Raw genomic sequence first — 230,686 nt, forward strand, 5'->3', positions numbered from 1 at the left:
CCTTTTCAGTCCCGGGAACGCCGCACAGACAGCCGGCGGAGGGCCATTCGGCAGCTGCGGAGTTTGAGTAAATGAGGTAAAAGATGAGTGCCATGAGAATTTCGACAAAAGGAAGATATGCGGTACGTGTTATGCTGGATTTGGCGGTAAATAACACCGGAGAATATATTAAAGTAAAACAGATAGCTGATCGCCAGGGAATTTCGGAAAAATACCTGGAGCAGATTATAGCCATCCTGAATAAGGCCGGTTTTGTGAAAAGTACAAGAGGCGCCCAGGGAGGCTATCGTCTTTCCCGGGATCCGGCGGAATATACGGTGGGCCAGATACTCCGTCTGACCGAAGGTTCCCTGAACCCGGTTCCCTGCCTGGACAGCTGCGGGGGCGAGGTGGACTGCCTGCGCTATGATACGTGCGAAACGGTGGAGGTATGGAAACAACTGGCGGATGCCATAAACGGCGTGGTGGATCATGTGACCATTGCGGATTTGGCTGAAAAACATGCAAAACGCATGGAAAGCATGACTTACATGATTTAGTCCTGTCCGGGCTGCAGCAAGCGTTCCGCAAAACGCAGGGGAAGCTGTCCGGCCGTCCGGCGGAGGGCATATACGGAATCCAGGAGGGAATCCGTCTGTACCAGCTCCGGTGCTGTACAGGTGATAAGCCCTGCACACAGCTGCAGGGAAAGCGGTTTTTCTCCAAAAAGGATAGGAACGGAAGGGGCGCTGCGGATTACCGCAAGCACCTTTTCTTTTATCGCTTCATGGGATCCATTCCCTGCGGCGAATAAAAAAGAATCTTCATCATAAATAGCCAGGAATGCTCCTTCGTCATCGCAGGGAAGCTGCTGCCGGATGGAATCGGCGGCAGCGCGCAGGATCCCGTCGCAGGCGAGACAGCCGGCCTTCATACGTATTTCTTCCAGGCCGTTAATCCCGATAAGGGCCAGATGGAAGGTGTAGGGCTGGCTGGCGGTATTCATAGCCATATGGAGCAGATGCTCTTCAATATAATGGGGCTGATAAGCCAGGGTGACGGGATCCGTCACCATCTTGTGGTTCAGCAGATGGATTCCTTCTTCGATTTCCTCCGGGGTCTCCCTGCCGTCCAGGATAAAGGCCGAGATATCGGTTCCCATTTCCAGAATCAGTTTTGTGTTCTCCAGGAGGACATATCTGCAGATTATTTGAAATACCCGGTTTCCCACACACTCAAATTTAGTACAGGCCTGCCCGGAGCGCAGCGTACGGGCGGAAATACAGTTTGCGCACTGGTGTTTCCGGTTCCACACCTGATAACAGGGGGCTTCAGGGGAAAAAACCAGACGCCCGTCTTGCCGGACAACGTTCACCACCCGGCAGGCTACCGGATCCACAAGACGCACGATAGGAAAGGTGTTCTCTAAAACAGACATTTCATTCTGTAATTCCGAAAAAGTATATTCATATTTCATATGAAAGCAGCCCCTTTCCCATAAAAGCAGGTTTATCTTACGAAGAATAACACTATAAATTCCAGAGTAGCATATTTTGTAATAAATGGCAATCCGTTGAGAGTTACCAAATAGAGATTGTGTAACTTTTTTGCAACAGTTCAGACGGTTCAACCCTTCGGCGGATTGGAAAGAGTTGACATACCTGCTGAGTATTTGTAATATGAAGGTAATGCCTAAGATTGTTGATGCATACGGAAAGTATAGGGAATAAGAATGGAAAATAAAGTCCTGCTGTCCACTATGGATAATAAACAGATAACGGAAGTGTTTCAGGCACTGAACCAGACAAGTGATGATTATTTTTACATCCTGGATTTTGTGGAGGACAGCTGTACCATATGCAGCAGGGCACTGCAGCGGTTCCATTTGTCCACGGATTGTATCTGTCCGGCCTCCCTTGGACTGCAGGAAGTGGTGGTGAAGGAGGATTTCCCTGTGCTGCGCAAAGAGCTGGAGCTGCTGCAGACCGGGAAGAAGAATTTCCACGATATGGAATACCGGTGGTACGGCCGTGATATGGAGGAGGTCTGGATCCACTGCAGGGGAACCATAGTTTATGGAAAAGAAGGAAATATCCGGCTGCTTGTGGGAAGTGTGGCGGAATCGGGCAAAGGGGAAAAAAGAGACCGTCTTACGGGCCTGTATGAAGAAAGCCGGCTCGCCCTGGATGCGGAACGAATGCTTCTGAAGGAAGAAGGAAACGGCTTTCTGATGCTGATAGGCGTGGATGATTTCAGGGAAATTAATGAAAAATACGGAATAGAGACAGGAAATGCGCTGCTGAAGGAGCTGGCGTCCATCATACGGGAATGCATGGAACCGGGAATGATGCTGTACCGTTTGGTAGCCGATGAGTTCGTGCTTTTCTGCCAGACTGACACGACCTCAGATAAGGTGCGGGCGTTGTTTGAAAAGATAAGGAAGAATATTTTCCGCCATATTGAAGAAGAGGATTACCGGAATTTTTATACCGTTTCTGCCGGACTCCTGGAAGCGCCCTATCCCTCCGGAACCTATGGGGAACTGGTGAAATATCTGGAGTTTGCCATGAGCGAAGCGAAACGCCGGGGAAAAAACGGTCTGGTGGAATTCAGCAAAAATGATTATGACGCCTACGTGAATAAGCTGGAAATCAAAGAAGAGCTTCGCAAGGCGATTTTTAATAAGTATGAAGGCTTTACCCTTTATTATCAGCCCATCGTGGATGCCAACAGCTATGAAATCAAAGGGGCTGAGGCCCTTTTGCGCTGGAACAGCAGCAAATACGGCGCCATGTCGCCGGGGGTGTTCATTCCCGTCATGGAGGACAGCGGCCTGATTATACCCATGGGATCCCATGTCATGAAAGAAGCGGTGGAATGCTGCTGCAGGCTGAAGAAGCACATCCCTTCCTTCCATATGAATATCAACCTGTCCTATGTACAGCTGAAAAAGACGGATGTGCTTCAGGAACTCCGGACACATCTGGGAATGCTGGAGGTATGCCCGGAGAATATCATGCTGGAAATTACCGAGAGCGGTTATATCGAAACGGATCTGGCTTTCCGGATGGCTATGGAGGATATCCGGGGACAGAAAATGAAGCTGGCGATTGATGATTTCGGCACGGGTTATTCGAACCTGCGTTACCTGAAGGATCTGCGGGCGGATATGATTAAAATAGACCGTTCCTTCGGGGTCAGGGCGATGGAAAGCAATTACGATTACACGCTGCTTGGGCATATCATAGAAATGGCCCACAGCATCGGCCTGGGTGTCTGCCTGGAAGGGGTGGAAACGGAGGAGGAGCTGGTAAAGCTCCAGAAGCTTGGTCCGGATTTCATACAGGGCTATCTGTTCGGCAGGCCTGTTCCGGAAAAGGAGTTTGTGGAAAAATACCTGGAAGCAGGAAGAAATACCGTGATGGAGAATTAAGATGAAGAAAATCTGCAGGACTTTGACAGAAAAATGGTATTGGCTGTTGTTTGCGGCCGTAATACTGGGAGAGGCGGCCGTATTCCTTTTTTTCGGGGAAGGAAGCTATATTGCCACCCACGATAATCTGGATCTGTTTATGGGACATTTCCAGGCAATGAAATACGCGGATGCTTTTTTTGCCCATGATGTGACAGTGCCTGTCCTGGGGGGGATTTCACGGGATTATCTCAGCTCTGAGTTTTCCCTGTATAACATTCTTTTCTGGCTCTTTCCCCCGTTTGCCGCGTATATGTGCGGGTATTTCCTGAAGATTCTGATTGCCGCGGGTTCCGTGATGCTGCTGGCGAAGGATATCTATCGGGATGCGTACAAAAAGTATGAACCGGCGGCGGTGATTATCGGCTTGATTTACGGACTTTTGCCTTTATTCCCGGCCTATGGGATTGCATTTGCGTCCATTCCCCTTGCGATACTCCTGCTTCGCCGGATTTACAGAGGGCAGAGCAGGTGGGATTATCTGTTCCTTTTCCTGTATCCGCTGCTTTCTTATTTTTCCTACTTTGGTTTCTTTATCCTTGCCTATCTGGTACTGGCTGTTATTATCCTTGCGGTGAGAGATTACCGGAAGCTGAAAAAAGGAGCCGGTTCGGCCAGTCTGAAGCAGGCGGTGAGCTGGAGACTTGTAACAGCCCTGTTTCTTCTGGCGGCGGGTTACATCTTGTTTGAGTACAGGCTGTTTGGGGAAATGCTGTTTTCCGATGTGGTTACCATGCGTTCCACTATGGCGGATGATAATTTTACCGCCGGCCAAATTGCGGCAACCATATGGGATGTTTTTTATCAGGCCATCTTCCACGCCCAGCCTTCCCATACGAAATTTGTCCTTCCCCTGTGCCTGCTGTTCCTTGGATTCCGCGTGATCGGTTTCCTCCGGGAGAAGAAGCCGGGCAGGATTCTCACGGACAGCTTCTGCCTGGTGATATATTTTATTATAGGGAACTGCCTGATCTACGGCTTTTATTACTGGGGCGGGTTCCGGGGGCTGTTTGAGACGCTGGTTCCGCCGCTTAAGGGGTTCCAGTTTAACCGGACCGTGTTTTTTAACCCGTTCCTCTGGTATGCGGCCCTGTTTTTTATCATCAAGTATCTGTATGATAAACGTAAAAAATGGCTGGGCAACCTGATCGCCTTTATCGCGCTGGCGGTGGTGGTCCTCACACCGGCGGTTTATAACGATTTTTATGATACCTGTTATTACAATGCATACCGGCTGATTAAGCAGATGCCGGTGGAGACCCTGAATTACAGGGAATTTTATTCGGAAAAGCTGTTTGAACAAATAAAGACCGATATCGGTTATAACGGGGAATACAGCGCCGCCTACGGAATGCATCCGGCTGTGCTTTCCTATAACGGTATCGCTACGCTGGACGGCTATCTGGGCTTTTATCCCCAGGAATATAAAGACAGCTTCGGTGCCATGATCACACCCGCCACGGAGCGTGTGGAGGAATGGGACATCTATTTCTGGGACTGGGGAGCCAGGGCCTATCTGTTTTCCGGATCCGGGGAGAATACCTGGAACGCGGTAAGGACGATGAATGTGGCGGATGACAGGCTTTATATTGACGGGGATATGTTCCGCAGCCTGGGAGGCAAATATCTGTTTTCCCGAATTAAAATCAGCAACGAAAAGGAACTGGGATTCACGCTGAAGGGGACCTATACCCAGGAAGAATCCCCCTATACCATATATGTATATGAAACCGGAGAAACTGCCGGCTGAACGTTATGGTGACGGTCGGCAAGCCGTATAAAGATAAACGTCCGGTTTGACAAGAAAGTCCGGGGATGATATGATGGTAAAGGCCTGCGGCAGGCATGGATTGTGCCGTATGCGGGATACTTTGCATAAACGTTCCAAACGGCAGTCCGGCAGATGTGCCGTTCTGCGATGATGGATAAATCCGTACGGTGTACGTAACGGTTCAGACGTATCGGGACTGTTCGAGGTGTACTGAATAAGAGAAGGAGACAATATAACATGCCAATCAGAATCCATAATTTCGCCGGTAAATTCGGCTGGAATATGAGAAAATACTTTCCCAAGCTGTCCAGTGAAGGGTATCTTACCTTCCAGTTCATGACCCGGGGAAAATCCCAGAAGGACTATATTGAATATTTTATGGGCAGTGATCCCGTGCCCCATCCCAATGTGGTAAACCTGGAAACGATCAACCGCTGCAACAGCACCTGCGAGTTCTGTACAGCCAATAAGAATGCGGAAAAACGTCCCTATGCCAGAATGGAAGAGAGCCTGTATTACAGCATTATCGATCAGCTCAGGGACTGGGGATACAAGGGGCATCTGACCTTGTACGGGAACAATGAGCCGTGGCTGGATACCCGGATTGTGGAATTCCATAAATATGCCAGGGAACAGCTGCCGGAGAGCTTTATCTTCATGTCCACCAACGGACTGCTTCTGGATGTGGATAAGGTGAAGGAAATCGTTCCGTATGTCAATCAGCTTATTATCAACAACTACTGCCTTGACATGAAGCTGCATGATAATGTCAGGGTGATTTATGAATATGTAAAGGCCCATCCGGAAGAATTTAAGGATGTGGATATCCTGATTCAGATGCGTTACCTGAAGGAGGTCCTGACCAACCGTGCCGGCAGCGCGCCCAATAAGGCCGCTACGGAAAAGGTAATCAAGGAAACTTGTCTGATGCCCTATACCGATATGTGGATCACTCCCGGCGGAAAGCTGGGTATCTGCTGCTGTGATAATTTTGAAGTGACGGATGTGGGCGATTTGACAACAATGCCCTTAAAGGATGCCTGGAACAGCCCGGCCTATCAGAAGCTGAGAAATGCGGTTAAGGACGGAAGGCAGAACTATCCCTTCTGTAAACACTGTGATTTTATTGATGCGGGGCTTCGTATGGAAATCGTGAACGATGTCCTGAAAAAGCGGAAAAAAGGCAGTTGAGGCAGCAAATTAAGCATAACCTGTGATGCAGATAAAAAGATTCCGGCTATAAACGGATACCATTCGTTTATGGCCGGAATCTTTTGTTATGCATTAATTCTGTTCCGCTGTGGATTCCAGATATTCCTTATCCGTATTGACATTCCAGATATTGCTTCTGTCCTGCACGCCGTGCAGGATATTATGCACGGTTTCAAAAGAGGTAACCATGGAATGGTCGATGTTGTTATAACGGTGCTGGCCGTTACGGCCGACACAGTAAAGGTTATCGATGGTATCCAGGTAATCCCGGAGGCGGTCAATATCCTTGTAGGTATCAAAATAAGCAGGGTACGCCTTTTTGACCTTCTCCATATGGGTGTCGATTACCTGGGAGGTATTGTCAATCAGGCCCATCTTTACCATTTCTTTTACGGCAAAATCGGAAAATTCCTTTTCCGTCATCCGCCACAGGGAGTCCCCTTCGTCACAGAAATATTCCAGGCCCACCCAGACCGTGTTTTCCAAATCCTTTACCATATAGGGAGACCAGTTGTTATAAATCTGGAAACGGCCCATCTGAACCGTTCTGTCATGTACATAAATCCAATCGTCAGGAACGATGTTGGCAATCGTTTTTATCTTTGTCTTATTCACCAGATTCAGTCTGGGAACCAGGACGCCAAGAGTCATATAATCCCTGTAGGGAAGGCCGGAAGCGATAGCTGCTTCTTTGGCCGGCACATCGTTCATGCCTCCCACAAGATCCTTGATTGGCATGGAGGAAATAAAGATATCCCCCTCCATGGTGTGTTCTTTTCCTTCCTTAATATAAGTAAGGGAGGTGATATGGTTGTCAGCATCCTTGTGCAGCCTGGTAACACGGCAGCCGCGGAGTATCTGCCCGCCGTTTTTAATAATTTCCTCGCCGGTTACATCCCACAGCTCACCCGGCCCCAGCTTGGGATAACTGAATTCTTCAATCAGCGAGGTTTCCACATGGCCCTTTTTCCCGCCGGGAAGGAGTTTCTTGAACATATCCATAACTATCGCCATGACGGAAAGGCCCTTGGCACGCTGCGCCCCCCAGTCAGGTGCGATTTCTTTGGGGCTGCGCCCCCACAGATTTTCCGTATATTTTTCAAAAAACATGGAATAAAGCTTCCTGCCGAACCGGTTGATATAAAAATCCTCCAGGGAATTTTCCTGCCTTTTATGAAGCACCGAAGCCAGATAGCTGAAACCGGCCTGGAGGGTGGTCAGAAAGCCCATATTTTTAAACGTTTCCCATTTCAGGGAAATCGGGTAATCAAAAAACTTCTTTTCAAAATAGATACGCGATACCCGGTTCCTGGTGAGCATCACCCGATCCGTTTTCTCCGGATCCGGCCCTCCTGCGGCAAGGGGAGGCGTCCGCTTCAGAATAATATCATCATAGGCAGGGGCGCCCTGGGGAGGAAGCATTGCATGCCACCAGGCGTTTACCTTGGGATCCTTGGAAAAGAAACGATGGCCGCCCATATCCATACGGTTGCCATTATAGTTCACTGTTTTGGAAATCCCTCCCAGTAAATCACTTTCCTCAAAAACAATGACCTCGATTTCCTCCGGCGGATTTTCTGCCTGAACATAAGGATGGTCCGCAGAGCGTGACATCCGTTGTTTGCTGCCCTTTAATAATTCATAGGCTGCGGTCAAACCTGCAGGACCGCCGCCTATAATCAAAGCTTTCTTCATATGAATAAGGTTCCTTTCTATGGTACGCATAAAATTTGCGTGCCTGTTTCAGGTAGTCATTGTTTTTATCTTAACATATTCTAAGTACTAATTCAAATAGGAATACATTGGGGATGCAGATAAAAAAGTTTGGCGTCACCCGCCCCAGCTTCCCTGTGCGGGCTGGGTTTCTTTTCCTGCCAGGTAATCCATGCTGCAGCCGAATGCGGCGGAAATTTTCAGAATGCTTTTTAAGGATGGATTTGCTGTTTTGCCGTTTGCTATTTTTTTGATCGTTTCATAGGGGACGCCGGATTTATCCGACAGGATCTTCAGGGACCAGTTGTGGCTGGAAAGCTGGGTGGATATCCGGCTCATTAATATTTCCGCCATATCGGGGTTATAAGTTTCCGTATCATAGTAATCCATTTTTCTTCCTCCGTGAATATGCATTTTTGGGGAAATGCAGTCCTTCGTAGATAAGAAAGTCAGCATTTTATCGTTATTGCAATCATCTTTTTATTCCGGCATGTGCCATAAAAGACACGCTAAGAATAAAATTTTTCTAAAATTGTGCCATAAATTACCTTTACAAATAAAAATAATCTGATAAAATAGAGTGGTAACTGTTAATTGTTAATACAATTTTGTGGGGAATGATACGAGAGGAGAGAGCATATGAGTTGTATGTGGGTATCGGTGGCTGACTGTAATCAGTCGCACATTTTTCAACTTACCCAATTACTGAGACAGGACAAGGATCTTCAAATCATTTTATCTTATGGAGATCCACATACGGACAATCGGGGGAATTGTTCATCACAAATACGTATTGAACGTTTGCTTTCCAGAATCGGAATACCGTCCCATCTGAAAGGCTATCAATATCTGAAAACGGCTCTTGCGATCTGCATGGAGGATATGGAAGAGTTGGACGGTATTACGAAGAAGCTGTATCCTGCGGTTGCAAGAAAGCATAAGACAACGGGAGAAACCGTGGAGCATGCCGTCAGACATGCTATTGAGTCTGCCTGGAAACGGGGAAATCAAAAGGAGCAGAAAAGTCTGTTCGGCTATTGCCAGTCAGAAGGCAAAAGACCTACCAATTCGGAATTCATTGCGAGAATGGCAGATTTTCTTCTGCATGACACCACATCCTTTCTTTCTTAATAAAGGAAGAGGTGGAGGATGGATGGGTGCAAAAAAGGAGATTATCTGGGATATAGAAAAAGAACGAAAAGGCGTCAGGAATCGGCAACCAGACGCTTTTTTTATTGCTAAGAAATATGAAAATGAACATTGTTTATTTGGCAGTTATGCATATTGTGGTTTGATTTTCCCGGTGGTATACTAAATTGACATGGGCAATATGACAAGCAATAATTAATTGATAGGGCATATTGACGATAGGAAGGCAGGAGGTAAGATATGGAAAAAGCCGTAGATGAAGTGATCAGCAGGCTGGCGGAGATCGAAGATACCGCCAACCGGATGAATGAAGCGGTGGAAGTGAGAAAAAAAGAGATTTCTGCCGAAATGGAAGCGAAGACAAGGGAATTTGACGAAGCCCTTGCCGCGGATACCCGGAAAAAACAGGAGGAGCTGCAGGAAAGGCTCATGAAGGAAAAAGAGGAAGCCCTGGCCGGTCTGAAAGAAGAAACCGGAAGGCTTCTGGAGAAGCTGCAGCAAAAATATGATAACGAGCATGGAAAGCTGAGCGACCGGCTTCTGAAAGAAATGGTTCGCAGCTGAAAGGACGAGGTGTTATGAGTTTATTCCGTTACAGCGGACTCTCCACGAAGGTGAAGGCCATGAGGGGCCGGCTGCTTTCCCAGGAGCAGTTCCGGGAAATGAGTGACCTGCACAGCGTACCCGAGGTCCTTTCCTACCTGAAAAAGCTTCCTTCCTACGGGAAGGTGCTGGCAGATAAGGATGAAACACATCTGCACAGAGGGGCGGCGGAGGCGCTGATAAAGCAGTCTCTCTATTATGATTTTGGCAAATTGTACAGATTTGCGGATTTGGAGCAAAGAGTATTTTTAGGAGATTATTTCATGAGGTATGAAGTGATTTTCCTGAAAAATGTGCTGCGGTATCTGTTTGACAGCCAGGAGGACCGGACAGACATCGATCTGTCGGCCTACCAGGCTGTTTTTGAGCGTCATTCTTCCATGGATCCCCATGTGCTGATGGGGGCGGAAACCGTGGAGGGCCTCATAGGGCTGCTGCAGGATACGCCGTACGGAAAGGCGCTGGCGGTGGTGAATAAAGCCGGAGGGGCCAATCTGTTTGCTTATGAAACGGCTCTGGATATGCTTTTCTTCAAACAGCTGTGGCTGGATGTGAAAAAGCATCTGAAGAAGCAGGATCTGCAGGTCATACAGCGTTCTGCCGGACTGGAGGCGGATACGCTGAATATCCAGTGGATATACCGGGCTAAAAAATATTACTGTATGGCGCCCGCGGATATTTATGCATTTCTGATTCCCATTCATTACCGGCTCTCCACCGAACAGGTCAAGCAGCTGGTGGAGGCCGAAAATGCCAAGGAATATATGGATGTCCTGCAGCAGACCAGCTATGGCAGGCACCTTGAGGAATCGTCGTACGTACAGCTGGAAAAAATCTGCGGCAGGCTGATGGATAAGGTCCATCAGGCAAACCTTCGGACGGCAGGCTATTCCGCCGCCTGCCTGGACACCTATTTGTACGAAAAGGAACAAGAGGTGAATAAGGTGATTAAGGTAATCGAATGTGTCCGTTATGGTCTGCCCGCAGAGCGGATTAAAGAATATCTGGCGTCGGCTCCCGTTCAGGCAAAGGATGAATGGGATAAGACGTCTGCATAGGAGGTGTGAGCAGTGATAGAAAAAATGAAATTTATCAGTATTATCGGACCCAAGGAAGAGATAGACAGAGTGACCTCCGAATATCTGTACCGGTACGAAATACAGCTGGAGAATACGTTATCCGAATTAAAAGACCTGAAGAATATCACTCCCTGTGCGGACAGTAATCCCTATCGGGACATCAAGGCAAAGGCAGAGGAGCTGGCTGGCCGTCTGACGGACGGGACGCAGGACGGCGGGACGGCCGGCAGGATGGAGATTGAACCGGCCGTTTCCCTGGTTGAAGGGCTGTGGAAGGAGCTGGAGACGTGCAGACAGGCGAAAAGCGGCCTGGAGGCCGAACGCAGGAAAGTGGCGGATCTGCTGACGAATATACGGCCTTTCCAGGATCTGCATTATGATGTGGCATCTATCCTCCATTTCAAACATATCAAGTTCCGTTTCGGGAAAATTCCGGTGGAATCCTATTCCAAGCTGAAGGAATACCTCATGGACGATATCTGTTCCATATTTGATGAGTGCGGAAGGGATGAGAACTATATATGGGGTGTTTATTTTGTGCCTGCCGCCGAAGAGGAAAAGGTGGACGCCGTTTATGCGTCCCTCCATTTTGAAAGAACCTTCATCGATGATGATTATGAGGGGACCGTGGAGGAGGCTTATGATAAGCTGAACGCCCGGAAAACGGAGCTGGACGGGAAGCTCCGGGAGCTTGAGGATACCTTCCTTAACCGGCTGGAGGAGCGCAAAAGCCAGATCCTGGCCGCGGCAAAACGGATCGGGGAGAGCGCCGAGTACTTTGATGTGCGCCGTCTGGCGGCCTTTACCAGGGCAAAGGATACGGTGTTTTTTATTCTCTGCGGCTGGATGACGCAGGCGGATGCGGAGAAGTTTGAAAAGGAAATCGAAGGGGATGCGGATATTTTCTGTATGATTGAGGACGGAAAAGGAACAAGCCTGGAAAACCGGTTCCGCAAGCCTCCCACCAAGCTGAAAAACCCGGGGATTTTCAAGCCCTTTGAAATGTTCATCCGGATGTACGGCCTTCCGGATTACCAGGAATTCGATCCCACGATTTTCGTGGCTGTAACCTATTCCATCATTTTCGGAGCCATGTTCGGGGATGTGGGACAGGGGCTGTGCCTGTTCGCGGGCGGTATGCTCCTGTATAAGTTTAAAAAGCTCAACCTGGCGGCTATCGTAGGAAGCTGCGGTATCTTTTCCACGCTGTTCGGTTTCTGTTTCGGCAGCGTATTCGGATTTGAGGATGTGATAGAGCCTCTCTGGCTGCGGCCTACAGAGGCGATGACAACGCTTCCGTTTATCGGCAACCTGAACACGGTATTTGTGGTTGCGGTGGGATTGGGTATGGGACTGGTGCTGTTAATGATGGTATTCCACATCATCAACAGCCTGCGTGCGAAGGATTTGGGAGAAGCGCTGTTTGACACTAACGGTGTGGCCGGGCTGGTGTTTTACGGGGCTGTGGCCGCGGTGGTGGTGCTGTTCATGACAGGGCACTCCCTTCCCGCAGGAATCGTCCTTGTGGTGATGTTTGCGGTCCCTCTGCTGGTGATAGCCTGCAAGGAACCCCTTACCAACAAGCTGAACAAGAAGAAGGAGCTGATAGAAGGCGGCAAAGGGATGTTTGCGGTGCAGGCATTTTTTGAAATGTTTGAAGTGCTTCTCAGTTACTTTTCCAACACCCTGTCCTTTGTGCGTATCGGAGCCTTTGCGGTGAGCCATGCGGCTATGATGCAGGTTGTGCTCATGCTGGCCGGGGCGGAAAACGGGGGGACCCCCAACATCATCGTCATTATTATAGGCAACCTGGTTGTCTGCGGGATGGAAGGACTTATCGTGGGGATACAGGGACTGCGGCTTCAGTATTATGAATTCTTCAGCCGGTTCTATAAAGGGGACGGCAGGGAGTTCAAGCCATATGCAAAGACGGCAAAGAGCAATTAAAAGTACAAACATAGAAAAGAAAAGGACTAATAGGAGGTCATTTATCATGGCAAAAATTTTATTATTTACAGCATTAATTTTAAGCATTGTGGTACCTTTCCGGATGTATTTTAAAGGGGAAAAATCCAAAAGAAGATATAAAATATCCCTGGCAGTCAATGCCGTTGCCTTTTTCGGCCTCATGCTGGGAACCGGCCTTGTGATGTTCGGCGGCCAGGCATCCGCTGCGGATGCGGCAAATGCGGCGGCAGCAACAGCTGCCGCGGGCGGTATGGCAACCGGTTTGGGCTATCTGGCTGCGGGCCTTTCCATCGGCCTTTCCTGCGTGGGCGGCGGTATCGCCGTTGCCAGTGCGGCAAGTGCGGCGCTGGGAGCTATCAGCGAAGATTCCTCCATCCTTGGCAAGTCCCTGATCTTTGTAGGTCTTGCCGAAGGTGTCTGCCTCTACGGTCTGATCATCGCCTTCATGATCCTTGGTAAACTGTAATGAAAATGTATCTTATCAGCGATAACATTGATTCCTACACCGGCATGAGACTTGCCGGCGTAGAGGGGGCGGTGGTCCATGAAAAGCAGGAGCTGAAGGCAGAAATCGACAAGGTGCTTGCCGATAAGGAAATCGGGATCCTGCTGCTCACGGAAAAATTCGGAAGGGATTTTCCGGATGTCGTCAACAATGTGAAGCTGAATTATAAAGTGCCGCTGGTGGTTGAGATACCTGACAGACATGGTACCGGCCGGAGATCGGATTTTATTACGGCATATGTGAACGAAGCTATCGGTATCAAGCTGTAACTGTGAAGAAACGGAACAGTTCAGGTTATAATAGGAGGTTCTTTATGACAACAGAGGAAAAGTTAAAGCATTTCCTGGATGTGACGACGGAAAGCACCAACGCGAAGAATGCGAAGGTTCTTACTGATTATACAAATGCGCTGGAAAAAGCGCTGGAAGAGCATAAGGAAGAGAGCACGAGAAAAGCAGCTCTGCAGCTGAAGCTTTCCGAGGACAGCTTCAAAAAGAAGCAGAACGCCGAAATTGCCAGGGCACAGCTGCAGATCCGGGAAAAGGCGGGCGAGCTTTCCGAGGAACTGAAGGCAAAGCTATTTACTGAGGTAAGGGATAAGCTGGAGAACTATATGGATACCAGGGAGTACCAGGATTATCTGGTGGCTGAGATCCGCAAGGCGAAGGAATTCGCCGGAGGGGATGAGGTGCTTATTTATATTGATCCGGCGGATTCCGGCAAGCTCAATTCCCTGGCGTCCATGACCAATACGACGGTTGAAGTGAGCAAATATGGTTTTGGCGGGGGTATCCGCGCATTAATCCGCTCCAGGAATATACTGATAGATCAGTCCTTTGAAACAAAGCTGAAGGAAGCGGAAGGAGCTTTTGTTTTTCAGGTATAGGGCTTGGCAGGCCGTAACTTATGACAGAAAGAGAGAGATCTTGTTATGGAAAAAACAGGAAAGATATATGGAATTAACGGGCCTGTAATTACGGTAAAAGGTGATGTGGGATTTTCCATGGGAGAGATGGTCTACGCCGGCGAAGAGAAGCTGATCGGAGAAGTCATTTCCCTGACAAAGGAATTTACCACCATTCAGGTTTACGAGGAAACCTCCGGAATGAAGCCCGGGGAAACGATTACAGGAACCGGGGCCACCTTGTCCGTAACGCTGGCGCCGGGAATCCTGAACAACATATTTGACGGTATTGAGAGGCCGCTGGAAGAGGTGGCAAAGATCTCCGGTGACTTTATCAGCAGGGGCTTTGCCGTGGATGCGCTGGATACCCATAAGGAATGGGATACCAGGGTGCTGGTGAAGAAAGGGGATAAGGTCAGCGGAGGCACCATCCTGGCCGAAGTACCGGAAACCCCCGCTATTGTGCATAAGGTTATGGTACCGCCCGGAATGCAAGGGTATATCATCAGTGCGGCACAGGACGGAAAATATACCATCAGTGATACGCTCGCGGTGCTGCAGAAGGCGGACGGTACGGAAACTGCGCTGACGATGGTGCATAAATGGCCTATCAGACGCCCCCGTCCCACGGCAAGAAGGTTCCCGGTTTCCCAGCCCCTGGTAACCGGCCAGAGGATACTGGATACCCTGTTCCCCATCGCCAAAGGGGGGACGGCGGCGATTCCCGGAGGGTTCGGAACGGGGAAAACGATGACCCAGCACTCCATTGCCAAATGGTCCGATGCGGATATTATCATATATATCGGCTGCGGGGAACGCGGCAATGAGATGACGGAGGTATTAGAGGATTTCTCCAAGCTGATCGACCCCAAATCGGGAAATCCCCTGATGGACAGGACGGTGCTGATTGCGAATACCTCTAACATGCCGGTGGCGGCCCGTGAGGCAAGTGTATACACCGGAGTTACCCTGGCGGAATACTACAGGGACATGGGCTACCATGTGGCGATTATGGCCGATTCCACCTCCCGTTGGGCAGAGGCTCTGCGTGAGCTTTCCGGACGTCTGGAGGAAATGCCTGCCGAGGAAGGCTTCCCTGCCTATCTTGCCAGCCGTTTGTCCGCGTTTTACGAACGGGCCGGCATGGTGCAGAATCTGAACGGCACGGAGGGAAGCGTATCCATCATCGGTGCGGTATCCCCCCAGGGCGGCGATTTTTCCGAACCGGTTACCCAGAATACCAAGCGCTTTGTCCGCTGCTTCTGGGGACTGGACAAGGGCCTGGCCCATGAGAGGCATTTTCCTGCTATCAGCTGGCTGTCCAGCTACAGCGAATACCTGCCGGATCTGGCAGGCTGGTATGCGGATCATGTGGGGAGCGATTTCATAGACAACAGAAACCAGCTGGTATCCATACTGACCCAGGAAAGCGGGCTTATGGAAATCGTCAAGCTCATCGGCGGCGATGTGCTGCCCGACGATCAGAAGCTGACGCTGGAAATCGCCAGGGTTATCCGTCTGGGCTTCCTGCAGCAGAATGCATTCCACCCGGAGGATACCTGTGTGCCCCTGGCGAAGCAGAAGCTGATGATGGAGACTATCCTTTACCTGTACCAGAAGTCCAAAGTGCTCATTTCCATGGGGATGCCCATGTCGGTGCTGCGGGAGGATCCCATATTTGACAAGGTGATTTCCATCAAGTATGATGTGGAAAACAGCCGTCTGGATAAATTTGAAGATTATAAGAAGGCAATTGATAAGTTTTACGATGATGTCATTGCCAGAAATGCATAAAGGAGGCGCATTATGGCAATAGAATATTTGGGCTTGCACAGTGTGAACGGCCCGTTTGTAGTATTGGAAGGCGTCCAGGGCGCATCCTTTGACGAGGTGGTGGAAATCACCATGGACAATGGCGCGGATCGCTTGCTGGGCCGTGTGGTGGAAATCAATGAGGATAAAGCGGTGGTGCAGGTGTTTGAAAAGACGGAAAACCTGTCCCTGCAGAACACCCACACCCGGTTTACCGGGCATCCCATGGAAATCGGGCTTTCCGAAAGCCTGCTGGGAAGAACCTTCAACGGTATCGGCGAACCCATCGATAATCTGGGGGAAATCGTGGCGGAGAAAAAGGCGGATGTGAACGGCAAACCCCTGAACCCGGTGAGAAGGGAATATCCCCGTAACTATATCCGTACCGGCGTTTCCGCCATTGACGGGCTGACAACGCTGATCCGGGGGCAGAAGCTCCCTATTTTCTCCGGAAACGGCCTTCCCCATGACCAGCTGGCTGCGCAGATTGTGCGCCAGGCATCCCTGGGAGATAATTCCGAGGAGAAGTTCGCTATTGTTTTTGCCGCCATGGGCGTAAAATATGACGTGGCGGAATATTTTAAAAGCACCTTTGAGGAAAGCGGCGTATCCGATCATGTGGTCATGTTCCTGAACCTGGCGAACGACCCGGTGGTGGAAAGGCTGATCACCCCCAAGGTGGCTCTTACCGTGGCGGAATATCTGGCATTTGAAAAGAGCATGCACATCCTGGTTATCCTGACGGATATGACATCCTTTGCCGAGGCCATGCGTGAGGTATCCTCCAGCAAGGGGGAAATCCCGTCCCGTAAGGGGTATCCGGGTTATCTCTACAGTGAGCTGGCGACCATTTATGAACGGGCCGGCATTGTGGAAGGCGTGGACGGTTCGGTGACCCAGATCCCCATACTTACCATGCCCAACGACGATATCACCCATCCCATCCCGGATCTGACCGGATATATTACGGAGGGACAGATCGTCCTGGACCGGGAGCTGAACGGGAAATCCGTGTACCCTCCCATCAATGTGCTTCCTTCTTTGTCCCGTCTGATGAAGGACGGTATCGGAGAGGGCTATACCAGGGCGGATCACGCAGACGCCGCCAACCAGCTTTTTGCCTCCTATGCCAAGGTGGGGGACGCCAGGGCGCTGGCAAGCGTTATCGGTGAAGATGAGCTTTCCCCTCTGGATAAAAAGTATCTGGAATTCGGGAAAGCCTTTGAGGCACGTTTCGTAGGCCAGGGGCAGGAGGAAAACCGGACAATCCGGGAGACCCTGGATATCGGCTGGGAGCTTCTGCATATGCTTCCCAGGGAGGAGCTGGACCGTGTCAATACCAAGGTACTGGATCAGTATTATCCCGCCGGGGAGAAGGCGTAAAGGAAAGGGTGTGAGCACATGGCAGAGAAAAACATATTTCCTACCAAAGGCAACCTGATCATGGTAAAGAATTCCCTGGAGCTGGCAAAACAGGGCTATGAGCTGATGGATAAAAAAAGGAATATCCTCATACGGGAGCTGATGAACCTGAATGAGGAAGCAAAGGCCATCCAGTCGGAAATCAACGAGACCTTTACCAATGCCTATGAAGCCCTTCAGCAGGCGAATATCGAAGTGGGAATCCATTACGTGCAGGAAATATCCCACGCGGTGCCGATAGAAACTTCCGTCCGCATTAAAACAAGAAGCATTATGGGAACGGAGATCCCCAAGGTGGAATATACGCCGGATGAGGCCGGTCCCAGCTATGGCTTCTACAGCACGAGGGAGTCCGTGGACAGGGCCAGGGAAGGCTTTTTGAAGGTGAAGGAGCTGACAATCAAGCTGTCTATGGTGGAAAACGCCGCATACCGGCTGGCAATGAACATCCGCAAGACACAGAAACGTGCCAATGCGCTGAAGAACATCACCATCCCTACCTACACGGCGCTGGTTAAAGATATCAGCAATGCCCTGGAGGAAAAGGAACGGGAAGAATTCACCAGGCTGAAGGTGATAAAACGTAACATGAATAAGAAAAAAGCGCAGGAGGCCGGATGAAAGAGATCAGAAGAATCCCCTTGGAGGGACTGCATAATACCAGAGATTTAGGCGGTTTTGAAACGGCGGACGGAAAGAAAATACGCCCCCGCAGGCTGCTTCGCAGCGGGCAGCTGGCCGGTATGACCGAAACGGATAAACAGATCCTCACACAAGAGTACGGCCTGCGCACAGATGTGGACTTCCGCACCGGACAAGAACGCGGCGAGGCCCCGGATCCCGAACTCCCCGGGGTGGCCTATGTGGTAAATCCCATTCTCAGCGATCAGGCGATCGGAATCACCCGGGAACAATCCGCCGAAAAGGACATGATGAAAATGCTGGTACAGCAGATGAGCAGCAGCGAGAAGGCGGCGGAGGAATATATGGCAGGCCTGTACCGCAATCTGGTCATGGATCCCTTTTCCAGACAGCAGTACCGGAAGTTTTTTGACATCCTCCTGGCACAGGAGGAAGGCGCCGTCCTGTGGCACTGCAGCGCCGGGAAGGATCGTGTGGGCGTGGGCACCGCCCTGCTCCTGTCCGCTCTGAATGTGCCCAGAGAGACTATTCTGGCAGATTACATGATGGTGAATACCTTTACTGCGGATGTGGTGGAGGGCCATCTGGAAAAGCTGAAGGAACGTCTTCAGAACCCGCAGCTCATTGACTGCCTCAGGGAATTGATGCAGGTGCAGGAAAGCTATCTTATCCGTGTGTTCCAGGCCATTGAAGAAACGTATGGCACAATGGATGCGTTTCTGGAAAAGGAAATGGGACTGGATGAAGAGAGAAGGGAACGGCTCCGGGAGATGTATCTGGAAAGTTAACGGCATGTGGTTGTTTTGTGATATCCTGTTTTTATAATACCTGGTTTATCCGATTGTAGTGCATTCGGGATAAGCCAGGTTTTTTATAACGAAAGAAAAACAGTGGTTGCTGCAGATTAAGTATTTAAGCACATTAACGGAACCCGTACATATACCTCTGTCCCTTTGCCCGGCCGGCTTTCAAAATACAGATGGTAGCCGGAACCATAATAAAGCTGGAGCCGGGAATTCACATTTTGGATTCCATATCCGTGGCCTTCATCGGGAGTCTGCAGATTTTTGTTCAGAAGCTCCAGCTGACGGGAATCCATCCCTATGCCATTATCAGCGATTATCAGGCACAGAAGCCCTTCCTCCTCGTGCCAGGAGCGGATGGAGATGGTACCCCCCATGTCATCTTTTTCAAAAAGGCCATGCTGTATGGCGTTTTCCACGAGGGGCTGAAGGATCATCTTAATAATCGGCTGGTTCAGGAAACGCTTCTCAATATGGCATTCGTATTGGATGGTATCCTGAAAACGCAGATTCTGGAGACGGATATAAGCCTCTACCTGCGCCAGCTCATCTTTCAGCCGGATCTGTTCCTGACCGTTGCTTAAGCTGACCCGGTAGAAGGTGGCGAGGGAGTTCACTGCGGTATCTATTTCCTTTACCATATTTTCTTCCGCAAACCAGTGAATCAGATCCAGGGTATTATAGAGAAAATGCGGGTTGATCTGTGCCTGCAGGACACGGAGTTCCGCATTTTTGATTTCTTTTCCGTTTTCGTACTGGCTTTCTATCAGGATTTCCATTTCCCCGATCATATAATTGTAGGTATCCATCAGTTCATCAATTTCGTCCCATGTGTTTTTTGGTTTGCCCTGAGGCAGAGGGGTGAGCTTGCCGGTACGTACCTCACGCATTTTGCTGTTTACGTGAGATAACCGGTTGGTGATGTTGTTGGCGGTCGTATTTGCAAAGAAAAAGCTGGCGGCTACCAGTATAAGTCCCAGCACCAGCATAATATTTCTCAGAACCGTGATATCCTTCACAACGTTTTGGTAAGGAATGAGGGTGGTGAGGGAGAGAGTATAGGAATCCATGGGATCGGTTTTCATCAGATACCGGATATTTTGTATGGTTACCTTGTTCCATTCATGGGGATGATAGCCGCGTGCGGGGGCAACAGCCAGGCTTTCTTCATACAGGGAAAGCTGGCTGTTGTCAGAACAGGCAATCATATTCTCCCCGTCTGCCGTTACAAAATTGACGACTCCGTCCATATTGGTATTGCTTACAGAGGTGTCCAGATAAGAGCGGGGGATATCCAAAACCACAAGTGCCAAAGGATTAGGGTAGTAGGAGGTATCCACAATGACCCTGGCTAGGGAAAAGCTGTCTTTCCCATAGGAGGAGAACAGGTTTTCTTCCGGAGATATGAGATAAAAGGAAGTCCTGTCTTTTTTATAACCATCCATAATTGCCCGGAACCATTCTTCTTCTGTGACATCGCTGTAATTAAAATACCGGCTTTGGTTATTAAAATAAGAAAAACTGTCGTTAAAATAAATACGGATATCGCAGACGGTGTTAGTATTTTCAATACGGGTGGGAATACAGGAAAAAAGCACACTTTCAAAATTCAGTTTATCCGTTTTCTGCCGGTTAATGTTGTAATCCGTAAAATCCTGCCCGAGTAGGGACTGCACGCTCCCGGAAAAGGAATAGGAAAGCGTGAGCGCATCATATTTGTTTATAAAGCTCTGCAGGGAATTTTCCGTCTGCCGGATGGTATCACTGGCAGACTGGAGAAGGCGCTTTTCCATCAGCATGGCGCTGGCAAAATAGGTTGCCGCCGAGAGCAGGAAAAGCAGGGTGACACTGGGAATGAGATAAGAAATTAAAATTTTAGTTTTTAATTTATGGGAATATTGAAAACGTGAAAACCAATTCATACTTTATCCTTCCACATGTAAATCCCGGTAAACAGAGGGAGAACAGCCGGCAATTTTCTTAAAGGTTTTGGCAAAATAATTTTGATTCGCAAATCCTACAGAATCGGAAACCTCAGCGATTTTCTGATCCGTATTTACAAGAAGTTCCTTGGCTTTCCAGATACGGTATTCGTTAATATAATGATTGATTGTCAAACCGGTTTCCTGTTTAAACAGATAACTTAAATAAGATATGGAAAGGCTCAGCTTATCACTCAGAAACTGGATGTCCAAATCCGGATTGCGGTAATTGTCAATGACAAGCTGTTTGATTAGAGAAGAAACAGAAGTTCCGCCGGGACTTTTCAGGGCCTTAAAGGAAAGGGAGAGATAATTCCGTGTAAAAGTAAGAAGATCATCCAGGGTATTGGCGGAATGGATCAGTTCCCACAGGTAATTTTCCGTTTCCAGTGCATCGGTGCCGGCTTTATTTTTGGTATAACTGACCAGCCAGGAAAGAAGCCGGTAAAAATTTTCCTTTGTGTTACTGATGAGTGTTCCCGGATGGGAACGGAATCCCTGCTCCAGTTCTTCCAGCAGCGCAAATGATTTATCCGTATCTTTATCATGTACAGCCTGTTTCATGGCATCCAGTAATTCCTGGGAAAGACTGTAGCTGTCGGAGGGCATTTCCTCGGCAAAAGAGAGGGAATTGCTTCCGGCATAGAATAAGGTCTGCAGATTGATGGCGGCGGCATTGTAGGAAAGGTATATTTCCTCCGGGGAAGCCACCAGCGGTCCGATGCTGATGAAATGGGGGAATTCGGCTATTTTTTCCGATATTTCCTTCATTAGGTTTTCCCAAAAGACTTTAGAAAAGGCAGAAACCATCCGGTCAGGTGTGGAGAGCAGATGAATCACCAGATTATTTTCCCGGTAATCAGTGATCAGAAAAGGAAGATGCTTATCCCGTATCGTTTCCGAGATAATTTCCTGGCATTGTTCCAGCATATTATGAAAGCCAAGTTTTTCATTTGAAGAATCAGGGCCGGGAAGAAAACGGAAAATAACAGTCAGGCTGTCCCGGAAGTCTTCATAGGATTGGCCGCTTTCGGACAGCAACACGGGCAGCTGGCCGTTGGACACCGGCCTGGCAAGCAGAAATCGGGCAAGACGCTTCCTGTTTGCCTCTTTTACAAAATAGCGGGAATACCGGAGCTCGTTGCAGTAGGACACCGCCTGGTTAAGCGCTTCCTGAAGAGCCTGGGTTTCCACAGGCTTGTCTATGTACTGTAAGGCTTGCATACTGATGGCAGAACGTAAATATTCTTTATCGGAATAACCGCTTAAAAAAATAATGACACAGTCCGGATAGAGATTCCGTATTTCCTGGCACATGTGAATCCCATCCATTCGGGGCATCCGTACATCAGAAAGGACAATATCCACCGATGTATATTGGGCAATTGCCAGTCCTTCTTTTCCATCCCGGGCTTCCAGAATTGTGGAAATGCCGCTGGGATCAATGTCTATTTTCTTAATAATTCCTTTTCGTGTAAAAAGTTCGTCGTCGGCAACAAGAAGTGTATACATATTTTTAACGTTTCCCCTTTCCCTTTAATTCCCGCAGAAATAAATCGGACGGATGTGCGTCCACGTCCTATCTATATTCTTATTTTACTTCATAATAAATGAATTTCAAACGGAAATGCGCTGGAAAAAACAGAATCAAAAGAATTTACCAACTATCAGAGGATAGTGCTAAAACATAGGTAAAAATGTTGCAGGGTTTAAAGGATTGTTCGATTGTGGCACAACGTAAGAGTTTGTTAAAATAAAACCAGTGAAAGAAACATAAGTGTGCAGAGCACGCAGAGGGGAGTTACATGTGAAACAGACGGGTTTATTTCAAAAAATGGGGAAAAACAGGATTATGCTGCTTATGTTGGCGCCCGCAATTGCCTATACGGTAATTTTCAGCTATATTCCCATGACGGGAATTGTCCTGGCATTTAAAAAGTATAACTATCAGGACGGGATTTATAGAAGTCCCTGGGTGGGGCTGAAGAATTTCGATTATATGATCGTTTCTGATAAGCTCTGGTCCCTGACCCGCAATACCCTCCTTTACAATATCGCGTTTATTGTACTGGGCATCGTTTTTGAAGTTGGTTTTGCTGTTATGCTTAGTGAAATCAACAACCGGATTTTTAAGAAGGTATCCCAGACGGTAATGTTTCTTCCCTATTTTATATCCTGGGTTGTGGTATCAACAGTAATGCTGAATATATTCGGTGATAACGGGGTGCTGAATAATGTGCTGGCATCCATCGGCGGAGAACCATACAGCATATACAGCCATGTGAAAACCTGGCCTGTTGTCATGGTGTGTGTCCGACTGTGGAAGCAGACCGGCTATGGAACCGTGGTTTATCTGGCGGCGATTGCGGGAATCAGTACGGAAATGTACGAAGCGGCGGAAATTGACGGCGCTGATGTCTGGAAAAAGATTACCTGCATTACGATTCCCAGCCTGAAGCCTACTATATTTATAATGGCCCTTCTGGCAATCGGAAATATTTTCCGGGGGGATTTCGGAATGTTTTATCAGCTGGTCAAAAACAATCAGCTTCTCCTGGAAACCTCCGATGTCATTGATACCTTTGTATACCGGACAATGATTACTACCAATGATTACGGCATGTCTGCGGCGGCGGGTCTCTATCAGTCGGTATTGTGCTTTATCACAATATGTACGGCGAATTTCATTGTTAAGAAAATCGATCCCGATTATACCCTGTTTTAGGAGGAGCGGCCATGAAAAGAAAAAGTACCGATAGAGTTATTTTTGCTATGGTTTCCTATACATTGACTGCCTTTTTTGCCCTTGCCTGTGTCATTCCCTTTTATCTGATTATTGTAGGTTCCTTTACCAGTGAACATTCCATCCTTACGGAAGGCTACAGCTTTCTTGTTACAGCCGAACGGTTTTCCCTGGCTGGATATCATACGGCTTTAAAGAATCCGCTGGAAATTCTTCGGGCATATGGAGTGACCATATTTGTTACAGTTGCGGGGACGGTGCTTTCTATCATTCTGATGACCATGACAGGCTATGTACTGGCGAGAAAGGATTTTCCCTGGAAAAACGGCTTTTCCTTCTTCTTCTTTTTTACAACATTATTTAATGGAGGGCTTGTACCCTGGTATCTGCTGTGTACACAGACCTTCCTGTTCAATAATAAACTGTATGCTTTGATTATACCCGGACTTTTTTCAGTCTGGAATATGATTATCGCTAAAAGTTTCATGAAAGGTATCCCCTATGAAATGGTGGAAGCAGCCAAGATGGACGGGGCCGGGGACTTTTGTATTTATTTACGGATCATGCTGCCTATGGCAAAGCCATTGATTGCTACGCTGGGGCTGTTCACCGCATTGGCGTACTGGAATGACTGGTATAACTGTATGCTGTTTATCAACGACAACCGGCTCTGGAATCTGCAGTATACGCTGCAGAATATACTGAACAGCTCCGAGGCACTGAAACGGATTGCAGCTCTGACCGGACAACAGGTTCAACAGCTGCCCAGCGAATCCATGAAAATGGCTATGACGGTAATCGCTACAGGCCCGATTGTTCTGCTGTATCCTTTCCTGCAGAAGTATTTTGTAAAAGGACTTACAATCGGCGCGGTGAAAGGCTGAGCCGAAACAAAAGAATTTACGGTTGCTGCAGTGTTCGGTGAAGTATAGAATGCAAATAATTGGCCTAATTATTTACATATAAATTAAAATGGAGGTAGGATATGAAAAAAACAAGAAAAAAAGCACTGGCAGTGATTCTGAGTGCGGCAATGCTGTTCTCTCTTGCAGGCTGCGGAAGTAGTCCCGCAGCAGGAGGCGGAAGCATACCTACAGCAGAAGGCGATTCGGAAAGCACCCAGGCGGGCACGGAAGTTGATGCCCCGGCGGCGTCTGGGTCCGGAATAAGCGAGGACAGCCCTTATGTGGACAAAGGACTGGACTTATCAGAACCGGTTACTGTAATTATGTACGCCATTGGGGACAGACCGGAGGATATGGATATGGTTTTGGAGGAGTTGAATACCAAATATCTGAATCCCTGGCTGAACACAACACTGGAAATGCAGTTTTTAAACTGGAGTGATTATACCACTAAATATTCCCTGGTATTAGCTGGAAGTGAGCCGGTTGATCTGATGTATACCTCATCCTGGTGCTACTATAACGACGAAGCGGCAAAAGGGGCCTTCCGTGAACTGGATCCGGAATGGTTGAAAACATATATGCCGATCAGTTATCCGCAGCAGCCGGCGGAAAGCTGGGATCAGATATCCATCAACGGAAAAATTTTAGCCGTTCCCAAATCAAACGCAGCCTTTAACGGTTATAACTTTATCGCAGTCCGTTCGGATCTGATGGAACAATACGGAATGGATACCATTGACAGCTGGGACAGCATGAAGGAATATCTGTATGCTGCTGCTGCGGATAAAGGAAGCGGTATATCCGCCAGCGGACAGACGGCAAACAGAGAAGAATTTGTAAAACTCTGGAACCAGAAGGAAGGGCTGAATACGCTGGCCACCGGTTTTGATTATCTGTATTATCATCATAATTCAGTGAAAGCACCGGATTTTGATACCGATGTCATCTATAAATATACATCTGACAGCTTCAGGGACTATTGCCTGGAAATGGCTGATATGGCGGCACAGGGAGTGTGGTCCGCCAACGCAATCAATGATACAAACGAAGCCAGGGCGGCGTTTGAAAATGGAACCTCTGCAAGCTTTGTATGGAATGAAACTATTTATGACGCAGGAAAGGCTTTGGAAGAAGCTGGTCTTGGAACATATGAGGCCTATGATGTCACACCCGATGTTGCAAGAGCCCGCGGAAGCTATGCGGATGATGCGGTGGCTATAACAACAAGCTCCAAAAATCCGGAAAGAGCCGGTCTGGTTCTGGATTGTCTGAAAGGATTTTCCGAAGTAAATAATCTGATTCTTGGGGGGATTGAAGGGGTGCATTGGACACTGAATGAAGACGGAACCAGAGGTCTCACGGATGAATCCGGAAAATATGCATGGAATTCCTGGGCATGGGGAATCCAAAGGGGAGATCAGCCGGACGAAGAAGGAATGGATCCCCGAAAACTTTCTTTCCGGGATAAATGTGAAGCGAAGGAGTTTGTTCCTGAAACCGCCGGCTTTACTTTTGATAAAGGTCCTGTAGAAACCGAGCTTTCCGTTATTAACGCTATCCGTGATGAATATCTGACCAGCTTCTTCCTCGGGGTATTCGGGGATCAGACAGAAGCTAAATGTAATGAATTTAAAGAAAAGCTGGAGGCGGCAGGGCTTGATAAGGTAACAGCAGAAATGAAGACCCAATATGAAGCATACTGTGAGAAAAAAGGCTACTGAAAAGACTGCGGAAACAGATGTCCGAATGCTGAGGTAAAAAGGGCGGAAAGGCTCCCGCATGGAGAAAGTCCATGCGAGAGCCTTTGCGGCAGAAAGAGGACACGAAGGAGAGGGTATGGAAAAAAAGGTTGAAATCGTGTATGCTTATGATGTGTAGGATGTTTATTAGGAAATACTGGATATCGGCTTTCCCTGGATAAGGATGGAAATACTCCGGAAGGACCGAAAGCCAGAGAAAAGAAAGGGGAGGTTTATGGATAACATAATCAAAGTAACATGGCAGGAAAACGAGAGAATAAAACTGCCTTTGTGTGGAAAAGACAGCCGGGGGAACCTGTATGAGGTGGATAACCTGAGCTTTATGAAGAACGGGAAGCGTTTTCTCCCTGTCATGGGAGAATTTCACTATTCCCGCTATGAGCCTGCGGATTGGGAGGAAGAGCTCCTGAAAATGAAGGCAGGAGGTATCCGCATTGTGGCCACCTATGTTTTCTGGATACACCATGAGGAACGAAAAGGCGAATGGGATTTCACGGGCTGCAGGGATCTGCGGCGGTTCCTCGATGTATGCAAAAAAGCAGGCCTGCAGGTATGGCTGCGTATCGGCCCCTGGGCTCATGGGGAATGCAGGAACGGCGGTTTTCCCGACTGGCTGGTTAAGGAATGCGGGGACAGGCTGCGCAGCAATGCTCCGGTATATCTGCAGGAGGTGGAACGGTTCTACCGGAAAATAGGGGAACAGGCGGCAGGCCGGATGGCGAAAGACGGAGGGCCTGTCATCGGCGTTCAGCTGGAAAATGAGTATGGACACTGCGGCGGCGGGCCGTCATCCACAGAGGAATGTATGGCACATATGCGTACTCTGAAGAAAATGGCATTGGATGCTTCCCTGGAGGTTCCTTATTATACTTCCACCGGCTGGGGAGGAGGTATTGTGGTGGACGGGGAAACCCTTCCTGTACTGGGAGGCTATGTGGATGCTCCCTGGGCGGAGCATGTGGAGGAAATGCCGGCCAGCGCCAATTTTGTCTTTTCCTCCTACAAGCAGGATGAAAACATCGGTTCCGATCTAAAGCGGCAGGAAAGCAGAAATTTTACATTTTCAATTGAAAAAAACCCTTACCTAACGGCAGAGCTGGGAGGCGGTCTGCAGGTGACCTCCCACAGAAGGACGTACCCCTATCCGGAGGATATTGAGGCCCAGGCTTTGTGTATGCTGGGAAGCGGGGCCAATCTGCTGGGATATTATATGTATCACGGCGGTATTAACCCGGAAGGAAAGGATACGACTCTTCAGGAGTCCAGGGCTACCGGCTATAACAACGATCTTCCGGTAAAAAGCTACGATTTCCAGACCTGTATCAGGGAGTCGGGTGAAGTGAAGGAAAGCTATGGCCGGCTCCGAAGGCTTCACCTGTTCCTGGAGGACTTCGGTGAGGAACTGGCGGGAAGCCTTACTTATTTTCCGGAAAAAAGGCCGGGATCCCCGGAGGATATGCATACCCTGCGTACCACGGCCCGTATAAACCAGGATACGGGTACAGGATTTCTCTTTGTCAATAACCATCAGAGAAAGCGTGTCATGGAAGAGCGTGTCAACGCGGCGGTTAAGCTGGTGATGCCGGATGGAGAGCTTATACTGGATTCACTGCATATACAATCCGGGGCCTGCGGAATCATTCCTTTCCGGCTTTCCTGCGGGACCGGTTTCCTGGAAAAAACAAATGCGTTTCTGCTGTGCCGTCTTGGCAGCCGGTATTTCTTTTATACGGATGGAGAACCGGTTTATCAGTGGAAGGATCAGGAAGGGGATGTGGTAACGCTCACTTCGGGGCAGGCCAGCCGGGCCTGCAGAATCGGGGATACTCTTTATATTCCGGAACACGCGGACAGCTGCCTTATTGAGAGGGAGGGAAGAATATGCCTTCTGACCGTCCATGAGGAGGAAAAAGTGCTATGTTATGGTAGTACGGGAGAACCGGAGGAAAAGAGCTTCCGGACCGGGCCGGTAAAGGTGGCGGTGGGGACAGAACTTTTGGAAAGCGGAGGACTTGCCGGCGGGGAACAGGAATATTGTGAATATCAGGTCAGCCTGGGAGCCGTCCCTGTGGATAACATTCATCAGCTGTATCTGGAAGCGGATTATGCCGGTGACAGGGCAGAGGTTTACCTGGACGGAAAGCTGGCGGATGACTGGTTTACGACGGGTGAAACCTGGCATATCGCCCTGAAACGGTTTGGGTATCCGGCCAGTCTGGTTATCCGCATTTACTCCAGTGACCATCCGATTCCTAATCCTTATGGAAACCGGGTGTATTATGACCTTCCCGTAGAGGAGGGGTGTGTGCTTAAGGGAGTGAAGGCGATTCCCGAGTATACGATGGAAATATCACGGCGTATGATGTGATTCCTCTATTTGTGGCTAGAATGAAATCAAGTCATTCCCTATTTGCATTCTTTTTGGTTATGGATGCGGGAGACGGGAGTGAAAGCAAAAAAAATGGCAGAGAGGTTCCCCTGCATAGGGCCTTTCTGTCATTTTGGCCTGAAAAAGCGTTCTAATGAGATAAGGATAATGAGACGGAAGTGCCGGAAGGGACGCAGGAGGGGACGACGCAGAACGCAAGGCGCCGTCTGGACGGTTGCCTTGACGGTACATATTAAAAAATATTGTGTAATAAAGTGTTGCATATTTAATTTGATAGTGATAAGATTAAGCAAATAATCATTCTGACTTCCTGTCTGTGATATCAATTGTTCGGTAGTGTTATTTCTGAAAATATTCCCATTTGTTTGCCTGTTTTCTTGTGTTTTTCACCTGCCCCTTATGTTTTTACCTGTACCGTTTAGCCGCAAGCCCTTTTTTCGATAATGGCAAAAGTGTTGTCTTTTGTTATTGTATCTATTCTATTCCCTGTTTTTCTGTTTACTTCCGTTCATCTAATCCTGCATCCTTCCTCTAGTCGTTTCCTTTATTTCACCATCAGCCTGTTGCCGGTTATTGTGATCGGACCGGCGGACTTAAGTAACTATTTAACCGATGCACTTTTTTAAAACAGTGCGTATACGTACATAAGTACAGATAAGGAGAACAAATGAAAAAAGTAGTACCAAAGGTATTTGATAAGAAAAAGAAAAGAGTGCGGCTATTTATGATTGCCGTCATGCTGCTAATAAGCTTTCTTTGCTTTTGCCGTATGTACAGAGGTTACCATACGGAAAATGCCGATATGAAGACCTTTCTGGCGGACAGCGGGCTGAAAGCGGAATTATCATATCTGCCGAACGAGGATAAGGTGCAGGCCGGCAATAGCATGTCCGCCGCAGAAAATATCCTTTTTAATCAGATGCAAAAGGATTTAGAATCGATAACTGTATATTTGGAGGGCTTGGAAGAAGCCGTTGAGAAAAATAAGGAAGAAATACTCCGCTTGGAAATCAACCAGGGGGAAGGTGAAAACGAACTGCAGAATAATGAAGATTCCACGGATCAAAACCTGTCAGGTGAAGTCAAAAAACTTATGGAGCATTTGGACCAGGTTAGCGATAAGATAACCAACACCCAAAATGACATAAAAGAAGCGTTGGAAGATAGCAATAGTACAAATTCCTCATGGAGAGAGGCTGTTCTTGAAAAATTTGCTGATATTACTATCAATCTGGCGGATATCAATGTATCTGTTGATACGGCGCATTCCGAACTGAAAAAATTAATTGAGGCTGTAAAGACGGAGGGAAAGGAAAATCATAAGGAGCTGCTTACTGTTTTAGAAGAGCTTAATACCTCCTTTTCCGATGAGAATACCTCGAACCTTGGGGCGCTTCTGCTATCCCTGCAGACACAGACCGATACTTTAAAAACGCAATATGAGAGTATAGATACTAATTTAAGCAATGGATTCGGGCAGTTAACGGACAATGTGACAATCGTTAACCAGGGGATTACCGATACAAAAACAGAGGTCTTGGAGGGATTACAGAAAATAGATACAAATATGGGCCGGAACCATACTTCTGCTGCAATGGCGATCGCAGACAGCAGGGAAGCAATTATAGAGAGGATTGCTTCTATGGAGTCAAAAACGGAGAACCGTTTAGATAATCTGGACAGCGCAATCCAATCGGTTTTTCAATCTGTGAGTGACGGTAAAAAACGGCTGGCGACTGCGTTGCTCACTAAAAATGTTACAGTTGCCGATGATGCCGCATTTGTGGAAATGCAGCAGGCGATCCTTGCAATACCCCAAAAGATAGTAATCGGAGTCGAGCAGGTACCGGGAGAAATAGAGTATACCTATCATTATCATACGGGAGATACAGACAATGGGGGCGGCTGCTATACGGTTCGGCTCTATCATCAGCATTCGGCGGCTTGCTATACAAAAGCAACGTGTCAGCCATATTGTTTGGGATTGACACATGCATCCCGGAATGATCATTGGGATGTGCATGAAAATTCCCGTTTCATGCATCCGGATTGCGGTATGGGAATTATTTACAGAAGTCCGAAACATTTTGTAGGGGATCCCTGCAATTGCGATAAGTTATCTTCCCATACGTATGATAGATTGTCATGCGGAAAGACGAATGCAACACCAGAGGGTTGGGCGGCCGGATGCGGCTTTGTTGACGGACAGATTATCGAGGTCCGTATTATATACAATACGGATGCTTCCAAAACACAGACGGTAGATGCCATAACACAATCCAAAGAATATATACCGCAGATTTATGATGATGATACGACGGATCCCGGTCAGGCACCGGAAGAAAATAAGAAGGAAGCAGAAGGGGAATCGACCGAGTTACCTATGGAAACAGAGCGGGAAGCAACGGAGCCGCCTATGGAAACAGAACGGGAAGCAACGGAACCGTTCGGGGAAACAGAACGGGAAGCAGCAGAGCCGCCCATGGAAACGGAGCGGGAAGAAACAGAGCCGCCTATGGAAACAGAGCGGGATTCAATGCAGGTCTCCTGAGGGGACTTTAAGCGGTTTTGTCAGGGGCATACGAATTCCTTCTGCATCAATTCAATAAAACGCTTCAGCGCCGGATGCGTACTGCGGTTCTTGTAATAAAGCCCGAAGTGCAGAGGCGGCGTGTTTTCCATAGGAATATAGGAAAGCCCCGGAGCCCGCTGGCCCTGTATATCGGGTACCAGGGAAAACCCCAGACCGGCCCTGGCAAGTATGAGGATTGCAGAAAGATTATCACAAAAATAAATGTTTTCCAGGGAACGCTGGCCGATAAGGGGCGCAATGACTGCGGAAATCACAGGATGCGTCTGGCGGGGGTCACAGGCCAGGATACTCAGATCTTTTAAATCCCGGCAGGATAGGCTTTTCCGGGAGGCAAGCGGATGTTCCGGAGAGAGAATACAGGCGACAGGCGTTTGGGCAAGCAGGGCAAAGGCGCCTGTTTTTTTGGATGAGGCCCGGCGAACCGCAGTGTTTTCCTCCCTCTCCTCTGTAAAGCCGAACAGCACATGAAGCGCTTCTTCCTGCAGCTGGTTCTGCATGATAGGCAGAGGCCCCATTTTAATCAGCGGGTGAAGCCGGGGAAATTCTTCTGTGAGCCTGCGCAGTACAGGAGGGAGCAGGTTCTGTTCGGGAATGCCGGGACAGCCGATGGAAAATTCGGAAATATGTCCGGGATCACTGCTTGAAATCCGGGCCTTGGCCGCCCGTGTCCGTCCCAGGATATCCTTGGCATCACTGATAAAAGCAAAGCCGGCCGGTGTCAATTCCACAGAACGTGTGGTACGCACAAAAAGCCGGGTATTCAGCTCCGCTTCCAGGGATTGGATCTGGTGGCTGACTGCGGGCTGGGTAATATGCAGCTGCTCCGCCGCCCGTGCAAAATTAAGACAGTCCGATACGGCAAGAAAACATTCCAGTTGTATAGTATTCATAATAGCCCTTTCTTTTGGTATTTATAAAACATATTAATTAAATATATTTATTAATAATAACATTTTTCGATTTCACTTTCCAGAGGTTTTGTAGTAAAACTAGTAAATAAAGTTAACTAGTTAATATTTAAGACTTGATGTTTCCGGAAGGATTTCCGACACAGTTAGCCGGAAAATTACAGGAAAGGAATGGAAATGGAAAATAAAATGGATGATAATGTTTTGCGGCTGCTGAAAAAGCTGAGCCTGATGGTTTCCGTAAGAGAGGATCAGATTTTTGCAGAAAATGATTTGACGGCGGCCCAAAGCGATGTACTCAAGATCCTTCTGGATCAGGAAGGAAAGAAAGAAATCTTTTCCGTGGATATTCATAGGAAGCTGGGAATTTCCAAATCGGCTGTTTCCATGCTGCTGAAAAAACTGAGACAGAAAGGCTATATCGACCTGCAGTCTACTACCGGGGACGACCGCATGAAACAAATCCTGTTAACCCCCAGAGCCCGTCAGGTGAAGGAGGAGCTGGATAAAAAGATGGATCTATTCCAGAAATATTTATACCAGGGCTTTTCCGGAAGCGAATATGAACAGCTGGGCCAGTTGGTCGGCAGGATGCTTGCAAATCTGAAATCCGACGAGGAGGCGGCAGGGCAGGAACAGAAAATTAAGGAGGAAGTAATACTATGATTGCAACATTGCTCGGTCAGGTAAAACAATATCAAAAAGACTCGATACTGACCCCCTTTTTTACGGCGGTGGAAGTGCTGATGGAGGTGCTCATTCCTTTTGTCACCGCCCAGATAATTGATAAGGGAATTGAAGCGGGAAATATAGAAAATGTATATTCTTACGGCTTACTGATGCTGGTTCTTGCCGCGTTTTCCCTGGTTTCCGGTATTCTTGCGGGTACCTTTGCAGCCAGGGCTTCCTCCGGCTTTGCCTGTAACCTCCGGGACGGGATGTATGAAAACATACAGACATTCTCTTTTTCCAACATAGATAAATACAGCACGGCAGGTCTGGTCACCAGGATGACCACGGATGTCACGAATGTACAGAACTCCTACCAGATGATACTCCGTATAGCAGTCAGGGCGCCTTTGATGCTGATCTGCAGTATGCTCATGTGCTTTGCCATCAATGCGAGGCTGAGCCTGTTATTTGTAGGGGCTATGGTGGTACTGTCCGCCGTGCTTTTGTTTATCATGAGCCATGCCACGCGGATATTTGATGTGGTATTCAAAAAATACGATGACTTAAATGCCAGCGTCCAGGAAAATGTATCCGCCATCCGTGTAGTGAAGGCTTTTGTAAGAGAAGATTATGAAAACGATAAATTCACCCGGGCTGCACAGAACCTGTACCGGCTTTTCACAAAAGCGGAAGGTATCCTGGCCTTTAACAATCCGGCCATGATGCTGGTGGTCTATGGATGCATTCTTCTGCTTTCCTGGTTTGGTGCCAGATTTGTGGTAGCGGGAAATCTTACCACCGGCCAGCTGACATCCATGTTCAGCTATGTAATGAGCATATTGATGTCCCTTATGATGCTGTCTATGATTTTTGTCATGGTAACCATGAGTGCGGCCAGCGGCAGGCGGATTGCCCAGGTGCTGACAGAGGTTCCGGATATGAAAAATGCACAGAATCCGGTCATGGATATTCCCGACGGAAGGATCGACTTTGACCATGTGAGCTTCGCGTATAAGGCGGGTAGAAAGCAGGAAGGGGAAGAAAGGGAAGAAACCCTGACGGACATCGACCTGCATATCCGATCCGGGGAAACGATAGGAATTATCGGCGGCACCGGCTGCGGTAAATCCAGCCTTGTTAACCTGGTAAGCCGTTTATACGATGTAACAGAAGGCGCTGTCCGGGTTGGCGGGCGGAATGTGAAGGAATATGACTGTGAGGCGTTAAGAAACCAGGTGTCGGTGGTCCTGCAGAAAAACGTACTGTTCTCCGGTACCATATTGGAAAACCTGAGATGGGGGAATGAAAATGCCACCCTGGAGGAATGCCGGGAAGCCTGCCGGCAGGCCTGTGCCGATGAATTCATAAACCGGTTCCCGGACGGTTATGAGACTTATATCGAACAGGGAGGCAGCAATGTTTCCGGCGGACAGAAGCAGCGGCTTTGTATAGCCAGAGCGCTGTTGAAAAAGCCCGGGATACTGATTCTGGACGATTCCACAAGCGCGGTGGACACGGCAACGGATGCGAAGATCAGAAGCGCTTTTGCAGAAAAAATACCGGGAACCACCAAGCTGATCATTGCCCAGCGGATTTCGTCCGTCCAGGATGCGGATCGGATTGTAGTGCTGGACAACGGAAAGCTGAACGGCTTCGGAAGCCATGAAGAACTTCTCCAATCCAACGCTATTTATCAGGAGATTTATGAAGGGCAGACACGGGGCGGAGGCGATTTCGATCAGCAGCCCGGAACCGGCGTCGAAGATACAGGAAAGGCAGGTGCTGTTAATGGCTGACAGAATGAAAAAGGTAATGCAGGGAGCTATGGGCCCTGAGAAAGGCGATAAATTACAGAATCCGGGCAAGACCCTGCTGCGGCTTCTGGGCATTATGATAAAAGGGTACGGAATACAGGCAGGGATTGTTTTTATCTGCATTATAGGGGCCGCCCTGTGTACCCTGAAAGGCACCTTATTTATGCAGACGCTTATTGACGAGTATATCCTTCCGTTAACCAGTACCCCAAATCCTGATTTTGCTCCCTTGCTGCAGGCTCTGGGATCCATGGCCGCCATATATGCGGCGGGAATAGTCTGTTCTTATGGCTATAACCGGATTATGGTAAATGTCAGCCAGGGAACGATGCGCAACCTGCGTATCCGGCTTTTCACCCATATGGAATCCCTGCCTGTTAAGTATTTTGATACCCATGCCCATGGAGATATTATGTCCGTTTATACCAATGATGTGGATACCCTCCGGCAGCTTATGGGACAGAGCATACCCCAGGTTATCAATTCAGCGGTCACGGTGGTTATGACTCTTGTCAGTATGATTCTCCTGAATATCCCCCTGACATTGGTAACCCTGTTTACGGTGGGTATCATGCTGTTTGTTACAAGCAGGCTAAGCGGTTTGTCCGGACAGTATTTTGTTAAACAGCAGTCGGATCTGGGACGCGTGAACGGTTATATTGAAGAAATGATGGAAGGGCAGAAGGTAGTGAAGGTGTTCTGTCATGAGAAACGGAGCCTGGAACAGTTCCGGGAAATCAACGGGGAACTGAAAAACAGCGCGGATCTGGCAAACCGGATATCGAATATCATGATGCCGGTAAATGCCAACCTGGGGAATATCAGCTATGTGCTTTGCGCTATCCTGGGGGCAGTCCTGGCGCTGAACGGTTACGTGGGTCTGACTTTGGGAACCCTGGTTTCGTTTCTTACCCTGAATAAAAACTTTACCCAGCCTATCACCCAGATAAGCCAGCAGATGAACAGCATTGTAATGGCTATGGCAGGGGCGGGACGCGTTTTTGCCCTGCTGGATGAAGCCCCGGAAACCGACGACGGTTATGTGGAGCTGGTAAATGCGCGCCGGCTGCCGGATGGTTCCGTGACAGAAGCCCATGAACGGACCGGTATATGGGCATGGAAGCATCCGCATAAGGCGGAGGGAACGATAACCTACACGAAACTGGAAGGGGATGTAACCTTTCATGATGTGGATTTCGGCTACGAGGAAGAGAAAATTGTCCTCCACAACATTAAAATGTTTGCCGCACCGGGGCAGAAGCTGGCTTTTGTGGGAAGCACAGGAGCCGGAAAAACTACAATTACCAATCTGATTAACCGTTTTTATGATATCCAGGATGGAAAAATCCGCTATGATAACATCAACATCAATAAAATAAAAAAAGCCGATCTGCGCCGTTCCCTTGGCATAGTCCTTCAGGATACCCATCTATTTACAGGAACGGTAATGGATAATATCCGGTATGGACGTCTGGAGGCGACCGACGAAGAATGCCGGGCGGCGGCAAAACTGGCCAATGCGGATGGCTTTATCCGGCGGCTTCCGGAAGGCTACCAGACCGTCCTCACCGGGGACGGAGGCAGCCTGAGCCAGGGACAGAGGCAGCTTCTGGCCATTGCCCGGGCCGCGGTGGCGGATCCGCCGGTGCTGATTCTGGACGAAGCCACTTCCTCCATTGATACCAGAACGGAAAAGCTTGTGCAGAAGGGAATGGATGAACTGATGAAGGGAAGAACCACCTTTGTCATCGCCCACAGGCTGTCCACGATCCGGAATGCCGACTGTATCATGGTTATGGAACAGGGGAGGATTATTGAACGGGGTAACCATGAGCAGCTGATGGAGGAAAAGGGGAAATATTATCAGCTTTATACGGGAATTTCAGGAGGCAAGAAGATATCATAAAGGCAGGGCTTGCAAAACAGAAGAAAAGGAAGTAAGGTAATAAGGCGGGAAGCAACAGTCAAATATCCTGCCAGCATGGATACTTGGCTTGTTGCCCGCGGGAATAATAATAAAGGAGCCTGAAACCAATGAATTCTTCTTCCTCACAAACACATATGAACAAAACGGGCGTGGTGTTTATCTGCGCCCTTATTTGCTGTTTTCTCTGGGGCAGCGCTTTTCCTTGTATCAAGCTTGGATATGAGCTGTTTGCAATCGGTGCCTCGGACAGCGCTTCCCAGATTGTTTTTGCCGGGACACGGTTCACCCTTGCCGGTATTCTTGTCATTCTGTTCGGCAGTTTCCTTGGCAGAAAGCCGCTGGTTCCTGCCAGGACAAGCCTGCATATGGTGCTTAAGCTGGCTGTGGTACAGACGGTGGGACAATATATTTTCTTCTATATCGGGCTGGCCCATACCTCCGGGGTGAAGTCTTCTGTCATCGGCGCATCCAATGTATTCCTATCCATACTGGTGGCTGTAGTCATCTTTCGTATGGAAAAGCTCACGGCTAAAAAAGTACTTGGCTGCGCGGCAGGTTTTGCAGGTGTAGTGCTCATTAACGTCAGCGGTCAAAGCCTGGATATGAATGTTTCTTTCCTGGGAGAAGGGTTTATTTTCCTTTCTGCGGTGAGCTATGCTTTTTCATCGGCCCTGATTAAGCGGTATTCGGACAAAGAAAATCCGGTAACGCTGAGCGGCTGGCAGTTTTTAGTGGGCGGGATCGCACTTGCCTGCTTCGGCCTGGCCGCAGGCGGCAGAATCCGCTTTGACGGAGCAGGACCGGCGGGGTTGGGGCTGCTGCTGTATATGGCTTTTATTTCCGCAGCCGCCTATACGCTGTGGGGGATTCTCCTGAAATATAACCCGGTGGCGAGGGTGGCGGTGTTCGGGTTCATGAACCCGGTATTCGGTGTTCTGCTTTCCGCCCTGTTTCTCGGGGAAAGCAGCCAGGCCTTCGGTCTGACCGGTGTGGCGGCGTTGCTTCTCGTCTGTGTGGGTATTATGATTGTGAACGGGCCGGCAGGTGCGGGAAAGGAGAGGAGAGAGGATGAATTGGAAAGCGTTTGAAAAAACAGAAGCCTATATGCTTTCCTGTATGGAAGACAGCGCCCATGATAAGGAGCATATTTACCGTGTGTTATATACGGCGCTGGATATTGCATCCGGGGAGAAGGACGTGGATTATGAGATCTTAATCACAGCCTGCCTCCTGCACGATATCGGGCGCAAAGAGCAGTTTGAAAATCCCGCTCTGTGCCATGCGGCTGTGGGCGGAGATAAGGCTTTTGGTTTTCTTCTGGAGAATGGCTGGACGAAGGAACGGGCCGGCAGAGTGAAAGAGGCGATAGCCGCACACCGGTTCCGTTCGGATAAACCGCCTGTTTCGGCCGAAGCCAGAATCGTATTTGATGCGGATAAACTGGATGTGACAGGCGCTATAGGGATAGCGCGGACCTTGCTTTATGCCGGTGAGACGGGCTGTCCTCTCTATACGAAGAACAGCGACGGGACTGTGGATGACGGTTCCGGAGACGGGGAGGATTGTTTTTTCAGGGAATATAAGCGCAAGCTGGAGACGCTGTATGACCGGTTCTTTACAAGGCGTGGGGCGGAACTGGCGGCGGGAAGGAAGGCGGCCGCAGAAGCTTTTTATACCAGCATGCGAAAGGAGACAGAGGAAACCTACCGGCTGGGGAAGGAATGGATGGAGAAGCTGGCGGAGTAAAGGAAACTTTTCCGGAAGAAGGCCTTTAGTAAACCGGAACAACATTAATAATTTCATTATCCTCCACATCAAACTGCCACACGGAATGACCCGGAAGCCGGTGTTCGGTGAGGTAATAGTGGCCGTCAAAGGCGGTAATATAATAAGGAGTCCCGCCGCCGATAAAATACGAATAAATATCCTCGTAATCCCCGTCAGCCAGGGAACGCAGATCTTTTGTCCGTATAAAAGTGGCGTAATCCTGATTGAAATCCGCATCTGTGGAAACGGTGATATAATAATAATCCTCTATTTTAATGAGCTGGACCATCCCGGCAATTTCCGGGGGAACCGGATATTCCTCCAGTATTTTTAAATCTGAAAGCCTTGCCCGGATAATGGTGGAATTACCGGATACGAAATAGATCGCATCCCCCATAATGGTGAAGGAGCGGACATAAATCCCGTTCAGTTTATCAATGGAACGGATATCCTTTAATACCATGCGGGTGGAATCTTTTTCCCGGGCGAACACATAGAGTTCTCCGGTCATGGAGCTGAGGGCATAAAAACAGCGGGTTTTTTCATCATAAACGATATAATGCGGCCTTATGCCGATATCGGAAAAGGTCTGGGTATGGATAAAGCGGCCGTTCTCTTGCTCGAATATCAGGATGCGGTTGTTCTCCGTATCATCAGCCAGCCAGACTTCTCCGTCACCGGCGACGGTATGTCCCCGGTTGATTTCATCTGTCATAATCTCCCATTCATTTAACGGACGTGTCAGGGAATCGCTGTAAATGATCTCATCATGATAGCAGTCCACCAGGAAATAGGTATCCTGCAGTTTTGTAATATAGGTGGGGACGCTCAGGTCAAAGTAAGGATTGACCCGGGGGTCCTTTTCTTCCTTGGAGGCTTCGTTTACTTCGGAAAGCTGGAGGAAGGCTTCCCGGGTGCGGGTGCGTCGGATATAAAACAGTATTCCGGCAGCCGACAGAAAAATAAGCAGGAAAACGATGCAGACAGAAAGAATAGTCGTCGTCTTTTTCTTCATGGTAATCCAGGCCTTTCATGAAACTGTGAAGGTACGGAACAGTTAAAGTATAACACAAGATGGACAGGGCGCAAAGAGGGACCGGCTGGGTGTAGATAAAAAAGCAGGCGCCGCCCGGGGACTCTGTCGTTCCCATATTTTATAGGCCTGTCCCTTCCGGAATCGGAAGCCGGACAATGGCAATGGTGCCTTCCGGCGTATTATGTTCAAAGGAAAGCCCATAGCGGGGGCCATACAGCAGTGTGAGACGGGAAGATACATTGTGTATGCCGTAGCCATGCCCGTTTTTCCCTTGAACAGCGCCTCCGTTTGGCATAGTGAGGGGAGAGTTTTTCATGCCAATCCCATCATCGGTTATGCGGATGATAATAGTTTTGCCGTTTTCCTTTTCTATCCTTATGGAAAGATGCCCGGGTATTTTCTTACTTTCCTGCAGCCCATGGGTAATTGCATTTTCTACCAGGGGTTGAAGGGTAGTTTTCGGTATCAGGTATTCCATCAGGTCATTGTCGAATTCCTCTTCATAAATAAATGTGTCGGGAAAGCGCAGCTTTTGAAGACGGATATAGGAACGTACGTGTTCCGCTTCCTCTCTCAGCGGGATAAATTCTTTTCCGTTGCTCAGGCTGAGCCGGTAAAAGGTGGCCAAAGAGGATACGGCGTCTTCAATCTGGGTAAGCATCCCTTCTTCGGCAAACCATTGAATCATATCCAGTGTGTTGTAAAGGAAATGGGGATTGATCTGTGCCTGCAGGATTTTAAGCTCCGCTGTTTTTGTTTCCTGGCCGAGAAGATATTCCTTTTCAATCAGCTCCTGCATGGCGTGTATCATGTAATTATAGGTGCTTGTCAATTCTCCGATTTCGTCCTTTCCCTGAATGAAAGAAGCGGGCAGAGGAATCAGTTCGCCTTTTTTTACATGCCTCATCCGGGAGGTAAGGCGTATGATCCTTCCGGACATGGTTTTCGATAATACAGTGGATAAAAAGAGGCAGAAAACCAGAAGAATTCCTCCGATAAGAAAAGTAAAATTGCGGTGTAGGTAATATTCGCTTAACAGACTGCTGGCGGGAAGCATCGTTATCAGTGTCAGCGGGTAGGACTGGAGTGACTGGCGGATGACAAAATAATCGATTCCTTCCAATTGGAACTTTTTCCAGGAGTCCAGTGTGTTTTTGTCCGGAACGGGGACGGATCCGGTCAATTCTTCATACAGAGGTTCCGTGCCCTCTGCGGATAATGCGATCAGGTTTCCTGTTTCTTCAGATACCAGGAAGGTCAGGGCATTGTCAAAATTATTGGGGCTTATGGCTTCATTCAGATAGCCGCCTGAAAAATCGAGCCGTATCACTGCAAGCGGGGAAGGATAATAATTTTTATCGGGAATGACACGGGCTATTGACAGAAAAACCTCCTCTTTATATTCCGCAAGTTCTTTGGAAGAAAGAATATAGAATGAAGTCCGATCCTTATGATAAGAAGAATACACGCGGGTAAACCAGTCTTCCGTTTTAATAGAGGAATACGTGGAATAACGGGTTTCATTATTGAAATAGGGAAAGGAATCATCAAAGAAAACACGGATATCGCAATCGGTAACCGAATTTCTTATTTGTATGGGAATACAGGAATACATGGCCTTCTCAAATTCACTTCTGTCCTTACGGATTCCGCTGTAATCGTAATCAGGGCCGGGGTGGGAAAAAATGTCCGTGACGGTTTCCATCATGGAAAAGCTGTATGTCATATTATCATATTTCTGAATGATATTTTCCAGGGACAATGTGATTTTCTCAGAAGTGGCTTCTGCGGAATTAAGCAGCTTCCGTTCCAGGATCCGTGCGGAGTTGGTATAAAGCAGCGCCGTAAGCAGAAGGATAGCAAGAACAGAAAGTGTGAGATGGGAAATAAGAAGCTTATACTCCATCTTCAGATCATACAGGTAAGCAGATTTCAGCTTGTTGAATAATTTCATAACAATACCCTTTTCTAAGAAATACAGCCTCTGTATGCAGAGGGTGTCATTCCTGTATATTTCTTAAACAGCTTCGTAAAATAATTCTGATCGGTAAAACCGCAGCAGCCTGCGATATCGGATATTTTCTGATCACTCTTAAGAAGCAGGGAGGAAGCCATATCAATCCGGTAGGATATAATATACTGGTTAATTGTTGTTCCGGTTTCCTGCTTGAAAAGCTGGCTGATATAAGACTGCGATAACTTCAGGCGTTCACTCAAAAACTGCAGGCCAAGCCCGGGGTTCCCGTAATTTTCTTCAATGAGCTTCTTCAGTTTCCCGGAGACGGACAGCCGGGACTCATTAGTCCTTATAAAATCAAAGTAAGACTGATACAGGTTCACGGCAATGGTATGCAGCTCCCGTAGTGTGGCGGCGGAGGAAATAACGTCCCAAAGCTGCTGATTGCTTGCAGACGGAAAGGTAAAATGGTGGATGAGGCAATGCTGGAACAACTGGGAAAGAATCCCATAGTAATTTTCTCTTACCACACTGATCAGGCCGGCAGGATGCTGCTGGTAAGATTCATACAAGGACTGCAGAAGTAAGAAGCAGGTGTCGGGATCATTCTGCTTTACCGAACCCAGAAGCCCGCGGCGGAAACTTTCATCCGGGACAAACTCCGGGGATACGGAAGGGCCGGCAAAGGAAACGGAGTTCATGCCGAGGAAGAAGTTTTGCTGCAGACTGATAACAGCAGACTGATAGGAATGATAGATCTCCTGTATATTTTCGGCGATAACCCCTACGGCTATAAAGTAAGATGTATTCTTCAGTAAATAGGAGGCTCTTTGGAACAGTGATTGAAAAAAGGATTCTGTAAGGGAAGAAACCAGCTGTTCCTTATCCGACAGCAGATGGATGACAAGTATATTATCATGATGATCTCCTGAAATATAACGAAGTCCGCTGTGCGTGAGTAAGCCGCCTAATTTATCGGTAAGACCGGAAGGAATCCCGTCACCGGAAAGGATCTGTATCAGAATCGTCCGGGAATCCGCAAAATGGAGAAGAGAAAGGGAACAGTCTTGCAAAAGAGAAGATAACTGGCCTGCGTCCGGCTTGGGTACACAAAGCAGCCGGACCAGCCGGGCTTCCTTTATTTTGGAGGCAAAAGCAGAATTCTGCAGGTTACTGCAGTAGGAGACCGCTTCCTTTACGGCAGCAATGGCCTGTTCCGGTGAAACCGGTTTATCTATATACGAAAGGGCATGGAGTGAGATTGCGGAACGGAGGTATTCCTTATCCGAATAGCCGCTTAAAAAGAGAATGACACAGTCAGGATACAGTTCCCTGATAGCGGCTGCCATTTCTATGCCGTCCATCCGGGGCATACGGATATCGGAGATAAGGATATCTATTTTCACATGTCCCGCAATTTCATATCCCTGTTCCCCGTCTCCTGCTTCCAGGACACGTGCAATACCCAGGGCCTTCCAATCGATTTTATCCAGCAGTTTTTTTCTGACATGATATTCGTCATCTACCAGTAACAGATTCATAAATCGCTCTCCGTTTATACGTAACCGTTCAGACAAGTCTGAACGGTTGCGTTTATACTACATTAGTTTCCGTCTTTACTATAAACAGATTGTAACATAAGGAAAACGGGGTTTCCATAAACTTAGAGGCGAGTGGAAGAATTTACTAGAAGTCAAAGAATTTACTACTATTTTCATGGATTCTTCCAGCAGACGGGAGAATTTACTATTGAGGATACGGAGAAGAAATACATATAATGACGCTGTAGAGAATAACAAATGCCGCCCGGCGTACATACGTCGTGTGGAGAATACAGGGGAAGAATAATGAAGAAAAGAGGATTCTGGATACAGGTACGGAAAAACAGGACATTGCTGTATATGCTCCTGCCGGCTTTGCTTTATGTGGTAATTTTCAGCTATATTCCTATGTTCGGGATAATGATAGCGTTTAAAAATTATAACTATAATGACGGGATTCTGGGAAGCCCGTGGTGCGGGCTGCAGAACTTTGCCTACCTGAAAATATCCGGTAAGCTGTGGGCGCTGACACGAAATACCCTTCTGTATAATCTGGCTTTTATTGTTTTCGGTGTGATTTTTGAAGTCGGCTTTGCAATAATGCTGAGCGAAATTACGAAAAAAACATTCAAAAAGGCGGCCCAGGCATTTATGTTTCTTCCGTATTTTATTTCCTGGGTAGTGGTTTCCACTGTAATGCTCAATATATTTGGACAGAACGGGGTTTTGAGCAATATCCTCAGCACGTTTGGCATGGAGGATTTCAGTATTTACCAGCAGGTAAAGCAGTGGCCCGTAGTAATGGTCGGTATCAGATTGTGGAAGCAGACCGGATACGGAACGGTGGTATATCTGGCAGCTATTGCGGGATTGAACCAGGAAATATATGAAGCCGCCTCTATAGACGGCGCCAATATCTGGAAGAAAATACGATATATAACGATCCCTGGCCTGAAGCCCACTATTTTTATCATGTTCCTTTTGGCGGTCGGGAATATATTCCGCGGAGACTTCGGTATGTTCTATCAGCTTGTGGGAAATAACCAGCTTCTTCTGGAGACATCGGATGTGATTGATACCTTTGTTTACCGCTCGCTGATTACCACCCCCAATATCGGAATGTCGGCGGCAGCAGGTTTTTATCAGTCTGTACTCTGCTTCGTCACAATTGTTGCGGTGAACGGGTTTGTCAAGAGGATTGATCCGGATTATACACTGTTTTAATGACTGGGAGGACATTATGAAAATAAAAAAAGGGAAAGACGAAAGAATTTTTCTGGGTATTGCCTATGTGATGACAGCATTATTTGCAATCGTATGTCTGCTGCCGTTTTACCTGATATTGGTTGGTTCCTTTACCAAAGAGAGCACGATACTGACGGAAGGCTACAGCTTCTTCCTGACAGCCCGGAATTTTTCCATGGAAGCTTATAAGATGGCTTTTAAGAGTCCGGACACAATTGTACAGGCTTATGGCATCACTTTATTTGTTACGGTAACGGGAACGGTAATTGCGGTGGGATTGTCGGCTATGACAGGTTACGTGCTGGCAAGGCCGGATTTTCCCTGGAGAAATAAGATTTCATTTTTCTTTTTCTTTACCACCCTGTTCAGCGGAGGGCTTGTACCGTGGTATTTAATGTGTTCCAAGTTTTTTAAATTCAACAACCATATCTATTCACTCATTCTGCCGTGTTTGTTTTCCGTTTGGAACATGATTATAGCAAAAAGCTTTATGAAAGGCATTCCGTTTGAACTGACAGAGGCAGCCAAGGTGGACGGGGCGGGAGACTTCCATATTTTCTGGAGGATTATACTGCCGACGGCAAAACCGCTGATTGCCACATTAGGGCTTTTTACCGCTCTTACCTACTGGAACGACTGGTATAACTGCATGCTGTTTATGAGTACGGGAGGAACCTGGAATCTGCAGTATACGCTTCAGAATATTCTCAACAGCTCGGAGGCGCTTAAGAGAATTGCCTCCATGACAGGAATGCAGGTGGGACAGGTGCCAACGGAAGGGCTGAAATTGTCCATGACAATAATTGCAACCGGACCTATCATCCTGTTGTATCCGTTCCTTCAGAAGTATTTTGTAAAAGGAATGACAATAGGGGCCGTAAAGGGCTGAAGAAAACACAAATAAAGAAATCCGTGGCTGTAAAAAAGGAACAGTTACGAGAACTTTATTCATAAATTTAAGGAGGGATATCATGAAAAACAAATGGATGAAAAAGCTGTCTGTACTGGTTGCCGTTGTAATGGCTGCGGGGTTGTGCGCCTGTTCAGGTGCCGCGGATACCGGACAGGAAGGATCCGGTGCGGCGCCGGTACAGGAGACCGCGCAGGAGCAGGCCCGGGATGAGGAAGTTTCACCGGAAAGCCCTTACTATGGAAAGGGCTATGATTTGGCGGAAACAGAAACTATTGTCTTGTATGTGCTGGGGGATGAACCAAAGGATATGGAAAAGGTGCTGGAGGAAGCAAACAGTAAATATCTCCTGCCGAACCTGAATTCGAACCTGGAAATTAAATTCCTGAACTGGAGCGATTACCAGACGAAGTATTCCCTGGTACTGGCAGGAGGGGAAAACGTGGATTTAATCTATACCGCTTCCTGGTGCTACTATAACGAAGAAGCCGCCAAGGGCGCCTTCAAGGAAATGGATATGGATTTTGTGCAGACCTATCTTCCCTATAGCTTTGAACAGCAGCCGGAGGTAAGCTGGGAGCAGGCTAAGATAGGTGATAAATTATTTGCGGTGCCGAAGGGGAATGCATCCTTCAGTAATTATGATTTTATTGTGGCAAGAAAGGATTTGATAGATAAATATCAGCTGACGGAACCGGAGGATTGGGACAGCTTTAAAGTGTTCCTGAAGGAGCTGGCTAAGGTACAGAGTGAAACAGGTGTGGTTGCCCTGAATACCAACGCCAACAGAAACCAGACATTAGAGCCGTATTTACAGGCAAAGGGTTACGATTACTTTACCGAAGGCTTTGACTATTTTTATAATGCAGGCAATAAGGAGGAGCTTCCTGCGTGGGATTCGGTGCTTTATCTTTATACCTCGGATCTGTATCTGGACTATGCGGAAGAAATGGCGGAGCTGGCAGCAGACGGTGTTTGGTCTAAGGATGCGATTAATGATACCAACGATGCAACCGCTTATTTTGAAAATGGGACATCAGGATGCATAGGCTGGAACTTCTCGGCGGTTGATGCCGGTGAAAAGCTGGAAAAGGCCGGCCTGGGAACCTTCAGTGTATATGATGTATCTCCGGATATCCATATGGCAAGGAGCCGTTACAACGGAGATATGATCGCCATTGCCACCAACTCCAAGCATCCGGAGAGAGCGGCTCTTGTTCTTGATTATATGAAAAGCGATGTGGATTTGAACCGTACCCTTTTGGGGGGAATCCGGGGGGAACACTGGGATCTGAACGAGGATGGACAGAGAATGGTATTGGAGGCTGCCGGGAATTACAGCTGGAACAGCTGGGGCTGGGCGCTGAACCGTGCAGATGAGCCGGTTATGGCAGGAACCGATGAAAGAAGGCTGGCGATTAGTGACAGCATTGATTCCAGGGAACTGTTTGCGGAAGTAGCAGGGTTTACTTTTGACTCTTCTTCCGTTGCCGCAGAGCTTTCCGTTGTCAATTCGATTGTGGATGAGTATGAATACAGCTTTTCCCTTGGTATTTACGGCGACAATACGGAAGCAAAATTCAATGAATTTAAAGGAAAACTGGAAGCAGCCGGACTGGATAAGGTGACGGAAGCTATGAAAACACAGTATGAGGCCTTTGCAGCAAAGAATCAGTAAACAGAGAAAAAGGGCGCCCGATGGTGCCCTTTTTTAAATACCGGATAAAGAATGGAGAGTACGTATGAGCGAGCAACAGCCGGATAGGGAAAAGGATGATAATGCATGGGGGGAAAGAAAGGAAAACTCCCAATTTCTGGCGCCGTTTCAAGATCAGGAAATCACAGACATTGCGCTGCATTTTAAATGGACAAAAACGAAGGGCAGCAAGGCCGCCGCATATGTGCTGGAACTGGCGGATAATCAGGAATTTAGGGACGCAGCAAAGCTGGAAGCCGCCATTTTGCCTGATTCTGATGTGGGGTACTATTTTCCCCGGACAGAGGAACTGCCCCGACATGAAGGGATTTGGCATGCCAGAGTGAGAGAAACGGGAAGCGATAAATGGTCATGTCCTGTAAGCTTCCGTGTCAATAAAAAACATGGTAAAAATCCGGTAAAAAGGGAAATTAACCGGGAAAATCCATGGTTCACTATTTTTGATTACAGTGAGCATGAGCCTGCCGAGGTATGGGATCTGCTTCCGGAGGACCTGAAGCCGTATACCGGAATGGGATTAATCGCATCCTATAAGGCCAGGGCCGATAAAGTGACGGCGTATATGCTGGAGGAGGATGCGAAGGGGTATTTATGGCATTTGGGAGCACTGGGACCTCATGAGACACAGTTTGGTAAATATACGATAACCAGCCTTTCGGAAATCGAATATGTGATGCAGTACAGCCGCAATCTGGTGAGTACAGGCTTTGTGGAGCAGTATCTGGGGACAAAAGAGGAAAGCTATTGGAGAAACGAATATTTCTTCCGGCTGCTTGCCTTGTGTGCAAAGTATGGAATTACGTTTATCTATGCGGATGGAAACCGAAATAACCTGGAGCTTGCCGCCATGATAAAAAGACCGTTTTTCATGGACAAAATGAGAGAATATGCAGATTATTTTATTTTTTCGTATAAACAAAATCATGCCCATGCGGCATATTCCTGCTTTGGAGCCGTGCTTGGGGCATGGATTGACGGCGCCTGCGGCCAGATCGGGGTACAGCCGGAAAACTGGTACTGGAATGATGCCGGTTTCCGGGATGTACCGGGCGAGTGTCATGGATATCTGCAGGGAAATGAACAGCAGATATCCTTAGGGTTTACGGTGGAAATGCTTCTTACCGGATTGTCGCTGGGCGCGGTAAATTATTCCTGTGAAGGGGAAAGCTGGCTGATAGAATGCGGCCCTTATAATCAGCTTGTCTGGTCTGCCCAGGGACTTGCCGTGATCGCTTTTTTCAGGGCCGTTATCCTGCAAAAGCTGATTCCTGAGAAAACGGAGGTACTGAATAAAATACATATGGCGGTTGATTATAATGGCCATATGCCGGAAGAACTGGGAGATGCGTGGACGGGAGGGATTTTCCGGGAAATATTTATGCCGGTTTATCAGATCAGGAATAACATGGAGCTGATACCGAAGGAATCCAGATTTTATTATCTGCCTTTCGTAACAGACCGGCCGGATGCTTTTCGAGGTATGGGGAAGCTTTACGCGGGTGCGGCAGGAAGCGGGGAGGCTTATGAGACACTATGCCGTGCCTATCCGGTCGAAGCGGACGGAAATGCATACTATGCCCTGTTCAGGGATCTTATGATTATTATGCATTCCCGTGAAAATGAAGAGGAGGCCCAGTGGTTTTCCATACCCGGAAAGGACTGTTTCCTGCTGCATATACGCGGGGCTTTGGCGCTTTGGCAGTATCTGATTATTAAAAATAAAAAAGACAGCTGTTTTCTTCACGTAAACAGTGAAAAAGGAAAGAATATATGCTTCAGTCTGCGGTTGGCCCGGGAACCTTTCCGTATCGCAAATTCAGACAGGGTGAGCTTTCAATGGGCTGCCGGATGGCTGGAGATCACTGTAAAAGGAGATGGGATCCCCGTGGAAATTGCCGTTGCAGACAGGGCGGAAGCGCTGCCGGCGTTAGCCCCTCCGTATAAGAACCGGAAAAATAAGGAGTGCAGGCTTCTGTCCGAACTTCCCTGGTACCATTCGGAAACTTCACAAAATTGTCCTGTGCAGAAGGATATATGTGCAAATACAGCATATGGCAGGCTCCCTTTGGTGGTGGATCATCTGCGGTACAGTCATGGCCTGAGTATGGGGAACCGTACCAGAATTGTATGGAAGCTTGGCGGAAAATACCAACGGTTGTCATTCCGGTATGGATTTGATATTGACGCCTGGACACCGAAGATCTTGGACAGGGAACATATTATATGGGATCGGGAGGAGAAAACAATAAATATGCGGCTGCAGCTGTCAGGAGACGGCAGGACATTGTTTTGCTCCCCGAAGCTGACCGATACAGGCGGTACCTATACAGGAGAAGCGGATCTGACAGGGGTTGATATGTTGGAACTGACAACGGAAGGCGAGCTGTTTTCCGAAGATCCCTGTGCGCGGGTTTATCTGGATATTTTGAATCCGGTGCTTATCTGAGAGAAAAGAGATCCGCCGGACCGGTGAAAAACATGGCAGAAACGAGGTTAATATGATAAAATAAATTATAAACGCAGACTACACAGGTGACAAAGGGCCCTCCGCCCGCTGCCGGAGCGGCGCTCCCGGGACTGAAAAGGAATTTTACAGATGAGGAAAGGGAAAGCAATGAAAAAGTTTCTGAAGGAATTTGAAAAATTCATCATGCGCGGCAACGTGATCGATATGGCTGTCGGCGTCATTGTGGGTGCCGCCTTCCAGGGAATTGTGAATTCCCTGGTAAACGATGTGATTTCGCCTCTGCTGGGGCTGATTGCCAATACGGATTTAAGCTACCTTGTGCTCACTGTCAGAGGTGTGGATATTAAATACGGATCCTTTCTGACAGCGGTAATCAATTTTCTTATCATGGCCTTTGTGATCTTCCTGCTGGTAAAGGGCATCAATAAAATTGCAGAGCTTGGAAACAGGAAGGACAAAGAGAAAAAGGAGGAAGAGCCGGCAAAGCCTTCCACAAAAATCTGTCCCTATTGTAAAAGCGAGATACCGGCTGATGCAGTGAAATGCTGTCACTGTACCTCCGATTTGGAGGAACCGGTTTCTGAATAAATAACCTGCTGCAGACAGAGGGCATCTAATCGGACGGCCTGAAGTTCCATCCGGAAAAGTGCGGAAAGAAAAGGAGGGATTTGGTATGAAGAAAAAAGTAACGGTTACCATCGGACGTGAGTATGGAAGCGGCGGACGGGAAGTGGGTGAAAAGCTTGCGGAAAAGCTTGGCTTTACTTTCCTGGACAAAAACATCCTGAATGAAATTTCAGGGAAAAGCGGCATCAGTGTGGAAGAATTGATGGAAAACGATGAAAAGCCCTCCAGCCCTTTCCGGGAATCCTTTATTCCTTATGATTTTGACGCGGATACCCTGAGTGAGCGGCTGTTTGACATGCAGGCGGATTTGATACTGAATAAGACCCGGGAGGAATCCTGTGTGGTGGTGGGGCGCTGCGCCGATGTAATCCTGGAGTATCAGGATGATGTGGTGAATGTGTTTATTTATGCGGATATGGAAGATAAGATCAAACGGATTATGAAGCTGTATTCCCTGGAGGACAAGCAGAAGGCAGCGAAGCTGATTAAGAAAACAGAGAAAATCCGCAGGAATTATTACCAGTATTACACGGATGAGATCTGGGGGGATAAGAGGAATAAGGCTCTGATGATCAATACCTCGGCCTGTGGGGTAGAGGGGGCGGTGGAGATGATTACGGCTTATCTGAAGATGAAGGGGTATGTGGAGTAAGAGAACTCTAATACAGGAGGCTGTCCTGAAAGATTTTCAGGACAGCCTTTTTTCAGAATACAATTAATCCGGTAAAAAAGTTATGGCATTGACGGAATGAGGAAGAAAGGTTATACGGCAGGAATTATTTTCAATGGAGGATTCCTGCGTAATCGTTTTCACTTTATCCGGATTCTGAGAATTATCAGCGTGTAAATCCGCGTGCCAGAGTGTGGAAATTAAAATGCGTTTATAGGTACGGCTGCAATCGTTTAATTCCAGTACGGCTTCCAGTTCCCGATCGAAGCTTATGTTGGTTACAAAGGCAGTAACAGAGTCATCCGCCGCACTTGTAGCAGCTATATCGAGAAGCGGAATCTGTCGTTTCTTTTTCTTAACTGTGCCGTATTTGGGCCATCGGCGATCCGTGGGCATATCCAGGGGGATATTTTCTATATCGCACCAGCTTTCCACCAGCTTTTCACCCAGATGCTCAGCGTATAGCTTCATCATGTAAAATTCAGGCTGAATCAGCATTCCATTCTCCGTCACCTGAATGGGACCATTTCCACCGACAAAGAAGGTATAGTTTGCCATTTCTACATACTTAGAATCTCTGATAAATGAATTCAGGATGGTAGAGGACCAGAGGGCCATTTCCAGAGTGAATTCACTGCCGTCCCTTTCTCCCATAGGATTCCATTCGTCCCATACAACTTTAACGGGGATTTCTGAATCATCGGCAGCATTTTCTATTGCATGGCGCATCAGCATAGTGCGTTCATGGAAAAATTCACCCATTGTCATGCGTGTACGGTAATCGGAATTGGCGTAAGCACAGTCATTGCCGATGGGGTAATAATGCGCGGAAATATAATCAATATATTCCCCGGCTTCCGGTGCATATGGTACCTGCTGTATGGTAAGCCTTTCCGCAACTTTATAATTCCAGACGGGATCTGTTTCAAGTCCCACTGCCGTCAGTTTTATGGAAGGATCCACCCGCTTCATAGCATAGGCGAAATGAACTGCTTTTTTTGCATAATCTTCTGCATTTAGAGAGCCAAACTGCCATTGCGCATACATTTCATTGCCAAGACACCAGTATTTTACATGAAAAGGTTCTTGATAGCCATGGGATATACGAAGGTCTGCATAGTAAGTTCCTCCGGAACCGTTGCAGTATTCTACCCAATTCATGGCTTCTTCAGGGGTTCCGCTTCCCATATTTACGCCAATAACAGGCTCCGCACCGGCTTTCCGGCATAGATTGACAAATTCGGCGGTACCATGTCCGTTGTCTTCGATTCCACCCCAGGCAAAATTAATTTTCTTGGGACGCAGCTGTTTTTCACCAACAGCATCCATCCAATGATAATGAGAACTAAAATTGCCTGCCCAGCGGATCTGGGAAACCCCGGCTTCCTTCATTTTTTCAATAACATCATTACGCATTCCATCCGCATCGGACAGAGGGCTATCGGGCATATAGATACCGCCCGGTATATTTCCCTTAAACTGTTCAACAAAATGGCCTAATAAAAAGGGACTTATTTTGTTTTTAATATGCTCCGGGTAAATTGTTATACGGTTCATTAGATTGCTCCTTTAGTGAGTGATCCCCACGGATTTCAGGGCTGTTTCGATTTCTGTTTCCATATTGGTTAAGGCTTCTTCTGCTGTTATGCTGCCCTTATACATGGATTGTGTATAAGTATCGATGATGGAACTACCCTGTGAGCCCAGGTAGGGAAGGCAGATATCGCCCCAGCAGGTTTTATCACAGGCAAGACTGTCTGTGATTGCGGTATAATAGCCCACATCTTCTCCTGCATCCATAAGTCGTTTCATGTTATTTCCCCGTGCGGGAGCCACACCATTGTCAATTCGTGTCATTTCACCATCTTCCGACGTGACAAATTCGATAAATTTCCAGGCGAGTTCCTGTTTTTGAGAAAGTGCGTTGATTCCAAGACTCCATCCGGAAATTACAGGGCTTTTTCCGGGGGTAACGCAGCAGCCTATTTTACCTGTCATATCACCTGAATTGATGGAGGGATAAGCGCTGCTCCAGTTTTCACACATGAAAACTTCGCCGGATGCCATCATGGCGTTTACTTCATCAAAACCGTATTCATTCCAGTTAGCGGGACCGAAGGAAAGAAGGGTTTTGTTATAGTTCATGGCGTCAATACCGGCCTGACTGTTGAATTGTGAAGTCCAGTTATCACCAAACATCGATCCTCCAAAACTACCGAGGCGGGACATCCAGGACCACATGGCGGCATTGGTCACACCCTGTGATAAAAATCCATATGTAGTGGGGGAATCCGGATTATCTTTTTTTGAAAAATAAGCGGCAATTTCTTTCAATTCATCAGTTGTATTCGGAACGGTAAGGTCTTTTCCGGTTTTTACCTTATAATCTGCCTGAATTTCAGGATCTTCCAACAGATCCTTACGGTAAAAGCCCATCATTTCACATATTTGATAAGGAACTGCAAAAACACCATTGGAATCACTGGTTCTATCGATGAGAGCTGTGGAAAATCCATCCCAATTATAATCCGGTGAGCCATACTGTGTGGAGAGTTCGGTAAGATTTGCCAGCTGGCCTACGCTGTTAAATGTATCCATGTAGGCACTTACAAAACAGGTTACATCCATTTCTTCATCTCCCGCCAGGGCCAGTGCAATTTTAGAGTTCAACTCATCGAAGCTGTAAATGTACAGGTTAACTGTGGCACCACTCAATTTCTGAAAAGCGTCAATAGATTCCTGAAGCGGATCTGAAAATTCACCTGTACAGCAGAAAACAGTGAGCGTCTGACCGGCGTACTGCCCCTGTAAGCTGTCTCCGGGATTGAGATTCAGTTGATATCCGAAAGCTTCAGCATTAGCAGCATCCTCAGAAGGAGGTGCGGCAGGTTCGCTCGGAGCATCAGCAGAATTCTCTGACTGTACCGGGCTTTCCCGGACAGGTGATTCAGTCTGCGGGCTTGTGCAGGCGGTGAGCAGCCCCGTAAGCATAGCGGCTGCCGTTAATGTTGCGAGTAAGGTTTTCTTTTTCATTTGTACCCCTTTCCGCGCATGAAGCGCTTGAAACCATGTTATCCTTTGACCGCACCGCTGACAAAACCTTTTACCAGATAATTCTGGGCAAAAATGGTAATGATTACGGTGGGAACAATACAAAGCATACCTGCAGCGGCCATACGTGCATAAGGTGTTTCCAGAGTATTGGCCGCCCAATATTTAATCCCCACTGCCATTGTCCGGTTTTCATCTTTGTTGATTAATACCATGGCGAGTGTGAGTTCATTCCATGCGAAAAAGAAAGTCTGCAGAACAACAACAACAATGCTGTTAGCGATCAGCGGAAGTCCGATTCGAAAAAAAAGCTGGAACTCGTTTGCACCGTCCACTACTGCCGCTTCATAAATACTATCCGGAATATTCCGGTAAAAACCCATACAAAGCCAGGTTGCAAGGGGCAGGGAAAGAGCGGTATAGCATAAAGTCAGTGCAGGAAGGGAATTGATCCATCCCAATTGTTTAAAAAGAAGATAAAAAGGAATGGTCATTACCATAACCGGAATCATACGAAGCATCAGAACAGCTCCTGAAAGGCGCTGGCTGCTTTTCCCGGAAAGCCTTTGCAGCCCGTAAGCACAGGTGGAAGAAAACAAAACGACAAGAGTGGTAGTGCAAATAGAAACAAAAAAACTGTTTTTGAAGAAAGTAAAAGCACCGCTAGTGCCAAAAACTTCACGAAAATTTTCCAGCGTCCAGGTATGAGGAAACAGCGGGGGCATATTGGTGAAAATATCGGTCCGTTCCTTAAAAGACATTGTAAATGTCCAGAATATGGGAAAAAGGAATAGTACGGCAGCTGCCAGAAGACATAATTTAAATAAAAATTCACTTATTTTATTTTTCATGGGATACCTCCTACATATCGGTGGGCACAAACTTATTTGTAATTTTTAAAAACAAAAAGGTAATTATAATGATTAGGGAAAAAAGCAGAAAAGCCGCCGCCGATGCCTCACCCACCTTCAAATACTTAAAGCCGGTTTCATAAATGAAATAAGCGATTGTCTGGGTACTTCTGGAAGGACCGCCTTCTGTCAGTGCGTAAGAAATATCAAACATACGCAGAGCGTCCATAAGACGGATTGAAACGACCAGCACAACAAAGCTTGCTATACACGGAAGGGTAACATGAAAAAATGTTTGCAGCTTATTGGCTCCTTCCAACTGGGCGGATTCTAAAAGTTCGGCTGGAACTGTGGTGAGGGCTGCGAGAAGTATAATCATAACATAAGGGGTACCCCACCAGAATTCTACGGTCAGGACTGCAAATCTGGCCCAGAAAGTATCGCCGAAAAAGCTGATGGCAGACATTTGCAATCGGTTGAGCGTAGAATTGATCAGGCCGTAGTTGGGAGCAAAAATAATGTACCATATATTAGCGACAATCAGCGGACAAAGCATCATGGGCAGGATAAAGGCTGTTTTGGCCAGTCGACCGGCCAGACCTTTGACCGTGGGAGAGTTCAGTGCCAGTGCGAGCAGCATGGCAAGAACAATTGTACCGGAAACGGCAATAAAGACAAACTCCAGTGTCCAGGAAAAAGACTGTATGAAATCAGGGTTAGCAAGAACGTTTTTGTAATTTGTAAGCCCGCAGAATACTCTGGTAGATGCGGGCATTGCTATATTGTAATTTTGAAAACTGATTTTAAATCCATACAAAATCGGAATTACAATAAATAAAAAAAGCAACAGGAATGTGGGAAGAATAAAAAGAATGGAGATGAGCTTCCTTTTTTGTGTTATTGATTTCTTTGTTTTTTTCATGACAACCTCCCTCGTAAATGGTAAATAATGGATGCGTACACGTGTACGCAGATAAATAAAAATAATATTATAACTTGCAAACGACAGTTGAATTCTGCCGTTTGCTTATAATGATGTTCCGTCGATAATCTGATATGGTACATAAATTGTCTGCATTTTGTGATTATTTTCAATCATATTAAGCAACAGTCCAATTGCTTCATTTCCGATCTGTTCCACATTATTTTCGACAGATGCGAGCGAGATAGGAAGCATCTGCATCAAATCAAGATGATCGAAACCCATAATTCCATAATCCTTACCGGCAAAAAACCCTTTTTTCTGCAAATTAAGTATAATATACCCTGCGTAGATATCCCCGGAACATAAAAAGGCTGGTTTATCTCCGGATACCTTGGCAGCTGCAGTAATTTGTGCCGTTTGTTCTATATAATCCTGATCGGCAAGAACGGAAAAATCCATATTATAGTTCTTAGATGCGGTTTGTGCGCCTTTTAATCGTTCCCTGTGTCCGCCATAGAAATCCGCCTCTTTCCCTTCAAAACCCGGAAAAACAAAGTATAAGGAATGATATCCTTTTTCAGCGATAAATCCGGCAGCGCTCCCGGCTGCTTCAAATTCATTGTTTCCCACAAAAGATAAGCCTTCCAGTTTGTCTCCTCCGATGATAACTACAGGAAAAGGAAGCTTTTTCAGATAATTATAATGGTTTTTTTCCTGGCTTGCAGGATCGAGCAGGAGTCCATCGATCCTGTGGCCGGCTAGTTGGGTGACAATATTCTCCTCCAGAATCTTACTGTTGTCATGCAGGGTAATATTCAGCAGATATCCGTTATCACGTGCTACCCGTTCCATCGCATCGATGACGCTGGGGAAGAACATATTTTTTAAATCACACAGTACAATACCTATAGTCATGGATCTTCCTTTCACCAGACTGCGTGCGAGAAGATCAGGCTGATATTCCAGTTCTTTAGCCATATTTAAGATGCGGGATTTAGTTTCCTCGCTGATGCGGCCTGTTCCGGATAACGCTCTGGTTACAGTTGTTCTGGAGACTCCACAGGCTTTGGCGAGATCTTTTGTCGTTATATTCATAAGATATAATTCCTATATTTTTCTATTGGTTAATATGTATACAAATAAAATGTTTAGTAAATTTTATGTGGTTATTAAAATTTGCGTTCTCGTGTACGCACTTATTGTATATTAGATATTATGTTTTGTCAAGTGGTAAGGATTAAAATAAAAATGGAAAGTTACCATTCACGGCTCCTATACCTGCTGCCCTGTGATTTTCGGCTAAAAACGCAGCAGTACTAACGCTGTAAGCTGTAAAGGACACAGCGTATGGGCTGGCGTTTTCAGACGCCCTTCCAGGAATCCTTGCAGCGCCGCCGCCCCTAGGGAAAACCGGGCAGGCAAAACCACAGGGCAGCAGGCATAGGAGCCATGAATGGTTACATGTAAAAAGGGAAAAAGACGAAACAGTTCAGATCGGTCTGGACAGAAAATGCGCAGACCGGTTCACCTAAGCCGGTAAAAAAGCCGTTTCATCCGTCCGCATCCGCAAAGATAGTGTTTTTCCAGAATATGGACATACTGCTCCATTTCCCGCACCTGCGTCCCGGAAGCAGATACACCCCCGAACCGGATGCTTTGGTACTGGTAAATAATATGGGAAAACGTTTGCTCCGGCGTATCCAGGACACTGCCCGCCCGCTGTCCATAGGAAGAAAGGGTCTCTCCTTTTTCCAGCCGTATCCCCTGCAGTTCTCCCAGGTACAATACTTTCTTCATCCCTTCTTCCAGCTTTTTCTCAGCGTCAAGACGGCGGTAGGAGCAAAGCCGCAGGCGGTTCCTGCAAAAGAAAAAGGAAGCCAGGAGCAGAAGCAGCAGGGCCAGAAGAAGGAGAACTTCTCCCGCATGCCGCAAGAGCGATGCTCCATGGAGGGACATATAAGAAGCAGCGGGAGAGGGCTGGCCAACACTTTCGGTTTCCGGTATCATATCTGTTTCCCCGGGACAAGACAGGACGGGAGCGGAGGCGGCAGGGACGGAAGGCTGGCTCCAGGCAGCGGCTGCTGCCTCATAATAACGGGGCGTGGATTCAAACGGCACCCATCCCACATTTTCGATATAGCATTCGGCCCAGGCATGGGCATTATCCCCTGTCAGATAGACCTGACGGCCTTCCGTCACGCGTGTACCCGTGGTTACAAACCCTTCTATATAACGCGTGGGGATACCGCAGCAGCGGCCAAGTACGGCCATCGCTGTTGCAAAATAGGTACAGTAGCCTTCCGGATTGTCGAAGAGGAAATAGTCGGTAAAATCCTGCCCTTCGGGGCATACAGCAGGGGAAGTCGTATAAGTGAGTTTACTCAGCCAGGCTTCCAGCGCCTTCAGCTTGTCGTAATCGGTGGCGGCTCCCCGGGTAATTTCCTCCGCAAGGGTATAGACTCTCTGTGGAACCGTATCAGGCAGAGCGGTGTAATGCTGGTAAATATAAGCCTCCCGTTTCTGCAGGGTTTCATCCGAAACCGGTTGACGGACCCAGGCCTGCTGACGGAGAACCCGCTGCATCAGCGGACTGCCCCAATCCACGTCCAGGCAGAGAAGGGTATAACGGTAGCCGACTCCCTGGGCCTTGGGCAGGAGGAGGCTGTCGTAGCCGGTATCCGGGGGATCTCCTTTGGTAAAAACAAATTTGCTTGTATAGGGGGCTAAAAAGAGTGTCTCTGTTTTCAGCCCTTCAAATCGAATTTCAAAACGGCAGGTCCGTATCAGCGCGGCCTGTTCTTCTGAAGTCAGATTGCTTTGAGACAGGGCGGATTCCAACTGCCTGCAGTGAAGAAGGTATTCTTCCCCGGGATAGCTTTTGTCTGTAGCCCTCTGCTCCCAGCCCTGCCCATTATAGCAGTCATGGATGGTTCCGGTAAGATAGAGCGGAGATTTGGTTTTACTGCCCGTTACGGAAAGCTGGTTGGAGGGAGCGGGTAAAAGGCTGCCCTCCAGCCCGCCGTCACCGCTGTAGCCGGTAAAGGAAAGGCCGTAGGTATCCTGGCTGCCTGAAAAAAGGTAGCTGGTATGGACCAGCAGGGCATTTGTTTTTTCTTCCAGTACGGAGGCGAGGGTACGCAGGGTATCCCAGCGGACGGGCCTGTCATCTGTCGGAAACAGGGCGAGCAGGACGGCGGCGGCCAGAAATACCGGTGTCAGATATCGTACATTTTCATCCGGAGGGGCGAAGAATAAGGACAACCCGCCTTTCAGGGAAACCGGAGAAGCTTCCCTGCCACGGCTGATAAAACAGGCAGCCGTCTCCGCCAGGAAAAGAAGGAGACAGAACAGGAACAAGATAACGCCCTCTTTGGAAAAAGGAATTTTCCAAATCGCATATATTACAAGAATGCATGCCTGGAATAACAAAACCAGCCCTTTCAGCCAGAGCCGCCGGGAGGAGAGATACGCAGTCGCTCCGCACAGAAGGATCAGAAGTCCGCTGATCAGGAAAAGCAGATACAATTCCCGTCCGGCTGCCGGGGCGGCGGGAAGGGAAAGGGATCCCTGAGCCGGCTTCTTTTTATCCGGAAGGGATACCAGAAGACCTGCCAGCAGGGAAAATACAGCCAGGCCTCCCCATACCGGAAGGCGCAGCTTTTTTTCTTCCGACCAGGTAATGAGAAGGAGACAGAGCACAGAAAGCAAAAGGAAGCCTGCGGGGGAGAAAAGGAGGTCCGTTCTGACGTTTTCCAGGCCCGGCAGCACAGGCAGGGCCATAGCGGCATCCGTTCCTTCGGCGGCGGCTGTGAGGGTCCCGGCGGAAAGTCCCCAAAAGCTTTTCAGGATAAGCAGGCTTTCGGTACAAAGGCAGGAAGAAGCGGCCAGGGCATATATTCTTTTTATATGGTTTGATCGTAGTTTCATAAAGAAAGCTCTCCCACATTGACAAGCAGGACTTCATTTCCTGCCAGCTGATTTTCCGCCACACTGCGGGCCAGGGCATCCGTAACGAAAGCAGTCACCAGAATATAGGCATTGGGACCGCCGGACGAGGAAAGGAAACTGTCCCATACTTTTTCCAGAGGATAAGGGGATTCGAAGGAAAGCTCCGCGCATTTGTCATAAAACGGCTCAAACCCGGTACTTTCATCCACCAGAATTTCCCGGAGGGAATCCTCCATAAATAAAATACGGATGGGAATATTCTTGAGATAATAATCATGGACGAAGGACAAAGCCGCTTCGATGATATTATCTTCCATGGAACGCTTTGCTTCCATGGAATGCTTCGCTTCCATGCCTTCTCCCTGCGGGGTCAAATCCATAAAAAGGATCGTTTCAAACAGTTCCTCCGGCATCTGTTTGCGGACCAGAAGTTCTCCGGCCCGTGCGGAGTTTTTCCAGTGAATGTACTTTCTGGAATCTCCGGGAAGATAGGATCGTAGTTCATAGTCGGGCAGATCCTGGAGCCGGGATACCGGGAACAGGGAGGTTTTGGGATCCTGTTCCTGTAGGACGATTTTCAACTGTTCCAAAGGAATGATTCGGGGCCTTGCTGTCAGCCGGATTTGGGACATCATGGGGTAACGGATGGTAAAAAGTCCCAGGAAATCCGTGACCTCCACGCTTTTTACCCCTACGGGATAGGTTCCCCTGTATTTGCAGTACATCTTGGTATCCACCCGGATTTCCTCATGGGGAAGCAGGGATATGACACCCGGATCCGCCGGTTTCATACGAACCATATCGGAAAAAAAGTGAAGCCTGATATGGGTAAAGGGAAGAAAATCTTCGTTTGCCAGCAAAAGACGATAAGGGACTTCCTGCGCTTTCACGACAACGCGGGAAACATCCTGTACGATTTTAAACCGATAGAACACATACAGGGAATAGAAAAAAGCCAGCACCGGCAGCAAAAGGGCGAAATAAAAAAGCAGATAGGAAATATTCCCGCCCCGGCAGCTTACCAGAATTGTGGCGCCGATGAGGAAAAAAAGATAAAGGAGCTTGCCCCAGCGGTTTTTCAGCCGTTTTTCCTTCTTTTTCTTTCCTTTCATAATACAGGTACTTTTGCCGCACGCATGGCTTCCTGCAGCACATCCTTTTCTTTTTTCCCTTCCAGACGCGCCTGGGCAGAAAGAATCAGTCGGTGGAGCAGCACCGGTGGTGCCAGGGCTGCCACATCCTCAGGCGTGGTGAAGCTGCGGCCTTCCAGATAGGCCCGGCTTCTGGCGGCCCGCACCAGGGCAATAGCTGCCCTCGGGCTGGCGCCCAGGGTAAGATATCTGCTTTTTCTCGTATTCCGTGCGATTTCCACGGCATAGCTCATAATATCGTCATGCACCCGGACTTCCCGGAGTTCTTTTTTCATATCGGCAACCGCTTCCTTTGTGGTAACGGGAGAAAGCTGTTTTACCGCCTCCCCGTTCAGGGCGCGGCGGACGATATCGGCTTCTTCCTTTTCTTTTTCGGGATATCCCATGGAAACCTTCATCAGAAAACGATCCAGCTGGGCTTCCGGCAGCCGGTAGGTACCCAGCTGTTCAACCGGGTTCTGGGTGGCGATGACCATAAAAAGTTCCGGAAGCGGATATGTTTTCCCGTCTGCGGTAATCTGCCTTTCCTCCATGGCTTCCAGCAGGCTGGCCTGTGTCTTGGGGGAAGTCCGGTTGATTTCATCAGCCAGCAGAATATCGTTCATGACCGCTCCGGGCATAAAACGGAATTCACCGGTCTGCATCTGATAAACAGACATGCCGGTCACATCACCCGGAAGGGTATCGGGAGTGAACTGGATGCGGGCAAAGCTGCAGCGGATGGATTGGGCCAGTGCCTTTCCCAGGGTGGTTTTCCCCACCCCCGGTACATCCTCCAGAAGAAGATGGCCGTCGGAAAGCAGGGTGATGAGAGCAAGCTCTATCACCTCCCGTTTTCCTATAATAACGGTTTCCATGTTGGAAATGATTTGCTGCAGGACCTGGGACTGTGGCATGAGGAAATCCTCCTTTTCCGAGAGTATATGGTAATAGGGTGACGGACAATATGTATTCTGCGCCGAACAGATACTCTACTTATACCATAGCAGGGACGGGGTCCGATGTAAATGGATAAAGAGGGGAAATGTTGGATAGGATTGGGGATACTGCCGGAAATATTCTGTTGTGGATATGTATGGTATAAGCCGTATCCGTACTCTGTGATGTCTTTGAGATAAGTTTCGTTTGTAGAAAATTGAACTGTGGAATCCAAAGGAACTCAGTGGAGAAATATCTCCGGGCGCTTAAGGAAAGCTTTATTGTCTATCAGGCAAAAGATATCATGTAAAAGGAAATATATTGGTATGAGATATATGCTACTTAGTTCCCGTTCCATCGATGTGGGCCATATACTTGAGAATGTGCTATACCTGGAACTTCTTCGCAGGGGTTATGAGGTTTATGTGGGAAAAATTGATGATTTGGAAGATGATTTTGTAACCATGGAACCTAAAAAGACAGGTTATTATCAGGTCGCGGCTTCCGTAAAGGATGGAACAATTTAAAAAGAGAACTGGCGCCGCTTCAAAAAATCACAGGGCGGCAGACACAAAGGGCCGTGAACATAACGTTTCCTTGCCATTTTTAACCTCTGCTGTAAAAAAGACTCCTAAATTCACCCGATATCTGTTATGATAAAGAAAACGGGCAGCAGGTATGTGAGGGAACCTCTTCACCGCCGTAAAGTCAAATACCCTGCGGGAATAGGATGCCCGGACGCAGTAGGAAAAGGAGAGTGGAATGCAGGATTTAACTACGATTTTTGACTTATGCAGGAATGCAGGTGTTCATCAGCAGGCGGTAATTCCGGTGGAAATGATAAAGTTTTCCGACGAAGTCCGGCATCTGTGTGAGGTGAATTACTGCGGATCCTACGGAAAAACCTGGGCATGCCCGCCCGGGGTAGGGAGTGTGGAGGAATGCAGGGAAAAGTGCATGGCATTTAAGCAGGTGTACGTGTTTACCACATGGCATCCGCTGGAGGATTCTCTGGATCTGGATGGGATGCGGGCAGGAAAAGAGGCTCATGAGAAGGTATGTGCCAAGGTAAGGAAAATTTTCACGGAAAGTTTTGAACGGGTACTTGTACTGACCTCCGAAGGCTGCGGAAACTGTGATGTCTGCACCTACCCGGAGGCCCCATGCCGTTTCCCGGAGCGTATGTGCCCTTCTGTGGAGAGTTATGGGATTTTTGTAAATGAAGAAGCGGCGGAAGCAGGGATTAACTATATTAACGGAGCGAACACAGTAACATATTTTGGCAATGTCTTTTTCTGAAACCATATAAGGATGGCTCGCAGAGCGCGGCATCCGTTGTCTATTACAGGAGGAAATGACCGTGAGCTATGAAATTAAAAACCCGCTGTTACCGGGATTTTATCCGGATCCGTCCATCGTGCGTGTAGAGGATGACTTTTATATGGTGACCTCATCCTTTTCATACTACCCCGGCGTGCCGGTTTTCCACAGCCGGGATCTGGCGCACTGGGAGCAGATCGGGCATGTGCTGGATCGGCCGTCCCAGCTGCCGTTAGGAGCGGACTGGATCTCCGGGGGAATCTTCGCCCCTACCATCCGGTATCATGACGGGCTTTTTTATATGATCACCACCAACGTGGATCATGGCGGGAACTTTATAGTAACGGCAGAGGATCCGGCGGGTCCATGGTCGGAGCCGCACTGGATAGAAGGAGCGGAGGGAATCGATCCCTCTCTGTTCTGGGATGAGGGCGGCACCGCCTATTATACAGGAACCAGCTCGGGCAAGGATATGCGCCACAGTAAGATATGGATAAGCCGGATTGATCTGACGGATTTCCGGCTGACGGGAGAAAAGAAAAAAATCTGGGGAGGTTCCCAGATTCTGGCCTGGTGCCCGGAAGCTCCCCACCTATACAAAAAGGACGGCTGGTATTATCTGATGATAGCCGAAGGCGGCACCGAGCACTTCCATGCGGTGACGATAGCCAGGAGCAGGGAGGTGATGGGGGAATACGAAGGATATGACGGCAACCCCATCATGACCCACAGGCATCTGGGTATGGGAGCGGCTATTGCCAATACGGGGCATGCGGATATCGTGGAGCTGAAGGACGGCAGCTGGTATATGGTTATGCTGGCTTCCAGGCCCTATGGCGGATACCATAAAAATATGGGAAGGGAGACCTTCATCGCCCCTATGGTTTGGGAAAACGGCTGGCCTGTGGTATGTCCGGGAAGCGGAAAGCTGGACTGGACCTATCCGGCCCCTGCCCTGCCGGAAGCCCCTGTGCCTGCCCTGCCGGAAACCGATGATTTTGACGATAAGCATCCGGGTTTTGCCTGGAACTGTCTGGGAACTCCCAAAGAAGGGGATTTCCGTCTGGAGGACAGCTGTCTGAAAATCAGGACAACGGCCAGGCCCATGGAACCCACGAACCCGGAAACGATGGAAAAAATACGTTCCGGCCGGCTTCCCCATGTAAACTGTGCCGGATTTGTGGGACGCAGGCAGCAGCATATGAGCTATACGGCCTTTACAAAAATGCGGTTTGAACCGAATGAGGGGCAGACTGCGGGCCTGATACTGCTTCAGAATAATTACCACTCCCTGCGGGCGGAAATGACCCTGGAAAAGGGACGGCGGATTCTGCGGGCGGTGAAAGGATATCTGACCCAGGAAGGGGAAGTGACCTACCACAATGTGGAAAGGCCATGGCAGATGGAAATCTGCGGAGAGCGGGAATGGCATTCGGACACCGTAATATTGGAGCTGAAGGCGGAAGGGCAGAAAAACACGTTTACGGCGCTGGAAGAGGACGGAACCAGGCATGTGCTGGCCTGCGGGCTGGACGGCAGCTTCCTTGGATCCGAGACGGCAGGCGGTTTTGTGGGCGCCTATGTGGGGATGTTTGCCAGCGGCAACGGGAAGGAAGGGAGCAATTTTGCGGCCTTTGATTTCTTTACCTACAGGCCGGAGGAGTAAGAAGGTCAGACGGCATACAAATATAGGAACGGAAAAATTCCCGGACGTCTCTGTGACAGGCATGGACGTACCGGGAATTTTATATCGGATACCGGGAAATTATTACCCCGATGGAGCCGGAGCAACAGGATAACCGCTTTTTTCGATTTTAATAATTCGTATCCTTTTCATAGAAGGCAGTGTAGGCGTCCTGAAGCTTTTTCAGGGTCACCGGATCGTTTCCGCCGATGGGGGTTCCGTCCAGTTCATCCGCAGCGATGCAGAGGCCGCCGGAGCTGCTGATGATGACTTCATCTGCCGCTCTGAGTTCATCCATGGTAAAGACCGCTTCCCTGGTGGGAATGCCGTTCGCTTCCGCCAGCTCCAGAAGATGCTTCAGAGTGATGCCGGGCAAAATCAGGTTATCCCTGGGAGGCGTACACAGAACACCGTCTTTTATCATCAGGACATTGCTGTGGGCACATTCCGTAACCCGTTCCCCTCTGTGGAAAATGGTTTCCTGACAACCCTTTTCCATACAGCGCTGGTAGGCGATAACGCTGGGGATCAGGTTCAGGGTCTTGATGTTACAGTGCAGGAACCGGGTATCCTCCATGGATATCAGCTTGAAGGTGCTGTCCATGGGAACCAGCTCACAGGGAACGGTAAAAATCATCAGGTTGGGCTTTACCTGGGCCGGAGGAAAGTTATGCGCCCGCAGTGCGGTCCCTCTGGAGCATTGCCAGTAAAGCATGCCGTGATCGATTTCATTCGCATCGATACATTTCTGCAGCTCTTCCACCAGGACTTCCCGCGGCATGTCAAAAGGAATTTCCAGCATTTTGCAGCTGTTATAAAACCGATCCACATGATCCTTTACCGCAAAAATGTGGTTATGGGCAAAGGTAGTGGCATCATAGCAGCCATCGCCAAAATAAACGGCCCGGTCCAGCATGGGGATTTTCATTTCTTCCAATGCCCCGATTTCCCCATTGTAATATCCTACATATTTCATATCAAAAATCTCCTTATAGGTAATTCTTTACTTGTTATTCTTATAACGGATTATTTTGTAACCGCCGATAAACAGAGTGGGAAGCAGATAGAACAGGATAAAGCCGTAGGACAGATAAGAATATCCTTTTTCAATCAGGGTAACCACGCCGATGCGGGACAGAAGCAGGGCGGCAAGCAAGGTGATTACCGTGATAAGCCCTCTCTTTTTGTCGGTGAGCCTGGTATTTCCCCTTTCCTCCAGGGCAATATCGAAACGGTCGATTATCATATGGATACAGCCGGTAGCCGTTTCCACCAGGGTCCATCCCATAACGATACTGAACAGGGCAAGAAGGACGGGACCGCCGTTCACCGCCTTGATCATTTCCATCCAGGGAGTAGCCACATCAGCCCCCACAATGGAAGTGTCCCCATAAAAGCACATCATGGCAAAATAAGAGAGGAACCAGGGGATAACCATTAAAAGTCCCGCAATCAGACCGGAAAAGAAGGTTTCCTTCCGTTTTGTCTGTCTGGTGAGGGAAAACATCCCCATGGGGATAGAATTAATGTTATATGCCACATACAGGATCCCTGTCCAGATGCACAGGCCCAGGGTGATTTTGCCGTCATAGGCGCTGGTATCCGCGGATGCAAATACCTGCGGGATATTGCTTCCCTTGCTTATCAGGACAAGGATGGTAAACAGGATATAGCCGCCGTAAAGAAGCACGGTTCCTACGGATTCGAACTTTTCAATGACCTTGGAGCCTTTGAAATTCAGAAGGCCGCACAGGAAAACGATGACCACCGCTCCCAGAAAATTAGGCAGACCGACCTGTTCAAAAATGCTTCCTGTGGCCGCCGCCATAACCGCGATTAACATAATGGCTATTAATATAGTAAGAACGTCCATTACCGGCCATAAAGGGCCAATCACCTGCTTGATGTAATTTTTGTAGTCATATACCTTGTAAATCCGGCAGATTTCAAAGGTAAGAAAGGCAAAAAGGGCAAAGCCGATTCCGATGGTCAGACCGGATATCCATCCGAAAGCTCCGAATTTGGCCCCGTAGGAATAAATCTCCCGTCCTGTGGCATAACCGCCGCCTATCAGAACAGACTGCAGCAGCACACCGGGCAGTATGTATTTGGCGTAGCCGCCCTCATAAAATTTTTTCAGACTTTTCAATGGTAAGCACCTGCTTTCTTTTGTAATTCATAAATAGAATTATAGGGCAAAAAATAAGCAGTTGCAAATAGTAAGATTGCATATTACAATAAGTAAAACTTATTACTACCTCAAACTCCGCAGGTGCCAAATGGCCCTCCGTCCGCTGTCTGCGGGGCGCTGCCGGGATGGAGGGCCATTTGGCAGCTGTGAAGCTTGAGGTATTACAAAGTAAAATCAATAGTAAGTACAACCGGAAAAGCAGGAGGAACAGAATGAACCTGAAACAGCTGGAATATTTTGTGTCGGTGGGGGAGACCCTGAATTTCACGAAGGCGGCTAAAAAATGCTTTATTTCCCAAACGGCTATGACCCAGCAGATCCGGGCGCTGGAACAAGGGATTGGAGCGCTTCTGTTTATAAGGGATAAACACCATGTGGAACTGACGCCGGCAGGCAGGGTGTTTATGAATGAAGCGAAAGCCATTCTTGCCAGGACGGACGAAGCCGTGAAGCTGGCCCGGTCGGCGGCGGAAGGTTTTTCCGGATCCATTTCCATCGGATTTATCAGGGGATACGAACAGAGTCTGTTTTCTGAGACAATCCGGAATTTTCATGAAACCTACCCTAATATTTCCATACGTCTGATCCGGGAAAATATGAGCGCTTTATATGGGCTGCTGGAGGATGGGGAATGCGATATCGCCTTCAACCTGTCTCCAAATATAAGAAATTACCAGGATTTGAGCCGCCGCTTTCTAAAGGCGTATCCCCTGATGGCGGTTCTGTATCCGGGACATCCCCTGGCATCCAGGAAACATCTGAGCTACCGGGAGCTGGCAGGGGAAGAATTTATTATCATGCAGCCCAAAGGACGTCCGAATGACGAAGCAGAGGAGGTTATCCTGTGCTATAACCGGGGCGGCTATGCGCCAAATATTGTGAGCAGGGAGAAGGAGGTACAGACGTTGCTGCTCATGGTTTCCGCAGGGCTTGGCATTGCCATACTGCCGGAATATGCAGTGAGATATTACCGGAATACCCGCAATCTTGTCGTGATTCCCATGCGCAAGGAGGGGGAAGGGCAGGAAGAGGAGACCCTGGATTTTGAAGTGAGCTGGCTTACGGAAAATCATAACCCTGCCATTGAGAAGCTGCTGCAGTGGGTGAGCATCATGAAGGTGACCGAATAGTGGCAGATCGGCTTTGCAGATTTGGTACTGTTATGGGGAAAAGAGGCATAGACTGGATAACAAGGAAGCATAGCAAAGGCGGTAACCGTTCAGCCGGCTCTTTGTGTCCTGCGGCATCCCTTCCGGATACAAAGAGCCGGCTGAACGGTTACCAGAGGCGTGGGTATGCAGGATATTGTTATTGACATCATGAATCAGTTCGGCTATTTGGGAATTGGTCTTTTGATCGTGGTGGAAACGGTGTTTCCGCCCATCCCTTCGGAAGTGATACTCACTTTCGGGGGCTTTCTTACCACCTGTACGAAAATGACGGTTCCGGGGGTGATTTTTGTTTCTACCGCCGCGTCGGTGGCCAGCGCTTTTCTGCTGTATGGACTGGGCGCCCTGCTGAGTCCGCAACGATTCGGAAAATTACTGGACAGTAATCTGTGCAGGAGGCTGGGCTTTAAAAAGGATGAAATTGTCCGGACACTGCAGTGGTTTGACGGGCAGGGAAGAAAAGCGGTATTTTTCGGAAGGTGCATCCCTATCATCCGCAGCCTGATATCCATTCCTGCCGGGATGGCCAGGATGAAGCTGCCTGTTTTTACCCTGTTTACTGTGGCAGGAAGTCTGATCTGGGATACCGTGCTGGTGGTTTTTGGGGCGGTGGCAGGGGAATCCTGGGGGATTATTACGGAATATCTGGATACCTATTCCGCACTGGCCTGGATTGCCATAGGAACGGCGGCAGTGACGCTGGCGCTGCGGGTATGGAAACGGCATAAACAGAAGAATATATAAAATGGCGTGAAAAGAGGCTGTGGCATTTGTGTTTTTTTGGCAGCATATCATCCTGAAAACATATTAGGATTCTTACTCCGGTTTGGGGAAGCCGTACCCAAACCGGAGTAAGAACCCATATTAGTGCCAAAACACCTTTTTAATTATATATCAAACTCTTTAAAGAGCTTTTTCTGTAATGCAGGGTCGCTGGCAGCCCTGACGATATCCTCCGTACGGTTTTGCTCGGCAAGGAGCCGGTTTAAGAGGTTTACCCTTTCCTGGCCTTTGCTTTGCCCTTTTTCCATGCCTTTTTCCATTCCAATCTCAAGAATATTCATCTTCACAGCCTCCCATTCTTCCGATTGCTTTACTTCTTTTACAATCCGATCCAGCTTCACAATCCTTTTATCCTTTACCAGTATTTGCGGATTATCCAGCGTTGTATTCTTCATATACTGTAGTAAACTAACCAGTTCCGGCCTGCCGTTAAGGCTTGTCATATTCAGGAATATTTTTTTCGTCCCGTCCTCTAAATGCAGACCAGCTATCTCTTCGCATTGTTCCGTAAAAGTATACATTGCCAGATTCCGGGAAAAAATATCCTCTTGTGTGATGAAAATAATAATCGTGGATGGCAGGTGCCGATATTTGGTCTTTCGTCCCGCTTTTAGTATGGGGGTATCCAGCAGTCCCTGGTAAAAACGGGAGCGTTTCCGCAGATTATCATTTCTGGAGTCATTCTGCATTTCCGTATTAAACTGCCGGTTTTGCCCGTCGCGTGCCCAGGCATCCAAACGGATGGCGCGTTTCCCGGATCGGTTGAGCACCACCTGCTCCACCTTCACTTCTCTCAGATTTAGACCTGGTTCATCAAGAATGATGCGCAGTGTACTCTCATAAGCCGCCTTATTTTTCATCACAGATAAAAACAGGGCAAAATCACTCAGATTGAACTGATAATCAGGGGGAATGATCTGCTCAGCCAACGTTGTTATTGTTTTTTGTTCCATAGGCGTTCCTCTCTTTCTTTTTGTGCAGAGAGAAGCTTCGCCTTTTCTTCTCCCTGCTATTTTTTTGTCAGCAAGGAGTTCATGCATGCACATACATATCTACGTATGTTAACGTATCTGCAGACGATACCATGCATTAGATACCGGTCAGTGAAAAGACACGGTAAATAAGAGTAAAGATAATCAGAATTGTTGAATTCATTGCCTGCTTTGATTGTAACATAGCCCGGACAGAACCGCAATATTTAACCAGCAGCCAGCTATATTTCGGAAGTAAGCCGGCGCATGGATTTGTTATAATAATTTCACATGATAACGTCGAAAGACAGTCACTTTCCGTCCTTTCGCATCCGCTCCGGGCTCTGCGATACTGGAGTGTGTTTGAAAATTCACTCTGGCGGACATGCCTGCTTAGAGCCGGATGATGCATACGGACGGGAGAAACCGAAACTATGGAGGAGTGATATAATGCGAAACAGAGAATGGGCGGAAAATAAAGCCCGCGAACTGGTATCCCGGATGACACTGGAAGAAAAGGCATCCCAGTTAAGATATGATGCCCCGGCTATTCCCCGTCTGGGTATTCCCACCTATAACTGGTGGAATGAAGCGCTTCACGGCGTGGCGAGGGCAGGCGTGGCGACCAGCTTCCCTCAGGCAATCGCCATGGCGGCTTCCTTTGACGATGCGCTGCTGAAAACAGTGGGCGATGCGGTAGCAACGGAAGGAAGAGCCAAATATAATGAATATTCCAGACATGATGACCGGGATATTTATAAAGGACTTACTTTCTGGTCACCTAACGTAAATATTTTCCGGGATCCCAGATGGGGACGGGGACATGAGACTTACGGTGAGGATCCTTATCTGACCTCCCGGCTGGGTGTCGCCTATGTGGAAGGGCTTCAGGGAAGCCAGGATGACACCTATATGAAAACAGCGGCCTGTGCCAAGCATTTTGCCGTACATTCCGGCCCTGAAAGCCTGCGTCATGAATTTGATGCACAGGCCAGCAAAAAAGATATGTATGAAACGTATCTTCCCGCATTTGAGGCCTGTGTAAAAGAGGCAGGGGTGGAGTCCGTGATGGGTGCCTATAACAGGACAAACGGGGAACCCTGCTGCGGCAGCCCCACCCTTATCCGGGATATCTTAAGGGAGGAATGGGATTTTAAAGGACATTATGTATCCGACTGCTGGGCAATCGCCGATTTCCATATGCATCATATGGTAACCAAAACACCGGAAGAATCTGCGGCGCTGGCCCTGAAGGCCGGCTGTGATGTGAACTGCGGCGTTACGTATCTGCATCTGCTGAAAGCATACCAGCAGGGGCTTGTTACGGAAGAGGAGATTACACAGGCGGCAGAACGTCTTTTTACCACCAGATTCCTGCTGGGCTGCTTTGATGAAAACAGTTACGACAACATTCCTTTTGAAGTGGTGGAATGTAAAGAGCATCTGGAGTTGGCTCAGAAAATGGCAAGGGAGAGTATGGTGCTCCTGAAAAATGACGGCATCCTTCCTCTGCATAAGGACGGCCTGAAGACGATTGGCGTTATCGGCCCCAATGCGGACAGCCGTACTCCCCTGGTAGGAAATTACCATGGGACATCCTCCCGCTATATCACCCTGTTGGAAGGGATCCAGGACTATGTGGGTGAGGATGTGCGTGTTTACTATTCGGAAGGCTGCCATATTTATAAGGAAAAGGTAGAAGGCCTGGGATGGAAGCAGGATCGTATTTCGGAAGCGCTTACGGTGGCAGAGCACAGTGATGTGGTAATTCTCTGCCTTGGGCTGGATGAAAATCTGGAGGGCGAGGAAGGCGATACCGGAAACAGCTACGCCTCCGGGGATAAGAAGGATCTGGAGCTGCCCGAATCCCAGAGAGAGCTTCTGGAAGCGGTGGCAGGCTGCGGAAAACCGGTGGTGCTGTGCATGATGTCGGGAAGCGCTATCGACATGCAGTATGCGGCGGAGCATGTAAATGCGATTCTCCAGGTATGGTATCCCGGTGCAAGAGGCGGAAAAGCGGCGGCAGATATCCTGTTTGGTGCCTGTTCTCCATCCGGAAAGCTTCCCGTTACCTTCTACAAGGATCTGGACGGCTTCCCTTCCTTTGAGGATTATTCCATGAAGGGCAGAACCTACCGTTACCTGGAAAAAGAGCCTTTGTATCCTTTTGGATATGGTCTTACTTATGGAAAGGTTATTGTTAAAACAGCCGGACTGGCCGGTGAGGTCACGGAAGGGGAAGCCTTCACGGTAAAAGCGGTGCTGGAAAATACGGGAGCTTATGATACGGATGAGGTGGTTCAGATTTATATCAAGGATCTGGATTCCCGATATGCCGTACCCAATCACAGTCTGTGTGCATTTAAGAGAGTAAGTCTGAAAAAAGGGGAAACAGCGGAAATAGAGCTGAAGGTTCCTTATGAAGCATTGATGGCAGTGGATGAAGAAGGAAAGAAGTATGTGGACGGAAGCCATTTTGTCCTGTCCGTAGGAACCAGCCAGCCTGATGACAGAAGCATCAGCCTGACCGGAACCGAACCTGCAAAGGTGGAAATCAGCCTTGCCTGATTACAGGGACGGGGAACCGGCGGTATCAAGCCGGGTTCCCCTGTTCAGGGATTTATAAGAGGAAGGCGTACAGTTTTTGGCCGTTTTAAATATCCGGTTAAAGGTGGAAAGGCTGTTGAAGCCGGACTGCATAGCCACTTCCGTAATGGACAGATCCGGCGCAAGCAGCAGCCTTTCCGCGTACGCAAGCCTCCTGCTGATTAAATATTCGTAGCAGGAAATACCTGTGAACTGCTTAAAGAGCCTGGAAAAATGATACTTGCTGAAACCGGCCATAGAGGCAAGGGCTTCTATACTCAGCGCTTCCGTGCAATGATCATTTACATAGCTGCAGATAGACATAAATTTTTCAATATATTCCTGCTGCTTGCTGGGAGAGATATCGGGGAATTTATTCCCATCGGCCAGACTCCTGCGTCCTAAGGCCACAAAAAAGCGGAGGAACAGGGAATGGACAATGGGCTCCCGGAAAGGATCCTCGCCGGTATATTCCGTCATGATTTCCTCCAGATAAGCCCGCAGCGTTTCCGCCAGTCCGCCGGATTTCCCGGCCTGTATCAGACGATAAGGCCGAAGCATGTGCAGCAGGGAATCCATACCTGCCAGACCGCAGAACAGGGAATAATCAAACTGCAGTATCATCCGTTCCCCCTTCCCCGGAGCGTGAAGAGAATGCAGCTCTCCCGGAGGAATGAGTATAATGTCCCCCGGAGAAAACCGGACGGTCTCTCCGTTGGTCCGCACCGTATAGCCATTTTCCGTGGGCATAATCAGTTCCAGCGCGGTATGCCAGTGTAGGGGAAAATCTTCGGGATCCGTATTCATAAATACCTTGATGCCTTTCATATCCCGGTATGCCACTGTCTCATGCGTGCCGTTCAGTATTTCTATCATAACCGTATCTCCTAAAAATCTGCTGTCAATTCGTAAAAAAATTCCGGCGCCAGCCTGACAATAGTATAGCATTTCAGATAAAAATTGTAACTAGCAATCTTTTTCCGGACTGGTATAAATAATGTAAAAGTGTAACCGTTCAGACTGATCTGGTAGATTACGTAAAAGTACACAATTTTTCTGCTCTGTATATGCGTAAAAATAAACAAAAATGCATGTATAACAAGAAAAATCACTTGCCCCAACCCTTTGGGATTTGGTAAAATAAATACAGGAAACCCGGGAAAACCGTACTGCCGTACTATTTGGGGCAGCATGGTTTTTTCCTTTTCCTGGAATAGCAGCGGAGTACGGCTTTTATGCGGGCCGGGATCGGTACCGCAGGAAGAAAGGAGCGGCAGCATGTTTCAAAAAGGGGAATTGATCATTTACGGAAGCAAAGGTGTCTGTGAAGTGACGGATATTTCAACGATTACTATAAGCGGGGCGGACAGGGATAAGCTGTATTATATCCTACGGCCTGTCCATGATAAGGATGGCAGGATTTTTACACCGGTGGACGGACAGAAGACGGTAATGCGGAGGATTCTTAACAGGGAAGAAGCTATGGAACTGATTGAAAGCATCCCTTCCGTCGGGCATCTTTGGGTGGCGGATGAGCGTCTGCGGGAAATGAATTATAAGCAGGCGGTGAACAGCTGTGACTGCCGGGAATGGATTAAGATCATCAAAACGCTCTGGAGCCGGAACCAGCAGCGTCTCTCCCAGGGGAAAAAAATTACGGCCATGGATCGGAAGTATTTTAAGATGGCGGAGGATAATCTGTACGGGGAGCTTTCCGCCAGCCTGGATTTACCCCAGGAAAACATGGAGGAGTATATTACCCGGAAGGTTGGCGGGGAGGGACAGGATATGGCGGAAAGTTACGTGCGGGAATAAAAGAAAGAGGTTGCAAAAGATGAGAATCATGGACAAAAAAGTGGTGCACAAACGTTTCGGGATGGGAAGTATCATCGGACTGAAGGATAACAAGATTTATGTGTCCTTCGGCAAGATTTTCGGTGATAAAATATTTCCTTATCCGGAGGTCTTTGCAGGCGATATGAAAATGATGGATGAGGATCTCCAGGAAGAACTGATGGAGGATATCGGCAGAAGTATCTGAACCGGCGGAAGACGGGGAAACAGGCAGACGGGCATAGCGGACGGCTGCCTGTTTTTTATACGGACAAAAATCCGGTGCACGGAACGGATCAGCCGGAATCCGGTTTGTGCATATTCAGCATGCGGAATTCTCTGGGAGACATACCGTATTCTTTTTTGAAAAGGCGGTAAAAAGAAGAGTAATCCGGGAAGCCGCAGGACTCCCATACATCCTGAAGGGCGGTACCCTGCAGGATTTTATTTTTTGAATGGATCAGCCGGCGCTGGATGACACAATGGTAAAAGGAGACATCCAGCTGTTTGCGGAACATGTGGGATATGGTGGAGCTGCTCACATGGAACTGGCTTGCGACATGATCCAGGGTAAGCTTTTCACACAAATGGGTATCAATATATTGGAAAACATCATCAAACAAGCTCCGGGTTTCCGTTTTGGCAACGGAGGTATTGCGGTAATAAAAGGTGCGGCTGATATGTATCATTAAATGGATAGCCCCCAGAGCTACGGCGGCCTCCCAGCCGAAGCGCTGTCCCTCCTGTTCCAGCCACAGCGTATGAAAACCGGCATAAAGGCCGGAGTAGGTGGCGTTTGTACTGCGGAGCAGACCGCTGTCCGCAAGGCGGCATTGCTCCAGGGCATAATTGAGTTCCGGGAATTGGGATGCATGGGAATGAAAAAAATCGGGATCAATCCATAGTGCGTAGCGTTCATAGGGTTCTGTAAACTCCCCGGAAAAAACAGGCCGGTGCGTCACCCCGGGCGGAATCAGCATGATATCCCCCTTTTGCAGACGGTAGCGGTTATTGTTCCAGAGATACTGCACGTTCTGACCGCGGCAGACAAACAATATTTCATAAAAAACATGAGAATGGAGATCTATCTGGTCCGCCGTGTGGCTGGTATCGTGGTTGATCTGTGCACCGGTTTGCACCATGGGGAGCTGCTGGTAAAGATTTTCGGTACTTCCCTCGAGATGAAACAGGACCTGTTTTAACTTTTGCATACTTATACTATTCATAAGGCGCTTTTCTACAAAAGTTTTATATGCATTTTCAATAATTTCTCTATCCATATTTTATCCAATCTATACAATGTGACGGAAATATTTGCCGGAATAACAAAGTTATTTGCAGAATTAACAATTCTAATTGTGATTTCAATAACGTATGCTTTGAGTATACGGAAGCGGAAAGAAAAAAGCAAGCCGCTGGCAAAATAAAAAGGAGAGAAAAATATGGGAAAAACATCGGTTTCTTCCTCCCGCAGCAGCCTTACCAGAAAAAATCTGATAGGTTATGCCATGGGAGATCTGGGCGGTTGTATGACTTTTGCGGTAATGGGTTCTTTTCTGACACCCTATTACACGGAAGTAGCGGGACTTACCACCGGGGCGGTTGCCTCCATGTATCTGATCCTGAAAATCTGGGATGCCGTCAACGATCCCATGATGGGCGCTCTGATGGATAAAGTGTTCGCCCGCACCCACAGCAGCAAGGGAAAATTCCGTCCATGGATGGTGAGGGCGACGCCGCTCCTGCTTATAACGGCCATTCTGATGTATACGGCTCCCACCTATGTAAACGGTGCGGCCAAGGTGTTGGTGGCCCTGGTTACCTATCTGTTATATGAAGCCAGCTATACCATGTTCAATATTCCCTATGGATCCCTTTTAAGCGCAATGGCGGGAAATGATGCGGAACGTGCCAACCTGTCCAGCGCCAGGGGGTTTGGTTCCATGATTGGAAATCTTATTCCTATGTTTATGTTCCCGATTATCATCGACACCATGACAGCCAATCCTCAGCTGGGATACACGGCAGGCGTTACCCTATGTGCGGTGGTGGGCTTTATCGCCTGTATATTGAGCTGCAAGTGGACCTGCGAACACAATTCCCGGCCTGTGGAAGAGGATATCAAGGATTCCAGCGATATTAAATTTACGGATATTCTGGTGGTATTCAAAAAGAACCGTGCGTTTGTGGCGTTGTGCCTTCAGGGGTTATTTTACTGTATCATGCAGTATATGGGCACCACACTCGGCATTTATATGTACAGGGATGTGCTTGGCGCTCTCAGCATGATGAGCATGATGACCTTGATCAGTATGGGGCTGAGTTTTATTTTCCTGGCACTGGTTCCTAAAATAGTTGCCAAAAAAGGGCTGGAAAAAACAGTGCGTGCCAGCCAGCTTATCAGCGTTGCCCTGTATGTCCTCCTGTTCCTGCTCCCCAATAATATTTTCCTTTATATGGGAGTATCCGCATTTGCCAGCGGTTTCGGCGGTATAACCGTGCTGATGCAGTGGGGCATGGTGGGAGAAGCCATTGATTATAACGAATATGTTACCGGAAAAAGGACGGAAGGATCCATTTACGGAACCTTCAACCTGATGCGCCGTATCGGGCAGGCCCTGGGTTCCTCGGCGGCAGTGGCCCTGCTGGGAGTCATCGGGTATGTGCCGGGGGCACAGGCCCAGTCGGCGGGCGTACAGATGGGAATTAAAACCCTCGTCGTGCTGACACCTGCAGTTTTCCTGTTCCTTTGCTGGGTTTCCCTGAAATTTGTGTGGAATATCACTCCGGAAATCCGGGAATTAATGTCGGCATCCAGGAATCCGGAGCAGTCCGGAAAATAAAGGAAAGCAGCGGACGGCGGTGTCATACATAAGCCCGGGAAAGGATCGGGTTACCGCCGCCCGTACAAAGCAGAAAGGAGATCAATATGGAACTGCGAAGCCGTTTTTTGCCGAAATTATTAAACAGTGAGGTAGAAGCGTACCTGGAAGAAAAGGATATCATCATCGTGCCGGTGGGGACGGTTGAGATGCACGGCGGACTGCCGCTGGACTGTGAGACGGTTATCAGTGAGGCGGTGGCACTTAAAATGGCGGAGGCCTGTGACGGCCTGGTTCTGTCGGGGCTCCCCTATTTTTATGCGGGTGCCACGGCCAGCGGAAGGGGAACCACACAGGTCAGCGTGCGTCAGGGAATTGATTATTTGGGGGCCATTGCACGCAGTCTGCTGCGTCAGGGCTTCCAACGCCAGATCTATATCAGCCTGCACGGGCCGGCGCATATGACCTGCAGTCCTATGGTGCGGGATTTTTTCGATGAAACCGGCGTTCCCATTCTTTATATGGATATGACTATGCAGATGTTCGGCGCAGCAAAGGATTTGTTTCAGGCAGAGGATATGCAGAAAAATCCCGCCGCTTTTATGGAAAAGCTGGATGGGATGTTCCTGGGGGCTTATGATATCCTGGGAAGGCTGGAGGACGTACCTCTCACTACGGAATTTTTCTCCATGAAGCCCCAGACGGTGGCGCCCTTTAACGGGCTTTTCAATATGGCCTACCAGAGCGGGAGCGTGGGATACTGTTTTGGGGATCCGAGGGATCATGCTTCCACGACGGCGCTGCCCACACCCGGACGCAGGCAGGAGCTGGCGGATGAGGGGAAACGGAGGATCGACGAGCTTGTAAAAAGGCTGGATATGCCTGGTGTGGTGGAAAACCTTGCCCGCCTTAAGGGGTTTGAAGACGGGGTTATGGAACGGTTTCCATGGATGCCGGCGGCTTATAACAGGAAAGGAAAGTAAAACGCAATGATACAGGATTACCGGGTACAGACGCCCTGCGGACTCATACAGGGAGCGGAAGGAAAAGAAGAGGGCGTTGCTGTTTTTAAAGGGATCCGTTATGCAAAAGCAGGGCGGTGGGAATATCCCGGACAGGTGACCCATTGGGAAGGCGTTTATGATGCGGGCAGCTTCGGCGCCTGCAGCTTTCAGCCCCGTGCCTTTTATAACGAAGAGGAGGTACCGGAAAAGGCCTTTTACTACCGGGAATTTCGGAAAGGAGAAACTTATACCTACAGCGAGGACTGCTTTTTCCTGAATATATGGGCGCCTGTGGAAAGCCGGGATGCGCCGGTGCTTTTCTATATCCATGGAGGCGGCTTTAAGGGAGGCTGCGGGCATGAAAAGCATTTTTCGGGAGAAGCCTACTGTAAACGGGGGATCATTCTGGTAACCTGCAACTACCGGCTGGGACCGCTGGGCTTCTGCTGCCTGCCGGAGCTGGAAACGGAGGCGGGACATACCGGCAACTATGGTCTGTATGATCAGCTGTGTGCGCTTCAGTGGGTGTATGACAATATAGCGGCGTTCGGAGGAGATCCGGGACGCATTACCATTATGGGGCAGTCGGCAGGGGCTATGAGCGTACAGCAGCTGTGCGTCAGCCCTCTGACCAGGGGCCTTATTTCCGGTGCCGTCATGCTGAGCGGCGGGGGCGTTTCCCGTCTGCTGGCCCCACGCACCGCCCGGGCTGCCTTTTCTTTCTGGGAGGAACTGGCCGGCCGTCTGAAGGCTCCGGATCTGCAGGCGCTGCGTGAGATAGGGCCGGAGAGGCTTTTTGAGGAATTCGCAAGACTGGGCAGGGAGAAGAAAAATGCCATGGCCTTTGCAGGCCCCGTACTGGACGGGACCATGCTTACAGAGACGGCTTGGGCGGCGGCCGGAGCGGGGCACCAGCTTGCAATCCCTTATTTGTGCGGATCCACCAGTGAGGATATTATGCCGCCCCTTATTCATAAAATGGCAAGAAGATGGGCCGGAATCCAATCTGAACAGGGCAAATGCAGCAGCTATGCTTATTTCTTCTGCCGGCAGCTGCCCGGTGATGACAACGGGGCATGGCATTCTTCGGATCTGTGGTATGTATTCGGTACGCTGGCAAATGGCTGGAGACCCTTTACGGAATGGGATTACCGGCTGTCGGAGGCTATGGTGGATTATTTCTCCCATTTTATCAAAACCGGAAATCCCAATGGGCCGGGGCTTGCGCAGTGGCTTCCTGTGGAAAAGGGACAGAACAAGGTGATGCGTTTCGGGGATCAGGATATGCATATGGGCGGCGTGTCACTGGCCGGGCTGGTACGTACTATGGTGACCAGGCATTCTGTGGGGGAATAGGGGGATGCGGACTCCCCGGCCCGGACTATCGCCCGGAGGGGGAGCCGTCCAAAGGAAAGCGGAGCTGCCGGACGACTGCGCAAGAGCCGGATTTTCTGGTAATTGTGTCTTGTTTGTGTGTTGGTAAACCCCTATAATAGTACCAGAATAGTATAAGCGGCATAATAGGGAAAAGGAGCGGGCAGACATGCAGACAATGAGCAGGGAAGGGAACAGGCTGGTGTATCGTTGGGACGGGGAAACCCTGGTGGTGGAGCCTTGGGGAAACAACAGTTTCCGGGTGAGGAGCGCCATAATGGGGGATCCGGAGGATACGGATTATGCACTTCTTCCTCCGGCGCAGACAGAGGTTTTCCTGGATATCGGTACGGGTAAGAGTGAGATCAGGAACGGCGGGCTGCGGGCGGTTATGGAGAGAGAAGGCGGTGCACGGGAGGAAGGCGGGCCGGTCTGTCTTTCTTTTTACGATAGGAAAGGGTGCCTGCTGCTTCAGGAAGAAGGGAAGGGCGGGGCTCTGAACAGGAGGAGCCGTTGGTTTAAACCGGTTATCGGCGGCGATTATGAACTGACCGTCACCTTTGCCTCGCAGGCGGAGGAAAAGCTGTATGGGATGGGGCAGTATCAGCAGGATTTTCTGAATATTAAGAACTGCAGCCTGGAGCTGGCGCAGAGAAATTCCCAGGCCAGTGTCCCCTTTGTGCTGTCCAGCCTGGGCTATGGCTTTTTGTGGCATAATCCGGCTGTGGGACGTGTCAGCTTCTGTGCGAATACCACGCAGTGGCAGGCACAGAGTACACGGCAGATGGATTATTGGATTACGGCAGGGGATACGCCGGATGAAATAGAATGCGCTTATGCGGCGGCCACAGGGACGGTGCCGCAGATGCCGGAATATGGCCTGGGCTTCTGGCAGTGCAAGCTGCGGTACTGGAACCAGGAGATGCTTCTTCAAGTGGCCCGGGAATACCGGCGGCGGGAAATTCCGCTGGACGTGATCGTGTGTGACTTTTTCCATTGGCCCAGGATGGGGGATTTCCGGTTCGACGAAGCTTTTTTCCCTGATCCGGAAGGAATGGTACGCGCCCTGAAGGAAATGGGGGTGGAGCTGATGGTTTCCGTCTGGCCGGAGGTGGCCTGGACCAGTGAAAATTATGAAGAAATGAAGCAGAAGGGGTACCTGGTCAAGGCGGAGAAAGGGATAGATCTCGCCAAGCTTTTCAATGAAAACAGCACCTTTACCGATGTGACCAATCCGCAGGCAAGGGATTATCTGTGGGAAAAATGCAGGAAGAACTATTATGAGAAAGGGATCCGCCTGTTCTGGCTGGATGAGGCGGAGCCGGGCTTATCTGTGTATGACTATGATAATTACCGGTGCCGTATGGGAACCCAGGCACAAATCGGGAATCTGTATCCCCAGCTCTTTGCCAGGGCCTTTTATGAAGGGCTGCATCAGGCAGGGGAGGAGCAGATAGTCAGCCTGGTGCGCTGTGCATGGGCGGGGAGCCAGCGGTATGGCGCCCTTGTCTGGTCCGGGGATATCCATTCCGACTGGGGCACTCTCAGGAGGCAGCTGTGTGCCGGGCTGAATATGGGAATTGCAGGAATCCCCTGGTGGACCACCGATATCGGCGGCTTTACCGGAGGAAATCCGGAAAAAGAGGAATTCCGGCAGCTCCTGGTCCGATGGTTTGAATGGGGAACCTTCTGCCCTGTGATGCGCCTTCATGGCGATCGCCTCCCGTCGGAAGAGGTGGTTGGAACAGACGGCACCAGGTACCAGCATTCCGGCGGCCCCAACGAGGTATGGAGCTTCGGGGAGGATATCTGCCGGATTCTGACCTCTTATATCCGTCTCCGGGAGGCTATGCGCCCTTATATAAGGCAGCTGATGCAGGAAGCCCATGAATGGGGAAGGCCGGTGATGCGTCCTATGTTCTATGAATTCCCGGAGCAGGAGTGCTGCTGGGAATTAAAGGAGCAGTATATGTTCGGCAGCGATATGCTGGCAGCGCCGATCCTGTATGAAGGGGCGGTACAACGAAGGGTATATCTGCCCGCAGGCCATACCTGGACATATCTCCATGACGGTACGGCCTATGAAGGCGGACAGACGGTTCTCGTACAGGCTCCCCTGGAAGTGATTCCCGTTTTTTTGAAGGACGGGTGCTGCCGGGAACTTATTGGTCTGATTTAACCGGAAAATAAATGCTGTAGGGTTCATAACCCACTTCGTGTAACGGGATGAAACGGATGCCCCTTTCCTGTCCGGTGGTTCGGAAGGTGGACTTCCAGCTTCCCCATTCCCGTTCGTTGTCGTGGGTAAGAATCTGCTCCGGATGGGCGGCATCCGGTACTTGAAGGATGCGCTCCTCTTCACACAGGCCGGCCAGGACGAGGGGGCCGTACAGGAAGGCAACCGTGCTTTCATCCTCCGGAAGCGGGAAGCAGGTTACCGCCCTGGGAAGAAGGATGCGGATAACATCCCCGTTTTTCCAGACACGCTTTAACGGTACAAAAAGGCAGGAATCGCTGCTTCGATATACTTCCGTGTCGTTTACCAGGATAACGGCTTCGCCGGCAAGCCATCCGGGTATACGCAGCTGAAGCGTCATTTCCGTATCTTTTTCTAATTCCAGCTTCAGACAGGGAACCAGACAGTCCGGCTGAGAAGGGTATTTCCGGGTATCCTCCAGCACGGACTGTTTTGCCGAGGAGGTACTTGCCAGATGAGAGCTGCCCGTCAGAGGATCTGCGCGCTGCAAAAGCGTCACGCTGCTGCCGTTTACCGTGCATGTGGTCTGGCTGTCCCGATACTGGCAGACATATAAATGATCCTCCTGCTGGTAATAAATCCCCCTGTTGAAAGCTGCGTTAGCCTGCACCATTGTTCCGTGGCAGCAGAAAAAATCACCGGTTTTGCTGCTCCAGCCCTTCCTTCCCCCGGCCCGCATGGGAAGAAAATACGTGAGCAGACCCCTGGAAGGATAAGGGCTGGTAAAGCCATGGCTCAGATCGCTCTGCCAGTAGGCCTGGGACATCAGGCCGTTATACAGCAGCCGTTCCTGATAATCCAGATAAGCCGGATCCCGGCTCCAGCGGAAAAGAAAGCCCGCAAGCCGGATCATATTGTAGACCGTACAATGCTCCTGGCCCTTCAGGCCGAGTCTGGCCCCCAGCTTCTTTTTCGGCGACCAGATTTCTCCGCAGGTCTGCCCTCCGGTAGCGTACTGTCCCCTTTGGGTTACCGCCAGATCCCAGTAATTCTCTGCGATTTTCCGCCATTTTTCATCACCCGTCACGTCATAGGCCCTGGCACAGCCGATAACCTCCGGTATGGTGGTGTTTGCATGCATATTGGTAAGAACATCCTCACCTTTCAGAAGAGGATCAAACAGCCGGCCCCTGTAATACCGTTCCATCAGCGCCGCATATTTTTCTTTACCCGTAATGCCGAATAGCTGAACCCAGATCTCCAGCATGCCGCCGGTTTCAAAGTCCAGGATATCATCCATTTGTTCCCGGCTGAAATCCTTTGTCCAGTCATAGAACCAGTCAGCAAAATTCTCTGCAATCTGCAGTGCCGTCTCATTTCCCGCATATTCGTACATATCCAGTAAGCCCATAAATACCTTATGGATGGTGTAATGGGGAGCCCATACCTGCTTCCCGCCTGCGATACGGTACAGATATTTCTCCGGGATAGGAGCCGCCCACTGCCCTCCGTTTTCCTTCTGGCATTCCGCCAGCTCATCCACGATACTGTCCGCTTTCGCTTTGATTTCCCTGTCTCCCGATGCATGATAACGCATAGCCGCTGCAGAAAGCCAGTGCCCCAGAAAATGCCCCCGCAGCTCGCAGGTGGGAAATTCCCAGCCGCCATGCATACCTTCGATAGCTTCCGCAGAGGTGTCACGCCCTGCCTCCAGATTAAAATTCAGCAATAAAAACCGGTTTTCCAGATGCATCATATAGCTGCGGTTTTCGTCCTCGCGCCGGCGCAGCTCCGGATCCAGCAGCTGCGTCTGCCTGCCGTCCAGTTCCCTGAATTGACTGTTCGTATTCATTTGTCCCCTCCTGTAAGTGATTGATAAACTGCCGGCAGCATTAAGAAAACAGCCTGCCGTGCCGATGCCTATATTATAGGAAGGAATACATGCCGCCGGAATGGACAGAGTGGTAGAAAGCATGTATAAAGTGGAAAAGTTACCCCCTATATTTCCTGAAAAAAAGCGGCACTTAATTTTTTTATGGTCAACGGATGACTTTATCCGGACAGGAAAAGGTTACGGGGGATCCCGCTGTCCTGAAAAAAGCAAAAGAAAAACAGGCGTATGGAACGCCTGCCGTAATAAGTTCGGAAATCCTTTTCGTAAAATACTTCCTTTTGCGAAAGAAACTCTGTCTTAAAATCTATAATAATACAATGCTCTTTTGAGATTTATTATAAAAGAGGTTTTAAATTTTGTCAATCTATGTATAAAATATAAAATTAATATTTACTTTTGCACGAAATTCGTCTAATTCACCAAACAAATGTAACGATGTAACTTTAAACAAGTAAAATAGTAACAGAAATCAGATTATATCTAAAAAAGATTTTCCGGCAAGCGGTTCCGGTTAATTTATGAACCGTCAACTATTTCGTCAGGACAATGGAGGAGATTATGGCAAGAAAAGGCGAAAATATATATAAAAGAAAAGATGGAAGATGGGAAGGCAGATACCGTATTCCCCAGGTTTTAGGCACAAAAACTTCGTACCGTTCCGTATACGGGCATTCCTACCGGGAGGTCAGGGAAAAGCTGATTTTGAGAAAACAGGCCCTTATGCAGCCGTCAGGGAAAAAAACACAGCTTCCGCCCATGCTGACACTGGGGGACGCCGCCGGACTCTGGCTGGAGGAGAACAGGATTAAATGGAAGGAGTCAACCTATGCAACCTACCGCTCCATTACGGAAAAACATATCCTCCCTCTATGGGGAACGCAGCCGGCCTGCATTTTTTTAACGGAAAAACAGCTGTCTTTTCCGGAACACCCGGAAAGAAAGGAAAAGGGTAAAAAATATTCCGGTACATACCAGCATCAGATCCATGTGATAGCGGGCCAGATTTTCCGCTTCCTGGATAAAAAATATCAATGCGGCATCCCCCAGTGCCCGCCGCCTCCGGCCCCGGTCAAAAATAAAACCATTACGCCCCCCGAAGGAGACAGGCTGCGCAAGCTGGAAGCTTGCCTCCTGAACCGGGCAAAGGATAAAGATCCTACCAGCATCGGGATTCTGTTATCCGGCTGCTGCGGCCTGCAGATCGGAGAACTATGCGCCCTGCAGTGGGAAAATATAAACTGGGAGCAGGGCACGATCCGGATAAGGGGAACGATGCAGCGGATCCGCACATTCCAGCAGGAAAAAAGCGGAACCAAGGTTATCGTAACCGGCCCCAAATCCAGAAGCTCCAACCGGGAAATCCCTTTGCCGGCCTATCTGCTGGAATTTTTAAAAGGGTTAAAAGGAACGAAGGAGGGATATGTCCTTTCCGGGAAGAAAAAAGAATATCTGGAACCGAGGACCCTGCAGTACCGCTTTAAAAAAATCCTGGAACAGCTGGAAATCCCCTATTTTAATTTCCATATGCTCCGGCATATTTTTGCAACAAACTGTATCTCCAGAGGATTTGACATGAAAACGCTCAGCGAACTGCTGGGTCATTCCAACATTACCACGACCATGAGAATATACGTTCATTCCGATATGGAAAGAAAAAAGCAATTGATGGCCGGATACAGGCTGGCATCTTAAAACACAGCCATAGGCCGTCAAAAAAATGGTCATTTTTTACAACATAACTGTAGTACATTGTGATCTGCCGTTTCTTTCGCAAAAGGAAGTATTTTACGAAAACTCGGATCCCGTCAGGAAAGACAGCAGGTGTATAAAATGTCCCAATCAAAAAGCTACAACCGTCTGATGGCAGGCAACCGCCTGTACGAGCGGCGGAAACAGCTGGGCTGGAGCAGAGGATATGTATCCGAAAGAGTGGGCAAGGTGGAAAAATACTATGCGGATATCGAACGCGGAAGCTGCGGTATGAGTATAGAGACGCTGATAGCCCTGTCCGATCTCTATGGCATATCCCTGGATTATATTATATATGGAAACCCGGAAGAAAAGAAAGAGGAATTACCTGATAAAGGAACGGCAGTAATGAATATTCTGAAAGGCCTGACGCCGGCGGAATACGAGTGCTGCCTTGATATGATGCTTATTTTTGCCAGAGGAGTGGGCAGTAAGCAGGAACAGGATGCTTTCGGGGAAAGCCGTACAGAACATCTCACATAGTTACAGAGGATATTCAAATTATGTGTTCCTAACTGATGCATGATTGGATATAAATTTAATGACACGCAAGGAGGAGAAGAAGATGAAAAGTAAGTCATTAAAAAAAGTGCTTGCAACGGCACTTGCACTGAGCCTTGTCATGGCTCCGGTGATGGGAGTGAACGCATCTACCAACAATAATGCTCCGTCCGAAGGATCCAGTACTTCCGTATCAACAGAAGTAGCCGCTACGATCCCCGAGACAAGCACAGTAAGCGTTGGCGGAAAAGTTTTGACTTCCACAGTAAAGGGAGCGTATATGTCCAAGACAATTCCCGGAACTGTAGTTGCAACCGATAAGGCGACCCTGGCAGCAGGCTACGGCCTGGCAGCAGGAGAGCAGCCTTATACAAGAGTATACGATATCAATGAAGCAAAGAGCCCTGCAGCAATGGCAAGCATCAATGCGGCTGCCGGAGCAGTTGGCGGTACCGTAATTGCTACCGTTAACGTAGAACTGGGCAAGCTTGCAGGCGGAAAATTTTCCCTGCTGGCACAGGACGGAGCGCCTATAACCATGGCATTCGGAATCCCGAAGAGCGCTGTTAAGGCAGGCTTCGCGTATGCTATGATCTGTGTACGTCCCGGCGGCGTTATTGAAGTGCTTCCCGACCTGGATGCAGATCCTAACACCGTAACTTTTAATACGACAGGCGGTCTTGGCGCATATGCAATGATTATGTATCCTGTAGCTTAATTTGACAGGATAACCATAAGAAAACAACAGGAAAGATGTCTGGGAGATGACCGGCAGGCGGCTGTCGGTTGTTTCCCAGTATTCTCGTAAGGGACGGGTATGTTACATAAGTGGAAAAAAAACAAAGCAGCTGTCTATCTGGTGCTGCTGATGCTTCTGTGTTTTTGCCTGTGCCAGTACGGGCTGCAGCGTATCTTTGGTTTTTCCCTGTTTCCGGATGAATTCGGATACTGGGCGCCGGCTGCAAAAATGCTGGGGTGGGACTGGTCGGAGGCTACCTCTCTCGGCTCCTATTATTCCTTCGGATACAGCCTGGTATTAGCCCCCATTCTCTATTTTGTTAAAGACTCTATTCTTGCCTACCGGACGGCGGTAGTTATAAATATGATTTTGATGTGCATCGGGCTTCTGCTGCTGTATAAGCTGATGCAGAAACTTTTTCCCGGAATGGAAAAAGAAAGGGCTGTGATAATCAGCGGGATTGCCGTGCTATACCCGCCCTGGATTTTTTATATGCAGATGACAATGACGGAAGGCCTGCTTCTGTTTTTATATATCCTGATATGTTATTTATTTGTCTGTTTCCTTGAAAAACCCCGCGCATTGACGGCTGTCGGGCTGTCGGCGGCGCTGGTATATATCTATTTCGTGCACATGAGAAGTATTGGAATGATTGCGGCAGGGAGCGTGACTTTGCTTTTGTGGGCTTTTGGCAATAAGGATTCCAAACTTCGTAAAAATGTACTATTGGCATTATTTCTGCTGTTTGCTTTCGTTTTAGTTGGGTTGGGAATAAAGGATGGCCTGATTGAAAAGCTTTATCATGGGGCCTCGGAGGAACTGCTTCAATACAATGACTATTCCGGACAGTGGGAAAAGCTTAAGGTTCTGGTGAGTATCAGCGGGATTAAGAATTTTCTGGCGGGCTGCGCCGGTAAAGCACTGTATCTGGGGCTGGCAACCTGTGGTCTTGCTTATTGGGGAATGTATCTCCTTATAACAAAAGTGGCTGATACCTTTCGGGATTGGAAAAAAGGAAACCTGGTAAAAAAAGATTATATCTGGTGTTTTATGCTTCTTGCGACTGCGGCACAGTTTATAGTTACAGTGATTTACACATTGGGCAGTGCGGATACGGGAAACAGCCGATTGGATTTATTTATACATGGAAGATACAGCGAATTGATTGTTCCCCTTCTTCTGGCACTGGGAATCAAGAAGGTCCTGGAAAGCCGGAGGCTGTGGCTTGGCACCGGCATAGCGATAGGAAGCACGGCGCTGTTTGCCGGGATTGCAACTTTTATTATCCATGCAAATGATACCGGCATGGACAATATCCATGGCTATTTTATGATAGGTATGAGTTATCTGCTCGAGGAAGAACACTTCCGGGCAATTCCTTTTTTATGGAAGGCCTGGGGAGCCGGGGTATGCCTGATGCTTTTACTGGCTCTGGTAATAACCGTATTTGGAAAAAGACAGGCGGAATGGATTCTGGCAGGTATGCTGTGTCTGCAGGCGGCGCTTGGGCTTCAGGCGGGCGAGCATTATGTTTATATCGGGAATTCCTATGGATATGGGGATATACAGATTGCGGACAAGCTGAAGGAAGCGATGGAGATGGATGATTCAGGCCGGATTATCCACATTTACGAAGGAGATAATCCTTACATACAACAGGTACAGTTCCGGATGAGAGAAATAAAAATTGAAATCTGGGATGCAGGGAAAACGGAAATCAGGCCGGAGGATATACGCGGGAACGATAAGCTTATCCTGGAAGCCGGCAGTGAATATAGAAAAATAATGGAAACACAATACGAAAGAAGCTGGGAAGCCGGGCATCTGTGTCTGTACTATAATTCCTGATTCGTGACGGATAGGAAAGAACGGACAGGAAGCGTCAGCAACGTACCATCGGAGAAAGCGGAGGCTGTTATGAAACTGATTATTCAAATCCCGTGTTATAACGAAGCGGAAACTCTGGAAGTAGCACTCAATGATCTGCCCAAAAAACTGGATGGAATTGATGCGATCGAGTATTTGATCATCAATGACGGAAGCCATGACGATACGGTGGAAGTGGCCCGGAAATGGGGCGTGCATCATGTAGTAAACTTTAAACAGAACAAGGGGCTGGCAAAAGGTTTTGTGGCCGGCCTGGACGGCTGCCTGAAATGCGGCGCCGACATCATCGTGAATACCGATGCCGATAACCAGTATTGCGGAGACGACATTGCGGTACTGATTAAACCCATTCTGGACGGGGAAGCGGATATGGTAATCGGAGAGAGGCCTATTGATGATACGGAGCATTTTTCCTTTGTAAAAAAGAAACTGCAGCATTTCGGAAGCTGGGTGGTGCGCAAAGCTTCCCATACGGAAATTCCCGATGCACCCAGCGGTTTCCGTGCCTTTTCACGGGAAGCCGCCATGCGCGTGAATGTGGTAAATGATTATACCTATACGTTGGAGACGATCGTACAGGCGGGCAGGGAAAAAATTGCCGTCACAAGCGTTCCCATCCGGACAAATGCGGAACTGCGTCCCTCCAGGTTATTCAAGAGTATCTGGGGCTATGTGAAAAAATCGGTGCTGACAATTTTGCGGGCCTATATGATGTACAAGCCGCTTATGTGCTTTACCCTGCTGTCGATTCCAAGCGTGCTGATCGGATTGGGGATTGGCGTGCGGTTTTTATATTTTCTTGCAAACGGTACGGGCAGCGGGCATATACAGTCCCTTATTCTGGCGTGTACCCTGATTATAATTGGATTTCTGACCTTTATGATAGGTCTGGTTGCGGATGTGATTGCGGCAAACAGGAAAATACTGCAGGATGTGCAGTATCATGTGAAACGGATGGAATATGACAGGGAAGCGCCGGTGAAAGAGGATAAGAAGAAGGACTTAACAACGGATATTCTTTATTTTAGCCCGGAACGCAGTGACGGGGCGGCAGTAAGGTAAGGAAAAAGGGAAGATAGAGCAGGATTGAGATTGCCTTTTAAACTACGGATTGATGCAGTATTGCAGGCAGGCCTGTGATATGCAAGAGGGATAAAAATGAGAAAAACCAGAGATATAGATAATTTCAGACAGAAAGCATTTCGTTTATTATTAGGATTATTACTTCTGCTTTTATGGGGCGGCTATATGTCTTTGCACGTGCGGGCGGAGGAAGCGGATGGATCACAGAATGCTAATGTCCAGGGGAATTTAATGGCAGCTGCAGTGGATACGATTGGCCGCGGACAGCCCTCGGAGAATGCAGCTTCCGTAGTGGAACTGCCGGTTGGGACCCATCTTTTTGTTGTGGGGGAAGAAACGGATGGCTGGTATGAAATTTATTACCAGGGGAAAACGGCATATGTACCTTCATCGGATTTGACGCTATCTGCGGCAGTGGATACGACGGCACTTGAACAGGAAATGCAGAAAATCGGGGAAGAGGACGGTGCATTTATTGAATCTTTGGAAATGCAGAGAAAAGCAATAACACGTTCAAAGGTTTGGAGAATCGTTATTATTGTTTTAATTGCTGCAGTGTTTGTGACAGGAGTGGTTTCCGCTTTGCGAAAACCAAAGAATGACGGAAAACCTGCAGGTATGAAGAAGAATACAGGAAAAATGAGATGAGAGAGAACATGGAAAATATAGTTCTTGTAGGGCCGGTATACCCGTATAAAGGAGGCATTTCCCATTATACAGGTCTGATGTACCGTGCACTTTCTAAGAAATATAAGGTTACCATGGTCTCTTACAAATTCCAGTATCCCAGGCTGCTTTATAAAAATAAGCAAAGAGATTATGATAACGACAGTTTTAAAATTGAGGGCACCAATTATTGGTTACATACGGCAAACCCAATAAACTGGTTTACAACAGCAGGAAAAATAAAAAAACAAAAACCGGATCTTGTGATTATTCAATGGTGGCATCCTTATTTTGCGCCATGCTACTGGAGCCTGGCGAAAGCCCTGGGAGGATTAAAAATTCTGTTTGTCTGCCATAACGTATTCCCGCATGAAAGATTCCCGTTGGACAGAATGCTGACGAGGATGGTCCTGAAGCAGGGAAATTATTTTATTGTACAATCGGGAACGGATGCCGGGGATTTGAAAAGTATTATGCCGGATGCCAGATATGAACAGACAGTTCATCCAACCTACAATGCCTTTAAGTTTGAAAACCTGTCTAAAAAAAGTCCAGGGAACTTTTAAAAAAATCCATGCAGGAAAAAGTACTTCTGTTTTTTGGTTTTGTAAGAGAGTATAAAGGGCTGCGGTATCTGATAGAAGCCATGCCTGAAATAAGCCGTAACATAGCAGATATTAAGTTAATGATTGTCGGTGATTTTGGAAGTGAAGAGAATAAAGAGGCGTATGTCAATTTAATAAAGGAAAATGAAGCAGAAGAATTTATCGATATTTATGATGGGTATATTCCTGACCGGGAGATAGAAAAATTTTTTGCTGCATGTGATTTAGTGGTACTGCCTTACGTTGATGCCACGCAAAGCGGGATAGTCCAGATTGCGTATGGGTTTGAGAAGCCTGTGGTGGTTACGGATGTGGGAGGACTGCCGGATGTGGTTGAGGACGGGAAAACAGGGTATGTGGTGGAAGCACGGAACCAGGGAGAATTGGCGGAGGCTGTAATTACATATTTTCAAGAGCAGAAGGAAACAGATTTTGAAAAAAATGTAAGGGATGAGGCTTATAGATTTTCCTGGGAGCGGATGACAGAGATAATAGAAAGACTTAGCAGATAGGTAGATAAAATGAACGTGGTAATAACAGGAGCAAATGGTTTTATTGGTTCATGGCTGATTAAAGAATTGATAAAAGAAAAAAAACATATGATCTATGCACTTGTCCGCAAAGGAAGCAATAGAAGTACGCTGCCAATAAGCAAACAACTATTTGTTTTGGAAGTAGATTATGCAGATACATGCCAGCTTGAAAATATATGTAAGGATAAAGATATCATTATTCACTTAATCGGACAGATGGGTCAATTTGGTGTGACAGAGAAAACCTATTATCAGGTTAATGTGGAGTTAACGAAGCTGCTGCTTGAAGTGAGCGAAAAGGCAGGAATAAAACAGTTTATTTTCTGCAGTACTCCAGGAGTACAGGGATTTGGCCACCGTCTGGCCAAGGAAGAGGAAGCATATGCGCCCAGAAATAAATATGAGGAAACAAAAGTATTAGCAGAGCAGTGTATTAAAACATTCTGTGAAAAATCTACCGTAACATACACAATTATAAGGCCGGATTTCGTATACGGCCCGGGGGACAGCAGAAGAGTAAAAATGTATAGGAGTATACAAAGGAAAAGATTTGTCCTTACAACGAATGGGAAATCTTATCTTCATCCTACCTATATATCAGATGTTACCCAAGGTTTTATAAAAGCAATCGGTAATCTTCAGGCAAGCAATCAAATATTCAACATTTCTGCAGCCAAAGATGTTATGGCTTCCGAGTATCTTAAAACCATAGCGGATAATGTGGGAAGCCAACTAATTCATATCAATATTGGATATAAACTTTCTTGTTTCCTTGCCGGTTTTGTGGAAACAGTATGTAAGAAATTAATGAAGAAAGAGGCTTTTATCTCAAAAAATAAAATAGATTTTCTTGCGTTGGATCATAGTACTTCAAATGAAAAAGCTATAAGTTTACTCGGCTATAACCCTCAGGTTTCTTTGCAGGATGGAATGAAAAGGACAATTCAATGGTGTAAAGATAATGAGTTAATGGATTAGGAGAAATATTACTTATGAAAAAAAGTGATTTGTTTACCGTACTAATGCCCTATATGGCTGGTTATCGATTTAACAGATGGTTTGGGTATTCCAAATTTAATCCTATGACACTTACCTATTCTGTTACAGCAGCATGTCAGTCACGATGTAAAACCTGCCAGATTGGTGAAATGTTCTGTCAGGATCCCACACGTTCTCAAAAGGATTTGAAACTTGATGAGATAGAAAAGATTTTTCAGACCATGAAACCGGTCTATTTTTTTAATATGAGCGGAGGCGAACCATTCCTCAGAAAGGATCTTCCTGAAATTGTGGAATTAGCCTGTAAGTATTTAAAACCTGAAGTGGTACATACTCCTACAAACGGTATACTGACGGACAGGATTGTAAAGAATACAGAAAAAATAATTCAGATTGTAAGAAACTATAATCCTGAGGTTCCTTTTACTGTAAAACCCTCTATAGATGGAATTGGAGAACTGCATGATGAAATAAGAGGCGTAAAAGGGAATTTTGATTGTCTTTTAAAGACTATTGAGGGGCTTAAAAAACTGGAGGATAAATACGATAATTTTCATCTTGAACTGGGAACGGTCATTTCCAATTTTAACATAGATCATCTTGACGAAATTGAGGATTTTGTTCATTCGTTAGGTGTGGAAAGCTACAGAAATGAAGTAGCGGAATGTCGTACCGAATTTTTTAATATAGGGGATGATATAACTCCTTCTGCGGAAGTTTATCAACGGCTGATTAAGGATTTTGCACGGAAGGTTGAAGAAAATATATCTTCAAAAAAGAATCTGGCAAAGATGACGGAGGCTCTGCGGGTTGTTTATTATGATATGGCCAGCCGGATATTAGAGGAACAAAGGCAGGTTATTCCTTGTTATGCCGGTGTTTCTAATGTGCATATTAATTATGATGGCGGGGTTTGGCCTTGTTGTGTATTGGGGTACGAGAAGGAAATGGGGAACCTGAGAGAATACGGATATGATTTTCAAAAACTTTGGCATTCTGATAAGGCAGATGAGGTTCGAAAATATATAAAAGGAAAGAATTGCGCCTGCCCATTGGCTAATCAGGCATATAGTAATGAATTGATGCATTTGCCGACTCTTTTTAAAGCTGGTATAAAAATGATACAGTTTAGTAACAAATAGAATGGGTTAATTTATTCAGGCATTTAAGACGCGGAGAGATTTATGAAATACAGAAAGTTTGCATACGGAAAGTATTATATTAGATTTATAGTATTTTTTGTATTTCTTATCAATATGGTATTTTCCTGTTTTGTGAAGGCACCTATCATTACTGATGAAAATGGAACGATGGCTAATGCTGCTTTTTTATCAGGGCTGTATGATTGGTCTGCTGCGTATAATAGTTCGATTTCAATGTATTGGGGATATGGCTATTCTATATTATGGATTCCTGTTTTTTATTTTATTAAAGATATATTTATTGTATACAGATTACTATGTATTTTTAATTCGATTATAATATCGATAATACCATATGTTATATATCGCATTCTGAAAGAGAATTTTAAAACATTATCCATAAAAGAAATTTGTGTTATTTCATTACTTTTAGGCTTGCTTCCTGTAAATTTCATTTTCTCTAAAAACACATGGAACGAACCGATGTTGTTATTGCTACAATGGTTGTTTGTTTTTTTGTTACTGAAAGCTAATCAATCCCAAAAAAGGTATAAGTATATATATAGTGCTATTTTAGGAGGGCTTTGTGCGTATTCTTGTACGGTACATGAAAGAGGAATTGTCTTTTTTATTGCAATTTTAATTGGCTCATTTTTTTATTATGTAATTAGAAAAAAGGTATGGGTTTCTGCCATTCCTTTCTTATTTAGTTTTTTGTTTGGATACAAAATTCATATAATTATAAAAAATATTATTATTAATAATTTAATAAAGGTAGATTCTTCAATAGCCAGAAATACGTCTGAGAGTTTATTTAGTAAAGACTTGCTTGTTATATTAAATCCTGAAAATTGGGGAGGTTTTATAACCGGAATATTTGGACAAGTTTATTATATTATTTATAGCAGTATGGGGCTTGTTATAATTGCTTTAATGTCGATTGTTTATATTATTTATAAGTCTATATGTAAACACAGGGAAATAGATAAAGCAAAAGATTGTTATGTTTGTTTAGCTATATACAGTGGTCTGCTATTTATAGGTACTTTGTTAATAAGCAGTATATTTTATTATAAAAGTTATATATCGGATACTGCAAGGGGGTTAGAGTATTATTTATATGGTAGATATAATGAAAGTGCAGTAGGTATTTTGTTATTATTAGCAATATTATCCTTGCTTTATGTTAAGCGCAATAAACCGGCTATGAGTAAACCAATTATTTTTATATCTTTATGTACTATGCTTTTAATAGGAATAATATCTATATTTGTACTTAAAAGAATATTAAATATAACAGACGTAGTATTTAATGAAGCAAATATATCTTTTTTCATACCCTTTACCCGTAAAGGATTTCTGGAAAAAGCTAAAATTTCCGATTTCATAATTATTAATATCGCTATATTCTTATTGTCTTTTTCTTTTTTTCTCATTTTTTATTATCCCCAAAAAATGAAAATCGGGATTGTTTTCTTGGTATGCTTATTTTTAATAATAGATTTAAGATATTTTCAAGAAAGTGTAATGGTAAGAAATAATAAGCAATATGAACAAATAGCAGGTCTTAAAGATTATTTAAGTAGTGACAGCACTTTATTAGATATTGAAAATATTTACTTGACTGATGTAAGTACCAGGACGTTAACAATACAATTTTTATTTCCTGAAAGTAACGTAACATTTTTGAATACTAAGACATACGGCTATGAACCGTTAAAAGACATCAAGGAAAATTCACTTATAATTTCTGGGTATGATGAGGAATTTGATAGATGGTTAAGTCAGTTCTATTTATTGGATTCTGTAGATGGATACTTTTTTTGGAGATATGGTGATTACAATGACCAATGGGGAAACTTAAAAGGGACAAGACGTAATACTGATCAAAAGAGTCTTTCTATTAATAATGCCTATCTTAAAGAAAATTCAAATTATAGTATTGTCGTTAATAATTATCAGAGTGGTGCAGCAGTTGATTATTCTGAAGGTTGTCTGGCTACTCAAACAGATATCTTTCTAAATAATAATGGTATAGTTTCGTTTAAGAACAGAAATTTTTTGGCACATAAATATTACTTGACTTTTTATGGAAACCATATGGATGAAGTTATTGTGGATTTTGAAACACATGAAGATACAGATATTAAAATTTCAGAAGAATGGAGAAATAAGACCAGTTATAAGATATGTGTTACCTTTGATAAAGAATATAAAAATGTCGAAATTAAATTAACGTCAAATAAAACGGATTTACCAGTTTCTTTTCAGAAATTAGTAATAGTTAATAAGGAATGATATGGAGTGCTTTATGAATAAAAAAGTTAAAATTTTTTTTGCAAACCATGCACAATTTGAAGCGCAATATACTAATTTAGGAGATTGGGCCATTTTTGAACAAATGATTGGTAAGCTTGGAAAATTTATTGAAGAAGGCAGGGTTGAAGTTTATGTTCCCACTTCAGATGTGAATTATACGAAAGAGCATTATCCTGTAATCCCATTTAAACGAGGGGGAATCACCGGTATTTTTTACACTTTAGCAATCATAATCAGAAGTGATATTGTTATTATAGGCGGAGGGGAGATCGTGCAGGATAAATCATCTATTGTCTATATCCCGTATCAATTAATTCGCCCATTTATTGCAAAATTGTTTGGGAAAAAATTATTCGGTTATGCCATAGGGGTTGGAAAAAAAGATGAAATAAGCAAATTCGGTCAGCTTATTTCACGTTTTGTTCTAAATATGTTTGATATAATTACAGTAAGAGATGAGAAATCATTAGATATTTTAAAAAGTTTTCTCAACGTGAATAAACCACAAATTTATTTGACAGCAGATCCTGCACTGAATTTACAAACAAATAAAGTTAATTTTGACTTTAAGAGAGAAGTAATTACAGTGAGTATTCGGAGTGTTTATCATCGCAACCATAATTTCCTTCCTTTTTCCATAAGAAAAAAATTAAAACTGGTATCAAAACAATATTATGAAGAGATAGAAATATTTAAAAATACAATTGCCCAGATTGTAACCAAGGTAGTCAATAAACATAAATATGAGATATTATTTCTAAATACATATACGGGTAAACAGATGTCTGCAGAAGATGATATTTTTACTAAGGATGTTATTAATAGGTTGCCAGAGGATGTACTCGGCTTTATACATGTAATTCCATCAAATTATACTCCTTCTCAAATCAAATATTGTTTAGGCCATTCTAAATTAATTATATCAGTACCGCTGCATCCCATTATTTTAGGGGCATCGGAAGAAGTCCCTTCTATAAGTTTATCTTATGCTTCAAAAACTGAGAGCTTTATGAATGAAATACATATGGATAATTATGTACATTCGGTAAAAAACTTGGGAGATAAACTTGATGAAAATAAATTATTGGATGATATAAATAAAATTTTGGAGAATTATAGCTTTTATAAAATGCATATTTCAGAAAAAATCTATGAATTAAAAAAAAGAGAGGAAATGAACTTACAATTGTTACTTGAATTAGCTGAAGTGGAAAAGGGGACAACATGTTAAAAGGATTATTTTTACATTCGGCAGCAAAAGTAATATTTGTATTGTGTACTTATATCATTCATTTATATTTAGGAAAAACATTATCTTCTTCTGAGTATGGTGTTATTGGAGTCGTTCTGAGTGTAATTACCCTAAACTATAATTTTTTATCTAATGGTGCAAGACAATCTGTTGCTAAAAATCTGGCATTAAAAGTTTATGATGAGCGAGATCTGGTTAATAAGAGTATTATAACACAAGGAATTATATCTATTATATTAATGCTGCTGAATTGGGCATTGGCAGGAACAATGGCACAATATTTAAATGCATCAAGTATGGCATATTATATTAAGGTTTCTGCGCTCATGATCCCTTTTACAGGTTTTTATTTTATTTTTGTTGGGATTGTAAACGGTTTAAAATTATTTGTTACAGAAGCAGCAATAGTATCTATTTATCCTATATTGAGAGTAACAGTAATTCCTTACGTCAAATTTGTTTTTTCAGATAGTGCATTAGGAACAGTGGCCGGTTTTTTTACCGCAGCGTTTATATGTTGTATTATCGGGGCTTTTATATTTATCCTAAAAATTATAAGAAATTTAAAAATTAATAGTAATAAAATTACGTTAATATCCTTTTTCAAGAGCATGGGCAGTTATTTAAGCTTTTTTACTTGTGTTACATTACTTTTAAATGTAGATATGTTATTTGTTAACGCTTTCGTGCAAGATGCCGATAGTATTGGATATTATACAGGGGCTGTTAATTTTGCAAAGGTTTCTTACTACTTATTGTCTGCTTTTTATATAGTAGTATTACCTGTTGTAACTACTTATTATTCTGTAGGAAAAATACATTTAGCGCAAAAGAAAATCAATACTTTATTAAATACAATTTTACTTGTTATATTACCCGTTGTTACCATTGTTGGTGCCTCTGCGGGTAATCTTTTAGCATCTTTTTATAAGCCTGAGTATAGAGTGGCTGATAATACTGCTCTATTACTAATGATATCTCAATTTTTAATAGGATTATTTGTTGTATGTAATATGTGTATTACAGCCACACAGGAGAAATTGTTTAGTGCTATTCTGGCTTTAATAACTGTCATTTTAGATTGTACACTCTGTTATTTTTTAATTCCGTTATTCGGCATTTTGGGTGCGGCACAGGCTTCTGCTATCAGTGGTCTTTTTGGATTTTTTATTACATTTTATAAACTTAATAAGATTTATGGCAGGTTCTATGATTTAACATCAGTAAAATTAATCATTTGTAATGTAATATATTTTGCTAATATTAAAATAATATCTTCTCTTTGGAAAATTGAAAATTTAGTATTGCTATTTATCTACTATATTATTGCCTATATACTTTTTATTTTCTTAATACAGGTATTAAAAGTAATAAATATTAAAAAACTTTTGTATGATGTTTCTCATGAAATTCTGTAAAAAGGTATTATAGATGATAAAAAATTTATTACTACAATTAAAAACAAATATTATATATCCAAATCCCGAACAAAAGATATATATAGCTGCTAAATGCTATGTTTGGATTATTTTTTTTATGTTTATATTACTTCCGGCAGATAACGGTATTAATAATAGCTATATAAATCAAGATTTTTTGTATGGTATTATGACCATTTTTCTAATTGTACTCTATTTATTTTTTATTATCACACAAAAGATCAGTTTAATAAAAAGTATAAATTATATTGATGTTTTTGTTTTTTTTCTGTTAATTATTATATGTGTTTTTCGTATAAAAAATTTCAATCATTACGTTTATAATTCAAGTATTAATTTGTATTTATGTATTATAGGAACTTATTATGTGATACGTATTTCGAAGTTAAAATATAAAGATTATTTAAATCTTTTTCTCATATCTTCTTTTATTTTATATTTAGTTATGTTTGCATACTATATTAGTGATGTTGAAATTATATTAGGAATACAAGATATGTTTAACCAGACAGAGGATACAGCATCATTGCTTATTTTATCAGCAGGTATTAGTTCAATTTTTTATTGTTCTAAAATAAATTTTACAAGAAGCAGATTTATTTAGTTCTAGCAGATTTTAGTTTTTTCATGATTTATATTATAAATGATATTGTTTCAATCTGCATAATAGGTGTTTTTCTATTAATTATTCCATTACTATTCCTTCCGACTATATCACTGGTAAAAAACAATTTAAATTTAATTTTTAACTTTTTATATATTTTTAGCTGTATAACTTTTATTAATTATATAGGAAAAATAAATAACTTTTTACAATTTAAACTTCAATATGGCATATATATGGATTTATTTTTATTGTTATTAGGAGTTGGTATATTTATTTATTGGAATAAAGTACCTAAAAATGCGAATCCTGATTATGTAATAATGAAGAAATTTAAAGATTACTATAAAATTGCATTATATGTTTCTGGAATTATTTTTGTTTCTTGTATAGTTATTGGATATCGTATACAAGAGATACCAGTAACTATGGGGATTCAAACATGTAAAGTTTTTGTTATTTCTTTAATCCAGTCTATTAATAAGAATGAGGGTATTATTGAACAGTTATTGAAGGATTGGGGATTAACAGGTGTAATACTGTGGATTTTTCTTATAGTTTTATTAATGGAATATATCAAAAAAAAGTGGAAAAAAGGAAATTTAAAAATCAAAAAACTGCTATTGCTTTCAGGATTGTTTGTTGTACAAAGTTTTTTTTATAAATTGCAATATACCAGTACACCTATATATGTAATGATAGTTGCATTTTCTATGACATCTAATTCTGATGATAATAAATAATTTCTTATAAACTGTTTTATAAGGAAGAAAGGTAATTAATAATGAGTATATATACTAAAGAGAAAAATGAAATTGTAGTTGTGGGTATTGGCTATGTAGGCCTCAGCAATGCTGTACTTTTAGCAGAATATAACAAAGTATATGCTGTAGACATTCAGACAGAGCGCATCAAAGCAGTAAATAACCGAAAGTCACCAATTATAGACAAAGAAATCGAAGAATACCTCACCCAAAAGCCCCTAAACCTAACAGCCACCACCAATGCCACTAAAGCCTACCAAGAAGCCGACTTCATCATCATCGCCACCCCCACCAACTACGACCCCATAAAAAACTACTTCGACACCTCCTCCGTAGAATCCGTCATCGAAGAAGTCCTCCAGGTCAACCGGAAAGCCACCATCATCATCAAATCCACCGTCCCGGTAGGCTACACCGAATCCGTCCGCCGAAAATACAACACCCGCAACATCCTCTTCAGCCCCGAATTCCTCCGGGAAGGCCATGCCCTCTATGACAACCTCTATCCCTCCCGCATCATCGTGGGAGCCCCGCAGGATGACGAGGAAATGGTACAAAAAGCCCACCAATTCATCTCCCTTTTAGAGGAAGGCGCCCTGAAAAAAGACATCCCCACTCTTGTTATAAACCCTACCGAAGCCGAGGCCGTTAAACTCTTCGCCAACACCTACTTAGCCCTGCGCGTCTGCTTCTTCAACGAGCTTGATACCTATGCGGAAGTCCATGGACTCAACACCAACCAGATCATACTTGGAGTAGGCCTCGACCCCAGAATAGGCAGCCATTACAACAACCCTTCCTTCGGTTACGGCGGCTACTGCCTTCCCAAGGACACCAAACAGCTCCTCGCCAACTACAAGGATGTCCCGGAAAACATTATAGAAGCAATCGTGGAATCCAACCGCACCCGTAAGGATTTCATTGCGGAACGTATCCTGGAAAAAGCGGGATTCTATGAAAACGGAGTCCAGAATACCAACGCAACAGGGGGCAGAAAAGTTACCATAGGCATCTTCCGCCTGACCATGAAAACCAATTCCGATAACTTCCGTCAAAGCTCCATCCAGGGCGTTATGAAACGTCTCAAGGCAAAAGGCGCCACGGTCATCATTTATGAACCCGCCCTGAAAGAAAAGGAGTTCTTCGGTTCCCGGGTATTGGAAGATTTCAAAGAATTTACGGATAATAGCGACTGCATCGTGGCGAACCGCTATTCCAATGAGCTGGCCGATGTATGGGACAAGGTATATACAAGGGATCTCTACCACCGGGATTAACCATCCACCAGTGTCCCGTTCTGTTTTCTTTGGTAAAAAACCACTCCATATTGCATATTTTTGATGAAAAAATCCCCATATTTGACTGGTCATCCTTTAAGGTTTCCGCTATGATATAATTGTAGTAAAGGGAGGATATCCTGTAACAGCCCGGCTATCCGGCCTGTCAGGATATAACCTCCGGACGGTTACATACAGGAGGGTTAAGCAATGGAAGGAACTATGAAAACAGCGGTTATGACGGGAATATCCCAGGTGGAAATCATGCAGCGTCCTATTCCGGTGCCTGCCGATAACGAGGTACTGGTAAAGGTGGAATATGTAGGTATCTGCGGATCCGATCTTCATTATTACGAATCGGGAAGGATCGGGAATTTCATCGTGGAGCCGCCTTTTGTATTGGGACATGAAGCAGGCGGGACCGTAGTGGAGGTCGGTGCCGGGGTTACGAATCTGAAGGCAGGGGACAGGGTGGCTCTGGAGCCGGGAAAGACCTGCGGACATTGTGAGCATTGCAAAGGAGGGAAATATAATCTGTGTGAGGATGTGATTTTCTTTGCCACACCTCCCGTAGACGGTGTATTTCAGGAATATGTGGCACATGAGGCGGGACTGTGCTTCAAACTGCCGGACAATATGAGTACGATGGAAGGGGCGCTCATTGAACCCCTTGCTGTGGGGATGCATGCGGCGAACCAGGGCGGCGCCCATTTGGGGCAGACTGCGGTGGTGACGGGAGCCGGCTGTATCGGATTATGTACTTTGTTATCCCTGCGGGCCATGGGTGTTTCCAAAATCATTGTGGTGGATATCATGCAGAAGCGTCTGGATAAGGCGCTGGAGCTGGGCGCCGATTATGTGATTAACGGAAAGGAAGAAGATACGGTGGCCCGTATCCGGGAACTTACAGGAGGCCATGGCGCTGATCTGGGAATTGAGACGGCAGGAAGCCAGATCACGGCCGGGCAGTTGATCCGGGCGGCTAAAAAAGGAGCCACCATCGTATTTGTGGGTTACAGTGCATCCGGCGAAATGACCCTTCCGATAGGGATGGCACTGGATAAAGAACTGACCTTCAAAACCGTGTTCCGTTACAGGAATATCTATCCCATGGCGATTGAAGCAGTTGCCGGCGGCCGTATCAATATTAAGAATATCGTGACGGACTATTTTGAACTGGATGATATTAAAAATGCGCTGGATTCCTGTGTAAATAACAAAGCGGATATCGTAAAAGGGGTAATTAAGGTCTGCTGATTTGTAATTGCCGGCTTTGCAGAAGAGAAAAAAACGATAGAAATGGGACGGTCCCGGTAGATGACTCCCCCCTCAGGGAGAGCATATCACAGGGACCGTCCCTCTATTTATGCTGTCAACCTTCTGCTTTTTCATTTCTGAATAAAAAGCGTTCTTCAAACTTTGCTCCAGATCAAAATAGCGCAGGTTGTCCGTATTGTACTGGGCGGTGTAAAAACCCACAGGAGTCTGCGGCAGGGGAAACACACCCATGCCGGAAAAATCCTTGCCCTGAACGGGTTCAAAGGACATGTCCCGGATAACAGGTTCATCTTCAATCAGCAAATCGCCCAGGCTTCGGTCATAAAGCCGGTTAAAAATACGGAAGCGTTTCATCGTAAGGCTTACCAGGGCGTAGCCGGAGAGCCGGGATTCGCAGATTCACCGGTATTATTCCATTATCCACTCTTCGTTTTTCCTGTCCTTTATCAGTAATATCTTTCCCCCGCAGTACTATATAGTTTCATGAAAATATGTTATCCGTCCATGAATCATTGCGGCATATTCAGTGACGTAATTATAGGGATATTTCAGCGAAGATTAATTTCCGCCCGGCCTTGACTCCCATGTACAAAAAGGCTATGATAAGTATATAGACATAAGGAAAACCGTGGTTCCCGTAAACAATATTTCGCATGGAGAAAAGAGGTTGAGGATTATGATGGGAACGATTTTTATTTTATTGGATGCTGTTTTTCTTTTGTTGCTTTTTGCCTACCTGGTGAGGAATACCGAAGCGGGAAAAGGCTTTTGGAGTAAGGCATATCACATGCTTTTGCTAGGGTGGCTGAAGGTGGATATCGCCATGGCCCAGGGGATGGAGTATGTGCATATCAGCCTTTCCCATATATGCAAAGGGTATCATTATACCACGGCAGGAGCGGAGCGTATCCGCCGCAAGGAACAGCATCTGCGGGAATTCCGTCAGGAGCAGAAGGGCCAAGCCGAGGTTTACCGGAAAAGGGAAAAATATAACAGGAAGATTCCTGAATAAGCATAGCGGGGTTCCCCGTGTGTTATAAAAAGATAAGAAAAAAGGAACAGCAGTCCGTGAGAATATCCGGATCCTGCTGTTCCTTTCTTTTTACAGGCAATATTTTCTAAACCATGGCAAAGCAGTAAATAACTGCAATTATAATGCCGAGGATGGCTCCCGCCAGAACCTGTATCGGAGTATGGCCTACAAATTCCTTCAGCTTTTCTTCATAGGACAGGGGACTGCCCATATTGCGGAAAAAAGAACTCATTTCGTTAATAACCTGAGCTTGGATTCCGGTTTCGCGCCGCACCCCGCGGGCGTCATACATGACAATGATCGCCAGAATGGCCGAAACGGCAAATTGAAAGCTGCCGCCGCCGTATCGGATGCCAGCCGCTGTAGCCAGGGCACATACGGTGGCGGAATGGGAGCTGGGCATACCGCCGCTTCCCACAAGGCGTTCGGCATCGAAGCTTTTGTTGATAAATGCGTAAATAATAGTTTTCAATATCTGTGCAACGAGCCAGCCGGTAGCCGCGGCCATAAATACCACATTCGAAACCAGTGCATGTAAAAATCCCATAAAAATCTCCATTCCGTTAAAACATATTAGATACCGGCATTAGCCGTAACTATGCACATTTTACCTTTTTTCGACAAGAATTGCAACTGACGGTTTAAATCGGGGGGAGATACGCTGCCGTTCGGCCGTCCTCAGGGCGAAAGAAAGGGTTGATTGCTCCTGGGCAAAATGATACCATATAAACAAAAAGGAAAAGGGGTAAGGGTATGAAACAATTAAATGAAAAGGTAGCTATTGTTACCGGCGCGGGCCAGGGAATAGGACAGGGGATTGCGCTTTGTCTGGGGAAAAGAGGCGTAAAGGTTGTATGTGTGGGACGCCGTCCCGAACCCATTGAGGCTACAGCCAAGGAAATCCGTGATTTGGGAGGGGAAAGCTTCGCCATGACCTGTGATACCGCAGATCGGGACAGGGTAAAGGAAGTGGTCGCAAAAACGGTGGAAACCTACAAAACGGTGGATGTCATGATCAATAACGCACAGAGTCTGCCGGGAAGTGCGCCGGTGGAGGAGGTCACCTACGAAATGATGTATACCGCCTGGTCTACGGGAACCCTGGGCTCCCTGAATTTTATGCAGGAGTGCTTCCCTTATATGAAGGAACAGGGGGAAGGAAGAGTGATCAATTTTGCTTCCGCAACAGGGATGTTCGGTTACGCAGGGAACCTGGCCTATGGCTGCAATAAGGAAGCGATCCGCGGACTGACCAAAATTGCCGCAAAAGAGTGGGGAAAATACGGAATCTGCGTGAACTGTGTGCTTCCCGGTGCAGAGTCACCGGCTGCAAAAATCTGGGCGGAAAAATTCCCGGAGAAATATGCGGAGATTCTGGAGCAGCAGCCCATGAAGCGTCTGGGGGATGCGGAAAAAGATATCGCCCCCGTTATCGCTTTCCTCAGCGGCCCGGACAGCTGCTATTATTCCGGACAATGTCTGTTGGTAGACGGCGCATATTCTATAATGCCGTAATCGGCCGAAAAGGAAATGACCCACAGGGAAGGCTGCCCTGTGGGTTTTCTTTTTGCCCGGAAGGGTGTAGAGAGTTGCAGCAGATTATGCTATGATAAAAATAATATCTTGAAAGAAAGCGGCAGTAAGGAACGGCCGCGGAAGTTTCTGAAGAAGCAGGGAGGGGAGCTTACGGAAACGGAAAAGAAAAAAACGTGGAGTCTGAACCGTATGGTGGTCCTTATCATGATGGCAGGATATGCGGCGTTGCTCATCCTGCTGTCTTGTATGGATTATTATCTGGTTGCGGATTATCAGAACCGGGGCAGAGAGCGGGAAATGGGGCTTTTGTCGGAGGCTGCGGAATATGTGGAGAAAGCGGCCAAGGATCTGGACGAGATTCTTTATGACATTTACGCCAAAAATAAGAATTTCGAAGCGCTTACTGTTTTGCAGGAGGAAACGGAAGAATACAGCAATGCTTATGAGCTTTTTGACGCCATGAAAAGCAGGCTGTTCCTGCAGGAAAATATGCATGGGGTTTATATTTTTTACGGGGCCTTCCAGAAGAGTCTGTTCCAGTGTGATAAGGAGATCATATCTTTTGACTCCCAGATGGAAATCAAGGACAGGCTCACGGTCCTGCTGAGCCAGTCCAAAAACGGAGGAGACTGGCAGACTGTGGTTACGGCAGACGGCGTTTTCCGTACGCTCACCTATAAGAGGGGAAACGTGGCGGTATGCGGCGTTTTCAGCATGAACGGCAGGTTGGATGAGTTGGAGCGCACCGCAGGGGACGGGGCCGGCGTATCTATTGTTGAAGAGGGAATGCTGTACCATGCGGAGGGAAAAGAGGATACGCTTGGAATAGCCGCGCAGACGAAGAACCAGGAAAAGTCCTTCCGCTATTGGAAGGATAACCGGTACGTATACGGCCGCAGGATTGAGAACAGCAGTATGTGGCTGTGTATGAGCATCCCGTGCAGGCTGTGGACCTATATGAATGTGCCTCAGCTGTTATTGCTCATCGTTACGTTGTTTTCTGTTCTGGCGGTATACTGGCTCTACCGGTTTATCCGCCGGGAGTTGGTATGGCCTCTCCGGGATCTGACGGAAACCATGAACCGGATCCGGCAGGGAGAATGGAATGCCCGCACCGGATCCCGCGGCCATCTGAAGGAAATCCAGGAGGTTGGTGAAACATTGACGGCTATGGTATCGGAAATTGAAAAGCAGAAAATGCGTTCTTATGAAGAAACCATAGAAAAGCAGAAGGCGCAGATGCAGTATCTCCAGCTTCAGCTGAAGCCCCATTTTTACCTGAACGGACTGAAAACCTTAAATGCGCTTACGCTGGCAAAGGACTGGGAGAAATCCCAGGAGCTGATCCTGCATATCTCCGAGCATCTGCGCTACCTTCTGCAGACGGAACGGGAGCTGGTAACGCTGGGAGCGGAACTGAACTATGTGCGCAATTATATAGAGCTGCAGAAATCCATGACAGGGCGCCCTGTAGTCTGCGGGATCCGGGAAGAGGAAGGGACGGCGGATTATCTTGTGCCCACCCTGTGTGTGCAGACCTTTGTGGAGAACAGCGTGAAATATGCCAAGCTGGGTGCGCCGGGACGGGAGCTTGCTATCCGGGTATGCGTACAGCAGCTGCTGACGGAGGATGGGATTTATCTGGATATTATGGTGTCGGATAACGGCGGCGGTTATCCGGATAACATCCTGGAGGAAATCAACGCGGATACCCGGAAGGGGACGCGCAGCGTGGGGATCCATAATCTGAAAAGAAGATGTGCTCTTATATATGAAGGAAAAGCGGAATATAATTTCTATAACGGCGGCGGGGCTGTGAGCGAACTGATTGTGCCGGTAATCAATCCGGACAGGCAGGGGATAAGGGGAGAAACGGATGAATGTATTGATAGTTGATGATCAGAAAGCGATTGTGGAAAGCTTAAGGGACGGCATCCGGTGGAAGGATTTGGGCGTGGAGAAGGTATATACGGCCTGCAGTGCAAGGGAGGCCAAGCTGGTGTTGGTGAATTTTCCTGTGGATGTGATGTTGAGCGATATTGAAATGCCGGAGGAGGACGGTTTGGAGCTGTGCCAGTGGGCGAAAGAAAGCCTTCCCTCCCTGGAATGCATTTTTCTGACTTCCCATGCCGATTTTTCTTATGCAAGGGAGGCTATCCGTCTGGGAAGCTTTGATTACATCCTTCAGCCGGTACGGTATGAAGAGGTGGAGGCGGTGCTGCGTAAGGCGGAGGGGAAAATACGGGAAAACCAGAGTGTCAGGCAGCTTCAGAACACAAGAAAGCTGGTGGTGGAACAGCGGGATACCATTCTGGAAGCGTTATGCATGAAGCTGCGTCAGGGGAAGGAGGCGGATGCGGAACAGATTTTCAGCACGCTGGCGGAGCTGCTGCAGCCTGATTTTAAAGAAGCCGCTTTTTATCCGGCCGCGGTCCGTATTACCAAATGGAACCGGGTAACCAATACCTGGGATGAAAAGCTGGTACGTCTGGTTATCCGGAATGTGCTGGAAGAACTGTTTGCCCCGGCTCATGGTGTGACCTGCATATCCTCCATGCAGGAGGGTGGTTTCGGGCTTCTGGTTGCGGTGGAGGACAGCCTGTCCGATGAAGGGAAATGGGATGTCGGCCTTCGGGATTTTTATGATTTTATAGAAGCCCAGATGGATTTTTCCATAGCGGTATATATGGGAACAAAGCTGCCGTTTACCGGCGAAGGGAAGCCGGGGCCGGCTATCGGCGGGAGGCTTTGGTTTCTTGCCGGCGCGGGGGAGGTGTTGAACCCGTCCGGAAAAAGCGGCATTTTCAGGCTGGCCGATATAGCCGGCGGGAAGCAGGAAAAGGACGGTGCGGAGGATGAGCCGGTTCAAAGGGCTGTGGCATATATCAAAGCCAATCTGAACAAGAATATATCACGCACCGATGTGGCCGAACTGGTGCATCTGAATGAGGAGTATTTTTCACGCCTGTTTAAACAGCAGACAGGGGAAACCTTCAAGGATTATGTCCTGCTGGAAAAGATGAATATGGCAAAGACGCTCCTGGAACACTCCCGGCTGTCCATCAGTATTGTGGCATCCAAGGTGGGCTACGATAACTTTTCCCATTTTTCCAGAATGTTTAAAAAAATCACGGATATGACGCCTCAGGAATACCGGAAGGAAAAACGGATGCTTTAAAGGAGAATGGGACATACTGCTATTATATTTGTCGGAAAGAAGGAAAGAGGAGATGACATTTGATGCAGTATATTATGAGCCGGACAGTTTGGAGTATCCCCTGGGGCGGCAGCTGAAGGAACAGTTTTCCGGCCTTCCCTGGATTCCTGTCGAGAGCCATAATTCCATAAAGGAAATGCAGGAAAAGCCGAATTCGGAGTTCGGGCATATGAAAAGGAATCTGATTATAGGGACCAGAAAAACACATAAGTATGTGGAAAACCATAAGGTGTCGGATTATCTGGTGCCCTTTACCTCTTCCGGCTGTACCGCCATGTGCCTGTATTGCTATTTGGTCTGTAACTATAATAAATGCGCCTATCTCAGACTTTTTGTAAACCGGGAACAGATGATGGACCGGCTGCTGAAACGTTCCCTGAAAGAACCCGGGCGGACTTATGAAATCGGGAGCAACAGCGATCTGGTTCTGGAAAATACCATAACCGATAATCTGTTATATACGATTCCCCGTTTTGCCAGGGAGGGAAACGGCTCCCTGACTTTCCCCACTAAATTCAAGATGGTGGATCCCCTGCTTTCCCTGGATCATCAAGGGAAAGTGATCTTCCGTATGAGCGTGAATCCCCAGCCGGTAATCAGCCGGATGGAGCTGGGAACCTCCTCCCTGAAGGAACGGATCCGTGCGGTTAACCGGATGTGTGAGGCGGGTTATCCCTGCGGGCTGCTCATAGCGCCGGTGATATTGACGGACGGCTGGAAGGAGCAGTACCGGGGGCTTCTGGAGGAACTGGAGGAAGGGCTTTCTGTTAAAATGAAAAAAAGCATGTTTTTGGAAATCATTCTCATGACATACAGCTATGTCCACCGGGCTATTAACGAAGAGGCTTTTCCCATGGCCCCGGATTTGTATGATAAAGAGCTGATGACAGGAAGAGGCAGGGGCAGATATTGCTACCGTCCCGAGGTGCGGGCGGAGGCGGAGGCTTTTTTGCGGGAAGAAATCAAAAGGATTCTGGGAAGCACGCCGATTTTGTACATCAGTTGAGAAAGATTATCGCTAAGAAGATCCTGCCGCTCTTGTGCTGCAGGGAATATATGATTATAATAGGGTTTGAACAAATCATACTAAAATAGTAGGATATGTTCAAACCCTTTTTATACCTGCCGCAGGCAGCAGGTATTTGACATGAAAACAAAAATGCAGGTTTGGGTTATTTTAACAGCAATCAGGAAAGGATGCGCCAACGTGCGCAGAGAGGAGAAAAGATGATAAATATTCAGAAAGCGGCGATTATCGGATGCGGTTTTGTTGGGGCTTCTTCCGCATTCAGCCTGATACACAAGGGATTATTTTCAGAATTGGTATTGCTTGACGCCAATCATAAGAAAGCGGAGGGGGAGGCCATGGATTTGAGCCACGGGCGTCCGTTTGTCAAGCCGGTTAAAATATATGCGGGGAGTTATGACGATATCAGCGACTGCTCCCTGATAATCATTACGGCGGGGGCAAACCAGAAGCCGGGGGAAACCAGGCTGGATCTGGTGCATAAGAATGTGGCTATTTTAAAATCCATTATACCGGAAATCACGGGCAGAGGTTTTGAAGGAATTTTAATGATCGTGGCGAACCCGGTGGATATCCTTACCTATGCGGCCCTGAAAATTTCCAGGTTTCCGAAGGAACGGGTTATAGGGAGCGGTACGGTGCTGGATACGGCCCGGTTCCGGTATCTGCTCAGTGAACATCTGCAGGTGGACAGCCGCAGTGTCCATGCATTTATTATCGGAGAACACGGCGACAGCGAACTGGCTGTCTGGAGCGGGGCCAATGTCTCGGGAATTGATATCAACAGCTTTTGTGAGCTGAGAGGATATTATGATCATATGGAGTCCATGGAGAAAATTTACCGGAATGTCCGTGACAGCGCATACGATATCATCGAACGCAAGGGGGCTACCTATTACGGTGTGGCTATGGCCGTCAGCCGGATAACAGAAAGCATTATCCGCAATGAACATTCCGTTATGCCGGTATCCAGTTTTATTGACGGGCCATACGGGCTGACGGATATCTGCCTCAGCGTACCTACCATAGTCGGACAGAACGGGGCGGAAAAGGTTCTGGAGATCCCTTTGGACAGTAAAGAAAAGGAACAGTTATGTGAATCGGCAGGGGAACTGAAAAGAGTGATTGCCGGCCTGAATCTTTAAAATAATAATTATTCTTATTATTGATTCTTGAAAAACTGTCCCATGCATGGTACAATGCAATTGGTTAGAATAAACTAACTAATTGCGTTAATACGATTGACAGACAGGAGGAAAACAAGATGTCTTTGATTAATAAGGAAATTGATGAATTTGCAGTACAGGCTTATGTGAACGTGATCCGTGGCGGAGAAAGCCCTGTCACACGAAAAAATCGATGTGAAATTCCATACGGAAATCGTGGAGGCCGGAGGGGAAGAGATGGTCACCTATGCCAGCTTCCGGGACAATAATACCGGAAAGGAGTGGGAGGTATCTGCCGAAAAGGACGGCCCCTTCGGTATTTTTGTTTTTGCCGGATATGTCCCTGATACGGGCTGGATTCTCCGGGCCGTTGCCAGGGATAAGCAGGGGTACCTGATTACGGATGAAAATCACAGAACCAGCCTGGAAGGGGTATATGCGGCCGGGGATGTATGTATCAAAAATCTCCGCCAGGTGGTGACTGCCGTCTCAGACGGGGCCATGGCAGCAACGGCTCTGGAAAAATATCTGGGCGAGCTTCACCGGCGGCTGGGAATCCCGGAACGGGACAGCCAAAAGCCGGTAAAAACCCAAAAGGCGGAACCGGGACACGAACGAGAGAAGAATACGGGATTCATCAGTCCGGCAATTCGGGAGCAGCTGGAAGGGATTTTTGCACGGTTCGCATCCCCCGTTATCGTGAAAACCCGTCTGGATGACAGCCCGCTTTCGGGTGAGATAACAGGCTTTTTAGGAGAGCTTGCCGCCGTAACGGACAAAGTAATATGGAAAACGGAGAGGGAGCCGGTTCCCGGGGAGCAGAACCGGGAAGAAGATGCCGGCGGGCTTCTGCCTTCCATTGATTTGTACCGGGAGGACGGCAGCTTCAGCGGCATAAGGTTCCACGGCGTTCCCGGCGGCCATGAATTCAACTCGTTTATCATTGCCCTGTATAACGTGGCAGGGCCGGGGCAGGAGGCGGATCCCGGGCTGATAAGCCGGCTGCAGCAGCTGAAGGAAAAGGTAAATGTTAAGGTACTGGTATCCCTGTCCTGTACCATGTGCCCGGAAACCGTCATGGCCGCACAGAAGGCCGCTGCGGTATCGCCGTTGGTGAGTGCGGAAATGTTCGACTTGATGCATTATCCGGAATTGAAGAATCAATATAAGGTGATGAGCGTACCATGTATCGTGGTGAATGACGATAAGGTCTATTTCGGTAAAAAAGGGCTGCCGCAGATCACGGATCTTCTGACCGGTGTTTCCTGAGAAATTATATCGGCCCGCGGCCCGGCCTTATGTGGGCGGCTTACCGGAAAAGGAAGGGCGGGAAGTATTCCGCAGGAAAGGAAAAAGAATGGAAAAACGATTTTTAGAAATTGAAAAAGTTACCGGCCGGGAGATTATTGATTCCAGAGGAAATCCCACCGTAGAGGCGGAGGTGGTTCTGGCCGGCGGGATTGTGGGCAGAGGAACCGCGCCAAGCGGCGCGTCCACCGGGGAATTCGAGGCATTGGAGCTGCGTGACGGCGACAAAACCCGTTTCGGAGGGAAAGGCGTAAGCAAAGCGGTACATAATATCGATACGGTAATAAACGATACGATAAAAGGCATGGATGCCTCCGATATCTATGCAGTGGACGGCGCCATGCAAAAAGCGGACGGAACCAAAGATAAATCCGCGCTGGGAGCCAATGCCATACTTGCCGTATCCATCGCCTGCGCCAGAGCGGCAAGTCTTGCCCTGCACATTCCCCTCTACCGTTTTCTGGGAGGGGTGAATGCCAACCGGCTTCCGGTGCCTATGATGAATATTTTAAATGGAGGAGCCCATGCGGCAAATACTGTGGATGTACAGGAGTTTATGATTATGCCTGCAGGCGCGGACAGCTTTCGGGAAGGGCTGCGCTGGTGTACGGAGGTGTTCCACGCGCTGGCGGCCCTGCTGAAAGCGAGAGGGCTTGCCACCTCCGTAGGTGACGAAGGCGGTTTTGCCCCGGATCTTTCCAGTGATGAGGAAGCAATCCAGGTCATCCTCGAGGCTGTGGAAAAAGCGGGATATGAGCCGGGTAAGGATTTTGTCCTGGCTATGGACGCGGCTTCCAGCGAATGGAAGGGAGAGAGAAAAGGCGAGTATCTGCTTCCCAAATGCGGAAAGAAATTTACCTCTGCGCAGCTTGTGGGGCATTGGAAGGCCCTCTGCGATAAATATCCCATTTATTCCATTGAGGACGGTCTGGACGAAGAGGACTGGGAAGGCTGGCAGATGCTGACCAGGGAGCTGGGAGACAGGGTACAGCTGGTGGGAGACGATCTGTTTGTCACCAACACCGAACGTCTGGCAAAAGGGATTTCCCTTGGCTGCGGCAATTCCATTCTGATTAAGCTGAACCAGATCGGAACGGTTTCCGAAACGCTGGAAGCGATCAAGATGGCCCATAACGCGGGATATACTGCGATTTCATCCCACCGCTCCGGCGAAACGGAGGATACCACAATCGCGGATTTGGCTGTTGCGCTGAATACCTGCCAGATCAAAACCGGAGCGCCCAGCAGAACGGAGCGTGTGGCAAAGTATAACCAGCTTCTCCGGATAGAAGAAGAGCTGGGCGCGGGAGGCGTTTATCCGGGATGGAATGCATTTCATATTAAAAAATAATTCTTTACATAAGAATACATGCGGGCCTGCGGATATGCAGGCCTTTTTTATGAGAATAGTATCAAAGTATGGTGTAAGTGGCCTGTCGGCCTTCGGTATTCTGCAACCCGAACGGTACGCAGACAAGCCGCTACCGGGTGGAAAGTGAACTGGAGAAGTTGGAGAAGAGGATGACAGAGGATGGCATACTGGTGGGGCATTCCAATACCAGCATGACAATGGATTTGTATTCTCCTGTGTTGGGAGATGAAAAGGAGCAGGAAACGCTTTTAATGGAAGATTTATTTCTTGAAAATGTTGCAATGTGAACGCAGAGGTGCTATTATAATGATATTAAAGGTGCTACCGATAGACGGTTGCCCCTCCAATTAATTAGTTAAAAATAACCGCTTAGTTTTCGAGGCTAGGGCGGTTATTTTTTGTGTGAAATCTTGTAAACAAGACCAACAACAGCAACGATTAATAATCCAAATTGAAACAATTCATCATATGTAACCATGGCCATCCCTCCTTTCGCGCTGACAAAAAGTCAGTGCATGATTGGAGGGCAAGCCCTCCAACGAAGAAGGGCAACCGCCTACCGTGTAGGGTAGCACCATGGTTATTATAGCAGAGAAATGTGACGATAACAAGTGCATTTGTGGATGATTGAAAAAAGATATCCGGACCGGAGGAAGTTAAGGTGACTCAAATTTTGACTCGACTGCGGGTCAAAATAGATAGAACCAAATAGAACTATACCTTGATAAGTTTTGTTACAGGAGAGCATAATCGTGTTCCGTATTCCTGCAGCAAATCAAGATACGCAATTATTTTAGTAAGGTTTATACGGCTGTTCTTATTTGTAATTGCCTGCGTTCTCAGAGCTTTCATGTAAGAATTCAAAAAATGAGTGAAATAAAAAAGATGAGAGTTGTTACATAAGATAAAATCAGTAGAATCTGCCTTCTACCTGTATATAATCATATTCTATTTTGTTTATCGTTTTCCACTATTTAAGAAATGCTTATTTAACAATTTCTTTCCCTGTATTTTAACGGTGACATTCCGGTTTCCTTCCGGAAGGATTCATAGAAATGGGAAGTGCCCGAATAGCCCAGTTCTTCTGCAATCGCGGTCACGCTTTTGTCGGTGCCGGTCAGCAGCTGTTTAGCCTGGTCCAGGCGGTAGCTTCCCGCCAGCCGCAGAAGGCTGGAGCCGGTACGCCGTTTTACAATCTGATTCAGATATTCCGCATTATAATGCAGGGCTTCCGAAAGCCGGGAACGGGAAATATGCCCGTGGGTCTCCTCCAGAAAATTCGTGATCCGGGCGAACAGAAAGTCCTCATTGCTGGAATCCAGGCGCATGAAATTACAGTGGAATTTGTTTTTATCTTCCAGTGTGTAGATTAAACGTAACAGCAGGCCGCGCAGAAAGTAGGAACCCCCCGGTTTATTATCAAGCAGCAGCTGCTGCATCTGATCGATAAGGGTTTCGGCCGGATTGTCTGAAGAGCTGGATAAAGAATACAGAGTGGGGGAAAATTCCAGGTAATTACGGGCAAAGCGTTCCTCCCCCTGGAGGTTGGAATGAAGGAATTCATGAATGAGGCCTCCCGGGGGAGTGAGGCGGGGGCTTACATCAAAGAGCACATCTTTTTCGGCTAAATCCATAATATACTCGGCATGAAAGTTAATGAATACCACGCTGCAATGCGGCCCCGGTATATCCGTGTGCCTCGTATTCCGGTTAAGCAGACAGGCATCCCCTTTCTTATAAGTATAGGAAATCCGTTCTATTTTATTGGTCAGCTCCCCTTCCAGGACATACATCAGTTCAAAATGGTCATGCTGGTGGGATACCGCATTGTCAGGCAAATAAGCAGAACTCATGGAGCCGGGATAAAAGGCGGCATGAAGCAGCTTACCCGTTTTTTTATCCCTGATTTTATAAAACATGGTTAGAGGAGTTATGATGGTCATGCGGTCGGAAGAAGCCGTCCAGTTGTTCCGTACAAGCATCCGGCCTGCCGGCGCAGGGATTTTCTGATTTTTCATGTATTCTCCTGTACTAATTTCATTGTGTATGGATTCCGGGTGTCTCCGGGTGTAAATCCGGCGACTATAGCCCGGCGGCACTGGTACTCCATCCCCAGGCCGCAAAAAAGCAACTTGGTTTTAGGCGTATCTGATAGCCGGAAAACGGATATTGGTTGTTTAGAAACCTTCTTCCGTTATTATATAATACCCATACGGAGAAAACAATCAAGGAACGCAGGAAACCGGGGAAGGGGCAGGACACAGGAGCGCCGGAAGGGAAATCCCGGGACTGCAGAAAGGGATGGAAAAAATGGCCAATTGGATATGGTATCCGGGAGATTTTGAGATTTATCATGGGATGCGCCAGAACTTTGACAGGGAGGAACGGGGCTTTTTCTGGCCTGCCTACTGGCATATTGCGGACTGCCGCCACCATGTGGTATTTCATGGGAAGTTTACGCCGGAAAAGGAAACGGTTTTCCGGGTGACGGCAAAAGGGGAGGGGCATGTGCTTCTTAAAAGTAAGGCCGAAGCGCCGGAAGGGTTCCCTGCGGATCAGGTATTTTATCAGGAGAAAAAATACAGGATAGGGGAATGGATTTCCTGCCCGGCAAAAGAAGTAAGGATTGATGTGGTATTGGGAAACCGGACAGGGCTTCCCTGTATTTATGTGGAAGGAGAAACGGTTTTTTCGGGAAAGGAGTGGACCGTTTCCGACTTTGTACAACCGGCTGTCCCTGCGGGGCTAAACGGGATGTATGAAAACAGGGAGCAGGATCCCCAGGAATTTGATTACACCTGTGAAATCTGCCGGCCGGCGGCGGAAGAAAAAATAAACGGGGGTATCCTTTATGATTTCGGCAGAGAGCTTACGGCGGATACCCTGCTTCATATTAATGGGGCTATAAGGCCGCAAACCGTGACGCTGTGTTACGGGGAATCCCGGGCGGAAGCGCTGGACACGGAGTGGTGTTACCTGAAGCAGGTACTTAAGATTCCCGGAGAGGAAGAAGCGGAAGGCTTAAAATACCTGACAGACTCCCCCTTCGGCAGGTGGGAGGACGGCCGGTGCTACCATACGAAACTGCGCGCCTTCCGTTACCTGTTTCTTACTGCGGAGTATGGGACTTTGGAGGGGGAAGCGTCCTGCCTTATCACACCGGAAGCGTTATACAAATATGTGGACTTTGGCAAAAGGAGTGATTTTTCCTGCAGCGATGAGCTGGTGAACCGAATCTGGAAGGTTGCGGACACCACGTTCCGTCTGTCCAGCGGTATTTTCTTCCTGGACGGTGTCAAACGGGACAGGTGGATTTGGTCCGGGGATGCGTACCAGAGCTATTTCATCAACCAATATCTTTTCTTTGACAAGGATATCTGTAAGCGGACGATTCTGGCCCTTCGGGGAAACGATCCCGTTACGGGGCATATCAATACGATTGTGGATTATTCCCTGTATTGGATAATCAGCCTGGAAAATTATTATAAGATGTCAGGGGATCTGGAATTTATCCGCATGATATACCCGAAAATGGAGTCCCTGATGCGTTATTGTATGGAACAGACGGATGAACAGGGTTTTATTTATGGAAGGGAAGGGGACTGGATTTACATAGACTGGGCGGAAATGGATAAAGAGGGAACCCTTTGCGCGGAACAGATGCTGCTGGCAAAAAGCTATGAGTCAATGGCGGCAGTGAGGGGGCTGCTCGGATTGGACAGAGAAGAATTTGTGCAGAAAAAGGAACAGCTTCTTTGTCACATACGACGCTTTTTCTGGGATGAGGAAAAAGGAGCATTTATCGACAGCTACCGGTCGGGCAGAAGGAATGTCACCCGCCATGCCAATATTTTCGCCGTTCTTTTCGGGTTTGCGGATGTCCTGGAAACTCGTAGTATTCTGGAACATGTGCTTCTGAATGAAGCGGTTCCTGCCATTACCACGCCTTATTTCAAGTTCTATGAGCTGGAAGTGCTGGCGGGGCTGGAACGCTTCGATGTGGTGATGGCAGCCATGAAAAGCTACTGGGGAGGGATGCTTTTACAGGGAGCGTCCACTTTCTGGGAGGAGTATATACCCGGCCAGCCGGAGGAGGAGCAGTATGGCATGTACGGAGATAAATTCGGCAAGAGTCTGTGCCATGCCTGGGGAGCAAGCCCGATATACCTGCTGGGCAGGTACTGTATGGGGGTTACCTCTTCGGCGGTCGCTTATGAGACCTTTTCGGTCAAGCCGAGGCTTGAACTTTTCGACCGGTTTTCCTGTTATTTTCCGGTGGGCCGGGGGACGGTGTGGATGGACTGGAAGGACGGCGTGCTGGATGTGTATACAGATAAAGAAGGCGGTGTGCTTTCGGCTGGAGGCAGGGATTATGCGTTAATACCTGGGGAGCATGTGCTGGTTAACGGAGGGGAAAGGGATTAGCCATAGCATGAAATTGCCTGTCTGTCAATTGTTCTAAAATAGTATATATGGAATCGTCCTTTCGTATGAATGCTTAACGGGGGAATTTAGTCCCTGCCTGAACGGTACACAGATACCGTATGTATGTAATATGACACATGCATCTACGAATAGGGCGGTTTCTATTTTTATGCTTTTATGTTTGATTGCAGCCATTGGATGGGATATGCTATACTGAAAATCAGTAGTAAGAATACAATGTTTTTTGTGCGGGAAAATGGAGAAAAGGTTATGAAAAGCTTCAGAATGAAAATGATTTGCATTTTATTGGGTGTTTCGCTCGTCCCGTTAATTGTGGCTACGGTATATTCTTATAATATTTTAAGCAAAAATCTTTATCAAAAAATAAACATGGAAACTATGTCGTCTATAGAAATGTTGGCAAAAAGTATAGATAATGAGCTGCAGAGGCTGACGGCCGACATGGAGATAGTGACCTCTTCCAAGGAATTCCAGCATGCCATGAATCAGATTAGAACATCCCGGACAGACGGGGATTGTTGGGTTGCATTGCAGGATATGGATGAAATGATGATAGGGATGTTTGGAAAAAGTAAAGGGGTATCCGGTGTTTATATTACAATGCCTGATGGTGTTACCTATGCAATTCAGGACAAGTACCATACAGATTTAAAAGCATTCTCCCGGAACAGTTGGTTCATAGGAAAAGATATCGGATTCAGTTCCATTGTTTCAAGAGGGATCGAACCGATGCAGGACGGCAGAAATGCTCTGATTTTTGGGAAATTGATTAGGGATGTAACTGATCTTGGTAATTTGGCGGAAATTGGATCCGTTCACTTTGCAATCGATCCTGCTCTTTTTTCTTCCGTTATGGTACAGAATAAAGAGGATAGTGCCCTGTTTTTGATTAATAATGACGGACAGGTGGTGGTTTCTCAATGTCAGGAGGAGGAATCGGATTATTATTATCGTCTTATAAAAGATAATATTATGCAAATGAAGGAAACCAGCGGTGTGATACCAGTAGTTGCGAATGAAAGTAAGATGGTGATGATATATGATACATCACCTCTTTACCGTTATCAAATGGTTCGTTTTATACCTTTTCCCATCTATAACAGTGAGATTAAGAATATCACCTGGATAACCATTCTCTTTGCATTGCTCTGTATAATTATCGTAGTTCTGGTATCGGTACTCATATCGAAAAATATATCAAAACCGGTTAATATCTTAAGTAAAGCGATGCAATATACAGAAAAAGGAAATTTTGATGTACAGTTGGACTGTAACCGGAAAGATGAACTCGGAGATATGACAAGAAGCTTCAACCGAATGGTAAGGCAGCTGAATTCTTTCTTCAAGCAAATCATCGAAAATGAAAAGGCTAAGAAAAACCTGGAGATCCGTTCGCTACAGTATCAGATAAGCCCGCATTTTTTATATAACCTTCTGGCCTCTGTACGTTCGCTTGCCGTGATAGAAAAAGCGAAGGAAACAAGTGAAATGCTGAGTGCGGTATCAAAGCTGCTGAAAAACACAGTTGGATATGCGGGAATGCTTATTCCCTTATATCAGGAGACGGAAAATGTCCGCAGACTCTTATTTATTCAAAATATGTGCCATAATGGTTTGATAAAATGGGATTTGGACCTGCAAAAGGGGACGGAAGAATTTTTGGTGCCGAATCTTATCATGCAGCCTATTGTGGAAAATGCCGTATTTTACAGTGCGGATATGAATACCGGAGAAGTGGAAATAAATATAAGCATCAGAAAAGAAAAGGAAAGGCTAGAAATAATTATTCAGGATCACGGTGCGGGAATTTCAGAAGAAAGGCAAAAAGAAATTTTCAGGGAAAATAATCATAAGGGACAGTTTACTCATGTCGGCCTGTTCAATACGAGGGAGCGCATCCGGCTTAATTTCGGGTCTCCTTATGATCTGATGTTGTCCAGTAATTCCAAAGGGACTAAGGTGGTTATTACACTTCCTCTGCTGCTGGAGGAAGAGGAAATCGTTTTAACACCCGGTTAAGTAAAATATGGAGGGGATTCGTAATGATGAAGGTTATGCTTGTAGATGATTGTCAGCTTATTTTACGTGGTTTGGAAAGTATTCTGGATTGGGAAGCCAATGGATTCTGCATTGTGGGAGAAGCTTTGAATGGGAAGCAGGCATTAAATAAAATGGAGAACGAACAGGTAGACATCCTGTTAACGGATATACAAATGCCTATCATGGACGGAATCGAATTGATACGTATTGTGCGCAAGAAATATCCGGATGTACAAATTGCAGTTCTTAGCGCTTATGATGATTTTAAACTGGTGCGTACTGCATTCTGGCTGGGAGCGCAGGATTATTTGCTGAAACAGGAATACGACGCAGATACTCTTTTGACACTTCTGGAAAAATTCCGCATGGAATGCAGGATACGGGCAGAACAGGAGGCAAGGAGCGGGGATACAGAAGAACTGCGTGAACTCTTAAAGAAAAATGAGAAGCTGCAGGATATTGTATCCGAAAATATAGGTGAACTGCGTAATGCATTTCTTCGAAACATGATCAGAAAAAAAGAAAACCCGGATTTCAGCCGGATGAAACAGCTGGGGATCGAAATCCCGGAAAATAATTTGGTTTTCATGCAGTTTGTGGGGGAAACGGCATGCAGCGGGGACGATGTGGAACTTATTTCCCTTATACTTGAACGGGAAGTGGGCAGGACACTGGAAAAGACAATGGGAGGATATTTTTTCTGTGCGAATTATAATGAATACATATATCTATTTCCCATGGAATATGTTGAAAATATGGATTATAAAGATAATGTCAGGAAAGTTTATGATTTTGTAAATAATTATCCGGATGAAAGATATCATATGATTCTTTCTGCAGGAGCAAGTGTTCCCGGAAGCAGAAACAACTTACTGCTTCTGGCCGAACAGGCAAGACAGGCTTGTCAGACCAGGTTTATAAAAGGAAAAGGGAGGTTATTGTTTTTTGAAGAGTTTTCTCAGGACGAGCAGGATGGTTTCCTGAATACCGCCCAATCCGCTGTGGATTTTGGCAGGCTCCTTAAAAAGAGGGATTTAAACGCAATCCTGAGAATCGGAATGGGAGAATGTAAGACTAAAAGGGAACAGGATCTGCTGATTACACGTTATGTATGGGAGATTGTACGTTTTGCTGAAGAAGAAAATCTTCCGATCAATTGTGATAAAATTATTTTGGAGATGCAGTTCCTTTTAACCGGTTCTTCACTGAAAGAGCGCGATTGCTGGATGGGAAATACCGTAAAGCATATTTTTTCTATGGCGGATACACAAAGCAAATATCTTATTCAGTTCAAAAAATGCATAGAGAAGCATTATGAAGAAAGCGATTTAAGAGCGGAAGATGTGGCGGAATATTTGGGAATCAGTGTTGGCTGGATGGGAAAAATCATATATCAGGAAACCGGGAAACATTTTTCCGATTATCTGAACCATTATCGGATTGGCAGATCAAAAGAATTGTTGGAGAATACTAATCTGAAGATTTATGAGATTTCGGAGCGTACCGGATATAATAATGTGGAACATTTTACGCGGGTTTTCAAAAAGATTGTCGGCATGGGGCCAAGAGAATATGCTAATAGCCAGTCAGGTTATACCATGTAAATTGTTAATATGAGCGGGAAGTAACTTATATTATTAAAAAACTCTACAATCCAAATTCGGATATGGAGTTTTTTTTGTGCTAATTTTGAATTGCAAACATAATACATCATAAAAATACGGAAAATATCATTCATTGTAATTAAATAAATACTTATAATTATATAAAACAAACAACAGAGAAAGAGGCGGTTACATGTATTCAAACAGGTGGTTGAACAGTCGCTGGAAATCCTTCCGGCATAAAGTAAAAGCGAATAAAGCCAGATTACTTATGTTTCTTCCCGGTTTTTTATTTATTTTAGTTTTTTCATACGGACCCATGTATGGACTGATTTTAGCATTTAAAGATTTTAATATAGGAAAGGGAATCTGGGGAAGTCCATGGGTAGGTTTTAAGCACTTCGAAACCTTTTTTTCAAGCCCGTCCGCATTGACAGCACTTTTCAATACTTTGAAAATAAGTCTCCTTAAGCTGTTATTTAATTTCCCGGCTCCTATTTTATTGGCACTGATGCTGAATGAGATGCGCCCCGGCCCAATAAAAAAAGCCGCCCAGACAATAAGCTATCTTCCCCATTTCATATCCTGGATTATTGTGGCAGGTATTCTCAGTTCACTTCTTTCCCCGAGTACAGGTACTATAAATTATATTATAAAAGCTCTTGGCGGTCAGCCGATCCTATTTCTTACGGATACTAAATGGTTCAGGCCAATTCTTATTATAAGCGGAATCTGGAAGGAAATCGGCTGGGGATCGGTGGTGTATCTGGCCGCATTATGTTCCATTCCTGCAGAACAATATGAATCTGCCAAGATTGACGGAGCCAACAGGTTTCAGAGATTATACTACATAACGATCCCTTCTATGAAAGGCATTGTTTCCATCATGCTTCTTATGCAGGCGGGAAATATTATGAATGCCGGTTTTGATCAGGTCTTTAATCTCTATAGTACAAGCGTATATGAGGTGGGAGATATTATTGATACATATGTATATAGAGTTGGTATCGGACAGATGATGTACAGCTTTAATACAGCGGTGGGACTGTTTAAATCGGTGGTTAATTTTGCATTGGTCCTTGCGGTAAATATGGTAACAAAGAAATTAAACGACGGCGAATCCGTTTTATATTAAGCCGGTATGAGGTTTATATAAAACAGATACTCGGAATATATACAGACGGATAGGAGCAGATATGAAAATAAAGGTAAGGAAAAAAAATCATGAAAGCAGGGGAGACCGTATAATGGTCATTATATGTTATCTGATGATATTTGCAGTAGTGGTGGTAACATTTCTGCCTTTCTGGGAATTGTTTGTAGTGTCAATCAGTAACAGGGCAGACGCAGTCAGAGGCGGAATAAAACTGTTTACTTCGGATCCGGAGCTGACAGCATATAAACAGGTTCTTTCTTCTAAAAATATCTGGATCAGTGCATGGAACAGTATTATAAGAGTAGTGCTTGGTACGCTGCTGTCGGTAGTATTGACGGCTCTCATGGCATATCCCTTATCAAAAGCCGATTTCATCGGAGGAAAGATATTCACTATTCTTATTCTGTTTACCATGGTATTCAGCGGCGGGCTGATCCCATCGTATTTTCTTATAACGCAGACCCTTCATCTGACGGATACCATCTGGTCAATGATATTGCCGGGAGCGGTAGGTGCATACAACCTGGTTATAGTAAGGAATTTTCTCCGTTCTATTCCCCAGAGTCTGGAAGAGGCAGCCAGAATAGACGGGGCCAGTGAAATGTGTGTATGGTGGAGAATTGTTATGCCGCTTTCAACACCGGTGCTGGCAACTGTGGCGCTCTGGAAGGCAGTGGAACATTGGAATGCATATTTTGACTGTCTGCTGTATATTCGGGATCAATCAAAGTATGTGCTCCAGATACTTTTAAGACGTGTTCTTGTGGAACAGCAGATGTCCATGCTTCAGGATGGGTCTATGATGACGGATATTGCATCAAAGCCCACAGAGGTTACAACCAGGGCGGCGCTGATTATGATAAGTACGCTGCCGATAATTATGGTTTATCCATTCCTCCAGAAATATTTTATGCAGGGTATTATGCTCGGTGGAGTGAAAGAGTAAGAAGGAAGAAAAGGAGAAAGTTCATTATGCCGGAAACGAAGAATTTTGAGGTTGAGGGGCAGCATAATTCAATAAAAGTGACAAAATGGGATCCAGAAAAGGGGTTATCCAATCCGCATCCTGCTGCACAATGGTTTGACGGAGCAGGATTGGGATTGTTCCTGCACTGGGGGATATCGTCTGTCGCCGGAAAATGTGATTTATCATGGGGAATGATAACCGGCTGGGAACTTACGAAGAAAACCGTATCAAAAACGGAAATTGATGAAATGATAAGAAAAAAATCGTATTCTTGCAGAGCGGAGGAAATGACGCCCAATCAGTATTTTAATCTGGCACAGGGATTTCTGGCAGAACATTACAACCCGAAGGAATGGATGCGTATGGCGAAAAATGCCGGATTTACCTATGCAGTACTGACAACAAGGCATCACGACGGTTTTGCGCTCTGGCCCAGTAAGTTCGGAGATTTTAATACAAGAACCTTTTTGGGCGGACGGGATTTGGTAAGGGAATTTGTACAGGCATGCCGCGAATATGGGATTAAAATTGGGTTTTACTATTCTCCGCCGGACTGGTTTTATAATAAGAATTATATGTCTTATATGATATATACGGCAAAGAAAAAGAATCCGGATCTGCCGGAGCTGGACGCGGATTATAATCCGGTACAGCTTCCCGACAGAAAGGCTATGCATGAAAATAATTTAAAATTTGCAGTTTATGTACATGGACAGCTGGATGAATTGCTCACAGAGTATGGAAAGATTGATTTGCTGTGGTTTGACGGAAGCATGCCGGAAGGGCTTTTATATCCGATGGAGCGTATCCGTTCCCTTCAGCCGGGAATCGTAGTGAACCACAGGATGCATGGATACGGAGATTTTGAAACGAAAGAGGTTAAGGAAGCGTCACAGCGTCCTGAAGCATGGTGGGAATTCTGTACCCAATGGGCAGCACGCGGCTGGGCATATATAAAAGGAGTTCCGTATCGTCCGCTGAGTGAAATCACTTCGGAATATGTACGCACCCTGGCATGGGGCGGTAATTATCTTTTAAATGTCGGACCTATGGCAGATGGAAGATTTCCGGAGGAAGCGATGCACGCGATAAATGAGTTTACCGAATGGCATCAATTGAATCGGAGCGCGCTGGAAAAAACAAAACCGTTGTCCGGAACGGAGATCTGCAATGTTCCGGCAGCTAAAAAAGGGAATTCCAGATATGCTTATCTTCTTCCGGGGACGGAGGAGAATGTGGTTATAAAAGGTATCAGGAGAATAAAGCGGGCGGTTATGCTGGATACCGGCAGGCAGGTTGAATTTGAGGAAGGAGACAATCAGGTGAGGTTATTTGTTCCTGCAGTACCTGAAAATCATGCAGTCCGTATTTTACATGTTGAACTGTCTGAATGAATCGATGTTTACTCCTGGCTTGTCCGGAAGGAGTTTGCATAAAATAATGTATAAAGGAGAGGGAATATGAAAGTGAAAAAAATGGCGGCATTAATTTTGAGTATGATTCTGGCAGCAGGAACATTGACAGCCTGTGGTTCCGGCGGTGGAGAGGATGTGAAAGAAAATACTGCATCAGCACCGGAAGAGAAGGAAGCTGTGGCAGAAGGTGACGATGGAACGGTCTATCAGGTAACTTTGGCAATGCCGGTAAATGGACCTGTGGATGAAAAAAACGATACTCTTGATTATCTGAATACTCTTGTACCCGGACTGGAAATAAAGGTGGAAGGAATAGAAATCGGCAGTTATTGGGATATACTCAATCCCAGGCTTGCATCCGGTGAAATTCCTGATATTATTCACTGCCATAATGATTCCATGTATACTTCGTATTTGTCTCAGGGAGTTCTGGGAGGAGTTTCTCCGGAATTACTGAAAGAATATATGCCGAAGTATGTGAAGGCCACAGAAGAATACGGTATTGAGTTATGGAGTCTTGTGCTTAAGGACGGAATGGTATATGGACTTCCTATTATGTCCGAAGCACAGACGCATCCTTTTACGAACGCATGGAGAGGGGACTGGCTTAAAGCGGTAGGAATTGATAAAGTACCGGAGACAGTGGATGAATATGAGGAGGCCCTCACACGCTTTACTTTTGATGATCCGGATGGAAACGGGGTGGATGATACTTATGGGACAACCCTCCGCGGAAAGGATTCGACACCTTATTTATTTTCCTCATTATTTGGAGCATATGGTGTGTTTCCCAGCATGTGGAATCTTGCAGAGGATGGTACTTTACAATACGGAATTATTGATCCCCGCGCCAAAGAAGCGCTTCTTAAATTAAACAGTTGGTTTAAAAAAGGAATTATTGATCCTGAGTTTGCAGGTGTAGATGGCAGTATCCGTACTGAAAAATGGATCAACAGCCAGATAGGTATGCTTTCTGATTCTACTTATTATGAAGTGAATGAAGGCAACAGTCCCTGTGATAATCTGAAGGCCCTTACCCCGGAAGCGGAAATTCTGCGGGGGCCTGCGCCGAAAGGGCCAAACGGTGATTACGGATATATTAACTGGAGTAAGTATACAAACAGGATTATATTTGGAAAAACTTTAACGGAAGATGAAGGAAAGCTGAAAAAAGTTCTTCAGCTTCTGGAACTGATGGATACGGATCCGGAAGTATATAATCGTTTATATTATGGAAAGGAAGGTGAAAACTGGAAACGTAATGAAGAGAATATGATTGTAAAAATTCCTCCGTACAGCGATCCCGCTAATTGCGGTGCACTGGGTACCAATATTTTTAAGGATGGAGGAATCGCTCCTGTTCCCTCGGTAAAGGCCCAGACTGTTTCAGAAAAAGAACCGGAGCAATACAAATATGCAGAAGAAGGAACTATGGTAAACGGAGAGAATTATTTCGGATATCTGTCTAAATTCATATCCGATGATATAAATACGGCTTACAATGCGGAAGCGGATACTCTTTACAAAAAGAATTTTATTGATTTCATAACAGGAGCCCGTTCTTTGGATGAATATGATGCTTTTGTTGAAGAATGGCTCGCAGCAGGAGGGGAAGCGTATACACAAGCATATAACGACTGTTATAAAAATGTGGAATCGATAATGGCGGAAGCTGCCAATATATTTAAGTAATATAAGAAACGGACAAAGTATCGGCCGGCCGGATTCCATATAGTAAGTTTGTATGGGACTGACCGGCCCTGATTGACATGAATGAGGTTAACAGTTATGAAAAGGCTAATAAGATTTGACTTCGGAAATGATTTTGTTCCCCACGATCAGGGTTTTATAAAAATAGAAAGACTTTATCAGTCTCCCAAATATATGTGGGTCAGCGAAACGGGCAATTGCTGGTTTGATGAATTTGGTGAATCGCCCTTTCGGGATTATCTGTATGGTAAGGAAGGCGAATTCCGTATGGGACTGCCGGCAGGGGATTACAGACTGCAGCTATACTTTTATGATCCTGAAAAACACTGGGAACCATTTGAAATTCAGTTTGGAACTGCTGAAGCATATGGAGCCAGATTTTCGGGCAGACGGTCTAAGACGGAATGGATTCATGTTGAGAAAGGCGAACAATATTGTCTTACTGTAAATATAAACCATCCCGGCGGGATAATGGCTGTTGGATTTCCCGGAGATTATTTTGTCAATGGCATGGATGTATTTGGGCCTGCAGATGCACAGCCGGAGATCATTTACAAAGAAGCCCTGCCGGATAAGCTGCCTTCAAGAGAAGAGGTGGATACGGAGGGAACAGAAGATTTTGAGGGAATGCTCGGAAAAATATGCGGCTGGTTTTTGGAGAACAGGCTCCCTGATGGTTTTATCGGTGATTTCGAAGAGGGAAAACGTTTATGGTATACGGCTTCTTATCCGATTCGAACACTTCTTGCAGGCTATGATTTATTCCGATGTCCGGATTATCTGGAGGCCGCGGTACATATCCTGGATCTTTTTGTATCGGAACAGATGCCTGAAGGCGGGTTTACACAGGTTTACAGGGGAGTACCCACAGAACGGCTGAATAATAAAGAATTAGAAGAAGTGCGCAGAAATAACTGGATGAATCTTGCAGATGTGGGCAGCATGGTGGCTTCTCTGGTTATAGCATGCCACTATGTGCGTGGAGAACGGCAGCAAAGGTATGTTCAGGCCGTCAGAAGCTATCTGGATGACTGGGCTGTCCGGTTCAGGAAGCCCGACGGTGGGTTTACTAATGGCTGGACACTCAGGATGGACGATAAAGTATATAGTGTTGCCACCGCATCTTCAGCATTAACTTGTGCCTTATTTTACGGGCTTACGAAAGAAGAACGTTATCTCACGATTGCAGAGGAGGCTGTCTTGCTGTTGGCAGACAGGTGGAATGCGGATGGAAGGCTGTGGAACCATATTTATAACGGGACCTATCCGGGACATGATACTTACCAGGATGTCCGGGAATTTGGTGACAGTTTTTATACTCTTGAAACGGTTTTGTCATTGCTGAATATCAGCAGCCGGATGGAAATCAGGAAAAAGCTTTATGAAGTTCTTCGAAAATATCTTTTCGGAAGCAAGGGCCTTCTTGCAATAAAAGGAAAAGCTCCGTGGTGGAAACTGCAGAACTGCTGGCATAACAGTAAGAGTGCGGGAAATCCTCTTATCCTTTTTGAGTTTCTTCGTTTTGGTGAAAGTATGGGGATGGACAGAGAAGAACAAATGCGTGCTGCTGAAGAATTAAGAATTTGCAGGAAATTTATTGCAACACCAAAATATGCCGGGTTATTGGGAGTTATGTGCGACGAACCGGATAAACAATATCCATTTGCAAAGCACAGTATCCAGTGTTGGAATGGATGTGCAGCAGCAGCGGGCGGGTTTGCAGGAATAGCGCTGGCTCATATGATAAGACCCGGAATTATATTCGGGCTGTCTGGGGACACCGGCGGGGAGGGATAATATGGAACCCGTATTTTACGTGAATACATATGAAGGAAAAAATGATGATGATATTATTTCGGCTTGTCTGCGGGATGCATCGTACTATGAGAAAAAAACGATAGTATTCAGTGGGAGAGATTATGAGATCAACAATGCCGTTTTAGTGGATTCCGGCATGACCATCATTATTGACGGCTGTACCATAAGACAGAGAAACAGGGCGTTTGACAACGTGTTCCGGGGAGCTAATATTCAATTGGATCCTGATAATCCAAAGAATCCGGCTATCAATATAGAACAATTGCAGAATATTAAGATTATGGGCCGTAATAACGCAGTGATCGAGGGCTGCAGCATAAACAGGTGCGGTTATCATCCTGTGTTGGGTGAAGAGCAGGAAATGACAGGTGATTACTGGGGTTTTTTAACATATCAGCTTTTGTTTGTCAGGACAGAGGATTTGGAAATATCAGGTCTGTGTCTGAAAAAGACAAGAGGCTGGGCAATCACTCTGGATTTGTGTGAACATTTTTGGCTGCATGATATACAGATTTATTCAGAAGTGAAAAATGGAGATGGCATTCATTTATTATGTGGCTGCTGTCATGGTGTAATCCAACGCATAAAAGGAGTGACTTCAGATGATTTAATTGCGGTCCAGTCAGGATTCCGACTGGATGAATTCCCAAGTAAAAACTATCTTGCGCCGTTTTATCCATCCCGGTGTGAATATGAAAAACGATCCGTCAGAGAGCTGGATTGTCACGATATTATTATAAGAGATATATTTTGCGGAGGAGAAATGCATGGAATTATTCTTCTGGCATTAAATGATACCTGTATTTATAATATCTGTATTGAAAATATCGAGGATATAGAAAGAGGGAAACGATATTTTGCGACCGTTTTTGTGTATACGGGAATTTATGGCACACCTGGCAGTTTTAAGGATATCGTTGTAAGAAGAGTCAGTTCTCTTGCGGATACGGCTTTTGTATCAAATACAAGTGTCACAAATCTATTATTAAGTGATATTACCGCTAATTATGAAAACGGCAGACTGTACGGGACTTTCAGAGGAAGATAGAGGTTCCGTGGTAAAGAAGGGCATGGTATAAAAATGATAGAAAAATATTTTGATAAGATATGCCTTAAAATATATGGTTCAAGAGACGAGATGGGAAAGGAAGCTGCCAGGGAAGCGGCGGGCTGTATCAGGAAACTGCTTGAAAGGGAAAAGGAAATTAACTGCCTCTTTGCGGCAGCACCTTCTCAGCAGGAGTTTCTTGCAGAATTATGTAAAGCTAAGAATATGGAATGGGAACGCATTAATGCATACCATATGGATGAATATGTGGGATTTCCTGTAGGAGATCCCCGCTCCTTCAGTGGTTTTCTGGCAAATCACATATTTGGCAGACTTCCCTTCAAAAGTATACATTTGATAAACGGAGAACAGAATCCAGCCGGAGAAGCGGAAAGATATGGCGGACTTCTTGACGCGGTTCCTCTCCATATTACATTTATGGGAATTGGAGAAAACGGACATATAGCGTTTAATGATCCCCATGCGGCGGATTTTCAGGATCCGAAAACAGTGAAAATTGTAACACTGGACTCCTTATGCAGGATGCAGCAGGTACATGACGGGTGTTTTGATAGCCTGGAACAGGTTCCGGAACATGCTATTACGGTGACTTGTCCTAAGCTTATTTCTGCAGAATATATCTTCTGTATAGTTCCGTCTTCCAAGAAACATGATGCGGTGATGGACTGTTTGACCGGACCAATACAGGAAAGCTGCCCGGCAAGTATATTACGTGGAAAACAGAATACCCGAATGTATATTGATAATGCCTGTGCAGGGGAAATGGCGGATCCGGATTGGAGAGGATGAAAGGGTATGGATAGAGAGTCTCTTACATTGACACCTGTTTACAGTAAATTAATAGAAGAAGATTTTTTCCCGTATTGGGAAAAGTTTAGGGACAGGAAGTATGGAGGATTATTGAACTGTATCAGTAATGATGGCAAAAAGCTGCTTTCCGACCATAAATTTTCCTGGTCACAGGGGCGGTGGCTGTGGATATTGGGAAAACTTCATGAACTGTGTGAAAGACAGCTGCTCCGGGGCATTGACCGCTATCTGCTGGAGGAATGGATGGAGGAGACGTATGGTTTCATTATAAACCATTCTGTTGCGGAAAACCGGACATGCAATTACCTTTTGAAAAGAGATGGGGAACGGGTAGTGGATAGAAATACCGGACGCTTCGATGCCAGTATTTATACGGATTGCTTTGTTCTGCTTGGTATGTCCGGGTACACCAGGGTAATGGGAAAAGAAGCGAATCTGCCTGATACAAAAGCTCTTTATGAAAGTATTGTACATAGAGTGGAATCCGGTAATTTCCTGACAGAGCCTTATCCGGTGCCGGAAGGATACCGTGCACATGGGATACCCATGATTATGATAAATACCATACAGGAATATATCCGTATGAAACAACATTTTTCACTGCCGTGTGAAAAGGAAATTCACTATGGTATGGAGAAGATTAATCAGATATGGAATTGCTTTTATGATGGAAAATATATCAGAGAATTTTACGCAACAGAAAAAGTAAGTGAAAACCGGCTGTTGAAACGCCATATTAATCCCGGACATACTCTGGAGAATTTGTGGTTTATGGCAGAATTCCTGGGACAATTCGGCGGGCTGGAACAGTATTTATCCAGAATCTGTGCTGTGGCCCGGGACACATTTTCACTTGGCTGGGATGAAAAATATGGGGGCTTGTTCCGTTTTGTGGATATAAACGGCGGAAAGCCGGAAGGAGAATCGGAACATCTGTCCTATGAAAAATTGGTTGGGGATACCTGGGATATGAAACTTTGGTGGCCGCATTCCGAGGTCTTATATTTATTTCCCCTCCTTTATAAGCTGACAGGTAATAAAGAAATGAAATTATTATATGAAAAAAGTGCGGACTATATTTTTTCTGTTTTCCCGAATAATGAAGAGGGGGAGTGGAATCAGATATGCAGAAGAGAGGGAATTCCGGAGGAAAAGGTGGTGGCTCTTCCGGTTAAGGATCCATTTCACATCATGCGTAGTTTTATTAAAATCATTGAGCTGGAGGAAAAGGGAAATAATGGAATTTAGGAGATGATAGACTATGGAATATGAAAGAAACACTCAGATTTCCGGGTCTGGGGCACTCATCCCCAGTATATGGATCAGAAATGCCAAACTGGTTATGGCGACCGGAATTATAGAAGGTTCAGTCGTGGTTCAGGGGAGGAAAATAGAGAAGGTTATCAGAGGCAGCGGTGTTGAGACAAACGTAAGGGAAGTAATAGATGCCGGAGGGCTTTATTTGTCTCCCGGTTTCATTGATGTACATACACATGGCGCAGGCGGAAGTGATTTTATGGACGGCACTTTGTCCGGTATTTATAATGCCTGCAGAACACATTTAATGCACGGGACTACTTCCATTGTACCAACGACATTGACCGGCTCAAGAGAATCCCTCCTTTCTGTTATCAGGCTTTTTAATCAAACGGAACCTGAAAAAGACGGATGCCCTGAAATTATAGGACTTCATCTGGAAGGCCCCTATTTTTCACCACAGCAGAAAGGCGCACAAAATCCCAAATATCTCAGAAATCCGGAGCCGGCGGAATACAGAAATGTGTTTGCCAATACTAAAAAAATATGCAGATGGTCCTTTGCTGTGGAACTTCCGGGTTCTGGCGAATTCCTAAGGGAATTGAGGGATCAGGGGATTGTCAGTTCCCTGGCGCATTCGGATGCAGATTGCCGTCAGGTATTCGAAGCATATGAAAACGGCCTTTCCGCACTCACGCATTTTTACTCTTGTATGAGCGGGGTAACCCGGAAAAATGCATATCGGACAGCGGGAACCATAGAAGCAGGCTATCTGCTGGATGACCTTTATGTGGAAGTAATAGCGGATGGTTGTCATCTCCCTGCGGAACTTTTATCCCTGATTTATAAAATTAAAGGACCTGAAAGAATTTGTCTGGTGACGGACAGTATGAGAGCGGCAGGAATGCCTGACGGAGAATATATTCTCGGAAAAGAATCAGACGGAATCGTATGTGTGAAAGAAGACGGAGTGGCAAAGCTGCCGGATCGTAGTGCGTTTGCAGGGAGTGTTGCAACTGCGGACCAATTGGTTCGTAATTTCCGCAAAATGACCGGGGTGGCTCTTTACCAGGCGGTAAAAATGGCAAGCCTTACACCAGCCAGATTTCTGCATATTGAGGATAGAAAGGGTTCCATATGTGAGGGTAAAGATGCGGATCTGCTGCTGTTTGATGAAGATATTCATGTGAAAAAAATTATGCTTAGGGGAAAATGGGTCAGGATATAAAGCGGATAAAAAAGGCGATGTGCTTACAGTTTATGGCAGAGTGAATTTTCAGTGAAAATTCACTCTGTTGCATTTCCGGGTAAACCCGTTTACACTTAGGAAAAAAGGGAGCGGGAATGTGCACCATGTTACAGCCTGTGTATAATAAATGTCATAAAACCACAAACAGGAGTCACAAAAATAACAATATTTATAAATAGTACGAAATGGATCGGAATAAGTGTCACAAAAGTACTAAGGGAAATCACAATAGTTATAGAGAGTTATTAACAGAATGACTACAATAGACATATCGAAAGGAAGTTAGGGTAAGCGGCCTTGTAAGACCGGCCGTGTATGTGAAACAGAAAATGGTTATGGGAAAGCGGAGGAATTAGGATGAGAAAAATCTTTAAGAGAGCAGCGGGTATGATGCTGGCGGCAGTGATGGGATTGTCTTTGGCGGCCTGCGGATCCGGTGCCGGCACCACCAGCGGGGAAGGAACGGCAGCAGGAGGCGGGGAAAGTGCTTCCGCAGGCGGAGCCGTTACGGAAGTAAATGTATGTATTCCCACAGCATATGATATGCCTGATGCGGGGGACGTGGAAACCGCTATCAATGAAATCACGGAAGCCCGATACGGGGTGCACCTGAATCTCACCTTTGTTTCCATGGGAAACTGGCTGCAGCAGTCCAACCTTCTGCTTACAGGCGATGAGGTGGATGTGATAGCCGCATTTATGACACCCCTTACCACCTATGTTAAAAACGGCCAGCTGGCTCCCCTGGATGATTACTATGCGGCAGCAACAGATGATTTCAAAGCCATATGGTCTGAAGAAGAAATGAAAGGGACGACAGTGGACGGCCAGATTTATGCCATTCCCAACCTGAGAAACTTCGGCAACCGTTTCGGACTCAATATTGATAAGGCGATTGCAGATGAGTTTGGAATCGAATCCTATCATAAGTGGACACTGGAAGAAATCGATACCTTTCTGCATGAGGTACATGAGAAATACCCGGACAGGTATGCACTCGTACCGCAGTCCGGGGACACCATGGTGAACGGCTGGACATGGGATGGTCTGGGAGACGGTAAATTTATTGGTGTGATTCCTGACTGCGGGCAGGGAACAGAAGTACAGAATCTGTTTGATACGGATGATTTCCGGGAATTTATAAGCTGGACAAGAAAATGGTATGAGGACGGCCTGGTTATGGCGGATGCCCTGAGCAATACGGAGGCCGGATCCCAGCTGATTGCCAATCAGAAAGCAGTTGCCTGTTTTGATAACTATGCGAATAATGAACTGGCGGGCGCAATACGTACGGTAGTAATCGAACCCTGGTCGGTAGCAAACTCTTATTCGGAACTTTGCTATGGCATTAATGCCAATTCCAAAAACAAAGACGCTGCCTGGACGGCCCTGCAGATGCTTTATACGGATAAGGAGGTCTGCGTCCTGCTCAACAACGGAATCGAAGGCAGGCACTACACCAAAAATGAAGACGGAACCATTTCCTTCCCGGAAGGAAAGAACGCTGCGGACTGCGGCTACGGCATGGCTGACCTTTATTGGATAGCGCCTTACTCCGGATGGTCCCATCCGATTGACTATAACGGCCCTGCCTTCTTCGAAGATTTAATCCAGTTTAATGAGGATACCATGAAGAGCAAAGCATATGGTTTCTTCTTTGATACCAGCAGTGTTGTGGACCAGTACTCCGCATGCAGCAATGTTATGGATAAATACTACAAAGCCCTGCTGGCGGGAACGGTAGATCCGGAATCCACCATCGCGCAGGCAAACGGGGAACTGGAAGCGGCAGGCCTGCAGGATATATTAACGGAGAAACAGAAACAGCTGGATGATTTCTTTGCACAGAAATAAATAACTCAAACTTTGCAGGTGAGGCTGACACACTTGAACGGTCTCATCTACATGGCCTGAAAGGCACTGAAGAAAATTCCTTTTCCATCCCGGAGGGCCATGCAGACAGCGGGCGGAGGGCCTTTTCGCACCTGTAAAGTTTGGGTAGATAATCTGTTCTGACACGGAAAAAGATACAAGAGCCATTTTCAAGGGAAAAGCCTTCCTGAAAATGGCTCTTGCAGGGAAAATGCATGAAGAAAGGAAGAGTAAAATGGCGGGAACGGTTACGTTGGCAAAGAATCGGGCGAAGAGCAAAAAGAGCCGGAACAAAATGACGCTGGCGCTGCTTTCCATGATGCTGCCGGGTTTTATATATCTGGTAATCAACAATTATATTCCTATGGCAGGTCTGGTAATAGCATTTAAGCGTTTTAATTACAGCAAAGGGATTTGGAGCAGCGACTGGTGCGGCTTCAGTAACTTTACCTATCTGTTCCGGACAAAGGATGCCCTGAATATAGTCCGGAATACCCTTGGTTATAATCTGACCTTTATTCTTCTGGGAAATCTGCTGGCGGTAACCGTTGCGGTTATGCTGAATTTCTTAAGAGGAAACAGGAGCAAGAAGGTATATCAGACATTGATTCTGATACCCTATCTGATTTCCATGGTGGTAGTTTCTTATATCGTATACGGCTTTTTGAGCCAGGATAATGGATTCCTGAACAGCCTGTTCGTTAAAATGGGGGCGGAAAAGATAAGCTGGTATACGGAAACAAAATACTGGCCCTTCATTCTGGTTATCGTAAATCTCTGGAAGGGCTTCGGATACAGCAGTATTCTATATTATGCTACGGTTATCGGAATCGATTCTTCTCTCTATGAGGCGGCCACAGTGGACGGGGCTAACCGGTGGAAGCAGGTCTGGCATGTGACACTGCCCGGACTGAAGGGCACGATTATCACGATGGTGCTTCTTGCCATCGGGCGGATGTTTTATTCGGATTTCGGCCTGTTTTATCAGGTGCCGATGCGTTCCGGGCTTCTTTCGTCGGTAACGGACACCATTGATGTGTTTGTTTATAAAGGGCTGACACAGCTTAATGACGTGGGACGTGCGTCGGCAGCAGGCTTCCTGCAGTCCGTATTGGGATTTGTACTGGTACTGACAGCCAACTTCATCGTCCGCAAGGTAGATGAAGACAGCGCTTTATTCTAAGAATGGAGAAAAGATTATGGTTGGGAAAAACAAAACGGGCCAGATGGTATTACATATTATTTTTATTCTGCTTTGTACAGCAGCGGTAGCGCCTTTTCTCCTTCTGCTGTCCTCTTCCTTAACGGACGAAGCGACACTGATGCGCGACGGATATAATTTTATACCCAGGATTTTCAGCTTGAATGCGTATGTTTATCTGTTCAGCAGCAGTATGAAGATTATTAAGGGCTATGGGATTACTATTTTGGTAACGGTGCTGGGGACAACACTGAGCGTGCTCATGACGACGCTGTTTGCTTATCCTTTGTCCAGAAAAGAGCTTCCATGGCGCGGTTTCTTTGCCTTTTTCGTATTTTTCACCATGCTGTTTAACGGCGGCCTGGTTCCTACGTATATGATGTGGACGCAGTCCTTTCATATTAAAAATACCTTGTGGGCGCTGATTATTCCCGGGCTTCTCATGAACGGCTTCTATATTATCATGATGCGTTCCTTCTTCCAGGCCAATATACCGGATGCGTTGATTGAGGCGGCACGTATCGACGGCGGCGGAGAATACCGGATCCTTTTCCAGGTAGTGACGCCGCTGTCAAAGCCGATTATGGCGACCATGGCTCTGATGATAGGGCTGGGGTATTGGAACGACTGGATGAACAGCCTGTATTACATAACCGATGATAAGCTGTTCAGTATCCAGGCCATCCTGAATACGATTATTACAAACATTCAGTTCCTGACCAGCGGGCAGTCCTCCGCGGCGTCCAGCGTGAATGTGGCAAACCTGCCGAGCATTGGGATCCGTATGGCGATTGCTGTGATCGGTATCCTGCCGGTATTGTGTATTTATCCTTTTTTCCAGAAGTATTTTGTAAAAGGGATTGTTGTTGGAGGTGTAAAGGGATAATTATGAGTTTTATAGTAAAAGAACTATATGTGGAATACCAGAAGGCTCCCATTGGCCTGGATGAGGAACACCCCCGTTTTTCGTGGATGTTTTCATCGGATGAAAAGAACATGCGGCAGAGAGCCTGCCGGATTGTTGTAAAAAAGGGGATGCCTGCAGCAAAGAAAAAAGTGGTCTGGGATTCGGGAAGGCTGGAAACAGGGGAATCCCGGGGAATAGAATATGCCGGGGAGAAGCTGGAGGCCTGTACGGAATATTCCGTATCGGTACAGGTTTGGGATGCCGGGGAGAACAGCGCCTGCGCGGATACCCGCTTTGAAACCGGTTTGTTTGCCTTTTCCGCAGATGAGGAGGAAAGGAACCGTACCTGGGAAGGGGCGCAGTGGATCGCGGCCCCCCGTTTCCATGTCTGCGCACAGGCCAGAGGGGTGTTTATCCTGGAGACCAGGCTGCGTCTGGAACCCGGGTCGCAGAGAGCCGGCGTGGTATTCGGTGCCAATGATTTCCGGCTGCTCGATAAGAACCTGAATGAATACGGACTGGCAGGAGCGAACTATATCCGCTATGAAATCAACCTGCAGGATCTGGCAGGAAAGCGGGACAGGGGAAAAGCGGAAGAGTATACCTTGCCTACGCTGGATCTTTACAGGGTAGGTTATGTCCCGGGAGACAGGGAAGACATTCCGTTTGCCAGTGTTCCCCTCGTACCTTTCGAAAGGGGAGAGGAAGCGGCGGAAACCGGTGCTTCCCTGCTCACCGAAGAAAATGCCTATGACTTTCACTGCCTGCGGATAGAAGTGGACGGCAATAATGCCTTCGCCTATCTGGACGGGGTGCTTGTGGATGCGGAGGCAAAGCAGGAATTTTTTGGACGGACGGTAGCGGGCCGGACATGGAATCCCCGGGGAAATAATGACGTGCCGACTTATCCCAGGCTGAACGAAATCGGCTTTTTCGCAGACAAAGGGGACCGCGCGTATTTTACCTTCCTGTCTGTCCGGAATATGCGTACGCCTTCCGCGGAATTCATACGGGAAACGCCGGAGGGTGGTCTGTATGGCCGGGAAGGGATTTTCGGGGAAAAAGAAGGGTTACGCAAGGTTAGGACGCAAGACGGAGAGAGCTGTTTTATGGTAAGCGGAACGCAGGTGACGGCGGATCCGTCTCATTCCGCGCTCCCCATGTTCCGTACCTTTATCCGCGGACAAGAAAAGAAAAGGCCGGTTCAAGCCAGACTTTATATCACCTCCCGGGGAATCTATGAATGCCGGGTGAACGGGCAGGAAATTACGGACCGGCTGCTGGCGCCGGGGAATACCCAATATGACAAGCGGCTGAATTACCAAACCTATGATATCAGTGACAAAATAGGAGAAGGGGATAATTGTGTGGGGGTGACACTGGCTTCCGGCTGGTGGTCAGATGCCCAGACCTTCACCGTGAAGAATTATAATTTCTGGGGAGATAAGGAAGCCTTTTTTGCTAAGGTGGTAATTATCTATGACGACGGCAGCCGGCAGGTGCGGGTTTCCAACACATGGGACTGGAGCTATTTTGGGGAAGGGCCTTACCGGTATTCCGGATTCTTCCTGGGCGAACAGACAGACGGGAGAAAGCTGGAGTTGTATGAAACCTATTCCCGAGCGGATTTTGTGGAAGAGGGCTGGGAGCGGCCGGTTATTTATGAACCGGTCCCCATTGAAGAATACCGGGCCTTGCCTCCGGGATTTGGCCGGGCCTGGCCGGGGGTCAATGAGACAAAGCCCTTGCTTCTGGGAGGCTATGATGCCCCGGTATATGTGGTGGACAGCCGGAAAGCCTGCAGCCGTACATTTGTGGAGGGGCATACAGCCATTTATGACTTTGGCCAGGAAATGGCCGGTGTACCGCGCATCCGTTTTCAGGAAAAGGAAGGAACCCGCCTTGTTATCCGGTATGGGGAAATGCTTTATCCGGATCTGCCGGAATATGCGGCCGGAAAAGGCGGCGTGAATCTGGTTGGAAGGCTTATGGTGGAAAATTACAGGGATGCCACCAGCACCGATGTGTATATCTGCAGCGGAAAAATAGGCGGCGAAATCTGGCAGCCCCGATTCACCTTCCATGGCTATCGATATATGGAAATAAGCGGCGCCAGCAATCCGCCTCTCCCGGAGGATGTGGAAAGCCTGCAGTATTCCTCCGTGGATGTGTTTGAGGGAAGCTTCCATTCCTCCAACGCCCTTCTGGATCGGTTTACAGAAAATGTAAAATGGTCCCAGCGTTGTAATTTTATCAATATTCCCACCGACTGCCCCCAAAGGAACGAGAGGATGGGCTGGGCAGGGGATACCCATGTATTCTGCCATACGGCTCTGCATAACGGTTTCCTGAAGCTTTTCTATGAGCGCAATCTCCAGGCTATGGCGGATTTACAGGAAGAGGATGGGCAGTTCCCGGAAATCGCCCCGGTGGGAGGCGGCTTCGGCGGTATAACCTATGAATGTGCGTCCATCTTTATGGTGACGGAGCTGTACCGGCAGTATGGGGATAAACGCACAATAACCGCTTTTTACCCCGGTCTTAAAAAATATATGGGTTATATGAAGGATAAAGGACTTCCCGGAAGAGGGGACATGGCTGTGGTCGGCCCGCTGGGTGACTGGCTGGCACCTCAGGAAACAGATCTGCAGCTGATGTGGAATGCTTTTTATTACAGGGAAGCAGCCCTGATGGCGGAATTGGCTGCGGTTATCGGTGAAGCAGAGGACGCGGCAGGCTTCCGAAAGCTGGCGGAAGAGATAAAGGACTACTGGAACCGTACTTTTATCGACCCCGCAGACAAACGGACGATAACTACGGACGGGGAGCTGTGCGATACCCAATGCTCCTATGTGCTCGCCCTGGAATATGGCGTGGTACGGGATCGGGAGAAGGCGGCGGCCCATCTGCTGCGGAAAACCCGGGAGCTGGGGCATACGGTGGGAACCGGTTTTTTCGGTACCGGCCTTTTGAACCAGGCGCTCAGCAAAGCCGGATATACACAGGACGCTTATAAGCTGATGCTGCAGACCGTTTTCCCTTCCTGGCTGTATCCGGTAACCCAGGGGGCGACCAGCATCTGGGAGCATTGGGATTCCTACACGGTGGACAGGGGCTTCGGCGGCTACAATACCATGAATTCCTTTAACCATTATTCCCTGGGCAGTGTGCTTTCCTGGATGTATGAATGGATCCTGGGCATACGCAGGGAGGAGGCGCATCCCGGTTACAGGCATTTCCGCCTGGAGCCTTGTATCGGGGAACTGGAAAAGGCGCGGGGAAGCGTATCCAGCCCGTATGGTACGATCCGCAGCGGATGGGAAAAGAAGGACGGCCGTCTTAAATACTTCTGTGAAATACCGCCGAACACCGGAGCCACGCTTGTTCTGCCGGACGGGCAGGTGCATGAGCTGGGAAGCGGGAGCTATTGTTTTGTGACAGAGAAGAAGGCAATGCTATAGTAAGCGGCCCTCACCGCGTCCAGGCCATAAGGATCCGCCTGCGGTGAGGGCGCTGATTCCCATAATTAGCTGCAAACATTTCGGCTTCTTTTTCCGGCAGTATATCTGCTACATCACTTAAAAAGTGTTTCAACTACGCTTCAGGCCTGAGAGAGTGCCGCCAGCATAAATTGAATGATTCCTTCCTCGACCTCATCTTTGACAGCGCTGTAATTATGTATTTCATGACGGCAGCCGGAGTAGACTTTGGTGGTCACCTCGTGTCCGGTCTCACACAGCCAGTTTGATACCTCATAGATACCTTTTCCATACTCACCTACAGGATCCTGGTCACCGCCGATATTATAGAAGGCAAGTGACGAGGGTATTTTTTCCGCCCACTGCACGCCTTCAATGGTCAGCATCATCTGGGTAAAATCATATATGGACCGGTTGCTGACAGGCCTGGTAAAGGCATCGAAGGGATCCTCCGCATGGTCACGCTGTACATAAGGATCGGAGCAGATCCACTCATTTCCGATGGTAACGTCATCACAGCGTTCACACATCCACCCCATCAGGGAGCCGGTGAATTCGGGATTGGAATCTGTCCCCAGGCCGTCATCGATGGCTTTTTTAAGACGCAGGGCGGTTTCGGCCGCACCGCGGAAGCTTCCGGTGGTTCCGCAGATAGTGACTCCTGCCAGACCACCACCGTATTTTGCAGCATAATCCCTGGCGATAAAGGAACCCATGCTGTGGCCAAAAAGAAAATAGGGAAGATCCGGGTATTTTTTACAAACCAGTTCCTTCAGCGAATGTTCATCTTCCATCATGGTATGGAATCCCGCATCACCCCAGTCGCCCCAGATACCGCTTACCATTGCCGTTTTCCCGTGTCCCACATGGTCGTCGGCAGCTACGATGAAGCCCGCATCCATAAATTTGGAAATCATATGCAGATACCTTCTGGAATGCTCCCCGAAGCCGTGGATAATCTGCACGATCCCTTTCGGCCTGGCCGCAGGGACATAAATCCAGCCTTGTACTTCGTCGCGTTTGTTATAAGACGGAAAGCTTACCTCATGTAACATAAATAACACCTCCTGCATTTTATTTTCTGTATGTTTTCATTGTAGGGTACAAAAATAAGGGTGTCAATTAATTCCGGTGTCCCTGCGATATCTCAATTATCGGCAGGAAGAAGCATAGGTACACCCAACGGGAAAACCGGGAAGCACAGGAGCGCAGCAATGGAGTCCGGTACAGAGAAGTAAGATATACAGGGAATGCCTGTAAAATGGGCATTCCCTGTCGTTTTGCATAAAATTGTCTGGTCAAAATAAGAATTGTGCGTGGTGATTGCAGGCGAAAAACGATATTATAATCATGAGCCATACAAGATGCACAAATTATTATAGGCTCGGCAAATAAAACTAACCATAATTAGGGGAAGGAGAGGGAGTATGATGAAAAAGATGAAAAAAGCAACCGCATTGCTGCTCTGCCTGCTGATGACCTTCAGCCTGGCGGCCTGCGGCGGCAAAGGGACATCAGAAACAGGAGGAACGGCAGCGGAGGGCGGCAGTCAGGAGACGGCGGCATCCGGATCTACCGGTATTTTAACGGAGGCAGGAACTTATCCTATCGTAACGGAACCTATAGAACTGACGTTGTTCTGTGTATCCATGCCCAACGTGGAAGATTTTGCAACCAATGATTTTACCAAATTTATGGAAGAAAAGACGGGAATCAAGATTAATTTTGAGACCGGCAGCAGGGATGACTGGGAGACTAAGCTGAATCTGGCTTTCAGTACGGGGGACTACCCGGATATGATTATGTTTGCCAGCCCCAGCCAGGCAAAATACGGCGTAAAGGAAGGCATACTGCTGCAGCTGGATGATTTGATTGAGGAAAATATGCCTAATTATGTGGCAAACATGGGGGAATACCTGGATGCCACCAGACAGACGGACGGCCATATTTATGCCATCTGCGGGCTGAACGAATGCTACCATTGCATGTACGCCAAGAAAATGTGGGTGAATACCTGGTGGCTGGACAAGATGGGAATGGAGGTTCCCACCACAACGGACGAATTTTATGAAGCATGTAAGAAATTCCTGGAAATCAACCCTACGGGCATCGCGGTAGGCGGTGCAAAGGACGGCTGGCATGCGAGATTTGAGGAGTGGATGACCAACGCCTTTATCCTTTCCCCTTCCAAGTCACAGGATTACCGTGCTGAGGTAGGCCTGGATCCGGAAGGAAAGGTCAGGACCATCTGCAATACCGATGAATATAAAGAAGCTTTGAAATATATGAACAGCCTGTATGAGCTGGGTGCCATTTACGACGGAGATTTTACCCAGACAGAGGAGCAGCTGCGCGCTCTGGCAAACCAGGAGGGAGAGCCTATCCTGTTCCTGCCCTGCGGAACGATTTCCAATCATTTTGACGCGGACAATAACAATGAAACCTACAGACATTATCAGGTTATGGCCCCTATAGCAGGACCTGACGGAACAAGGCTCGCAACCTACATGAAATATGCAGGCCTGGGCGAAGGTGATTTCTTCGTGACCGACAAGTGTGAATATCCCGAAGCGGCCCTGCGCTGGATCGACTACTTCTTTACCACCGAAGGCGCCCTTTCTTCCCAGTACGGGGCGGAAGAAGGTACCGACTGGGTTCTCAATCCGGAAGGGCAGAAGGGCCTGAACGGGGAGGACGCCTTATATGAAGTGATGAACCCCTATTCCGGTGAGGCCCAGAACCATGACTGGCAGGATGTCCAGGTGAAATACTTCCCGGCGGAATTCCGTTTGGGTGAAAGCACGGATCAGAATGTGGATGTGGGAACCTCCGTGGGTCTGGAAAAGCTTCTGTATGACGCCACGAAGGAAAAAATGGAGCCTTATGCACAGAAGGAAGGCGACTGGGATGTACTGCCTTATCTGAAGCTGACTGATGAGGAAGCCACAAAGATTCAGACCATTGGCGTGGAAGTGGAAAATTATATTGAAGAGAACAAGGTTGCCTTTATTACCGGAAGAAAAGATTTTGACAAGGATTGGGATTCCTATGTCAAAGGATTCGACAACGTAGGGCTGCCTACGCTGCTGGAGGTTTACCAGACGGCATATGACAGGCAGAGCTCAAAATAATAAGCACTAGCCAGACGGCGCTGCCGGATGTCGGGAGCGAAGGCGCCTCCAAAAAGGGGGGCGCCTTCTTAAGGCTTAAGGAGGAGGGACGCTTTGAAAACAGGTTCAAGTAAAGGAAGCACAACCAAAAAAAACAGAATAAAGAATTCCAACTGGCAGTTTTGGGCAATTATTGCCGTGCCGCTGCTGTACGCCATTGTGTTTGCCTATATCCCTATGGGAGGCGTGGTCCTGGCGTTTAAGGACTACAGCATCCGCAAGGGTATCTGGGGCAGTGACTGGGTGGGACTTCAGTATTTTAAACAGTTCCTCATGTCACCCTCCAGTTCCAAGGTAATTATCAATACCCTGATCCTTGGCTTTTACAGCCTGCTTGCCAGCTTTCCCATTCCTATCCTGCTGGCGGTGGGGTTGAATGAGGTGAAAGCGGTCAGATTCAAGAAAACGGTGCAGATGATTACCTATGCCCCCTATTTTATTTCAACCGTGGTTATGGTCGGCATGCTCATGCAGATGACGGATCTGCGCATTGGCATCATCAATAAGCTGCTGGGTCTGTTCGGGGCCGGACCGGTGAATTTCTTCGGGGATGTGGATATTTTCCGCAGCCTGTATGTATGGAGCGGCGTCTGGCAGACCGCGGGTTATTCCGCCATCATTTATATCGCGGCTCTTTCCGGGGTCAGCCCGGAGCTGAAGGAAGCGGCTATTGTGGACGGGGCAAGCCGTCTTCAGAGAATCTGGCATGTGGATTTGCCGGCAATCAGGCCCACCGTGGTTACCATGCTGATCTTCGCCTGCGGCAATATGATCAATATCGGATTTGATAAAGTATTCCTCATGCAGAACAGCATGAACCTGGCAAAATCCGAAGTGATCGCCACCTTCGTGTATAAGGTCGGCCTGGTGAATGCGGATTACGGCTTCTCCACGGCGGCAGGGCTGTTCCAGTCGCTGGTCAGCTTTATTATGCTTGTGGTGGTGAACCAGCTGTCCAAAAAAATTACGGAAACCAGTCTGTGGTAAGGGGGAGCATTATGGGAGATAAAATAAAAAAGTTCGGCAAAGCTCCTTTGGGAGACAAAATCTTTATCATTCTGATATACATCCTGCTGACGGCTATCATGCTCGTGGTATTTCTGCCTCTGGTCTATATTGTAAGCGCGTCCTTTTCGGATCCCCAGGCGGTCATCAGCAATGAGGTGTGGTTCCTTCCCGTGCGCCCCACGCTGCGCGGCTATGAGGCTGTTTTTAAGAACCGGAATATCCTCACCGGCTTCGCCAATTCCTTTTTCTATATGATTGTGGGAACGCTGGTTAACATCGTCATGACCGTGATGTGCGCATACCCGCTGTCCAGAAAAGAATTTACTGCCCGCAACAAGGTAGCTATGATTTTTGTATTCACCATGTATTTCAGCGGCGGCCTGATTCCCACCTATATGCTGGTAAACAGCCTTGGGCTTGTGAATACCAGACTGGCTATGATCATCCCTTCCGCCATGTCCACCTATAACATGATTATCTGCCGTACCTATTTCGTCAATTCCATACCTGACGAACTCTATGAGGCAGGACAGCTGGACGGCTGTACCCCCTTTAAGTATCTGATTAAAGTCGTGGTCCCCTTGTCCAAACCTATCCTTGCCGTACTCGTCCTGTATTATGGGGTTGCCAAATGGAATTCCTATTTTGACGCCATGATTTATCTGAAAAACCAGACCTTGGTACCGCTGCAGATCGTACTGCGGGATATCCTGATCCTGAATCAGGTGGATTACACCATGATAAGCGATGCTTCGGCGATTGCGGCGCAGAGAGGCCTTACGGATCTGCTGAAATATTCCACCATCGTGGTGGCCTCCCTGCCGGTTCTTTGTATCTATCCTTTTGTACAGAAATACTTTGTAAAAGGCGTTATGATCGGTGCGGTGAAAGGATGATAAATCAAGCAGACGAAAGGAAGAGGAACGCGATGTATCAGTTTAACAGAGAACAATATGATAAGCGGATGGAGTGGTACCGGGAAGCCCGATTCGGTATGTTCATCCACTGGGGGCTGTACTCCATTCCGGCAAGAGGGGAATGGATACGCAGCACTGAGGAAATGACCATAGAAGACTATCAGAAATATTTTGAGGAATTCGACGCACGGGATTTTAAACCAAAGGAATGGGCAAGAATGGCAAAACAGGCCGGTATGAAATATATGGTGCTCACCGCAAAGCATCATGACGGTTTCTGCCTCTTTGACAGTAAATACACCGAATACAAAGCGACCAACACAAAAGCAGGACGGGATCTGGTCCGGGAATATGTGGATGCCGTACGGGCGGAAGGCCTGAAGGTGGGGCTGTATTTTACCCTCCTCGACTGGTACCATGAGGATTATCCCCACTACGGGGATAAAAACCATCCCATGCGCAGCCATCCCGAATGTGGAAATGATCATCGGGATTTTAAACGGTATGTGGATTATATGCACCGCCAGGTGGAAGAAATCTGCACCAATTACGGGCAGTTGGATCTGCTCTGGTTTGATTTTTCTTATGACGATATGCGCGGGGAAACCTGGGGGGCCTCCAGGCTTATGGACATGGTGCGCACCCTCCAGCCCCAGGTTATCGTGGACAACCGCCTGGAGGTCAGCGGTGAAGGGATGGGTTCCCTGGCGGAATGTAATCCCACTCCCTACCACGGGGATTTTGTCAGCCCCGAACAGATCATTCCCCCCGCCGGCCTCCGGGACAAAGAAGGGAACCCTCTGGCCTGGGAGGCCTGTGTCACCATGAACAATCATTGGGGGTATTGCGGCACCGATTATTTTTACAAGCCCGCCTCCATGCTTATCAAAAAGCTGGTGGAATGCGTTTCCAAAGGCGGGAACATGCTCCTCAACGTAGGCCCGGACGCCTATGGTAATTTCCCTCCCCAATCCGTGGAGATCCTGGAAGAAATCGGACACTGGATGAAACAAAACAAAGACAGCATATACGGCTGCGGCATTGCGGATGTACCCAAACCCGATTACGGCCGGGTCACCAGAAACGGAAACATTTATTATTTCCATATGTTTGAAAACACCATAGGGCCGGTCCCTCTTCTGGGCCTGGATAAATCCCGGGTGAAAAAAATAAGGGCGCTCGCGGACGGCCATGAAATCCCGGTATCCGCCAGCTGGGTACACAGCGACTATTCGGATATTGTATTTGCCTCCCTCGGCCCCGATCCCCGGCTTCCCGATGAGACGGATTACGTGCTTGCGGTGGAAATGGACATATAGGATATAGCAGGCCCATCCGCACATCACGCTTTTTATAGTAATCTCTTTTTTCTTATAGTATAATAAACGGTAGATGAGAAAGCCGTACAAAGGATAGAAAAGAATGGGAGAGTTACTGTGAAAAGAACTGTACAACAACGAGTGAACCAGTTATCCATGAATCTGCTGATTTCGTATCTTTCCATATTGGCAGCCCCTCTGCTGGCTATTATTATCATTTATTTTACGGCTACCAGCCTGCTTCTGTCCGTACAGAAGGAAAAGATGTTCACCACGCTGAATATGACGGCTCTGGAGGTGAACAGGAGTATTGAGGAAGCGGGAAATATGGGGGGCTATATCAGCAATTCCCCGGAGCTGCGGGAGCTTTGCAGCAAGATCCGGCAGGAAAAGGATTATTACGATATGTATCTGTATATCCGTTCCCTGTCGGATTACTCCATGTTTAATGCCGCCATCGACAAGATTTATTTCTTTTTTGAAAAGGGGGAATATCTGGTTATGGATAAGGTGGTGGTTCCGGCGGATGACAGGGGGTATGCTTCCGTGGGGGTGCTGGGAAGCGAAAGCTATCAGGAGCTGCTGGATCTGTTCCGGGGGAATGTATACAGCAAGGATGTGCTGCGTCTCAGGGATGAGGGGAATGCGGATAAAAAGCTGATGGTGGCCCAGTCCTTTCCCTTCAGCGGCTATGAGAACCCGGAGGGGACGCTGGTGGTGGTGCTCAATGATATGATTATTGAAAGGCAGCTGGAGACGAACCTGATACATGGGGACGGAATTACATTCATGCTGGATAGGGAAAGGGAGGGGGAGTGTTTCCAGAAAGTGATAACCGGGGAAAGCTGTAACGTATCGGCGGACGAGCTGCCGATGGATTACATACTCGGGAAAAAAGAAGGAAGCTTTTCCCTGCATGGGGAGAAGTATATTTTTTGTGCGGTGGAAAGCCCGGGATCTCCTTACCGTTATGTGTCCATTCTGTCTAAAAAGACGCTTCTGGGGCAGATCGGTTCCATCAAATATCTGATCGTGGCGCTGTGTGTGACCGCCACTCTCGCGGGGCTGTCCGTGTGCATCGGATTGTGGAGGAAACGCAGGAATGTGGTGCTTTCCTTCAGCCGGTATCAGGATGAATTCGGTACCGCGCAGGGGAACGGCAAGCCTGTCCGGAGCTTTTGGGAAGGCGTGCCCTATCTGCTTGACAGCGCGGCGAACCTGCAGACCACTCTGAAGCTGCAGAAGAACTTTATGCATACGGCGGTGATCCGTAAGCTTCTTCTGGGAGAGTATGCGTCGGGGGAGGAACTGAATGCGGATTTGAGAAGCGGGGATATCACGCTGGAAGGGGATTGCTATTGTGCGGCAGTGGTGCAGCTGCGCAGCGGGGCCGCCAGCAAGGAGCCTAACCTGTGGAATGAACTGCGGCTGTATATCAGGCAGTATGTACAGGAAGAAATCGGTATCGCCAATTGCTGCTGTGAAGTGGATCCCTTCCGGTTCGCCATGGTATTTCCCATGAGCAGGGACGGATCCCGTAAAACCATCGGCGGGATCCTTTCGGATTTCCGGGAAAAGCTTCTCATGGAAAAGGAACTGGAAACCTATGTGGGCCTGGGAAGGAATGTGACGGAGCGTATGGAAATCGCCACTTCCTATGATGATGCCAGGGAGGTGACCGAATATCTGGCATTCCATGACATCCGTACGGTGATGAGCAAGGAAGAGATGCCAAAGCAGACGGACAGCTTCTTTTTCCCCATTGAAACGGAGCTTCTTCTGGTGAAAAGCATCCGTCAGGGAAACCGGGAGGAAATCGAGGATATTTTCCGGGTGCTGGCTTTTGAAAACTTTACCTACCGGAAGCTTTCCGTCACCATGGCCGGGTATCTGACGGATTTGGTGCGGGCTACGGTCCTGCGAGCGCTGAAGGAGGAGGAGGATACCTGTGACGTGTCCGCGGACGGGATAAACCGGGCGGAAAGCCTGGAGGAAATTGCCAGGATCTGTATTTCCATTCTGGAAGAGATATCCGGCCGTAAACAAAAAAAGGTGGATCGGGAGGCGGATGTGCTGAAAGAATCCATCAGGGGGGCAGTGGAGGAACAGTACAGCCGGCAGGAATTCTGTCTCAGCCAGCTGGCGGAGGAACTGGAGCTGCCGGAAAACCGGCTTTATAAACAGTTTAAGACCCTGTTCGGCATGAGCTTCAGTGAATATCTGGAAAATGAAAGAATTAAGAGAGCCTGTGAACTTTTGAAAAACCAGGTGCCTGTAAAGGATGTGGCCCAGGCTGTGGGCTACGGCAGTGATTTTTCCTTCCGCAGGGCGTTTAAACGGGTTATGGGGCTGGCGCCGAGTTATTATGCGGAAGGACTGGACAACAGATGATGGGTATGTCAAAAATAGAAACGGGGAAAGGGACAGAGGAATGTTTTCAAACCATTTAAAAGAGTATGCAGACAGAAAATATGAGGAAAGACTGCCGTATCTTAAGGGGATCCGGGAGGAACTGGAGGAGGGCTTCCGGCTTTGTACGCCGGCACAGGAGGTGCTGATGCGGTTTTTTTACGGTACCATGCCTCTCAGGGACGCGGGGGAATATGAATTCCGGGTATTTTTAAGCTTTGTTAAACACGCCATATGGCTGCGGGAACATGTGGAATGGTGTGCGGATCTGCCGGAGGATATTTTTGTCAACCATGTTCTGTATTACCGGATCAATTCCGAGGATATCAGCGGGAACAGGGCTTTTTTCCATGAACAGCTGAAGGACAGAATCGCATCCTGCCAGGATCCGGCGGAGGCGGTGCTTGCCATCAATTACTGGTGTGCGGAAAATGCCGCTTATGAGGCATCGGACATGCGCACGGCCTCTCCCATGACGGTGTACCGGAGCGGAAAGGGACGGTGCGGGGAGGAATCCACGTTTGCGGTAACGGCTTTCCGCAGTGTGGGGATTCCGGCGCGTCAGGTGTATACCCCCCGATGGGCCCATTGTGACGATAACCATGCCTGGGTGGAGGTATGGCTTCATGGGCGCTGGTATTTCCTTGGGGCCTGTGAGCCGGAGGAAATTCTGAATAAGGGCTGGTTTTCCAATGCCTCCAGCCGTGCGCTGCTGGTACACAGCCGCTGCTTTTCCGATTTTACGGAAGAAGGGGAAGCCTGTATCGGGAAGGAAGGGGTGACCTGGTTTTACAACAATACCGTAACTTACGCCAGAACCAAAAACCTTACCGTATCCGTTACGGATCCGGAAGGAAAACCGGCAGAAGGGGCGGAGGTATCCTTTGAGATACTGAATATGGCGGAGTATTGCAGCGTGGCCGTCCTGACTGCGGATGAGGCGGGGGAGGTACGGCTTACCCTGGGCCTTGGGGATATCCGGATCCGGGCCATGCTAAACGGCTGGTGCGGGGAAGCCCTGGTATCCGCAGCCGTGCAGGAACGGGCGGCGCTTAGGTTGGATACGGATTTGTCCCAAACGGACTGGATCCGGGACGTATGGGAGCAGGAAGAGGTGAAGGCGCCGGCGGATTATCCGGTGAATCCGGGGCTTGTGACACCGGAGCAGAAGCAGCGCAGACGGGAAAAGCTTGCGGCGGCAAACCGGCTGCGGGAGCGGCGGATCAACGCGTATTATGACGAAAAAGCGGCGGATAAATATCCGGGGGAAAAGGAACGGCTGCGCCTTGCGGCAGGTAATTTCGGGGAGCTTTACCGCTTCCTGGAACGGGACACGAATCCGGATCGGAAAGCCCTTCTTCACAGCCTGCGCGTAAAGGATTGCAAGGATGCGAAGGCGGATGTCCTGGAAGATGCGCTGCAGTATGCCGGGGCCTTCCGGGAAGCATGGGAGGAAGAAACCTACCGGAAGTATCTGCTGTGCCCCTGGGTGTATTACGAAGAGCTCACACCGTATAGAAGCTTTATCAGCCGTTACTTTACGGATGGGGAGAAGGCCGCATTTGCGCAGGAACCGGAAAAAATACAGGAATATATCTGCCGGAATATAGCCTATGAACCGGAACAGGATTACCGCACGATCTGCGCCACGCCCTCCGGGTGCCTGAAGCTGAAGCAGGGGAATGCGTTAAGCCGGAAAATCCTTTTTGTGGCCATCTGCCGGACACTGGGCATTCCGGCCCGGATCAACCGGGTCACGCAGGAGGCGGAATACCTGTGCGGGGACGGCTTTCTTGTGCCGGGAAAACAGGAAGAAATGGCCGGGTCAGCCGGGGCGGACAGCAAAGCGGGGCTGACGCTCCGGGTGGAAGACGGAAGGAAATGGATTTATTACCAGACCTGGACTATCGGCAGACTGGACGGTATGCAGTTTACCACGCTGGATTATGAAGGAATGGGATGGGAAGGCCCTGCGTACAGGCTTTCCCTGGAGGCAGGTGTATACCGGCTGCTTACCGCCTCCCGTATGCCGAATGGGAACCAGTATACTTCCCGGCGGATTTTCACTCTGAAGGAAGGGGAGGAAAAGGAAATTTTCATGAGCCTGCGGGAAGCCGGTATGGAGGATATGCTGGTGCGAAACGAAATCCCGGATTTTGAAGTGACGGACAGGGACGGGAGAAAACGGAGCGCGGCGGATATCATGGGCGGAGGCAGCGGCGTGTTCTTCTTTCTGGAGGAAGGAGCGGAGCCTACGGAGCATGTGCTGAATGAGCTGATAGCCCGGGCGGAGGACTGGAAGGCCGCTGCAGAACAGGCGAAGCTTCTTTTTATCCTGGCAGGCGAAGAGGCGCTTTCCAATGCCACGGTCAAACGGACGCTGGAGAAGATACCGGGGATTACCGTAGTCTTTGATACGGAAGGTGATACGGCCGAGCCGGTTGCCAGAAGAATGTATGTGGATCCGGAGAAGCTTCCGCTGCTGGTGGTGACAACGGGCGGAATGACAGGAATTTACGGCAGCAGCGGCTATAATGTGGGCAGCGTGGATCTGATGCACAAGCTTCTGGTAAAGGGATAAAGGTATGAAGGAAAAAGATACGAAAGCGGTTATACTGTTGAATGTGGCGGGTATTTTCCTGTACACGGCGGGGATGCGCAGCTTTGCGGCGCCGGCGCAGATAGCGCCCGGGGGTGCCAGCGGTATTGCCATTCTGGTGAATTATATGACGGGGTTCCCTATGGGGTTGTTCTGTTCCCTGTTCAATTTTCCCATACTCGCCGTTGTTTTATGGAAACGGATTTTTCCCGGACGGTTTGTGGCAAAGGCTACGGCCAGCATTGTGCTTCTTTCCCTGATGACGGACCTGCTGGCGCCGGTACTTCCCCATTATCAGGGGAACGCCCTGCTGGCGGCCCTGTTCGCAGGCGCTTTTATGGGCTGCGGACTCGCCATGGTATACCTGGGGACCTCGGATACCGGCGGGATTACCATGATTGGACTCATCCTGCAGAAATACTTCCCCCATTTAAAGGTAGGGACGCTTGTTTCCGCCATCAATATGATCATTGTCCTGGCCTCCGGTCTGGTATACCGGAACATCGACAGTATCCTGTATGCGGTGATCACCGTGTATGTTTCCGGCCTTTTCATGGATAAGCTGGTGAACCAGGCCAATTCCAGGGATTTGATTATTGTGGTGAGCGAATGTACGGATAAGGTGCGCTGCGTATTCCTGGATGAAAAGAAGGGAATAACCATCCTGAAGGGGGAAGGCGGTTATACCAGCGAAACCCAGCGGGTGATTCTGGGAGCCGCAGGAAAAGCGGATTGTATGAAAATCCAGGAAAAAATACGCCGGGTGGATCCATCGGCCCTGATTATTATCGCAGAGGCCAGCAACGTGGTCGGCAAGAGCTTCGGGCGCATGCTGTAGTTTGCGGCCGGAACGGTTAGGAATCGGACGGTTCTTTAGAGGAGGAAAAGGAATTGGTAAGTATAACGGAAGGAAAGCATGCCCATTTTTTTATCGATTTTGCCTGGGAAAAGGACGGGCATATCCGCAGCTACCGGCTGGGTCTGGAAGAAGTGTTTGAAGGGAAATATCTGGAAACCCTGTACGTGCCTCACCCGGGGCAGGCTTTTCTCCTGGTGGGCTGCGGCAAAGAAAAGGATTTGGGGCTTCTGGAGGTAAAGGAAATCCTGGCGGCTGCGGCATCGAAATGCAGGGAAGGGAAGGTGAAGGAATGTTCCGTGGATATTTCCCGGTTCGTGGATGCCCTGGGAAGGGACGCGGTGACCCAGAGTGTGCTGGGCCTTGAGCTGGGAAGCTACAGTTATTCCTTTTCCGGGAAAGAAGAGGAAGGCGCGCCCTGCCGTTTTCAGCTGGAACGGGTGAACGGGCTGGAGGATATGGAGGGGCTTCTTGCGGAAGCGGAGGAGCTGGTGCGGGGAATCCGGTTTGCCAGGGATATGGTGAATACGCCGGGGAATCACCTGCGGCCTATGGATTTTGACCGGCGGATTACGGGTTTTGTGCAGGATGTGGAAATAGAGGCCCAGACGCTGGTGTACGGGCAGCTGCGCGCTATGGGCATGGAGGCCTTGTATGGGATCGGCGGCAGCAGTGAGTATCCGCCCTGCCTCCTGATCCTGCGCTACCGGGGAAACCCGGAAAGTGAGGAAGTGTACGGCCTTATCGGAAAAGGGGTTACCTGTGATACGGGCGGTTACTGTTTGAAAGGGAGCAAGTCCATGGCGGGCATCAAAGGGGATATGGCAGGTGCGGCGGCGGTGGCCGGAGCCATGCATGCGGCTGCTGCTGCAAAGCTGAAGGTGAATGTGACCGCCTGCCTGCCTCTCTGCGAGAACCGGATTTCCCAGTCCGCTTTCCTTCCCGGGGATGTCATCACCGGCTACGGAGGAAAGACCATTGAGATCCTCAACACCGATGCGGAAGGGCGGCTGGTGCTTTCCGATGCGGTCAGCTATGGGATACGGGAAGAGAACATTACCAGGATTGTGGATATTGCCACGCTTACCGGGGCGGTTTGGAATGCGTTGGGGTATACCATTGCCGGCGCCATGTCCGATGACGACTCCTTTTACCGGATGTTTGAGAAAGGGCTTGTCCATTCCGCAGAAAAGTACCTGCGCTTTCCCTTTGGCAGGGAACACAGGAAAATGATACAGAGCGATGTGGCGGATGTGAAAAATACCGGGGCGGACTGCTGCGGTACGATTACGGCAGGGCTGTTTATCCGGGAGTTCTGTGAAGGAAAGCCCTGGATCCATCTGGATATCGCAGGTACGGCCTGGTGTGATATGCCTTCCTATGCTTTTGAATCGAAGGGGGCTACCGGGGCGGGGATGACTTCGCTGTATTTCATGCTGAAGGAAGCCGCTTTTTTGCAGGGGAAGGCCTGAGGGTATCCTTATTTCCAGAGGACGGCAATGACTCTGTCTGCCTGCCATCCATTGTTATTTTGGGTGCCGAATATAAGCAGGTTGTCGTCTTTGGAGAGGTCGGAGGCGGAAATGTTTTTCAGGGAATTCATTGTCTGCGTGGCACGGTCCATTTCCAGACGCTGAAAGAGGGTGGAGCTGCTGTAGCTTACGGCGGCTTCCTCGTCCCCGGAGGACACTTCGATCAGGCCGGTGGTTTTGTCATAGGTTTTGGTAACCACGGATACCCGGAACCCGCCGTCCGCCGTTTCTATAAAAAAACCTTCCAGATCGGCGCCCGAAAACAGAGAATCGGGATCGGCGCTGCCGGCCAGCTGGGAGGTGGTTTCCCTCAGCGGGACGGCGGATTCTCCGGGGAGGGCGGCATCGGTTTGTGCGGCGGAAGAAGAAGCGGCGGCGTCCGAAGCTTCCTGCGTCAGGGAAGGGCTTGTCCCGGCGGGGGCTGTACCGGTCCCGGAGACGCTGCTGCCGCAGCCTGCCGTAAGTGTGAAGAGCAGCATGATACAAAGTATCCATCGATTTCTGTATTTCTGAATCACTTCTTTATGCGCAGCGAAGGAAATGCGCCAACCTTCCGGGCGGTTACCCTTTCTTTTCATATCTTCTCCTATCTGTACCGGTTATGTACGCATACTACGAAAGTATGTCCGGGAATCCCGTTTTTTTCCATTATACGTTTTTATTCTCTAAAGTTTTTCTAAGCGGCGGGAAAATCGGAAACGGACCCGACGGCCATAACATAGGATTTCTGCTTTACCAATGCATTTTGTATAACGGAATATGCTTATCCCGGCTGGGAATTATAACCATAATGCCGGATCCTGTATTGATTCCGGTATTGGGTCGGAGACAGCCCTTTTTGCTTTATGAAAACTTTAGAAAAATAATTACAATCCTTGAATCCGCAGGAAAAACAGACCTCCTGAATGGAATAATCCGTTGTGGACAGCATGTCCGCGGCGGTGGAAATCCGGATGTTCACCAGATACTGCTGGATCGAGACGCCCAGCTGTTCCTTGAAAATACGGAAAAGGTGGGATCTGCTGATATTCACATGGTGCGCGACATCGTCCACCGAAATGTCATATGCATAATTCCGTGCGATATATTCGGTTGCTTTCGCCGCGTAGTTGCTCAGGGATTCCTTTTCTTCCTCCCTGCTTCTGGTATCCAGTGCGGAAAGGAAAAGCAGAAAATTCCCCAGCATCGCATATTCACGGCCGTCTTTTCGTTCAGCGCCCGCCTGGAGTGCATCCATATAGATGCCCGCCTGCCGGGAATTGATGCTGTCGCAAACCGGCGTTTCACAGGAAAGGCCGATATTGGAAAGCAGTCCCTCACATCCTTCCCCGCTGAAGCCTATCCAGGAATAAATCCAGGGCTCCTCCTCATCCGACCGGTATGAAATCATTTTTTCCGGAGGGATCAAAAAGGCCTGTCCCGCCGACAGATGGTATGTATTTCCTTCCATACAAAAAACACCTTTTCCGGAAACAACATAATGGATCAGGTAATGGTGGCGCACCGCAGGTCCGTAGCTGTGCCCCGGAAGGCAATGCTCACTCCCGCAGTGATGAATTTCCAAAGATACATGAACGGGCCAGGAATATAACATAAGAATGCCTCTCTTTCATAAAAAATTATATCATTTTCACATCCCCTCCACAACCAAATCTGAAAAACTGCAACATTGCTACAGCAATTTGCAACAATAATACGTGGATTATGCCTTATCTATCTGCTAACATTAGTTCTATCATACAGGAATAAAGAAAGGGGCGTGGGCATATTGCTGATTACAAAGCCACCGATGGGGTGGAATTCCTGGAATACTTTTATGGACAAAATTGATGAGAAAACAATCATGGAAACTGCGGATGCCATGGTCAACCAGGGACTTCTGAAGGCGGGATATGAATATCTGGTAATCGATGATTCATGGGCTGAACGGGAAAGGGATGCGGAGGGAAGGCTGAAGGTTAATTATACCAAATTCCCCAATGGCATGAAAGCGGTTGCGGATTATGTCCACAGCAAAGGGCTGAAATTCGGAATGTATTCCTGCGCGGGCGTGCGGACCTGCATGTGTTATCCGGGAAGCTTCGGGCATGAGTTCCAGGATGCCCGGTTCTTTGCCGATATCGGGGTGGATTATCTCAAATATGACTATTGCTTCCGTCCCGCTCTTGCAGACGGCCCGATGCTGTACAACCGGATGGGAATGGCGCTCCGTGCCGCCGGAAGGGATATCCTGTTTTCCGCCTGCAATTGGGGGAAGGACAATACTACGGAATGGATCCGTTCCACCGGGGCGCATATGTTCCGTTCCACAACCGACATCATGGATTCATACCAGTCCATGAAAAATATTGCCTTGAGCCAGCTTTCCAATCTTCCTTATACGGCACCCGGCTGCTTCAACGATCTGGACATGCTGATCGTGGGGCTTCATGGAAAGGGCTGTATGGCCCTTGGCGCGGACGGCTGCAGTGATATCGAATACCGGCAGCATTTTGCCTTTTGGTGTATGCTTTCCGCACCATTGATGATAGGAGCGGATGTGCGGGATCTTTCCCCGGATACGCTGGCGCTTCTGACCAATCGGGAACTCCTGGCAATCGATCAGGATCCGGAGGTACGTCCTCCCTATATCCATGGACAGGCACTTCAGCGTCCGGAATGTGCACAGGAGCATATTGTCCTCCTGAAACATCTGGCAGACGGGAACTATGCGGCGGGATATTTTAATTTCGGGGATCAGGAAGCCAATATCCCCAGTGAGTTTTATAATTGGGGAATTGATATCTCCAGCGGCTGCAGTCTGCAGTTCACCGACGTTTTCACCGGCGAGGATATGGGGATTTTCCGTGATTTCTACCGCGCCCGTGTACCGGCACATGACTGCCGTTTATATAAAGTCAGGCTGATTTGGACCGGCAGGCCGGCTTCCCGCCAGCTATAGGAGCGGCCGGCATAGTGTATAAAAAGAAGGGAGCGGATATGCCGGAATGTAAAAAGTGCGGAAGGAAGCTGAAGCATGATGAAATCGGGCTTTACAGGAGACTGGTAGACCGGGGGGCGGACTCCTGTCTGTGCATTACCTGTTTTGCCCGGTACTATGGTGTAAGCGAAGAAATATTGAAGGATAAAATACAATTTTTTAAGGATGCGGGCTGTAGTCTGTTTTAAGGTCCGCTGTAGGGGGATGTCCCCGGGAGGAATCAAATGAAGAAAGGAATGAACAGAAAATATGCAGCAGCAGCCCTCGCAATGATTATGCTTGCCGGAAGCCTGGCAGGCTGCGGGAACCGGTCCAAAGATGCATCCGTACCTGCCGGTGCAGCAACGGGCAGTGAAGCAGGGGCGGAAAGCACACCCGGCGGAGAAACGAAAGAGGAGCCGATTACGATAACCGCTTTCAAGAATTCCGTGGCGATGCCGGCGGACTGGAAGTGGGGGGATGATCCCGTTTCCCAAAGGATTACGGAACTGACAGGCGTGACTGTGGAAATGCAGTATGCGACCACTACGGATAACACAGAAATCAACACATTGCTGGCTTCCGGTGAAAAGCTGCCGGATATCATTATTACAGCAGCCAACGGCCCGGTGCGTTCCCTTCTTGTAGACCAGGGATTTGCCGTGCCGTTAAATGAACTGGCAGACAAGTCTTATCCGGAATTCTATGAGGTACTTCCCAAGGATATGGACAAGATCTATCAGGAGGCGGACGGCAATTTCTACTGTGTGGCAAGCTTTTACGGTGATGCAAACAAATACGGCGACCAGATTCTTAATTCCAGGGGGCCGGTCAGCTTTTCCATCCGCAAGGATTTTTATGATGAACTGGGACGGCCGGATGTGAGTACCCTGGAAAATTATAAAAATGTTGTTCTGCAGATCAAAGAAAAGCATCCGGAAATCAATCATCCCATTTGGGATTACATGATTAATACACCGTGGAATTCCAGTTCCCTGTTAAATGTACTGGCCAGAATGTATGGCGCGGATAATAATTACTTCCATTATAACGGCGATCAGGTGGAGATGGTTTTCATGCAGCCGTATTATAAGGAAGCGCTGAAAACCTACAATGACTGGTACCGGAGCGGGCTGATCAATCCGGAAATGTTCGCGTACAAGACGGATCAGCAGCATGCTTCCATGAAAGAACAGGACATCATCAGCTATGTGGGCTATTACTGGTCGCTTCTCCAGATGACCGGCATTATGGATCAGATGGTCTATGAAACGATTGAATTCCCTATGCCGGAAGGAAAAAATCCGGAAGAACTGAAAATCCACGACGATTATTTCAGCACAGGATATGACGGTGTGTTCATCACAAAGGATGCAAAGGATCCTGTCCGCTGCCTGAAATATATCGCTTTCCTGTTAAGTGATGAAGGGCAGCTTTTGCAGCGCTACGGCCTGGAGGGACTGACCTGGGAAAAGGATGAACAGGGCAGGCCCAGGGAGACGGAATTAAAGATTGAAACAGAGCGGGAAAGCATGGAAAAGCTGCAGAAGGAGCTGGGAGTCTACAACTATGATTTTGCCTGGCTGACCTCCACCTGGGCGATTGTATACGGAGCCCACAATACCTATCAGAGCTATCCCGGCGCACTCAGGGATTTTGAAATCATGACGCCTCATCAGCAGAATGAACGATTCTCGGATCTGGTATATGCGCTCACCGATACGGATGAGCTGGTGCTCAGGGAACAAATCTTTGATACCTGGAAATCCGGCGCCGCGGCCATAATCGTGACAAACAGCGATGCGGAGTTCGAGGCGGCTTATGATAAATTTATAAGTGATATGAACAAATCCGGCGTCGATCAGCTTTGCAGCTATTTTACCCAAAACAGCGAGTATTGGAAAGCGCTCGGTTTATCTGAATGACAGGATGCCCGTATAAGGGCAGGGAAAGGCCCGGGAAAGGCCTTTCCCATAAAAACGGAGGTGGCAGTATGAGTCCTGAAGAGACTTCTGTAAAAAGAAAGGCTTCTTCCAAAGGCTTTTGGAAGGAGCTGTGGAAGCAGCGGGAACTGCAGTTCATGGTACTTCCTGCATTGGCAGCACTGATTTTGTTTAATCTGTTTCCTCTGTTCGGGTTACAGATAGCGTTTAAAGACTATAAGATGAACAGTGGGATACTGGGGAGCGCCTGGGTCGGCCTCAAGCATTTTAAAGCCTTTTTTACGGATCCCAATGTTCTTCCGGTTCTCTGGAATACCATCGGCCTGTCCGTAATCAAAGCATTTTTTACCATACCGCTGCCGATTCTTTTTGCGCTGCTGCTGAATGAGGTCACACACGCCCGTTTTAAAAAGCTGGCGCAGACAGTGAGCTATTTCCCTTATTTTTTATCATGGTCGGTAATATCCCTGATGGCAATTACCTGGCTGTCTCCGCAGAATGGATTCATAAACGGTTTCCTGATATCTGTTGGTATTCTGAAGGAACCTTATTTTTTCCTGGGGGAACCGAAGGCGTTCTGGGGGATATCCATTTCATTGGATATCTGGAAAAACCTGGGCTACTCCTCTATCATTTATCTGGCGGCGATGTCCAGTGTGGATCAGGAGGTTACGGAAGCAGCCGTAATGGACGGCGCCGGAAGGCTGCGCAGGATTTTCCATGTCACCATGCCGGCCATCCTGCCTACGGTTATGGTCCTGCTCATTATCAATATAGGGAATCTGCTGCGCGGCGGCTCTAACTTCGATATCAGCTATAATCTGATGAATTCTTTAAACCAGCCTAAGGCAGAAATCCTGGATACCTATGTGCTGAAAACCGGCATATCCATGGCCCGGTTTTCCTATGCTACCGCGATCGGGCTGTTGCAGTCCGTTGTGGCTTCCATCCTGCTCCTGTCTGCAAATGCGGTGAGCAAGGCGACAACCGGGGAAAGTTATTTTTAAGGAGGCAGACATGAAAAAAGATGAACATAAGCCCTGGCAGAAATTCGGCGCTGCCGATATCCTCATTTATTTGCTTCTGGCCATCCTTATATTTATCATGGCCTTTCCGTTCTGGAATGCAATGATATTATCCTTTAATGACGGTAAGGACGCTATGATGGGAGGGATTTATTTCTGGCCCCGCAAATTTACGCTGGATAATTACAGCCAGGCGTTTCAAAACAGTTCCATCTGGAAAGCCTTTGGGATTTCTGCGCTGCGCACGCTGCTCGCTACTTTTTTAAGCCTGCTGGTCACGTCCATGTTCGCTTATGCGGCCAGCAAGCCTTATCTGAAATTCCGCCGATTCTATATGCTCCTGCTGTTGATTGCCATGTTTTTTAACGGCGGAATCATCCCGGTATTTTTAACTATCCGGAACCTGGGGCTGGTCAATAATTTTCTGGTTTACATACTTCCCGGTGTTTTTAATGCATTTTATGCACAGATATTTATTTCCTTTTTCAAGGGGCTTCCGGAAAGTCTGTTTGAATCCGCCCGGATTGACGGAGGGCGGGAACTGACAATTTATTTTAAGCTTGTCCTTCCCCTGTCCAAATCCGTTCTGGCTGCAGTGGGGCTTTTTACCGCTGTTTTCAACTGGAACTCCTGGTATGATAACATGCTTTACATGAAGAATGAGGAAATGAACACCCTTTCCTTCCTTTTTGTGAAAATGATTAAATCCCAGGAAACCCTGGAAAACCTGGCCGCCGATTCCGGTATTGCGGATCTTGCCAATATGGGCGGCGTCAGTTCCACTTCCCTGCAGCTTGCCACAATGATGATAGCCGTACTTCCTATTATGTGTGTCTATCCGTTTGTACAGAAATATTTTGCCACAGGAATGATGATCGGATCCGTGAAAGGGTAAAAAAATCCCCACTGGAACCTCTGTGCCCTGAAAGCGCGGATTCCGGCGGGGATATTCTTTTTCCTATTTGGAACGGTGTCTCAGATCCTTGATGGGGATGTTTGCGAACAGCGCAGGCACCACTCCGTTGCCGGATTCGGATTCCGTTTCGGTAATCTGGATATCCAGACCCTGCGGATCGATATCCATGTATTTGGAAATGACTTCTATAATATCATTTTTTATCTGTTCCATGATTTCGGGAGAACAACTGGCCCTGTCGGATACCAATAATAATTTCAGGCGGTCTTTTGCTATATCCCCAGATGTTTTCTTTCGGAAAAGATCCATTAATCCCATAGTTACAATCCCCCCTAATTTTTCTTAAACATACTCTTGAACTTGGAAAACATACCCTTTTTATCCAAATCGAGGAACGGGACCTCTTCGCCCATGATGCGTTTGCAGATATTGAGGTAAGCCTGTCCTGCGGGACTCGCACCGCCTACCAGCGGCTCGCCCTGGTTCGTGGAAACCACGATCTGCTCGTCATCAGGAACCACGCCGATGAGAGGGAGGGAAAGGATATCGTTTACATCCTCCACCTTCAGCATATCCCCGCGCTTTACCATATCCATGCGGATACGGTTGATGATGAGATCGATACGGCCCATCTCATTAGCCTCCAGAAGGCCTACGATCCTGTCCGCATCACGGATGGCGGAGACTTCGGGGGTGGTTACCACAAATGCCCTGTCCGCGCCTGCAATGGCATTTTTGAAGCCCTGCTCGATTCCCGCAGGACAGTCAAGCAGGATGTAATCAAATTGTTCCCTCATCTTGTCAATTAATTCCTTCATCTGTTCCGGGGAAACGGAATCCTTATCCCTTGTCTGGGCGGAAGGAAGAAGGCAGAGGTTGGAATATTTTTTATGTTTGATCAGAGCCTGATTCAAGCGGCAGTTACCTTCCACCACATCTACCAGATTGTATACAATACGGTTTTCCAAACCCATAACCACATCCAGGTTTCTAAGGCCGATATCGGTGTCAATCATGATTACTTTTTTATCCAGCATGGCAAGGCCGGTTCCTACGTTTGCCGTTGTGGTGGTTTTGCCTACACCGCCCTTCCCGGATGTGATAACAATAACTTCGCTCATTTGCTGATTCCTCCTAAATATAAATTAATCCTGTCGTTCTAAAACAGATTGCTTAAACGCCCTTTGGTTACAGGCTCAATACAAATTGTTTCTTCTTTTGCGGTTGCAATTTGGGGGGCATAGGAATTGGCGGGGGTATTGCCCCGTTTCCTGAGACCTTTTCCCCCTTTTTCCTTATCCGGGCTTTTAGCAATATATTCCCCTATCTGCAGCTGTATGGGCTTCATTTCCAGCGCAAAAATAAAACAGCCGCTGTCTCCTGCGGCGCCTGCATGTGCGTTGCCCTTCAGGGAACCCAGGATCACGATGTTCCCCTGAGATATAATTTTGGCTCCCGGATTGACATCTCCAATCAGAGTAATGCTGGAATAGCTTTCCAGAACCTGCCCGGAACGGAGATTCCCTTTATAAAAATCCGCCCCTACCGCCTCCGCGTCAGGATAATTGTCGGCGGCTTCGTACTCCCGGGCCTCGATACGCGCTTTCATCCTGTCTTCCAGTGCCGTACCGTTATCCATGATACAGACAATTTGAATGGAAGTATTTTCTGTAATGACATCTACAATGCGTTGTTCTTCCTCCGGGGTCAGTTCCCTTCCTTCGAAAGATACAGCCATTTTCGCATCCTTAAAAAAAGTGCCGGTCTCTCTGAACTTTTCCGCAATAGCCTCAAGCAGTTTTGGGAAAGGAGTTTCCTTATCCAGGATAAGGTTTATTCCATATTTGTTGCGTTTCAGTACTAATTCTTTTGTCATGTCCCCTCCAGCTTATTCTAAAGGACTCTTTCTCTTGCAATTATACCGGTTCTTGTCGAATATGCAAACTGTTTTCACGATTTTTCTTGTAAAATGTCTAAAAAACTCAAACTTTGCAGGGAGGGCCGCCCTTGAAGTCTTTATAATTTTCTTACATAGCACGCGAAACGTAGACTTTATATTTTAATTATGATATTATTTATGTATGTACAGGAGGGAATACCATGGATGAAGAATTAAAATCAATGTTGACGACTATTGTCAAAGAGATTCACAACATTAAAAACGATATGCATAAAGGTTTTCAAGATGTTGACGAACGTTTTGAAAAAGTGGACCAGCGTTTTGAAAAAATGGATCAGCGTTTTGAAAAAGTGGACCAGCGTTTTGAAAAAATGGATCAGCGCTTTGAAAAAATGGATCAGCGCTTTGAAAAAATGGATCAGCGTTTGGAAAAAGTGGAATCTCAGGTATCAGCCTTACGCAGCGGACAGATCGAAACGCGCAAGGAGATTAAGGAAGTGTCAATAAAGGTTTCGGAGACTTACGCTCTGGCTCTTGATTCATGGGGGCAGAGTTCTGAAAACCGGAAATGGTTAGAGAAAATATAGCCGTGCATTAAAATAGAAAGGGAAGTATCAAAAGGAAAATAAATCAAGAAAAAGCCTTTTGATACTTCTTTTTGTTTATCCGGGTTTGGCGTGACATACGGTGCCGCATCCAAACCCGGAAATGGACATTATATTTGAAAGGCAGCGCTGTCCTTCCCTGATTTCCGGAATTCCTTCGGGCTTTTCCCGGTCAGCCGCTTGAACTGCCGGCAGAAATGCTCCACATTGCGGTAGCCGCAGAACTCCGATATGGAAGTAATGGTTTTATCCGTATACAACAGCTGATCTTTTGCCAGCCGGATGCGGGCTTTTATGCAGTCGTCCATACAGGAGGTGCCGAAGGCATTTTTATAGAGGAGCTGCAGATAGCCTTCGCTCAGATGAAGCTGCTGCGCCATGCCCGAAACATTCCAGGAAAGCTGGGGGCTGTTATAAATAGCCTTGCGCAGGTTCATCAGTTCATGGTAATTAGGGGAGAGGCGGAAGGAACCGGTGCCCATGCGGGAAGCCTCCTGCAGCTCGGAAAAAAGAAGCTGGAGAAGCTGATCCACTATCCGTTCATTGTTTTGTCCGGGAAAGGAGTTTTTCCAGGTGATTAATTGGAAGAGATTGTGGCAGTAGTCCGCATCCGGCAGGGGGAAAGGCGTATTGCGTATGGGCAGGGAGGATACATAATTTTCATCCGAATCAAAACGGATCCAGTCATTTTTGTAAAGTTCCCCGCTGGCACGATAATGGATAGGCGTATGCGGGGCAAACAGTACGGCGGATTTGGCCGGATATTCCGTAAGAATTCCGTCCACGCGGAAAAATGCGGGGGTATGGGTAAGGAGCAGAAGCCAGCAGTCATGTCCCTGCGGAACGTCGAATACAAAGCCGGCGTCGTGCCGGGCATCATATTCTACATAACGAATGTGATTCATGGGAGCCTCCCGGTAATCAATAGTATTGTTGGAAAGGTAGGGGAATTATGGAACCAACTAAAAAACTGCCTCTTTTTCTTGTTTCCGGGGCAAGCGGGGTGGGTAAGACCACCATGTGTGAAATCCTTTTCCGCAGGGAAACAAAATATATTGTAATGGAAAGCGATATCCTCTGGCAGAAGGAGTTCGATACGCCGGAGGATAACTACCGCAGGTTCCGGGAAGTATGGCTTACTATGTGCGCCAACATATCCCAGTCGGGCCTCCCGGTGGTGTTGTGCGGCTGCGGGATACCGGAGCAGTTTGAAATATGTGAGGCCAGGAACTATTTTACTGAACTTCACTATCTGGCTCTTGTCTGTGATTCCCAGGCCCTGGAAGCCCGTATGCGGGAAGGAAGGCATATCAGGGATGAGGGCTGGATCCAAAGCTCGGTAAGCTTTAATGACTGGCTTCGGAATAATGCGCAAAATACCAATCCCTCTATAACCCTGATAAATACCACAGATCTGACGCCGGAGGAAACAGCCGAAAAGGCAGAGGCGTGGATCACAGGCTGTCTCACTTCAGACCCGCCTGTTTGTCCAGAAAGCCTTTAAAAATAGCGAGAAGCTCCTGACTCCAGAAGTTGCCTTCGTGTACGGCGCCTTCCACACAGATAAAGCTTACATCAGCGCCGCATTCTTCCAAACGCTTTACCATACGGGCGCTCTGGGAAAAATCCACGGCAGGGTCGGCATCACCGTGGGCGATCAGGAAGGGGACATAGGATCTGCCTTCCGTTACATAACGGATAGGGCTCATTTTTTTCAAAAGATCCTGATCGAGGGTACCGCCGCAGAAAAGGGTGAACAGGCTTTCTGTTTCCGCCCGTCTTTCCGATTCGGGAAGCTCCAGGACAGCGCATAAATCCGCAGGGCCGAAGCAGTCGATGACGGCGTTTACGCTGTCAGAGGCTCCGGGGTATTCAGCGGTCCTAAATTCAGGCATGTCCCCGGTAAGTCCCAGGAGAAGGGCGGTGTTGCCGCCGGAGGAAGTGCCGAAGGCATATACTCTTTCCGGATCAATATGGTACTGCGCGGCATGGGTGCGCAGGAAACGGATGGCTGTTTTCACATCCTGCAGGAATGCGGGTGCGGGACAGCCTTCTTCAATGTTGCGGTGGGTAACGCTTGCCACCACATAACCGGCTCCTGCAAACGCGGCCAGCTGCGGAATTTCATAATTCGTATCGGGAAAATGCCAGGCGCTTCCCTGTATGAAAACGATGAGGGGGAAGGTACGTTCCTGACCTTCCTCAGGGGTTTGCGGCATAAGCAAATCCAGGGTAATATCTGTTCCCGTCTGTGTGGAATAGACGATTTTGGGGCAGAAAACAGACAGGCCTTTAAGAGTGGGATTGCAGGCGATTCGCAGCATGTTATGTGTCCTCCTTTTCTAAATAAAAAATATAAGTATGATGAAGCTATTATAACACACGAATCGCCGCCGAATCAAAAGAATAGGGGAAAATTAATGACTCCGCGCAGGCCTGGCTCCTGCTTCCGGGAACCGTACAAACCCGCTCATTGTTTTTTGTGGAATTTGGTTGCGTGGGCCGTCGTGTCGTGATACAGGAAGTAGCGCTCGTTTTCTTTGTATTCATAGAATGGGCGGAAGGTAATAGTATCGATGCCCTCCACGCGGTAGTGAAGCGGCTGCTCCGGAAGCGGGCGCATTTTTTCCGGAAGCGACTGTACATCCATCCAGTCGTTGGGCGTCTGGATACCGGTATAATCGGCGGCCAGTACTACCGGCCCGTAAAGAAAGGCATTGGGGCCTTTTTTAACAGGGTCCAGGGAATGCATCCATACCGCGGCGGGAAGGGAAACGGTCAGGCAGTCGCCTTCCTTCCATTCGCGGCAGACGGTCAGCCAGCCGTTTTTATCCACCGTTGCTGAGAGAGGGACATGATTGCAGGAAACAGTCATTGTACCTGCCAGCCAGCCCGGCATGCGCAGGTGGATGGGGAATACGGCGGGGGCGGTCAGAGACAGGGTCAGGGCCGTTGTGTTTCCTTCCGGGAAGCCGGTTTCCTGGCGGACGGTGACAGGGCTGCCGTTCCGGTTCCAATGCAGCTTGGAGGGGATATATTGGCTGACGTAAAGTCCGCCGTCCTCTTCAAAATAGAGGAGACGCTGCATTTCGGTTACGAGGAGGGGACGGGTACCGGTGCAGCAGGTCCAGCCATCCTGCCGGTTTTTCTTATAGCCGCCGTACATGTTGTAATCGGAATAATAAATGATATTTCCTTCTTCCGTCATGGGCAGGGTGGCGGCGGTGGCGTTGAATAAGAGAGCCTCCACCCAGTTGCCGTATTCCGGTTCCCCGGTAAAACGGGTGAGGTATTTGCACAGCCGGAAGGCGGCATAGGTGTCGCACTGGGTTTCAAAACTGTCATGACCGGTGCGCAGCGCGTCGATAATACGGTTTTTGGGCATCAGATGTTCATAGTTGGGGCCGTATCCCCCTGTCGCCATGACCTCTTCCGTCTGCATGAAGCGGTAGAAGGAGCGCAGGGATTTCAGGAAATAAGGGTTGTTTGTCATTTCGTATGCCTTTGCGCAGCCGTTAAAAGAATTCACATGGCTGTAGGCGTGGCAGAATTCGGAATACAGTCCTGCCAGGGGTTTTTTGGAAAAGGGATCGGCATCCTGATAGAAGATATCCCAGAATTCCCGGTATTCAAAGCGTTCCGCCAGCTCCCGTGCCTGAGGTATCTCCAGGATTTCCCAGGCATCCCAAAAGGATTCCGTCAGGGTGTACCATTCCGTGGAGTTGTCTCCGAACAGGTTATCTTTTGTCAGATGCCTGTCGGCGAAAGCAACCAGATATTCGGCGTGTTCCTTTGCGCGTGTATAGCCGCAGTAAAGGAAGAGATCACAATGGGCACGAAGCAGCTTTTCCAGGTCATAATGGGAGCGGTTTGTTAAAAAGGGAGCGGTTGTCCGGGCGGCTTCGCAGCAGTCCCAGAATTCATCAGCCAGGTAGACCGCCTTTTCCCGGAACGCCTCATCCCCCGAAACAGCAAACATACGGCTGTAGGCGGAAAGCCACTGTCCGATGAGGGCGGTGCCCCGTGAATTGGGGTACCAGCCTGTATATGCGATGCCGGGGGCCGGCTTTCCGGCGCTTTCGCGCATATACTTCAGGATATTGTCATTGGGGATTTGCAGATAAAAAGCAAGGGTTTCATCCAGGATTCTTTTCATCATGCCATCTGTAAGGGTGACATCTGTAAAATCAAAACTTTTCATAGTTGTCCTTTCTGCCTTTAAGCAGGCTCTGCTTGATCAGATACATGTGGGGTACGCGGATTTTACCGCAGCGGCCGCCTGGTTGAGTGAGGTGATTACGCTGTCACACCAGCTGTCAAAAATGGGATCCTCCGCCTGCAGCTGCCTGTCGGAAAGCAGGTTCTGAAGCGTTGTGCGTATGCCGTCCCGGAAAGGCACGGCAGCCTGGAAACCGGGCACCAGCCGTTTGAGCTTATCATTTTTAAAAACAGCGGTCTGTACCCGTTCCCCGAGAAGGCAGCTCTTAAAATCATAGGGGCCTGCCTGATGCAGAAACAGGGAGGAGACATAAAACGGATGCAGGGGCACCTGCAGGATATCCGCTATTGTGGTATATATCTGGTTCCAGGTCATGACCTCGTCGGATGTAATATTGACGGCTTCCCCCAGGGCATGGGGATTTCCTGCAATTCCGAGAAAGGCCCGGGCAAAATCGGAATTATGGGTGAGTGTCCACAGGGAGGTACCGTCTCCGGGGATAATGACGGGCCGTTCTTCCCGGATTCTTTTTATCACACTGTAGCAGCCGTTCCAGCCTGTCATACAGAGCGGGACGTTATATTCGTCATAGGTATGGCTGGGACGGATAATTGTGATGGGGAAGCCGGTTTTTCGGTATATGGCCGTCAGCTCCTGTTCGCAGGCTATTTTATTCTGCGCGTAGTCCCAATATGGATTGTACAGGGGTGTGCTCTCCGTGATTTCATAGCAGCTGAGGGGCTTCTGATAAGCGGAGGCGGAGCTGATGAAGATGTACTGGCTGGTTTTTCCAGAGAAAAGCGAATAGTCCCGTGTGATCTGTTCCGGTTTCTGCACAATAAAATCAGCCACGCAGTCAAAGTGCATCCCTTCCAGCGCCTTTTCCATAGCGGTGGTATCGTTGATATCCCCGATAATATAGTGTGCGCCATCGGGGAGTACCTGGTTACGGGATCCTCTGTTTATGAGCCATAATTCATGGCCTTCCTTTAAAAGGGCCTTGGAAACGGCGGTGCTGATAATGCCGGTTCCTCCGATAAGTAAGATTTTCATTCTTATATTCCGCCTTTCTGCGAAAGGCACCGATGCGGTTATGAAACCGTTTCCTGCTTTTCGCTTTCAAATCTATCTTCCTTCTGATATATTTCCTTATAAGACTGACACACTACAGAACACGCGGAGGTGAGTGGCGGGGCTGTATAGCGGCGACCTCGCATTTTTATATGTTGTCGGTCATCTGTTAAAGGCATCAATGAATGGCGCATTACCGTAGCCCGTATACTTATCTCTTCCAAAGTCGACTCGATTTTGCCGGATGACCAGTCACTGTCAGTTTTATTACTATAAATCGAAGGAGGTTATTTTTTTGTCTTTTAAAATCATTCGTAAAAACTGTTGTGGACTTGATGTCCATAAAACATGGATCTTTGCCTGCATTGGCATCACTGATTCCAATGGCCGTACAGAGTATAAGCAAGCTCGCTTCTCTTCCTTTGCAAAAGGTTTGCAGGTGCTGTGTGACTGGCTTGTGAAATATAACTGTAACGACATTTGTATGGAATCTACCGGCAAGTACTGGATTCCTGTTTTCAATATCTTAGAGAAAAATAACTTGTGGGTTACTCTTTCTCACCCGAAATACACGAAACCCCAGAAAGGTAACAAGACTGACCGTAAAGATGCCAAATGGATCTGTGACTTATACATGTGCGGCATGGTTAAGCCTTCCTTTATCCCACCTGCTGATATTCGTCAGCTGCGTGATTTAGTAAGATACCGTTTCAAACTCACTTGTATGATTACTGGTGAAAAGAATCGTGCCCATAACTGTCTTACTGTATCAAACCTTAAGCTTGATGATGTGTTTTCTGATATCTTTGGAAAATCGGCACGCTCTATCACAGAACATATTTTACAACACCCTGGGGAGTTTTTTGATGTACAGCCTTTTGTTGACAGAAGATGTAAGACCCCGATTGAAGAAATCCAGGCTGCTGTCGATGGTGCCATATCACCAGAGCAGGCTGTCAAGCTTCGTCAGTGTCTTAAACATATCGACGAATTAGAAGATCATAAAGCAGAAATAGAACGGGAAATCTTTCGTCTCAGTGATAAATATGAGGGCGCTCTCAACCTGATTCGTACGGTTCCCGGATTCGATAAGAATCCTCTCACTGCAATCCAAGTCCTATCTGAAATCGGTGGTGATATGTCTGTCTTCCCCACAGCCAAAAACCTCGTTTCATGGGCTGGATGTTGTCCTCGTAATGATCAAAGTAATCATAAAATCAAATCCACCAGGATTTCCCGTGCTGGTACCTATTTTAAACCAGTTCTGGTACAAGTTGCAAATGCTTTAATCAAATCGAAGAAACATCCTGAATTTACGAACCGTTACAGACGTATCAAAGCACGACGTGGACACAAGAAAGCCATCATTGCCATCTGTCGTATGATCCTGACCGCTATCTGGCACATACTCACAGATTTAAAGCCCTATACACCCGAAGGTTTTCTTGAATCACGCCCTGTGAATGAATCTAAAGTTCTTACTGCTTCACAGGCTCTTAATTTAATGCGTCAGCGAGGTTATATCATCAAAGACGATGCTCCTGCCATGAATTAGGTGTTGTGTTAATATTTAATTTTTTTGAAGCCACCAAAAGATGGTTTGTTTGCTATGCAATTCACTCTTTCTCTAACCACGGCCTCTTTGTTTCAAACTTGTTTTCCTCCTTGGAAAGGGTAATCAAATGCGATTTGCTTTATTTGGAAAAAGCCGTCCTTTTTGGGGATGACCTGTTGGTTGGGGCGGACAGAGCCTTCGTGACTGCTGCTTTGGGTATGCAGGGTAACCGGTATTTCCTTCTCTTCGATCCCTGTGAGGGAAAGGATGTTTCCGTCCAGGTCTGTCCTCACCTGGACGCCGCAGGAACAGGAGAAAACAGGCCGCCCGTCAATCTGCGCATGCATGGTCAGGCCGTCCTGGGTCAGGGTATAGGCATGGCCGGACAGATACTGCGTATAAGTGCCGGCAGGCCAGCCGCATACCGCGCTCCAGGTGATTTGATCAAAGGATATATTCACGCCGCAAAGAAGGGAAATATACTCCAGGGCCGCCAGAATGGTAGGGCCATAGCCTTCCGGGCCTAGCGTTGTCACTCCCTCATACCGTTGCGTTTCTTCGCCGTCCGGGGCAAGGCCCTCCGAGCGGGTCACACAGGGGGTTCCGTCGAAAGGATCATATTGCTGGACCAGCTTTTTCGTATCCCGGAGCAGGTACAGCCATTTTTTGCCCAGCATGCGGATTTCGGCGGCATGCCCGTATTGATCCAGAGCCTGGATGGCTCTCTGGTAGGTGAGCCCCTGAGGCTGCCCGCCCCAGTTATTAAAGTTAATGTTGGAAAAGCAGGGATCATTGGCCGCAATGGACGGGAGCGGAAGAAAGGTCCAGAACTCTTCCGGGTTGAGGAGGTGGTAACGGATAAAACGGTCGGCCATATCCTGATCGAAGGATCCGTAATACATACACCTTAAATTGTTATGGGTCAGCACATCCATGAATTCATTCTTACAGTCCCTGTCATAGCAGGCATTTTTTTCCTCTATCCAGAGATAGCTGCGTATTTTGTCCCTGACTTCCTGTGCCTTCCTGCGCCAGAGATGCTCCTCGCCGTTTTGAAGAATACAGGAAACAGAAGCAAGAACCGATCTTGCCTGACAGGAGTAGGAGCAGATGTCCATGGATTCGTAAGGGAGCTTTCCGCAGGCCGTCGGAGCGTCTTCTCCGCCGAAGCCGCCGTCCTTAACGCCGTATTTGGTAAAACGCAGGGAATTGTCCTCACCGGTATCCCAGGTACACCAGCTTTCCAGGCAGCCGTCCCCGTCACTGTCGCGGTACGTCCATAAATAATTGTCATAAGCTTTGAGAGTTTCGTAGAGTTTCGAAAGATAATCCCGGTCTTTTCCAATCAGATAATACATTTTGAAAGCGGGTACAGGAAAACAGAAACCCTGCAGCCAGTCGTATGAAACCTGGAGCAGAAACGGTTCCTGATATTTGATCATGCCGGGCAGACGCCCGCTTTTTCTCTGATTTTCCATGAAAATCAGCTGATTGTTAAGCGCGGCCTCCATGTTGCGCTTGGCATACATTTCGCCGCCCATGGGCTGGGTTTCCAGCCAGACCCCGTCATAGTCGGAGCCTTCCCGGAGTACGAGCTTATCGGTGAATACTGCCAGATTGCGCAGGCAGTACGTTTCACAGCGATCAAACAGCTCCTTCAGCCAGGCACCGCCGTCGTCAGCATTGCTGAATTCCACCCCGGCGGAGGGTAGATGATAGTCTGTTGCTTTATAGCCTTTTGCCATGTTTGCCATCCTTTCCTGACGGGAACGGAAGAGACAGGTTCCCGATAAGTCCGTAAATCCGGACAGATAATAGGTTCAGATGTCAAACGAATCGTAAGAAGGACATGCTGTAAACGGAGATCTTGTTACTGATCATTCCGAGATCAGTAACATGCATAAATCCATTTAAAATCGCCTACGGCGATGGAATTTATGCACTCTTGAATCACTATCTAACGTACAGTGCAGTAAATGCACAGTACTGATTGAACAGTAACGGAGATCTTCCCTATCTCCGTATGCAGATAGTACACAGCGAACCGGGCGGACGTATCATTGTTTCCTTCCGGCTCTTGGCTGAGATTATAGCATTGCTTTTTTGAGGTGTCAATTACCAAAAGTTATTGACCATTACCAAATTTCCTGACAGGTAAAAAAGGACTGATAAAAATTCACGGCATGTAAAATATGGTTTATGGCCTCCGTGTACTCTCCGTCATATCCGGACCGCTCTCAGGCCTTTTTACCCCGGATTCACATATCAGGTCAGTTCGTCCACATGGAGGGAAGGCAGATGAAGGATCACTTTTGTGCCCTCTCCGGGCCTGCTTTCAAAGGACAGGCCGTATTGCTCCCCGTATTGCAGTTTCATACGTTTATTTATATTACACAGGCCGTAATGACTGCCGGTATCACTCTGGTGCTCGTCGGAAGCGGAAGGCTCCAGAAGCTCTTCCAACTGTGCGGGCGGGATGCCGACCCCGTCATCTGCAACGATGAGTATAACCTCTTCCCCGGAGAGGAGGCCGTGTATGGTTATTTGCCCGCTCTTGCTCTTTTTTTCCAGGATGCCGTGGAAAAGGGCGTTTTCCACAATGGGCTGAAGGGTGATTTTCGGTATGGAGTACTGCAGGATGACCGGATCAATATCGGTGAGGAAACGGATTTCCCCGGAAAAGCGCAGATCCTGTATTTTCATGTAATAGGTCACATGGCTGATTTCATCGCTGATGGGTACGATATATTTACCCTTGTTCAGGGACAGCTTGTAAAAGCTGGCGAGGGAATATACGACGGAGCTGATCTGCTCCGGTTTCTGCTGATAGGAAAGCCAGCTTATCATATCCAGGGTATTATACAGGAAATGGGGGTTGATCTGTGACTGCAGGGCTTTATATTCCGCGCTTTTCAGTTCTCTTCCCATCTGGTAGTTTTCATGCAGGAGCGTGTGGATCCTGGCAATCATAAAGTTATAGTTCTCGGTCAGGGTACCGATTTCGTCCTTGTAAATCATATCCGGCACCTCTTTTAAAATGCCGTCCTTTGTCTGCTGCATATAGCCGCACAGGGAATCGATTCTTTTGGTGATGGTATAGGCGACGGGCTTGGACAAAAACCATGCCAGAAGCAGAATCAGGGCGGATACGCCGCATATTATTTTCACAAGGGAGGTAATGGCGAGGATGAAAGAGGAATAGGGGACCAGGGTTACCATATTCCATTCGGTTCCCCGGATGGAGGACTGCATGGCCATGTATTTCTGGCCGTCCAGCTGGATCGGGACCACGGCATCTTCCGCAAACGAAGGCAGGGTCAGTTTTCCCGGGGTGGTTTCCAGGAGGGGGAACGGATCCCCGATATTGGAGTTTGCTATTATTTTTCCCGTATGATCCAGCAGGAGGGTACAGCTGTCAAACGTATAATTGGCGGAATTCAGGATGCCCTCCACCGTGCGCAGGGGAATATCCAGCCGGAGGATAAAGGAAAGCTCGGAATAATTGTCCTGCCGGTACATGGCCCTGATTAGGGCAATACACGCTCCGTCCCGGTACGTGGTATCTTCCAGGCTGTCATTTCCCACAAACAGGTGAAGCCCTTTTTTCTGGAAAAGAGGGGTCCACCATGAGGCGGACTGAGCCTGGGACAGCGGGCAGATATTTACATTGTTCCCGGAAAAAATAAGGGAATCCGGGACATAAATACGTGCCCGTTTAATATCCTCGCTCTCCTGCATGCTTTTCATCAGGTGGAGGATCATTTTGGAATCGGCAATCTGATCCATGACGGAATAGCTTTGCAGATCCTTGTTGAGAACGTCATTGAGCGATACGTTATAGATGACCATGTCACTGGAAGAACTGATGCCGTTCAATTTATAGGTGAGATAGGAACTGGCCTGGTTAAAGCCCTGCTGGAGGCTGAACGTATTCTGGGTACGTATGGCCGAGGCTGTAAAGGTATAGATGGAGGCCGCCAGGATTCCCACGAGGATAAACACAAAGAAAAAATAGGTGAGGACTATTTTCCTGTGAAGGCTGCTATTGTTGAAAACCAGAAGCAGCGTGCGGACAAAACGGCTTTTTTTCAGATGGCTGTAAATCATAGGCTTCCTTTCCGCGGATCAGAAAGAGCGATAGTCCGCAGGGGTCATTCCGGTGGTTTTCTTGAAAATACGGATAAAATAATTACAGTCGCGGTACCCCACCAGCTCCGCAATCTCTTTGATTTTTTTATTGGTATTTTTCAGGTATTCCTTCGCTTTTTCTATCCTGCGGTCTATGATATATTGATTGATCGTGTGGTCAAAAGCTTTCTTGAAAAGGACGCAGAGATAGGATTCGCTCACGGAGAACTGTTCCGCGATTTCCTGGAGGGAAAGATCCTCCTTTTCATAATTTTCATCGATGTACAGCCGCAGCTGACAGGCGAGGGGATATTGGGTATACCGGTCGTCCGTGGTATGGAAAAAAACATGGAGCCGGTTGAGCAGTTCCTGCTCAATATCCGACAGAAAGGACATTTTCCATATGCGGTCATCCAGTGTTTCCGGGGTTTCCTCCGGGGCGAAGGCCGTACTTGCGTATAACCGGGCGGATTCATAGAGACAGCGGTAGGCACGGATAAAAAAGTTTTTCACGCTGCTGACCAGGGTGCCGTCAAAACGCCTCAGCCGCTCCACCAGACTGACCACATAGGAACAGGCGGCCGTTTCATCATGCTGCTGAAGCGCTTTTTCAAAGGGCCGCAGGCTATCCTCCGAAAACTGGTAAACGAGATGGTTGTGTTTCTCTTCGTAAAATAAAACGGCGTTCTCTTTGTGGAAAAATCCCCGCTGCAGGCAGATGGATGCGGTCTGGTAGGAATCATAAATCTGTTCGAAGCCGTCCACCGGATGGCCGGTAGCCAAAAGAAAACGACAGGTGCTTTTTAAAATGTCACACAGCATATAGCAGATGTTTCCTATCTGGGAGGAGGGCACCGCTTCCCCTTTGCGATCCGTCAGATTCATGTGCACGACAATAACCTGATCGCTTTTCTGCCCTATAATCACATGGGAAAAATCGGATAGGGCAAGCCTGCTGTCAAGCAAATCGCAGATCGCGTCCTGAATGGCACCGCCGGTATCTGCTGTCCCGTCCGTATCATTGAGCAGCAGGATCAGGAAGGTAATCCAGGATCCTTCCCTGCGCAGATCCGGATAAGCGATCCGGATATATTCGTCCAGCTCCGTCCCGGATGCGGACGGGTGGAGCAGGGCCACTGCGATTTTAGTCCGGATTGCAGGAAGGCTTAAATGAAGCTTATGGGTCAGCTCATTGGCAGAATTCTCCCGTGCCGCCTGGGAACGGTATTTCTCTGCCGCAATACGCAGGGTGGAATGCAGTTCATCCGGCTGGAAGGGTTTTTCAATATAATTCACCGCAGACAGGCGGATAGCAGATTTCAGATATTCCTTGTCCGCATAGCCGCTCATAAAAATAATACTGCAGTCCGGGAATTTTTCCCTTATCTGAAAAGACATGGCAACGCCGTCCATGCGGGGCATTTTCACATCAGTTAATACGATCTCCGGTGCAGACAACAACGCTTTTTCCAGCCCGTCTTCCCCGTCCTCTGCGGTTATCACCTCATCGATCCCCAGTTCCTTCCAGGGGGTGAGGGAATAGATTCCTTCTCTTGTAAAACGTTCATCATCCACAAGAAGCAGCCTCATGACAATACCTCCTCCTACGCCAGGTTAGCGTTCCGCCCGCCCTGCGCGCGGAACGCTAACCCGGCTAGTCCAAATCTGTTGTAAAGCATAGCATATATAAAAATAGGGTGCAATGGCTCAAAATGTGGCAGTTAAAGATTGTGCTATTTATAAAAAAATAGTCTGATTTTATTTGTCCCGCACAGATGCTAGGATAAATGTGTCGAACGAATCGTAAAAAAAGCAAGGAGGATTATGTATGACGGCTTCCGGAAAAGGCAGGGGGAACGCTTTTTTTCATGAGCTAAAGAAAAGCAGGACTCTTTTGCTCATGCTTCTGCCAGCAGCAGTTACTATTTTCATATTTGCCTATCTTCCCATGGGCGGTATGATCCTGGCGTTTAAGAATTTCAATTACAGGGATGGTATATGGGGCAGTCCGTGGACGGAGGGGATTTTTGACAATTTTCAATTTTTCTTTTTGTCGGGAAAAGCCTTCAGCGTCACGGCCAATACCTTTTTGTACAACCTGTCCTTCATTGCCGTAAACACAGGGCTGGCAGTATTGTTTGCCATCATCCTGAGTGAGGCCGGCAACAAGTATTTTAAGAAGATAACCCAGTCGGCCATCTTCCTGCCTTACTTTGTATCCTGGGTTATTGTGGGGACCATTGCCTATAACCTTCTGAATTATGAAAATGGTGTGGTGAATGGTGTTCTGGGGATGCTCGGCCTGGAGCCGGTTAATATTTACGCCAACGGGCCAGCCTGGAGAATCCTGATCGTGGTGTTTAATGCCTGGAAAAGCGTGGGCTACAGTATGGTGGTATATCTGGCGGCCGTAACCGGCGTGGATATGCAGCTGCATGAATCGGCCAAAATTGACGGCGCAAATATTTTCCAGAGGGTGCGTCATGTGACCTTTCCGGCTATCCTGCCTACCGTTGTCACCATGGTTCTGCTGGATGTGAGCAAAATTTTCAGGGGGAATCTGGATTTGTTTTATCAGCTGGTGGGAAAGAACGGGGCACTGTATGATTCTACAGATGTAATCGATACCTTTGTATTCCGTTCCCTGCTGGAAACCTCCGATATAGGGATGGCGGCGTCTGCCGGATTTTACCAGTCGATTTTGTGTTTTGCAACGATTATGCTTGTAAATGGTATTGTGAAACGGGTGCAAAGCGATTATGCGTTATTCTGACGGCTGCCGGAATCCTTTTGGCAGAGGGCGGAAGACAACGTGATTTGACAGTACACAGAAAAGAGGAATGGATATGCGGAGAATAAATCAAAAAAGCGGGCATGGGGATACTCTGTGCTTCAAGGCGGTGGGGTATCCGCTGCTGTGCCTGTTTGGGCTTGTATGCATTATTCCGTTTTTTCTTATAATCGCTTCCTCGTTCACCAGCGAAAGCTACATTATAAAAAACGGTTATGTTTTATGGCCGCAGGAATTTTCCACATCGGCTTATGAACTGATTTTCAAGAATCCTGCCAAAATCCTGCGGGCATACGGGGTGACGGCGTTTGTAACAATTGTCGGGACGGCTTTGAGCGTTTTTGTAAACGCCATGACGGGGTATGTGCTTCAGAGAAAGGATTTTAAATGGAGGAACCTGTTTTCCTTTTACTTTTTCTTCACAACCCTCTTTTCCGGCGGGCTTGTCCCCTGGTACATCCTGTGTGTGAAAACCCTTCATTTGAAAAATACCATATGGGCGCTGATTATCCCCACGATTGTTTCGGTGTGGAACATCATCCTGGTGAAAGGGTTTATGGGAGGGATACCCGGTGAAATTACGGAATCCGCAAAGATTGACGGGGCAGGAGATTTCCGTATTTTTGTAAAACTGATTCTGCCCCTGTCCAAACCGGTGGTTGCCACAATCGGATTGTTTACGGCACTGGCCTACTGGAATGACTGGTATATGTGTATGCTTTTTATAGATAAAAAGGAGCTGTTCGATCTGCAGTATCTGCTGTACCAGCTGATGGGCAGTATCAAGGCCCTCCGGGAGATAGCCAGCCAGTCGGCCATTTCCGTAAGCTCCATGCCTATTGAATCCACGAAAATGGCACTTACGATTGTGGCTACCGGCCCAATCATACTGGTGTATCCGTTCGTCCAGAAATACTTTGTAAAAGGGTTAACCTTAGGATCTGTCAAAGGATAAGGCAGATTCGTGTGATACATGAAAGGAGTAATGAGAATGAAAAAGAAAGTGTTGGGGGTACTGTTAGGTATCATGATGTTTAGTACCTGTATTTTTACAGCATGCGGTAAGGATACCGCAGCCGGGACGCCGGAAGGCAGCCGGCCGGCATCGGAAAGCGCCGGTGCGGCAGGGGAAAACACACAGGCCGGCGGGGAAACCGCACAGGAATATGGCGGAAACGATATCTCGGAGCACAAAGAGCTGGTTATGTATGTTATCGGCGACGAACCCGTCATTGCCGATGAGGTGGAAGCGGCTTTAAACGAAAAGCTGGAAGAAAAACTCAACTGTACGCTGGATATCAGCTATATAGCACTCAGTGATTACTCACAGAAATATTCCCTGCTCCTTGCAAGCGGCGAAAATATTGACATTATTTACACATCAACCTGGGCCTTTTACTATGAAGAAGCCACGAAGGGCGCCTTTATGGAAATAACCGATGATCTGCTGGGCAAATATATGCCTCAGACAACGCAGGGCCAGGACAGCATGGCATTTGAGCAGGCAAAAATTAACGGCAAATGCTATATGATACCCAAAAACAGCCCTTATGTGAATAATGCAATGCCTGTGCTGATCCGGGGCGATCTTCGTGAAAAATACGGAATGGATAAAATCGACAGCGTCGAAAAGCTGGAAGAATATTTTACCGCAGTGGCAGAAAAGGAAGAAGGCATATATCCTTACGCGGCAGCAGGGGACGCGGTGGAAATGTCCATGAACCTGTTCCAGAGCAGGAACAATCTGGTTCCCATGAGCGTGGGAAGCGGTAAATATTTCGGCTATTTCTATAAAGGGGAAAATCCCACCGCAGATGATGTGGTATGGCAGTACGGCACCGATGAGTATCTGGAATACTGCAAGCTGGTTAAGAGCTGGGCGGATAAGGGCTTCTGGTCCAAAAATGCGGTTTCCAATACCACCTCTCCTCTGGATGCCTTCCAAAACGGGACAAGCGCCGCTCTTTTCTGGAATCTGGATACCTGTGAATCTGCAAAAAATGTTGTGGATTCCGAGCATCCGGAATGGAAAGCCGAGCTGGTCAATGTAACGCCGGGGGTAGTCCATGTAAAGGGAGTTTATACAGGGGATGGATTTGCAATTCCGGCCGTTTCCGAAAACACGGAGCGTGCGCTTATGGTGCTGGATGTGCTGAAGTTTGATAAGGAATGCTATGACATCTGCAGATACGGCATCGAAGGCTCCACCTACAATGCCACCAGCGACACCACCTATACGCTGGGTGCGGATCAGGCCAACTATGCCGTGGGGAATGCGCCTGTTTCCTGGGGACTTAAAAACGATGCGCTGGAACGTATCCTGGGAGAAGCGGGAACAACCCAGAGCGCAATCCGCCAGGAATTAATGGGGGATGCCATTTCCGAGGTGACAAGCGGCTTCATTTTTGATGATTCCTCCGTAAAAAGCGAACTGGCTGCAATGAACGAAGCCTGCTCCCAGTATGTGCCTCTGCTGGAGCTGGGACTTGTGGAAGATGTGGAAGGGACACTTGCGGAGCTGAACAGTAAATGTGAGACTGCCGGCCTTGAGAAAATAAGGGAAGAATTTATAGCCCAGTTTACGGCTTATCTGGAAGGTCTGGAAAAATAAAATCCGGGTAAAGCCTGTTACAAAGAAAGCGTCAGAAGGAGAAAAACACCTTTTGATGCTTTCTTTTTTTATAGCTGACGCAGTTCCTCAAAACGGGGTAACGGTTCAGACAAGTCTGAACCGTTACCAAAGCGGGATCCGGTATGGCCGCCCGGAAAGGGAAGCGTATGGAAATCCCGGAATAACTGTGCTACACTGAAAAAAATGTGAACAAGGCGGGGAGGGCAGTCCATGTGGAGGATAGTAGTAGTCGATGATGAAGTACGCCAGTGTAAGGGACTTAAAAATATTCTGCATAGGGAATTCCGGGAGGAGGCCATGGTATGGGCATTTACGGCGGCTGCGGAGGCGCTGGAGTTCCTTCACAGGGAAGGGGCGGATATTATCATAACCGATATCTGCATGCCTGAGATGGACGGGCTTCGGTTCATGGAAGAGGCGGAAAAGGAAAAAACGGGGATTAAGGTAATCCTGCTGACCGGGTATGCAGAATTTGAATATGCAAGGAAAGCGCTGACTCTGGGAGCGCTGGACTATCTGCTCAAGCCGCTGAATCCGGATCGTATGCGTGCGGTTCTGGAAAAAGCATTCCGGGCAATCCGTGAGGAACGGCTTCTTGCCAGCCAGAAGGATGAAATGCGCAAACAGCTGGACATAACCCTGCCCGCCTATATGGAGCAGCAGCTCAACCAGTGGGTTTATGGCAGATTATCCCCTGCGGACAAAAAGGAAATGGAAAAAATCATTCCCTGCGGCAAACCGGGAAATGTCATTATAACCCGGCTGCAGGGGCTTCAGGAATGGGGCAGCACGGTGGGGAAAGAAGAACTGGAAGAGGCGAAATACCAGTTGAAGTGGTGGATGAAGGAACTGCTGCAGATCACCTGCCATTCCCTGTCTTTTTTCAGCCATGTGCTCCCGGACACCATGGTCACAGTGGTCACGGAAAAGAGAGAGGGAGCGGATGCGGCGGCCCTGCTGGAGCGGGCAGCGCTTCCGGAATCCTTTCCTTCTTTTTCCGGCGGGGACCGGAAGCTATGGATCGTTCTGGGGGAACCGGCGGCCGATCTTTTCCTGCAGATAGAGGAATGTTACAAAAGTGCGGTGATGGTGATGGATTACCGATTCTATTTTCCCGAAGCCGACAGGCTGTCTGCCGGTTTTATCCTGCCCCGCCGGACTGGGGAGTTCGGTATAGGGCTGGCGGAGGAGGAAGCGCTGAAGGATGCGGTTAAAAATATGGACCTAACGCTGGCATGCCGCCTGGCGGACCGGATTATGGAACGGTGCCTGGACAGCGGATATCCGGAGCCTGCCCGGTTTAGAAGCGGCCTGCAGAGCCTGCTTAGGCATATCTCCCTGTATTTCCATCTGGAAGAGGCATTCGAACGGTTCTGGCAGCAGGAAGGCGGAGACAAAAGCATAGAGACTTTCCGGAACAAGCTTTACGGTGCGCTGAAGCTGCTGGTCACCGGGACGGAGGAAAAAAAGCAGGATAAAAACAACGGCTTTGCGGAGCGTTTCCGGGCGTATATTGAACAGCACTATGAAAAAGATATCCCTCTGGAGGAGATTTCGGCGGTATTCCAGCTGACCCCTACCTATTTCAGCAACCTGGTAAAAGAAACCACGGGGGACAGCTTTTCCAGGAACCTGATTGAGGTACGCATGAAAAAGGCCAGGGCCATGCTTCAGGAGACAGACTGCAGGATATATGAAATTGCCCGGAAAACGGGCTATGAGGACGTCAAGTATTTCAACCGGGTATTTAAGAGGGAGAACGGCATCACGCCCATGCAGTTCCGGGATGAACTTATGAAATTAAGGAGAGAAACGGATGAATAAGCTGAGAACCTGTTTCAACAGCCTGAATCTGCAGAATAAGCTGAGACTGTGCTTTATTTTTCTGATTCTGATCCCTTCCCTGATTATCGGCATCGCTTATTATTGGGTGTCCTATCACAGCATCATAGATATCGCCAAGAAAAACATTCTGGATGTGGTGGTGAAAAACACCCAGCTGATTGACAGGCAGATGGGATACATTCAGGAAAGCGCGGTAAATCTCAACGTGGATGCCGATATGTACCGGCTGTTGAGTGATGTGGATACGGTGCCGGATTCGGAGCTGCTTGTCAAGGATAAGAAAATCCAGGCCATCCTGCAGAAATATTTTGTGGATGAGGATATCGTCACCACCACAATCATGACGGAGAAATTTATTTTCGGCGATAATTCCCAGCTGAAGGTGCCGGTTGCCAACTTTTTCTCCTCCACGCTGTGGGAAAGCCTGCGGGAACGCAGAGGGGAAGCGCAGTGGGTGCCCACCTATGTGGTGCAGGATACCTTCGGTCTGGATTATGCCGTGGAAAACCCCACGGTCTATTCCATGATACAGCCCCTGAACCCTACGTTTATTGATCCGGAAAAGCCGTCGGAAACCAGGGCGCTTTCGGAGGATTTCAACGCGGTGCTGGTCATCAGCTTCCGGGATAACCTGATCCGGGAAATGTTTGAAGCCAGCAATTCCGTTGACGATTCCCAGTTCTGCATTTCCTCCCCGAAAGGGGAAATTGTTTCCCATTCCGATGCCGCCAAAGCGGGCACCACACAGGAGCTTCCCTGGCTTTGGCATATCACGGATAAGACCGGCAGCATGCTTCTGCAGTACCAGGGGGAGAAGGTACTGGTCTGTTATGAGGTATCCCAGGTGACCGGCTGGGTATTCGCCTCCATAACGCCGGTAAAGGCCCTGGTACATAATGTGGTCAGCCTCCAGACGCTCACGGTTTTTCTGTGTATTCTTATTTTCCTTCTCGCTATGCTCGTTTCCAAAATCTTTGCCCGCAAAATAACGCTTCCCGTCGAAAAGCTGGTAGGAGCCATGAAGCAGGTGGGAAAAGGGGATTTCAGTGTGAGGCTGGCAACCAGCGGGATGGATGAGCTTCAATATCTGACGGAAAAATATAATGATATGAGTGAACAGATCCGGATTCTCATAGAAGAAAATTATGAGAGTGAGATCCGCAACAGAGAGTCGGAAATCATGGCGCTGAATCTGCAGATGAATCCGCATTTTCTGTATAACACGCTGAATATTATCAATATGATGGCTCTGGAGGAAGGGAAAGAGGAAATCAGCAGGATGCTCCTCTGTCTTTCCGACATGCTGCAGTATACCTTCCGGAACAAGCAGGAGCTGGCGGCCTTTCGTGAGGAATATCTGTGGCTGCAGAATTACCTGCACATTATGGAAATGCGTTTCGAAGGAAAATTCCAGGTGGTTTATGAGGTGGACGGAGAACTGGGACAGTACAGCGTACCAAAGCTCCTGCTCCAGCCGCTGGTGGAAAACGCGGTGGTCCATGGCTTCCGGGATATGAAAAACGGGGGGCTTCTGTGGATACGCGGCACCATTGAAACTGATGCGATCCTTTTGGAAGTGGAGGATAACGGCCGGGGGATGAGCGGGGAAGAGATAGAAAAAGCCATGCAGGGGGATTACCACCGTATCGGCCTGGAAAATACGCGGCGGCGTATCCAGCTTTTATATGGGGAAAAGGGGTGTATGCAGATTGAGACCCGGCCGGGGGAAGGGACCTGTATCCGGATTCGTATTCCGCTGCCGGATCCGGAAGGGGACAGATAAAAAGAAAGGCACCGTCCGCCCCTGATCCTAAAATTGTCCACCAGCTTAAAATGTTAGAATATCCCGGCTTCCCGATGAAAGCTATAATAAGACCATAACAGGGATGGAAAGCGGCCGCATAAAATCCCGGGTTACTTATCAGTAAGCTTTAGAAAACCGGGAGGTATGAAATGAAGAAAAAAATAATAGCTTGTCTGTTGGCATCGGTGCTGCTATTTGGCATACAAGGCTGCGGGGGAAAGGAACCCACGGCAGGAGAGGCGGATAGAAAATTGCAGGAAGCTTCGGGAGGAGAAGCGCAGGAGGCCCAGTCCCCGGAATCCGCGGACAGCGGCGAGAAAATTGTCCTCCGCTATACCGGCTGGGGCGGTCCCCAGGAAAAGAAAACAACCCAGAACGTTATCGATCAGTTTGAAAAGACACATCCCAATGTGGAGGTGGAATACATCCATATTCCCACGGATTATAATACCAAGCTGACCACCATGATCGCCGCCAACCAGGGGCCGGATGTGGCGCTGCTGAACGGGGATACCGCGCTGCAGTGGGCATCCGAGGGGAAACTGAAAAATATGATGGATTTTGCAGCCGATGACCCGGATATTAATATAGAAGATATCCTCTCCCAGGTCGTTTACTGGTGGGATGACGGAAAAGCATGCGGTGTCAACGGTTCCCTGGAAATATTCGGCCTTTTTTATAACAAGGATGTGTTTGAGGAGGCAGGCATTACGGTACCTTCCACAGAAGAAGAGGCATGGACCTGGGAAGAGTTCCTGGATGTATGCCGGACGCTTACCATTGACAATCAGGGAAGAAATGCCAAGGATCCGGATTTTGATCCGAAAAATATCAAGCAGTTCGGGCTTTTCGCACCCAGCGGGGCCAATATGGTGAGCTATGCCATGGCTTACTGCGGACAGGATTTCCTGAATGAGGATGGAACCGCAGTGAATCTGCTGGACACAAAAGGGGCGGAGGCCATGCAGAACTTTGCCGACTTAATCACCAGATACCATGTGGCGCCTTCACCGGTCCAGTCCAAAAATCTGCCGGGAGGAGCTACCGCCCTGGCATCCAGGAAGGTGGCTATGGTATGGGACGGACAGTGGGCACTCCAGGAAATATCGGCAAATAAAGTGAATTTCGGTGTGGGAATCCCGCCCAAAATGTATGATAAGCCCATGACCATTGCCATGGGTGAGCCGGTGGTGGTCTTTGAAACAACCCAGCATCCCAAGGAAGCCTGGGAGCTGCAGAAGGCGTTCATGAATACGGAATATACCATGGAGCTGATCGAAACCGGCCTGTGGATGCCCGTTCTCAGGGAGTGGTATGAGGAGGAAGCGCTCATCGACCGTTGGGCAAGAAACAATCCGGCACATCCCGAAGGCTATGTGGATGCCATTATGAACAACGGATTTAAGAACGGGGAGCCTGCACTGACCTATTCCATAAAGAATTTCCCCAAAATTATGGATGTCCTGAATCCCAAGCTGGATAAGGTCTGGCTGGGTGAAATGACGGTGGAGGAAGCCATTGCTTCCGTTGAGGAACAGATGAACGCACAGGTGCAGGGGAAATACCCCAGACCTTAACCATAAAACAGCCGGGTTTTCCCGGCTGTTTTACAAGAAAGGAGTTTGCCGTATGACAAAGAGAAGGAGAAAGGAAGCGTTTTTCGGCATTCTGTTCGCCTTGCCGGTTATGCTCGGTTTTCTTATTTTTGTGCTTTCTCCCCTGGTGATAAGTCTGGTGCTGAGTGTGACGGATTACAATGTAATCGGGGCGGAAACGCATTTTGTGGGAATGGAGAATTTTAAACATCTGTTTGACGGGACGGATATTTATTTTTATAAATCGCTGGGGGTTACGGCCTATTATGTACTTTTGAGCGTACCGCTCCAGATTCTGTTCGCCTTCAGCATTGCGCTGGTGCTGAATGCCAATATCAAAGGGAGATCCCTGTTCCGTACTATTTTCTATCTGCCGACCATCGTGCCGGCCGTGGCGTCCTCCATTGTCTGGATGATGATGTTCGATCCGGATACGGGAATCCTGAATGCCATATTACATGTCCTTCACCTCCCCGTCAGCCGGTGGATTTATGATGAAAAAACAGTAATCCCCTCCCTGGCGCTGATGAGCCTGTGGACGGTGGGCGGGACCGTGGTAATATTCCTGGCGGGGCTGCAGAATGTCCCGAAGGAATTATATGAATCCGTGGAAGTGGACGGGGGAAACTGGTTCCATAAGCTGAAAAGTGTAACGCTTCCTATGGTCTCCCCCACTATTTTTTTCAATCTGATCATGAGCTTTATCGGGAGCTTCCAGGTATTCAGCCAGGCTTATATCATGACCAGCGGCGGGCCGAACAATTCCACGCTGTTTTATGTATATTATATGTACAAAGAGGCTTTCCAGTATGGGAACCTGGGAAATGCCTCCGCGCTGGGATGGATCCTGTTCCTCATCATCCTCATCATGACGATGCTGGTATTCAAATCTTCAGCGATGTGGGTGTTTTATGAAGGGGAGGTGAAGAATAAATGAAGCAGAAAAAGAGATGGGGAAAGGCGGTCCTTTACCTGTTCCTGACGGCGGGATCACTGATTTGCCTTTTTCCCTTTTACTGGATGCTGCGAAGCTCGTTTATGGATATGGCACAGATATTTGTCATGCCGCCTATTATGATACCGGATCCCGTGGTTTTTACCAATTATCAGGATGCCCTGGAGGTCATGCCCTATTTCCGGTATTTACTGAATACCCTTATTGTGGTAATTTCAAATGTAGCAGGATCCATACTCGCCGCCTCCCTTTGTGCTTTCAGCTTTTCCAGGCTGCGCTGGCCGGGCAGGGATAAGGTGTTCATGCTCGTACTGACCAGCCTTATGATGCCTTCCATCGTGACAATGATACCTACGTTTGTCATGTGGTCCAGGCTGGGTTTTACCAATTCCCTGGTTCCATTGGCTGTCCCTATCTGGTTCGGCGGAAGTGTTTATAATATTTTCCTGTTCCGCCAGTTTTTCCTGAGCATCCCCAGGGAGCTGGACGAGGCGGCCTATGTGGACGGGGCATCCTACTTCAGGGTCTACTGGAAAATCATCCTTCCGCTGTCCAAATCAGCCATGGTGGTGGTAGGCATTTTTTCTTTCCTTGGCAGCTGGAATGATTTTATGGGTCCTTTGATTTATCTGAATGAAGAGAAGAAATATACGCTGTCCCTGGGGTTACAGCTTTTCCAGGGAAGCTACGGTGCGCAGTGGCATCTTCTTATGGCGGCTTCCGTACTTGTGCTGACGCCTGCCGTCATCGTCTTCTTTTTCGGACAGAAGCATATTTTGGAAGGCATTGCAACAACAGGTATTAAGGGGTAAATGGTTACTGTAAAAACAAGGTAACGGTTCAGGCAAGTCCGGACGGTTGCCAAACAGCAGGAGGAGTGGGAAATGAGTAACATAGCAGTGGAACGGCCTGCCCACAGGCAGGTAAAGATGACGGAGGGCTTCTGGGCCGGACAGCTTTACAAAATCCATCAAGTAACGGTCTGGGATGTTTTGGAGAAGTTTGAAAAGGATCATGAAGAAGGCATCATGAAAAATTACGAGTGGGTCATCGAAGGAAAAGGCGGCCGCCATGTGGGGCCGCCCTGGTATGACGGGCTGATCTGTGAAGTGATCCGGGGTATCAGCGATATTATCGCTGTGAATTTCGATGAGAAGCTGGATAAGAAAATAGAAGCCTATGCGGAGATTATCGCGGCGGCCCAGGAAAAGGATCCGGACGGATACATCAATACCTATACCACTCTGATCTGCCCCGGCAAAAGATGGGGCGGTAACGGCGGAAGCCTGATATGGCAGCATGAAACCTATAATATCGGCTGTCTTACGGAGGCGGGGATCCATTATTACAGAGCCACCGGAAAGAAGCGCCTGTTAAGCTGCGCCGTAAAAGCGGTGAACGGTATGTGCAACGTGATGGTTCCGGATCCCGGCACTCCCGGCTATCCCGGCAAAAATATCGTGCCGGCCCATTCCCTGGCAGAGGAAGCGGTGATAAAACTGTATTGCCTTTTCCGGGAGGAACCGGGGCTTTCCGGTGACATGGAACAGGAATACGGGATCTGTGTGCAGCCAGAGCGGTATTACCGGCTGGTGAAATTCTGGATGGATCACAGAGGCGTGCATCATGACCGGTATTCCATGCCTCATTATATGGGAGAATATTCCCAGGATCACTGCCGGATTACGGAGCAGTCGGAGGTGGTGGGCCATGCCGTCCGGGCGGCATTGATGTATACCGGCCTTACGGCGCTGGGGATTGAGACGGAGGAAGCGGATAACAGTTACCTCCGGGCCGCTGTCAGGCTGTGGGATAATATGGAGCATACCAAGCTGCATATCAGCGGAGGTATCGGGGCCGTCCATAATGAGGAACGGTTCGGCTACCAGTATGATCTGCCCAATGATGCATACCTGGAAACCTGTGCGGGCGCGGCGCTTGCATTCTGGGCAGGGGAGATGCACCGGGCTTTCGGGGACGGAAAATATATGGATGTGCTGGAATGTGCGGTGATGAATAATGTGCTTCCGTGTCTGTCCGAGGACGGTACCCGCTATTTTTATGAAAATCCGCTTATCAGCGATGGAGAGACGGAACGCTGGTCCTGGCACGGATGCCCCTGCTGTCCGCCTATGTTCCTGAAAATCATGGGCTGCCTGCAGGATTATATTTATGGCTTTTCCAAAGGCAGAGTGTATGTAAACCTTCATATGGGCAGCCGTTACGAGGGTACCATGGAAGGCAGGGACGGCAGCCGCCTGGAACTTGCTGTGGAGCAGACAGCGTGCGGGCTGCCCTGGAAAGGTACGAACCGTATTGTCCTTCATCCGCAGGAGAAGGCATCATTTATTCTGGCAGTGCGCCGTCCCGCCTGGTCCGGGGAAATGACGGTATTGGTGAACGACGAATTGGCAGACTGGCCTTTGGAAAAAGGATATTTTCTGATAGAAAGAGAGTGGCAGGATGCCGATGTGGTACAGATCTCTATGGAGCTGCCGGCGGTCAAGGTAGAAGCGCATCCGTTCGTAACGGCGGATGCGGGAAGGGTAGCCCTTCAGAGAGGCCCGCTTCTGTACTGCCTGGAGGAAACGGATAATCCGCTGGGGACGGATGTTTTGCTGGGAGAAGGGGAGCTGAAGATAACGGACTCCGCCCTGTTCGGTGGCATCTCGATCATAGAAGGCGAAACCGCAGAAGGCGGGAAATTCCGGGCGCTCCCTTATTATTTGTGGAATAACCGGGGAAAAGGCAAAATGAACGTATGGATCCGGCAGCAAAAGGCCGGGGAAGTACGGGAGGAAAGAAAAGAAGAAGCGGCGGGCTTCGCCGCCCATGGAGCTGGAACCGGCGCAGGGGAAACGGATCTCACCGGCTGGGAGGGGAGGCTTTACAGGAGATATGATAGGAACATTACTTTTGTTCCGCCGAAAGCCTGAAGTGTCTCGAATTCGTAACCGGAGAGGGCGGTAGTGAAATGACAGGAAGGGAAGAACAGAAAGAGAATGATTTGTTTTTTACATGCAGCCTGATTGAATACATTGCAAGAAAAACAAAAAATAAGAGATCGGATACGGTAGATGTACTGGGCAGGGCTTCCATCGAAAAAATATATGATTTAGCGGATGTTTATCACAGTGATAATATCGAAACAGTCAGCGATTCGTTTATCGAAAAAAGCGGATTGAAGGAAGGTACTTTTGATAATGTATCTGATGCCAAATACGCTGTTCCCAGTCACTGGGATATAGGAAAGATTTATAAACGGCTTATTCTTGGTATTTCAAGAGAAAAAGGGCTGTCCGTAATGGATTCCCTTTTTGAGGCATATCATTCGTTTGTTACGGATAAAATCCAGGATTATAACAGCAGCTTCTATTATGATGCACCGCAGAATATCCTCAACGCGTTTCTGGATGGAAAAATCGAATAGAAGTCTCACTGGAGTCTCAGGTTCTGGCTTCAATCCCCGTATCCGCCGGGGGTTGAAGCCATTGGCTTATCATCCGGGCCGTGCCTGCGTTTCCCTAAAAGCCTCCTTCATTATAGGCCCTGGCTATTACATAGGACGGCTCATAGAATGCACTTGAGTTATAATTATCGATTACTTCACTAATCGGATCATTATACACTCTGATCAAGCCTTCTACGTAGTTTTCTCCCGGCAATAAGGTATCCAGTATCAGGCGCATATATACTTTCCCCATTTGAGTCTCTGACGGAATACTCTCTGCCAGTTCTTTATCCACTTCTGTAATATCAAAAGAGCCTGACTCCAGCGAGTACTCGTCAATCCACTGGTCCTCTATTTTCAGCGGGTTTTCACAATGTAACACATTAGCGAGGCTGATCAGCCTCGTCCACTCTTTCTTATCAATTGCGTTTACAACATATTTATTTCTTTGATGTAATTTCCGGGCGACCCGCTCTATCATATAGCAAATAAAATACAAATCATTCCTGGTAATCTCTTCATCAGAGAAGAAGTGGTTCGTCATAGCTGATAGCTCCCTTCAAATGTAATTGTGGAAAGTGATTTTATATTCACAAATGGTATCATCTGCCATAGGCCCTTCAACGATTACTATAATTTTTGGATCGTTCACAATAACATTGCTTCCATGGAATATTCTCATCCGTCTTTTCCCATTAAATTGATAGCTGTATTTATGATTTAAGCTTAATATACCAAATTTCCCCGGCATTTTCATTAAAATGTTATTGTAATAAGTGTTTACAAGTCTACAGCGCCGAAAAAAGAAAAGGAAAAAGCAAATCGCCGGCGGAACCAGCGATTTGCTTTTTTATGCGTTTGAGAAATTATCCTTTGATTCCCTGCATCTTAATTCCCTGTACAAAATATTTTTGACAGACAAAGAAGATCAACAAAACCGGAAGTGTCATAACTACGGCAACAGCCATCATCTGACCGATTTTCGTGGTTCCCATGGAGGAGTTCAGGAATTGAAGCCCAATGGCAACCGTAAATTTTTTGGTGGAGTTCAGATAAATTAACGGCTGATAGAAATCATTCCAATTAAATACCAGGGACATAACGCCTACACACATCGAAACCGGTTTGACGGCGGGCATCATAATGTATATAAAGGTCTGGAATGAACTGGCTCCGTCAATGGTGGCGGCTTCATTCAGCTCCTTGGGCAGTGACAGGAAGAATTGGCGGTACAGGAATATATTATAGGCGCCTCCGCCAAATAATGAAGGAATGATAAGCGGCCAATAGGTATCCACCATACCCATTTTATAATACAGCAGATACTGGGGGATCAGGGTAACCTGAGAGGGCAGCATCATTGTCGCCATCAGACAGGTGTACCAGAATTTTGAGCCGTTAGCAGGAAACCGGGCAAACCCATAGGCAACGAATGCCGAAGAAATCACGGTTGCCACGGTATTGATAATAACCAGAAAAACAGTGTTCTTGGTAAAGGTTGCAAAATCAGCTGCCTGCAGTCCGTTAGTAAAATTGGAGAAAAGCCATTTTTTCGGAATGAAGGTAGGCGGAAACAGATACGCCTCAGCTGTTGATTTGAATGCGGTGGTCAGCATCCAGAAGAATGGAAAAATACATATTATTGCGCAAAGGATGAGGATAATGTATGTAATAGTCATACTGACGCGTCTTGCTGTTGTTTTTGACATAGGCCGGCGATTGCTCATAATCATTCTCCTTTCGTTTTAGTTATCATAGAACACCCACTTATTTTGGGTGAATTCGATAATGCTGGTAAAAATCATAATGACTATGAACAGACACCATGCAATACAGGACGCATAGCCCATTTTACCGTACTGGAATGCGTTTTGGAAAATAAGCATGGCTACGGTAACTGTCGAATTAACCGGACCGCCCTGAGTGAGGATGTAAGGCTGGTTAAAGAGCTGGAATGCGGAGATAACGCCGATAACCAGATTGAAGAAAATGGTGGGAGTGGACAGCGGCAGCGTAATGGCAAAAACCTGCCTTAAAGTGCCGGCTCCGTCTATCTTGGCGCTTTCATAGTAAGAGTCGGGAATATCCTGTATGCCTGCCAGCATTATCAGGATCTGGTTTCCCAAAGACCACAGACACATAATTACAATACAACCCAGTGCCAGCCGTTTGTCACCGAGCCAGTTAGGTCCCTGAATCCCAAACAGGGACAGGATATAATTGATAACACCATAGGTGCCGTTGAAAATCCATCCCCAGAGAATTGTTACCGCTACACCGGCCGTGATATAGGGAAGGTAAAAAATAGTACGCCAGAACCCTAAGAATTTTACATTACGGCTTAAAAGCCACCCCAGGAAGAACGACAGGATAAGACTGAGCGGAACATACATTAATACATAACATATCGTATTTTTAAATGCCGCCCAGAACCGTGGATCCATGGTAAATGCCTGTACAAAATTTTCCAGGCCGATAAAATTACCCTGTCCGTTAAAGCTGGAATCCGTAAAGGCCAGAACGAAGGATTTTATCATGGGATAGACTGTCAGAACCAGAAAAAATATAAGCCACGGTGATATATACAGGTAAAAATTAAGGTTGTTTCTTTTTTGAATACCGGAAATTTTTTTCTTCTTTTTTTCTTTCATGTATTCCTCCTGGTTTTGTTATCTTGCATCTAAGTTAAAAATTGCAGAGGAGGAAAAACCCCCTCTGCAAAAAAATGTTTACAGATCCTCATAGGAATTCTTCAATTACTTTTTATTGAAAGAATAACCTGCAAACTCTTTTTCAATCTGAGGAGCGTACTGGTCAACGACCGCCTGAGGCTCCTGATTATCAAGAAGCACAGCTTCCACCATGGTAGTCCATATATTGCCGGTAGAAGCGAGGGTACCTCCAAACGGATTCAGATGTGTATTGCCCATATGTTCAACATAGTAACTGTTATTCAGACCTTCACCCTTGAAGGTAATGTCTGCATAATAGCTTTCTGCTACCTTTTTGTTGGAAGGCATACCGCAGATAGCCGTCTGCTTTGCCATTTCATCGTTTGCATAAGCGGACTCCTTCAGGAACTGCCAGCCTGCATCCGGGTTTTTGCTGGTGGTGGTAATAGCCCAGCCGGTAGCATACTGCACATTGATTTCTTTGCCGTTTTGATCACTCGGCATCTTGCAGAAACCGATATTGATACCGTTTTCATCGGCATCATTGGTTACGGTAATTGTTTCAAAACCGCCGCAGGGATACATAGCGGATTTCCCGGAGACAAAAAGTGTTTCTGCAGGAATGGTTTTCTGAGCCGTATCATCGGGAATAACACCGGTATCAATCAGCTTTTTATACAGAGTCAGCGCATCTACAATTTCGGGAGTACCCATATGAGATGTGGAAAGGTCGTCGCTGTAGGGAGTGCCGCCGCAGGCATAGACCATAACGTTATTCATAACCCAGTGTTTTACAAGTCCATAGGTTTTATTGGCGCCTTCACCCGTAGCAAATGCCTGTCCCCAGTCAGACAGATCTTCCATGGTCCAGCCATCTTCAGGATAAGCAACGCCTGCCGCATCAAACATATCCTTGTTATATGCCATTACAAAGCAGTTTGCCAGGAGAGGGAAGCCTTCCAGCTTTCCGTCGGAATCATAATAACCGTCAATGACGCCGGGAACCAGGACATCATCCAGATTCACACCGTCTGCTTCTACGTAAGGATTAAGGTCAATGTAATACTCCGTATTCATTCCGTAATAGTCAGGACTCATCTGCATGACATCACCTGCAGAGCCGGAGGACAACGCGGCGGCTGCTTTCTGATCCCAGACACTGTCAGCCGTAGGAATAATGGTATAAGTAATATTCAGTTCAGGATGCTCGCTGATGAAGATTTCAATAGCCCCTTCTCTGGCCTTTGCCTCATCGTCTGCACCCCATGCCCAGATATCCAAATCACCGGAAAGCTCGGAACCGGAAGCCGCCGCGGTAGTCTCTGCTGTTGTGTCCGCAGATTCGGCGGGGGCTGCAGATTCGGCGGCGGGGCCGGAAGTACTGTTGGAATCGGCAGTGGCGGAAGATGCGCATCCGGTCATCGCGGCCAGCATAGCGGAAGATAAAAGCACCGCCAGGAACTTTTTAGATACTCTTGTCATAATAAATCCTCTCCTTTTCTTTGTGTTTATGCGTACGGCGTAACAAGATTACTGACTTTGGAAGCCGGCGGCATAACCTGTTATTTTTGGGAATTGTGAAAAGTGCCCAAAACATATTTTTACTATAAATATATTTGGACACATTATCTACAATTTATTTTGCTTAATTTTAGTCTTATTTTGCTTTTGTCTGTAAAAATAACCAAAAAGAAAAGGCGGTATGGAATATTAACGACGGGAAGAACGATAGGTGAGAGGGGTACAGCCGGTATGTTTTTTGAAAATCCTGTTGAAATAACTGATGGAACCAAAGTTAAGGAGTTCGGAAATTTCGGTAACTGACATTTGGGAATGCAGAAGAAGCTCCTGGGCACGATGAATTCGTACCACATTACAGAAATCCACATAGGAATAGCCGATTGTACTCTTAAAGGATCGGCAGAAATTAGAGTAGCTCATGTTGGTAAGGGCGGCGGCAGCTTCCATAGTGAGTTTGTCTTCGGGATGACGGATCAGCCTGCTTAGCAACATCTGCATTTTGGCAAGATGGGAGGTGTTAAGCTCGGTATTTTCAATCCGGAGAAGCCCTGAATCCAGGAGTGCGGAAAGCAGAGAAAGCAGGGCGGCGCTCAGCCTGATTTCCTGCTGACAGGGATAACCGGCAAGTTGTACTTCACTTTCCGGAACAGGTAAAAGAATAGTCGGGACATTTTCGATCAGTTCCTGAATCATGTTATCCATGGCAGTGCCGGAGTTGATAAGGAAGGAACCTTTTTCCCGGAGAATGCCGGACGGTACCAGAATACAGTGCTCTTCCATACTGCTGAGGGTATTTAAGAGCAGACGGGGAGAAAACTGCAGAATAAAATTGCTGTTGCGACTGTCGTTTTTAATAGAATGCATGGTAAGGGGGGAGATAAAAACAAGGGAGCCGGGAACTACATCCACAACTCTGTTTTCAAATTCGAATTGAGACATCCCTTCTATTGTATAATCCACTTCATAGAAGGAGTGACAGTGTGACGGAAAACCGTTACGTTTCGGCACCGGGGGGGGGGTAAAAATGTAGATGAATTATGAGTATAGAGCACACCGCTTATATTCATTTTGGTGGGATCTCCGCCCGCCTGATATGTTTCCTGATATATCATATGAGTTCCTCCGCATGGGAAGCCTTGTACGGTCTGACCGTACTCATTTTAGCAGAGGGAAGCGTTGGTGTCCAGCAAAATAGGACTAAAACTGGACAAATTAATAACTATATAAAACCTGTTCGTTTTAATATCATAAGATTGTAACTGCAAAACTAAATGGGAGGTACTTTTTTATGGGGACATTGCAATTTCATATGGACGCGGATGCGCCGAAGACCGCTTTTGTGCATTATTGGGAAAAATGTGTGGGGTCCTGCCACGGCTATACGGCCCTTCGTGAGGACTACAGGAAACAGCTTGAAAAGGCGGCGGGGGATATTGGTTTTCAGTATGTAAGATTCCATGGAATCCTTAATGATGACATGTGTGTGGTTCAGGAAAACAGGCCGGGGGAATATACCTATAATTTCTTTAATATTGATAATATCTTTGATTTCCTTCTGCGTATAGGCATGAAACCCTTTATGGAAATCGGTTTTATGCCAACGCCCTTTGCTTCCGGGGAGCAGACATGTTTCCACTATAAGGGAAATGTTACGGTGCCGAAGGATTATCAGGCATGGGATAGTTTTATTGCGGAAATGATGAGACATTTTATCTGCAGATATGGTCTGGCTGAGGTGCGGCAATGGTATTTTGAGGTGTGGAACGAACCGAATCTGAAATTCTTTTTTGCAGGAGATCAGAAGGATTATTTTACTCTTTATGAACACACAGCGAGGGCTATTAAGTCCGTGGATACAGGGCTGCAGGTTGGAGGACCGGCAACGGCAATCAATGCATGGATACCGGAACTGATCGATTACTGTACACAGAACGGGGTTCCTCTGGACTTTATATCCACACATCATTATCCTACGGATGATCCGCTCTGGAACAGCGGGATGAGCCTGGAAGCTTTCTTTGCTGATATCGAAAAAAAAGCGAAGGAGGGGCATTCGGAGGAGATACATAAGCAGGCGACCGTCTACCGGAGGGGGATTTTAAAGGAGATGACAGAGAGGGCCAGAAAGGATGCGGGGGATTATCCCCTTTATTATACGGAATGGAACACTTCCGCATCTTTGCCCGATGATGTACATGATTATCCATACAGCGCCGCTCTTGTAACGAAGACGGTAATCGATAATATCGGTCTGGTGGATGCATATTCCTTCTGGACCTTTACCGATATTTTTGAAGAGCATGCCCAGCATTGCGGGGAATTTCACGGCGGTTTTGGGCTGCAGACCGTGCATGGAATCCCAAAGCCTGCTTATCGTGCATTTGAGCTGCTGCACCGTATGGGAAGTGAAAGGTATCCGGCAATGGAAGAACAGGGAAACGTGGGAATGCTTGCGGCTTCAGGGCGTGACGGCGGGCTTTGCGTCCTGGCTTATAATCAGCAGATTCCGGATCAGCCTGCGGGAAAAGAAACCGTTGAACTGCAAATAGATAACTGTAGTGTTACTTGTGCGGAAATTTTCCGTATTGATGAGGAGCATGGAAATGCAAGAAAGCTGTGGGATAACATGGGATGTCCGGAATATCCGGATGCAGATCAGATGGGAAGGCTGTATCAGGCATCTGTGCTTGGCAGGGAAGAACTAGCTATCCGGAAAACAGAAACGGGAATCAAAGTGGAATTTGAAATCCCGGAATATGGGGTTGCTCTCATCCAATTAAAGTAAAAGAGGTGAAAAATATGGAAACAGCAAAAAAAAGAATTCCCTGTATTGCGCCGGACGCTAATGGCATTCCGGTATTGTACGTACAGGGGGAGCCTTTCCTGGTACTGGGGGGTGAGCTGCATAATTCCTCTTCCTCCAGCCTGGAATTTATGGAGAAGGAGGTCTGGCCGTATATCCGTCAGTTTTCCATGAATACTGTGATACTGCCCATAGCCTGGGAGAGTATAGAAGCCGGAGAAGGTTGTTTTGATTTTACGCTGCTGGAAGGGATTCTGTCACAGGCCAGGAGGGAAAAGGTAAGAATTGTATTATTATGGTTCGGACTGTGGAAAAACGGGGAAAGTTTTTATGTCCCTTCCTGGGTGAAGGAAGATGACAGGCGCTTTTTCAGGGCGTGTTATGGAGCAGGAAGGCCGTCCAACACGGTTTCCCCCTTCTGCAGGGAGGCGGTGGAAGCGGACAAAAAGGCATTCTGCAGACTGATGGAATTCCTGCGTGAAACCGATGAGGAAGAACAGACCGTCATTATGGTACAGGTCGAAAATGAAATTGGCTTTCTGAAGGCGGAAAGGGATTATTCCGATACGGCGCAGGAGGAATATGGGAAATCAGTGCCGGAGGAAATCCGGGAGCTGTACGGAAAGGAGGGGAACTGGGAGCAGGCGCTCGGTGAGGACGCGCCGGAATACTTTATGGCATATCATTATGCGCGGGATGTGGAAGAAATAGCGTCGGCGGGAAAACGTATCTATCCTTTGCCGATGTATGTGAATGCCTGGCTGGAGCAGCACCCTGACCGGCCGGGATGTTATCCGTCGGGAGGGCCGGTAGGGAAACTGGTTCCGCTCTGGAAGAATACAGCGCCTTCTCTGGATCTGATCGCGCCGGATATTTATCTGCCCGATCTGAAAGGCGTATGCGAGGAATACAGTGTATGCGGGAATCCGCTGTTTATTCCTGAGGCGAGAAGAGATCCGGTTACCGCGTCGAATGCCTTCTATGCATTTGGCGGAATGAATGCACTTGGATTTTCGCCGTTTGCGGTAGAAGATTTTCTTCGGGAGGAAAAGGAAGGCCCGGATGCCTCGCTTCTTGCCGCGCTGAATATTGAAGCGGATGGTTTTTCCTGTCTTGGTACCGGACCTTATCTGGTAAAGAGCTATCAGGTTCTGAATGAACTTTATCCGCTTTTGCTGAAACGGCGTGGGACTGACCGGATGACCGGCTTTATCAGAAGGAATCCCTATGAAAAGGGGAGCATTATTCCCATGGATGGTTATGACCTTCAGCTGGATTATCTTTCGGGGAAAATGGGAGAGCCGGGCAGCGCCGGAATTATTTTCAGGGAAGAAAACGGCTTTTATATTTCCGGCTGTCAGGTGCGCTTTACCCCTCTGCCCAAAAAAGGGAGCGGTACCTATCTCACCATTGTAGGTCTGGAGGAAGGCAGATTTAAAGCTGGCAGCTGGGTAAGGGGACGTGTGCTTAACGGAGACGAATTAAATGATATGACACTTAAAAGTATGGCGGAAACCAAATATGTGAGAATCTGCATACACAGGTAGCTGATAAACAGTAATCATAAGGCAGAGAGTACATGCCGGAGGGAACGGACTTGATTGAAGTAAAGAATCTGACAAAAAGCTACGGGGACAAACTGGCTGTCGATCATATCTCATTTACAGTGAAAGAAGGGGAAATCCTGGGATTCCTGGGGCCGAACGGAGCCGGCAAATCAACGACTATGAATATGCTTACCGGGTATTTGTCCGCATCATCAGGGGAAATCAGAATCAACGGTACGGATATGGCTGAAAATCCTATAGAAGCCAAAAAATATATCGGTTACCTGCCGGAATTTCCGCCTCTTTATACGGATATGACTGTGGAGGAGTATCTGCGGTTTATGTACCGTCTGAAAAAGGTATCCTGCGGCGAAACGAGGGAAGAACATATTGCCGGGATCTGTCAGCAGGTAAGAATTACAGAAGTACAAAAAAGACTGATCCGGAATCTTTCCAAGGGTTATAAACAGCGTGTGGGAATTGCACAGGCAATGATCGGGGATCCGAAAATACTGATTCTTGATGAACCGACGGTTGGGCTGGACCCGAATCAGATGATAGAAATCAGGTCATTAATCCGTAAACTGGGAAAAAAGCATACGGTGGTTTTATCCTCCCACATTCTGCCGGAAATCCAGGCGGTGTGCGGAAGAATTGTCATTATTAACGAGGGCAGGATGATTGCCGATGATACGGAAGAAAACCTGTCCAGAAGGATGGGGGCTTCAGACGGCAGAAAAGGAGGCGGATCCGGGCAGGCGTACTTCCGGGTATTGGTGGAAGGACCGCGCAGGGAGGCTGCGGAATATCTGAGGGCTGTGAATGGAGTGTCTGATGTAAGCTTTGAAAGAAGCGTGGAGGAAAACGTATTTTCCTTTTCGCTGGAAACCGACGGGAGAACTCCTGTCCGCCGTGCCATTTATGATTGCGTGTCGGGACATGGCTGGAGGCTCCTGGGACTTGAGAGCAGGGAAATGAACCTGGAAGATATCTTTATGAAGCTGACAACAGGGAATTACAGGGCAGAGCAGACGGGGAAAGAAAAGGGGGAAAGAAAATGAGCGCAGTATATACTAAGGAACTGTCTTCTTATTTTAAAAATCCCCTGGGATATATATGCCTTGCCGTATATTATTTATTCGGAGGGCAGTTTTTGCTCATGCAGATACAGTACTATGGTACCAACGATATAACAGGAATTTTTTCGAATATGTATGTGGTGGTCCTGCTGACCCTGCCCTTGTTTACTATGAGGCTGCTGTCGGAAGAAAAAAGGATGCGTACCGATCAGGCCCTTATGACAGCGCCGGTTTCTTTGCATGGGATTGTGGTTGGGAAGTTCTTGGCGGCATATACATTATTTGCACTGGGAATTTCGGTCTGTGTTATTTATTTTGCGGTGTTAAGCGCATTTTCCTCCCCGCTTTGGAGCGTTTTTCTTGGGAATTTGCTGGGACTGCTTCTGCTTGGGGCGGCGTTGCTTGCCATAGGATTGTTTGTATCCGCACTGACGGAGAGTCAGATGCTGGCGGCGGTAGGAACCTTTGCATGTATGCTTTTTATCATGCTTTTAGATGGGCTTGGGAGGATGCTGCCTTCCGGGCTGGCTTTTCTGGAAAAGCCTTTGGGGGCGCTGTCTTTTTCACAGAGATATTATGATTTTACAGCGGGACTCCTGAAGCTTCCCCATGTCGTGTTTTTTCTGAGTGTCATGCTGGTATTTTTGTTTCTGACGGTACGTGTTCTGGATAAGAATCGGTGGACGGCAAGCAAAAGGATAAAAAATGCGGCGGTATCCACCATGGTAACAATTTTCTTTCTGGCAGTAGTGGTACTTTTTAATGTGGTATTTTCACTTCTTATGGAAAGGCTGCCTTCCATGGATTTAACAGAGGGCAATATTTATGAACTTACGGAGGATTCCCTGGATGTTGTGGAGTCATTGACACAGCCGGTGGAAATCATAGTGTGCCATAACGAAGAGGATCTGCGGAGCACGGAATATGGAAAACAGACAGATGAGATCCTTAAGGGATATGCAAGGCATAACGCGGGAATACAGGTGCGGTTTGCTGATCTGCTGAAGGAACCGGAGCTGGCGGCAGAATATGCGGATTATGGGATACAGAATAACAGCATTATAATAAAGTCGGAAAAACGTATAAAAATGGTTTCCCTGAATGATTGTGTGGAAATGGAAAGGAATGATTCCAGTTATAGTTATACCTATAAATCAAAAGCGGAACAGGTACTCACCTCTGCAATTCTTTATGTAACGGAGGATTCCGTTCTCAGGGTATCGGTGCTTACCGGCCATTCTGAGGCAGGCTGTGCGGATATTATCAATTATCTGGAAGAAAACAATTATGTGATTACCCGGCAGAATATAGCTGCAGAGGAAATTGACCCGGAGGCAGAGATCGCTTTTCTGTTTGCACCGATGACGGATTATACGCAGCAGGAACTGGAAAAATTGGATCGTTTTCTGGACAATGAAGGGAAATTTGAGAAAAAGCTGATATATGTGGCCTCCCATAACCAGCCGAAGCTGCCTAATCTGGAGAGCTTTCTGTCAGAATGGGGAATAGGCATCGGGAACAGCCTTATTGTGGAAACAAACCAGAAGAATACCTATGATAAGCAGGGCTTTATGTTCGGTGCGGTTTTTGACGAAGCGGCACAGCCCTATCTATCCGGGGTAAGAAATCCGTCTCTTCTCTTTGTGGGCTATTATTGCAGGCCGCTCAGCGTACTTTGGGAGGAAAAGGATAACAGAACGGCTAAGTATCTTGTGAAGGCGCCGGAAAGCTGTTCGTTGTATCAGCCGGATACCGGGGAGGTGAACGGAGAAAATCCTCTGATAAAAGAAGAATTGGGAATTGTGGTTATTGGCGATCGTCTGAAATATGTGGGGACACAGGAACACCGATCTTACGTTGCAGCATTTGCCTCTGCCGCCATGTTCACTTCATCGCAGACCGTAAGCAGCAGCTTCAACAATAAAGATTTCACCGTGGAGCTTATCAATTCCCTGGCGGGAAAACAGAAGGGGATCAGCATTCCCAGTGTGAGTTTCGCCTCGGAACCGCTGCAGATTACGCAGTCTTCCTACACAGCTGTTTCTATCGTGCTGGGAATTCTTTTGCCGGGAATATGCGTTGTAACCGGAGCTGCGGTATCGATACGCAGGAGGAGGCTGTGATGGCGGGAAAAAAGAAAATGCTTTTCAGCCTGTGTGCTGCGCTGCTTATTTTGACAGCGGCCCTTGTGTTTCTTCTTCATTCAAAAGAAAAGGAAGAAAAACCGGAGGCTTCCGGCGGGACATGTATGCTCACGGATTTTGAGGCTGAGGAAATCAACAGGATAAGCATAGAAAATAAAGAAGGTAATTATAGCATTGCAAAGGACGGAAAGGAATGGGTGCTTACCGGCTATGAGGACTATAAAATAGAGAAGGACAGTCTGGAAACAGCAGTAAGGAATCTTTTGTCCATATCGGCGGATATCATTTTTGAGGAACCCTTTGACAGGAAGGTATACGGGTTGGAGGAGCCGGAGGCTAAGGTGAATATCAGGGGAAGTTTTGGAGAGACGACACTGTATCTGGGGTCCTTTAATGAAGGTACCTCCTCCTGGTATGTCTGCAAGGAAGGGCAGGACGGACTTTTTTCTATCGGAAAGGGGATAGGGGACTGGATGGTGTATTCTCCGTTCGTTTATTTTGATACTACCCTGATCCCCCCTATTGAGCCGCAGACAGAACGCATGACGGAAAGACTTACGGGAATTGTGGTTGAAAGGCCGGATTTGGAAGAACCGCTTCGGATTGCAGTATCAGAGGAACCGGCGCAGGCTTATATCTCATCTTATGAACTTACCAGCCCCGTTCATGTGAAAACCTCTCTGAAGGCGATGAATGAGGAAATTGGTTCCCTGCTGGGGTTTTCCGCGGACAGCGTAAAAGGATGGTATCAGGAAACAGAGGCTGCGGCGTACGGAATGGATCGGCCGGCTATGGTTATGACGGTAAGCCATGATGGTGTCACGGATACTTTTACTATAGGTGCAGCGGCAGGAGAGGGTACGGACAGATATATGATATGCAGCAATTCCAAACTGTTGTATACGATAGCAGAGGATAAACTGGTATTTCTCCATGCGAGTGCAGATGATCTTTTTTTTGAATTGGCGCTGCTTCCAGATATAAATAAGGTGCAGCAGGTATCTCTGAAGCTGGGGGAGGATGAGTTTCTGTTTCTTCTGACCCGTCAGGGAAAAGGGCAGGATGGAGAGGAGTTGACGGTTACAGTAAATGGGCAAGAGGTAGATGCGTCTGACTTCCGGAGCTTCTATTCCTTCCTGCTGGAAGTGGATATTGAGAAAATTAACACAGATGTCCATGAAGGAAATCCTGTGATGAGAATTGATTATATCTATCAGGATGGAACAGGCGATACGGTGGAAGCGTATCCGCTGGAGGATGCACGGAGAATGGGTGTGGTGGTGAATGGGGAACCGGAATTTGAGGGACGTATTGCGTATCTGGATAAGGTCCGCACGGAACTTATCCATCTGCTGACAGGAGAGGAAATAGATACAAATTGGTAAACAGAAGAAATTCGTACTCAAACTTCGCAACAATTCAGTGAGGGCTGCGCATTTACTGTAGACCGGACAGTTATAAAAATTCCACGTATGCGGTTCTTTTAGCCGCATACGTGGAATTTTTTCATGGGCTTCTTCAGACCGTAAGCTCCATCCGTTTAATAATGTGATCCTGGTATTCCTTATCCAGCTCCACGAAATAACCGCTCCAGCCCCATACCCGGACGATGAGGTTATGGTACTTTTCCGGATGCTTCTGAGCGTCCAGCATGGTATCCCGGTTTACCGCGTTGATCTGCATCTGATGGCCGCCCAAATCAATGAAGGATTTTACCAGTGCCGCTACCTTGGTAATGCTTTCCTCTCCCCGGAAGAGGGTGTCGTGCAGCTCCATGGTGAGGGGGCCGCCGTTGATGGTGTGTTTAAGACACGGCCGGGTAAAGGATTTGACAATAGATACCGGTCCCTTGGTGTGGATAAACAGGCTGGGGGAATAGTTGCAGGAAAACCCTTCCCCGGCCCGCCTGCCGTCCGGGGTGGCGCCCATATCCTTGGAATACCACAGATAGTACATGGCGGATCCGGTCCCTGCCCGGAAAATACCTCCCCGTTCGTTCTTTTTCCCTTTGACAGCCTGCGCAAAGGCTTCCAGCAGCTCACCGGCTATGGTATCGGGCAGTTCTTCATTATTTCCCATTTTAGGCGCTTCATAACGCAGCAGGTGGAGGAGACGGTCAAAGCCGGCAAAATCTGTTTCACAGGCTTTCCGTAAATCCATCCGATCCACCTCACCGGTATCGAAAACGTATTTTTTGATGGCAGCCAGGGAATCGGCGGCAGTGGCAAGGCCGGTTCCATGGAAGCCGTAGTTGTTGTAGATGCCGCCAAGGGAAATGTCCCGTCCGTTTTCCAGGCAGCCTTCCATCATAAGGGACAGGAAAGGCGCCGGGAAAATATAAAGGTTTTTCGTATTTTCACACATTTCGTCCACCCTGGCCTTCAGATTCTTAACGACTTCCCGGAAAAGGGAATCGTAATCCGGGGCCGTTGTCAGATGTTCCATTACGGCGGTGCGCATGACATCCGCAAAGCACAAGGCGTCAATATTGGGTATTTCCATCCCCCGTCCCGGAATAATGAATTCCCAGCAGGCGGCAACCGCATAATTACGGGCATCCTCCGTTCGATAGCCCAGCTCTTCAAGTCCCGGGATAACCACATCATCATTGGAATACTGGGGGAAACCCAGTCCCTGCTTGGTCAGCTGCGTACCCAGTTCATAGACGGACAAGGGGGTGTCCCTGCTGACACGGAGGTTGATCTTAGGATCGATCAGACGAAGCTCCAGGCTGGCCTGCAGGCAGAGACGGGAAAGAAGATGAAAGCCGTCCTTCCCTTCCGGTGTCATGCCGCCGAGAACCATGCTCTGCCCGTTATCGCCCTGCTGCATACCCGGATAGAGATCACTGTCCAGGTTAAAGGTAAGGAAAAATTCCTCCAGAAGTTCCAGCGCGCTTTCCTCCGTAAGCCTTCCCGCATCCAGATCCGCCTGCAGATAGGGCATCATATATTGATCAAAACGCCCCAGTGTATTATGGTAATTTCCGGCACACCACATGGTAAAGTGAAGGATACGCTGCAGCTGCAGGGCATCCCGGAGCGTGTGCGGGGCATCGGAAAGAAGCCGGTCCAGAGAGGCTGCGGACTGTGTGTTCCCTGCGGCGGCTGCAGCGTCACGGTAGCGTGTTGTCAAGGCTTCCAGTGCCTTCAGGATAGCGAGCTGGCCCTCCGTAAAAGAGACCTTTTCCGGCTGGGAAGCGGCGAGGAACCTCTCCCTGTGCTCCTCCAGACGGCGGCGCATGCCGGGAAAGCCTGCGCGCAGGAAGCGTGTATAATCCACACAAATGTTGGACAGCTCCCCAAGCTCATGCAGCCGGTAAGAAGCAGCGAGAGCTTCTTTTTCTTCTACCGTAAACAGGGCCTGGAGTGTGGGATTGGTGCGCAGGAAAAGTATCGTCTGATCCGGGAACAGGAGAGGTTTTTCTTCTTCCAGCATGAAAACCAGCCTATTTACCGCCCGCTGCGAGTCCGGAAGGTTCTGTTCATGGAAAGCGGCGGCAAGCCGGAAGGGATCACAGGGCTTGCTGCGCTGTTCCCGGTGGCGGTGTTCTTCTACAAAAAATTTTCGTAAACGTTGGATTCGGTCTGTCATAGTATTTTACTCCTTATTTTATAGTTTTCAAAAACAGTCAGAGGCAGGCGCAGGGGGGCATCCACATCGAAGCCGGGACGGTATTCCATTCCCAGCATGCCGTATTTGGCACCTGCGGTTTTGTGGTAGGGCAGGATTTCCACACGCAGCAGGGAAACGGCCCCTGCCAGGAAAGATGCCGTCGCTTCCAGGTTTTCCCGGGTATCGTTTACACCGGGAATCAGAGGAATGCGCACCACAAAAGGTTTGCCGCCCCGGCAGAGCATGCGGAGATTTTCCAGGATAACGGCATTGTCCACGCCGGTATAGTGTTTGTGAAGGCCGGCATCCATGAGCTTTACATCCATCATGACAAAGGAAAGACGCTTTAGAACCTGGCGGAAAAGATCCGGGGATGCATAGGCGGAGGTTTCTATCGCGGTATGTAAATCGGGAATCCCTTCCAGTACCTCCAGCAGGAAAGCGCCCTGCATCAAAGGCTCCCCGCCGGAAAAGGTGACACCTCCTTCCAGCGCAGCGTAATAATCGCTGTTTTCCCGTATGGCCTCCACAAGCTGGGCAGAGGTCATGACACGGCCGCTGATTTGTCGGAGTCCCATAGGGCATACGGAAACGCAGGCCCCGCAGGCAGTACAGGACGGGCCGGGAAAAAATGCACCGGGGGTTTCGCCGCCGTCCTGTTTTCCGGCTGTCATTTCCCGGCGGTCCGGGGCAAGAGGACAGACCTCCATACATTTTCCGCAGCGGATGCAGGAGCTGCGGCTGAACAAAAGCTGAGGGCGGGATTCCAGGCCTTCCGGATTGTGACACCACTGACAGCGCAGCGGACAACCTTTCAGAAATACGGTCTGCCGTACGCCGGGGCCGTCGTGGACGGCAAATTCTTTGATGTCGAAGATCGTTCCTTTTTCCATAGGATTTTTTCTCCCGTGAGGTGAAGTTATCGTGTGAAATGCGGACAATAGAACGTTCCGTTCTAAACGAGTGCGTCCGTTTGGCTCATTTCCGATTGAAAGGAAGTGAATTTACATTAACGATAACGTTATCGTTAATTGAAGTATAGTATAAAAATATTTCTATGTCAACGTTAATGTAACGACAAGTTGCACAAAAAATATGCTTCAAAAATAGTAGGTATTACAGAATTGACTTATTTTCATTCTGTGATAAACTGAAACCAATCCGGAACGCGGAGGGTAACGGCCCAGGCATGTCTGAACCGTTACCACGGAAGAACTACGCACGGTGCAGTACCTGACGAAGGAGAAGAGATGGCAGCCAGAAAAAAAACAGGAAATGTGACATTAAAGGATATTGCCCAGGCTACGGGGTTCTCTGCGAATACCGTATCCCGGGCGCTTGCGGATAAACCGGATATATCGGAGGAAACAAAGGCGGTTATACGGGAAGAGGCGTCCCGGATGGGATACATTGCCAACGCGCTCGCCAGTTTCCTGCGGTCGGGGGTGAGCAGGAATATAGCGATTCTGGTGGGGGATATCTCCAATCCCCATTTCAGTGTGATGGTGAAAGAGATGCAGACGCTGCTCCAGAGAAGGGGATATAATTCCATTATTTTTAATACGGAAGAAAAGGCGGCTTTGGAGAGGCAGGCGATTACGACCTCGCTGAGCCAGAACGTGGACGGGATCATTCTTTGCCCGGCTCCGGGAGGGGAGGAGAATATCCGTTTCCTGCAGATGCATGGGAAGCCTTTTGTGATGATAGGAAGGCATTTTTCAGGAGAGGATGCCAGTTATGTGGTGTGTGATGACGTACACGGAGGATATGCGGCCGCCGGGTATCTGCTGGACAGGGGCCACCGGGATATTCTGTTCCTGAACGGGCCGAAGGGGATTTCCAGTTCGGCAGAACGTCTGAAAGGTTACCGGATGGCGCTGGAAGAAAGAGGGATCCCCTTTCGCAGCGACCTGGTGGAAACGGTGCCGGTTGCGTCCAGGAGGGGGACGGAGAAAATGAAGGAAATCCTGTCCCGGCAGGAGAAGTATACGGCGGTGCTGGTATTTAATGATATTCTTGCCTGGCAGGTTATCTGTATTCTGGGGGAACTGGGAAGGAAAGTGCCGGAAACGTGCTCCGTTGTGGGTTTTGACAATATTAAGTATCCCTATCCGGTGCATTTGACATCGGTGTCCTCTTCCAAAACCACCATGGCGAAAAGAAGCGTGGAAATCCTGCTGAAGAAGCTGGAAGGGCAGAAGGGGGACATGGAGGAATGCGTGGTTCTGGAAACCGCAGTTGTGGAAGGGGGAACGGTTGCGGGACCGTAAAGAGCAATACAGGCATCATACAGGCGGCAGTCCCCCTGTGCGACATTTTAACCGGCCGCCCGGGGAGACAGCCCGGGGATCGCTCCGGGTAGTGGTCTGTCATGGGAATGTGCATCCGGTGCAGGAGAGAAGTTTTGCCGGGGGTGCACTTTCCGTACCGGGCGGCAGCAGGCGGCCTCTTTTTTTTAACATGCTATGTTAACGTTAATGGTAACAATACTATGTAACCGTCCGGGCTGGAGCTTGTCTGGATGGTTACGATAATAGTAGGATAATAGGCAATATCATGGAGGAGGATAAGACATGGAACAAAATGTAACCAAAAAACATGAGGGGGCTCCGGGGAAAGCGGTCCTGAAACTGGACAAGGATTTCCGGATTGGCAGGATTGACAAACGGTTATACGGATCGTTCATCGAGCATATCGGCAGGGCGGTATACGGAGGGATTTACGATCCCGGTCATCCGCTGGCAGATGATATGGGGTTCCGCAGGGATGTGATTGACCTGACCAGACAGCTGCAGGTACCGATTGTGCGTTATCCCGGCGGCAATTTCGTATCCGGATACAATTGGGAGGACGGTATCGGGCCGAAGGAGAAGAGGCCGAAGCGTACGGAGCTGGCCTGGTTTGCTGTGGAAAACAACCAGATGGGCACGGATGAATTCTGCGAATGGAGCCGCAGGGCAGGCACGGATGTGATGATGGCGGTGAATCTGGGGACAAGAGGGGCGGATGCCGCACGGAATCTGGTGGAATACTGTAATTTTTCTTCCGGTACCTATTGGAGCGACCTGCGGATTCAGAACGGATACAGAAAACCGCATAATGTCAGGCTGTGGAACCTGGGAAATGAGATGGACGGCCCCTGGCAGATCGGGCATAAAACAGCACAAGAATACGGAAGGCTTGCCAGCGAGACGGCCAAGGTAATGAAATGGGTGGATCCCACCATTGAACTGGTGGCCTGCGGAAGCTCCAATTCCGGGATGGCGACCTGTTATGACTGGGAAACTACGGTTCTGGATCACACCTATGATTTTGTAGATTATATTTCCATGCATCAGTACTACGGGAACCAACAGGAGGATACCCCGAATTTCCTTGCCAATACCATGGACATGGATCATTTCATTGAAAACATCATAGCTGTCTGTGATTATGTACAGGCAAAAAAACGTTCCAAAAAGAAAATCAACATATCCTTTGACGAGTGGAATGTGTGGTTCCATGCCTTCCCCGAAAATGAAAAAGCCGTCAAATGGCAGGAAGGCCCCTCCTTTAACGAGGATATTTATACCTTTGAGGATGCGCTGCTGGTAGGCGGCATGCTGATTTCCCTGCTCCGTCATGCGGATCGTGTGAAGGTAGCCTGCCAGGCCCAGCTTGTAAACGTAATCGCCCCTATTATGACGGAAAATGGAGGGCGTATCTGGAAACAGACGATTTATTACCCCTACCTCCAGACTTCCGTTTACGGAAGGGGAACCGCTCTGGAGGTTCTGGTGGACGCGCCCAAATATGACAGCAGGGATTATACGGATGTCCCGGTATTGGATGCCGTGGCGGTGGAGAGTGAGGAAAAGGATTATCTCACGATCTTTGCCTTGAATAAGGGGACAGGCGACCTGATAACCGACTGTGATCTGCGGGATTATCCCGGATGCAGGGTAGAGGATATGCAGGTTTTGACCAGCCCGGATTTGAAGCTGACCAATTCCGCAGACTGCCCGGATAGGGTGGTTCCCCATTCCGGCAGCGATTACAAACTGGAAAACGGAAAACTGACGGTGAAGCTGGCGGCTTATTCCTGGAATATGATCCGTATCAGGCTGTAGGGATAGCGTTAAGGAGGAAACAAATGGAACCTGAGAGAAAAGAAGGATACGCGGCGGACGGATTACCGGAAAATAGCGGGCCAAAGCTTAATATTTTGTGGATTGTACTGGATCATGTAACCTTCCGGCATTACAAATTGATGAAGGGGGCCGTGCCGGTCCTGCCTGCCTATGAGCGGCTGGCACGGGAGGGCTGTGAATTTACAAACTGCCATTCCGTCCATCCCTTATGCCTTCCGGCCCGGGCTGCCATGCTCACCGGGGTTTATGCCAACCATCACGGAAAACTGGATAACGGAGAATACCCGGACTGCGGGCTGCCGTTCTACACGGACTACCTGCAGAGCCTGGGATACCGTACCGCATATTTCGGAAAAAATCACAGCGGTTATGAAAATTTCAGGGAAAAGGGGCTGGAAGGCTTTTACCCGGAGGGCTACGGGAATCCGTACCATATGGAGGAATACCGGGATTATCTGGCAAAAAACGGTTACGGGAATCCCATATACCAGCAGGAATGGGGGATGTCCACCGTATTTAAGCAGGAAAACGGCAGGGTGATTTCGGAGAAAACCTATGAAAACGGGGATTATGATCTGACGGAATCGGATAATTTCAATATGTACTGCGCCGGAATCCTGAAGGATACCGGTAAGGTACATGAATCCGACTTTATTACCAATTCCGCGTTGGACTGGATGGAAGACTGCTCACGGAGCGGAGCGTCTTTTGCCGTGCGTGTGGATATGTGGGGGCCTCACCATGCGTATCAGGTTCCCTGGGAAATGAAGGATCTTCTGTGTGCTGAGGAGATACAGGAATATCCCACCTTTCAGGAACCGCCCACACAGAAGGCGCAGATGGTACAGGATTTTTGGGAACGGATCCATGACAGGAATCCGCTGCAGACCTGGGAAGAATGGCAGCCGCTGATGAAACGGGCCTATGAGCACTATTCTTATATTGATAAGGCGGTAGGGGAAATGCTTGATAAGCTGGAGGAAAAAGGGATGGCCGGAAATACAGTGGTCATATATACCGCCGATCACGGAGACGCCCTGGGAAGCCATGGCGGCCTGGTGGATAAGGCCGGGGATATGATGGAAGAAGTGATGCATATCCCCTTGGTAATCCGGTGGCCGGGAGCGCCGGCAGGAAACGTATGCGACCGGCTGGTGAGCAATCTGGATCTGACGCCTACCGTGCTGGAGGCGGCGGGACTTAACGTCCCGGACTATATGGACGGGGCAGGCCTGTCCGGCCTGGTTCATAACGAAAATACCGGGTGGCGGGAGGATTTTATGGCCGAGCATTTCGGGCACTTCGGAATCCGGGCCGCCCAGCGCACGCTGTATTATAAGAATTACAAGTATATTGCCACGGAGAAGGATGTGCATGAAGTGTATGATCTGGAAGCGGATCCCTTTGAGCGGCAAAACCTGATTCATGATGCCCAATACCGGGAGGTGGTTTCCGAACTGCGCAGGAGGCTGCTTGCCAATATGGACAGGTTCGGGGACAATTCCGGGGATGTGGCGGATATCCGGGAGAGAGCGGCACAGGGATAGGTGAGTCATATTGCCCGGTACGATACGGTAAAAAAGGAATACGGAAACTTACAGGGGAATGATAACGTCATTTATTATTTTGACCGCAATTTCCCTGGCTTTTTGGCTGGATACATTCTGGTTGTCCGTTTCTCCCAAATAGACACAAAAGTAAATGGTACCGTCAGCAGTATCCGCAAAACCGGTGAACCACGAATCTATGACGATGCCATTGGCTTTCCCCATTCCGGTTTTACCGTAAATCCGACATGCTGCTGTGCTTTGCTCCGGTAACAGCATCACTTCCTTCAGTTGATTCCGCGTTTTTTCTTTATATTGGGTATGGCTTCCAAAAATACGTTCCATTACCTCTGTCTGTTCTTTCGCTGAGATTTTCAGGGAGGATTCAATCCAAAAACCGGTTAAGGCGGGATTCCCGTTATTTTGGTTCCGGCGCCCTTCCCAATCGGAAATATCACAGTTCCCATAAAGCAGCTTATTTAATTCTGTCTGCATTCTGTCTTTTCCGATTTCATCTGCGACTTCCCTGAAATACCAGACACAAGAGGTGCAAAAGGCCTCGGAAAAGTCAATATCCTTGTTCCATGCATCAAACCAGAACCGTTCCCCGCTCCATGTACGCACGGAATCCTCAGGCTTAATGATATCATATTCCAGAGAGATCAAAGACGAGATGATTTTAAAGGTAGAACATGGGGAACGCTGTGTTTCGGCCAGTTCCTGATTATATATCCGGTAATTCTTCTGAAGCGGATTATAAAGGACAGCAGTACCGTTGATTCCTTCAAAATAATCTGACCAATCCGTTTCCGTTATTGTGGGAGCAGACAGCGCGATGGCGGCTTTTGCGGAAAAGGTTTCCGAATGCTGCCGGATCCGGTCTGCTGCACCGAAAACAGTGCAGAACTCTTTTCCTGATTTTATGCGAATACCGGCGGAAACGTTTCTGACAGAAGAACAGCCGGTAAAAAGAAAAAGCATGCCAAGTATGATAAAATATCTGATTTTCATAACCTTTGAAACCCCGCTTCTATTTCTTTTTTATACTATATCTTATTGCACCGAAAGAAACAATACAGGGGAAGGTTTTCCTTGACAGAAATAAGCAGCGCGCCTTACAATGAGAACAAAGTTACGCTGTATGGAAACCAATCCGGCAGCAGGAATAAGGGAACAGGCATAGAAAACGGAAGGGACTTTCCTGGCTTAAGGAAAGTCCCTTTTCTTGGAAAACAGCCGGCCGGCAGAAGCAATCAGCCGTTTTCCGGGCACGTATCCTGTTTCGGGGGGCAGTTGCCGTAATGGCATTGCCGCAGAAAGGATTTTATGAGTAATCAGGAGAATGAGCAATTCAGTGACTATCCCCTGTCGGACCGGATACTGGAAGCACTTGAGGCTTTGGGCTATAACCGCCCCACAGACATACAGAAGGAGGTCCTGCCTGTCCTGCTTGCGGGAAAAAATGCGGTGGTAAAGGCACCTACGGGAAGCGGAAAAACAGCCGCATTTGCCATACCGGTATGCGAAAGTATGGAGTGGGAGGAAAACCTGCCCCAGGCGCTGATCCTGGAACCCACCAGGGAGTTGACCGTACAGGTGAGGGATGAAATATTCCATATCGGAAGAAAAAAGAGACTGAAGGTTCCTGCAGTGTTCGGGGGAGTCCCTGTTGATAAGCAGATACAGACGCTCAGGCAGAAGTCCCACATTGTGGTGGGTACTCCGGGGCGGGTTATGGATCATGTGCGCCGGGACAGCCTGAAACTTGGAAATATTAAATGGCTTATTCTGGATGAAGCGGATTTGATGCTGGACATGGGCTTTGTTGATGAGGTGAAGACAATTTGTGCCCTTATTCCTGCGGGCTGCCGGATTTCTTTGTTTTCCGCAACTCTTAAGCCGGAAATCCGGCAGTTGGTGGAGGAGTTCATTCAGGATATGGTACCCATTGCAGTGGAAGGTTCCGCAGAAAGTCCGGACAGTATTACGCAGAAGGCTTATCGTACTGACACGGAGGAAAAATATCAGACGTTCCTTAAGGTGCTCATGGATGAGAATCCAGAGAGCTGTATTATTTTCTGCGGGACGAGGGAAATGGTGAATGTACTGTTCCGGAAGCTCAGGCGGGACCGTATTTTCTGCGGGATGCTGCATGGGGATATGGAGCAGAAGGAACGGCTGAAGACCGTGGATGCCTTCCGGCGGGCATGCTTCCGGTATCTGATAGCTACGGATGTGGCGGCAAGGGGAATTGACTTTGATAACATTACCCATGTTTTTAATTATGATTTCCCTACTGGAAGAGAAACCTACGTACATCGGATCGGCAGAACGGGGAGAAACGGAAGAAGCGGGACGGCGGTTAGCCTGGTTTCACCGGAGGAAATGCGCATGGCAAAACAGACGCAGGAATATACCGGACGGGAACTGCCGTTTCTGCCCTGCCCTGTTGTCGGGGAAGAGAAGGAAAAAGCATTTTGGAAAAGCCAGCGCAGCAAAGCGGTCATAAAGCCGGCAAAAGGAGAGGCGCTGAATGCGGGTATCCTGTGTCTTTCCATTGGCGGCGGAAGGAAGTCAAAACTCCGCGCGTGCGACATTGTGGGTACCATCTGCGGAATCCCGGGCATGGCGGTTTCCGACATCGGCATTATCGATATCAGAGAGAGCCTGACTTATGTGGAAATCCTGAATGGGAAAGGGGCCATGGTATTGGAATGCCTTCAAACCAGGCCGATAAAGGGGAAAATAAGAAAGGTCAGGAAAACGAGAGGAATATCATGATAAATGAAGAATGGAAGCAAATCCTGGAAAAGAAGGATGTCAGGCAGAATCTGAGCAGACTCAGGCAGGAAATAAAGGAGAAAGACATGCTGCGGAGGTTATCCGTGCTTATCCGTGAGGAAGACGGGATACTGCCCGGCCTGCTTTTTTCCGAAGATGCCAAGACCAGAAAAAATACGGCCCTTCTGATGGGGGATTTGGGACGGCAGGAATTTCTTGCGCCTGTATTTGAGGCATACCTGAGAGAAGAGCAGCGCTTTGTGAAAAGCTCCTATCTGGCGGCGATAGGTCATTTTGACTATGAAGAATACCTGCAGGATATGAAGGCCTGCCTGGAAAACCTTCAAAAAACAGAGGTGACTGCCGATAACCAGAAGCATCTGGCGGAAGAAATGCGGGAATTATCCGGCCTGATTGTCCGGGCGGAAGGGATACGCATCCATCGTTTTACCGGCTGGAATGAAACGTATGATATTATCCTGCTTACCAACCGGAATTTTGCGGAAATTACGCAGAATGAGCTTCTCAGCCTGGCTCCCGGAGCCATAACGAAGCCGTTTGGCGCAGGGGTAAAAGCCCGGGTGAAAAATCTCAATTGGGTAACTAAAATCAGAACCTACCATGAGCTTTTATTCCTTATAGAGGGAATGGAAACATCCCCTATGGATGCGCAGAAGATGGCAGAACGTATTGTAAAATCGGATCTTCTGGACTGGCTTGGAAAAACACATGCCGGAGAAGCTCCTTATTATTTCCGTGTGGAAATGAAAAGTAAAAAGCCCCTGGATGAAAAGAGCGCCTTTGTGAAAAAGCTGTCCGCCCAGGTGGAGCGGCTGTCGGATCGGAAATTAACAAATAATACGGCCAATTATGAACTGGAGCTGCGTATCATCGAAAACAAAGAAGGGCAGTGCAATCTCCTTGTCAAATTATTTACATGGAAGGACACCCGTTTTTCCTATCGCAGGGAAGTTATTCCCACCAGCATCCGTCCTGTGAATGCTGCGTTGACAGTTGCCCTGGCAGCGGAGTACCTGAAAGAAAACGCCCAGGTCCTGGATCCCTTCTGCGGTGTGGGAACGATGCTTATCGAACGGTACAAGGCGGTTAAGGCCGGATCCACATATGGTGTGGATATCCAGGAGGATGCGATAAGAAAAGCAAGAAGAAACACAGAGGCGGCCGGTCAGATCATACATTATATGAACCGTGATTTTTTCCGGTTTGCACATGAATACCTGTTTGATGAAGTGATTACGGACATGCCCTTTGTGATAGGAAGAATCACGGAGGAGGAAATAACAGATATTTATTCCCATTTTTTCCATGTGATTTCCGATTTTCTGACCCCGGATGCTCTGCTGGTCCTTTATTCCCATAATAAAGAGCTGGTGGAACGGTTCGCACCGCGTAACCGGTTTTATATATTCAAATGCTTTGAAATATCCAGAAAAGAAGGGACTTATGTGTTCCTGCTCCGGCAGCGTAAGTAATATCCGCTGTTTACCTTGGTGTTTGTTTTGCCGGGAAAAGGGTGTAGATAAAAAAGTTCGGCATCCCCTGCCCCTGCTTTCCTGTGCGGCCTGCTGCCCTGCAAGGTTCCTTCCAGGAGAACGACTTTAGTCGTTTTCGCTCTCGCTCGGATACTCACGCAGCGGTACTAAGGCTGCAAAGAACGCAGCCTAAGGACCGGCGTGCTTATAACGCTCCTTACAGGAATCCTTGCAGGGCAGCAGGCCTCACAGGAAAGCAGGGGCAGGGGATACCGAACTTTTTTATCTACACCCCGGGACCCCGGGAAAATTCTTTCTTGACCTGGAGTTCACTTCAAGTGCTAAGATGAATAGAGCGTAACTGTGGGGGACTTAACAGCTACGATACAACTATCAACAACGGAATTTGCCGGGAAATCGATGCGCTTTTTTAAAAGAGCCGTTCCCATGCAGGTTCCGTCAGCACGGGGAAAGGAGATTTTATGAAAAAGTTAGGTTTCGGGTGTATGCGTCTGCCTATGATCGGCGGAAATGACGGGACACAGGAGCGGGTGGATTACGAACAGTTCAACGCCATGATTGATAAATTTATGGACGCCGGCTTCTGTTATTTCGATACCGCTCACGGATATATCGGAGGGAAAAGCGAAACGGCCATACGGGACTGCCTGGTAAAAAGATATCCCAGAGAAGCGTACATACTCACGGATAAGCTGACAGCAGATTTCTTTCAGCGGGAAGAGGATATCCGGCCCTTTTTTGAAGAACAGCTGGAAAAAACAGGGGTCGGCTATTTTGACTATTATCTGCTTCACGCATTAAATACGCAGAATTACCAGAAATTTATAGACTGCCATGCGTTTGAAGAAGTAAAACAGCTCAAGGCGGAGGGAAAAATAAAGCATATGGGGATTTCCTTCCATGATAAACCGGAGGTGCTGGAGATGATTCTTGTCGGACATCCGGAAATCGAGGTGGTGCAGATCCAGTTTAATTATGCCGATTATGACAACCCGAGCATAGAGAGCTATAAGGTCTACCAGATTTGCGAAAAGTACGGGAAGCCTGTAATTGTCATGGAACCGGTTAAGGGCGGCGGACTCATTGATTTGCCGGAAGACGCCGGGAAGCTTCTGGATGAGCTGCAGGGCGGAAGCCGTGCGGGCTATGCCATCCGTTATGCCGCATCCTTTGAACAGATATTCATGGTACTCAGCGGTATGAGTACGCTGGCGCAGATGGAGGATAACATCAGCTTTATGAAGGAGTTCAGACCCTTCACCGAAGAGGAATATGAGGCGGTGGAGCAGGTACGTGAAATCCTTAAAAAGCAGGATACCATTCCCTGTACTGCCTGCAGATATTGTGTGGACGGATGCCCCAAAAACATTCCCATTCCGGATCTGTTTGCCTGCTATAACAGCAAAATACAATATCAGGACTGGAACAGCAATGTATATTATGAAAATAACACCATGGGAAAAGGGAAGGCTTCAGACTGCATAAAATGCGGAAAATGTGAGAAAATCTGCCCCCAGCATCTGGCTGTGAGGGATTATCTGCATGAGGTTGCGGCAGTATTTGAATAAGTACGGAGAGGGAGGTACAGCAGGAACTTTAAGTTCCTGCTGTTTTTTTCATTCTGTGGTTGTAATCTGCCGCAGGATATATATAATGAAAAGTACCGGCTTTTTAATGGTATTTATTCATAACGCAGACCGGGCAGGTGCCGAATGGCCTTCCGTCCGCCGGCAGAGCGGTGGCCCCGGGACGGAAGGCCATTCGGCACCTGCCCGGTTTGCGTTCGTAACAGGTAAGGCTTGTCCGAACTGTTGCATTTTTCAGAAGTGAGGGGATTGGGATTGAAAAAGACAAAAATTGACTGGAGTATATTTTTTAAGGCGGTTCTGACGATAGCGCTGCCAATTGCGCTGCAGAATTTCCTGTCCACTACGGCCAGTATGGTGGATACGATTATGATAGGAAGCCAGGGGGAACTGTCCGTGGCTGCGGTGGGGATCTGTTCTCAGATTTCATCTTTGTTTTTTTCCTGCTATTTCGGTTTTGCGGCAGGGGGCCTGCTGTTTTTTTCCCAGTACTGGGGAGCGGGGAATAACAAAGGTATCAATAAGACCTTCGGCCTTTCCATGGTATGTATGCTGGTGGTTGCCCTGCTTTTCGGTACGGTGGCGGTTACCAATCCGGGATTCATTCTGGGAATTTATACGGATAAAGAGAATATTATACAGGTGGGGATTCCTTACATACGCATCGTTGGTTTTGCCTATCCCCTCCAGGTATTGGCCGTGATAGTAAGCTTCCTGATGCGATCCACGGAACGGGTAAAAGCGCCTTTAATCAGTTCCATACTGGCCCTTGTCACTAATTTTGTATTGAACTGGATCCTGATTTACGGCCGTTTCGGTATGCCTAAAATGGGAGCGGCAGGCGCAGCGGTGGGAACATTGGTGTCCGGCATGGTAAATTTGTGTATCCTGCTTATCTTCCTGCTGAAAGATCGGAAAATGGTAAAGCTGAGATTCCGGGATATGTTCAGCTGGGGAGACGGCTTTTCGAAGATTTATTTGAGCAAGTGCCTTCCTATTCTCTGCAATGAACTTTTTTATGGAATCGGGCAGATGCTGATCAATGTGGTAATAGGGAGACAGGATGAATCCGCTATTGCCGCCATGGCGGCGTTCCGTGTGCTGGAAGGGTTTGTGTTCGCCTTTTTCGGAGGGCTGGCGGATGCCAGCTCCGTGGTGGTGGGAAAAGAGGTGGGCGCAGGCCATCATATGAAAGGATATCAGTATGTGAAAGGCTTTGCCATGCTCTGCCCTGCGATCACTTTTGTTATCTGTTCCGTAGGACTGGCGCTCAACGGACCTCTGCTCGGCTTGTTCGGCCTGGGGACGGAGGCCATGTTTTATGGAAAATATATGATAATGATATATCTGGCAGCCGGGACTATCCGTACCTGCAACTATATTATGAACAGCTGTTATCGTGCCGGCGGGGAAGCGATCTTCGGGACCGTACTGGAAATCGGGTGTCTTTTTACCATCAGCGTACCTGCCACCTGGATTGCGGGTATGGTGCTTCATCTTCCGTTTTTGGCGGTGTTTGCCTTCATCTATACGGATGAGATCATACGTTTGATTTTCGAACTGTATTACACCAGGAGCGGGAAATGGATAAAACCCGTAACGGAAGAAGGAAAGGCGGCGGTGGAACAATTCAGAAAAGAACTTAAAGGGCAGGCGCTTTGAAGCACTATACCAGGATACCGAGACAAAGAACACGGAGAAATATAACAACTGTATTGTAGTGAAAAGAGGAGGCCATATGACGGAAGAGGGAAAACGGCAGCTTTTTAACTACAATACAGTAACATATATACTGATGTATATTACAAAATTTTAGAGGCTTTTGACATGTAAAAAATCAGTATTTATGCGGCTTGCCACGATTTTTTTCATACCAGGGCGTAACAAAAAACGTCATTTTGCCAATTGTAATTTTATATGTAACCGGTTATCATAGCAATCAAGGACGATTTCAATTCGTCACTCTATAAAAGTAAGGGGATGCAGTTTCCCGAAAGTAACTGTATGGAAGGACAATCGGTGTTGTATCTGATGCACCGCCAATTTCTGCCTACTGTTCTCAAAAATGACCTCGTGAGGCAGTATTCCTTATACAAGTCCGGTATTACTTTCCCTATTGACGAGTGAGCCAAACATAATTTAACGGGATATTTTTGTATTGGTATGCATAAAGTCAGGCATACCGGGCTTGTTCACATCTGTTTTAAGAGCTGTATGCACAAAGTCGGTCAGGCTGAGGCGGCAGGTATGCCGGCAGTATTCTCAGTATAGTTCTTTCCCGGTTTTTCATGCAGTCTTCCTTATATAGTTCCAGGTTATGAATGCAGGAGGTATTAGTTATGAGAAATAGCGAAAAAATGGATCGGATACTGAATATCAATCTGGAGATGTCAGAGCAGATGAAGGCGGTTAACGGCCGGATGGATGTGCTGACGGAAAGGATGAACACCCTGAGTACCAGTTCAGATGATATAAGGGACCATGCAGCGAAGATGAGCAGCTGTATGGAGGGAATAGCAGACCGCGTGGCAGCCTTGGATGCACGGACGGATAATCTGTCGGAGGGAATAAATACACTGGCGGAGCGGGTAGATGCATTGACGGAGCGGGTAGACACTTTAGCAGAGCGTACAGATACGCTGGCAAACCATGTAGAAACCCTGACAAGCCGTGTTGACACTTTGGAAACCCGAATGGACAGTTTATCAGAACAGATCGCCGTTCTTAACGTGCAGATGGTAGAAATAACCCACAGGATTGACACTCTGACCCTCCGTATGGATAACACGGCGGAGCAGGTGGAGAGTTTAATCAGACAGACGGCAGAGCTCACAGACGGTATGGGAGACCTGAACCGGCAAATGGGCAAGACAAACAACCGAATCGACTTTTTGGAGCTGCAGTTTAAGAATATGGAGCTGCAGATTATAAACACGGAAAGCAATTTGAAAAATGATATACAAAATACAGAACGAATTATATTGGATGAAGTAGAAAGGATCCATACCATTCTAAACAAACACGTGGCAAATCCAAAAGCGCACAGTGCATGAACCGGCCGGATGCATAAGGTATGGAGCGCGGTACGGAATGCATCTATCAATAGGTTCTTTTTCCGGTTTGTGCACGGCATGCTTCGTCAACGCAGCGCACAAACCGGAGAGAGAACCTTATATTACGGAGACACTTTCTCTTTTTATTAATTTGGTTGCCATGCACATCTTCAGATATTCCCTTTGGTTATTTTCCACCCGATCCATCAGGCGCTGGATAGCCGTAGCGCCTAGTTCCTGCTTTTTCACCCGCATGGTGGACAGGGATGGTTCCATCATATCACATAAAGGCATGTCGTCGAATCCAATGATGGAAATATCTTCCGGCAGGCGGTAACCCCGTTCCCGAAAGGCTTTCATGGCAGCGGCGGCTATGATATCATTATCCGCAAAATACGCATCCGCCAAATCGGGTTTGCTGTCCAAAACCGCAAGCATATCCTGGCAGCCTTCTTCCGCAGTGGGGGAAATCGCATGCACATAAGGATGTGAGGTACTTATATTATGGGCCCGCAGGGCTTTATAATAACCGTCCGCCCTTTCGGCAAAATTACTGATTTCGATATTCGATCGAAGATAGCCGATTTTTTGATGCCCACATTGCAGCAGGTAACTGGTGGCCTTAAAAGCACCCTGAATATTATTTATCAGTACACAATCAAACATGAGTTCATCATAATAACAATCCAGAACCACAATCGGTACCCGAAAGTCTTTGAATTTCTTAAAATCCTCTTTCCCCATTTCCGTAGCCAGAAGCAGAATACCAATACAGTCCACTTCCTTCAGGGAGGACAATTGGGCGGACATATCCATATTCTCATAAAAATAAGAAATATGAAGAGCCGCATTCTGCCGATAGCATTCCTGGGTAATCCCTTCGGTCAATTGGGAAAAGAAAGGGGTATCAGCCGCAATTTTTCCATGTTTTTTATAATTAATCAGCTGAATGATTTTAGCGGCGGAAGGGGCGGGCTGACTGGTCTTTCCTGTATAGCCGTATTGTGCGGCAGTACGCATAACCAATTCTCTGGTAGTCTCGCTGATTCCCGGTTTATTGTTAAAAACCATGGAAACGGTTGCAGGTGAAACATTTATTAACTGTGCCAATTCTTTTGCTGAAATTTCCATGCAGATTCTCCCGGTTACTTAATTTTTAGTTTAATTTTAATACGAAATTAATTATTAGTCAAATTAATACTTGATTTTTTTATTATTTACTTGGATTAAGGGTAACAGTTCAGATGCCCCTTTGTGTCATGCGGCATCTGAACTGTTACGGATTAAGTTATATGAAGCGTTAAAACACCATAAGTTTCGATTCAAATCATAGAAACCGGTTTGAATTCTTCTGTGAATTTAATAAAAACAAAGAGTATATGCCTTGACAAATTCAATGAAATTCAATAATATTAAATTAACGATTAAATAAGTTTAGTAAATGTGAGTTTATTGATTTTATTGTGCGCATGCTCTGCGACGGAAGGGAGTTTCTATGAAAAAAATCAAAATCGGTTTTCTGCCCACAAGAAGAAGTATTTTCAGCGCACCGGACGCGGTGAAGTACGCCAATCTGACAAGGGAACGTCTGGAGGAACTGGGCGTTGAATTTGTGGATATAACGGACATAAACGCGGAAGGGCTCTTTTATGAGGAAGCGGACAGGGAAAAAATCCAGGAAAAATTCCGGAATGAAAAAGTTAAAGGTATTTTTATGCCCCATTGTAACTTTGGGACGGAATATGTATGCGCCAGACTGGCAAAAGAAATGAATCTGCCGGTACTTCTTTGGGGCCCCAGGGATGAAAGGCCGGACGAGGAGGGGATCCGCCTTCGTGACAGCCAGTGCGGGCTGTTTGCCACCGGAAAGGTACTGCGCCGGTTTCGTGTGCCTTTTACCTATATGACAAACTGCCGTCTGACGGATCCGGAATTTGAACGAGGGCTTCGCTGCTTTCTTGCCGTCTGCAACGTGGTGGATGTGTTCCGGCATACCAGAATCCTGCAGATAGCGCCCAGACCTTTTGACTTCTGGTCTACCATGTGTAATGAGGGAGAACTTCTGGAAAGGTTCAATATCCAGCTTTCTCCGATCCCCATGCCGGAACTGACGGATGAAATGAAAAAGGTAAAAGAGGAACGATCGGAAGTGGAAAAAATCGTTGCTTACTGCAAGGATAAGATGTGTGTAAAAATCAAACCGGAAGAGCTGGAAAACGTGGCGGCCCTTAAGGCGGCCATGAAAAACCTGGCGGATAAATATGGCTGTAATGCCATTGCCATACAGTGCTGGAATGCATTGCAGGGAGAGATTGGGATTATGCCCTGTGCGGCCAATTCTCTGCTGAATGAGGAAGGGATCCCGGTGGTATGTGAAACGGATATTCATGGTGCTGTTACCGCTTTGCTGGTGGAAGCGGCGGGAATGGATGAGAACAGAAGCTTTTTCGCGGACTGGACGGTACGCCATCCGGATAATGAAAATGGAGAGCTGCTGCAGCATTGCGGGCCATGGCCTCTTTCCGTAGCACAGGAAAAGCCGGTTTTCGGTTACCCTCTGGCTTTTGAACATCCCGGTGCGGTGGAAGCACAGGCTAAGCTGGGGGAAATGACACTGGCGCGTTTTGACGGAGACAACGGAGAATATTCCCTGCTTCTGGGAAATGCAAAGGGAGTGGAAGGCCCTTATACAAAAGGAACCTATGTATGGGTAGAGGTGGAAAATCTGAAACGTCTGGAAGCCAGGCTGGTGGAGGGGCCGTATATCCACCACTGCGTGGGTATCCATCAGGATGTGGTGCCGGTGCTTTATGAAGCCTGCAAATATATGGGGATTACTCCGGATCTTTATGATGATAAGGAAGAACAGGTAAAAGCGTTTTTAAGAGGGGAATGAGGATAAGGTTCAGGCGGGTCTGAACTGTTATAAATGATGGTATTATCCCAGTAAATGGAGGTAAAAGAATGGATGAGATTAAAAAGCTGTCTGCTTTGGCTTATGAGCTCCGCAAAGATGTGGTGGATATGGTAGTGGAAGGAAAAGGCGGGCATATCGGAGGCGATATGAGCGTGATGGATATTCTGGTATCCCTTTATTTTAAAGAAATGAATATAAGCCCGGAAAACCAGGATCATGAAAACAGGGATCGTTTTATTATGAGCAAGGGGCATTCGGTGGAGGCTTATTATGCGGTGCTGGCAGCGAAAGGCTTTTTCCCGAAAAAGGAAGTGATGGAGCAGTTTTCCAAGTTTGGCACCCCATACATAGGACATCCCAACAACAAACTGCCGGGCATTGAAATGAATTCCGGCTCCCTTGGGCATGGCCTTCCCGTAAGTGTGGGAATGGCGCTTGCCGGGAAAATGGATCACAGAGATTACCGGGTATATACCGTAATGGGGGACGGAGAACTGGCAGAAGGTTCCGTATGGGAAGGCGCCATGGCTGCGGCGCAGTATAAGCTGGATAATCTGTGCGCTGTAGTGGACCGGAACCGGCTGCAGATATCCGGAAATACAGAGGACGTGATGGGGCAGGACAGCCAGGATGAGCGCTGGGCGGCCTTTGGATGGAATGTTATCAGTGTGGACGGGAACTGCATGCAGGAGGTGTGCGATGCATGGAAAGCGGCGAGAGCCTGCAAGGGAAAACCCACGGTGGTAATCGCCAATACCGTGAAGGGCTGCGGCTCATCCGTAATGGAAAACAAAGCCCAGTGGCATCATAAAGTGCCGGGAGACGGGGAGTACAGGCAGATTATGCAGGATTTGGAGGATAGGAAGGAGGCATTTTGCCATGAATAAAATACCCAACAGACAGGCTATTTGTGATGTGCTTATGGAAAAAGCAAAGGAAGACAGGGATATTGTGGTATTGTGCAGTGATTCCAGAGGAAGTGCTTCCCTGACGCCGTTCGCGGAGGAGTTCCCGGAGCAGTTTGTGGAAGTGGGGATAGCAGAGCAGGATTTGGTAAGTATTTCTGCCGGCCTCGCCAAATGCGGCAAAAAACCGTTTGCAGCTTCCCCTGCCTGTTTCCTTTCCGCAAGAAGCTATGAACAGGTGAAAATCGACTGTGCTTATTCGGATACGAATGTTACGTTAATCGGGATAAGCGGCGGCGTCAGTTACGGCGCTCTGGGGATGAGTCATCATTCCGCCCAGGATATTGCAGCAATATCGGCTATACCCAATATGCGCGTGTATATTCCCAGTGACCGCTTTCAGACCGCAAAGCTGATAGAGGCCCTCCTCCAGGATAAAAAGCCGGCTTATATACGGGTGGGAAGAAATCCGGTAGAGGATATTTATGAGGAAACAGAGGTTCCGTTTGTCATGGATAAGGCTACGGTGCTGGCGGAAGGAAGCGATGTACTGCTGGTAGCCTGCGGAGAAATGGTGCGCCCGGCTCTGGACGCGGTGGCAGTCCTTGCTGAAAAAGGCATCCGGGCCGGTCTGCTGGATATGTACTGCGTGAAGCCGCTGGATGCGGAAGCAGTGGTGCGTGCGGCGGAAAAGGTAAAGGTGGTAGTCACCGTGGAGGAGCATGCGCCTTTCGGCGGCCTGGGTTCCATGGTAAGCCAGGCGGTGGGAAGCTCCTGTCCGCGCAGGGTACTGAATATGACGCTGCCCGATGCCCCGGTAATATCCGGTACTTCCCGGGAGGTATTTGACTATTATGGGCTGAATGGAGAAGGGATAGCGGCAAAGGCGGAAGAAGGCCTGAAGCTGGGGTAAGCGGCTGACGCCAAGTGGATAATAGAACCTTTGGTTCTATGCGGGCATATCCGTTTGGCTCATTGAGCGCGGGAATAGGACGGGAAGGTGAGAAAACGTGAAACAGGAATATATTATAAGTATTGATCAGAGCACGCAGGGGACAAAGGCGCTGTTGTTTGATCGGGAGGGTAAGATGCTTCTGCGGGAAGATTTGTCTCACAAACAGCTGATAAATGAACAGGGCTGGGTATCTCATGACCTCTGGGAAATACGGGACAATACCATACGGGCAGTTAAGCTTCTGATGGAAAAAGCATCCGTCAGCCCGGCGCAGGTGGCGGCTGTGGGTATCAGCAACCAGAGAGAAACCACGGCTATGTGGGACCGGGAAACCGGGGAACCGCTGGAGCAAGCTGTAGTCTGGCAGTGCGGACGGGCGGCCGGTATCGTCAGGGATATTGCAAACAGAGGATTCGGTAGTATAATAAGGGAAAAGACCGGGATACCCCTATCCGCCTATTTCCCGGCAGCCAAGATGGCGTGGTTGCTGCAGACGGATGAAAAAAAACGGAAACGGGCGGAAGAAGGCGGGGTCTGTCTGGGAACGATTGACAGCTGGCTTGTGTGGCAGCTCACACAGGAGCATGCCTTTAAAACCGATTATTCCAACGCGTCCCGGACCCAGCTTTTGAATCTGCACACGCTGGAATGGGATGAGGAACTGGCGGATATTTTCGGGATTCCCCTGAAGTGTCTGCCCCGGATTTGCGACTCCGATTCGGTGTTCGGACACACCCTTATGGGAGGGCTGTTTGAAGAGCCGGTTCCCCTATGCGCAGTTTTGGGAGATTCTCATGCCGCTCTGTTCGGACAGGGATGTCTGCAGCCGGGTATGAGTAAGGCGACTTACGGAACCGGATCCTCTCTGATGATGAATATCGGAAACAAACCGATTTCCAGCAGCCACGGAGTGGTTACCTCCCTGGCGTGGAAACGCAGAGGCAGGGTAGAGTATGTGCTGGAGGGGAACCTGAACTATACGGGTGCGGTAATTACCTGGCTGAAGGAGGATATGAAGCTGATTGAGTCCGCCGGGGAAACGGAAGCGCTGGCGTTTTCTGCCAATCCCGCGGATGAGACGTATCTGGTGCCGGCATTTACAGGTCTGGGAGCTCCTTATTGGGATGAAAATGCCCGGGCAGCCATAACGGGCATGAGCCGGGTTACCGGAAAGGCAGAGCTGGTAAGAGCGGCTTTAGACTGTATCGCTTATCAGATTACGGATCTGATAGATGCTATGGAGCAGGATACGGGAATTCCCATGAAGGAGCTGCGTGTGGATGGGGGACCTGCCGGAAACCGTTATCTGATGCAGTTTCAGAGCGATATCTCCGGAAAGAGGCTGCGGATCCCCGCTGCGGAGGAACTGTCCGGGATAGGGGCTGCTTATATGGCCGGTATATCTGCAGGCCTGTATCAGGAAGACGCCCTCTTTGCCGGAAAGGAAGGGACCTGGTTTACTCCTGGCATGGATGAAAACCTGCGTCTGCATAAAAAAGAAGGATGGAACGCCGCAGTGGCAAAAGCCCTCACCCGGTAAACGGTTCGGGAAAACATAAAAGGAGAGAATGAGTAATGCGTAAAATAAGCTATCAGGAACAGGTGGAACGATGGGATGTATGGGAAGTCAGCTGCCCCGGGCCTGCAGAAGGCAACCCCTTTGCGGATCATAAGATAAAAGGGAGTTTTGTCCGCGGACAGGAGAAGGTTGAGGCGGATGGCTTTTATGACGGGGATGGTATCTATAAAGTACGCTTTATGCCCTCCTATGAAGGAGAATATACATTTACCATTACAGCAGATTTTCTTGAGGAGGAAGAAAAAGGCAGCTTTGTCTCTACCCCGGCGGGGGATGGCAATCACGGGCCGGTGAGAGTGGCCGATACCTATCATTTTGCCTATGAAGACGGAACTCCTTATTATTCCATAGGGACTACCTGCTATGTATGGGATCTTCAGACGGATGAAAGGATTGACGAGACGCTGGAAACACTTAAAAACAGTGCATTTAATAAAATCCGTTTCTGCATTTTCCCCAAGCATTACGACTATAATCTGGGAGAACCCCGCTCCTATCCCTATGAAGGAAGCCCTATGGATTCCAGCGTTCTGACCAGGGAAAATTTCTGGGACTATAATGGATATTCCGAAGGAAACAAGTGGGATTTTTACCGCTTCAATACGGCGCATTTCAAGCATATTGAAAAATGTATCCTTGCCTTGCGGGATTTGGGCATAGAGGCGGATTTGATTGTAATGCATCCCTATGACCGGTGGGGCTTTTCCGTCATGGATAAAGATCAGGACGATTATTACTGGAAATATGTAATCGCCAGATTTTCGTCCTATCGTAATGTCTGGTGGTCCCTGGCCAATGAATTTGATCTGATGAAAAGCAAAACGGAGGAGGACTGGGAACGCTACGGCGCCATCCTTGTGGAAAAGGATCCCTACCATCATCTGCGTTCCATCCATAACTGCATGAGAATGTATGATCACAGCAGGCCCTGGATTACCCATTGCAGCATCCAGCGGGTAGACCTGTATAAATCTTCGGAGCTGGTCAACGAATGGAGAGAGAAGTTCCGCAAGCCCGTTGTGATGGATGAAATCGCCTATGAAGGTAACATCCAGCATGGTTGGGGAAATATCAGCGGAGAGGAGATGCTCAGGCGTTTCTGGGAGGCTGCCTGCCGCGGGGGATATCCCGGACACGGGGAAACCTATATGAACACAGAGGATATCCTGTGGTGGTCCCATGGAGGTAAGCTTCACGGGGAAAGCTATAAACGTTTCGGCCTGCTTCATAAGATTATGTGCGAAACACCGGGAAGCGGCCTGATGCCGTATCCACGGAGCTGGGATGAGGTATGTGCAGTACCGGAGGAACCGGATGGAGAAAGGGAGTCTGTTAAAGAGTATTATCTGTTTTACTACAGCTTCATGCGTCCTTCTTTCCGGGAGTTCCATTTTGATGATACCACACCGTTCCGCATAAAGGTGATCGATACCTGGGATATGAATGTGGAGGACAGAGGGGTATTCTGCGGTAAATTCCGTGTAGAGCTTCCGGGAAAGCCTTACATGGCGGTACAGATAAAAAAGGAAAGGTAAAAGCACCAAATATAGGGTGAAAACCTGCCGGCAGAAACAGGTGGGACGGGGAGAGAATAGGATGAACAGTGATGAATATTATTTGGAATTACGGGATTCTATTTCCATCATGGATCTATATACGGAGGAGCCCTATGACGCCCGGTTTCATTTTCATGAAGATTATGAAATATATCTGTTCCAGGGCGGAGATGTGGATCTGTATATCGAGCAATCCTTTCATCACATGCAGAGAGGGCATCTTGCTGTTTTCAATGACAGGGAAATTCACAGAGCCTGCCATTACGGAGAGATTCCTTACAAAAGGATAGCCGTTCATTTCAATCCCAGGCTGGTTCAGGGGATGTCCACCCGTTCGACCAACCTTCTCGGCTGCTTTCAGAACCACCGCCCGGGAAGGGACAATGTAATTTTGCTGTCTGAAGAACAAATGGATAACCTGATTAAGCTATGTAAAAGACTGGATGCCGTCAGCAGTTCCCTGGAATACGGAGCGGATATCCTTACCGCATCCTGCCTGGCGGAGCTTCTGGTGTATGTCAACTCCCTGTACAGGCAATACCGGCAGGAAAAGCCTGTAATACCGGATAAAACCATAACGGCAATCCTGGATTATATCGATACCCACCTTTCCCCGGAGCTGTCATTGGCCAGCATAGCGGAATGCTTTTCCATAGACAGGTATTATTTGAGCCACCTGTTTAAGCAGCAGACCGGAAATACGCTGTATCACTATATTCTGATTAAAAAAACTGCGGCGGCCAAGCAGCTTCTGACGGAGGGAAAGACCGTGACGGAAGCCTGTTATCTGTCCGGCTTTAATGACTACAATAATTTTATCCGTACCTTTAAGAAAATAGCGGGAATATCACCCGGACAATATCAAAAAGGCTTTCTCATGAAGTAGATACGGGGGCAGATAAAAAACTGACGCGGCCTGTTCCGGGTTTTTTCTCCGGTTTGGGCGCGTCGTTTTTTTCCCATCTCTTGCAGGCGGACCACGGAAAACTGTTTGGTATCGGCATTACATAATGGAAAATGCCATGAGCATGGAATTCAGAAAATTGCCGGCACCATGAAGAAGGATTCCCGGCAGTATGGAACCGTTAAAGATTTTTTCATTCAGCCATCCTAAAAGAAGGGCGGCCATTCCTGTAAACAGGAACATGAGCAGGTGATACCACAGACCTACCTGGAGTCCGGCCAGCAGATACAGGGCGTTGTGCATCAGGCCGAACAGAACGGCCTGGAGAAGGATTCCTTTTACACGGCCCAGCTTCTGGCAGAAGCGTTTACAGAAGAAGCCCCTGTACAGGATTTCTTCGGCAATTCCGTTCCCGATAAAATTTTCAATAAACGCAGGAAGGATGGCGGCCGCTCCTATGCCGGCAAACGCATTCACCGATACGGAGCCGCTTCCCTCCAGGTATTCCATGGTTTCCGGGGAAATCCACTGCGTAAAATCAAAGTTATAAAAAAAGTAGTAGATAACGGCAAAAAGGAGAAGCATCCACCATTTACTTTTCAGCCTGGGGCGGATGAAACCAAGCCACTTAAAAAAAGAATCTTCCTTCCTGTGCCGGAAGAACCACCACAGAAAGGGTATGAAAGAAAATACCAGCAGATTGACACCTGCGGTAATTATGCTGGACAGAATGAGCGCCATATTCGTTGTCTCCCTCTTTTGTTTTTTTATTTACTGTTTATCGTTTCGTCTACTATACTCTTTTTTTCGTTTTCTGTAAACACAATAAACGCATGTTTTATGGCAAAACACGCAAAGAATTTGTGCCGAGACTGTGCTAAGATAAAAAAAGCAGCAGCGGAGGATAAAAAAGTTTTTTTCTTGGGGGTGGATGTGGCACCGCCGCAGCCAAGTCCGGGAAAGATTCAATAAAAAGGGAGGCTATTTATGATTAATGCGGCAGTTGTAGGAACAGGGAATATATCGGTAAGCCATATACAGGGGCTTCTTACCTTCCCGGAGAGATGTAAAATAGTGGCGCTTGTGGATATTTATCCGGAAAAAGCGGAGGCGGCCAAAGAGAAATACCGGCTGGAGGAGGCGCAGGTGTTTGACAGCCACGAAGCGCTTCTGGCATCGGGGCTTAAAATTGATCTGGTCCATGTATGCACGCCGCCGTCTTCCCATGCACAAATAGCTGTAAACTGTATGAATGCAGGCTGTAATGTGCTGGTGGAAAAACCGATGGCGCCTAGTCTGAAGGAATGTGACGCCATGCTGGAGGCGGAGAAGAAAAACGGAGTAACTATGGGGATTGTTGCCCAGAATCGTTTCCGGAACAGCATATACAAGCTGAAAAAGACGGTGGACAGCGGCCTGGCAGGCAGCATACGCTGTGCCCATGTGAATTCCTTGTGGTGGAGGGGGGCATTGCTATTATGATTTATGGTGGAGAGGCACCTGGGAAAAGGAAGGCGGCGGTCCCACTCTGAACCATGCCGTGCACCACATCGATATGATTAACTGGATCCAGGGCGGGCTTCCGGAAGAGGTGACTTCCGTTCTGGCGAATGTAATGCATGATAATTCGGAAGTGGAGGATCTTTCCTTTGCCGCCCTGCGTTATAAAGACGGTTCAGTGGCGGAGGTGACCAGCTCCGTAGTCCACCATGGGGAAGAGCAGGGCATTGTACTTCAATGTGAAAATGCCAAGCTGGCAGCACCCTGGTCCTGTGTGGCGGAAGTGACGCAGGCAAACGGATTTCCCGTTCCGGAGCATAACCAGGAGCTGATGAAGGAACTGGATACCTTCTATAATTCCATAGAGGATCTTCCCTATGAGGGACATACGGGCGAAATAGAAAATGTATTGTCCGCTTTGGAAAAAGGAACCCGCCCTTTTATTACCGGTGAGGACGGAAGAAAAACAGTGGAACTGATCACGGCGATCTATAAAGCCGGTTTCCAGAAAAGGACGGTGGGCCTTCCGATTGCGGAGGCGGATGAATACTACACCATGGAGGGAATTCTCAGGAACGCGGTCCATTTTTATGAAAAATCCGCAAGCGTGGAGAATTTTGCCGCAGAAGACATTACGGTGGGAAATTATAAATAGAAGGAACGTCTGGTTTCCGGGCGGAAAGGAGAGAAAATGAATAAAAGCGGTATGAACTATGCACCCAAAGGAAAACCCAATCCGGTGGTGAATAAGGGGGAATTTGTATTTGCGGCCATAGGGCTGGATCACGGACATATTTATGGGATGTGTAACGGACTTCTGGAAGCAGGGGCTACCCTGAAGTGGGTATACGATCCGGATCCGGCCAAGGTGGAGGCTTTTCTGAAAACCTATGAAAAGGAAGGGGTAAAAGCGGCGGAAAGCGAGGAGCAGATTTACAACGATCCCCAGGTGCGCCTGGTGGCTGCTGCCTGTATTACTTCGGAACGCGCAGCTTTGGGTGTGCGTGCCATGAAAGCGGGAAAGGATTATTTTGTGGACAAAGCGCCTCTTACTACGCTGGAGCAGCTGGAAATGGTAAAGGAGACTATCCGTGAAACCGGCCGGAAATATATGGTCAGCTACAGTGAGCGTCTCCAGGTGGAAAGTGCCATATATGCAGGGGAACTGATACAGCAGGGAGCCATTGGCAAGGTAATCCAGGTTCTGGGAATGGGGCCTCACCGCCTGAGTGCATCTTCCAGGCCGGACTGGTTTTTTGAAAAGGACAAATACGGCGGGATTCTCTGTGATATCGGAAGCCATCAGATAGAGCAGTTTCTGTATTATACAGGGGCAACG

183 protein-coding genes (1 of these 183 cut by a window edge) are annotated in these 230,686 nt (G+C 47.8%); 133 read left to right on the forward strand and 50 right to left on the reverse strand.

The window, feature by feature from the left end; translation table 11 throughout:
• Nucleotides 1–92: 92 nt before the first annotated feature.
• Complete coding sequence (locus DXA36_RS05505; protein WP_118677674.1) at nucleotides 93–539, forward strand: RrF2 family transcriptional regulator; 447 nt, start codon at nucleotides 93–95, stop codon at nucleotides 537–539.
• Here DXA36_RS05505 and DXA36_RS05510 read toward each other — a convergent pair.
• Nucleotides 536–1,456: a GGDEF domain-containing protein gene (locus tag DXA36_RS05510; RefSeq protein WP_118677150.1), complete on the reverse strand. Its 921-nt coding sequence runs from the start codon at nucleotides 1,454–1,456 to the stop codon at nucleotides 536–538. The two genes, DXA36_RS05505 and DXA36_RS05510, sit on opposite strands and share 4 nt — an antisense overlap.
• A 255-nt stretch (nucleotides 1,457–1,711) precedes the next feature.
• Between DXA36_RS05510 and DXA36_RS05515 the strand changes: the two genes are divergently transcribed.
• From DXA36_RS05515 to DXA36_RS05525, 3 genes are all read left to right on the forward strand, one after another.
• Nucleotides 1,712–3,412 carry a bifunctional diguanylate cyclase/phosphodiesterase gene (locus tag DXA36_RS05515; protein WP_118677152.1) on the forward strand — a complete coding sequence of 567 codons (1,701 nt, stop codon included), beginning with the start codon at nucleotides 1,712–1,714 and terminating at the stop codon, nucleotides 3,410–3,412.
• A gap of 1 nt (nucleotide 3,413) precedes the next feature.
• Nucleotides 3,414–5,201 (forward strand): DUF6044 family protein, encoded by a 1,788-nt coding sequence (locus DXA36_RS05520; protein WP_118677154.1) that lies wholly within the window; start codon nucleotides 3,414–3,416, stop codon nucleotides 5,199–5,201.
• 258 nt (nucleotides 5,202–5,459) lie between these two features.
• On the forward strand, nucleotides 5,460–6,413 hold the full coding sequence (locus DXA36_RS05525) for a radical SAM/SPASM domain-containing protein (protein ID WP_118677156.1): 954 nt from the start codon (nucleotides 5,460–5,462) through the stop codon (nucleotides 6,411–6,413).
• 93 nt (nucleotides 6,414–6,506) lie between these two features.
• On the opposite strand, the gene DXA36_RS05530 is transcribed toward DXA36_RS05525, so the two are convergent.
• Both DXA36_RS05530 and DXA36_RS05535 read right to left on the reverse strand, forming a co-directional pair.
• On the reverse strand, nucleotides 6,507–8,129 hold the full coding sequence (locus DXA36_RS05530; protein ID WP_118677158.1) for an NAD(P)/FAD-dependent oxidoreductase: 1,623 nt from the start codon (nucleotides 8,127–8,129) through the stop codon (nucleotides 6,507–6,509).
• Between the two features lie 135 nt (nucleotides 8,130–8,264).
• Nucleotides 8,265–8,537 (reverse strand): helix-turn-helix domain-containing protein, encoded by a 273-nt coding sequence (locus DXA36_RS05535; RefSeq protein WP_243114573.1) that lies wholly within the window; start codon nucleotides 8,535–8,537, stop codon nucleotides 8,265–8,267.
• 249 nt (nucleotides 8,538–8,786) lie between these two features.
• Here DXA36_RS05535 and DXA36_RS05540 point away from each other — a divergent pair, with 249 nt between their 5' ends.
• The 12 genes from DXA36_RS05540 to DXA36_RS05590 all read left to right on the forward strand — a co-directional run bounded on the left by DXA36_RS05540 (nucleotide 8,787) and on the right by DXA36_RS05590 (nucleotide 19,019).
• Nucleotides 8,787–9,278, forward strand: a complete 492-nt coding sequence (locus DXA36_RS05540) for a sporulation initiation factor Spo0A C-terminal domain-containing protein (protein WP_118677160.1) — start codon at nucleotides 8,787–8,789, stop codon at nucleotides 9,276–9,278.
• Nucleotides 9,279–9,300: 22 nt separating this feature from the next.
• Nucleotides 9,301–9,462 (forward strand): hypothetical protein, encoded by a 162-nt coding sequence (locus DXA36_RS32870; protein WP_182478946.1) that lies wholly within the window; start codon nucleotides 9,301–9,303, stop codon nucleotides 9,460–9,462.
• A gap of 74 nt (nucleotides 9,463–9,536) precedes the next feature.
• Nucleotides 9,537–9,860 (forward strand): hypothetical protein, encoded by a 324-nt coding sequence (locus DXA36_RS05545; protein ID WP_118677162.1) that lies wholly within the window; start codon nucleotides 9,537–9,539, stop codon nucleotides 9,858–9,860.
• A gap of 14 nt (nucleotides 9,861–9,874) precedes the next feature.
• The gene (locus tag DXA36_RS05550) at nucleotides 9,875–10,957 is read left to right on the forward strand and encodes a V0D/AC39 family V-type ATPase subunit (RefSeq protein ID WP_118677164.1); all 1,083 of its coding nucleotides are present in this window, start codon (nucleotides 9,875–9,877) and stop codon (nucleotides 10,955–10,957) included.
• A gap of 12 nt (nucleotides 10,958–10,969) precedes the next feature.
• The gene (locus DXA36_RS05555; protein WP_118677166.1) at nucleotides 10,970–12,925 is read left to right on the forward strand and encodes a V-type ATP synthase subunit I; all 1,956 of its coding nucleotides are present in this window, start codon (nucleotides 10,970–10,972) and stop codon (nucleotides 12,923–12,925) included.
• A 46-nt stretch (nucleotides 12,926–12,971) separates the two neighbouring features.
• The gene (locus tag DXA36_RS05560) at nucleotides 12,972–13,412 is read left to right on the forward strand and encodes an ATP synthase subunit C (RefSeq protein ID WP_118677168.1); all 441 of its coding nucleotides are present in this window, start codon (nucleotides 12,972–12,974) and stop codon (nucleotides 13,410–13,412) included.
• On the forward strand, nucleotides 13,412–13,720 hold the full coding sequence (locus tag DXA36_RS05565) for a V-type ATP synthase subunit F (protein ID WP_118677170.1): 309 nt from the start codon (nucleotides 13,412–13,414) through the stop codon (nucleotides 13,718–13,720). Before DXA36_RS05560 ends, DXA36_RS05565 begins: the two co-directional genes overlap by 1 nt.
• 44 nt (nucleotides 13,721–13,764) lie before the next feature.
• Nucleotides 13,765–14,337, forward strand: a complete 573-nt coding sequence (locus tag DXA36_RS05570; protein ID WP_118677172.1) for a V-type ATP synthase subunit E — start codon at nucleotides 13,765–13,767, stop codon at nucleotides 14,335–14,337.
• A 45-nt stretch (nucleotides 14,338–14,382) separates the two neighbouring features.
• Nucleotides 14,383–16,149, forward strand: coding sequence for a V-type ATP synthase subunit A (locus DXA36_RS05575; protein WP_118677174.1), 1,767 nt, complete (start codon nucleotides 14,383–14,385; stop codon nucleotides 16,147–16,149).
• A 12-nt stretch (nucleotides 16,150–16,161) separates the two neighbouring features.
• Nucleotides 16,162–17,550 (forward strand): V-type ATP synthase subunit B, encoded by a 1,389-nt coding sequence (locus tag DXA36_RS05580; protein ID WP_118677176.1) that lies wholly within the window; start codon nucleotides 16,162–16,164, stop codon nucleotides 17,548–17,550.
• Nucleotides 17,551–17,568: 18 nt separating this feature from the next.
• Entirely contained in the window at nucleotides 17,569–18,210 is a 642-nt protein-coding gene (locus DXA36_RS05585; protein ID WP_118677178.1) for a V-type ATP synthase subunit D, read from the forward strand.
• Nucleotides 18,207–19,019 (forward strand): tyrosine-protein phosphatase, encoded by an 813-nt coding sequence (locus tag DXA36_RS05590; protein ID WP_118677180.1) that lies wholly within the window; start codon nucleotides 18,207–18,209, stop codon nucleotides 19,017–19,019. The genes DXA36_RS05585 and DXA36_RS05590 overlap by 4 nt, the downstream gene beginning before the upstream one ends.
• A gap of 116 nt (nucleotides 19,020–19,135) precedes the next feature.
• On the opposite strand, the gene DXA36_RS05595 is transcribed toward DXA36_RS05590, so the two are convergent.
• Both DXA36_RS05595 and DXA36_RS05600 read right to left on the reverse strand, forming a co-directional pair.
• Entirely contained in the window at nucleotides 19,136–20,956 is a 1,821-nt protein-coding gene (locus DXA36_RS05595) for a sensor histidine kinase (RefSeq protein ID WP_118677182.1), read from the reverse strand.
• Between the two features lie 3 nt (nucleotides 20,957–20,959).
• Nucleotides 20,960–22,528: a helix-turn-helix domain-containing protein gene (locus tag DXA36_RS05600; RefSeq protein ID WP_118677184.1), complete on the reverse strand. Its 1,569-nt coding sequence runs from the start codon at nucleotides 22,526–22,528 to the stop codon at nucleotides 20,960–20,962.
• Nucleotides 22,529–22,823: 295 nt separating this feature from the next.
• Between DXA36_RS05600 and DXA36_RS05605 the strand changes: the two genes are divergently transcribed.
• The 5 genes from DXA36_RS05605 to DXA36_RS05625 all read left to right on the forward strand — a co-directional run bounded on the left by DXA36_RS05605 (nucleotide 22,824) and on the right by DXA36_RS05625 (nucleotide 31,367).
• A complete protein-coding gene (locus tag DXA36_RS05605) occupies nucleotides 22,824–23,741 on the forward strand; it encodes an ABC transporter permease (RefSeq protein WP_118677186.1) in 918 nt (305 codons plus the stop codon).
• A gap of 11 nt (nucleotides 23,742–23,752) precedes the next feature.
• Nucleotides 23,753–24,643, forward strand: coding sequence for a carbohydrate ABC transporter permease (locus DXA36_RS05610; RefSeq protein ID WP_118677188.1), 891 nt, complete (start codon nucleotides 23,753–23,755; stop codon nucleotides 24,641–24,643).
• 101 nt (nucleotides 24,644–24,744) lie between these two features.
• On the forward strand, nucleotides 24,745–26,388 hold the full coding sequence (locus tag DXA36_RS05615) for an ABC transporter substrate-binding protein (RefSeq protein WP_118677190.1): 1,644 nt from the start codon (nucleotides 24,745–24,747) through the stop codon (nucleotides 26,386–26,388).
• Between the two features lie 253 nt (nucleotides 26,389–26,641).
• Nucleotides 26,642–28,795 carry a beta-galactosidase gene (locus DXA36_RS05620; RefSeq protein ID WP_182478947.1) on the forward strand — a complete coding sequence of 718 codons (2,154 nt, stop codon included), beginning with the start codon at nucleotides 26,642–26,644 and terminating at the stop codon, nucleotides 28,793–28,795.
• 688 nt (nucleotides 28,796–29,483) lie between these two features.
• The gene (locus DXA36_RS05625) at nucleotides 29,484–31,367 is read left to right on the forward strand and encodes a hypothetical protein (protein WP_118677194.1); all 1,884 of its coding nucleotides are present in this window, start codon (nucleotides 29,484–29,486) and stop codon (nucleotides 31,365–31,367) included.
• 20 nt (nucleotides 31,368–31,387) lie between these two features.
• On the opposite strand, the gene DXA36_RS05630 is transcribed toward DXA36_RS05625, so the two are convergent.
• Nucleotides 31,388–32,299 (reverse strand): LysR family transcriptional regulator, encoded by a 912-nt coding sequence (locus DXA36_RS05630; RefSeq protein ID WP_118677196.1) that lies wholly within the window; start codon nucleotides 32,297–32,299, stop codon nucleotides 31,388–31,390.
• A gap of 195 nt (nucleotides 32,300–32,494) precedes the next feature.
• Here DXA36_RS05630 and DXA36_RS05635 point away from each other — a divergent pair, with 195 nt between their 5' ends.
• The 5 genes from DXA36_RS05635 to DXA36_RS05655 all read left to right on the forward strand — a co-directional run bounded on the left by DXA36_RS05635 (nucleotide 32,495) and on the right by DXA36_RS05655 (nucleotide 38,476).
• Complete coding sequence (locus DXA36_RS05635) at nucleotides 32,495–32,983, forward strand: MarR family winged helix-turn-helix transcriptional regulator (protein WP_182478948.1); 489 nt, start codon at nucleotides 32,495–32,497, stop codon at nucleotides 32,981–32,983.
• The gene (locus DXA36_RS05640) at nucleotides 32,980–34,785 is read left to right on the forward strand and encodes an ABC transporter ATP-binding protein (RefSeq protein ID WP_118677200.1); all 1,806 of its coding nucleotides are present in this window, start codon (nucleotides 32,980–32,982) and stop codon (nucleotides 34,783–34,785) included. Before DXA36_RS05635 ends, DXA36_RS05640 begins: the two co-directional genes overlap by 4 nt.
• Nucleotides 34,778–36,709 (forward strand): ABC transporter ATP-binding protein, encoded by a 1,932-nt coding sequence (locus DXA36_RS05645; protein WP_118677202.1) that lies wholly within the window; start codon nucleotides 34,778–34,780, stop codon nucleotides 36,707–36,709. Before DXA36_RS05640 ends, DXA36_RS05645 begins: the two co-directional genes overlap by 8 nt.
• Before the next feature lie 128 nt (nucleotides 36,710–36,837).
• On the forward strand, nucleotides 36,838–37,818 hold the full coding sequence (locus tag DXA36_RS05650; RefSeq protein ID WP_118677204.1) for a DMT family transporter: 981 nt from the start codon (nucleotides 36,838–36,840) through the stop codon (nucleotides 37,816–37,818).
• Nucleotides 37,799–38,476, forward strand: coding sequence for an HD domain-containing protein (locus DXA36_RS05655; protein ID WP_118677206.1), 678 nt, complete (start codon nucleotides 37,799–37,801; stop codon nucleotides 38,474–38,476). The genes DXA36_RS05650 and DXA36_RS05655 overlap by 20 nt, the downstream gene beginning before the upstream one ends.
• Nucleotides 38,477–38,501: 25 nt before the next feature.
• On the opposite strand, the gene DXA36_RS05660 is transcribed toward DXA36_RS05655, so the two are convergent.
• The 3 genes from DXA36_RS05660 to DXA36_RS05670 all read right to left on the reverse strand — a co-directional run bounded on the left by DXA36_RS05660 (nucleotide 38,502) and on the right by DXA36_RS05670 (nucleotide 43,031).
• A complete protein-coding gene (locus DXA36_RS05660) occupies nucleotides 38,502–39,512 on the reverse strand; it encodes a hypothetical protein (RefSeq protein ID WP_118677208.1) in 1,011 nt (336 codons plus the stop codon).
• A gap of 139 nt (nucleotides 39,513–39,651) precedes the next feature.
• A complete protein-coding gene (locus tag DXA36_RS05665; RefSeq protein WP_118677210.1) occupies nucleotides 39,652–41,487 on the reverse strand; it encodes a sensor histidine kinase in 1,836 nt (611 codons plus the stop codon).
• Between the two features lie 14 nt (nucleotides 41,488–41,501).
• The gene (locus tag DXA36_RS05670) at nucleotides 41,502–43,031 is read right to left on the reverse strand and encodes a helix-turn-helix domain-containing protein (RefSeq protein WP_118677211.1); all 1,530 of its coding nucleotides are present in this window, start codon (nucleotides 43,029–43,031) and stop codon (nucleotides 41,502–41,504) included.
• Between the two features lie 306 nt (nucleotides 43,032–43,337).
• On the opposite strand from DXA36_RS05670, the gene DXA36_RS05675 reads away from it, so the two are divergent.
• The 6 genes from DXA36_RS05675 (at nucleotide 43,338) to DXA36_RS05700 (ending at nucleotide 50,649) form a co-directional block, all read left to right on the forward strand.
• Nucleotides 43,338–44,255 (forward strand): ABC transporter permease, encoded by a 918-nt coding sequence (locus DXA36_RS05675; RefSeq protein WP_118677213.1) that lies wholly within the window; start codon nucleotides 43,338–43,340, stop codon nucleotides 44,253–44,255.
• 16 nt (nucleotides 44,256–44,271) lie between these two features.
• A complete protein-coding gene (locus DXA36_RS05680; RefSeq protein WP_118677215.1) occupies nucleotides 44,272–45,165 on the forward strand; it encodes a carbohydrate ABC transporter permease in 894 nt (297 codons plus the stop codon).
• An 82-nt stretch (nucleotides 45,166–45,247) separates the two neighbouring features.
• Nucleotides 45,248–46,864 carry an ABC transporter substrate-binding protein gene (locus DXA36_RS05685; protein WP_118677217.1) on the forward strand — a complete coding sequence of 539 codons (1,617 nt, stop codon included), beginning with the start codon at nucleotides 45,248–45,250 and terminating at the stop codon, nucleotides 46,862–46,864.
• A 64-nt stretch (nucleotides 46,865–46,928) separates the two neighbouring features.
• The gene (locus DXA36_RS05690) at nucleotides 46,929–49,349 is read left to right on the forward strand and encodes a glycoside hydrolase family 98 domain-containing protein (RefSeq protein ID WP_118677219.1); all 2,421 of its coding nucleotides are present in this window, start codon (nucleotides 46,929–46,931) and stop codon (nucleotides 49,347–49,349) included.
• Between the two features lie 168 nt (nucleotides 49,350–49,517).
• Nucleotides 49,518–49,958: a large conductance mechanosensitive channel protein MscL gene (mscL, locus tag DXA36_RS05695; RefSeq protein WP_118677678.1), complete on the forward strand. Its 441-nt coding sequence runs from the start codon at nucleotides 49,518–49,520 to the stop codon at nucleotides 49,956–49,958.
• Nucleotides 49,959–50,043: 85 nt separating this feature from the next.
• Nucleotides 50,044–50,649 carry a cytidylate kinase-like family protein gene (locus DXA36_RS05700; RefSeq protein ID WP_118677221.1) on the forward strand — a complete coding sequence of 202 codons (606 nt, stop codon included), beginning with the start codon at nucleotides 50,044–50,046 and terminating at the stop codon, nucleotides 50,647–50,649.
• 63 nt (nucleotides 50,650–50,712) lie between these two features.
• Here DXA36_RS05700 and DXA36_RS05705 read toward each other — a convergent pair whose 3' ends face one another.
• The 8 genes from DXA36_RS05705 to DXA36_RS05740 form a co-directional block, all read right to left on the reverse strand.
• Nucleotides 50,713–52,224, reverse strand: coding sequence for an alpha-L-arabinofuranosidase C-terminal domain-containing protein (locus tag DXA36_RS05705; RefSeq protein WP_118677223.1), 1,512 nt, complete (start codon nucleotides 52,222–52,224; stop codon nucleotides 50,713–50,715).
• 12 nt (nucleotides 52,225–52,236) lie between these two features.
• Nucleotides 52,237–53,700 carry an ABC transporter substrate-binding protein gene (locus DXA36_RS05710; protein ID WP_118677225.1) on the reverse strand — a complete coding sequence of 488 codons (1,464 nt, stop codon included), beginning with the start codon at nucleotides 53,698–53,700 and terminating at the stop codon, nucleotides 52,237–52,239.
• 38 nt (nucleotides 53,701–53,738) lie between these two features.
• A complete protein-coding gene (locus DXA36_RS05715) occupies nucleotides 53,739–54,569 on the reverse strand; it encodes a carbohydrate ABC transporter permease (protein WP_118677227.1) in 831 nt (276 codons plus the stop codon).
• A gap of 10 nt (nucleotides 54,570–54,579) precedes the next feature.
• Nucleotides 54,580–55,491, reverse strand: a complete 912-nt coding sequence (locus DXA36_RS05720) for a carbohydrate ABC transporter permease (protein WP_118677229.1) — start codon at nucleotides 55,489–55,491, stop codon at nucleotides 54,580–54,582.
• Nucleotides 55,492–55,596: 105 nt separating this feature from the next.
• Entirely contained in the window at nucleotides 55,597–56,589 is a 993-nt protein-coding gene (locus DXA36_RS05725) for a LacI family DNA-binding transcriptional regulator (protein WP_118677231.1), read from the reverse strand.
• Nucleotides 56,590–57,018: 429 nt separating this feature from the next.
• Nucleotides 57,019–59,421 carry a transglutaminase-like domain-containing protein gene (locus tag DXA36_RS05730; RefSeq protein ID WP_118677233.1) on the reverse strand — a complete coding sequence of 801 codons (2,403 nt, stop codon included), beginning with the start codon at nucleotides 59,419–59,421 and terminating at the stop codon, nucleotides 57,019–57,021.
• The gene (locus DXA36_RS05735; protein ID WP_118677235.1) at nucleotides 59,418–60,554 is read right to left on the reverse strand and encodes a DUF58 domain-containing protein; all 1,137 of its coding nucleotides are present in this window, start codon (nucleotides 60,552–60,554) and stop codon (nucleotides 59,418–59,420) included. The genes DXA36_RS05730 and DXA36_RS05735 overlap by 4 nt, the downstream gene beginning before the upstream one ends.
• Nucleotides 60,551–61,489 (reverse strand): AAA family ATPase, encoded by a 939-nt coding sequence (locus DXA36_RS05740; protein WP_118677237.1) that lies wholly within the window; start codon nucleotides 61,487–61,489, stop codon nucleotides 60,551–60,553. Before DXA36_RS05740 ends, DXA36_RS05735 begins: the two co-directional genes overlap by 4 nt.
• A 348-nt stretch (nucleotides 61,490–61,837) precedes the next feature.
• On the opposite strand from DXA36_RS05740, the gene DXA36_RS33975 reads away from it, so the two are divergent.
• The 3 genes from DXA36_RS33975 (at nucleotide 61,838) to DXA36_RS05755 (ending at nucleotide 64,497) form a co-directional block, all read left to right on the forward strand.
• Entirely contained in the window at nucleotides 61,838–62,038 is a 201-nt protein-coding gene (locus DXA36_RS33975; RefSeq protein ID WP_330424983.1) for a hypothetical protein, read from the forward strand.
• 235 nt (nucleotides 62,039–62,273) lie between these two features.
• Nucleotides 62,274–62,810 carry a DUF2284 domain-containing protein gene (locus DXA36_RS05750; protein WP_118677239.1) on the forward strand — a complete coding sequence of 179 codons (537 nt, stop codon included), beginning with the start codon at nucleotides 62,274–62,276 and terminating at the stop codon, nucleotides 62,808–62,810.
• A 61-nt stretch (nucleotides 62,811–62,871) separates the two neighbouring features.
• The gene (locus DXA36_RS05755; RefSeq protein ID WP_118677680.1) at nucleotides 62,872–64,497 is read left to right on the forward strand and encodes a glycoside hydrolase family 43 protein; all 1,626 of its coding nucleotides are present in this window, start codon (nucleotides 62,872–62,874) and stop codon (nucleotides 64,495–64,497) included.
• A gap of 148 nt (nucleotides 64,498–64,645) precedes the next feature.
• Here the strand turns inward: DXA36_RS05755 and DXA36_RS05760 are convergent, their stop codons facing one another.
• Nucleotides 64,646–65,491, reverse strand: a complete 846-nt coding sequence (locus DXA36_RS05760) for an aminotransferase class IV (RefSeq protein WP_118677241.1) — start codon at nucleotides 65,489–65,491, stop codon at nucleotides 64,646–64,648.
• 27 nt (nucleotides 65,492–65,518) lie between these two features.
• Nucleotides 65,519–66,664 (reverse strand): YkvI family membrane protein, encoded by a 1,146-nt coding sequence (locus tag DXA36_RS05765; RefSeq protein ID WP_118677243.1) that lies wholly within the window; start codon nucleotides 66,662–66,664, stop codon nucleotides 65,519–65,521.
• Between the two features lie 254 nt (nucleotides 66,665–66,918).
• Between DXA36_RS05765 and DXA36_RS05770 the strand changes: the two genes are divergently transcribed.
• Together DXA36_RS05770 and DXA36_RS05775 are read left to right on the forward strand one after the other, a co-directional pair.
• Nucleotides 66,919–67,836 (forward strand): LysR family transcriptional regulator, encoded by a 918-nt coding sequence (locus DXA36_RS05770; RefSeq protein ID WP_182478949.1) that lies wholly within the window; start codon nucleotides 66,919–66,921, stop codon nucleotides 67,834–67,836.
• Between the two features lie 165 nt (nucleotides 67,837–68,001).
• Nucleotides 68,002–68,619 (forward strand): DedA family protein, encoded by a 618-nt coding sequence (locus DXA36_RS05775; RefSeq protein ID WP_118677247.1) that lies wholly within the window; start codon nucleotides 68,002–68,004, stop codon nucleotides 68,617–68,619.
• A 143-nt stretch (nucleotides 68,620–68,762) separates the two neighbouring features.
• On the opposite strand, the gene DXA36_RS05780 is transcribed toward DXA36_RS05775, so the two are convergent.
• Nucleotides 68,763–69,611: a PD-(D/E)XK nuclease family transposase gene (locus DXA36_RS05780; protein WP_182478950.1), complete on the reverse strand. Its 849-nt coding sequence runs from the start codon at nucleotides 69,609–69,611 to the stop codon at nucleotides 68,763–68,765.
• Between the two features lie 468 nt (nucleotides 69,612–70,079).
• Here DXA36_RS05780 and DXA36_RS05785 point away from each other — a divergent pair, with 468 nt between their 5' ends.
• Nucleotides 70,080–72,197, forward strand: coding sequence for a glycoside hydrolase family 3 C-terminal domain-containing protein (locus tag DXA36_RS05785; protein WP_118677249.1), 2,118 nt, complete (start codon nucleotides 70,080–70,082; stop codon nucleotides 72,195–72,197).
• Here the strand turns inward: DXA36_RS05785 and DXA36_RS05790 are convergent, their stop codons facing one another.
• Entirely contained in the window at nucleotides 72,198–73,163 is a 966-nt protein-coding gene (locus DXA36_RS05790; protein ID WP_330424984.1) for an AraC family transcriptional regulator, read from the reverse strand.
• Between the two features lie 330 nt (nucleotides 73,164–73,493).
• On the opposite strand from DXA36_RS05790, the gene DXA36_RS05800 reads away from it, so the two are divergent.
• Together DXA36_RS05800 and DXA36_RS05805 are read left to right on the forward strand one after the other, a co-directional pair.
• A complete protein-coding gene (locus tag DXA36_RS05800) occupies nucleotides 73,494–74,030 on the forward strand; it encodes a CarD family transcriptional regulator (RefSeq protein ID WP_118677255.1) in 537 nt (178 codons plus the stop codon).
• Nucleotides 74,031–74,049: 19 nt separating this feature from the next.
• On the forward strand, nucleotides 74,050–74,256 hold the full coding sequence (locus DXA36_RS05805; protein ID WP_118677257.1) for a hypothetical protein: 207 nt from the start codon (nucleotides 74,050–74,052) through the stop codon (nucleotides 74,254–74,256).
• Between the two features lie 88 nt (nucleotides 74,257–74,344).
• Here DXA36_RS05805 and DXA36_RS05810 read toward each other — a convergent pair whose 3' ends face one another.
• Nucleotides 74,345–75,274, reverse strand: a complete 930-nt coding sequence (locus tag DXA36_RS05810) for an AraC family transcriptional regulator (protein WP_182478951.1) — start codon at nucleotides 75,272–75,274, stop codon at nucleotides 74,345–74,347.
• Nucleotides 75,275–75,490: 216 nt separating this feature from the next.
• Here DXA36_RS05810 and DXA36_RS05815 point away from each other — a divergent pair, with 216 nt between their 5' ends.
• The 4 genes from DXA36_RS05815 to DXA36_RS05830 all read left to right on the forward strand — a co-directional run bounded on the left by DXA36_RS05815 (nucleotide 75,491) and on the right by DXA36_RS05830 (nucleotide 81,427).
• Nucleotides 75,491–76,891, forward strand: coding sequence for an MFS transporter (locus DXA36_RS05815; protein ID WP_118677261.1), 1,401 nt, complete (start codon nucleotides 75,491–75,493; stop codon nucleotides 76,889–76,891).
• A 92-nt stretch (nucleotides 76,892–76,983) separates the two neighbouring features.
• On the forward strand, nucleotides 76,984–77,853 hold the full coding sequence (locus tag DXA36_RS05820; protein WP_118677682.1) for a creatininase family protein: 870 nt from the start codon (nucleotides 76,984–76,986) through the stop codon (nucleotides 77,851–77,853).
• Between the two features lie 6 nt (nucleotides 77,854–77,859).
• Nucleotides 77,860–79,230, forward strand: a complete 1,371-nt coding sequence (locus tag DXA36_RS05825) for a carboxylesterase/lipase family protein (protein WP_118677264.1) — start codon at nucleotides 77,860–77,862, stop codon at nucleotides 79,228–79,230.
• 187 nt (nucleotides 79,231–79,417) lie between these two features.
• Nucleotides 79,418–81,427, forward strand: coding sequence for a glycoside hydrolase family 31 protein (locus DXA36_RS05830; protein WP_118677266.1), 2,010 nt, complete (start codon nucleotides 79,418–79,420; stop codon nucleotides 81,425–81,427).
• On the opposite strand, the gene DXA36_RS05835 is transcribed toward DXA36_RS05830, so the two are convergent.
• Nucleotides 81,411–83,297 (reverse strand): beta-L-arabinofuranosidase domain-containing protein, encoded by a 1,887-nt coding sequence (locus DXA36_RS05835; protein WP_118677684.1) that lies wholly within the window; start codon nucleotides 83,295–83,297, stop codon nucleotides 81,411–81,413. The genes DXA36_RS05830 and DXA36_RS05835 overlap by 17 nt on opposite strands.
• A gap of 600 nt (nucleotides 83,298–83,897) precedes the next feature.
• Between DXA36_RS05835 and DXA36_RS05845 the strand changes: the two genes are divergently transcribed.
• The 16 genes from DXA36_RS05845 (at nucleotide 83,898) to DXA36_RS05920 (ending at nucleotide 102,155) form a co-directional block, all read left to right on the forward strand.
• On the forward strand, nucleotides 83,898–85,031 hold the full coding sequence (locus DXA36_RS05845; RefSeq protein WP_118677270.1) for a site-specific integrase: 1,134 nt from the start codon (nucleotides 83,898–83,900) through the stop codon (nucleotides 85,029–85,031).
• Nucleotides 85,032–85,169: 138 nt separating this feature from the next.
• Nucleotides 85,170–85,571 carry a helix-turn-helix domain-containing protein gene (locus DXA36_RS05850; protein ID WP_243114574.1) on the forward strand — a complete coding sequence of 134 codons (402 nt, stop codon included), beginning with the start codon at nucleotides 85,170–85,172 and terminating at the stop codon, nucleotides 85,569–85,571.
• A gap of 82 nt (nucleotides 85,572–85,653) precedes the next feature.
• Entirely contained in the window at nucleotides 85,654–86,307 is a 654-nt protein-coding gene (locus tag DXA36_RS05855) for a hypothetical protein (RefSeq protein ID WP_118677272.1), read from the forward strand.
• Between the two features lie 99 nt (nucleotides 86,308–86,406).
• Nucleotides 86,407–88,176 (forward strand): hypothetical protein, encoded by a 1,770-nt coding sequence (locus DXA36_RS05860; protein WP_118677274.1) that lies wholly within the window; start codon nucleotides 86,407–86,409, stop codon nucleotides 88,174–88,176.
• 69 nt (nucleotides 88,177–88,245) lie between these two features.
• Complete coding sequence (locus tag DXA36_RS05865) at nucleotides 88,246–89,277, forward strand: glycosyltransferase family 2 protein (RefSeq protein WP_118677276.1); 1,032 nt, start codon at nucleotides 88,246–88,248, stop codon at nucleotides 89,275–89,277.
• A gap of 96 nt (nucleotides 89,278–89,373) precedes the next feature.
• Entirely contained in the window at nucleotides 89,374–89,946 is a 573-nt protein-coding gene (locus DXA36_RS05870; RefSeq protein ID WP_118677278.1) for an SH3 domain-containing protein, read from the forward strand.
• Complete coding sequence (locus DXA36_RS33475) at nucleotides 89,943–90,530, forward strand: glycosyltransferase (protein ID WP_243114575.1); 588 nt, start codon at nucleotides 89,943–89,945, stop codon at nucleotides 90,528–90,530. The genes DXA36_RS05870 and DXA36_RS33475 overlap by 4 nt, the downstream gene beginning before the upstream one ends.
• An 8-nt stretch (nucleotides 90,531–90,538) precedes the next feature.
• A complete protein-coding gene (locus DXA36_RS33480) occupies nucleotides 90,539–91,081 on the forward strand; it encodes a glycosyltransferase family 4 protein (RefSeq protein WP_243114576.1) in 543 nt (180 codons plus the stop codon).
• 9 nt (nucleotides 91,082–91,090) lie between these two features.
• Nucleotides 91,091–92,080: an NAD-dependent epimerase/dehydratase family protein gene (locus DXA36_RS05880; protein WP_118677280.1), complete on the forward strand. Its 990-nt coding sequence runs from the start codon at nucleotides 91,091–91,093 to the stop codon at nucleotides 92,078–92,080.
• Nucleotides 92,081–92,094: 14 nt separating this feature from the next.
• Nucleotides 92,095–93,243 carry a radical SAM/SPASM domain-containing protein gene (locus DXA36_RS05885; protein ID WP_118677282.1) on the forward strand — a complete coding sequence of 383 codons (1,149 nt, stop codon included), beginning with the start codon at nucleotides 92,095–92,097 and terminating at the stop codon, nucleotides 93,241–93,243.
• Between the two features lie 42 nt (nucleotides 93,244–93,285).
• Nucleotides 93,286–95,541, forward strand: coding sequence for a hypothetical protein (locus tag DXA36_RS05890; RefSeq protein ID WP_118677284.1), 2,256 nt, complete (start codon nucleotides 93,286–93,288; stop codon nucleotides 95,539–95,541).
• Nucleotides 95,542–95,554: 13 nt separating this feature from the next.
• Nucleotides 95,555–96,793, forward strand: a complete 1,239-nt coding sequence (locus tag DXA36_RS05895) for a polysaccharide pyruvyl transferase family protein (RefSeq protein WP_182478952.1) — start codon at nucleotides 95,555–95,557, stop codon at nucleotides 96,791–96,793.
• Nucleotides 96,787–98,232, forward strand: a complete 1,446-nt coding sequence (locus DXA36_RS05900; protein WP_118677288.1) for an oligosaccharide flippase family protein — start codon at nucleotides 96,787–96,789, stop codon at nucleotides 98,230–98,232. The genes DXA36_RS05895 and DXA36_RS05900 overlap by 7 nt, the downstream gene beginning before the upstream one ends.
• Nucleotides 98,233–98,880: 648 nt before the next feature.
• Nucleotides 98,881–99,600, forward strand: a complete 720-nt coding sequence (locus DXA36_RS05910) for a hypothetical protein (protein ID WP_118677292.1) — start codon at nucleotides 98,881–98,883, stop codon at nucleotides 99,598–99,600.
• Nucleotides 99,601–99,641: 41 nt separating this feature from the next.
• The gene (locus DXA36_RS05915) at nucleotides 99,642–100,898 is read left to right on the forward strand and encodes a nucleotide sugar dehydrogenase (RefSeq protein WP_118677294.1); all 1,257 of its coding nucleotides are present in this window, start codon (nucleotides 99,642–99,644) and stop codon (nucleotides 100,896–100,898) included.
• A 210-nt stretch (nucleotides 100,899–101,108) separates the two neighbouring features.
• Nucleotides 101,109–102,155, forward strand: a complete 1,047-nt coding sequence (locus DXA36_RS05920) for an NAD(P)-dependent alcohol dehydrogenase (RefSeq protein ID WP_118677296.1) — start codon at nucleotides 101,109–101,111, stop codon at nucleotides 102,153–102,155.
• A gap of 72 nt (nucleotides 102,156–102,227) precedes the next feature.
• Here the strand turns inward: DXA36_RS05920 and DXA36_RS05925 are convergent, their stop codons facing one another.
• Nucleotides 102,228–102,530, reverse strand: coding sequence for a hypothetical protein (locus DXA36_RS05925; protein ID WP_118677298.1), 303 nt, complete (start codon nucleotides 102,528–102,530; stop codon nucleotides 102,228–102,230).
• 322 nt (nucleotides 102,531–102,852) lie between these two features.
• On the opposite strand from DXA36_RS05925, the gene DXA36_RS05930 reads away from it, so the two are divergent.
• On the forward strand, nucleotides 102,853–103,188 hold the full coding sequence (locus DXA36_RS05930) for a hypothetical protein (protein ID WP_118677300.1): 336 nt from the start codon (nucleotides 102,853–102,855) through the stop codon (nucleotides 103,186–103,188).
• Between the two features lie 106 nt (nucleotides 103,189–103,294).
• On the opposite strand, the gene DXA36_RS05935 is transcribed toward DXA36_RS05930, so the two are convergent.
• Complete coding sequence (locus tag DXA36_RS05935) at nucleotides 103,295–103,756, reverse strand: divergent PAP2 family protein (RefSeq protein WP_118677688.1); 462 nt, start codon at nucleotides 103,754–103,756, stop codon at nucleotides 103,295–103,297.
• Between the two features lie 206 nt (nucleotides 103,757–103,962).
• On the opposite strand from DXA36_RS05935, the gene DXA36_RS05940 reads away from it, so the two are divergent.
• The 8 genes from DXA36_RS05940 to DXA36_RS32875 all read left to right on the forward strand — a co-directional run bounded on the left by DXA36_RS05940 (nucleotide 103,963) and on the right by DXA36_RS32875 (nucleotide 113,122).
• The gene (locus DXA36_RS05940; RefSeq protein ID WP_118677302.1) at nucleotides 103,963–104,724 is read left to right on the forward strand and encodes an SDR family NAD(P)-dependent oxidoreductase; all 762 of its coding nucleotides are present in this window, start codon (nucleotides 103,963–103,965) and stop codon (nucleotides 104,722–104,724) included.
• A 39-nt stretch (nucleotides 104,725–104,763) separates the two neighbouring features.
• Nucleotides 104,764–106,641 carry a sensor histidine kinase gene (locus DXA36_RS05945; protein ID WP_182478953.1) on the forward strand — a complete coding sequence of 626 codons (1,878 nt, stop codon included), beginning with the start codon at nucleotides 104,764–104,766 and terminating at the stop codon, nucleotides 106,639–106,641.
• The gene (locus tag DXA36_RS05950) at nucleotides 106,622–107,923 is read left to right on the forward strand and encodes a response regulator transcription factor (protein ID WP_118677306.1); all 1,302 of its coding nucleotides are present in this window, start codon (nucleotides 106,622–106,624) and stop codon (nucleotides 107,921–107,923) included. Before DXA36_RS05945 ends, DXA36_RS05950 begins: the two co-directional genes overlap by 20 nt.
• 52 nt (nucleotides 107,924–107,975) lie before the next feature.
• On the forward strand, nucleotides 107,976–108,968 hold the full coding sequence (locus DXA36_RS05955) for an SPL family radical SAM protein (protein ID WP_118677308.1): 993 nt from the start codon (nucleotides 107,976–107,978) through the stop codon (nucleotides 108,966–108,968).
• 221 nt (nucleotides 108,969–109,189) lie between these two features.
• A complete protein-coding gene (locus DXA36_RS05960) occupies nucleotides 109,190–110,134 on the forward strand; it encodes an L-lactate dehydrogenase (protein WP_118677310.1) in 945 nt (314 codons plus the stop codon).
• 180 nt (nucleotides 110,135–110,314) lie between these two features.
• Nucleotides 110,315–111,424: a thioredoxin family protein gene (locus DXA36_RS05965; protein WP_243114577.1), complete on the forward strand. Its 1,110-nt coding sequence runs from the start codon at nucleotides 110,315–110,317 to the stop codon at nucleotides 111,422–111,424.
• An 88-nt stretch (nucleotides 111,425–111,512) separates the two neighbouring features.
• On the forward strand, nucleotides 111,513–112,814 hold the full coding sequence (gene eno, locus DXA36_RS05970) for a phosphopyruvate hydratase (RefSeq protein WP_118677690.1): 1,302 nt from the start codon (nucleotides 111,513–111,515) through the stop codon (nucleotides 112,812–112,814).
• Nucleotides 112,815–112,984: 170 nt separating this feature from the next.
• Nucleotides 112,985–113,122: a hypothetical protein gene (locus DXA36_RS32875; protein WP_182478954.1), complete on the forward strand. Its 138-nt coding sequence runs from the start codon at nucleotides 112,985–112,987 to the stop codon at nucleotides 113,120–113,122.
• Between the two features lie 104 nt (nucleotides 113,123–113,226).
• Here DXA36_RS32875 and DXA36_RS34380 read toward each other — a convergent pair whose 3' ends face one another.
• Nucleotides 113,227–113,319: a putative holin-like toxin gene (locus tag DXA36_RS34380; protein ID WP_442876253.1), complete on the reverse strand. Its 93-nt coding sequence runs from the start codon at nucleotides 113,317–113,319 to the stop codon at nucleotides 113,227–113,229.
• Nucleotides 113,320–113,824: 505 nt separating this feature from the next.
• Nucleotides 113,825–114,853, reverse strand: coding sequence for a helix-turn-helix domain-containing protein (locus tag DXA36_RS05980; RefSeq protein WP_118677314.1), 1,029 nt, complete (start codon nucleotides 114,851–114,853; stop codon nucleotides 113,825–113,827).
• A 292-nt stretch (nucleotides 114,854–115,145) separates the two neighbouring features.
• On the opposite strand from DXA36_RS05980, the gene DXA36_RS05985 reads away from it, so the two are divergent.
• From DXA36_RS05985 to DXA36_RS06060, 16 genes are all read left to right on the forward strand, one after another.
• Complete coding sequence (locus DXA36_RS05985) at nucleotides 115,146–117,260, forward strand: alpha-L-rhamnosidase-related protein (protein ID WP_118677692.1); 2,115 nt, start codon at nucleotides 115,146–115,148, stop codon at nucleotides 117,258–117,260.
• Between the two features lie 270 nt (nucleotides 117,261–117,530).
• Nucleotides 117,531–119,300: a cache domain-containing sensor histidine kinase gene (locus tag DXA36_RS05990; RefSeq protein ID WP_182478955.1), complete on the forward strand. Its 1,770-nt coding sequence runs from the start codon at nucleotides 117,531–117,533 to the stop codon at nucleotides 119,298–119,300.
• Nucleotides 119,301–119,323: 23 nt separating this feature from the next.
• Nucleotides 119,324–120,925 (forward strand): response regulator transcription factor, encoded by a 1,602-nt coding sequence (locus DXA36_RS05995; protein ID WP_118677318.1) that lies wholly within the window; start codon nucleotides 119,324–119,326, stop codon nucleotides 120,923–120,925.
• 193 nt (nucleotides 120,926–121,118) lie between these two features.
• Entirely contained in the window at nucleotides 121,119–122,060 is a 942-nt protein-coding gene (locus DXA36_RS06000; protein ID WP_118677320.1) for an ABC transporter permease, read from the forward strand.
• Nucleotides 122,061–122,121: 61 nt separating this feature from the next.
• Complete coding sequence (locus tag DXA36_RS06005; protein WP_118677322.1) at nucleotides 122,122–123,027, forward strand: carbohydrate ABC transporter permease; 906 nt, start codon at nucleotides 122,122–122,124, stop codon at nucleotides 123,025–123,027.
• A gap of 26 nt (nucleotides 123,028–123,053) precedes the next feature.
• A complete protein-coding gene (locus tag DXA36_RS06010) occupies nucleotides 123,054–124,442 on the forward strand; it encodes an alpha-L-fucosidase (protein WP_118677324.1) in 1,389 nt (462 codons plus the stop codon).
• Between the two features lie 66 nt (nucleotides 124,443–124,508).
• Nucleotides 124,509–126,155, forward strand: coding sequence for a hypothetical protein (locus tag DXA36_RS06015; RefSeq protein WP_118677326.1), 1,647 nt, complete (start codon nucleotides 124,509–124,511; stop codon nucleotides 126,153–126,155).
• A 96-nt stretch (nucleotides 126,156–126,251) separates the two neighbouring features.
• Nucleotides 126,252–127,970 (forward strand): hypothetical protein, encoded by a 1,719-nt coding sequence (locus tag DXA36_RS06020; protein WP_118677328.1) that lies wholly within the window; start codon nucleotides 126,252–126,254, stop codon nucleotides 127,968–127,970.
• Between the two features lies 1 nt (nucleotide 127,971).
• Nucleotides 127,972–129,039 (forward strand): hypothetical protein, encoded by a 1,068-nt coding sequence (locus DXA36_RS06025; protein WP_118677330.1) that lies wholly within the window; start codon nucleotides 127,972–127,974, stop codon nucleotides 129,037–129,039.
• Nucleotides 129,040–129,072: 33 nt separating this feature from the next.
• The gene (locus DXA36_RS06030) at nucleotides 129,073–129,849 is read left to right on the forward strand and encodes a 6-phosphogluconolactonase (RefSeq protein ID WP_118677332.1); all 777 of its coding nucleotides are present in this window, start codon (nucleotides 129,073–129,075) and stop codon (nucleotides 129,847–129,849) included.
• Nucleotides 129,850–129,855: 6 nt separating this feature from the next.
• Complete coding sequence (locus DXA36_RS06035) at nucleotides 129,856–131,118, forward strand: AGE family epimerase/isomerase (protein WP_118677334.1); 1,263 nt, start codon at nucleotides 129,856–129,858, stop codon at nucleotides 131,116–131,118.
• A 13-nt stretch (nucleotides 131,119–131,131) separates the two neighbouring features.
• Nucleotides 131,132–132,355, forward strand: a complete 1,224-nt coding sequence (gene nagA, locus DXA36_RS06040) for an N-acetylglucosamine-6-phosphate deacetylase (protein WP_118677336.1) — start codon at nucleotides 131,132–131,134, stop codon at nucleotides 132,353–132,355.
• Nucleotides 132,356–132,733: 378 nt separating this feature from the next.
• Nucleotides 132,734–134,230: an ABC transporter substrate-binding protein gene (locus tag DXA36_RS06045; protein ID WP_118677338.1), complete on the forward strand. Its 1,497-nt coding sequence runs from the start codon at nucleotides 132,734–132,736 to the stop codon at nucleotides 134,228–134,230.
• Between the two features lie 253 nt (nucleotides 134,231–134,483).
• The gene (locus DXA36_RS06050) at nucleotides 134,484–135,431 is read left to right on the forward strand and encodes an ABC transporter permease (protein WP_118677340.1); all 948 of its coding nucleotides are present in this window, start codon (nucleotides 134,484–134,486) and stop codon (nucleotides 135,429–135,431) included.
• A 16-nt stretch (nucleotides 135,432–135,447) separates the two neighbouring features.
• Nucleotides 135,448–136,335: a carbohydrate ABC transporter permease gene (locus tag DXA36_RS06055; protein WP_118677694.1), complete on the forward strand. Its 888-nt coding sequence runs from the start codon at nucleotides 135,448–135,450 to the stop codon at nucleotides 136,333–136,335.
• A 2-nt stretch (nucleotides 136,336–136,337) separates the two neighbouring features.
• Nucleotides 136,338–139,817 carry an alpha-L-rhamnosidase gene (locus tag DXA36_RS06060; RefSeq protein WP_118677342.1) on the forward strand — a complete coding sequence of 1,160 codons (3,480 nt, stop codon included), beginning with the start codon at nucleotides 136,338–136,340 and terminating at the stop codon, nucleotides 139,815–139,817.
• 140 nt (nucleotides 139,818–139,957) lie between these two features.
• Here the strand turns inward: DXA36_RS06060 and DXA36_RS06065 are convergent, their stop codons facing one another.
• Nucleotides 139,958–140,890, reverse strand: coding sequence for an alpha/beta fold hydrolase (locus DXA36_RS06065; RefSeq protein ID WP_118677344.1), 933 nt, complete (start codon nucleotides 140,888–140,890; stop codon nucleotides 139,958–139,960).
• Nucleotides 140,891–141,262: 372 nt separating this feature from the next.
• On the opposite strand from DXA36_RS06065, the gene DXA36_RS06070 reads away from it, so the two are divergent.
• The 8 genes from DXA36_RS06070 (at nucleotide 141,263) to DXA36_RS06105 (ending at nucleotide 153,585) form a co-directional block, all read left to right on the forward strand.
• Entirely contained in the window at nucleotides 141,263–142,966 is a 1,704-nt protein-coding gene (locus DXA36_RS06070; protein ID WP_243114578.1) for an extracellular solute-binding protein, read from the forward strand.
• A 93-nt stretch (nucleotides 142,967–143,059) separates the two neighbouring features.
• The gene (locus tag DXA36_RS06075; protein ID WP_118677346.1) at nucleotides 143,060–143,992 is read left to right on the forward strand and encodes an ABC transporter permease; all 933 of its coding nucleotides are present in this window, start codon (nucleotides 143,060–143,062) and stop codon (nucleotides 143,990–143,992) included.
• A gap of 11 nt (nucleotides 143,993–144,003) precedes the next feature.
• The gene (locus DXA36_RS06080; protein ID WP_118677348.1) at nucleotides 144,004–144,909 is read left to right on the forward strand and encodes a carbohydrate ABC transporter permease; all 906 of its coding nucleotides are present in this window, start codon (nucleotides 144,004–144,006) and stop codon (nucleotides 144,907–144,909) included.
• Complete coding sequence (locus DXA36_RS06085; protein WP_118677350.1) at nucleotides 144,906–146,249, forward strand: alpha-L-fucosidase; 1,344 nt, start codon at nucleotides 144,906–144,908, stop codon at nucleotides 146,247–146,249. Before DXA36_RS06080 ends, DXA36_RS06085 begins: the two co-directional genes overlap by 4 nt.
• A 117-nt stretch (nucleotides 146,250–146,366) precedes the next feature.
• On the forward strand, nucleotides 146,367–148,640 hold the full coding sequence (locus tag DXA36_RS06090; protein ID WP_147366549.1) for an AraC family transcriptional regulator: 2,274 nt from the start codon (nucleotides 146,367–146,369) through the stop codon (nucleotides 148,638–148,640).
• Nucleotides 148,615–151,239 (forward strand): transglutaminase-like domain-containing protein, encoded by a 2,625-nt coding sequence (locus tag DXA36_RS06095; protein ID WP_243114580.1) that lies wholly within the window; start codon nucleotides 148,615–148,617, stop codon nucleotides 151,237–151,239. The genes DXA36_RS06090 and DXA36_RS06095 overlap by 26 nt, the downstream gene beginning before the upstream one ends.
• Before the next feature lie 4 nt (nucleotides 151,240–151,243).
• A complete protein-coding gene (locus DXA36_RS06100; RefSeq protein ID WP_118677354.1) occupies nucleotides 151,244–152,095 on the forward strand; it encodes a YitT family protein in 852 nt (283 codons plus the stop codon).
• A 53-nt stretch (nucleotides 152,096–152,148) separates the two neighbouring features.
• Nucleotides 152,149–153,585 carry a leucyl aminopeptidase family protein gene (locus DXA36_RS06105; RefSeq protein WP_118677356.1) on the forward strand — a complete coding sequence of 479 codons (1,437 nt, stop codon included), beginning with the start codon at nucleotides 152,149–152,151 and terminating at the stop codon, nucleotides 153,583–153,585.
• Between the two features lie 8 nt (nucleotides 153,586–153,593).
• Here DXA36_RS06105 and DXA36_RS06110 read toward each other — a convergent pair whose 3' ends face one another.
• Both DXA36_RS06110 and DXA36_RS06115 read right to left on the reverse strand, forming a co-directional pair.
• Complete coding sequence (locus DXA36_RS06110) at nucleotides 153,594–154,223, reverse strand: hypothetical protein (RefSeq protein ID WP_118677357.1); 630 nt, start codon at nucleotides 154,221–154,223, stop codon at nucleotides 153,594–153,596.
• Nucleotides 154,224–154,408: 185 nt separating this feature from the next.
• Nucleotides 154,409–155,239: an AraC family transcriptional regulator gene (locus DXA36_RS06115; protein ID WP_118677359.1), complete on the reverse strand. Its 831-nt coding sequence runs from the start codon at nucleotides 155,237–155,239 to the stop codon at nucleotides 154,409–154,411.
• A gap of 195 nt (nucleotides 155,240–155,434) precedes the next feature.
• On the opposite strand from DXA36_RS06115, the gene DXA36_RS06120 reads away from it, so the two are divergent.
• The 5 genes from DXA36_RS06120 (at nucleotide 155,435) to DXA36_RS06140 (ending at nucleotide 160,467) form a co-directional block, all read left to right on the forward strand.
• On the forward strand, nucleotides 155,435–156,586 hold the full coding sequence (locus DXA36_RS06120) for a glycoside hydrolase family 27 protein (protein WP_118677361.1): 1,152 nt from the start codon (nucleotides 155,435–155,437) through the stop codon (nucleotides 156,584–156,586).
• 14 nt (nucleotides 156,587–156,600) lie between these two features.
• Nucleotides 156,601–156,813: a hypothetical protein gene (locus tag DXA36_RS06125; protein WP_147366550.1), complete on the forward strand. Its 213-nt coding sequence runs from the start codon at nucleotides 156,601–156,603 to the stop codon at nucleotides 156,811–156,813.
• A 36-nt stretch (nucleotides 156,814–156,849) separates the two neighbouring features.
• Entirely contained in the window at nucleotides 156,850–158,529 is a 1,680-nt protein-coding gene (locus DXA36_RS06130; RefSeq protein WP_118677365.1) for an extracellular solute-binding protein, read from the forward strand.
• A gap of 68 nt (nucleotides 158,530–158,597) precedes the next feature.
• On the forward strand, nucleotides 158,598–159,554 hold the full coding sequence (locus DXA36_RS06135; RefSeq protein ID WP_182478956.1) for an ABC transporter permease: 957 nt from the start codon (nucleotides 158,598–158,600) through the stop codon (nucleotides 159,552–159,554).
• Between the two features lie 10 nt (nucleotides 159,555–159,564).
• Nucleotides 159,565–160,467: a carbohydrate ABC transporter permease gene (locus DXA36_RS06140; protein WP_118677370.1), complete on the forward strand. Its 903-nt coding sequence runs from the start codon at nucleotides 159,565–159,567 to the stop codon at nucleotides 160,465–160,467.
• 63 nt (nucleotides 160,468–160,530) lie between these two features.
• Here the strand turns inward: DXA36_RS06140 and minE are convergent, their stop codons facing one another.
• Genes minE through DXA36_RS06155 form a run of 3 tightly spaced genes read right to left on the reverse strand, consistent with a single transcriptional unit; the run spans nucleotide 160,531 to nucleotide 162,364 of the window.
• Nucleotides 160,531–160,806: a cell division topological specificity factor MinE gene (gene minE, locus DXA36_RS06145; RefSeq protein WP_118677372.1), complete on the reverse strand. Its 276-nt coding sequence runs from the start codon at nucleotides 160,804–160,806 to the stop codon at nucleotides 160,531–160,533.
• A gap of 14 nt (nucleotides 160,807–160,820) precedes the next feature.
• Nucleotides 160,821–161,609 (reverse strand): septum site-determining protein MinD, encoded by a 789-nt coding sequence (gene minD / locus DXA36_RS06150; protein WP_118677374.1) that lies wholly within the window; start codon nucleotides 161,607–161,609, stop codon nucleotides 160,821–160,823.
• A 38-nt stretch (nucleotides 161,610–161,647) separates the two neighbouring features.
• Entirely contained in the window at nucleotides 161,648–162,364 is a 717-nt protein-coding gene (locus DXA36_RS06155; protein WP_118677376.1) for a septum site-determining protein MinC, read from the reverse strand.
• A gap of 224 nt (nucleotides 162,365–162,588) precedes the next feature.
• On the opposite strand from DXA36_RS06155, the gene DXA36_RS06160 reads away from it, so the two are divergent.
• Complete coding sequence (locus DXA36_RS06160; RefSeq protein WP_118677378.1) at nucleotides 162,589–162,975, forward strand: hypothetical protein; 387 nt, start codon at nucleotides 162,589–162,591, stop codon at nucleotides 162,973–162,975.
• Between the two features lie 128 nt (nucleotides 162,976–163,103).
• Here the strand turns inward: DXA36_RS06160 and DXA36_RS06165 are convergent, their stop codons facing one another.
• Entirely contained in the window at nucleotides 163,104–163,898 is a 795-nt protein-coding gene (locus DXA36_RS06165) for a helix-turn-helix transcriptional regulator (RefSeq protein ID WP_118677380.1), read from the reverse strand.
• Between the two features lie 47 nt (nucleotides 163,899–163,945).
• Between DXA36_RS06165 and DXA36_RS06170 the strand changes: the two genes are divergently transcribed.
• Nucleotides 163,946–164,497: a hypothetical protein gene (locus DXA36_RS06170; protein WP_118677382.1), complete on the forward strand. Its 552-nt coding sequence runs from the start codon at nucleotides 163,946–163,948 to the stop codon at nucleotides 164,495–164,497.
• Here DXA36_RS06170 and DXA36_RS06175 read toward each other — a convergent pair.
• From DXA36_RS06175 to DXA36_RS06185, 3 genes are all read right to left on the reverse strand, one after another.
• Entirely contained in the window at nucleotides 164,460–165,317 is an 858-nt protein-coding gene (locus DXA36_RS06175; RefSeq protein WP_118677384.1) for an alpha/beta hydrolase, read from the reverse strand. The genes DXA36_RS06170 and DXA36_RS06175 overlap by 38 nt on opposite strands.
• Before the next feature lie 146 nt (nucleotides 165,318–165,463).
• Nucleotides 165,464–167,194 carry a beta-L-arabinofuranosidase domain-containing protein gene (locus DXA36_RS06180; protein WP_118677386.1) on the reverse strand — a complete coding sequence of 577 codons (1,731 nt, stop codon included), beginning with the start codon at nucleotides 167,192–167,194 and terminating at the stop codon, nucleotides 165,464–165,466.
• Nucleotides 167,195–167,230: 36 nt separating this feature from the next.
• Nucleotides 167,231–168,265 carry an SDR family oxidoreductase gene (locus DXA36_RS06185; RefSeq protein ID WP_118677388.1) on the reverse strand — a complete coding sequence of 345 codons (1,035 nt, stop codon included), beginning with the start codon at nucleotides 168,263–168,265 and terminating at the stop codon, nucleotides 167,231–167,233.
• Between the two features lie 313 nt (nucleotides 168,266–168,578).
• On the opposite strand from DXA36_RS06185, the gene DXA36_RS06190 reads away from it, so the two are divergent.
• On the forward strand, nucleotides 168,579–169,838 hold the full coding sequence (locus DXA36_RS06190) for an IS110 family transposase (RefSeq protein WP_118677390.1): 1,260 nt from the start codon (nucleotides 168,579–168,581) through the stop codon (nucleotides 169,836–169,838).
• Between the two features lie 92 nt (nucleotides 169,839–169,930).
• Here DXA36_RS06190 and DXA36_RS06195 read toward each other — a convergent pair whose 3' ends face one another.
• The 3 genes from DXA36_RS06195 to DXA36_RS06205 form a co-directional block, all read right to left on the reverse strand.
• Nucleotides 169,931–171,583, reverse strand: coding sequence for an MGH1-like glycoside hydrolase domain-containing protein (locus DXA36_RS06195; RefSeq protein ID WP_182478957.1), 1,653 nt, complete (start codon nucleotides 171,581–171,583; stop codon nucleotides 169,931–169,933).
• A gap of 520 nt (nucleotides 171,584–172,103) precedes the next feature.
• Nucleotides 172,104–173,945, reverse strand: coding sequence for a sensor histidine kinase (locus DXA36_RS06200; protein WP_118677394.1), 1,842 nt, complete (start codon nucleotides 173,943–173,945; stop codon nucleotides 172,104–172,106).
• An 18-nt stretch (nucleotides 173,946–173,963) separates the two neighbouring features.
• Nucleotides 173,964–175,556, reverse strand: coding sequence for a response regulator (locus tag DXA36_RS06205; RefSeq protein WP_118677396.1), 1,593 nt, complete (start codon nucleotides 175,554–175,556; stop codon nucleotides 173,964–173,966).
• A gap of 238 nt (nucleotides 175,557–175,794) precedes the next feature.
• Between DXA36_RS06205 and DXA36_RS06210 the strand changes: the two genes are divergently transcribed.
• The 10 genes from DXA36_RS06210 (at nucleotide 175,795) to DXA36_RS06255 (ending at nucleotide 189,018) form a co-directional block, all read left to right on the forward strand.
• On the forward strand, nucleotides 175,795–176,739 hold the full coding sequence (locus tag DXA36_RS06210; RefSeq protein WP_118677398.1) for an ABC transporter permease: 945 nt from the start codon (nucleotides 175,795–175,797) through the stop codon (nucleotides 176,737–176,739).
• Between the two features lie 73 nt (nucleotides 176,740–176,812).
• The gene (locus DXA36_RS06215) at nucleotides 176,813–177,712 is read left to right on the forward strand and encodes a carbohydrate ABC transporter permease (RefSeq protein ID WP_118677400.1); all 900 of its coding nucleotides are present in this window, start codon (nucleotides 176,813–176,815) and stop codon (nucleotides 177,710–177,712) included.
• Between the two features lie 36 nt (nucleotides 177,713–177,748).
• Complete coding sequence (locus tag DXA36_RS06220) at nucleotides 177,749–179,368, forward strand: ABC transporter substrate-binding protein (protein ID WP_182478958.1); 1,620 nt, start codon at nucleotides 177,749–177,751, stop codon at nucleotides 179,366–179,368.
• A gap of 231 nt (nucleotides 179,369–179,599) precedes the next feature.
• Nucleotides 179,600–181,213, forward strand: a complete 1,614-nt coding sequence (locus DXA36_RS06225) for a response regulator transcription factor (protein WP_118677404.1) — start codon at nucleotides 179,600–179,602, stop codon at nucleotides 181,211–181,213.
• A complete protein-coding gene (locus tag DXA36_RS06230; protein WP_118677406.1) occupies nucleotides 181,206–183,017 on the forward strand; it encodes a sensor histidine kinase in 1,812 nt (603 codons plus the stop codon). Before DXA36_RS06225 ends, DXA36_RS06230 begins: the two co-directional genes overlap by 8 nt.
• Nucleotides 183,018–183,187: 170 nt before the next feature.
• Entirely contained in the window at nucleotides 183,188–184,615 is a 1,428-nt protein-coding gene (locus DXA36_RS06235) for an ABC transporter substrate-binding protein (protein WP_118677408.1), read from the forward strand.
• A gap of 52 nt (nucleotides 184,616–184,667) precedes the next feature.
• Nucleotides 184,668–185,570, forward strand: coding sequence for a carbohydrate ABC transporter permease (locus DXA36_RS06240; RefSeq protein ID WP_118677410.1), 903 nt, complete (start codon nucleotides 184,668–184,670; stop codon nucleotides 185,568–185,570).
• The gene (locus DXA36_RS06245; protein WP_118677412.1) at nucleotides 185,567–186,400 is read left to right on the forward strand and encodes a carbohydrate ABC transporter permease; all 834 of its coding nucleotides are present in this window, start codon (nucleotides 185,567–185,569) and stop codon (nucleotides 186,398–186,400) included. Before DXA36_RS06240 ends, DXA36_RS06245 begins: the two co-directional genes overlap by 4 nt.
• A 72-nt stretch (nucleotides 186,401–186,472) precedes the next feature.
• Nucleotides 186,473–188,524 (forward strand): glycoside hydrolase family 127 protein, encoded by a 2,052-nt coding sequence (locus tag DXA36_RS06250; RefSeq protein WP_118677414.1) that lies wholly within the window; start codon nucleotides 186,473–186,475, stop codon nucleotides 188,522–188,524.
• 38 nt (nucleotides 188,525–188,562) lie between these two features.
• Nucleotides 188,563–189,018 carry a hypothetical protein gene (locus DXA36_RS06255; RefSeq protein WP_118677416.1) on the forward strand — a complete coding sequence of 152 codons (456 nt, stop codon included), beginning with the start codon at nucleotides 188,563–188,565 and terminating at the stop codon, nucleotides 189,016–189,018.
• 94 nt (nucleotides 189,019–189,112) lie between these two features.
• On the opposite strand, the gene DXA36_RS06260 is transcribed toward DXA36_RS06255, so the two are convergent.
• The 5 genes from DXA36_RS06260 to DXA36_RS06280 form a co-directional block, all read right to left on the reverse strand.
• Nucleotides 189,113–189,583, reverse strand: coding sequence for a hypothetical protein (locus DXA36_RS06260; RefSeq protein ID WP_118677418.1), 471 nt, complete (start codon nucleotides 189,581–189,583; stop codon nucleotides 189,113–189,115).
• Between the two features lie 322 nt (nucleotides 189,584–189,905).
• Complete coding sequence (locus tag DXA36_RS06265; protein ID WP_118677420.1) at nucleotides 189,906–190,766, reverse strand: carbohydrate ABC transporter permease; 861 nt, start codon at nucleotides 190,764–190,766, stop codon at nucleotides 189,906–189,908.
• Between the two features lie 18 nt (nucleotides 190,767–190,784).
• Nucleotides 190,785–191,690, reverse strand: coding sequence for a carbohydrate ABC transporter permease (locus tag DXA36_RS06270; RefSeq protein WP_118677422.1), 906 nt, complete (start codon nucleotides 191,688–191,690; stop codon nucleotides 190,785–190,787).
• A 105-nt stretch (nucleotides 191,691–191,795) separates the two neighbouring features.
• Nucleotides 191,796–193,193: an extracellular solute-binding protein gene (locus DXA36_RS06275; RefSeq protein ID WP_118677424.1), complete on the reverse strand. Its 1,398-nt coding sequence runs from the start codon at nucleotides 193,191–193,193 to the stop codon at nucleotides 191,796–191,798.
• Between the two features lie 228 nt (nucleotides 193,194–193,421).
• The gene (locus tag DXA36_RS06280) at nucleotides 193,422–194,240 is read right to left on the reverse strand and encodes an AraC family transcriptional regulator (protein ID WP_118677426.1); all 819 of its coding nucleotides are present in this window, start codon (nucleotides 194,238–194,240) and stop codon (nucleotides 193,422–193,424) included.
• A gap of 280 nt (nucleotides 194,241–194,520) precedes the next feature.
• Between DXA36_RS06280 and DXA36_RS06285 the strand changes: the two genes are divergently transcribed.
• Genes DXA36_RS06285 through DXA36_RS06305 form a run of 5 tightly spaced genes read left to right on the forward strand, consistent with a single transcriptional unit; the run spans nucleotide 194,521 to nucleotide 202,190 of the window.
• On the forward strand, nucleotides 194,521–196,017 hold the full coding sequence (locus tag DXA36_RS06285; protein WP_118677428.1) for a GH39 family glycosyl hydrolase: 1,497 nt from the start codon (nucleotides 194,521–194,523) through the stop codon (nucleotides 196,015–196,017).
• A 14-nt stretch (nucleotides 196,018–196,031) separates the two neighbouring features.
• A complete protein-coding gene (locus tag DXA36_RS06290; protein ID WP_118677430.1) occupies nucleotides 196,032–197,582 on the forward strand; it encodes a GH35 family beta-galactosidase in 1,551 nt (516 codons plus the stop codon).
• Between the two features lie 50 nt (nucleotides 197,583–197,632).
• Nucleotides 197,633–198,643, forward strand: coding sequence for an ABC transporter ATP-binding protein (locus DXA36_RS06295; protein WP_118677700.1), 1,011 nt, complete (start codon nucleotides 197,633–197,635; stop codon nucleotides 198,641–198,643).
• The gene (locus tag DXA36_RS06300) at nucleotides 198,640–200,784 is read left to right on the forward strand and encodes a Gldg family protein (protein ID WP_118677432.1); all 2,145 of its coding nucleotides are present in this window, start codon (nucleotides 198,640–198,642) and stop codon (nucleotides 200,782–200,784) included. The genes DXA36_RS06295 and DXA36_RS06300 overlap by 4 nt, the downstream gene beginning before the upstream one ends.
• Complete coding sequence (locus DXA36_RS06305) at nucleotides 200,784–202,190, forward strand: DUF4340 domain-containing protein (protein ID WP_182478960.1); 1,407 nt, start codon at nucleotides 200,784–200,786, stop codon at nucleotides 202,188–202,190. The genes DXA36_RS06300 and DXA36_RS06305 overlap by 1 nt, the downstream gene beginning before the upstream one ends.
• A 133-nt stretch (nucleotides 202,191–202,323) precedes the next feature.
• Here DXA36_RS06305 and DXA36_RS06310 read toward each other — a convergent pair whose 3' ends face one another.
• Nucleotides 202,324–204,399, reverse strand: coding sequence for a pyruvate formate lyase family protein (locus DXA36_RS06310; RefSeq protein ID WP_118677436.1), 2,076 nt, complete (start codon nucleotides 204,397–204,399; stop codon nucleotides 202,324–202,326).
• Nucleotides 204,396–205,313, reverse strand: a complete 918-nt coding sequence (locus DXA36_RS06315) for a glycyl-radical enzyme activating protein (protein ID WP_118677438.1) — start codon at nucleotides 205,311–205,313, stop codon at nucleotides 204,396–204,398. The genes DXA36_RS06310 and DXA36_RS06315 overlap by 4 nt, the downstream gene beginning before the upstream one ends.
• Before the next feature lie 357 nt (nucleotides 205,314–205,670).
• Between DXA36_RS06315 and DXA36_RS06320 the strand changes: the two genes are divergently transcribed.
• The 3 genes from DXA36_RS06320 (at nucleotide 205,671) to DXA36_RS06335 (ending at nucleotide 210,097) form a co-directional block, all read left to right on the forward strand.
• On the forward strand, nucleotides 205,671–206,690 hold the full coding sequence (locus DXA36_RS06320; RefSeq protein ID WP_118677440.1) for a LacI family DNA-binding transcriptional regulator: 1,020 nt from the start codon (nucleotides 205,671–205,673) through the stop codon (nucleotides 206,688–206,690).
• Nucleotides 206,691–206,993: 303 nt separating this feature from the next.
• Complete coding sequence (gene arfA, locus DXA36_RS06330; protein WP_118677444.1) at nucleotides 206,994–208,529, forward strand: arabinosylfuranosidase ArfA; 1,536 nt, start codon at nucleotides 206,994–206,996, stop codon at nucleotides 208,527–208,529.
• Nucleotides 208,530–208,552: 23 nt separating this feature from the next.
• Nucleotides 208,553–210,097 (forward strand): sulfatase-like hydrolase/transferase, encoded by a 1,545-nt coding sequence (locus DXA36_RS06335; protein ID WP_118677446.1) that lies wholly within the window; start codon nucleotides 208,553–208,555, stop codon nucleotides 210,095–210,097.
• Between the two features lie 48 nt (nucleotides 210,098–210,145).
• Here DXA36_RS06335 and DXA36_RS06340 read toward each other — a convergent pair whose 3' ends face one another.
• A complete protein-coding gene (locus DXA36_RS06340; RefSeq protein WP_118677448.1) occupies nucleotides 210,146–211,108 on the reverse strand; it encodes a class D beta-lactamase in 963 nt (320 codons plus the stop codon).
• 315 nt (nucleotides 211,109–211,423) lie between these two features.
• On the opposite strand from DXA36_RS06340, the gene DXA36_RS06350 reads away from it, so the two are divergent.
• The 5 genes from DXA36_RS06350 to DXA36_RS33490 all read left to right on the forward strand — a co-directional run bounded on the left by DXA36_RS06350 (nucleotide 211,424) and on the right by DXA36_RS33490 (nucleotide 219,031).
• A complete protein-coding gene (locus DXA36_RS06350) occupies nucleotides 211,424–212,878 on the forward strand; it encodes a DEAD/DEAH box helicase (RefSeq protein WP_118677452.1) in 1,455 nt (484 codons plus the stop codon).
• A complete protein-coding gene (locus DXA36_RS06355) occupies nucleotides 212,875–214,371 on the forward strand; it encodes a methyltransferase domain-containing protein (protein ID WP_118677454.1) in 1,497 nt (498 codons plus the stop codon). Before DXA36_RS06350 ends, DXA36_RS06355 begins: the two co-directional genes overlap by 4 nt.
• Before the next feature lie 482 nt (nucleotides 214,372–214,853).
• Nucleotides 214,854–215,960: an aldo/keto reductase gene (locus DXA36_RS06360; protein ID WP_118677456.1), complete on the forward strand. Its 1,107-nt coding sequence runs from the start codon at nucleotides 214,854–214,856 to the stop codon at nucleotides 215,958–215,960.
• 273 nt (nucleotides 215,961–216,233) lie between these two features.
• On the forward strand, nucleotides 216,234–217,640 hold the full coding sequence (locus tag DXA36_RS06370) for an MATE family efflux transporter (protein WP_118677460.1): 1,407 nt from the start codon (nucleotides 216,234–216,236) through the stop codon (nucleotides 217,638–217,640).
• 677 nt (nucleotides 217,641–218,317) lie between these two features.
• The gene (locus DXA36_RS33490) at nucleotides 218,318–219,031 is read left to right on the forward strand and encodes a hypothetical protein (protein ID WP_243114582.1); all 714 of its coding nucleotides are present in this window, start codon (nucleotides 218,318–218,320) and stop codon (nucleotides 219,029–219,031) included.
• A gap of 117 nt (nucleotides 219,032–219,148) precedes the next feature.
• Here the strand turns inward: DXA36_RS33490 and DXA36_RS06380 are convergent, their stop codons facing one another.
• Entirely contained in the window at nucleotides 219,149–220,162 is a 1,014-nt protein-coding gene (locus DXA36_RS06380; RefSeq protein ID WP_118677462.1) for a LacI family DNA-binding transcriptional regulator, read from the reverse strand.
• A gap of 364 nt (nucleotides 220,163–220,526) precedes the next feature.
• Between DXA36_RS06380 and DXA36_RS06385 the strand changes: the two genes are divergently transcribed.
• The 6 genes from DXA36_RS06385 (at nucleotide 220,527) to DXA36_RS06410 (ending at nucleotide 227,829) form a co-directional block, all read left to right on the forward strand.
• Nucleotides 220,527–221,927, forward strand: a complete 1,401-nt coding sequence (locus DXA36_RS06385; protein WP_118677464.1) for an L-fucose/L-arabinose isomerase family protein — start codon at nucleotides 220,527–220,529, stop codon at nucleotides 221,925–221,927.
• A gap of 77 nt (nucleotides 221,928–222,004) precedes the next feature.
• The gene (locus tag DXA36_RS06390) at nucleotides 222,005–222,835 is read left to right on the forward strand and encodes a transketolase (protein WP_118677704.1); all 831 of its coding nucleotides are present in this window, start codon (nucleotides 222,005–222,007) and stop codon (nucleotides 222,833–222,835) included.
• A complete protein-coding gene (locus DXA36_RS06395) occupies nucleotides 222,828–223,766 on the forward strand; it encodes a transketolase family protein (protein WP_118677466.1) in 939 nt (312 codons plus the stop codon). Before DXA36_RS06390 ends, DXA36_RS06395 begins: the two co-directional genes overlap by 8 nt.
• A gap of 97 nt (nucleotides 223,767–223,863) precedes the next feature.
• On the forward strand, nucleotides 223,864–225,348 hold the full coding sequence (locus DXA36_RS06400) for an FGGY-family carbohydrate kinase (protein ID WP_118677468.1): 1,485 nt from the start codon (nucleotides 223,864–223,866) through the stop codon (nucleotides 225,346–225,348).
• Between the two features lie 35 nt (nucleotides 225,349–225,383).
• Nucleotides 225,384–226,922 (forward strand): DUF5605 domain-containing protein, encoded by a 1,539-nt coding sequence (locus DXA36_RS06405; protein ID WP_118677470.1) that lies wholly within the window; start codon nucleotides 225,384–225,386, stop codon nucleotides 226,920–226,922.
• A 61-nt stretch (nucleotides 226,923–226,983) separates the two neighbouring features.
• The gene (locus tag DXA36_RS06410) at nucleotides 226,984–227,829 is read left to right on the forward strand and encodes a helix-turn-helix domain-containing protein (RefSeq protein WP_147366552.1); all 846 of its coding nucleotides are present in this window, start codon (nucleotides 226,984–226,986) and stop codon (nucleotides 227,827–227,829) included.
• A gap of 117 nt (nucleotides 227,830–227,946) precedes the next feature.
• Here the strand turns inward: DXA36_RS06410 and DXA36_RS06415 are convergent, their stop codons facing one another.
• Nucleotides 227,947–228,588 carry a CPBP family intramembrane glutamic endopeptidase gene (locus DXA36_RS06415; protein ID WP_118677474.1) on the reverse strand — a complete coding sequence of 214 codons (642 nt, stop codon included), beginning with the start codon at nucleotides 228,586–228,588 and terminating at the stop codon, nucleotides 227,947–227,949.
• A gap of 246 nt (nucleotides 228,589–228,834) precedes the next feature.
• Here DXA36_RS06415 and DXA36_RS33495 point away from each other — a divergent pair, with 246 nt between their 5' ends.
• The 3 genes in view from DXA36_RS33495 to DXA36_RS06425 are tightly spaced (at most 58 nt apart) and all read left to right on the forward strand, a layout consistent with a single transcriptional unit that may run on beyond the window.
• On the forward strand, nucleotides 228,835–229,329 hold the full coding sequence (locus DXA36_RS33495) for a Gfo/Idh/MocA family protein (RefSeq protein ID WP_243114583.1): 495 nt from the start codon (nucleotides 228,835–228,837) through the stop codon (nucleotides 229,327–229,329).
• Between the two features lie 58 nt (nucleotides 229,330–229,387).
• Nucleotides 229,388–230,002 (forward strand): Gfo/Idh/MocA family protein, encoded by a 615-nt coding sequence (locus DXA36_RS33500; RefSeq protein ID WP_243114584.1) that lies wholly within the window; start codon nucleotides 229,388–229,390, stop codon nucleotides 230,000–230,002.
• A 36-nt stretch (nucleotides 230,003–230,038) separates the two neighbouring features.
• A protein-coding gene (locus DXA36_RS06425; protein WP_118677476.1) for a Gfo/Idh/MocA family protein crosses the window boundary here: on the forward strand, nucleotides 230,039–230,686 show its 5' portion. The gene runs 429 nt beyond the window's last position; the window shows 648 of its 1,077 coding nt (coding positions 1–648); the start codon lies at nucleotides 230,039–230,041; its stop codon lies beyond the right edge, outside the window.

Origin of the sequence: Eisenbergiella sp. OF01-20, assembly GCF_003478085.1 — a bacterium.
Taxonomy (GTDB): Bacteria; Bacillota; Clostridia; order Lachnospirales; family Lachnospiraceae; genus Eisenbergiella.

Excerpts from the sequence above, each read along its gene's own strand:
- minE (WP_118677372.1), bottom strand. The coding sequence starts at position 160,806 with ATGGGATTAATGGATCTTTTCCGAAAGAAAACATCTGGGGATATAGCA.
- DXA36_RS05505 (WP_118677674.1), top strand. The coding sequence starts at position 93 with ATGAGAATTTCGACAAAAGGAAGATATGCGGTACGTGTTATGCTGGAT.
- DXA36_RS06120 (WP_118677361.1), top strand. The coding sequence starts at position 155,435 with ATGGGGTGGAATTCCTGGAATACTTTTATGGACAAAATTGATGAGAAA.
- DXA36_RS05770 (WP_182478949.1), top strand. The coding sequence starts at position 66,919 with ATGAACCTGAAACAGCTGGAATATTTTGTGTCGGTGGGGGAGACCCTG.
- DXA36_RS05665 (WP_118677210.1), bottom strand. The coding sequence starts at position 41,487 with ATGAAATTATTCAACAAGCTGAAATCTGCTTACCTGTATGATCTGAAG.
- DXA36_RS05685 (WP_118677217.1), top strand. The coding sequence starts at position 45,248 with ATGAAAAACAAATGGATGAAAAAGCTGTCTGTACTGGTTGCCGTTGTA.
- DXA36_RS06080 (WP_118677348.1), top strand. The coding sequence starts at position 144,004 with ATGGGAGATAAAATAAAAAAGTTCGGCAAAGCTCCTTTGGGAGACAAA.
- DXA36_RS06360 (WP_118677456.1), top strand. The coding sequence starts at position 214,854 with ATGAAAAAGTTAGGTTTCGGGTGTATGCGTCTGCCTATGATCGGCGGA.
- DXA36_RS06055 (WP_118677694.1), top strand. The coding sequence starts at position 135,448 with ATGGTTGGGAAAAACAAAACGGGCCAGATGGTATTACATATTATTTTT.
- DXA36_RS06165 (WP_118677380.1), bottom strand. The coding sequence starts at position 163,898 with ATGAATCACATTCGTTATGTAGAATATGATGCCCGGCACGACGCCGGC.
- DXA36_RS05610 (WP_118677188.1), top strand. The coding sequence starts at position 23,753 with ATGAAAAGAAAAAGTACCGATAGAGTTATTTTTGCTATGGTTTCCTAT.
- DXA36_RS05935 (WP_118677688.1), bottom strand. The coding sequence starts at position 103,756 with ATGGGATTTTTACATGCACTGGTTTCGAATGTGGTATTTATGGCCGCG.
- DXA36_RS05635 (WP_182478948.1), top strand. The coding sequence starts at position 32,495 with ATGGAAAATAAAATGGATGATAATGTTTTGCGGCTGCTGAAAAAGCTG.
- DXA36_RS06305 (WP_182478960.1), top strand. The coding sequence starts at position 200,784 with ATGGCGGGAAAAAAGAAAATGCTTTTCAGCCTGTGTGCTGCGCTGCTT.
- DXA36_RS06315 (WP_118677438.1), bottom strand. The coding sequence starts at position 205,313 with ATGGAAAAAGGAACGATCTTCGACATCAAAGAATTTGCCGTCCACGAC.
- DXA36_RS05885 (WP_118677282.1), top strand. The coding sequence starts at position 92,095 with ATGAAAAAAAGTGATTTGTTTACCGTACTAATGCCCTATATGGCTGGT.
- DXA36_RS06005 (WP_118677322.1), top strand. The coding sequence starts at position 122,122 with ATGAAAATAAAGGTAAGGAAAAAAAATCATGAAAGCAGGGGAGACCGT.
- DXA36_RS05825 (WP_118677264.1), top strand. The coding sequence starts at position 77,860 with ATGATACAGGATTACCGGGTACAGACGCCCTGCGGACTCATACAGGGA.
- DXA36_RS05620 (WP_182478947.1), top strand. The coding sequence starts at position 26,642 with ATGGATAACATAATCAAAGTAACATGGCAGGAAAACGAGAGAATAAAA.
- DXA36_RS05950 (WP_118677306.1), top strand. The coding sequence starts at position 106,622 with ATGAATGTATTGATAGTTGATGATCAGAAAGCGATTGTGGAAAGCTTA.
- DXA36_RS05940 (WP_118677302.1), top strand. The coding sequence starts at position 103,963 with ATGAAACAATTAAATGAAAAGGTAGCTATTGTTACCGGCGCGGGCCAG.
- DXA36_RS05590 (WP_118677180.1), top strand. The coding sequence starts at position 18,207 with ATGAAAGAGATCAGAAGAATCCCCTTGGAGGGACTGCATAATACCAGA.
- DXA36_RS06350 (WP_118677452.1), top strand. The coding sequence starts at position 211,424 with ATGAGTAATCAGGAGAATGAGCAATTCAGTGACTATCCCCTGTCGGAC.
- DXA36_RS06140 (WP_118677370.1), top strand. The coding sequence starts at position 159,565 with ATGAAAAAAGATGAACATAAGCCCTGGCAGAAATTCGGCGCTGCCGAT.
- DXA36_RS05915 (WP_118677294.1), top strand. The coding sequence starts at position 99,642 with ATGAGTATATATACTAAAGAGAAAAATGAAATTGTAGTTGTGGGTATT.
- DXA36_RS06255 (WP_118677416.1), top strand. The coding sequence starts at position 188,563 with ATGACAGGAAGGGAAGAACAGAAAGAGAATGATTTGTTTTTTACATGC.
- DXA36_RS05930 (WP_118677300.1), top strand. The coding sequence starts at position 102,853 with ATGATGGGAACGATTTTTATTTTATTGGATGCTGTTTTTCTTTTGTTG.
- DXA36_RS05565 (WP_118677170.1), top strand. The coding sequence starts at position 13,412 with ATGAAAATGTATCTTATCAGCGATAACATTGATTCCTACACCGGCATG.
- DXA36_RS06015 (WP_118677326.1), top strand. The coding sequence starts at position 124,509 with ATGAAAGTGAAAAAAATGGCGGCATTAATTTTGAGTATGATTCTGGCA.
- DXA36_RS06085 (WP_118677350.1), top strand. The coding sequence starts at position 144,906 with ATGATAAATCAAGCAGACGAAAGGAAGAGGAACGCGATGTATCAGTTT.
- DXA36_RS05865 (WP_118677276.1), top strand. The coding sequence starts at position 88,246 with ATGAAACTGATTATTCAAATCCCGTGTTATAACGAAGCGGAAACTCTG.
- DXA36_RS05630 (WP_118677196.1), bottom strand. The coding sequence starts at position 32,299 with ATGAATACTATACAACTGGAATGTTTTCTTGCCGTATCGGACTGTCTT.
- DXA36_RS05850 (WP_243114574.1), top strand. The coding sequence starts at position 85,170 with ATGTCCCAATCAAAAAGCTACAACCGTCTGATGGCAGGCAACCGCCTG.
- DXA36_RS33495 (WP_243114583.1), top strand. The coding sequence starts at position 228,835 with ATGATTAATGCGGCAGTTGTAGGAACAGGGAATATATCGGTAAGCCAT.
- DXA36_RS06035 (WP_118677334.1), top strand. The coding sequence starts at position 129,856 with ATGGATAGAGAGTCTCTTACATTGACACCTGTTTACAGTAAATTAATA.
- DXA36_RS06215 (WP_118677400.1), top strand. The coding sequence starts at position 176,813 with ATGCGGAGAATAAATCAAAAAAGCGGGCATGGGGATACTCTGTGCTTC.
- DXA36_RS05540 (WP_118677160.1), top strand. The coding sequence starts at position 8,787 with ATGAGTTGTATGTGGGTATCGGTGGCTGACTGTAATCAGTCGCACATT.
- DXA36_RS06095 (WP_243114580.1), top strand. The coding sequence starts at position 148,615 with ATGCGGAAGGACTGGACAACAGATGATGGGTATGTCAAAAATAGAAAC.
- DXA36_RS06285 (WP_118677428.1), top strand. The coding sequence starts at position 194,521 with ATGGGGACATTGCAATTTCATATGGACGCGGATGCGCCGAAGACCGCT.
- DXA36_RS06410 (WP_147366552.1), top strand. The coding sequence starts at position 226,984 with ATGAACAGTGATGAATATTATTTGGAATTACGGGATTCTATTTCCATC.
- DXA36_RS06415 (WP_118677474.1), bottom strand. The coding sequence starts at position 228,588 with ATGGCGCTCATTCTGTCCAGCATAATTACCGCAGGTGTCAATCTGCTG.
- DXA36_RS06210 (WP_118677398.1), top strand. The coding sequence starts at position 175,795 with ATGACGGCTTCCGGAAAAGGCAGGGGGAACGCTTTTTTTCATGAGCTA.
- mscL (WP_118677678.1), top strand. The coding sequence starts at position 49,518 with ATGAAAAAGTTTCTGAAGGAATTTGAAAAATTCATCATGCGCGGCAAC.
- DXA36_RS05740 (WP_118677237.1), bottom strand. The coding sequence starts at position 61,489 with ATGCCACAGTCCCAGGTCCTGCAGCAAATCATTTCCAACATGGAAACC.
- DXA36_RS33480 (WP_243114576.1), top strand. The coding sequence starts at position 90,539 with ATGCAGGAAAAAGTACTTCTGTTTTTTGGTTTTGTAAGAGAGTATAAA.
- DXA36_RS05525 (WP_118677156.1), top strand. The coding sequence starts at position 5,460 with ATGCCAATCAGAATCCATAATTTCGCCGGTAAATTCGGCTGGAATATG.
- DXA36_RS06065 (WP_118677344.1), bottom strand. The coding sequence starts at position 140,890 with ATGTTACATGAGGTAAGCTTTCCGTCTTATAACAAACGCGACGAAGTA.
- DXA36_RS05895 (WP_182478952.1), top strand. The coding sequence starts at position 95,555 with ATGAATAAAAAAGTTAAAATTTTTTTTGCAAACCATGCACAATTTGAA.
- DXA36_RS06010 (WP_118677324.1), top strand. The coding sequence starts at position 123,054 with ATGCCGGAAACGAAGAATTTTGAGGTTGAGGGGCAGCATAATTCAATA.
- DXA36_RS32875 (WP_182478954.1), top strand. The coding sequence starts at position 112,985 with ATGACAGAGGATGGCATACTGGTGGGGCATTCCAATACCAGCATGACA.
- DXA36_RS05790 (WP_330424984.1), bottom strand. The coding sequence starts at position 73,163 with ATGCTATACTATTGTCAGGCTGGCGCCGGAATTTTTTTACGAATTGAC.
- DXA36_RS06020 (WP_118677328.1), top strand. The coding sequence starts at position 126,252 with ATGAAAAGGCTAATAAGATTTGACTTCGGAAATGATTTTGTTCCCCAC.
- DXA36_RS05760 (WP_118677241.1), bottom strand. The coding sequence starts at position 65,491 with ATGAAATATGTAGGATATTACAATGGGGAAATCGGGGCATTGGAAGAA.
- DXA36_RS05580 (WP_118677176.1), top strand. The coding sequence starts at position 16,162 with ATGGCAATAGAATATTTGGGCTTGCACAGTGTGAACGGCCCGTTTGTA.
- DXA36_RS05575 (WP_118677174.1), top strand. The coding sequence starts at position 14,383 with ATGGAAAAAACAGGAAAGATATATGGAATTAACGGGCCTGTAATTACG.
- DXA36_RS05985 (WP_118677692.1), top strand. The coding sequence starts at position 115,146 with ATGGCCAATTGGATATGGTATCCGGGAGATTTTGAGATTTATCATGGG.
- DXA36_RS06070 (WP_243114578.1), top strand. The coding sequence starts at position 141,263 with ATGATGAAAAAGATGAAAAAAGCAACCGCATTGCTGCTCTGCCTGCTG.
- DXA36_RS06000 (WP_118677320.1), top strand. The coding sequence starts at position 121,119 with ATGTATTCAAACAGGTGGTTGAACAGTCGCTGGAAATCCTTCCGGCAT.
- eno (WP_118677690.1), top strand. The coding sequence starts at position 111,513 with ATGGAAAAACGATTTTTAGAAATTGAAAAAGTTACCGGCCGGGAGATT.
- DXA36_RS05705 (WP_118677223.1), bottom strand. The coding sequence starts at position 52,224 with ATGAACCGTATAACAATTTACCCGGAGCATATTAAAAACAAAATAAGT.
- DXA36_RS06195 (WP_182478957.1), bottom strand. The coding sequence starts at position 171,583 with ATGGCAAAAGGCTATAAAGCAACAGACTATCATCTACCCTCCGCCGGG.
- DXA36_RS05980 (WP_118677314.1), bottom strand. The coding sequence starts at position 114,853 with ATGAAAAATCAGAAAATCCCTGCGCCGGCAGGCCGGATGCTTGTACGG.
- minD (WP_118677374.1), bottom strand. The coding sequence starts at position 161,609 with ATGAGCGAAGTTATTGTTATCACATCCGGGAAGGGCGGTGTAGGCAAA.
- DXA36_RS05910 (WP_118677292.1), top strand. The coding sequence starts at position 98,881 with ATGATTTATATTATAAATGATATTGTTTCAATCTGCATAATAGGTGTT.
- DXA36_RS06030 (WP_118677332.1), top strand. The coding sequence starts at position 129,073 with ATGATAGAAAAATATTTTGATAAGATATGCCTTAAAATATATGGTTCA.
- DXA36_RS06155 (WP_118677376.1), bottom strand. The coding sequence starts at position 162,364 with ATGACAAAAGAATTAGTACTGAAACGCAACAAATATGGAATAAACCTT.
- DXA36_RS05650 (WP_118677204.1), top strand. The coding sequence starts at position 36,838 with ATGAATTCTTCTTCCTCACAAACACATATGAACAAAACGGGCGTGGTG.
- DXA36_RS06340 (WP_118677448.1), bottom strand. The coding sequence starts at position 211,108 with ATGAAAATCAGATATTTTATCATACTTGGCATGCTTTTTCTTTTTACC.
- DXA36_RS05845 (WP_118677270.1), top strand. The coding sequence starts at position 83,898 with ATGGCAAGAAAAGGCGAAAATATATATAAAAGAAAAGATGGAAGATGG.
- DXA36_RS32870 (WP_182478946.1), top strand. The coding sequence starts at position 9,301 with ATGGGTGCAAAAAAGGAGATTATCTGGGATATAGAAAAAGAACGAAAA.
- DXA36_RS05645 (WP_118677202.1), top strand. The coding sequence starts at position 34,778 with ATGGCTGACAGAATGAAAAAGGTAATGCAGGGAGCTATGGGCCCTGAG.
- nagA (WP_118677336.1), top strand. The coding sequence starts at position 131,132 with ATGGAATATGAAAGAAACACTCAGATTTCCGGGTCTGGGGCACTCATC.
- DXA36_RS05520 (WP_118677154.1), top strand. The coding sequence starts at position 3,414 with ATGAAGAAAATCTGCAGGACTTTGACAGAAAAATGGTATTGGCTGTTG.
- DXA36_RS05550 (WP_118677164.1), top strand. The coding sequence starts at position 9,875 with ATGAGTTTATTCCGTTACAGCGGACTCTCCACGAAGGTGAAGGCCATG.
- DXA36_RS05595 (WP_118677182.1), bottom strand. The coding sequence starts at position 20,956 with ATGAATTGGTTTTCACGTTTTCAATATTCCCATAAATTAAAAACTAAA.
- DXA36_RS05515 (WP_118677152.1), top strand. The coding sequence starts at position 1,712 with ATGGAAAATAAAGTCCTGCTGTCCACTATGGATAATAAACAGATAACG.
- DXA36_RS06355 (WP_118677454.1), top strand. The coding sequence starts at position 212,875 with ATGATAAATGAAGAATGGAAGCAAATCCTGGAAAAGAAGGATGTCAGG.
- DXA36_RS06050 (WP_118677340.1), top strand. The coding sequence starts at position 134,484 with ATGGCGGGAACGGTTACGTTGGCAAAGAATCGGGCGAAGAGCAAAAAG.
- DXA36_RS05535 (WP_243114573.1), bottom strand. The coding sequence starts at position 8,537 with ATGGATTACTATGATACGGAAACTTATAACCCCGATATGGCGGAAATA.
- DXA36_RS05805 (WP_118677257.1), top strand. The coding sequence starts at position 74,050 with ATGAGAATCATGGACAAAAAAGTGGTGCACAAACGTTTCGGGATGGGA.
- DXA36_RS33490 (WP_243114582.1), top strand. The coding sequence starts at position 218,318 with ATGAGAAATAGCGAAAAAATGGATCGGATACTGAATATCAATCTGGAG.
- DXA36_RS05700 (WP_118677221.1), top strand. The coding sequence starts at position 50,044 with ATGAAGAAAAAAGTAACGGTTACCATCGGACGTGAGTATGGAAGCGGC.
- DXA36_RS05775 (WP_118677247.1), top strand. The coding sequence starts at position 68,002 with ATGCAGGATATTGTTATTGACATCATGAATCAGTTCGGCTATTTGGGA.
- DXA36_RS34380 (WP_442876253.1), bottom strand. The coding sequence starts at position 113,319 with ATGGCCATGGTTACATATGATGAATTGTTTCAATTTGGATTATTAATC.
- DXA36_RS05690 (WP_118677219.1), top strand. The coding sequence starts at position 46,929 with ATGAGCGAGCAACAGCCGGATAGGGAAAAGGATGATAATGCATGGGGG.
- DXA36_RS05715 (WP_118677227.1), bottom strand. The coding sequence starts at position 54,569 with ATGAAAAATAAAATAAGTGAATTTTTATTTAAATTATGTCTTCTGGCA.
- DXA36_RS05720 (WP_118677229.1), bottom strand. The coding sequence starts at position 55,491 with ATGAAAAAAACAAAGAAATCAATAACACAAAAAAGGAAGCTCATCTCC.
- DXA36_RS05830 (WP_118677266.1), top strand. The coding sequence starts at position 79,418 with ATGCAGACAATGAGCAGGGAAGGGAACAGGCTGGTGTATCGTTGGGAC.
- DXA36_RS05960 (WP_118677310.1), top strand. The coding sequence starts at position 109,190 with ATGATAAATATTCAGAAAGCGGCGATTATCGGATGCGGTTTTGTTGGG.
- DXA36_RS05880 (WP_118677280.1), top strand. The coding sequence starts at position 91,091 with ATGAACGTGGTAATAACAGGAGCAAATGGTTTTATTGGTTCATGGCTG.
- DXA36_RS06250 (WP_118677414.1), top strand. The coding sequence starts at position 186,473 with ATGAGTAACATAGCAGTGGAACGGCCTGCCCACAGGCAGGTAAAGATG.
- DXA36_RS05750 (WP_118677239.1), top strand. The coding sequence starts at position 62,274 with ATGCAGGATTTAACTACGATTTTTGACTTATGCAGGAATGCAGGTGTT.
- DXA36_RS05615 (WP_118677190.1), top strand. The coding sequence starts at position 24,745 with ATGAAAAAAACAAGAAAAAAAGCACTGGCAGTGATTCTGAGTGCGGCA.
- DXA36_RS05530 (WP_118677158.1), bottom strand. The coding sequence starts at position 8,129 with ATGAAGAAAGCTTTGATTATAGGCGGCGGTCCTGCAGGTTTGACCGCA.
- DXA36_RS05870 (WP_118677278.1), top strand. The coding sequence starts at position 89,374 with ATGAGAAAAACCAGAGATATAGATAATTTCAGACAGAAAGCATTTCGT.
- DXA36_RS05920 (WP_118677296.1), top strand. The coding sequence starts at position 101,109 with ATGGAAGGAACTATGAAAACAGCGGTTATGACGGGAATATCCCAGGTG.
- DXA36_RS06235 (WP_118677408.1), top strand. The coding sequence starts at position 183,188 with ATGAAGAAAAAAATAATAGCTTGTCTGTTGGCATCGGTGCTGCTATTT.
- DXA36_RS06180 (WP_118677386.1), bottom strand. The coding sequence starts at position 167,194 with ATGAAAAGTTTTGATTTTACAGATGTCACCCTTACAGATGGCATGATG.
- DXA36_RS05570 (WP_118677172.1), top strand. The coding sequence starts at position 13,765 with ATGACAACAGAGGAAAAGTTAAAGCATTTCCTGGATGTGACGACGGAA.
- DXA36_RS05810 (WP_182478951.1), bottom strand. The coding sequence starts at position 75,274 with ATGAATAGTATAAGTATGCAAAAGTTAAAACAGGTCCTGTTTCATCTC.
- DXA36_RS05655 (WP_118677206.1), top strand. The coding sequence starts at position 37,799 with ATGAATTGGAAAGCGTTTGAAAAAACAGAAGCCTATATGCTTTCCTGT.
- DXA36_RS06110 (WP_118677357.1), bottom strand. The coding sequence starts at position 154,223 with ATGAAAAGAAAGGGTAACCGCCCGGAAGGTTGGCGCATTTCCTTCGCT.
- DXA36_RS05835 (WP_118677684.1), bottom strand. The coding sequence starts at position 83,297 with ATGAATACGAACAGTCAATTCAGGGAACTGGACGGCAGGCAGACGCAG.
- DXA36_RS05675 (WP_118677213.1), top strand. The coding sequence starts at position 43,338 with ATGAAGAAAAGAGGATTCTGGATACAGGTACGGAAAAACAGGACATTG.
- DXA36_RS05510 (WP_118677150.1), bottom strand. The coding sequence starts at position 1,456 with ATGAAATATGAATATACTTTTTCGGAATTACAGAATGAAATGTCTGTT.
- DXA36_RS06245 (WP_118677412.1), top strand. The coding sequence starts at position 185,567 with ATGAAGCAGAAAAAGAGATGGGGAAAGGCGGTCCTTTACCTGTTCCTG.
- DXA36_RS05680 (WP_118677215.1), top strand. The coding sequence starts at position 44,272 with ATGAAAATAAAAAAAGGGAAAGACGAAAGAATTTTTCTGGGTATTGCC.
- DXA36_RS06225 (WP_118677404.1), top strand. The coding sequence starts at position 179,600 with ATGTGGAGGATAGTAGTAGTCGATGATGAAGTACGCCAGTGTAAGGGA.
- DXA36_RS05890 (WP_118677284.1), top strand. The coding sequence starts at position 93,286 with ATGAAATACAGAAAGTTTGCATACGGAAAGTATTATATTAGATTTATA.
- DXA36_RS06335 (WP_118677446.1), top strand. The coding sequence starts at position 208,553 with ATGGAACCTGAGAGAAAAGAAGGATACGCGGCGGACGGATTACCGGAA.
- DXA36_RS05670 (WP_118677211.1), bottom strand. The coding sequence starts at position 43,031 with ATGAATCTGTTACTGGTAGATGACGAATATCATGTCAGAAAAAAACTG.
- DXA36_RS05925 (WP_118677298.1), bottom strand. The coding sequence starts at position 102,530 with ATGAAACGCTTCCGTATTTTTAACCGGCTTTATGACCGAAGCCTGGGC.
- DXA36_RS06265 (WP_118677420.1), bottom strand. The coding sequence starts at position 190,766 with ATGAGCAATCGCCGGCCTATGTCAAAAACAACAGCAAGACGCGTCAGT.
- DXA36_RS06310 (WP_118677436.1), bottom strand. The coding sequence starts at position 204,399 with ATGACAGACCGAATCCAACGTTTACGAAAATTTTTTGTAGAAGAACAC.
- DXA36_RS06045 (WP_118677338.1), top strand. The coding sequence starts at position 132,734 with ATGAGAAAAATCTTTAAGAGAGCAGCGGGTATGATGCTGGCGGCAGTG.
- DXA36_RS33475 (WP_243114575.1), top strand. The coding sequence starts at position 89,943 with ATGAGAGAGAACATGGAAAATATAGTTCTTGTAGGGCCGGTATACCCG.
- DXA36_RS05625 (WP_118677194.1), top strand. The coding sequence starts at position 29,484 with ATGAAAAAAGTAGTACCAAAGGTATTTGATAAGAAAAAGAAAAGAGTG.
- DXA36_RS06380 (WP_118677462.1), bottom strand. The coding sequence starts at position 220,162 with ATGGAAATTTCAGCAAAAGAATTGGCACAGTTAATAAATGTTTCACCT.
- DXA36_RS05780 (WP_182478950.1), bottom strand. The coding sequence starts at position 69,611 with ATGGAACAAAAAACAATAACAACGTTGGCTGAGCAGATCATTCCCCCT.
- DXA36_RS05660 (WP_118677208.1), bottom strand. The coding sequence starts at position 39,512 with ATGAAGAAAAAGACGACGACTATTCTTTCTGTCTGCATCGTTTTCCTG.
- DXA36_RS05600 (WP_118677184.1), bottom strand. The coding sequence starts at position 22,528 with ATGTATACACTTCTTGTTGCCGACGACGAACTTTTTACACGAAAAGGA.
- DXA36_RS06200 (WP_118677394.1), bottom strand. The coding sequence starts at position 173,945 with ATGATTTACAGCCATCTGAAAAAAAGCCGTTTTGTCCGCACGCTGCTT.
- DXA36_RS06115 (WP_118677359.1), bottom strand. The coding sequence starts at position 155,239 with ATGTTATATTCCTGGCCCGTTCATGTATCTTTGGAAATTCATCACTGC.
- DXA36_RS06300 (WP_118677432.1), top strand. The coding sequence starts at position 198,640 with ATGAGCGCAGTATATACTAAGGAACTGTCTTCTTATTTTAAAAATCCC.
- DXA36_RS05725 (WP_118677231.1), bottom strand. The coding sequence starts at position 56,589 with ATGAATATAACGACAAAAGATCTCGCCAAAGCCTGTGGAGTCTCCAGA.
- DXA36_RS06405 (WP_118677470.1), top strand. The coding sequence starts at position 225,384 with ATGCGTAAAATAAGCTATCAGGAACAGGTGGAACGATGGGATGTATGG.
- DXA36_RS05560 (WP_118677168.1), top strand. The coding sequence starts at position 12,972 with ATGGCAAAAATTTTATTATTTACAGCATTAATTTTAAGCATTGTGGTA.
- DXA36_RS06170 (WP_118677382.1), top strand. The coding sequence starts at position 163,946 with ATGGAACCAACTAAAAAACTGCCTCTTTTTCTTGTTTCCGGGGCAAGC.
- DXA36_RS05955 (WP_118677308.1), top strand. The coding sequence starts at position 107,976 with ATGACATTTGATGCAGTATATTATGAGCCGGACAGTTTGGAGTATCCC.
- DXA36_RS06240 (WP_118677410.1), top strand. The coding sequence starts at position 184,668 with ATGACAAAGAGAAGGAGAAAGGAAGCGTTTTTCGGCATTCTGTTCGCC.
- DXA36_RS05785 (WP_118677249.1), top strand. The coding sequence starts at position 70,080 with ATGCGAAACAGAGAATGGGCGGAAAATAAAGCCCGCGAACTGGTATCC.
- DXA36_RS06220 (WP_182478958.1), top strand. The coding sequence starts at position 177,749 with ATGAAAAAGAAAGTGTTGGGGGTACTGTTAGGTATCATGATGTTTAGT.
- DXA36_RS05855 (WP_118677272.1), top strand. The coding sequence starts at position 85,654 with ATGAAAAGTAAGTCATTAAAAAAAGTGCTTGCAACGGCACTTGCACTG.
- DXA36_RS05730 (WP_118677233.1), bottom strand. The coding sequence starts at position 59,421 with ATGAAACTACGATCAAACCATATAAAAAGAATATATGCCCTGGCCGCT.
- DXA36_RS05815 (WP_118677261.1), top strand. The coding sequence starts at position 75,491 with ATGGGAAAAACATCGGTTTCTTCCTCCCGCAGCAGCCTTACCAGAAAA.
- DXA36_RS06230 (WP_118677406.1), top strand. The coding sequence starts at position 181,206 with ATGAATAAGCTGAGAACCTGTTTCAACAGCCTGAATCTGCAGAATAAG.
- DXA36_RS05800 (WP_118677255.1), top strand. The coding sequence starts at position 73,494 with ATGTTTCAAAAAGGGGAATTGATCATTTACGGAAGCAAAGGTGTCTGT.
- DXA36_RS05735 (WP_118677235.1), bottom strand. The coding sequence starts at position 60,554 with ATGAAAGGAAAGAAAAAGAAGGAAAAACGGCTGAAAAACCGCTGGGGC.
- DXA36_RS06060 (WP_118677342.1), top strand. The coding sequence starts at position 136,338 with ATGAGTTTTATAGTAAAAGAACTATATGTGGAATACCAGAAGGCTCCC.
- DXA36_RS05990 (WP_182478955.1), top strand. The coding sequence starts at position 117,531 with ATGAAAAGCTTCAGAATGAAAATGATTTGCATTTTATTGGGTGTTTCG.
- DXA36_RS33975 (WP_330424983.1), top strand. The coding sequence starts at position 61,838 with ATGAGATATATGCTACTTAGTTCCCGTTCCATCGATGTGGGCCATATA.
- DXA36_RS05995 (WP_118677318.1), top strand. The coding sequence starts at position 119,324 with ATGATGAAGGTTATGCTTGTAGATGATTGTCAGCTTATTTTACGTGGT.
- DXA36_RS05585 (WP_118677178.1), top strand. The coding sequence starts at position 17,569 with ATGGCAGAGAAAAACATATTTCCTACCAAAGGCAACCTGATCATGGTA.
- DXA36_RS05710 (WP_118677225.1), bottom strand. The coding sequence starts at position 53,700 with ATGAAAAAGAAAACCTTACTCGCAACATTAACGGCAGCCGCTATGCTT.
- DXA36_RS06135 (WP_182478956.1), top strand. The coding sequence starts at position 158,598 with ATGAGTCCTGAAGAGACTTCTGTAAAAAGAAAGGCTTCTTCCAAAGGC.
- DXA36_RS06160 (WP_118677378.1), top strand. The coding sequence starts at position 162,589 with ATGGATGAAGAATTAAAATCAATGTTGACGACTATTGTCAAAGAGATT.
- DXA36_RS06185 (WP_118677388.1), bottom strand. The coding sequence starts at position 168,265 with ATGAAAATCTTACTTATCGGAGGAACCGGCATTATCAGCACCGCCGTT.
- DXA36_RS06100 (WP_118677354.1), top strand. The coding sequence starts at position 151,244 with ATGAAGGAAAAAGATACGAAAGCGGTTATACTGTTGAATGTGGCGGGT.
- DXA36_RS06275 (WP_118677424.1), bottom strand. The coding sequence starts at position 193,193 with ATGACAAGAGTATCTAAAAAGTTCCTGGCGGTGCTTTTATCTTCCGCT.
- DXA36_RS06385 (WP_118677464.1), top strand. The coding sequence starts at position 220,527 with ATGAAAAAAATCAAAATCGGTTTTCTGCCCACAAGAAGAAGTATTTTC.
- DXA36_RS05640 (WP_118677200.1), top strand. The coding sequence starts at position 32,980 with ATGATTGCAACATTGCTCGGTCAGGTAAAACAATATCAAAAAGACTCG.
- DXA36_RS06130 (WP_118677365.1), top strand. The coding sequence starts at position 156,850 with ATGAAGAAAGGAATGAACAGAAAATATGCAGCAGCAGCCCTCGCAATG.
- DXA36_RS06320 (WP_118677440.1), top strand. The coding sequence starts at position 205,671 with ATGGCAGCCAGAAAAAAAACAGGAAATGTGACATTAAAGGATATTGCC.
- DXA36_RS06270 (WP_118677422.1), bottom strand. The coding sequence starts at position 191,690 with ATGAAAGAAAAAAAGAAGAAAAAAATTTCCGGTATTCAAAAAAGAAAC.
- DXA36_RS06205 (WP_118677396.1), bottom strand. The coding sequence starts at position 175,556 with ATGAGGCTGCTTCTTGTGGATGATGAACGTTTTACAAGAGAAGGAATC.
- DXA36_RS06260 (WP_118677418.1), bottom strand. The coding sequence starts at position 189,583 with ATGACGAACCACTTCTTCTCTGATGAAGAGATTACCAGGAATGATTTG.
- DXA36_RS06025 (WP_118677330.1), top strand. The coding sequence starts at position 127,972 with ATGGAACCCGTATTTTACGTGAATACATATGAAGGAAAAAATGATGAT.
- DXA36_RS05545 (WP_118677162.1), top strand. The coding sequence starts at position 9,537 with ATGGAAAAAGCCGTAGATGAAGTGATCAGCAGGCTGGCGGAGATCGAA.
- DXA36_RS05900 (WP_118677288.1), top strand. The coding sequence starts at position 96,787 with ATGTTAAAAGGATTATTTTTACATTCGGCAGCAAAAGTAATATTTGTA.
- DXA36_RS06290 (WP_118677430.1), top strand. The coding sequence starts at position 196,032 with ATGGAAACAGCAAAAAAAAGAATTCCCTGTATTGCGCCGGACGCTAAT.
- DXA36_RS06395 (WP_118677466.1), top strand. The coding sequence starts at position 222,828 with ATGAATAAAATACCCAACAGACAGGCTATTTGTGATGTGCTTATGGAA.
- DXA36_RS05860 (WP_118677274.1), top strand. The coding sequence starts at position 86,407 with ATGTTACATAAGTGGAAAAAAAACAAAGCAGCTGTCTATCTGGTGCTG.
- arfA (WP_118677444.1), top strand. The coding sequence starts at position 206,994 with ATGGAACAAAATGTAACCAAAAAACATGAGGGGGCTCCGGGGAAAGCG.
- DXA36_RS06175 (WP_118677384.1), bottom strand. The coding sequence starts at position 165,317 with ATGCTGCGAATCGCCTGCAATCCCACTCTTAAAGGCCTGTCTGTTTTC.